Annotated in this window: 112 protein-coding genes and 1 pseudogene (1 of these 113 cut by a window edge); 50 read left to right on the top strand and 63 right to left on the bottom strand. The window is 69.6% G+C overall.

Annotation, left to right across the window (positions count from 1 at the left end):
* A partial coding sequence (locus TSB10P1A_RS23975) for an IS3 family transposase (protein ID WP_371515068.1) occupies positions 1-92 on the top strand: 92 nt, incomplete at its 5' end.
* A 508-nt stretch (positions 93-600) separates the two neighbouring features.
* Here the strand turns inward: TSB10P1A_RS23975 and TSB10P1A_RS04645 are convergent.
* From TSB10P1A_RS04645 to TSB10P1A_RS04615, 7 genes are all read right to left on the bottom strand, one after another.
* Complete coding sequence (locus tag TSB10P1A_RS04645) at positions 601-1731, bottom strand: M20/M25/M40 family metallo-hydrolase (RefSeq protein WP_186386727.1); 1131 nt, start codon at positions 1729-1731, stop codon at positions 601-603.
* Positions 1732-1766: 35 nt separating this feature from the next.
* A complete protein-coding gene (locus TSB10P1A_RS04640) occupies positions 1767-2930 on the bottom strand; it encodes a M20 aminoacylase family protein (RefSeq protein ID WP_186386726.1) in 1164 nt (387 codons plus the stop codon).
* A 37-nt stretch (positions 2931-2967) separates the two neighbouring features.
* Positions 2968-4629, bottom strand: a complete 1662-nt coding sequence (locus TSB10P1A_RS04635) for an ABC transporter ATP-binding protein (RefSeq protein WP_186386725.1) — start codon at positions 4627-4629, stop codon at positions 2968-2970.
* Positions 4630-4631: 2 nt separating this feature from the next.
* A complete protein-coding gene (locus TSB10P1A_RS04630; protein ID WP_244292986.1) occupies positions 4632-5486 on the bottom strand; it encodes an ABC transporter permease in 855 nt (284 codons plus the stop codon).
* An 87-nt stretch (positions 5487-5573) separates the two neighbouring features.
* On the bottom strand, positions 5574-6515 hold the full coding sequence (locus tag TSB10P1A_RS04625) for an ABC transporter permease (protein WP_186386723.1): 942 nt from the start codon (positions 6513-6515) through the stop codon (positions 5574-5576).
* 149 nt (positions 6516-6664) lie between these two features.
* A complete protein-coding gene (locus TSB10P1A_RS04620; protein WP_186386741.1) occupies positions 6665-8251 on the bottom strand; it encodes an ABC transporter substrate-binding protein in 1587 nt (528 codons plus the stop codon).
* Positions 8252-8411: 160 nt separating this feature from the next.
* Positions 8412-9953, bottom strand: coding sequence for a M81 family metallopeptidase (locus TSB10P1A_RS04615; protein ID WP_186386722.1), 1542 nt, complete (start codon positions 9951-9953; stop codon positions 8412-8414).
* Between the two features lie 220 nt (positions 9954-10173).
* Here TSB10P1A_RS04615 and TSB10P1A_RS04610 point away from each other — a divergent pair, with 220 nt between their 5' ends.
* Positions 10174-10983, top strand: coding sequence for an IclR family transcriptional regulator (locus TSB10P1A_RS04610; RefSeq protein ID WP_186386721.1), 810 nt, complete (start codon positions 10174-10176; stop codon positions 10981-10983).
* Between the two features lie 977 nt (positions 10984-11960).
* Here TSB10P1A_RS04610 and TSB10P1A_RS04605 read toward each other — a convergent pair.
* From TSB10P1A_RS04605 to TSB10P1A_RS04595, 3 genes are all read right to left on the bottom strand, one after another.
* Entirely contained in the window at positions 11961-15026 is a 3066-nt protein-coding gene (locus tag TSB10P1A_RS04605; protein WP_186386720.1) for an efflux RND transporter permease subunit, read from the bottom strand.
* Between the two features lie 3 nt (positions 15027-15029).
* On the bottom strand, positions 15030-16157 hold the full coding sequence (locus TSB10P1A_RS04600; RefSeq protein ID WP_186386719.1) for an efflux RND transporter periplasmic adaptor subunit: 1128 nt from the start codon (positions 16155-16157) through the stop codon (positions 15030-15032).
* Positions 16158-16363: 206 nt separating this feature from the next.
* Entirely contained in the window at positions 16364-17845 is a 1482-nt protein-coding gene (locus TSB10P1A_RS04595) for an ATP-binding protein (protein WP_186386718.1), read from the bottom strand.
* 313 nt (positions 17846-18158) lie between these two features.
* On the opposite strand from TSB10P1A_RS04595, the gene TSB10P1A_RS04590 reads away from it, so the two are divergent.
* Positions 18159-19925: a methyl-accepting chemotaxis protein gene (locus TSB10P1A_RS04590; RefSeq protein ID WP_186386717.1), complete on the top strand. Its 1767-nt coding sequence runs from the start codon at positions 18159-18161 to the stop codon at positions 19923-19925.
* A 91-nt stretch (positions 19926-20016) separates the two neighbouring features.
* Here the strand turns inward: TSB10P1A_RS04590 and TSB10P1A_RS04585 are convergent, their stop codons facing one another.
* The 5 genes from TSB10P1A_RS04585 to dctP (TSB10P1A_RS04565) form a co-directional block, all read right to left on the bottom strand.
* The gene (locus TSB10P1A_RS04585) at positions 20017-21534 is read right to left on the bottom strand and encodes a malonyl-CoA synthase (protein ID WP_186386716.1); all 1518 of its coding nucleotides are present in this window, start codon (positions 21532-21534) and stop codon (positions 20017-20019) included.
* Positions 21531-22892 carry a malonyl-CoA decarboxylase gene (locus tag TSB10P1A_RS04580; RefSeq protein WP_186386715.1) on the bottom strand — a complete coding sequence of 454 codons (1362 nt, stop codon included), beginning with the start codon at positions 22890-22892 and terminating at the stop codon, positions 21531-21533. Before TSB10P1A_RS04580 ends, TSB10P1A_RS04585 begins: the two co-directional genes overlap by 4 nt.
* Positions 22889-24205: a TRAP transporter large permease gene (locus tag TSB10P1A_RS04575; RefSeq protein WP_186386714.1), complete on the bottom strand. Its 1317-nt coding sequence runs from the start codon at positions 24203-24205 to the stop codon at positions 22889-22891. The genes TSB10P1A_RS04580 and TSB10P1A_RS04575 overlap by 4 nt, the downstream gene beginning before the upstream one ends.
* Positions 24202-24687 (bottom strand): TRAP transporter small permease subunit, encoded by a 486-nt coding sequence (locus tag TSB10P1A_RS04570; RefSeq protein ID WP_186386713.1) that lies wholly within the window; start codon positions 24685-24687, stop codon positions 24202-24204. The genes TSB10P1A_RS04575 and TSB10P1A_RS04570 overlap by 4 nt, the downstream gene beginning before the upstream one ends.
* Before the next feature lie 167 nt (positions 24688-24854).
* The gene (dctP, locus tag TSB10P1A_RS04565) at positions 24855-25859 is read right to left on the bottom strand and encodes a TRAP transporter substrate-binding protein DctP (RefSeq protein WP_186386712.1); all 1005 of its coding nucleotides are present in this window, start codon (positions 25857-25859) and stop codon (positions 24855-24857) included.
* Between the two features lie 177 nt (positions 25860-26036).
* Here dctP (TSB10P1A_RS04565) and TSB10P1A_RS04560 point away from each other — a divergent pair, with 177 nt between their 5' ends.
* The gene (locus tag TSB10P1A_RS04560) at positions 26037-26744 is read left to right on the top strand and encodes a GntR family transcriptional regulator (RefSeq protein ID WP_186386711.1); all 708 of its coding nucleotides are present in this window, start codon (positions 26037-26039) and stop codon (positions 26742-26744) included.
* Between the two features lie 111 nt (positions 26745-26855).
* On the opposite strand, the gene TSB10P1A_RS04555 is transcribed toward TSB10P1A_RS04560, so the two are convergent.
* The gene (locus TSB10P1A_RS04555; protein ID WP_186386710.1) at positions 26856-27584 is read right to left on the bottom strand and encodes a L,D-transpeptidase; all 729 of its coding nucleotides are present in this window, start codon (positions 27582-27584) and stop codon (positions 26856-26858) included.
* A gap of 232 nt (positions 27585-27816) precedes the next feature.
* Here TSB10P1A_RS04555 and TSB10P1A_RS04550 point away from each other — a divergent pair, with 232 nt between their 5' ends.
* Together TSB10P1A_RS04550 and TSB10P1A_RS04545 are read left to right on the top strand one after the other, a co-directional pair.
* A complete protein-coding gene (locus tag TSB10P1A_RS04550; protein WP_186386709.1) occupies positions 27817-28557 on the top strand; it encodes a FadR/GntR family transcriptional regulator in 741 nt (246 codons plus the stop codon).
* Between the two features lie 170 nt (positions 28558-28727).
* A complete protein-coding gene (locus tag TSB10P1A_RS04545; protein ID WP_186386708.1) occupies positions 28728-30548 on the top strand; it encodes an ABC-F family ATP-binding cassette domain-containing protein in 1821 nt (606 codons plus the stop codon).
* Between the two features lie 132 nt (positions 30549-30680).
* Here TSB10P1A_RS04545 and TSB10P1A_RS04540 read toward each other — a convergent pair whose 3' ends face one another.
* From TSB10P1A_RS04540 to TSB10P1A_RS04505, 8 genes are all read right to left on the bottom strand, one after another.
* Entirely contained in the window at positions 30681-30914 is a 234-nt protein-coding gene (locus TSB10P1A_RS04540; RefSeq protein WP_186386707.1) for a hypothetical protein, read from the bottom strand.
* The gene (locus TSB10P1A_RS04535) at positions 30911-31366 is read right to left on the bottom strand and encodes a group III truncated hemoglobin (protein ID WP_186386706.1); all 456 of its coding nucleotides are present in this window, start codon (positions 31364-31366) and stop codon (positions 30911-30913) included. Before TSB10P1A_RS04535 ends, TSB10P1A_RS04540 begins: the two co-directional genes overlap by 4 nt.
* On the bottom strand, positions 31363-31803 hold the full coding sequence (locus tag TSB10P1A_RS04530; protein WP_186386705.1) for an Rrf2 family transcriptional regulator: 441 nt from the start codon (positions 31801-31803) through the stop codon (positions 31363-31365). Before TSB10P1A_RS04530 ends, TSB10P1A_RS04535 begins: the two co-directional genes overlap by 4 nt.
* 150 nt (positions 31804-31953) lie before the next feature.
* The gene (locus tag TSB10P1A_RS04525) at positions 31954-32508 is read right to left on the bottom strand and encodes a GDYXXLXY domain-containing protein (protein ID WP_186386704.1); all 555 of its coding nucleotides are present in this window, start codon (positions 32506-32508) and stop codon (positions 31954-31956) included.
* Positions 32505-33884: a DUF2157 domain-containing protein gene (locus TSB10P1A_RS04520; protein ID WP_244292984.1), complete on the bottom strand. Its 1380-nt coding sequence runs from the start codon at positions 33882-33884 to the stop codon at positions 32505-32507. The genes TSB10P1A_RS04525 and TSB10P1A_RS04520 overlap by 4 nt, the downstream gene beginning before the upstream one ends.
* Positions 33885-34019: 135 nt before the next feature.
* Positions 34020-35516 (bottom strand): inorganic phosphate transporter, encoded by a 1497-nt coding sequence (locus tag TSB10P1A_RS04515; RefSeq protein ID WP_186386702.1) that lies wholly within the window; start codon positions 35514-35516, stop codon positions 34020-34022.
* A 96-nt stretch (positions 35517-35612) separates the two neighbouring features.
* Complete coding sequence (locus TSB10P1A_RS04510; RefSeq protein WP_186386701.1) at positions 35613-36080, bottom strand: NUDIX hydrolase; 468 nt, start codon at positions 36078-36080, stop codon at positions 35613-35615.
* A 246-nt stretch (positions 36081-36326) separates the two neighbouring features.
* On the bottom strand, positions 36327-37967 hold the full coding sequence (locus TSB10P1A_RS04505; RefSeq protein WP_186386700.1) for a peptide chain release factor 3: 1641 nt from the start codon (positions 37965-37967) through the stop codon (positions 36327-36329).
* A gap of 177 nt (positions 37968-38144) precedes the next feature.
* Between TSB10P1A_RS04505 and TSB10P1A_RS04500 the strand changes: the two genes are divergently transcribed.
* Complete coding sequence (locus TSB10P1A_RS04500; protein WP_186386699.1) at positions 38145-38714, top strand: DUF2585 domain-containing protein; 570 nt, start codon at positions 38145-38147, stop codon at positions 38712-38714.
* 38 nt (positions 38715-38752) lie between these two features.
* A complete protein-coding gene (locus tag TSB10P1A_RS04495; protein ID WP_186386698.1) occupies positions 38753-39742 on the top strand; it encodes a hypothetical protein in 990 nt (329 codons plus the stop codon).
* Here the strand turns inward: TSB10P1A_RS04495 and TSB10P1A_RS04490 are convergent.
* A complete protein-coding gene (locus tag TSB10P1A_RS04490; RefSeq protein ID WP_186386697.1) occupies positions 39669-41501 on the bottom strand; it encodes a hypothetical protein in 1833 nt (610 codons plus the stop codon). The genes TSB10P1A_RS04495 and TSB10P1A_RS04490 overlap by 74 nt on opposite strands.
* Positions 41502-41702: 201 nt before the next feature.
* Between TSB10P1A_RS04490 and TSB10P1A_RS04485 the strand changes: the two genes are divergently transcribed.
* The 3 genes from TSB10P1A_RS04485 (at position 41703) to TSB10P1A_RS04475 (ending at position 43916) form a co-directional block, all read left to right on the top strand.
* Entirely contained in the window at positions 41703-42359 is a 657-nt protein-coding gene (locus tag TSB10P1A_RS04485; protein ID WP_186386696.1) for a ParA family protein, read from the top strand.
* Positions 42356-43057, top strand: coding sequence for a DUF697 domain-containing protein (locus TSB10P1A_RS04480; RefSeq protein ID WP_186386695.1), 702 nt, complete (start codon positions 42356-42358; stop codon positions 43055-43057). The genes TSB10P1A_RS04485 and TSB10P1A_RS04480 overlap by 4 nt, the downstream gene beginning before the upstream one ends.
* Before the next feature lie 193 nt (positions 43058-43250).
* Positions 43251-43916, top strand: coding sequence for a YcjF family protein (locus TSB10P1A_RS04475; RefSeq protein WP_186386694.1), 666 nt, complete (start codon positions 43251-43253; stop codon positions 43914-43916).
* A gap of 287 nt (positions 43917-44203) precedes the next feature.
* On the opposite strand, the gene TSB10P1A_RS04470 is transcribed toward TSB10P1A_RS04475, so the two are convergent.
* From TSB10P1A_RS04470 to TSB10P1A_RS04430, 9 genes are all read right to left on the bottom strand, one after another.
* Positions 44204-44422, bottom strand: coding sequence for a hypothetical protein (locus TSB10P1A_RS04470; RefSeq protein WP_186386693.1), 219 nt, complete (start codon positions 44420-44422; stop codon positions 44204-44206).
* Positions 44419-45795, bottom strand: coding sequence for an ABC transporter substrate-binding protein (locus tag TSB10P1A_RS04465; RefSeq protein WP_186386692.1), 1377 nt, complete (start codon positions 45793-45795; stop codon positions 44419-44421). Before TSB10P1A_RS04465 ends, TSB10P1A_RS04470 begins: the two co-directional genes overlap by 4 nt.
* Before the next feature lie 4 nt (positions 45796-45799).
* Entirely contained in the window at positions 45800-46666 is an 867-nt protein-coding gene (locus TSB10P1A_RS04460; protein ID WP_186386691.1) for a prohibitin family protein, read from the bottom strand.
* 144 nt (positions 46667-46810) lie between these two features.
* Positions 46811-67111, bottom strand: coding sequence for a non-ribosomal peptide synthetase (locus TSB10P1A_RS04455; RefSeq protein WP_186386690.1), 20301 nt, complete (start codon positions 67109-67111; stop codon positions 46811-46813).
* A complete protein-coding gene (locus tag TSB10P1A_RS04450) occupies positions 67108-68445 on the bottom strand; it encodes an NAD(P)/FAD-dependent oxidoreductase (RefSeq protein ID WP_186386689.1) in 1338 nt (445 codons plus the stop codon). Before TSB10P1A_RS04450 ends, TSB10P1A_RS04455 begins: the two co-directional genes overlap by 4 nt.
* Positions 68442-89129, bottom strand: a complete 20688-nt coding sequence (locus tag TSB10P1A_RS23925; protein WP_186386688.1) for an SDR family NAD(P)-dependent oxidoreductase — start codon at positions 89127-89129, stop codon at positions 68442-68444. Before TSB10P1A_RS23925 ends, TSB10P1A_RS04450 begins: the two co-directional genes overlap by 4 nt.
* The gene (gene fabD / locus TSB10P1A_RS04440; protein WP_186386687.1) at positions 89126-91486 is read right to left on the bottom strand and encodes an ACP S-malonyltransferase; all 2361 of its coding nucleotides are present in this window, start codon (positions 91484-91486) and stop codon (positions 89126-89128) included. The genes TSB10P1A_RS23925 and fabD overlap by 4 nt, the downstream gene beginning before the upstream one ends.
* Complete coding sequence (locus tag TSB10P1A_RS04435) at positions 91483-93138, bottom strand: cyclic peptide export ABC transporter (protein ID WP_186386686.1); 1656 nt, start codon at positions 93136-93138, stop codon at positions 91483-91485. Before TSB10P1A_RS04435 ends, fabD begins: the two co-directional genes overlap by 4 nt.
* Positions 93135-94772 (bottom strand): cyclic peptide export ABC transporter, encoded by a 1638-nt coding sequence (locus TSB10P1A_RS04430; protein ID WP_186386685.1) that lies wholly within the window; start codon positions 94770-94772, stop codon positions 93135-93137. Before TSB10P1A_RS04430 ends, TSB10P1A_RS04435 begins: the two co-directional genes overlap by 4 nt.
* Before the next feature lie 419 nt (positions 94773-95191).
* On the opposite strand from TSB10P1A_RS04430, the gene TSB10P1A_RS04425 reads away from it, so the two are divergent.
* Together TSB10P1A_RS04425 and asnB are read left to right on the top strand one after the other, a co-directional pair.
* Positions 95192-95440: a phosphopantetheine-binding protein gene (locus tag TSB10P1A_RS04425; protein ID WP_186386684.1), complete on the top strand. Its 249-nt coding sequence runs from the start codon at positions 95192-95194 to the stop codon at positions 95438-95440.
* Between the two features lie 52 nt (positions 95441-95492).
* Complete coding sequence (asnB, locus tag TSB10P1A_RS04420) at positions 95493-97502, top strand: asparagine synthase (glutamine-hydrolyzing) (RefSeq protein ID WP_186386683.1); 2010 nt, start codon at positions 95493-95495, stop codon at positions 97500-97502.
* Here the strand turns inward: asnB and TSB10P1A_RS04415 are convergent.
* From TSB10P1A_RS04415 to TSB10P1A_RS04390, 6 genes are read right to left on the bottom strand one after another with little or no spacing between them, the layout of a single operon-like run.
* Positions 97466-98239 carry an enoyl-CoA hydratase/isomerase gene (locus TSB10P1A_RS04415; protein ID WP_186386682.1) on the bottom strand — a complete coding sequence of 258 codons (774 nt, stop codon included), beginning with the start codon at positions 98237-98239 and terminating at the stop codon, positions 97466-97468. The genes asnB and TSB10P1A_RS04415 overlap by 37 nt on opposite strands.
* Entirely contained in the window at positions 98236-99456 is a 1221-nt protein-coding gene (locus TSB10P1A_RS04410; RefSeq protein WP_186386681.1) for a beta-ketoacyl synthase N-terminal-like domain-containing protein, read from the bottom strand. Before TSB10P1A_RS04410 ends, TSB10P1A_RS04415 begins: the two co-directional genes overlap by 4 nt.
* Positions 99437-99682: an acyl carrier protein gene (locus TSB10P1A_RS04405; RefSeq protein ID WP_186386680.1), complete on the bottom strand. Its 246-nt coding sequence runs from the start codon at positions 99680-99682 to the stop codon at positions 99437-99439. The genes TSB10P1A_RS04410 and TSB10P1A_RS04405 overlap by 20 nt, the downstream gene beginning before the upstream one ends.
* A 43-nt stretch (positions 99683-99725) precedes the next feature.
* The gene (locus tag TSB10P1A_RS04400; RefSeq protein WP_186386679.1) at positions 99726-101003 is read right to left on the bottom strand and encodes a hydroxymethylglutaryl-CoA synthase family protein; all 1278 of its coding nucleotides are present in this window, start codon (positions 101001-101003) and stop codon (positions 99726-99728) included.
* Positions 101000-102256 carry a cytochrome P450 gene (locus tag TSB10P1A_RS04395; RefSeq protein ID WP_186386678.1) on the bottom strand — a complete coding sequence of 419 codons (1257 nt, stop codon included), beginning with the start codon at positions 102254-102256 and terminating at the stop codon, positions 101000-101002. Before TSB10P1A_RS04395 ends, TSB10P1A_RS04400 begins: the two co-directional genes overlap by 4 nt.
* 11 nt (positions 102257-102267) lie before the next feature.
* Complete coding sequence (locus TSB10P1A_RS04390) at positions 102268-103074, bottom strand: FkbM family methyltransferase (RefSeq protein WP_186386677.1); 807 nt, start codon at positions 103072-103074, stop codon at positions 102268-102270.
* 127 nt (positions 103075-103201) lie between these two features.
* On the opposite strand from TSB10P1A_RS04390, the gene TSB10P1A_RS04385 reads away from it, so the two are divergent.
* Positions 103202-104068, top strand: a complete 867-nt coding sequence (locus TSB10P1A_RS04385; protein ID WP_186386676.1) for a metallophosphoesterase — start codon at positions 103202-103204, stop codon at positions 104066-104068.
* Here TSB10P1A_RS04385 and TSB10P1A_RS04380 read toward each other — a convergent pair.
* A complete protein-coding gene (locus tag TSB10P1A_RS04380) occupies positions 104026-104850 on the bottom strand; it encodes a 4'-phosphopantetheinyl transferase superfamily protein (RefSeq protein ID WP_186386675.1) in 825 nt (274 codons plus the stop codon). The genes TSB10P1A_RS04385 and TSB10P1A_RS04380 overlap by 43 nt on opposite strands.
* Between TSB10P1A_RS04380 and TSB10P1A_RS04375 the strand changes: the two genes are divergently transcribed.
* Positions 104849-105814 (top strand): acyltransferase domain-containing protein, encoded by a 966-nt coding sequence (locus TSB10P1A_RS04375; RefSeq protein ID WP_186386674.1) that lies wholly within the window; start codon positions 104849-104851, stop codon positions 105812-105814. The genes TSB10P1A_RS04380 and TSB10P1A_RS04375 overlap by 2 nt on opposite strands.
* Before the next feature lie 9 nt (positions 105815-105823).
* On the opposite strand, the gene TSB10P1A_RS04370 is transcribed toward TSB10P1A_RS04375, so the two are convergent.
* Positions 105824-107221: a PLP-dependent aminotransferase family protein gene (locus TSB10P1A_RS04370; protein WP_186386673.1), complete on the bottom strand. Its 1398-nt coding sequence runs from the start codon at positions 107219-107221 to the stop codon at positions 105824-105826.
* A gap of 138 nt (positions 107222-107359) precedes the next feature.
* On the opposite strand from TSB10P1A_RS04370, the gene dctP (TSB10P1A_RS04365) reads away from it, so the two are divergent.
* From dctP (TSB10P1A_RS04365) to TSB10P1A_RS04345, 5 genes are all read left to right on the top strand, one after another.
* Positions 107360-108391: a TRAP transporter substrate-binding protein DctP gene (gene dctP / locus TSB10P1A_RS04365; protein ID WP_186386672.1), complete on the top strand. Its 1032-nt coding sequence runs from the start codon at positions 107360-107362 to the stop codon at positions 108389-108391.
* A gap of 98 nt (positions 108392-108489) precedes the next feature.
* Positions 108490-109002 (top strand): TRAP transporter small permease subunit, encoded by a 513-nt coding sequence (locus TSB10P1A_RS04360; protein WP_186386671.1) that lies wholly within the window; start codon positions 108490-108492, stop codon positions 109000-109002.
* Positions 108999-110312 (top strand): TRAP transporter large permease subunit, encoded by a 1314-nt coding sequence (locus TSB10P1A_RS04355; protein WP_186386670.1) that lies wholly within the window; start codon positions 108999-109001, stop codon positions 110310-110312. The genes TSB10P1A_RS04360 and TSB10P1A_RS04355 overlap by 4 nt, the downstream gene beginning before the upstream one ends.
* Positions 110313-110337: 25 nt before the next feature.
* Entirely contained in the window at positions 110338-111615 is a 1278-nt protein-coding gene (locus TSB10P1A_RS04350) for a hydroxymethylglutaryl-CoA reductase, degradative (protein WP_186386669.1), read from the top strand.
* A 10-nt stretch (positions 111616-111625) separates the two neighbouring features.
* Entirely contained in the window at positions 111626-112525 is a 900-nt protein-coding gene (locus TSB10P1A_RS04345) for a hydroxymethylglutaryl-CoA lyase (RefSeq protein WP_186386668.1), read from the top strand.
* 203 nt (positions 112526-112728) lie between these two features.
* On the opposite strand, the gene TSB10P1A_RS04340 is transcribed toward TSB10P1A_RS04345, so the two are convergent.
* The gene (locus tag TSB10P1A_RS04340) at positions 112729-113523 is read right to left on the bottom strand and encodes an IclR family transcriptional regulator (RefSeq protein WP_186386667.1); all 795 of its coding nucleotides are present in this window, start codon (positions 113521-113523) and stop codon (positions 112729-112731) included.
* Positions 113504-113929 (bottom strand): thioesterase family protein, encoded by a 426-nt coding sequence (locus TSB10P1A_RS04335; protein ID WP_186386666.1) that lies wholly within the window; start codon positions 113927-113929, stop codon positions 113504-113506. Before TSB10P1A_RS04335 ends, TSB10P1A_RS04340 begins: the two co-directional genes overlap by 20 nt.
* 85 nt (positions 113930-114014) lie before the next feature.
* On the opposite strand from TSB10P1A_RS04335, the pseudogene TSB10P1A_RS23970 reads away from it, so the two are divergent.
* The 20 genes and pseudogenes from TSB10P1A_RS23970 to TSB10P1A_RS04240 all read left to right on the top strand — a co-directional run.
* Positions 114015-114971, top strand: a pseudogene (locus tag TSB10P1A_RS23970) (FAD-dependent monooxygenase); the annotation flags it as partial.
* A 147-nt stretch (positions 114972-115118) separates the two neighbouring features.
* Complete coding sequence (locus TSB10P1A_RS23645) at positions 115119-116798, top strand: benzoate-CoA ligase family protein (RefSeq protein WP_244292980.1); 1680 nt, start codon at positions 115119-115121, stop codon at positions 116796-116798.
* A 98-nt stretch (positions 116799-116896) separates the two neighbouring features.
* A complete protein-coding gene (locus tag TSB10P1A_RS04325; RefSeq protein WP_186386664.1) occupies positions 116897-117877 on the top strand; it encodes a TAXI family TRAP transporter solute-binding subunit in 981 nt (326 codons plus the stop codon).
* A gap of 76 nt (positions 117878-117953) precedes the next feature.
* Positions 117954-119945: a TRAP transporter fused permease subunit gene (locus tag TSB10P1A_RS04320; protein ID WP_186386663.1), complete on the top strand. Its 1992-nt coding sequence runs from the start codon at positions 117954-117956 to the stop codon at positions 119943-119945.
* Between the two features lie 15 nt (positions 119946-119960).
* The gene (locus TSB10P1A_RS04315) at positions 119961-120656 is read left to right on the top strand and encodes a fumarylacetoacetate hydrolase family protein (protein WP_186386662.1); all 696 of its coding nucleotides are present in this window, start codon (positions 119961-119963) and stop codon (positions 120654-120656) included.
* Between the two features lie 4 nt (positions 120657-120660).
* Positions 120661-121308 (top strand): maleylacetoacetate isomerase, encoded by a 648-nt coding sequence (gene maiA / locus TSB10P1A_RS04310; protein WP_186386661.1) that lies wholly within the window; start codon positions 120661-120663, stop codon positions 121306-121308.
* Positions 121309-121338: 30 nt separating this feature from the next.
* Positions 121339-122445: a cupin domain-containing protein gene (locus TSB10P1A_RS04305; RefSeq protein WP_186386660.1), complete on the top strand. Its 1107-nt coding sequence runs from the start codon at positions 121339-121341 to the stop codon at positions 122443-122445.
* Positions 122442-123050: a maleylpyruvate isomerase N-terminal domain-containing protein gene (locus tag TSB10P1A_RS04300; RefSeq protein ID WP_186386659.1), complete on the top strand. Its 609-nt coding sequence runs from the start codon at positions 122442-122444 to the stop codon at positions 123048-123050. The genes TSB10P1A_RS04305 and TSB10P1A_RS04300 overlap by 4 nt, the downstream gene beginning before the upstream one ends.
* A gap of 168 nt (positions 123051-123218) precedes the next feature.
* Positions 123219-123671, top strand: a complete 453-nt coding sequence (locus tag TSB10P1A_RS04295; protein WP_186386658.1) for an SET domain-containing protein-lysine N-methyltransferase — start codon at positions 123219-123221, stop codon at positions 123669-123671.
* Positions 123672-123700: 29 nt separating this feature from the next.
* The gene (locus TSB10P1A_RS04290; RefSeq protein WP_186386657.1) at positions 123701-124651 is read left to right on the top strand and encodes a ThiF family adenylyltransferase; all 951 of its coding nucleotides are present in this window, start codon (positions 123701-123703) and stop codon (positions 124649-124651) included.
* Between the two features lie 51 nt (positions 124652-124702).
* A complete protein-coding gene (locus TSB10P1A_RS04285; RefSeq protein ID WP_186386656.1) occupies positions 124703-125620 on the top strand; it encodes an aspartate carbamoyltransferase in 918 nt (305 codons plus the stop codon).
* Positions 125621-125781: 161 nt separating this feature from the next.
* Positions 125782-126756 (top strand): glycine betaine ABC transporter substrate-binding protein, encoded by a 975-nt coding sequence (locus TSB10P1A_RS04280; RefSeq protein WP_186386655.1) that lies wholly within the window; start codon positions 125782-125784, stop codon positions 126754-126756.
* Positions 126757-126763: 7 nt separating this feature from the next.
* Positions 126764-127669, top strand: coding sequence for a DMT family transporter (locus tag TSB10P1A_RS04275; RefSeq protein WP_186386654.1), 906 nt, complete (start codon positions 126764-126766; stop codon positions 127667-127669).
* A complete protein-coding gene (locus TSB10P1A_RS04270; protein ID WP_186386653.1) occupies positions 127666-128775 on the top strand; it encodes a mandelate racemase/muconate lactonizing enzyme family protein in 1110 nt (369 codons plus the stop codon). Before TSB10P1A_RS04275 ends, TSB10P1A_RS04270 begins: the two co-directional genes overlap by 4 nt.
* A gap of 109 nt (positions 128776-128884) precedes the next feature.
* Positions 128885-130066 carry a hypothetical protein gene (locus TSB10P1A_RS04265; RefSeq protein WP_186386652.1) on the top strand — a complete coding sequence of 394 codons (1182 nt, stop codon included), beginning with the start codon at positions 128885-128887 and terminating at the stop codon, positions 130064-130066.
* Entirely contained in the window at positions 130063-131034 is a 972-nt protein-coding gene (locus tag TSB10P1A_RS04260; RefSeq protein ID WP_186386651.1) for a hypothetical protein, read from the top strand. Before TSB10P1A_RS04265 ends, TSB10P1A_RS04260 begins: the two co-directional genes overlap by 4 nt.
* Positions 131031-131882 (top strand): class I SAM-dependent methyltransferase, encoded by an 852-nt coding sequence (locus TSB10P1A_RS04255; RefSeq protein WP_186386650.1) that lies wholly within the window; start codon positions 131031-131033, stop codon positions 131880-131882. Before TSB10P1A_RS04260 ends, TSB10P1A_RS04255 begins: the two co-directional genes overlap by 4 nt.
* Positions 131879-132805, top strand: coding sequence for a spermidine synthase (locus TSB10P1A_RS04250; RefSeq protein ID WP_186386649.1), 927 nt, complete (start codon positions 131879-131881; stop codon positions 132803-132805). Before TSB10P1A_RS04255 ends, TSB10P1A_RS04250 begins: the two co-directional genes overlap by 4 nt.
* The gene (locus TSB10P1A_RS04245; RefSeq protein ID WP_186386648.1) at positions 132802-133545 is read left to right on the top strand and encodes a YqcI/YcgG family protein; all 744 of its coding nucleotides are present in this window, start codon (positions 132802-132804) and stop codon (positions 133543-133545) included. The genes TSB10P1A_RS04250 and TSB10P1A_RS04245 overlap by 4 nt, the downstream gene beginning before the upstream one ends.
* Positions 133542-134369, top strand: coding sequence for a carbon-nitrogen hydrolase family protein (locus tag TSB10P1A_RS04240; RefSeq protein ID WP_186386647.1), 828 nt, complete (start codon positions 133542-133544; stop codon positions 134367-134369). The genes TSB10P1A_RS04245 and TSB10P1A_RS04240 overlap by 4 nt, the downstream gene beginning before the upstream one ends.
* A gap of 34 nt (positions 134370-134403) precedes the next feature.
* Here the strand turns inward: TSB10P1A_RS04240 and TSB10P1A_RS04235 are convergent, their stop codons facing one another.
* The 17 genes from TSB10P1A_RS04235 to TSB10P1A_RS04155 form a co-directional block, all read right to left on the bottom strand.
* Entirely contained in the window at positions 134404-134979 is a 576-nt protein-coding gene (locus tag TSB10P1A_RS04235) for a GNAT family N-acetyltransferase (RefSeq protein ID WP_244292974.1), read from the bottom strand.
* Positions 134976-135521: a pyridoxamine 5'-phosphate oxidase family protein gene (locus TSB10P1A_RS04230; protein WP_186386646.1), complete on the bottom strand. Its 546-nt coding sequence runs from the start codon at positions 135519-135521 to the stop codon at positions 134976-134978. Before TSB10P1A_RS04230 ends, TSB10P1A_RS04235 begins: the two co-directional genes overlap by 4 nt.
* Positions 135522-135628: 107 nt before the next feature.
* The gene (locus TSB10P1A_RS04225) at positions 135629-136081 is read right to left on the bottom strand and encodes a response regulator transcription factor (RefSeq protein WP_186386645.1); all 453 of its coding nucleotides are present in this window, start codon (positions 136079-136081) and stop codon (positions 135629-135631) included.
* 429 nt (positions 136082-136510) lie between these two features.
* Positions 136511-137326, bottom strand: a complete 816-nt coding sequence (locus tag TSB10P1A_RS04220) for a ChaN family lipoprotein (RefSeq protein ID WP_186386644.1) — start codon at positions 137324-137326, stop codon at positions 136511-136513.
* Positions 137320-139491, bottom strand: a complete 2172-nt coding sequence (locus TSB10P1A_RS04215; RefSeq protein ID WP_186386643.1) for a hypothetical protein — start codon at positions 139489-139491, stop codon at positions 137320-137322. The genes TSB10P1A_RS04220 and TSB10P1A_RS04215 overlap by 7 nt, the downstream gene beginning before the upstream one ends.
* A complete protein-coding gene (locus TSB10P1A_RS04210; protein WP_186386642.1) occupies positions 139488-140222 on the bottom strand; it encodes an ABC transporter ATP-binding protein in 735 nt (244 codons plus the stop codon). Before TSB10P1A_RS04210 ends, TSB10P1A_RS04215 begins: the two co-directional genes overlap by 4 nt.
* An 11-nt stretch (positions 140223-140233) precedes the next feature.
* Entirely contained in the window at positions 140234-141616 is a 1383-nt protein-coding gene (locus TSB10P1A_RS04205) for an efflux RND transporter periplasmic adaptor subunit (protein WP_186386641.1), read from the bottom strand.
* On the bottom strand, positions 141613-142527 hold the full coding sequence (locus TSB10P1A_RS04200) for a VOC family protein (RefSeq protein ID WP_186386640.1): 915 nt from the start codon (positions 142525-142527) through the stop codon (positions 141613-141615). Before TSB10P1A_RS04200 ends, TSB10P1A_RS04205 begins: the two co-directional genes overlap by 4 nt.
* Positions 142524-143453, bottom strand: a complete 930-nt coding sequence (locus tag TSB10P1A_RS04195; RefSeq protein ID WP_186386639.1) for a hypothetical protein — start codon at positions 143451-143453, stop codon at positions 142524-142526. Before TSB10P1A_RS04195 ends, TSB10P1A_RS04200 begins: the two co-directional genes overlap by 4 nt.
* Positions 143450-145777: a nitroreductase family protein gene (locus tag TSB10P1A_RS04190; RefSeq protein WP_186386638.1), complete on the bottom strand. Its 2328-nt coding sequence runs from the start codon at positions 145775-145777 to the stop codon at positions 143450-143452. Before TSB10P1A_RS04190 ends, TSB10P1A_RS04195 begins: the two co-directional genes overlap by 4 nt.
* Positions 145771-146499 (bottom strand): hypothetical protein, encoded by a 729-nt coding sequence (locus TSB10P1A_RS04185; RefSeq protein WP_186386637.1) that lies wholly within the window; start codon positions 146497-146499, stop codon positions 145771-145773. Before TSB10P1A_RS04185 ends, TSB10P1A_RS04190 begins: the two co-directional genes overlap by 7 nt.
* A 14-nt stretch (positions 146500-146513) precedes the next feature.
* Positions 146514-147854, bottom strand: a complete 1341-nt coding sequence (locus TSB10P1A_RS04180) for a YcaO-like family protein (RefSeq protein ID WP_186386636.1) — start codon at positions 147852-147854, stop codon at positions 146514-146516.
* Positions 147851-148783: a thiopeptide-type bacteriocin biosynthesis protein gene (locus TSB10P1A_RS04175; RefSeq protein ID WP_186386635.1), complete on the bottom strand. Its 933-nt coding sequence runs from the start codon at positions 148781-148783 to the stop codon at positions 147851-147853. Before TSB10P1A_RS04175 ends, TSB10P1A_RS04180 begins: the two co-directional genes overlap by 4 nt.
* A gap of 30 nt (positions 148784-148813) precedes the next feature.
* Positions 148814-149842, bottom strand: coding sequence for an ABC transporter permease (locus tag TSB10P1A_RS04170; protein WP_186386634.1), 1029 nt, complete (start codon positions 149840-149842; stop codon positions 148814-148816).
* Positions 149839-150870 carry an ABC transporter ATP-binding protein gene (locus tag TSB10P1A_RS04165; RefSeq protein ID WP_186386633.1) on the bottom strand — a complete coding sequence of 344 codons (1032 nt, stop codon included), beginning with the start codon at positions 150868-150870 and terminating at the stop codon, positions 149839-149841. The genes TSB10P1A_RS04170 and TSB10P1A_RS04165 overlap by 4 nt, the downstream gene beginning before the upstream one ends.
* Before the next feature lie 33 nt (positions 150871-150903).
* Positions 150904-151131 (bottom strand): hypothetical protein, encoded by a 228-nt coding sequence (locus tag TSB10P1A_RS04160; RefSeq protein ID WP_186386632.1) that lies wholly within the window; start codon positions 151129-151131, stop codon positions 150904-150906.
* A gap of 117 nt (positions 151132-151248) precedes the next feature.
* Positions 151249-153645, bottom strand: coding sequence for an ABC transporter permease (locus tag TSB10P1A_RS04155; RefSeq protein WP_186386631.1), 2397 nt, complete (start codon positions 153643-153645; stop codon positions 151249-151251).
* Between the two features lie 507 nt (positions 153646-154152).
* Here TSB10P1A_RS04155 and TSB10P1A_RS04150 point away from each other — a divergent pair.
* Entirely contained in the window at positions 154153-155898 is a 1746-nt protein-coding gene (locus TSB10P1A_RS04150; protein ID WP_186386630.1) for a phosphoenolpyruvate hydrolase family protein, read from the top strand.
* A gap of 22 nt (positions 155899-155920) precedes the next feature.
* Here the strand turns inward: TSB10P1A_RS04150 and TSB10P1A_RS04145 are convergent, their stop codons facing one another.
* A complete protein-coding gene (locus tag TSB10P1A_RS04145; RefSeq protein ID WP_186386629.1) occupies positions 155921-156592 on the bottom strand; it encodes a phosphoenolpyruvate hydrolase family protein in 672 nt (223 codons plus the stop codon).
* A gap of 182 nt (positions 156593-156774) precedes the next feature.
* Here TSB10P1A_RS04145 and TSB10P1A_RS04140 point away from each other — a divergent pair, with 182 nt between their 5' ends.
* The 9 genes from TSB10P1A_RS04140 (at position 156775) to TSB10P1A_RS04105 (ending at position 165504) form a co-directional block, all read left to right on the top strand.
* Positions 156775-157668: a branched-chain amino acid ABC transporter permease gene (locus tag TSB10P1A_RS04140; RefSeq protein ID WP_208984831.1), complete on the top strand. Its 894-nt coding sequence runs from the start codon at positions 156775-156777 to the stop codon at positions 157666-157668.
* Positions 157665-158666, top strand: coding sequence for a branched-chain amino acid ABC transporter permease (locus TSB10P1A_RS04135; RefSeq protein ID WP_208987004.1), 1002 nt, complete (start codon positions 157665-157667; stop codon positions 158664-158666). The genes TSB10P1A_RS04140 and TSB10P1A_RS04135 overlap by 4 nt, the downstream gene beginning before the upstream one ends.
* A 121-nt stretch (positions 158667-158787) precedes the next feature.
* A complete protein-coding gene (locus tag TSB10P1A_RS04130) occupies positions 158788-160053 on the top strand; it encodes an ABC transporter substrate-binding protein (protein WP_186386628.1) in 1266 nt (421 codons plus the stop codon).
* 77 nt (positions 160054-160130) lie between these two features.
* The gene (locus tag TSB10P1A_RS04125) at positions 160131-160931 is read left to right on the top strand and encodes an ABC transporter ATP-binding protein (protein WP_186386737.1); all 801 of its coding nucleotides are present in this window, start codon (positions 160131-160133) and stop codon (positions 160929-160931) included.
* Positions 160931-161641 carry an ABC transporter ATP-binding protein gene (locus TSB10P1A_RS23640; RefSeq protein WP_244292970.1) on the top strand — a complete coding sequence of 237 codons (711 nt, stop codon included), beginning with the start codon at positions 160931-160933 and terminating at the stop codon, positions 161639-161641. Before TSB10P1A_RS04125 ends, TSB10P1A_RS23640 begins: the two co-directional genes overlap by 1 nt.
* Before the next feature lie 18 nt (positions 161642-161659).
* Positions 161660-162859: a Tm-1-like ATP-binding domain-containing protein gene (locus TSB10P1A_RS23635; RefSeq protein WP_244292968.1), complete on the top strand. Its 1200-nt coding sequence runs from the start codon at positions 161660-161662 to the stop codon at positions 162857-162859.
* A complete protein-coding gene (locus TSB10P1A_RS04115) occupies positions 162856-163722 on the top strand; it encodes a phosphoenolpyruvate hydrolase family protein (RefSeq protein ID WP_186386627.1) in 867 nt (288 codons plus the stop codon). Before TSB10P1A_RS23635 ends, TSB10P1A_RS04115 begins: the two co-directional genes overlap by 4 nt.
* A 14-nt stretch (positions 163723-163736) precedes the next feature.
* On the top strand, positions 163737-164657 hold the full coding sequence (locus TSB10P1A_RS04110; protein WP_186386626.1) for an SRPBCC family protein: 921 nt from the start codon (positions 163737-163739) through the stop codon (positions 164655-164657).
* Positions 164658-164850: 193 nt separating this feature from the next.
* Positions 164851-165504, top strand: coding sequence for a YitT family protein (locus tag TSB10P1A_RS04105; RefSeq protein ID WP_186386625.1), 654 nt, complete (start codon positions 164851-164853; stop codon positions 165502-165504).
* Between the two features lie 6 nt (positions 165505-165510).
* Here the strand turns inward: TSB10P1A_RS04105 and TSB10P1A_RS04100 are convergent, their stop codons facing one another.
* Positions 165511-165945: the end of a cyclodeaminase gene (locus TSB10P1A_RS04100; protein ID WP_186386624.1), read on the bottom strand. The gene runs 558 nt beyond the window's last position; only the last 435 of its 993 coding nucleotides appear in the window; the start codon falls outside the window, past its right edge — the gene reads right to left on this strand; it ends in the stop codon at positions 165511-165513.

The raw sequence follows: 165945 nt of genomic DNA, 5'->3' as shown, positions 1-165945 counted from the left end.
CGCGCTACATCGACGGTTTCTACAATCCCTCAAGACGCCACTCGGCGCTTGGATACATCAGCCCCGTCCAGTTCGAAAAAATGGGCGGATAACAAAACCCCTCTCCACTTTTGCGAAGCAAGTCCAATGGCACCTTCAGTCGGAGTGAGGCGGAATGCCTCTCCTTGCGTCTTCCCAGACGAGCATCGCGCGACCCGGAACCGACGAGCCACGGCGGTTGCGGCGGCGTCCGGGCGTGCTGCCGCGAGGCCCCCGGCTCCCCGATCCCGCATCTGCGCTACGCTGCGTGCGGGATGACGCGGGGGAGATGTTGACGCGTCCTCGCCGCCGCTCTGGCAGCCAATAGGCCCCGGCTCTGCGCTGCGCGCGGCCGGGGTGACGGCCTGTGGGTGGGGCAATGGCGGCGGCATGACGGCGGCGGCCGGGGTGACGGCCTGTGGATGGGGCGAGGCGGCGGCATGACGACGGCGGCCGGGGTGACGGCCGAGAGGAGGCAAGGCGGCGCCTCCCTCTCGGATGTCGTCCCGGCCGCAGGCGAAGCCGGAGAGCCGGGAACCAATGGCAACCCCGGCAGACGTGAGGCGGAAGGACGCCGCGCGGTTACTTCAGCTTGAGGAGCAGGCCGGCGATGAGCTTGCCGCGCTCGACGAGGCTGTCGACCTCGATATGTTCGGTGAGCGTGTGCAGGCCCGAGCCGCGCACGCCGATGGAATCGAGCGTCGGGATGCCGAGGGCGCCGGTGAAGTTGCCGTCCGAACCGCCGCCGGCGCTGCAATGGGTGAGATCGAAGCCGAGCTCACCGGCAATGCCGCGCGCGGTTTCGTAGACCGCGAGCGTGCCCTCGTCCGGCTCCCACACCGGGCGGGTGACGCCGCGCGTCACCTCGATCACCACGTCGTTCTCCTCGCCGTTCAGCGCCAGCATGCGCTTGACGCCCTCGTCGAGGTCGTGCTGGCGCTTGGCCATCGACAGGACCTGCGCCTCGCAGGAGGAGGAGACGCAGTTGACCCACTGGCCGGCATGGATGACGCCGACGGAGAAGGTGCAGTCCTCCGTCGTCATCGCCTCGATCTCGAGGATCTTGCGGGCCATGGCGGCAATCGCCGAGCGGCCGTCCTTCAGCGCCCAGCCGGCATGGCTCGGCCGGCCAAAGGTCCTGACGTTGAAACGGGCGATGGCGAAGCGCCCGGTGACGGCGGAGCCATCGTGATGGGCGGGCTCGGGCACCAGGACATATTTGTTCTTGCGCGCCTCCATCTCGATCAGCTCGCGGGTGGAGGGGGTGCCGACCTCCTCGTCCGGCGTGAACAGGACGGTGACCGGCAGCGGCGTCTCGATGCCGGCGAGCGCGAGCTGGCGCAGCACCTCGACGGTGACGTAGCAGCCGCCCTTCATGTCCTGGATGCCGGGGCCGTAGCAGCGCCCGTTCTCGACGCGCCAGGGGTTCTGTTGCAGCGTGCCGATGGGGTGCACGGTGTCGAGATGGCCGGAGACGAGGATGCCGGGCTTGCCGAAGTCCTTGTGCGGCATGCGCGCACGCACCGAACCGCCGAAGCCCATGCGGCCGGGAATGCGCTCGATCTCGGCGCCGGCGGCGGCAAGATCATAGGCGGCAAGGTCCATCATCCGGTCGACGGCGGCGGCATCATAGGTCGGGCTCTCGCATTCGACCCAGGGCCGGAGGGCGGCAAGCATCGTGTCCGTGTCGAACGGCAGATCAAGATAGCTCATGGAAAGATCCTGAAAGGTTGCTGGGGGGCGAAAACTCACAAGGGCATGCGTTTTTCGACGATGCGCGCCATGATGCTGGCCCCGACAGGAAGCATGTCGTCGTCGAGCAGGAAGCCGGGATTGTGGACCGGCACCTCGCCCTTGTGGCCGAGGGTGCAATAGGCGCCCGGAACCACCTTGAGCATGTCGGCGAAGTCCTCGCTGCCGGTCACCAGATCCCTGGTGACGGTCGCCTTGGCGGCGCCGACGATCTCGCTCGCCGCCTCGCGATAGGCCTCGGCAAGATCGGCATCGTTGACCAGCACGTCGAAGGTCGGGCGCAGGTCGGCGATGATCTCGACCTCATAGGCCTCGGCAAAGCCGGCGCAGATCTTTTCCGCGCGCCGGTGGATGACGTCGCGCACATGGTCGGAGAAGTAGCGGATGGTGCCGGAGATCACCGCCTTGTCCGGTACCACGTTGTAGGCCGAGCCGGCATGGATCTGGGTGACGGAGAAGACGGCCGGCTCGGTCGCCTCGACATTGCGGCTGACGACGGACTGCAGGCTCTGCACAAGCGCGCTGGCAATGACGATGGGGTCGCGCGCATGGTGCGGCATGGCGCCGTGGCTGCCGATCCCGTTGATGGTGATGTCGAAGAAGCTGGCCCCCGCCATCGCCGCGCCCGGCTTGATGCCGAACTGCTCCGGCGGGGCGAGCGGGTTGTTGTGCATGCCGTAGATCTCGTCGCAGGGGAAGCGCTCGAACAACCCGTCGGCGATCATGGCGCGGGCACCGCCCAGCCCCTCCTCCGCCGGCTGGAAGATCAGCACCGCCGTGCCGGAGAAATTGCGGGTGGCGGCGAGATAGCGCGCCGCGCCCAGCAGCATGGCGGTGTGGCTGTCGTGGCCGCAGCCGTGGAAGGCGCCGGGGGTCTTGGACGCATACGGCAGGTTGGTCAGCTCATCCATCGGCAGGGCGTCCATGTCGGCGCGCAGGCCGACGGTGCGCCCGCCCTCGCCATTGCCCTTGATGATGCCGACGACGCCGGTCTTGCCGATGCCGGTATGGACCTCGTCGACGCCCCACTTGCGCAGGAGCTCGGCGACGATGCCGGAGGTGCGGACCTCCTGGAAGCCGATTTCCGGGTGCTCGTGGAAGTCGCGGCGGATGGCGGTGAGTTCGTCGGCATAGCCGGCGATCTGCGGCAATACGGGCATCTTGAAATCCTCCAGGTGTCGTTGTTGGCGCGCGGGATCAGGCCGTCCGCAACTCGCGGAAATTGGCGAAATCCCAGGCGCGGCCGGGGGCGGCCTCGATGAGGGCACGGGTATAGGGATGCTTGGGGTCGGCGAGGACCTTTTCGGCCGTGTCGTGCTCGACGACGCGGCCATGCTGCATCACCACCACCTCGTCGCAGATCTGCGCGGCAACGCGCAGGTCATGGGTGATGAAGAGGATGGCGATGCCGAGCTTGGCCTGGAGCTCGTCGAGAAGCTCCAGCACCTGTGCCTGCACCGACACGTCGAGGGCGGAGACCGCCTCGTCGGCGACCAGCACGTCCGGCTCCATGGCGATGGCGCGGGCAATGGCGATGCGCTGGCGCTGGCCGCCGGAGAACTGGTGCGGGTAGCGGCCGACCGCATCGTCCGGCAGGCCGACCAGCTTCAGCAGCTCGCGGGCGCGGGCCAGCGCCGCATCCTTGTCGGTGCCGAGGTTCAGCGGCCCCTCGATGAGGCTGCGGCCGATGGTCCAGCGCGGGTTGAGCGAGCGGAACGGGTCCTGGAAGACGATCTGGATGTGCCGGCGGAACGGCCGCAACTCGCGCCGCGACAGCCGGGCGATCTCCTTGTCGGCGACGCGGATCGAGCCGTCGGTCGGATCGATCAGCCGCATGACGCAGCGGGCGACGGTCGACTTGCCCGAGCCGCTCTCGCCGACGATGCCGAGGGTGCGGCCCTTGGGGATCGCGAAGGTGACGTCGCTGGCGGCGAGCGTTTCCTTGGTCTTGCGGAAGACGCCATGCGAGCCGTAGACCTTCTGCAGCCCGTCGACGGAGATCACCGGGGCGCCCTCCGGCACGGGCCGGGCGGCGCGCGGGGTGAGGCTCGGCACCGACTTCAGCAGGCGGCGGGTGTAGTCTTCCCTCGGCCGGCGCAGCAGCTCCTCCACCGGCGCGTGCTCGACCAGCTTGCCGAACTGCATGACGTGGACGGTGTCGGCGATCTCCGCCACCACGCCCATGTCATGGGTGATGAACAGCACCGCCGTGCCGTGCTTTTCCTGCAATTCGGCGATGAGGCTGAGGATCTGCTGCTGGGTGGTGACGTCGAGCGCGGTGGTCGGCTCGTCGGCGATCAGGAGCTTGGGCTCCAGGATCAGCGCCATGGCGATCATGATGCGCTGGCGCTGGCCGCCGGAGAGCTGGTGCGGATAGGAGCGGTAGATGCGCTCCACATCCGGCAGGTGCACCTGGTTCATGATGTCGAGGACGCGGGCCTTCTTCTCCCGCGCCGGGAGCCTTGCATGGGTGTCGAGCACCTCCTCGATCTGGGCGCCGACGCGCATCACCGGGTTGAGCGCGGTCATCGGCTCCTGGAAGATCATCGAGATCTTGCTGGCGCGCATGTCGCGCATCGCCTGGGGCGAGAACTCCAGGAGGTTGCGGCCCTCCAGCTCGATGCGGCCGCCGGCGACCTCGAGCGCGCCCTTGGGCAGCAGGCCCATGACGGCGAGCGAGGTGACCGACTTGCCCGAGCCGCTCTCGCCGACGAGGCAGACGGTCTCGCCCTCGCGGATGCGCAGCGAGATGCCGTCGAGGATCGGCGTGGCGGACGCATTGCCGGCAAGGCGCACGGTGAGGTCGGTAATGGTGAGGACGCTCTGCGCCGCGTCGAATGTGCGGGTCTTGAACAGCATGGTCAGGCCTCCCGCTTCTTCAGGCGCGGGTCGAGCACGTCGCGGGCCGTGTCGCCGAGCAGGTTGATGGACAGGATGCACAGCGACAGCATCAGGCCCGGCCAGAAGATCAGCGAGGGCTTGAGCTGGAAGTAGACGCGGCCCTCGGCCATGATGTTGCCCCAGGTCGGGATCTCGGTGGAAACGCCGGCGCCGAGGAAGGAGAGGATCGCCTCGGTGAGGATGGCGGAGGCGCAGATATAGGTGCCCTGCACCGTCAGCGGCGCCAGGGTGTTGGGCATCAGGTGCTGCCACAGGATCTTGGGCATGGAGGAGCCGAGCGCGATGGCCGCCTCGACATAGGGCTCCTCGCGCGCCGACAGCACGACGGAGCGCACGAGGCGCACGACGCGCGGGATCTCGGGGATGGTGATCGCCGCCATCACCGACCAGATGCTCGGCCCGTTGAGCGCGACCAGCGCGATCGCCAGCAGGATCGAGGGGATCGCCATCAGGCTGTCCATCACCCGCATGATGACGGCGTCGGCGGTGCGGAAGAAGCCGGAGACGAGGCCGATCATCAGGCCGATCAGCACGCTGACGACGGCGGCGCCGACGCCGATCAGCAGCGAGATGCGCCCGCCGGTGACGACGCGGGAGAGCACGTCGCGGCCATAGGCGTCGGTGCCGAGCGGAAAGGTCTCGCTCGGGCCCTTGAGCCGCTGGACGGCGTCCATGGTCATGGGGTTGTGCGGCACGATGAGCGGCGCGAGCAGCGCCGAGGCGACGATCGCCACCAGCACGATGGCGGCGATGATGGGGCCGACGCCGAGGCGCCAGCCGGCCGGCAGGGCGATCGCCCCGAACAGCCACTGCATGCGGGAGGCGGGGTGCCGGTCAGCCTGCATCGCGCGCCCTCCCCCTCGTGTGGGCGCTGGAGGCGCGCTGCTGGAACAGGGGGGACATCAGTAGCGGATCCTCGGGTCGAACAGGGTGTAGGACAGGTCGATCAGCAGGTTGATGAAGACGTAGAGACCGCTGGTCAGCAGGATCATCGCCTGGATCACGGGATAGTCGCGGGCGAGGATCGCATCGACCGTCAGCCGGCCGATGCCGGGGATGTTGAAGACGCTCTCGGTCACCACGACGCCGCCGATCAAGAGCGCGAAACCGGTGCCGATGATGGTCATGATCGGCACCGCCGCATTGCGCAGCGCGTGGCGGAACAGGACGATGCGCTCGCTGACGCCCTTGGCGCGGGCGGTGCGGATATAGTCCTCGCCGAGCACTTCCAGCATCGAGGCGCGGGTCATGCGGGCGATCAGCGCCACATAGATCGTCGCCAGCGTCAGGCAGGGCAGGATGGCGCGAGCCAGGAAGCGGCCGAAATCGTCGGACGGGGCGGTGTAGCCCTGCACCGGCAGCCAGCGCAGATTGATCGAGAAGACCTGGATGAAGATGTAGCCGATGACGAAGACCGGGATCGAGAAGCCGAGCACCGAGAAGCTCATCACCGCGTAATCGGCCCAGGTGCGGTGCCGCCAGGCGGCGAGCACGCCCATCGGCACGGCGATCGCCACCGACAGCAGGATGGTCATGACGGCGATGTTGATCGTCGGCCAGATCCGCTGGCCGATCATCGTCGTCACCGCGGTGTTGGAGATCAGCGAGGTGCCGAGATCGCCCTGCAGCAGGAGCCCGACCCAGGTGAAGAACTGGACGTGCAGCGGTTCGGCGAGGCCGAGCGAGGTGCGGATGCGCTCAAGCTGGGCGGGCGTTGCCATGTCGCCGGCGATGATCGCGGCCGGATCGCCCGGCGTCAGCCGCAGCAGCAGGAAGACGAAGACGGCGACGATCACCATCACGGGAATGACGGCGAGGATGCGCCGCAGGATATAGCCTAGCATCGCGGGTTGCTGCTCCTGACGGTTCGGTGTCCCGGACGGGGCCGGTGACGGGAACGGCGGACATGCCGCGCTCCGCCACCGGCCGGATGCCGGATCGGCGAGGCTGGCCGCCCGGCCGAAAGGGCCGGGCGGCGGGCGTCACGGCCCGGTCAGTCCGCCTTCTTGACGTTCCAGAACACCGGAACCGGCGAAGGCAGCATGTCGGTCAGCTTGTTGCTGCGCGCCTGGGGCGACGCATACTGGCCGAGCGGGATGTAGAGGACGTTGTCCAGCGTGTGCTTCTGGATCCGGACCGCCACCTCCTTCTGCTTCTCCGGCGTGTCGGCGGCGATGAACTCGGCCTTGAGGGCCTCGATCTCCTCGTCGGACGGCCAGCCGAACCAGGCGCTGTCGCCGCGGCCGTTGAGCATCGGGCTGATCAGGGGCGAGTTGACCTCCGGCACCAGCCAGTTGGTGAAGAAGATGTTCCAGCCGCCCTCGGAGGGCTTGGCCTGGCTGGCGCGGCGCGTCACCAGCGTCTGCCAGTCCATCGGCTGCATGTCGACATTGAAGCCGGCATTGCGGAAGGCCTGGGCGGCGACCACCGGCTGGGCGGTGAGGCTGACGACGTCGGTCGGCTGCATCAGGACGACCGGGGTGCCGTCATAGCCGGCTTCCTCCAGCAGCTTCTTGGCGCCTTCGATGTCGCCGCCGGAGACCAGCGTCTCGGCGCCGGACTCGTCGGCGAGCGGCGTGCCGCAGCCGAAGATCGCGCCGCAGACCGTGTAGTAGTCCGGGTTGCCGATCAGCGTGCCGAGCACGTCGGCCTGGCTGAGCGCCATCTGCGCCGCCTGGCGGATCTTCTTGTTGTCGAAGGGCGGATGCTTGAAGTTCATCCGGCCGATGGCCTGATAGCCGAGATCGTCGCGGGTCTCGACCGTGACGTCGTCGCTGGCGGCGAGGATCGGCAGAAGGTCGATCTGCACCTGCTCCAGATAGTCGATCTCGCCCGACATGATCGCGTTGATGGCGGTCTGGGCGTCCGGCATGGTCACCCACTTGACCTCGTCGACATGGACCACCTTGCCGCCGGCCATCCAGCTCGCCGGCTCGTCGCGCGGGACATAGTCCTCAAACTTGCGATAGGTGACGGAGACGCCCGGCTGGTACTCGGACTCGATGAAGATGAAGGGGCCGGAGCCGACATAGTCGGTGACCGCCGTGTCGGCCGGGCCGCTGGCGACGCGCTCGGGCATGATGAAGGGCGGCAGCGCCGACTGCTTGCCGACCGTGTCGAGCAGCGCCGGGAACGGGCTCTTCAGCGTCCACACGAAGGTCTTGTCGTCCTTGGCCTCAAGGCTCTCGGTGATGTCGAAGATCAACTGGCCGCCGGAATCGCGCTTGCCCCAGCGGGTCAGCGAGGCGATGGCATCGGCCGAGGTGACCGGGGCGCCGTCATGGAACTTCAGCCCGTCGCGCAGGGTGAAGGTGTAGACGAGACCGTCGTCGGAGATCGTCCAGTCGGCCATCTGCGGACGCGGGGTGAAGTTCTCGTCCACCGCGACCAGCACGTCGTAGATCATGTAGGCATGGTTGCGGCTGATATGCGCCGTGGTGATGATCGGGTCGAGCACGCGCAGGCCCGAATGCATCACCGCGGTGATGGTCTTGCCGGCGGCATCGGCCGGGGTCACGAGGCCGGTGCCGGCAAGCAGCGCGCCGGCAAGCAGGCCGGCGACGGTGTGGCGGGCCTTCATCGCCCAGCCCTTGCCGCGCCGGGTGGAGCAGGTGGTGGCAGTGTCATGCAGCATGATGCTTCCCTTTTCTGGTCAGGTGATTTTGTTTTTCTTCTTGTCGAAGCGGAAACTCCTCCCGCTCCGCAACGCAAGCCCTGCAGGCGTCCTCGCAGGTTCCGGATCAGCCCTCCATGGCTTGCGGCATCTTCGCCGCGGCGCCTGCCGGCACGAAGGCCGGTCCGCCGGGCGACAGTCGCATGCCGGGACGCAGCTTCGTCCACGCAAGATCCGCCGGATCGAGGGGCATCGGCCCCGGGGCGGTGCAGACGAGAACGGTCTCGGCAATCGGGTCGAAATCGGCGCGGAAATGCACCGAGCTCTTGTTGACGAGGATGTCCATGCGTGTCGGTTCGATCCCAACATAGCGGTACATCGCCAGATCGGCCATCTGGGTCTTGTGACTGGCGACGACGATCCGCACCCCGTCGATGGCAAGGCAGGCGGAGGGCCCGACATTCATGCGGGTGCCGCCGTAATAGGGGCCGGTCGCATGCAGGGCGCCGTCCGACAGCGCCTTAACGCGGAATGTCGCCTCCAACGGGCTGTCGCCGGCAACGTTCGACTGGCCGCCGAGCGGAATGGTGATCTCAGCCCCCTCCCCGGCCGCATGGGCGGCGCGGGCGGCGGCAGGATCAATGATTAGGCCGATGGCGGCGTTCTCAGCGCCGTTGCGCAGCAGGGCCTTGAGCATGCCCATGGTGTTGGAATCACCGCCGGCGCCGGGATTGTCCTGCGTGTCGGCGATGACCACGGGGCGGGTGGCACCTTTCGCGATGCGCATCGCCTCGCGCACGCCCTCGTCGGGCGTGAAGGCGCGGCCGGCAAAGGCCGCCTCGCTCTCCATGATCCGTGCCACCAGATGCTCGGCGGCGCGGTCGGCCGCCGCCTGCGTCTCGCCATAGGCGAGCACGGTCTGGCCGCAGTCGGCAATGTCGGCGGCGGGAAAGCCCATCCAGTAGGACAGGCTCGCGACCTCGCCGCCCTCCAGCTCCGCCAGCTCGCGGTAGAGGGTGCGGGCCGGCTCGATGACGGTGCACTGCCAGGGGATCGGGATCAGGAACGGCAACCGGCGGAAGGCACGGGCGAAGGGGCGGCCGCGCTGCATCAGGCGGTCGAGGCCTTGCGCCGCGCGGCGGCCGGTCTGCGCCATGTCGACATGCGGATAGGTGCGGAAGGCGACCAGCAGGTCGGCCTGTTCCACCATCAGCGGCGTGGTGTTGCCGTGCAGGTCGAGGCTGACGGCGATGGGCACATCCGGCCCGACCGCCTCGCGGACACGGGCGATCAGCTCGCCCTCGCCGTCGTCGAGATGTTCGGCGACCATGGCCCCATGCAGGTCGAGGCAGACGCCGTCGAGCGGGCCGCTCGCGGCGATGCCGGCGACGATCTCGCCGGCGATGCGCTCATAGGCCTCGCGCGTCACATGGGCGGAGGGAATCGCGCCGGTCCACAGCACCGGCACCATGTCCCAGCCCGCCGTGCGGCCATGGGCGATGGCGCCGGAGATGCCGAGATTGACGCCCTCGGCGCGGGCGAAGATCTCCGCGCCGCGCGACAGCGGCAGATAGCCGCCGCCCTGCTCGAACTCGGCCAGGGTTGCGAGCGAGGGGGCGAAGGTGTTGGTTTCGTGCAGGAAACCGGCAAGGGCGACGCGGCGGCTCATCAAAGCCCCCGCCACGGGGTTGCAGCGTTGGCGGAGCAGCCCGGCGCAGCGACGGATGCCGTCCTGCCCGGACCTGTTGGAGCCATCTTGCGCCCGCGAACCATACGCCCTCCTGCGTATTGAAATATAATACGATCGTATTATTTTTTTACGATACGAATGGTAAAGTTGACGAGTCAATGCTGTTTTGTAAGCAGTACGTTTTTCGAGGGACCCCGACATGACCAGTTGGTCGCCGCGCGCCAGGCCGAAGGCCGGAACGCCCGAGGAACAGGCGCAGGATCCGCTGTTCGTGCGCTCCATCGCCCGTGCCGCCGACGTGATGGCCGCATTCCACAAGGCCGACGCGCCGCTGACGCTGACCGAGATCGCCGCGGCCGCCGGCATGGGCAAGAGCACGGCGCAGCGCTTTGTCCACACCCTGCGGCAGCTCGGCTATATCGAGCGGGACCCGACCGACCGGGGATATGTGCCGGGCCTGCGGCTGCTCGACCATTCGCTGGACTATCTGCGGCTCAATCCGCTGGTGGAGCGGGCGACGCCGGTGCTGCTGGAATTGCGGCGCAATGTGCGCGAGCGCGTCGACCTGAGCCTCTTCGACGACCTGCGTGTGGTCTATGCGGCGCGCAACCAGAGCAAGCGCGAAACCTTCTTCGCCACTTTGGTGGGCCATGCGGTGCCCACCTTCTGTGCAAGCGGCGGGCGGGCGATCATGGCGCTGTTGCCCGACGCGGAGGTCGACGACATCCTCGCCCGCTCGAATCTGACGCCGATCACGGTGAAGACGATCACCGAGCCCGAGCCGATCCGGCAGAAGGTGCGCGAGGCGCGCGAACTCGGCTACGCAATGGCGCTGGAAGAGGTGGTGCCGGGGGAGATCGCCATCGGCGTCGCCATCACCGGGCCGGACGGTCGTCCGACCGCGGCGATCCATGTCGCCGGCTCGCTGTCGGAATGGCAGGCGGAGGACTTCGCCCAGCGCTTCGCGCCGCTGGCGCAATCGGCGGCGCGGGCCCTCAGCCGGGCGTGAGGGGGATTCGTCGCCCCCATTGGCGTCATTCCGGGGGGTGCGCGGGTGCCGCGCTGGGACCCATTGGCACCCTTGGCGGGTGTTTTTCTCCAACCTCTCCCCAGCGTCATTCCGGGCGAGCATCGCGAGACCCGGGATCGGGGAGCCCCGGCGGTCGTGGTGGTGTTCGGGAGTGCCGTCGACAGGCCCTCGGCTCGCCGATCCCGGCTCGGCGCTGCGCGCCGTCCGGGAGGACGAAAGAGAGGGCGGAGCGCAGGAGGACGCCGGAGGGGGCGGTGCGCGGGATGCAACCGGCGTGTAGGCGCACGAGAGGCTCGGCCAGCGTCTCCTCGCCGCCGCTCTGGCAGCCAATGGGCCCCGGCGCGCGCTGCGCTTGGCCGGGGTGACGGCAGAGGGGAGGAAAGCGCGCACCCGTCCCAAGCGCCCGCGCGGAGCAGCGCGAGGCCGCGCCTCCCTCTCAGGGTGTCGTCCCGGACGAGGCCGAAGGCCGAAGATCCGGGAACCAGAGGCACCCTTGGCAGGCATGAGGCGGGAGCGCATCGCCACCTCCACGGCTGTCATACCTGCGAAGGCAGGTATCCAGTATCCGCCGGGGCGGGTGGGTGTGCGAGGGCTGCAACCTCAAGCCGTTCGATCGCCATCGGTGATCTTGCGGCAACGTCACCGCTCGATCCGTACGACCTGGGGTTACTGGGTCCCGGTCTTCGGCAAGCCGAAACCGGGACGACACTCTGTGTGTGGAGCTCGGCCAGCGCGTCCTCGCCGCCGCTCTGGCAGCCAATGGGCCCCGGCGCGCGCTGCGCTTGGCCGGGGTGACGGCAGAGGGGAGGAAAGCGCGCACCCGTCCCAAGCGCCCGCGCGGAGCAGCGGAGGAGCGCGAGATCGTGCCTCCCTCTCAGGAGGTCGTCCCGGACGAGGCCGAAGATCCGGGAACCAGAGGCACCCTCGGCAGGTGTTTTCTCCAACCTCCGCCCGCCCTATTCCGCCGGCTGGCTGGAAGGCACGGGGGCGGCCGCGCGCGAGCGCGAGCGGTCGCGGGCAAACAGCGTGTAGGCGGTCGGCACGACGAAGAGCGTCAGCACCGTGCCGAAGGACATGCCGCCAACGATCACCCAGCCGATGGCCTGGCGGCTTTCGCCGCCCGCCCCTTCCGCCAGCGCCAGCGGCACCGCGCCGAAGACCATGGCGCCGGTGGTCATCAGGATCGGCCGCAGGCGCAGCGCCGCCGCCTCCACCACCGCGTCGAACCGGCTCTTGCCCGCCTCCTGAAGCTGGTTGGCGAACTGCACGATGAGAATGCCATGCTTGGTGATCAGCCCGATCAGCGTGACGAGGCCGATCTGGCTGTAGATGTTCAGCGTGCCGCCGGTCTGGTGCATCACCGCCAGCGCCCCCAGCATCGACAGCGGCACCGTCAGCATGATGATGAAGGGATCAATGAAGCTCTCGAACTGCGCCGACAGCACCAGATAGATGAAGCCGAGCGCCAGCACGAAGATGAAGACGAGGCTGGAGCCGGTCTGGCGGAACTCGCGCGAGACGCCGCCATAGTCGGTGCGCGCGCTGGAGGGCAGCACCCGCTGCGCCGTCGCCTCCAGATAGTCGAGCGCCTCGCCGAGCGAATAGCCGGGGGCCAGGTTGCCGGCGATCTTGGCGGCGCGGAGCTGGTTGAAGCGGTTGAGCTCCTTGGGCGAGACGCTCTCGCGCACGCTGATCAGGTTGGAGAGCTGGACCATCGAGCCGTTCTGGGCGCGAACATAGATGTCCTCAAGGTCGCCGGGCGTGCGGCGGTCCGAGGGGTCGACCTGGACGATGACGTCGTATTGCTCGCCGTTCATGTTGAAGCGGGTGACCTTGCGCCCGCCGAGCAGGGTTTCCATGGTGCGGCCGACGGTGAGCACGCCCGCGCCCATGTCGGCGACGCGGTCGCGGTCGAGCTCCACCTCGATCTGCGGCTTGTTCAGCGCCAGGTCGCTGGTGACGTTGACGAGATTGGGGTTGTCCTCGATGGCGGCGAGGAAGTCGTTGACCATCGCGTCGAGCTGCTCATAGGGCTCGGAGGTCAGGATCATGAACTCGATCGGCCGCGAGCGGGCGCTGACGCCGAAGGAGCCGGGATGGTTGACCGAGGCGCGCAGGCCGGCGACGCGGCGGATCTGCGGCTGCAATTCGGCGCCGATCTCGATCTGGCTGCGCTGACGGTCCTCCCAGGGCTGGAGCTGGGAGAAGGAGGTGATGTCGGTGACCTCCGGCGAGCCGGCGATGACGAAATAGGAGCGCACCTCGGGAATGTCGGCGAGAAGCTGCTCGACCTGCAGGGCGTAGCGGCTGGTGAAGTCGATGGTCGAACCTTCCGGCGCCGAGCCGGAGATGAACAGCACGCCGCGATCCTCCAGCGGGGCCAGCTCCGACTTCAGGCTGGTCAGCAGCATCCAGGAGGCGCCGGCCACCGCGAAGACCATCAGCACGATCAGCCAGCGGACCTTGAGCGAGACCAGCAGCAGGCGCCGGTAGCCGTCGTTCAGGGCGTCGAACCCCCGCTCCAGGGCGGCCGAGACGCGGCCGCGCTCCTCATGCTCCTTGAGCAGCTTGGAGCACATCATCGGCGACAGCGTCAGCGCCACCAGGCCGGACATCAGCACGGCGGCGGCCAGCGTCAGCGCGAATTCGGTGAAGAGCTTGCCGGTGCGCCCCTCGGCGAAGGCAACGGGCGTGTAGACGGCAGCGAGCGTCAGCGTCATGGCGACGACGGCGCCGGAAATCTCCTTGATGCCGACGATGGCCGCGCGGATCGGCTTCATGCCGTTCTCGATGTGGCGGTGGATGTTTTCCAGCACGACGATGGCGTCGTCGACGACGAGGCCGATCGCGAGCACCATGGCGAGCAGCGTCAGCGTGTTGATGGAGAAGCCGAGTGCATAGATGAAGATGCAGGCGCCGACCAGCGACACCGGGATCGTCACCATGGGTATGAGCGTCGCGCGCAGCGAGCGCAGGAAGAAGAAGATGACGAGGACGACCAGCACCACCGCCTCGGCGATGGTGGCGAACACCGCCTCGATGGACCGGTCGATGAAGATCGAACGGTCATAGGAAATGTCGGCGTTCATGCCCTCCGGCAGGTCGCGGCGAATGTCGGGCAGCGCCGCGCTCAGCGCCCGCGAGACGTCGAGCGGATTGGCGGTCGCCTGCTTGACGACGCCGAGGATCACCGCGTTCTCGCGCTTGTAGCGGGTGGTGCGCCGCTCGTCCTCCGGCCCGATCTCGACCCGCGCGACATCGCCGAGCCGCACGGAAAAGCCGCCGGCGTCCTTGACGACGATGCGGCGGAACTGCTCGCTGGTGGTCAGGCCGGTGCGCGAGAGCACGGTGAATTCGCGGTCGAAGCTCTCGATGCGGCCCGAGGGCACCTCGACATTCTGCTGGCGCAGGGCGTTTTCCACGTCCTGGACGGTGAGTTCGTAGGCGGCAAGGCGGGTGCGGTCGACCCACACGCGCATGGCGTAGCGGCGCTCGCCGAAGATGTTGACCTCGGCGACGCCCGGCAGGTTCTGCAGCCGGTCGCGGATGTAGCGGTCGGCATAGTCCGACACCTCGATGGGCGAGGCGCGGTCGCTGGTCAGGGCGATGAAGACCACCGCCTGGGCGTCGGCCTCAACCTTGGAGACGACCGGCTCGGAGACTTCGGCCGGCAGGCGGCCGCGCACCCGGCTGACGCGGTCGCGCACGTCGTTGGCGGCCTCGTCCGGATTGACCGACAGCAGGAAGCGGACGGTGATGCGGCTCGATTCGGGCCGCGAGCGGCTTTCCAGCACTTCGACGCCGCCGATGCCGGCGATGGAGCCCTCCAGCACCTGGGTGACCTGGGACTCGATGATCTCGGCGCTGGCGCCGGGATAGTCGGTGCGCACGGAGACGACCGGCGGGTCGATGTTGGGATATTCGCGCACCGTCAGGCGCACGAAGGAGACGAGGCCGAGCAGCAGCACCATCAGGCTGACGACGGAGGCGAAGACCGGCTTGCGGACGAAGAACTCCAGCATGGCTCAGCCCCCGGCCGGGCCGTCGACCACCTCGACGGCGGCGCCGTCGCGCAGCAGCAACTGGCCGGCGGTGATGACCACCGCGCCGGAGGCAAGGCCGGAGCGGACCTCGACATCGCCGGGGCTGCGCAGGCCGATCTCGATGGGGGTCTTGACCGCCTTGCCGCCCTCAAGCCGGTAGACATAGAGCCGGCCCTCGTCGCGGAACAGCGCCGCCTCGGGCACCACCATCGCCGCGCTGCGCTCCGCGATGACGATGCGGATGCGGGCGAAAAGGCCGGGCGACAGGCGTCCGTCCGGATTGGGCAGTTCGGCGCGCAGGCGGATGGCGCGGCCCGACACGTCGACGATCGGGTCGATGGCAGTGATCTTGCCGGTGATCGCCTCGCCGGGCAGCGCGTCAAGGGTGACGTTGACCGGCAGGCCGACCCTGAGGTTGGGCAGATGGGTCTCGGAGACGCGGAACTCGACCTTCAGCGGATCGACGCTGGCGAGTTCGACGATGCGGTCGCCGGGGCTGACATAGGCGCCGACGCTGATGTTGCGGAAGCCGACGATGCCGGAAAAGGGTGCGGCGATAGAGGTCTTGGCAAGGCGCGCCTCGGCAAGGGCCACATTGGCCTGCGCGGCGGTATAACCCTGGGAAGTCTCGTCGCGAGCGCGCATGGTGCCGCTGCCCTGCTCGGCGAGCTTGCGGGCGCGCTCGAAATTGGCCTCGGCCAGCGCCACCTCGGACTGCGCCTTGTCGAGTTCGGCGCGCAGGATCTGCGCGTCGAGCTCGACCAGCACGTCGCCTTCCCCGACTGCCTGCCCCTCGGCGAAGCCGATGCGCGCGACGCGGCCGGCGATCTCCGGCGAGATGACGACGGACTCGTTGGCAACCAGCGTGCCGAAGGCGCGGATGTCGTCGACAAGGTCGCGCACGCCGACCAGCGCCGTCTCCACGGCAACGCCCCGTCGCTGGCCGGTCGCGGCGGCGCCCGGCGAGGCGGTGGCGGGCGAGGTGGCCACGGTGGATGTCGCGGAGGCGAGGAAGGACGGCCCGTCCGGCCAACTGACGAAGGCCACGCCCCCCGCCACCGCCAAGGCGACAATGGCGGTTCCGATGGCGGACACGCTCCGGTAGCTCATCTGGCAACAACCCCAAGGCTGACCGGTCGGCGCCCCTTTGCCGAGCCGGAGAGGTTCATGCGGCCCGAGCCCCCGGATGATGACCGAAACCGCGCTGTGCATGAGAAATCGCTGAAAAGATTAGACCGGCCTGTCAGCACTGACAAGGCGAGCAATCGGGCACTGTGCCCAAATGCTGGCAGCCGGCCGGGCGCAACGGGGCCGGCTCAGCCGGCGGCGCGCGAGGACAGCGGTGCGGTGCGGCAGTCGAGATCGGTCAGCGTGACGATGCGGTTGCCGCGCAGATCGTTGGCGCAGACGAGAACGCCCTGCTCCTCCATATGGGTGAGCAGCCAGCGGGCGCGGCCCGGCGAGCGGGTGCCGTAGGCGCGGGCGATCTCGCTGTCTGGCGGACAGGGACGCCCCTCCAGCGCCGCCTTGGCGAGCAGCAGATAGACGCCGCGCATCTCCTCCGGAAGGCTGGCGGCGACGGTCTCGGCCGCCGACCAGACCGACGGGTCGATGTCGCTCGGCTCGACGCCGGCACGGGCGAGCGCGACGCGCTGGCGGAACTCGGGCAGTTCCGGCGGGCGGCCCGGCAGGCGGGCGATGCGGCAGCGCACGAGGAAGTCCTGATAGAGGGCGGCCATCGGCTGGAACGCCGCCTCGCCATCGCCAAGCAGTTCGGCGATCACCGCGTCCACCGCCTTGTCCTGCGCCTCGCGGTCGAGCGGCCCGGTCTCCGCCTCCTCGCGCTTCGCCGCCTGGCGGGTCAGGCGCTCCAGCACCTCGGAGGCGGGTATCGCCTGCTGCACCGGCGGGCGCTCGGCGGCGACCCTCTCGTCCTGGCTCGCCGGCTGGAACAGCAGGTCCTGCAGGTCCTCCGGACGGCCCTGCGGCAGCGGGGTGAGGCGCGGACCACCGCCGCGGCCGGCGGTTTCCACCGCGCCGATGCGCACGGTCATCGGGCGGCGCGAGACGGCCGGCCCGAGGGCGACGAAATGGCCGCGCTCGAGATTGCGGAAGGCTTCCGCCTGGCGCTTTTCCATGCCGAGCAGGTCGGCGGCGCGGGCCATGTCGATGTCGAGGAACGTGCGGCCCATCAGGAAGTTGGACGCCTCGGCGGCGACATTCTTGGCGAGCTTGGCGAGACGCTGGGTGGCGATGACGCCGGCAAGGCCGCGCTTGCGGCCGCGGCACATCAGGTTGGTCATGGCACCGAGGGCGACGCGGCGCGCCTCCTCCCCCGTGTCGCCGGAGGCGGCAGGCGCGAAGAGCTGCGCCTCGTCGACGACGACGAGGACCGGATACCAGTGGTCGCGCTCGGCCTCGAACAGGGTGTTGAGAAAGACGGCGGCCGCCTTCATCTGCCGGTCGGGCTCAAGGCCCTCAAGGTTCAGCACCACGGAGACACGGTGGGCGCGCACGCGCGAGGCGATGACCGCAAGGTCGCGCTCGCTGCCGGCGGCATCGACGACGACATGGCCGAAGCGCTCCGACAGGGTGACGAAATCGCCTTCCGGATCGATGACGACCTGCTGCACCCAGGGGGCGCTCTGCTCCAGCAGGCGGCGCAGCAGATGCGACTTGCCCGAGCCGGAATTGCCCTGGACGAGCAGGCGCGTCGCGAGCAGTTCCTCGAGATCGAATTGGCAGGAGGCGGCCGATCCCGCTCCCCTCACCTCGCCCATGTCGATGCTGACAGTCATTCGTGCCGATGGTCTCGCGTGATCGAAGTCGAACGGTCCCGCCGGCATGGCAGCCCGGCCAGCGCATTGCAAGGGCCATTCGCGGGAACGGGACGACTATCGGCGATTCGCCCCCCGCGCCAAAGCGGAGCGCCCGGCGGGGTTGTGTCGTCCGCCGAGGCAACGCTAGCCGCTTGTAAAATATTCACATTGTCGGAACTGTTAGGCGGCTGTTTACCCGTTCGTCCGAATGGTGAGGGAAATACCCTGTCTCTGGAGGAACGTCATGACCCCCGCGCAACGCCCAAGCGGCGCAGCCTCGCATCCCGGAAGCATGAGCGCGGACATCGCCGGCTTCATCGGTGCCAACGCCTTCGACACCGGCCAGGCGAAAGCCGTCTGGGAGAAGTTGAAGCCGGCCATGCCGGGGGTTCTCGACGCCTTCTACGACACGATCGCCAAGACCCCGGAACTGGCGCCGAAGCTCGGCGTCAAGGGCCAGGACGTGCCCCGGCTGAAGGCTGCCCAGACCAGCCACTGGGACTATATTTTCAACCACGACGCCGACGCGGCGTTCGAGGCCCGCGCCGTCAGGATCGGCGAGGCGCATGTGCGCATCAAGCTGGAGCCGAAATGGTATCTGGCCTCCTACGGCCGCATGCTGGTGGAAGCGATCCCGGCGCTCGCCAGCCGCTACCGGCTGCAGCCGACGAAGCTCGCCCAGGCGCTGCAGGTGCTGGTCAGCCGCACCTTCCTCGACATGATCGTCTCCTACAACGCCTATGAAAACGGCATGCTGCGGCAACGCGAGGAGGAGAACCGCCACGAGACCGAGCTTGCCTCGCTGCGCGGCCTGACCGGCACGGTGGCCGATGTCAACGACGTCGCCGTCAGCATGGCGACCCTGTCGCGCAACACCCGCCAGGCGCGGGAAAGCGGCCAGGCGATCTCGGCGGCGGCGACGGAACTGGTGACCTCGGTCGAGCAGATCGCCGAAAACAGCGACAGCGCCGCCCGCCAGGCCGATGCCACCAACGCAGCCGTCGCGGAGGGCCTGCGCGCCATGCAGGACGTGTCGCAGCGCATGTCCGATATCGCGCAAGCCTCGCGCGAGAGCTCGGAGAACCTGAGCTCGCTGCAACGGGCGTCGGAGCAGATCGGCGAATTCCTGAGCGTCATCGAGAACATCGCCAACCAGACCAACCTCCTCGCCCTCAACGCCACCATCGAGGCGGCGCGCGCCGGCGAGGCCGGACGCGGCTTTGCCGTGGTGGCGAGCGAGGTGAAGAACCTCGCCACCCAGGCGGCGAAGGCGACCGAGGACATCACCCAGCGGATCGAGGCGCTGAAGGAGGGCATGGTCACCACCCAGCAGGCCATCGCCGAATCCCGCGAGGCGGTGGAACGGGGGCAGGAGACGATCGCCGGCGCCAACGACCGGATGCACGCGATCAGCGCGCAGATCGGCGAAGTGTCCGGGCGCATGCAGGACGTCTCGCAGATCCTCCAGCAGCAGAAGGAAGCGAGCCAGGAGATCGCCCGCAGCATCACCGGCGTCGCCGATCTCAGCGTGGAGAACGACAGCCAGCTCATGTCGATGAGCGGCCGGCTGCAATCCAGCAACATGCGCTTCTCCGACAATGCGCGGGCGTGGTTCAACCCGGCCTCGCACCGGTCGATGTGCGAGATGACCAAGATCGACCACGTCATGTTCAAGAAGCAGATCGTCGACACGATCATCGGTGCCGCCAACCTGACCGCCGCGACGCTCGCTGATGATCACGGCTGCCGTCTGGGCAAGTGGTACGATTCACTGGACTCAGAGGAAATCCGCGCACACCCGGCCTATGTCGCGGTCAAGGCGCCGCACCAGCGGGTCCATGCCGTGGGCAAGGCCGCGCTGGAGGCGCATGCGGCCGGCGACAGTGCGGCCACGGCCCGGCATCTCGCCGAGCTCGACATCGCCAGCGCCGAGGTGCTCGCCACGCTCGACGCGCTGTCGGCGGCCCTCGACGGGGACCTTCGCAAGTATGACGAGGTGCGCAAGCCCGTCGCGGCCCACGGGCAAGCGCAGCACGGCAAGCCGACGCGCGCCGCCTGATCGGCCGATACGGAAAAACAAACCCGGGAGCCGACGCTCCCGGGTTTTTCGGTTTCAGGTGCAGCGTCGCGGCCGCTTCAGCGCGGCACGTTCAGGCGAACGTGTCCTTGTACATGTCGCGCAGCACGTTCTTCTGGATCTTGCCCATGGTGTTGCGCGGCAGCTCGGGCAGCACATAGACCTTCTTCGGCTGCTTGAAGCGGGCAAGACGCTCGGCGAGCGGGGCGACCACCGCTTCCGGATCGAGCGCGACGCCCTTGTGGGCGGCAACGACGGCGACGACGCCCTCGCCGAAATCGGCATGGGGCACGCCGATCACCGCGCTCTCGGCCACGCCCTCGATCTCGTCGATCGCCGCCTCGACCTCGGCCGGATAGACGTTGAAGCCGCCGGTGATGATCAGGTCCTTGGCGCGGCCGACGATGGAGACATAGCCGCGCTCGTCGACAAGGCCCATGTCGCCGGTGATGAAGAAGCCGTCGGCCCGGAACTCGGACGCGGTCTTTTCCGGCATCCGCCAGTAGCCCTTGAAGACGTTCGGGCCCTTGACCTCGATGACGCCGACCTCGCCCTCAGCCAGCACCGCGCCGCTGTCCGGATCGGCGATGCGCAGCTCCACGCCCGGCAGCGGAAAGCCGACGGTGCCCGGACGGCGGTCGCCGTCATAGGGGTTGGAGGTGTTCATGTTGGTCTCGGTCATGCCGTAGCGCTCGAGGATGGCGTGGCCGGTGCGGGCGCTGAAGGCCTTGTGCACCTCGGCCGAGAGCGGCGCCGAGCCGGAAACGAACAGGCGCATATGGGCGGCGAGCTCGCGGGTGAAGCGGTCGGTGCCGAGCAGGCGGGCGTAGAAGGTCGGCACGCCCATCATGGTGGTGGCGCGCGGCATCAGGCGCAGGATCTGGTCGAGGTCGAATTTCGGCAGGAACAGCATGGAGCCGCCGGCCAGCAGCGTCACGTTGGTGGCGACGAAGAGCCCGTGAGTGTGGAAGATCGGCAGCGCGTGCAGCAGCACGTCGTTCGCCGTGTAATGCCAGACGTCGACGAGTACGGCGGCGTTGGAGGCAAGGTTCTCGTGGCTGAGCATGGCGCCCTTGGAGCGCCCGGTGGTGCCGGAGGTGTAGAGGATCGCGGCCAGATCGTCGGCGCCGCGGGCAACGTCGCCGAAGTCGGTGGCGGCCGCATCCGCAGCATCGCGGAGGCTGCCGCGCCCCTCAGGATCCAGCGTCTCCACCCGCGCGCCGACCTTCTGCGCGATGGGCGCGAGCGCGTCCTTGCGGGCCGGATCGCAGACCAGCAGCGCCGGGGCGGCGTCGCCGACGAAATAGTCGATCTCGGCCGGGGTATAGGCGGTGTTGAGCGGCAGGAACACGGCGCCGGCGCGCACGGTGCCGAGATAGAGCATCAGGGCGTCGACCGACTTTTCCACCTGCACGGCGACGCGGTCGCCCGGCTTGACGCCGAGGGCAGCGAGCGCATTGGCATAGGCGGCGGAGCGGGCGAGCAGCCCGCCATAGGTGATGACCTCTCCCGAGGGCGTTTCGATGAACGGCGCCTGCTCGTTGCGGATGGCGGCGCGGATGCGGGAGAAGAGGTGATTGTCTTGCGTCATGCGACGGGGTCCGGTGCCTGTGTCTTGAGTTCGGGGACGGATTTCAGCAGTCGGGTGACGGCGCTGGCGGCAGCGACCGTGCCCTGGGCGGCGAAGGCCTCGTGGTTCTTCTCGATATCGCCGAGGTCGTAAAGATAGTTGACCATCAGCCCGAAGGATTGGCGCAGCCCGTTGGGCGAGGGATCGGCCTGCCAGTTGACGCGCTCCAGCCGCGCGCCGTTGCCAAGGTGAAAGCGGGCGACCGGATCGAGCGGCCGGCTGCCGCGCTTCTCGCGCACCAGGTAATGGGCGCAGAGGGCGCGCAGGGGCTCGCGCGCCTCCTCCGGCAGCGGCGCACCGCCGCCGCCATTTTCCAGGAGCTCGCGCAGCTCCGGCGACAGGACGGAGAGCGCCGGATGGCCCTCTTCCGCCAGCGCCGTGCCGAGCCAGGCGCGCAGGCCCGGCACCGGCGACAGGGTGACGAAGGTCTTCAGCCCCGGCAGGTCGCGGCGCAGCTCCTCCACCACCTGCTTGATCAGGAAATTGCCGAAGGAGATGCCGCGCAGCCCCTCCTGGCAGTTGGAAATGGAATAGAAGACCGCCGTGCTGGCCTCGGCCGCGTCGATGCCCTCGCGCTGCTCGGCAAGGATCGGCGGCACCGCGTCGGGGATCGCCCGCATCAGCGCCACCTCGACGAAGATCAGCGGATCGTCGACCAGCGCGGGATGGAAGAAGGCATAGAGCCGCCGGTCGGGCACGTCGATGCGCCGGCGCAGGTCGTCCCAGTCGCGGATCTCGTGCACCGCCTCGTAGCGGATGATCCGCTCCAGGATCACCGCCGGCGTCGACCAGTCGATGCGGCGCATGACGAGAAAGCCGCGGTTGAACCAGGACGAGAACAGGTGCTCGAAATCGCGGTCGACATCGGCCCAGCCGGGATGCTCGCGCAGGCCCGCCAGCAGCTCGCGCCGCATGCCGACCAGCGCCGAGGTGCCCCCCGGCGCCAGGTTGAGCCGGCGGATCAGTTCCTGCCGGCGCGGCTCGGAGACCTTGTGGAGACGGCGCAGGCGCGCCTCGTCCGATGGGTCCTCGAGCACGGCGCGGGCCGCTTCCTCGACCTTGTCGCGGTCCGGACCGAAGCGGGCGGCGAGTTCGTCGAAGAACTCGGCCCGCCCCTGCGGCGGCAGCGCCGCGTAGCTCGCCAGCACGTCGCGCGCCAGGGCGACGCCGGAGGCCTCGCCCCGCCCCGACAGCAGCGCCTCGCACAGATCGCCGAGCGCCCGGCCGCTCGGCGAGCGGTCCCGCCGCAGGTCGAGAAGCTGGCGTCCCTGCTCGGCGATCGAGGCGAGAAGGTCGTTGAAGAAGCTGGTGCTGCTCATAGGCCGGGTCCCATGACGAGGTTCGGGAGCCAGAGCGCGATCTCCGGCATCAGGCACAGCAACACGATACCGACAACCATGCATCCGACATAGGGGATCGATCCGCGCAGGATCTCGGGAAGCGAGATGCTGGGCGCTATGCCGTTGATGACATAGAGGTTGAGCCCGACCGGTGGGGTGATCAACCCGATCTCCATGTTGATGGTGAGGACAACCGCGAACCAGTAGGGATCGAAGCCCGCCTGGATGATGATCGGCAGCAGGATCGGCGCGGTCATCAGGATCACCGCCACCGGCGGCAGGAAGAAGCCGGCGAACAGCAGGAAGGCGTTGATGATCGCCATCAGCACCCATTTATTGACGTCGAGCGCGGCGATCCATTCCGCGATGGTCTGGGTGATGAACAGCGAGGACAGGGCGAAGGAGAACAGTTCCGAGGCGCCGATGATCATCATGATCATGACGCTTTCCTTCAGCGTGTCGCGGAACAGCGAACTGTAGAGCGACAGCTTCCACAGCCGGTAGATCAGCGCCACGAAGATCAGGCAGAACAGCGCGCCGACGCCGGCCGCCTCCGACGGGGTCGCGACGCCGCCATAGAGCACGTAGAGGATCGCCACGATGATGCCGACGAACGGCAGCACGCGCGGCAGCACCTCGACACGCTCGCGGAACGAGAAGCGGCGGCCGAGCATTTCGAGGCCGACGCCGCGGCGGCGGCAGTCGTAGATGGTCCAGGCCATGAACAGGGCGGTGAGCATCACGCCCGGCAGCAGCCCGGCAAGGAACAACCGGCCGATCGAGGTCTCGGTGGCGATGCCGTAGACGATCATGGTGATCGACGGCGGGATGAGAATGCCGAGCGTGCCGCCGGCGGCGATGGAGCCGGCGGCGATCTCGTTCGGATAGCCGCGCTTGGTCATCTCCGGGATGCCCATCTTGCCGATGGCGGCGCAGGTGGCGGGCGAGGAGCCGGACAGGGCGGCGAAGATCGAGCAGGCGCCGAGATTGGACAGGACGAGGCCGCCGGGCACCCGGTTGAGCCAGCGGTCGAGCGCCTCGTAAAGGTCCTTGCCGGCGGGCGAGGAGGCAACGGCCGCGCCCATCAGGATGAACATGGGGATCGAGACAAGGCCGAAGGAGGCCAGGCCGCCGAAGAAGGTCTCGCCGAGGATCGACACGCTGCCCCAGCCATCGGCGAGGATCAGCGCCATGATCGAGACGAAGCCGAGGGCGAAGGCGATCGGCGTGCCGACCGCGAGAAGCGCGAGCAGCGAGACGAGCACGCCGGCGCCCCAGAGCATGGGCGTCATCGCGCGCCTCCCTGAATTTTCATGATTTCGGCAATGTATTGCAGCACCATCAGGCCGACGCCGACCGGCAGCGGCAGCAGGGGGATCCACAGCGGGATGGCCCAGACCGTGCTGGTGCGCCAGCCGAAGGACCAGGCCTCGTGGAAATACTCCCAGCCCGACCAGGCGAGCAGGGCGCAGAAGGCGATGCCGACCAGCGCCGAGATCGTCTGCATCGCCCGGCGGGCGACCGGCGCGGCGCGCAGTTGCAGCAGGTCGACATTCACATGCCCCCTGTGCAGCAGCACATAGGGCGAGCCGAGGAAGGTGGCCGCAACCAGGGCGTAGATCACGTATTCCGTCTGCCAGATGGTCGAGCCGTCGAGAAAGTAGCGCACCACGACCATGTGGGTGACGACCAGGGCGGCGCTTGCCGTCAGCAGCATCGCGACCACTCCGAAGAGGCGCGAGACGGCCGAAACCGCGTTTATGTAGAAGGACATCGCCTTAGGGTTCCGGTTGCATCGGCGCCCGCCGGGACAAAGCCCCTCCCCGGCCGGCGGGACGGCCGGCGGCATCGGCAAGCGCAGGTGTTGGAAAGCGCGGGACCGGTGGTGCCGGCCCCGCGCAGGGCGAATGCCGGCGGCGCGCCGCCGCCGGCGTCAGGCGGTCAGTCGACCGCCAGGGCCTTGGCGATCAGCTCCTCGCCGCCCGGAACGTTTTCGGAGAAGTTCTTGTAGGAGGTCTCCTTGGCGATGGCGAGCCAGGCGTCATAGTCCTCCGGCGACATCTCCACGACCTCGACGCCGGCGTCCTTGAAGACCTTGATCATGGCATCGTCCAGCCCCTTGGCTTCGGCCGCGAAATAGTCCTCGGCGACCTTGCCGGCGGCCAGAAGCGCGTCCTGCTGCTCCTTGTTGAGCTTGTCCCAGCTCCGCTTGGACATCAGGATCGGCTCATACATGAACCACAGGGCATTGGCGCCCGGCGCGGTCAGGCAGGTGGTCTGCTCATAGAGGCGGAAGGAGACGAAGGACCCGGACGAGGTGTTGGCCGCGTCGAGAACGCCGGTCTGCAGGCCGGTATAGATCTCCGAGGACGGCATGGAGGAGATCGAACCGCCGGCCCCGACCAGCATCTGCTCGAAAGCCGGACCGGCGGCACGGGTGACCTGGCCCTTCATGCTCTCCGGCGAGGTGATGCACTGCTTCTTGGAGGCGAAGCCGCCGGCGAGCCAGGCGTCGGCGATGACGACCACGCCGGCATCGTTCACGATCTTCTTGATGTCGTCCATGAAGGGCGAGGTGTTGAGGCGGGTGGCGCGATCATGGTTGCGCACCAGGCCCGGCATCAGGGTCGCCGAGAACTGCGGGTGGCGGCCCGAGGCATAGTCGAGCGGGAAGGCGGAGATGTCGAGCTGGCCCTTGGTCATGGCGCCCCACTGCTCGTTCGCCTTGAACAGCGACTGGCCGGGATAGACCTTGATCTCGATACCGACATTGGCGTTGGCGACCTCGCGGGCGAGAAGCTGGACCATCTCGTCGCGCACGTCGCCCTTGCCGCCCGGCCACTGGTGCGAGGCCTTCAGCACCACATCGGCGGCATGGGCGGCCGGCACGGCCAGGGCAAGGGCGGTGGTCAGGCCGAGAGCGGCCTTGGTGAATTTCCTGAACATTGTTTCCTCCCAATGCCGACCGGCCCTCTGCGTGGCGGTCGGCTGCATGTCCGGACGGCACCCGCGTCCGCGTTTTTTCGCGACAGCAGCCCGCCTCTCCTCAAGGTGACCATGGTCCGCGCATTCAAGTCAACGGTTTTTGTATACAAGAGAAGAATCATTGCATAAAATCCGGGAATGGATGCTTCGCCAAACACCCCCAAACCCGCCCCCCGCACGGCCCAGGTCCTGCGGGAAGCGCTGGAATACGACATCGCCACCGGGGTTTTCGCCCCCGGAACCCGGCTCGACGAGGTGTCGCTCGCCAAGCGCTTCAACGTCTCGCGGACGCCGATCCGCGAGGCGCTGATCGCCCTGTCCGCCTCCGGCCTGGTCGAGATCCGGCCGCGACGCGGCGCCTTCGTCCAGGAGATCGGCGTCTCGCGGCTGATCGAGATGTTCGAGGTGATGGCGGAGCTGGAGGCGATGTGCGCAAGGCTGGCCTGCCGGCGGATGACCGCGGCCGATCACCGGGACCTGCTGGCAGCGCATGAGGCCTGTACGCAGGCGGCCGACGCGGGCGAGCCCGACGCCTATTTCTATGCCAACGAGACGTTCCACGACACGATCTATCGCGGCAGCGGCAACAGCTTCCTCGCCGAACAGGCGCGGGCACTGCAGAACCGGCTGAAGCCCTATCGGCGGCTGCAATTGCGGGTGCGCAACCGGGTCGGCAATTCGCTGAGCGAGCACCAGACGATCGTCGATGCGATCCTGGCGGGCGACGACCGCAAGGCGGAAAGCGCCCTGCGTTCGCATATCCTGATCCAGGGCGAGCGGTTCAACGACTTCGTCGCCTCGCTCGTCCGGGCCGATGCGGCGCAGGCGCGCCGCGTGATGGCATAGATGCGGCGCAGGCGCGCCGCGTCAGGGCATAGAGGCGGCGCAGGCGCGCCGCGTGATGGCATAGACGCGGCGCAGACGCGCCGCGTCAGGGGATAAGAGCCGGGAAACGGCTCAGGCGCTGGCCGGCGCCTTGCTCAGCACCACCACATTGGTGTGGGTCGGCACCCGCTCGAACAGGTCCATGATGTCCTGGTTCCACATGCGGATGCAGCCGGACGAGGCGCTGCGGCCGATGCTTTCCGGCTCCTTGGTGCCGTGGATGCGGTACAGCGTGTCGACGCTGCCCTGCCACAGGTCGAGGGCGCGGGCGCCGAGCGGGTTCTGCGGCCCGCGCGGATAGCCGTCCTTCCAGTACTTCTCCAGATGCGGATTGCGGTCGATCATCTCCCGCGGAGGGCGCCAGAGCGGCCACACGCGCTTGACCCGCACCTTGGCCTCGCCCGACCAGGCAAAGCCCGCCTTGCCGACGCCGATGCCGTAGCGCAGCGCCTTGCCGCCCGGCAGGGTCCAGTAGAGGAACTTGCCGTAGGGGTCGACGATGATCGTGCCGGCCGGATGGCGGGTGTCGTAGTCGACGACCTGGCGCCAATACTTGCGGTCGAACTTCTTGTAGGCGAGCGCGGGAACCTTGAAGTCGTAATCGGTCACCGCCGCATAGGCCGAGGCGTAGTCGAAATCCTCGCCCGGCAGCGGCGGCCCCTTGGCGAGGGCCGGGGTGACGGGAAGGCCGGCGGTGGCGATGCCGTCGCTCTGGCAGGCGGCAAGCGCCAGCGGAGCGCCGACGATAAAGGCGCGGCGGCTGAGCCGGATCGGGCTGCGGTCGGGTGTTTCGGCGTCCATGCGTATCAATCCATGCTCCGGTCTGGTGCTTCGCCCTGCGCCCCGCGAAGCTCCTGCCTCAATATCCGATCGGCGCCCCGTTCGCGAGTGCAGCCGCGCAACGGCCGGCCACAATTCCGATAAATGTGGCGTGATGACGCTGCCGCTGCGGGAGAACCGGCCGCTTTCGCTTGATTTGGCCGGTGCAATAGCGGAAGCCATAGACGGCGAAGCTCCAAGCGCGACAGGGACCATGCACAAACACAAGACCAATGTGCCGCCCGTCTCCCCGCCGATGCGCGGCAACCTGAAGTCGACCGTCGCCGAGACGATCGCGCTGCGGATCCTGGACGGCACCTATCCTCCCGGCGGAACACTGCCGACGGAGGCCGACCTCTTGGGCAGCCTCGGCGTCAGCCGCACCTGCCTGCGCGAGGCGCTGCAGATCCTGGTCGGCAAGGGGCTGATCACCTCGCGCCCGAAGCACGGCACCAGCGTCCGCCCGGAACTGGACTGGAACTATCTCGACGACCAGATGCTGGCCTGGCGGCAGAAGGTGGTGCCGCAGGGCCAGTTGCTGGCCGAACTGGTCAGCATCCGCGAGATGGTGGAGCCGGAGGCCGCCGCGCTGGCGGCGCAGAACGCCAGCGAGGAGGAGATCGCGGCGATGCGCGAGGCGCTGGACGCCATGGGCCTTGCCGACGGCAACCGCACGCCGGCGACCCAGGCCGCCGATGTCCGCTTCCACCGGCTGATGCTGACCGCCAGCGGCAATGCGCTGCTGTCGGGCCTCGGCGCCTGCATCGAGAACGCGCTGCGGGCCTCGATCCGGATCACCTCCGACCCTGGCGTCAGCGACCCGATCGCCCTCGGCCAGCATGCCAAGGTGCTGGACGCGATCGCGGCGCGCGCGCCGGAGCAGGCACGCGAGGAGATGCGCAAGCTGATGGGGATGACGCGCGCGCTGCTGACAAGGGTGAAGGCTCTGGACTGAGAGCGGCTTCCGACTGCGGCTGTGCGCATCACGCGGTCCGAAAACCGATTCCGGTTTTCCGGCCGATGCTGTAGGACGGTGCCGAGCCGCGCAGGCAACAGGCAGCGCGGCCGCAGGCTGCCGGCGCATGCCCGCGGCAAAATCGCGATACAACCCCGACCCGGACACCCATGGCCCCTCCCCTTCTCCACCTTCGCGACATCGCCCTGACCTTCGGCGGCACGCCGCTCCTGACCTCGGCCGAATTGCAGGTCGGCGAGGGCGATCGCATTGGCCTTGTCGGGCGCAACGGCTCGGGCAAGTCGACGCTGCTGAAGATCGCCGCCGGGCTGGTGGAGGCCGATCACGGCGAGCGCTTCGTGCAGCCGGGGCGGACCATCCGCTACCTGCCGCAGGAGCCGGACCTGTCCGCCTATGCCACCGTGCTCGACTATGCCAGCGGCGGGCTGGCGCCGGGCGACGACCCGTACCGGGCGCAGTATCTGCTCGACGTGCTCGGCCTGACCGGCCGGGAGGCGCCGGCGCAGCTTTCCGGCGGCGAGAAGCGGCGGGCGGCGCTCGCCCGCACGCTGGCGCCGGAGCCGGACATCCTGCTGCTCGACGAGCCGACCAACCATCTCGACCTGCCGGCCATCGAATGGCTGGAGAGCGAGCTGGCCTCGATGCGCTCGGCCATCGTGCTGATCAGCCACGACCGGCGGTTCCTTGCCGACCTCACCCGCGCCACCGTGTGGATCGACCGGGGCATCGCGCGCAGGCTCGACAAGGGCTTCGCCCATTTCGAGGCCTGGCGCGACGAGGTGTTCGAGCAGGAGGAACGCGACCAGCAGAAACTCGCGCAGAAGATCAAGCGCGAGGAGCACTGGATGACCTATGGCGTCACCGCCCGGCGCAAGCGCAACATGCGCCGGGTGCGCGAACTCGCCGACCTGCGCGCGCAGAAGAAGGACCATCGCGGACCGCAGGGCACGGTCAAGCTGACGGTCGGCGAGATGGAGGTTTCCGGCAAGCGGGTGATCGAGGCGCGCGGCATCTCCAAGGATTACGGCAGCGGGCCGGTGGTGAAGGATTTCTCCCTCCGTATCCTGCGCGGCGACCGGGTCGGCCTCGTCGGCGCCAATGGCGCCGGCAAGACGACTCTCTTGAAGCTGCTGACCGGCGAATTACAGCCCGACAGCGGCGAGGTGATCCTCGGCTCGGGGCTGACGATGGTGACGATGGACCAGTCGCGCGAGACGCTGAAGGACGAGGACACCGTCGCCGAGGTGCTGACGGGAAGCGGCGGCGATACGGTGATGCTGCCGGACGGGCCGCGCCACGTCGTCTCCTATATGAAGGACTTCCTGTTTGCGCCCGAACAGGCGCGCACGCCGGTTGCCGCCCTGTCGGGCGGCGAGCGCGGCCGGTTGATGCTGGCGCGGGCGCTGGCCCGCTCGTCGAACCTTTTGGTGCTCGACGAGCCGACCAACGATCTCGACCTGGAGACGCTGGACCTGTTGCAGGAGATGCTGTCCGACTATCCCGGCACGGTGCTGCTGGTCAGCCACGACCGCGACTTCCTCGACCGGGTGGCGACGTCGACGGTCTTTGCCGAGGGCGGCGGGCTGTGGCGCGAATATGCCGGCGGCTATTCCGACATGGTGGCGCAGCGCGGCGAAGGCGTCTCGGCGCGCAAGGGCGCGGGCGATGCGGGCAGCGCCAGGCCGGCGGCGGCGAAGGAGAAGCCCGCCGAGGAGCGGGCGAAGAAGAAGTCGCGGATGAGCTTCACCCAGCAGCACCAGCTCAAGACCCTGCCGAAGGAGATCGAGAAGCTGGGCAAGGAGATCGGCAAGCTGCAGGGCGAGCTGGAGGACCAGACCCTCTATGCCCGCGACCCGAAGCGCTTCGACGCGCTGATGGCCAAGCTCACCGAATTGCAGACCAAGCTCGCAGCCGCCGAGGACACCTGGCTGGAGCTGGAGATGCTGGCGGAGGAAGAGGCGGCGGACTGAGCCCGCCGCTTTGTCGCTACAGCAGCAGCGCGACGGCCGCCCAGATATAGAGCGGCATGGGGGCGGCGCCCCACAGCAGCAGCCAGGGCCAGAGGACCGGCCGGACGGTGTCTTGCGTGCTGATGGGCGTGCTCATGCGATGCTCTCCGCGATGTTCCACAGGGTGAGAAGGACCACCGCCGCGATGCCGATGGTGAAGCCGTATCTGGCGGCCCGGAACAGCGCCCGGCCGGTCGCGTCCAGCACCGGCACGCGCCCGGCGGCGCGGTCCTCGCGCAGGGCGACGGTGAGCGCCGCGAGATAGACGGCGAAGAACAGGACGGTGGCGACTTCCGCGCCGATGACGATGAGGCCGACGGTGCTCATGTGCGCTCTCCCTGGGCAAGGATCGGGGGCAGGCCGGAGATGGCGAATTCCAGGCTCTGCGCGATGCGGCGCGCCCGCTCCATGAAATAGGGGACGGCGTCCGGATGGGGGGCGGTGTCCTTCAGGACCTCTTCGAAATGGCCGAGCCAGATGGCGAAATGCCGGGGCTCGAGGCCCGTCAGCTTGACATGCGCGGGCACCGGACGGCCGCTGTAGCGGCCGGCATTCATCGCGACCGAGGCCCAGAAGTCCTTCATCTTCGCCAGATGCGGCTGCCAGTCGCCGGCGATCTCGGCCTCGAAGATCGGGCCGAGTTCGGGATCGCGGCGCACGCGGGCATAGAACGTGTCGACCAGCACCGAGATATAGGCGTCGTCGATGCCGAGCCGGGCGGCTGCGGCCCGGATCTCGGCCCGGCGCTCGTCGGCGCTGCGGATGCGGATCTCGCTCATGCGGCTTCTCCCACCAGAATGTCCTTCAATCCGGCATTGCCGGAAACGAGGTCGTGGATCGTGTACTCGTCGAGCACGGCGAAGAAGGCCTCGCGCGCCCGGAACAGCGCCGGCTTGAGCTGACAGGCCGGGGTGATGCGGCAGGTGCCGTTGCCGCCGGGAAAGCAGTCGACCAGCGCGATCTGCTGCTCCAGCCGGCGGACGATCGCGCCGACCTGGATGCGATCGGCGGGACGGGCCAGCCTGAGGCCTCCGCTGCGCCCGCGCACGGTCTCGACCAGCCCGGCATGGGCCAGGGCCTGGGCCACCTTCATCAGGTGGTTCTTCGAGATGCGGAAGGTCTCGGCCACATCGCCGATGGTGACGAGCTCGCCGTCCATGACGGCAAGATGCATCATCATGCGCAGGGCGTAGTCGGTCTGCAGGGTCAGGCGCATGCATCTCTCCATATGATGCATTTCATATACCTGTTTTAGCCCTGCAGTTCAACGCGCCCCGCCCCGAAAGGGACCGAGGCGGGCTGCGACAAAGCGACCGGGGAGCGGCGAACCGGGGAGCCGGGACCTGGAGCAGGCCGCCGGCCGTGGTCAGAAGGCGCTGTCCTTGAGCAGCACCTCGCCATCCGCCATCAGGCGCAGCGGCGCCGAACGGCCATCGTCGGCGACGGCCACCACCAGACGGACGCGGTCGGCCGGCATCCGCTCGATCTCGATCCCCTGCCCCTCCGGCACGAAGAAGGTTTCGAGGCCGTAGTCGACGCGCAGCGCGCCTGAGGCCGATGCGGGCACACCGGTGACGCGCCCCTTCAGGGCGATGCGGCCATCGCCGGGCGGCGCCGACAGCACGGCAACGGCGCGGGAAATTCCCTCATCGTCCGGTTCCACCACCACCCAGACCTCATCGCCGCTCGCAAGGCCCTGCGGCACGCCGGCCTCGGGCAGGACCTGGCCGATCTCGGGATTGAGGATGACATAATCGCCGCGCAGCAGGTCGCGCGGATCGATGGGGCGCAGCGCCAGGGTGACCTCGCGCCCGAACCAATGGACCTGCAGACGGTCGGCGAGCGGCAGGCCGATCAGCACCAGTTGCAGCACGGCGACAAGGCCCCAGCGGGCCCAGGGAGAGGCAAGCAGCGCGCTCATCGTCCGCCCTCCCCGGTGGCTGCGGCCCGTTTTCTGAGGCGTCGTGCGGAGATGATCGCCACCGCCACCAGCAGCAGGCCGGCGACAAAGAAGAACACCGACTGGCCGAGCAGCGAGCCGACGGTCTCGTAGAGCAGAAAGAGCAGCGCGACCGCGAGGCCGAAATTGCCGGCGAAGCTCCAGGCCGAGAGCGAAGCGGCGGAGCCGGCGGCGCTGACCGCGACCAGCGCGGCCAGGGTGAGCGCGGCGAGCAGCACCGTGTCGCCCGGCAGGAAGATCAGCACGAACGGAGACGCCGCCGCAAGCACCGCCGCCGCCGCGACCGCGCGCAGCGGCCGCGATCCGGGCGACGAGACGCCCTGCCAGGCGAGACCGGCAAGCATGACCGCGAGGGTCAGGTGCAGCGGCCAGACATGCGGGATCTCGATGGCGACCTCATCCGATGCGGTTTCGGTGAAGCCGATGACCAGCGTCAGCACGACGGTGCCGACCAGGACCAGGATGCCGAAGCCGGAGGCCGACTGGGCGAGCGCCATCAGATCCGCGCGGCGACCGGCCACCAGGTGCTCGGCCGCCCCGTGCTCGGCAGCCCCGTGCTCGGCGCCGGACAGGACATAGCCCCAGACCGCCAGCAAGGCGCCGAACGCCGTGCCCATCGGCAGGATCGAGAATTCCATGTCGCTGGAGGACAGCAGGTAATTGGTGTCGAGCCAGGCGGCGAAGAGCCAGCCATAGATGCCCGCGAACAGCAGCAGCACCGACCAGCGGCCGGCAAAGGAGGTCATGCGCGCCACATGGAGGAGACAGGCCAGCAGCAGGGCCAGGGCAATGGCGACCTGCGCCCATGTCGGACGCGGCGGGTCGCCGATCCACCACAGCCAGGCAAGGGACGCCACCGCCGCCGCCACCAGCGAGGCGCGCGAGCCGCAGAGCCAGGCAGCCGCCAGCGCGCCGCAGGCAACCAGCAGGGCGCCGCCCGGCCAGTCCGAGGGCAGATGGTAGATCTGCCCGACCAGGGCGAGACCGCTGACGAAGACGAGGGTTGCGAACATGGTCGCAAGATCGGCGACCGCGCGCAGCCCGCGCGCCGCCATCGCCGCCGCAAAGCCATGGGCGGCCAGCAGCAGCGCCGCGATGCCGACCAGCTTGACCGCGCGCGGGATCACCTCCCAGTTGGCGGCGACGAAGGCGGCGACCGCAAGCGCGAGGCAGATGGTGCCGATGCCGGCGAACAGCGCGGGAAGGCGCGACCAGCCGGACGGCGCCTCGCCGATCTCCGCCCGGATCTTCGCCAGACCCTCGGTGCCGATCCAGCCATTGGCGGCCCAGCGGGCAAGATCCGTTTCGAGCTGCTTCAGGTAGCCTGCACGGTTCATCAAGTCGTAGCCCTTCCCGTCGGGAGCAAGGATCGCGGTCGTCGGACCTTCATGAGGACGGATCGCCCCGCCCGTCAAGTCGCAACGGGCCGCGCACGCGCGCGGCAACGGCCGGCCGGCGGTCCCGTCCAGCGCTCACAAGGCCGCCGACAGGACGAACCAGACGAGGACGGCGAGCGACCCGCTGGCCGGAACCGTGACCATCCAGGCGCTGACGATGGTCAGCACATGGGCGCGGCGGACCAGCATCCGCCGGCGGATGTCGGCGGCCTCGCCCGCCTCGGGCCGGGCGAGCAGGTCGGCGGGATTGGCCGCTGCCCGTGCGCGGCGCTCCCGGTTCATGTACCATTCGCGGTAGAAGCCGACGCCGAACACCGCGCCGACCGCCGTATGGGTGGAGGAGATCGGCAGGCCGGCGGCGCTGGCGAGCAGCACCGTGGCGGCGGTTGCCAGCAGCACGCAGAAGGCGCGGATCGGGTTGAGGCGGGTGATGCGCTCGCCGACCATACGCACCAGGCGCGGCCCGAACAGCAGCAGGCCGAGCGAGATCCCGAGCGCCCCGACCACCAGCACCGGCAGCAGCAGCACGCCATCGGGCGCTCCGACCCCGTCCTCGCCGAGAGCGGAGAAGATGGCGGCCACCGGCCCGACCGCGTTGGCGACATCGTTGGCGCCGTGGGCGAAGGAGAGGATCGCCGCCGCAACCACCAGAGGCGGGCGGAAGAGATGGCGCAGCGACTGGTTCCTGTCGTCAAGCCCCCGCGCCGCCCGGATCACCGCCGGGCGCGAGATCGCATAGGCAAGCCCGGCGGCCACGGCACCAAGGCCGAGGACCGGCAGGGCGCCGGCACTGCGCAGGGCCGGCAGTCCGACCAGAATCAGATAGAGCGTGAACGTGCCGGCCATCGCCGCGAAGATCGTCGGCAGCCAGCGCCGGGCCGCCGCGAGGCGGTCGCTCCTGCGCAGGATGAAGGTCTTGATGAAGGCCAGCAGGAGCGCCGCCGCAACGCCGCCCAGCACCGGCGAGACCAGCCAGCCGGCGGCGATCGCCGTCAGCGTCAGCCCGTCGAGCGCCACGGTGCCGGCCGCAACCAGCCCGGCGCCCACCACCGCTCCGACCACTGCATGGGTGGTCGACACCGGCGCGCCGATCATGGTGGCGAGATTGATCCACAGGGCGGCGGCGACGAGCGCGGCGAGCATGGCCAGCGGAAAGTCCTGCGGCCGGGCGAACTGTTCGGCCGAGACGATGCCGGAGGAAATGGTCGAGACGACACCGGAGCCGGCCAGCAGCGCGCCGGCGCTCTCGCACAGGGCCGCCAGCACGAGGGCGCTGCCCATGGTCAACACGCGCGCGCCGACCGCCGGCCCCATGTTGTTGGCGACATCGTTGGCGCCGATGTTGAGCGCCATGTAGCCGCCAAGCACCACGGCCGCGGTCAGCAGGAACCAGTGCGAGGTCTCCGCCAGCAGCAAGGCGGCGAGACAGCCGACGAGGACGAGGAAGAGAACGCCGAAGCCGAGCGTCACATAGGAGCGCGACAGATAGCTGGTCGCTTCCTCGACATAGGTGAACTTGTCGAGGTCCTTGTCGAGGGTGGTGCGGATCCTGGCGGGGGTCCTGTCGCTCATGGCGCCATGCTGCGCCCGGCAAATGACGATTTGGCGACGTCCGCGATCAACCGTGGCAGCAAGTGCGTCCCCCGCCCCCGCAGGCGCGGACGCGCCTCACCGCAACTCCTCCAGCAGCCGGGCATTGCCAAGCAGGCGGGACAGCTCCGGCTCGTGGACATTGCGGGCGGCCTCCGCCGGATCGAACCAGCGCAGCTCGCGTTGTCCCTTTTCCGGCCAGTCCTGCGCCTCGCCGACGACAGCCAGCGGAAACACCTGCACGCGCACGCGGCGGCGCAGCCCATTGTCGAGAAGCTTGCGATAGGAATAGCTGCCGAGCGGCTCGCTGCCGACCCGGCCGGACAGGCCCGCCTCCTCCCAGGCTTCCGCGGCCGCCGTCTCGCTCAGCGAGCGGCCCTTCTGCGGCCAGCCCTTGGGCAGGACCCAACGCCCGGTGTCGCGGCTGGTGGCCAGCAGAACCTGCAGACGCCCCTCGCCATCGCGCCGCCAGGGAAGGGCCGCGACCTGCACCGCCTCCGGCTTGCCGCCGAGCCACAGGCGCAGGGTCTCGATCACGCGGGACATGCGCGCGGGCGCCTTGGATACGGTCGGAACTGCCAGGGCCATGGCAACAAGCCCCCTTCGATCACTTAGCCTTTGACGAATCGCATAGAATCAGGAAGCCGTCGAAATAACGAGGCTTCGTTTCTAGATAGGATGCATCGCTGTGCATTGCAAGAAAAAGGCGCACATATTACGCCTTTTCACTTGCCTGCGATCCCTCTGACCCGTCGTCCGCCGCGCCGCGTCCGTCCCGGTCCGCCGACCGGACTATCCTTCGGGAGTATGCACGATCTCGCGGGTTTCGCGGAACCGGATATCGGGATTCTTCTCACCGACATAATTTACCTCCCAAGAGTTCTTGAAAAGGTAAACGGGGCGGTCGTCCCGGTCTTCCGCGACGCTGGCGCGGTTGCTGTCGAGGAACTTGCGCAGCTTGAGCTCGTCGTCGCATTCGATCCAGCGCGCAGTGCTGTAGGGCGCGGCCTCGAAGCCGATTTCCGTCGCATATTCGTTGCGCAGGCGGTCGACCACCACATCGAGCTGCAGCACGCCGACGACGCCGACGATCCAGTTGGAGCCGATCTGCGGCTTGAAGATCTGCACGAGGCCTTCTTCCGCAAGGTCCATCAGCCCCTGGCGCATCTGCTTGACGCGCATCGTGTCGGCCAGGCGCACGCGCCGCAGCACTTCCGGAGCGAAGGCCGGCAGGCCGGTGACGTGGATTTCCTCGCCCTCGCTCAAGGTGTCGCCGACGCGGAGCTGGCCATGGTTGGGCACGCCGATGACGTCGCCCGGATAGGCGGTCTCGGCAAGCTCGCGCTCCTCGGCGAAGAAGAAGATCGGCGCGGAGACGGCGATGGTCTTGTTGGCGCGCACATGCTTCAGCTTCATGCCGCGCCGGAAGACGCCCGAGCACAGGCGCACGAAGGCGATGCGGTCGCGGTGCTTGGGGTCCATGTTGGCCTGCACCTTGAAGACGAAGCCGGTCACCTTCGGCTCTTCCGGGCGGATGACGCGGGTCGTCGCCGGCTGGGCATGGGGCGCCGGGCCGAAGCGGGCGATGAACTGGATGATCTCCTCGATGCCGTAGTCGCGCAGCGCCGAGCCGAAGAAGACCGGCGTCATGTGGCCTTCCAGGAAGGCCTCGCGGTCGAAGGCCGGATAGGCCTCGGAGCCGAGCTCGACATTCTCCTGAAGCTCGGCAAGCACGGTCGGGAACACCCGCTCGGTGAGTGCGGGATCGTCGAGGCCGGCGACGTCGATGATGGTGTCGAAACGGGTGCCGCGCCCTTCGGACGAGGTGAGGAAGCGCTTCGCCTGCCAGTCATAGACGCCGAAGAAGTCGGAGCCCATGCCGACCGGCCAGGTCATCGGCACCACGTCGAGGGCCAGCGCCTCCTGGATCTCGTCCAGCGCCTCCAGCGGATGGCGGCCCTCGCGGTCGATCTTGTTGACGAAGGTGATGATCGGGATGTCGCGCAGGCGGCAGACCTCGAACAGCTTGCGCGTCTGCGTCTCGATGCCCTTGGCCGCGTCGATGACCATGATCGCCGCGTCGACGGCGGTCAGCGTGCGGTAGGTGTCCTCCGAGAAGTCCTCGTGGCCCGGCGTGTCGAGCAGGTTGAAGGTGATGCCGTCGCGCTCGAAGGTCATGACCGAGGAGGAGACCGAGATGCCGCGTTCCTGCTCGATCTTCATCCAGTCGGAGCGGGCCCGGCGCCGCTCGCCGCGCGCGCGGACCTGGCCGGCGGCGCGAATGGCGCCGCCGGAGAGCAGCAGCTTTTCCGTCAGCGTCGTCTTGCCGGCGTCCGGATGCGAGATGATGGCGAAGGTCCGGCGCGACAGGTGGCTTGCCGCGTCCGGCCCCGTGTCCCGGCCGCCGTCGGCCTGGGCTTCGGTGAGGCTCATGCGCTCTCCATGGAATTTCGTGGCGCAGTGCCGGTTGCGGCCCGCTTTCGTGGGCGAAGGTCTAATCGCTTGCGCCGGCAAATTCCAGTGCCGCTTGCGCATGGCCGCGTTACCGCCCATAGCTGGCGGCTCAAGCGAAGTCCTCCCCGCAACTGCCCCAATGCAGGATACCCCTTAATGACGCTTTCGCGAAAAGGCGCCCTCCCCCTTCTCGCCGCGCTCGCGCTGATCGTGCTGACCGCCGTCATCCTGCTGGCGATGGGGCGGGTGCCGATCTGCACCTGCGGCGAGATCAAGCTGTGGACCGCCGACGTCTCCTCCGCCGACAATTCGCAGCACATCTCCGACTGGTACACGCCCTCGCACATCATCCACGGGATGCTGTTCTACGGGCTGTTCCACCTGTTGACGCCCCGGCTCTCGATGGGCTGGCGGGCGGTCGGCTCGATCTTCATCGAGGCGGCGTGGGAGATCGTCGAGAACAGCCCCTGGATCATCGACCGCTACCGGGAAGGCACGATCGCCGTCGGCTATACCGGCGACAGCGTGCTGAACTCGGTCTTCGACGTCCTGTGGATGCTGGTCGGCTTCTGGCTGGCGCTGCGGCTGCCGGTCTGGGTGACGGTGCTGCTGGCGATCGCCATGGAGCTGGTCGCCCTCGCCGTCATCCGCGACAACCTCACCCTCAACGTGCTGATGCTGGTCTGGCCGGTGGAGGCGATCCGCGAGTGGCAGCAGGCGCTCTGAGCGCCGAGACAGCAAACGAAGGCCAAGGAAAGGATCCCATGTCGTTCGTCACAGGCTTGGTGCTGGCCGCCATCGGCGGCGGTGCGGCAACCGCCATCGCCGTCCATGATTTCTTCGAGGGCGAAACGCTGGTCGCCGATCTCATCCGCGCCCGCAGGCTGGCGCGGCGCGACATCGCCGAGCTGGACCGCACGGCGCAGGCGGCCGAGGCGCGCGGCCCGGTGGTGACGCTGACGACGATCCCGAGCCGCATCGCGCATATCGGCATGACGCTGAAGAGCCTGCTCGACCAGTCGCTGCCGCCGGCGGAAATCCGCCTCAACGTGCCGCATCACTCGCGCCGGGAGAACTGCGGCTACGAGATCCCCGACTGGCTGTCGGGGCTCGCTACCGTCACCATCGTGCGCTGCGAGGATTTCGGCCCGGCGACGAAGCTGTTTCCCAGCCTCACCGCCCTTGATGCGAATGCCGCCATCGTGGTGGTGGACGACGACCGGATCTATCCGCCCGACTTCCTGAAGGTGCTGGCGCGCGAGGCCGAGGCCGATCCGGACGCCGCCCTCGGCCTGTCGGGCTGGGTGGTGCCGGGCGACTTCACCGACCGGCCGACGACGGTGCGCACCAATCTCTACATGCTGCCGCCGGCGCCGGTCCGCGCCCGCCGGCTGCGCCAGCGCTACGAGATCGACATCCTGCAAGGGTTTTCCGGCTATCTGGTGCGGCCGCGCTTCTTCCCCGACATGGAGGGGATGCTGACCCATCGCGGCGCCCCGCCGGCGGCGTTCTATGTCGACGACGTGTGGATTTCCGGACATTGCGCGGCGCGCAAATATGTGGTGCCGGCGGCGCGGGCGGGGTTCCAGCTCTTCACCCGCCAGTCGTTCTACCGCGCCAACAGCCTGGGTAAGGTCAATCGCGGCGAAGGCACGCCGGAGAGCCGCAACAACACCATTGTCATCCGTCACATGGCGGATCGCTGGACGGTGGGCGGCCATCGACTGGCCGCAGGCGGCGACACGCCGCGCTGACGGCGGCCGCGATCTCGCCGGCAAGCTCCGGCGCACCGGACAGGAAGCGCTTGGCCGCCGGATCGAGCGCGCTCAGCCGGCGGCCGATCCATGGCAGACCGGAGACGAAGCCGACCCGCGTGCGGACATCGAAGGCGACGACATCGTCGTGGAGGGCGATGTGGTGGGGCGAAGCCAGCGCCGCGAGCCGCGCCAGCGGATGGTCGCTCGCGGCCGGTTCCTCGCGGTAGCCGTCCGCATCGAGACGGGTGATGCGGCGGAGCTCGGCGCCCTGTCCGTAATAGGCAAGGTTCTTCTGCATGACGCGCAAAAGGCCCGTCTCATCGCGCAGGATGCTGCCGGCGCCGCGGCCGAAGCCATGGGCCCCCTCGGCGAAGAGGTGCTCGACATTGACCGGGTGCGGTTCGAAGGCGCCGGTCAGCAGATCCTCGCTGCGATACAGCGCCAGCGTGCGCGCGCCGCCCTGCCCCGGCGGTCTTTCGCAGGTGAGCAGCCACCAGGCGCCATCATGACGGAACAGCGCACTGTCGACGGCATCCACGCGCTCGAAGATCCGCCGGACGCGCCGCCAGCGGTCGGGGAAGCGCTCGCAAACGTAGAGGTCGAGCGCCTCCAGCGCGCAGGTCTCGGGCAGCATGTAGAGCGCGCCGTCCGCCTCGAACAGGAAGGGATAGGAGGCGTGCTCGCGCAGCGGCAGGACGGGGATGAGAGGACCGGGGCGCAGGTCCTCGCCAAGCTCCATGGCAACGAGGCGGCCGAGCTGCTCGCGATAGCGGAATTCCTCGACGAAGAGCCAGAGGCGGCCGTCGCGGCGCCAGAGGAACGGGTCGGCGTAATAGCTGAGCGCCGGGCACGGCACCGGCGTCGGTACGGCATCGCCCGCCCGCATCACATAGGTGCGGAAATTCTCCTTGGGCCAGCGATGCAGGCCGAGGATGCGGCGGCGGTAGAAATCCTGCCAGCGCAGGTTCGCCCGGTCGCCGGCCTTATAGAGCCGGTACCACAGGCGGGCGAGCGGATCGCTCCAGCGCGGGCGGGCCGGGTTCAGCTTGTTGCGCGAGCTCATCCAGCGCACCGGACGGGGCGAGCTGATGTCGATGTCGCCCTCGCTCAAGACCAGGCGGCCGGCGGCCTCGGCCTGGAACAGCAGGATCGACAGGATCGCCTGGTCGGCATTGTGGCTGTTGTCGCGGGCCGCCGGAATGAAGACCTTTGGGTCGAGCGCCAGCTCCGCCCAGTCGATGAGAAGGTCGCGAGCCGTGGGCTGTTCCAGATCGAAGCCGACCACCCCGCCGACCCGGATGCGGCGGTCGAGAAAGGCCGGATCGACGCCGAGCCGCTCGCGGATCGACACCGCGCAGCGCTGCGCCAGGTTGGACTGGCCCGACAGGGTGTAGACGCCGTGGCGGGCAAGCTCGGCCAGCGGTTCGGCGAGCGTGTCGTGAAACAGCGTCGCGCTGTCGAACCAGAAGATCCGGCCGCCGAACCGCTCCGCCGCATCGGCGATCACCAGCGGCTTCCAGGCATAAGTTCCGGTCGCCGGCGCCACATGGGCGGGATAGGGCACCAGGCTGAAGGGCAGGAATTCCGCGAAGGGAAAGCGCGCGGCAAGGCGCGCCCGCTCGCCGGGCTCCAGGCCGAGATCGTAGACGGCGATGCGCGCGTCGGTGTGGAGCCCGCGCGCCTGCACGCTGCCCAGATATTGCGCCAGCGTCGGAGCGAAAGCGGCATCGGCGGCGGTAACGAGGGTGAGCGACATGAAAGGCCCCGGGCAAGCGCGGCGGGCGGCGGACGCCGCCCCGGCTGGTCCGTTCATGTCCGAGAAGCAGGGCAAGCGCAAGCGCGCAGGCCGCGCGCCCGCGTTTGCCTGCGATTGCCTGCGGGACAGGCATCCCGCCGCGCCGAACTGCGCTATAGTTAACGCAACGCAAACGGGGAATCAGCGGGGGCCGGATCGGCAATGAGCGCGCAGGTCATTACCGTCGCGTCGCTGAAAGGCGGCAGCGGCAAGTCGACTTTGGCCAGTTGCCTTGCCGTCCACTGGCGGGCACGCGGCTGGAAGGTTCTGCTGATCGACGCAGATCCCCAGCATTCGGTGCTGCGGCTGGCGGGGCGCGAGCAGGCGCTCGGCGGCCTGCCGGTGATCGGGCGCGCCGACCGGGACGTGTGGAAGGCGGTCAAGGAGCAGGCCCGCGACCACGACATCATCCTTGTCGACACGCCGGGCTTCGACAGCGAGATCACCGCGGCGGGCCTTGCGGTCGCCGATCTGGTGCTGATCCCGGTCAAGCCCTCGCCGCTCGATGTCGACCGGATGACCGATACGGTCGGCCTGCTGATGGCCGGCGTCCAGGGCTGGGCGCCGACCTTCCGCTGCGTGCTGACGCAGACGACGCGCGGCAGCGTGATCGCCCGCCACATCCGCGCCGAGCTGGAAGAGGCCGGTTTTCCGCTGCTGCGCCAGGAGCTGCAGAACCGGGTTTCCTATGCCGAGGCCGCACTCTATGGCGCAACGCCGACGCTGATCCAGCCCGAGGGGGCGGCGGCACAGGACGTGCGCGAGCTTGCCGACGAGGTCGAGGCCCTGCTGGCGACGCGAAAGGCGCGCAGCGCATGAGCCGCAAACTCCCCAGGACGCTGCAGCGGACCATCCACGACATCCGCCGGGAGATCAATGCGGCCGACGCCGAGGAAGCAACCGGGCAGGCAGCCGAGCCGGCAACCGGGGGGCAGGCAACCGGGCAGAATGCCGATCCGGCACTCGATGCAGCGTCCGACGCGGCCCGGCCCGATGCCGGCGGCCCGGCGACGGCGGAAACGCCCCGGCAGGCAGAGCCCGCCGGCACCGCACAATCGGCAGTCCGGCCCGAGGACGCCCCAATTCCCCCCACCCGGGCCCTCAGCACCCGGCCGCCCGCCGGACGGGACCTGCAGCGGATCCGGGCACGGCTGATCATCGAGCGGCATTCAACGCTGGCGGGACTTGCCGGCTTCGTGCCGCTGCCCTGGGTCGACCTTGCCGCCGTCGCCGCCCTCGTCGCGAGGATGCTGCGGGAGCTGTCGCGCTGCTACAGGGTGCCGCTCGACCGGGACCGCAGCGCCCGGATCACCGCGTCGCTGCTCGCCGGCGTCGGTGCGCCCGGCATCGCCAGCTTCACCACCACCAGCCTGCTGCGCATGGCGCCAGGCCCCAATCTGGTCGGCATGACGGTCACCGCCGCCTCCGCCGTCGCGCTGACCCGGGTGATCGGCGACGTGTTCCTCGAGAAGCTGGAGCGGGGCGAGCCGGCGGACGGCGGCGACCACCGGGCCTGAGCGGCCCGCGCGCTTCCCTTGCCCGGCCGGAGAGATCGCCGAAGCGCTCGTCGTCGCTGTGCCAGCCTTTCCTTTTTTCGTTCGACAGAGTACCGTTTCATCGGACTTTCGCAGAGAGCGTTCAGCCTGCATCTGGCGGCAACATTCGAACCTTCGCGCGTCAGGCGCCTTCGGACACATCAGGAGACTTTGGATGGCCAGCAAGACCCCCGCCGGGAAGACCGCCGCCGAGAACGAGAGCGACGTCGACAGCAGCATCGAGGCCGCTGCAGCCGAGACGGCAGCCGAGGACATCGCGGCGGACGAAGCGCCGGCGGCCGCGGCCCTTTCCGACGACGACATCACCCGTCACCTGACGGCCGAGAACCTCACCAAGGACTATGTGATCGCCTCCGTCGCGGTCAGCATCGTGCCGGTGGCGATCTTCGACATCGCCGCCGTGGTGGCCATCCAGCTCCGGATGATCCAGAAGCTCTCCCAGCTTTACGACAAGCCGTTCTCCGACAAGCTCGGCCGCAAGGTGGTCTACGCGCTGGCGGGCGGCGTGCTCGGCTATGGCGCCGGCTATGCGGTTGCCGCGAGCGCCACGAAGCTCATTCCCGGCATCGGCTGGATGGTCGGCATGGTGTCGCTGCCCGTGGTGGCCGGCGCCTCGACCTATGCGGTCGGCCGTTCGATCGCCCGGCACTATGAGGATGGCGGCTCGCTGCTCGACTTCGACGCCAGCAAGATGCGCGCCTTCTACAAGGAGCAGTTCGAGAAGGGCAAGGACGTGGCCAAGCGGGCGCGCGACCGGGTGCGCAGCGGCGCCGAAGAGGTTGCCGAGACGGTGGAAGAGGCCACCGCCAAGGCGTCCTGAACGTCCTGAGATCGAAGCCCCGCCCCAGGCGGGGCAGGCAGGTCCGTCCGATATATCGCCGCGACGCTCGAAAGAGCGTTCGCGGCGACTTTGTCTTGACTCTGGGGCGACGCTCGAAAGAGCGTTCGCGGCGATGTCGTTCAGGCTGGCAGCGTTCCCGACCGGTCGGTGTCGGGATCTTTGCTCAGAGGGACGGGGCGCTCAGAGGGACGGGGCGGCGGGCCGCGCGGGCGCGGGATCACGCGCGGCCGAAAACAGGATTATGCGCGAACCTGATCGCGGCGCGATCACAGCCGGCCGGGCCGGCGGCGTTCCTCGCGCCGGCGCCCCGAAGCCGCCCAGCGGTCGGAGGCCAGCAGCACGATGATCCCCACCACCGGGCTGAACAGGAACGAAACCAGGAAATTGCCGACGAAGCCGAAGCGGGTGTCCCGCCCGAGCATGCCGATGATCCAACTGGCGATGACCCAGATGAACAGAACCCAAGGATTGACGAAGATCGTCATGGCACGGCGCGCTCCCTGTTGGCGGCGGGATCGGGCACGAGCGTTCCCCCCTCATCGCCTTTCACAAGTTCCTGGGACGACCACTCCAGCGGCTTGCGATAGCCGGCAACGGTCCGGAACCGGGTGCCGTCGTGGCGCACGATGAAAACCTCGGTGTCGGTGATCAGTCCACTCGTATCGAACACGATCTTACCCGTAACGCCCTCGAACGGCACCCCGTAACGGGCGACTTTCAACGCATCGGACACCTGCCTTGGATCGAGAGTGCCCGTCCGCTCGCTCACGTCGCGCAGCAGCATCACCGCATCGTAGCCGAGCGCGGCGCTGAGATCCGGCGGCTCGTCATAGGTCAGCATGTATTCGTTGACAAAGGCCGTGGAGAGGTCGTCGGCACTCTGGCTGTCGAAAATCGACACGCCGACCACATCCTTCATGTTCGCATGACCGACATGCGCCTCGATCATGTTGGAAAACATGTATTCCAGCCCCAGGACCGGCTTGTTGATGCCCAGTTCCCGCGCCCGCTTGATGAAATCGGCGGTATCCAGGGACATCGCGGAGGCAACGAAGAAGGCGTCGTAATCGGCGGCGCCGAACAGCTTGTTGTCCAGGATGAACATAAGCAGTTGGTCGACCGACCGGTTGTGCCCCGGCAGGAAGCCCCGGAACACCAGATCCCCGCCCTGCAGGGCGGTGACCGCGCTGAAGAAGTCGCCGGCCTCCTTGCCGTAGTCGCTCTTGTCGGTGAGCACGACGAAGCGTTGCAGCCCGGCGCCGAGCGCATAGCGCGCCACCATCTCGGTGTTGTCCCGATTGTCCGGCTGCAGCGCGAACAGCAGGGAAAAGCCGTGATTCGTCAGCGCCGATGCCGTCGCATGGGTGGCGACATAGAGAACGTCGTTGCGGTTGTAGATCGCGCTCGCGGTGATCGCCGTATCGGACCACTCATGCCCGATGACGGCAAAAAGGCCCCTCTCCTTCACCACCTTGCTGGCAAGGCGCATGGTTCTGACCACCGTCGCCTCGAAGCCGCCTTCGCCGAACGAGACCTCTTCCTGGAACAGCAGCAGTTCCAGATCCTTGCCGAGAATGCCGCCCAGCGCGTTGACATGGGTCGCCGCGAGCCGGGCGCCGTTGGTGAAGCTGTTGATCTGGCTCTCGTCCGCGTAGACCAGCGCGATCTTCGCGGTGTCCGAACTGTCGCCGAAAATGATCTCGTGATAGGCGGCCATCCGCTCAGCCAGGGAGATCCCGCTGACCGCGACGATCACGGCGACGAGACCCAGCCATGCGGCAATCACGCCCGCAGCGACAGCCAGCCAGCCAGGCCGGCGCACCGGACCGATCTTCCTCGCGACGGGCGGCCTCGCCATCGCTCTACCTGTCGCCGCCGAGAATCAGCGGCAGGCCGTCCTTGCCCGCGCCGATCACGACCGTCTTCGCATTGGGCGAGGAGGCGAGGTCCCTGGTCGCCTGCACGCCCTGCCAGCGCAGCAGGTCCTCCGTCAGGCTCTGCTTGACCACGTCCTGGTAGCGGCGGATGCCTTCCGCCTCGATGGCCTTGCGCTCCGCCTCCTGCTTCTCGATGCCGATGCGGTATTGATAGGCCTTCTCCTCCTCCAGAAGCGTCAGCTTGCGCTCGACGGCGAGGCGGATGGCCGGCGGCAGCTCGACATTGCGCACCAAGACGTCGTCGACGACCACATAGCGATCCTCGACATTGGTCAGGCTGTTGACGACGATCGATTCAAGGAACCCGCGCCGGCTGGTATAGACCTCTTCCGGCGCATACTGGCCGACGGCCCGGCGCAGCACCGCCTCGGTCTCCGGGAACACCACCTTGTCGAGATATTCCGGCCCGACCGTGACATGCAGCAGCGGCAGCAGCCGCAGGTCCGGCTTGTAGCGGATGGCGATCTCCAGGCTGACCGGCAAGCCGCCTTGGGTCAGCAGGTGGTACTGGCGCTGTTCGGTCTGCAGGCGGACGTTGTAGACATACATCCGGTTCCAGGGCCACATGATGTGGAGGCCCTCGCCATAGATGTTGCTCATCTCCGTGCCGGAAACCCAGCGGTAGAGAACGCCGGCCTCGCCGGAATGAATGGTGACGACCACCCTGTTCCAGAGCGTTACCAGCCCGACGCCAAACAACAGCAAGACCAGCAAAGTATAGATCTGGACCCGTCGCTGGCGCTCGCTGCGAAGAAACTCTTCATAGTCTTCGAACTCATCGTCCAGCGCCATTCGGCCGACTCGCCATTTTTTACGGTGAACAGTGCGGCAGTATAGGGCGAGCCCCGCCGCGGTTCCAGCCTGCTATAAGCCGGTCTCTCGCGCCCGATTGCAAGCGCGAGCGGCCGTCCGCCCACATCCGTTTCTCCAGCCCGGTCAATCGCATGGCGGCAGCTCCGCCAGCGCCTGCGTCAACTGCCCGACCCAGCCGCCAAGATGCGGCGGGTGCAGGCAGGTGAAGTGATCGCCGTCGGCCTCGATCAGCGCGATCTTTCCCGCGGCGAGCCCCTGCCAGTCCGGCGCGCCGAGCCGGTCGAGCCCCTGCCGGGTCCTGACCAGCGTCAGCGGGACGTCCAGCGGAGCCGGTTCATAGGCCGCAAGGGCGGCGCGGTTGGCGACGAAGACCGCGAACAGCCGGCGCAGGTCGTCCGCCGTCATGCCGGGATGGCTGCGGGCGAAGGCGGGCGTGGCGAGAAGCTGCTCGGCGATGTCGGCGCCGGCGGCCAGGTCCACCGCCTCGCCGCCCAGGAGGTCGCGGGCGAAGGCCATCGCCTCGGCGGTCTCCGTGCGGCCGGCGGCCACGCTCCCCTCATCAGGCTCGATGCGCCTCACCTCGCCCGGCGTGTAGCTGTCCAAGAGGGCGAGGAGGTCGACCCGTTCGCCGGCGGCGATCAGGTGCCGGGCCATCTCGAAGGCGAGGACCCCGCCCATCGACCAGCCGGCCAGCCGATACGGCCCCTTGGGCTGGACGGTCCGCAGCAGGCCGGCATAGCGCGCCGCAAGGGCCGGGAGATCGGGCGGCGCGACGCTCTCGCCCGGCAGCAGCCCGCTGGCGCGCAAGGCATGGACGGACCAGTCCGGCCCCAGCGCGGCGGCAAGGTCGCCATAGCAGGAGATCGTGCCGGCGACCGGATGCAGCAGAAACAGCGTCGGCGCCGTCACCGCATCCGGGGCCCGGCGCAGCGGCACGAGAAGCGAGGGAGCAGTGGGGCCGCCGGCACCGGCCGGAGGGCCGGAGGGCAGACGCTCGCGCAGGAGCCGGGCCTGGGCGGCGATGGTCGGCGCGGCGGCCAGATCGGCCACCGACAGCGCGAGGCCGAAGGCGCGTTCGATCCCGGCGAGCAGCCGCACGGCGGCGAGGCTGTCGCCGCCGCTTTCGGCAAAGCCGTCGTGAAGACGCGGCCTGCCGCCGCCCTGCCCCAGCGCCTGCGACCAGACCTCCAGCACGCGCGCTTCGGTCTCGTCCTGCGGTGCCTCGTCCGCCGCCTCGCCCGCCTCCTCGAGCGGCTTCGGCGCGCCGGCAATGCGCCGCAGCGCCTGCCGGTCGACCTTGCCGCCAGGGCCGACAGGGAGCGCGTCGATCCGGTGGATCGTCGCGGGAAGCATATGCGCCGGCAACCGCCCGGCGAGGCGCGCCTTCAGCCCCGTCTCGTGGAACCCGGCGGCGTCGGCGACGACGAATGCCGACAGGGCCGCGCCGCCGTCGCGGCCGACCGTCGCCAGCACCGCCGTCTCGCCAAGCCCCTCCGCCGCCAGCGCCGCCTCGACCTCGCCCGGCTCGACGCGGAAGCCGCGGATCTTCACCTGGTCATCAAGGCGGCCGTGAAACGCCACGACGCCGCCGCTGTTGGGCAGGAAGGCGGCCAGATCGCCGGTGCGGTAGAGCCGGATCGGTGGCTCGCCGGGATCGATCGTCCGCAGGACGAAGCGCTCCTGCGTCAGATCCGGGCGGCCGTGATAGCCGAGCGCCAGGCGCGGCCCGCCGATATGCAACTCTCCGACGGCCCCGTCGGGAAGCGGATTGCCGTCGCGGTCGAGAATGTAGATGCGGGTGCCGGGCAGCGGCCGGCCGATGGGCACCGGGCCGGCGCGGTCGCCGGGCACCACCTCATGCACCAGGGCGGTGATGGTCGCCTCGGTCGGCCCATAGGCGTTGAGCAGGCGTGCCGACGCCAGACCGCTGGCCGCCCATAGGGCCACCACATCCGGCCCCAGCGCCTCGCCGCCGCAGATCAGCAGGCGCAGGGAGAGTTTCGACAGGTCGAAAGCGCCGGCCGTCCAGGCTTGCAGGAGTTCGCGGAGATAGACCGGCGGCAGGTCGGCGACGGTGATGCGCTCGCGCTGCAGCAGAGCCAGGAACTCGGAGGGCGCGCGCACCGCCGCGCCGCCGAGCACCAGGCGGGCACCGCTCGCCAGCGTCGGCAGGATCTGCTCCAGCGCGGTGTCGACGCCGGGCGAGGCGAATTGCAGCACGGCATCCCGCTCGCCGAGGCCATAGCGGTCGATGACCGCCCGGCAGTGGCCGGCCAGCGCGCCGTGGGAGACCACCACGCCCTTCGGCGCGCCGGTCGAGCCGGAGGTGTAGACGATATAGGCGGGGTCCTCCGGCCGCAGGGCGACGGGACGCCGGCGGGCAAGCTGCTGGCGCAGACCCCAGCCGTCGCGGTCGAGCCGGACGACGCGGACGCCGGTGCCGGCAAGCTTGCGCCCCCGCGCAACCAGCCGTCCCGGCGCCAGCACGAGCGCGGCCCCGGCATCGGCCAGGACAAGGGACAGGCGCTCGTCCGGATGGTCGGGATCGAGCGGCACCCAGACCGCGCCGGAGGCCAGCACGGCGATGAGGCCGGCGATGCCGTCCGCCTCCCGCCCCGACAGCACGGCGACCCGGTCTCCCTGCCGGATGCCGCAGGCCGACAGCGTCAGGCACAGCCGCTCGACCTGCCGCAGCAGTTGTCGGGCCGAGAGGGTGTCCTCCGGCCCGGTCAGGACGCCGGCAGCGGGGAGCTGCCGCAGGCGGGCCTCGATCCACTCATGGACCAGACCCGAAACCGGCGGGGCATCCGTTGCCGCGCTCCAACTGTAGAGGGCGCGCTCGCGCTCGGCGCGGGTCAGCATGGCAAGCTCGGCGACGGGCGTTTCAAGATCGTCCAGCATCGCGCCGGCCAGCATCTCGTAGTGCCCGAGCATCCGCTCGATGCGGGAGGCGCCGAAGCGGCTGCCGTCGAAGGTCGCGACCAGCAGCAGCCCGTCGCCGCCCTCGTAGAGTTCGAGGCCGAAAGGCGTGTCGCCCGGCTGGCGGATCTGCCGGAGATGTTCGGCCCGCCCCTGCTCCGGCGGCAGGTCGACGCCGGCGCCCTGCGGGAAGTTCTGATAGGCGTAGCTCACCTGCCAGGGCGCCATCCCGTCCGCCCGGCCGCCCAGCTCCCGCGCGACGACCGCGAAGGGCACATCCGACCGCGCCAGCCCCTCGGACAGCGCCCGCTGCACCGTCTCCAGCAAGGCGGCGGCCGGCAGATCGCCATCCACGGCGATCCGCAGGGCCATCATGTTGGCGCAATAGCCGACGGTTTCCTCGAAGCGCCGCTGCGGCCGGCGCAGGGTCGGCACGCCGATGACGAGGTCGTCCTGGCCGGTATGGCGATAGAGCAGCGCCGAGAGAACCGCGAGATGGAAGGCGGCGGGGCTGATGCCCTGGCCCTGCAACACCTCCCTTGCGCGGGCGACGAGCGGCTTCGGCAAGCGATGCTCGGCCGCGCCGTCACGCCGGCCGGTCTCGGCGGCGAGCGTCTCCCGGTCGGCCGGCAGATCGAGGGCGGGAAGCTCGCCGGACAGCCGCTCGCGCCAGTAGCGCCGCTGCGCCGCCCCTTCGGGCGAGGCGAGCAGGTCCCGCTCCCAGGCGACGAAGTCGGCATAGTCGGCCCGGTTCGCGGCCCGCGCCCGCTCGGGCGCCCGTCCCGAGGCAAAAGCCGCATAGGCCTGCCAAAACTGGCGGGCGACGACGGCGGCGGCGGCGCCGTCGATGGCGATGTGATGGAAGGTGACAAGGAGAAGCCCCTCGCCCGGCCCCAGCGTGCCGCCGCGCAGCAGCTCGAAGCGGATCGGCGCCTCCACGGCAAGATCGAAGGGACGGGCCAGCCGCCGGCGGGCGAACTCGGCCGGCTCGATCTCCTTGGGAACCGAGAGGCTCGCAAGGCGCGGGGGATCGCCGGCCTCCAGCCTCTCGCCTTGGCCGGCGACCCGCGCGGCGAGCACGGGAAAGCTCTCGCAGAGCCAGGCGCAGGCCCGCGCCAGGCTGTCCTCGTCGATGCCGCCGACGCGGAAGGCCAGCGGCACGTTGTAGTCCGTCAGATCGGGATAGAGCGTCTGGAGCGCCCACAGGCCCTTCTGCCCCTCGCTCAGCGGCGAGCGCCAGGGTCCGTCCGTCACCGAGGAAACAACCTCGGGCAGCGCATCCGGCTCATTTGCCGCGATGCGGGCGGCAAGATCCGCAAGGGTCGGATGGCGTTCGAGATCGGCATGGGCGAGCGCCACCCCGTGAGCCTCCTCGACCGTATAGACCAGCCGCATCCAGCCCATGGAATCGAGCGCAAGGTCCCGCAGGGGCACGTCGAGGGGGACCTGAGACGGCGACACGCCCCGGATGGCGGCGACCGTCTGCCGGAGCGTGTCGAGCGGCCCGGCCCCGTCCGCGTGGTCCGTGGCCTCCGCCGTCGGCGGTGGGGTATCGGGTAGCCGGCCGATCCAGTGCCGCTCGCGGGCGAAGGGATAGCCGGGCAGCACCAGCAGGCCGCGCCGGTCGCCGTCCTCGTTCGTCTGTGGCAGCAGCGCTGCCGACGGATCGTTTGCGGCCGCATCGAGTTTGTCGGCCAGTTCTTCCACCGAGGAGGCCGTGACCTCGACACCGCAGGCCATCGCCTCGCGGCCGAAGCGCAAGGTGCGCGACAGGCGGTCCAGCGAGAGGCCGGGCGTCGCCCGCACAAAGGCAGCGAGTTGCCGCAGCATCACCGTGAGCTGGTCCGGCGTACGCGCGGAGACCGGGAAGCGGAACGGGCCGGCGGGCTCGTCGGTGCTGGCGGGGGGGGCCGCTCGGGGCGCCTCCTCCAGCACCAGATGCACGTTGGAGCCGCCCGCCCCGAAGGAACTGACGCTCGCCCGCAAGGGCTGCGCCTCACCGTCGACGAGGCGCGGGAGCCATGGCTCGGCGCGAAGCTGCGGCACGAAGGGCGTTGCGGCGAAGGGCGAACCGGCGGCCTCAAGGCTCGGCAGGCCGGGCGACGGGACAAGACGGCGGTGCTGGAACTGCAGCAGGACCCGGGTGAGCTGGGCCATGCCGGAGGCGGCCTCCGCATGGCCGAGATTGGCCTTCACCGAGCCGAGCGGGATGCCTTGCGCCCCCGCGAAGACGCGGCCCAGCGCCCTGAGCTCGATGGCATCGCCGATGGCGGAGCCGTTGGCGGCCGCCTCGACATAGCCGATGGAGCGCGGATCGATGCCCGCCGCATCCATGTTTTCCGCAAGCAGGCGGGCCTGCGCATCGACATTGGGCACCGCATAGCCGGCGGAGTGGCCGGCATGGTTGGCCATGCTGGCGCGGATCACCGCAAGCACCGCATCGCCATCGGCGAGCGCATCGGCCAGCGGCTTCAACAGCACCGCGCCGACGCCCTCGGAGGGAAGGTAACCGTCGCCGCCGGCAAAGCTGCGGCTGCCGGCATGGCTACCGACAAGGCCGGCCTGGCTGAGGCCGACATATTTTTCCGGCAGCAGCGACAGGTTGACGCCGCCGGCAATCGCCAGCCGGCATTCCCCGGCCTTGAGGCTCTGGCAGGCCTGATGCACGGCCTGAAGGCCGGAGGAGCACATGCTGTCGACGGCAACGCTCGGCCCCTGCAGATCGAAGACAAACGAGGTGCGGTTGGCAATCGCCGAATAGGACGAGAGCAGCAGCAGCGCCCGGCTTTCCGCGTCCATCTCCAGCGCCTTGTAGTGCTGGTACATGGCACCGACAAAGACGCCGACGCGGTTGCCGTAACGCTTGCCGAGCCAAGCGCGCGTGTGGCCGGCGCGCTCCAGCAGATGCCAGGCCGTCTCCAGGAACAGCCGCTCCTGCGGGTCGGCGAGCGCCGCCTCGCGTGGGCTGTAGCCGAAGAAACCGGCATCGAAGCGGTCGACATCGTCGATGAAGCCGCCCCAGCGGCAATGGCTGGCAAGCGGCTGGCCCTTGCGCGGCGACCAGGTCTCCTCGACATCCCAGCGCGCGGCCGGCACCTCGCGGACGCAGTCGCGCCCCTCTTCCAGCGCCTGCCAGAACTCTTCCACCGTTTGCGCGCCGGGGAAGCGTCCGGCAACGGCAATGACGGCGATGCTATCGATGTTCGCGACAGGCATCGCCGGGGCTGGCGAGGGCGTTGGCGAGGGAGCCTCGTCGCGGATCGCAGTCACCGCACCATGCCCCGCGTCCTCAAGCGCCGCAGCCAGCCGGGCGATGGTCGGATGCTCGAAGAGAAGCGTCTGCGGCAGCGGGCCGAAGCGGGTTTCGAGCGCTGCCACGATGTCCAGCGCCGAGACGGAATCGACGCCGAACCGGTCGATGGTCTCCTCCGCCCCGAGCCGCTCGGCAGGAATCTTCAGAACCTGCGAGAAACAGGCGCGAACCGCACCGACAACGGCTTCGCTCACCGGGGGAGCCGCATCAAGGGCGACGGAAACCGGCTCCGCCGCCCGCGCGGCGACCGTCACCGGGCGAAGAAGCGCGCGCAGACGGTTCTTGTCGCCCGCGAGCACCAGAAGCTGATCCTCGCCCTTGCGCGGCAGCGCGACGGCAAGCGTTGCCAGCGCGGCATCGGTGGCGAGCGGCGTAGCACCGGCCTGCCGCTCCATCGCGGAGACGACTGCGCCGGGAAGGCGCATGCCGCCGTCCTGCCAGTAGGGCCAGTCGATGGAGAGCGTGTGGCCGCAGCACTCGCCTTTGCCGGCACGGCGGTTCCGCTCCTGCGCGAAGGCATCGAGGAAGGCATTGGCCGCGGCATAATCGGCCTGCCCCGGATTGCCGAGGGCACCGGAGGCGGAGGCAAAGAGCAGCAGGACATCGAGCGGCTCGCTGCCGAGCGCCGCATCGAGCGCCAGGGTGCCGGCGACCTTGGGCGCCAGCACCGCGCGCAGATCGGCCTCGGACTTGTTGGCGATCAGGCTGTCGCGGGTGAGGCCGGCCGCATGGACGACGCCATCGAGACGGCCATGCGCCGCGCGGATCTCCGCGACCAGCGCGCCCATTGCCGCGCGGTCGATGACATCCGCCTGACGGTAGACGGCGCGCGGTGCGAAGCGGGCAAGGGTCTCGTCGAGCTTGTGCATGCGCGCGGACCTGCCGGTGAGCCAGACGGTCGCGCCGGGCGCCTTGGCGAGGATGTCAGCGGCGACATGCAGGCCGACACCGCCCGCCCCGCCGGTGACGAGATAGGCGCCGTCCGGCTTCCACGGCGACGGCAATGCGCGCGTGTCGGTCTCGATCTCCCGCCACACACGCAGCAGGCGCTGGTCCGGGCTGTAGCGAATGTCGTGATCGGTCTGTGCGAGGGCGGCCTCGCGCGCCAGGAGACCGGCGAGATCGGGCCGGACGGGATCGAGCGAGATCGTCTGACAGGCAAGGGCGCGATGCTCCAGCCTGGCGCAGCGCAGCAGGCCGGCTAGCCCTTCGGCGAGGGTACTCTCCACGGGAAGCACGAGTTGCAGGACGGTGGGTCCGGAGCGGCTCGCCATCTCCTCCTTGAGCAAGGCGAGCAGGTGCGTGGCGTGATCGGCGAAGCGCTCGCCCTCGTCGGTGCTGCGGCTCTCCAGCGCCACGATCCGGGCTTGCGGCATTTGAGACCCCAGGCGGGAGACGACCTCGCCCGCCGCACCGCAGAGGACGACGACATGCCGATCAGGGGCGCTGGCGGCGGCCGGCGGGTCCGTCTCCCGCCAGTGCGGGCGGACCAGCAGCGGCAGGGCCGGCGCCGGAGCCGGCGCGCGATGCTCCACGGCGGCGCCCTCGGGCAGCCAGTAGCGCTCTCGGGCGAAGGGATAGGCCGGCAGGCCGATGCGGGCGGGACGGGCGCCGCCGCGCAGCCGCGCCCAGTCGACAGCGGCACCGCCGACCCAGGCGGCGGCGGCCGCTTCCAGCGATCCCGGCGCCGTCTGCGTCCCGTGGCTGCGCGCGGCACGGCCACGCCAGATACCGGCGCCCTCGCCGCCCCGCAACGCCGCGTCGAGCAGGCGGGCCAGCTCCGCCTTGTCGCCGGCGACGATGGCAAGCCGCTCCTCGAAGGCCTCGCGCCCGTCCTGCAGCGTGGTCGCGGCGGCGAACAGTTCGCCCTCGGACAGGGTGTCGAGGCGGGCGCGGAACCGCTCCAGCACCTGGCGCAACTGCCCGGCCTCGCGGGCCGAGAACGGATAGACCGCGCGGGCCGAGAACGGATAGACCGCGCGGGAGGGCATTGCCTCCCGATCAGCGGGCGCCGGATAGTCCTCGATGATCAGATGGGCATTCGAGCCGCCGGCGCCGAAGGAGGAGAGCGCGGCGAGACGCGGGATCTCGTTGCCCTGCCCGTCCCGGCGGCGCGGCCAGTCCTCCAGGCGCTGCTGGACGCGGAAGGGCGAGGCGGCGAAATCGATCTCGCGGTTGAGCCTTGCCGAATGCAGCGAGGGCGCCAGCCGGCCATGGCGGAACTGCAGCAGCACCTTGGTGAGGCCGGCGATGCCGGCCGCGCTTTCGCCATGGCCGATGTTGGACTTGACCGAACCGATGGCGCAGAAGCCGCAAGCCTCCGTCTCCCGGCGATAGGCGCGGGACAGGGCGGCGATCTCGATGGGGTCGCCGAGGCTGGTGCCGGTGCCATGCGCCTCGACATAGCCGATGTCCCCGGCGCGCACGCCGGCGCGCTGCATGGCGCGGCCGATGACGGCGGCCTGCGCCAGCGGGTTCGGCACGGTGTAGCCGTTGGTCTTGCCGCCATGGTTCAGTGCCGAGGCGCGAATGACGCCGTGGATGCGGTCGCCATCGGCGATGGCGCGCGACAGCGGCTTCAGCAGCACCGCGCCGACGCCTTCGGCCGGCACATAGCCGTCGCCGCCTTCGCCGAAGCTCTCGCAGCGCCCGGTGCTCGACAGGAAGCGCCCCTGCGCCAGCGCCAGATACTTGTTGGGATGCAGGGTCAGGTTGACGCCGCCGGCAAGGGCGACACGGCAATCGCCGGCGCGCAGGGCCTCGCAGGCCAGATGGATCGCCGTCAGCGAGGACGAGCACATGCTGTCCACGGCCATGCTGGGGCCGTGAAAGTCGCAGAAATAGGAGACCCGGTTGGCGATGGAGGCGGCGCTGCCGGACAGGGCCAGCGGCCGGCCGGCGGCTGTGCTCTGCGCGCCGTAGAGCTGGTATTCCTCGTACATGACACCGACGAAGACGCCGACATCGCCGCCCGCCATGCCGTCCGCGGCCGGTGCAACGGTGGCGCGGGTGTAGCCGGCATCTTCCAGCGTTTCCCAGGCGCATTGCAGGAACAGCCGCTCCTGCGGATCGAGATAAGGCGCCTCGCGCGGCGAGATGTTGAAGAACAGCGGATCGAAGCGGTCGAAATCGTCGACGAAACCGCCCCATTTGCCGCGCGGCAGCCCGCCCCGGCCGTCCGGATCGTGGAACCTTGAATGGTCCCAGCGCTCAGCCGGGATCTCGGTGATGCAGTCGCGCCCCGCGGCAAGGTTCCGCCAGAACGCCTCGACATCGCGCGCGCCGGGATAGCGCCCGGCAAGGCCGATAATGGCAATCGGCTCGTCTCGCGCCTCGCCCCTGCGCTCACGGAGGGACGGAGTGGCGGGCGCGGCGAACGCCGGGAGCGCGCCGGCGGGCGCCTCCCCCAGGATCTCCGACAGCCTGTCCGCATGGGCCGACGCGAAATGCCGGGCCAGCGAGGCCAGCGTCTGGTGCTCGAAGAACAGGGTGCTGGAGAGCGGGCCGAACACCTTGCCGAGTTCGTCGGTGAGCCGGGTGATCAGCACGGAATCGATGCCGTAGGCTTCGAGCGCGGCTTGCGGGTCGATCTCAGAAATCGGAATGTCGGTCTCCCGCGCCACAACCTCCGCGAGATAGCTCTCGGCTCTTGCGGCCAGCGAGGGGGCGGGTTCCGGTTTCGCCGGCGCGCGTGTCTCGTCCGGCGCCCGCGCGCTCCTCACCAGGCGCAGGGTGAAGCCGCGGATCGCGACGCGAACATTGCCCGCACCATCGGCAAGATCGATGTGGATGCGGCGCAGACCGTTTGCGGCCGGCTGCTCGCGCAGATGCGCCCACATCTCCTCGCCGGTCGGGCCGAAGACGTCCATCCGCTCCAGCGAGAAGGGCAGCGCCGCCGTGCCGCCGGGCTCGTCGTGGAACAGGCCAAGCGCCGAATGGAAGGCAGCGTCGAGCATCGACGGGTGGAGATGGAACGCCTCGCCGCCACGGGCGGCCACCGGCAGCCGCAGCCGGGCCAGAGCCTCGCCGTCGCCGGCCTGCATCTCAAGGACACAGCGGAAGGTAGGACCGTAGGAGAGGCCAAGCGCGGCATAGCTGGCATAGAGCCAGTCGCGGTCGAGCACGCGCGGGAGGCGGCCGTGCAGGGCGGCAAGGTCGAGATGCATCGGCGCAGAGCCGGCCGGCAGGGAGACGACGCTGCCGCGCATGTGCTCGGCCTCGGTTCCCGAGAGCAGGCGGAAGCTTTTGGCACCAGCTTCGCCCTCTTCCAGCGGCAGCCGCACCTCGACCGAGCCGGAGGCGAGCTCCAGCGGCCGGCGCCATGTCACGCTCTCCAGCCGCACGGGATCGTTGCCTCCGGTGGCCATGAAGGCGCTTCGCGCAAGCTCCAGCCCCATGGCCGCCGGCAGGATCGACATGTCCCGGAAGCGATGATCGCGCAGATAGAAGGCCGATGCCTCAAGGCGGCGGGCGAAGAGACGGCCGGCGGGCTCGGACACTGCGGGGTCGCGCGCTGCCGCTGCCGGCACGACCGATGCGGCCGGGGCGGCAACCCGGTAGACCTCGCGGGCGAAGGGATAGGCCGGCAGGCGCAGACGGCGGCGCGGCGCGGACGCCTCGCCGAAACCGGCAAGGTCGCCGCCTTGCACGAAGTGCCGGGCCCAGTCCTCCAGCGACTGTGGCAGCGGAAGGCGGACCTCCGCACGTGCCTGCCCGAGATGAAGGCCGGGCAGCGGAACGCCGTCCAGGACCGCCCTCAGCGCTTGGATCACCTCCGTCAGTGAGCGCGCGACGAAGGCAAGGCGCTGCTTCATCGGCGTGCGGCCGATGCGCAGCGTGAAGGCAAGGTCGGCGAGATCGGCGTCGGTGAAGGACCCGCTCGCGAGCGCGTCCGCCAGATCCCGCGCCCGGTCTTCGAGACGCGCGGCATCGCGGGCGGACAGGGCGATGAGCTGCGGTGCGGGCACTACGGCGGCGGAGGGCGGCGCGGACGGGTAGTCCTCCAGCACCACATGGGCGTTGACGCCGCCGAAGCCGAAGCTGCTGACGCCCGCCCGCAGCGGCAGTTCGCGGCCCGCACCATCGCGCAAAGCCGTCCAGGGCCGGCCCTGCCGGACAACCTCGAAGGACGTTCCTGAAAGATCGATATAGGGGTTGAGGGTCTCGCAATGCAGGCTCGGCACCAGCCGCCGATGCCGCATCTGCAACAGTACCTTGGCGACCCCTGCGATGCCGGCGGCAAGTTCCAGATGGCCGATATTGGTCTTGACCGAGCCGATGCCGCAGGAGCCCTCGGCGCCGATCCCTGCAAAAACGGTCTTGAGCGCGTTGATCTCGACTGGATCGCCGAGCGCGGTGCCCGTGCCGTGGGCCTCCAGATAGCCGATGGTGGACGGATCGATGTCCGCATCCTGATAGGCCGAGCGCAGCAGATCGGCCTGCGCCTGCGTATTGGGCGCGGTCAGCGAATTCGCCCGCCCGCCGTGATTGAGCGCCGTGCCGCGAATGACGGCCAGAATCGGGTCGCCGTCGCGCAGCGCGTCCGAGAGCCGGCGAACGAGGATCATGCCCGCCCCCTCGCCGCGCACATAGCCATTCGCTTGCGCCGAGAAGGTCTTGCAGCGCCCGTCGGGCGACAGCATGCCGGCCTTGGCGAAATTGATATGCGCTTCCGGCGTGACGATGGTGTTGACGCCGCCGACCAGCGCCATCTCGCAGTCGCCGTCGCGGATCGAGCGGACCGCGCGATGCAGCGCGACGAGGGAGCTGGAACAGGCGGTCTCCACCGGCTCGCTCGGCCCATGCAGGTCGAGGAAATAGCTGATGCGGTTGGGCCCGACCGAGGGCACCGCGCCGGTGGCGACATATCCTTCGCCGCCGGTGTCCTCGCCGATGAGCTCGCGATAGCCGCTCGACGAGGTGCCGACGAAGACCCCGACCTTGCGCCCGGCGAGATCGCGCGGCGAATGGCCGGCATCCTCGATGGCGTTCCAGGCATGCATCATCATCAGCCGCTGCTGCGGGTCCATCAGCTTGGCTTCGCGCGGCGAGATGCTGAAGAACAGCGGGTCGAACTCGAACACGCCGTCGATGAAGCCGCCCCAATGGATGTTGGTCTTGCCGGGATCCGCCTTGGGGTCGCCGTCCACCTCCTGCCAGTCCCAGCGGTCGGGCGGAATGCGGGTGATGCAGTCGCGCGCCGAAACGAGGTTCTGCCAGAAGGCATCGGCATTGCGCGCCAGCGGGAAGGCGCAGCTCAGCCCGACGATGACGACCGGATCGTCCGGCAGCGGCTCATCGCGCAGGGGCAGGAGCGTTTCACCTGCCGGTTGGCGGGGCACCGGCACGGGCTGGGCCGGCTCCGCCAGCGTGGTGGTCGGCGCGGAGCCGGCCGCGACATCCGGGCCGATCAGCCCGGCGACATGGCGCGCGAGGCGGGCAAGCGTTGCGAACTCGAAGAAGTCGGCCGGCGTCAGCGAGAGGTCGAGCTCGTCGTTGATGGCGGCGGCAAAGCCGGTCATCGTAATGGAATCGAAGCCGAATTCGCCGAGCTCCGTCTCCGTGTCGAGGGCGGACGGGTCGACTTCCAAGACGCGCGCGGCGATTGCGGTCACGCGGTGAAGCACGGCCGTTGCGGCTGGTCTCGTGGACGGCGCCTCCTCCACCGGCGGACGGACAGGCGCCGACGGGCTGACGGTGCGGGCGGCAAAGCCCTCGAAAAGCGCCAGAATACGACCCGTTTCGTCGCAGAGCCGGAGCGTGTGCGTGGCCCCGTCCCGTTCTCCGACCGCCCACATGGCCGGTTCCGTCGGGCCGGTCACCACAAGGCGGCGCAGGGCATAGGGAACGGTAAGCGCCGCATCGCCGCCCGCTGCGAGCGCCAGCAGCGACTGCAGCGCGCCGTCCAGCATCGACGGATGCAGGGCCATGCCGTCCGTTGCGGCTGCGGGGAGTTCGAGCCGCGCAAGCACGCAGCCATTGCCGGTCGCAAGATGGGTGATCGGCCGGTGGGCGGGACCGTAGCCGAGGCCCAGCGCCTCGAACCGGGCATAGAGCCCGGCAGGGTCGGTCTCGCCGGACATGGCTCCGCGCAGGGCATCGAGATCGACCGGCGGCAATACGATATCCGGCGCCGCGCGGACGCGGCCCTCGCCATGCACCTGCCGGCCCTCGCGGCCGGAGGTCACAAGACGATAGCCGTCGCCGGCCTCCTCCATCTCGACCTGAAGCCGCACGGGCGCCGCATCGACGACAACCGGACGCAGCCAGGTGTGCCCGGTGAACTCCAGCGGCAGGCCGGCAAAGCCGCGCCGTTCGAGCTCGGCCCGCACAAGTTCGAACTGGACGACGCCGGGGAGGACCTTGCGCCCGCCGACGAGATGGTCGCGCAGGAAGCTCTCGCTCCCCTCCAACAACAGGCCTGCGGCACTCGCCGATGCGGATTCGCCGCCGCGCACCCAGTGGCGCGTGCGGGCGAAAGGATAGCCCGGAAGCCGCACGCGCCTGCGTCCGGCGCTGCCGGGAAGCTGCGTCCAGTCCACATCGAGCCCGCGCACCCACAGGGCCAGCAACTCGTCGTGGCGACCGCGCGAGACGAGGCCGGCGGCGGCCTGCCTCAGGTCGGCATCGCTTTCCAGCACCGAGATGACAGCGCGGTTCGCCCGCACCCGGCCGAGATGCAGACCGCCCGTCTCCTCTCCGGCAAGGAAAGCGTCGAGCCGCCGGATTGCCTCATTGCTGCCGCTGGCGACGAAGGCAAGGCGGTGCTCCATGGCATCGCGCGCCACCTGCAGCGTGTGGGCGACATCGGCCAGCGAGACCGCGTCTCCCGCCTCGTCGAGATGGCGGCGCAGATCGCTTGCCGCCTGGCGGAGCTGGTCCTCGCTGCGGGCGGAGAGAACCAGCACGGCCGGCGCGCCGGTCTCGGCCGGCCGGGCCACCGGCGCGGCGACATATTCCTCCAGCACGACATGGGCGTTGCTGCCGCCAAAGCCGAAGGAACTGACGCCCGCCCGGCGCGGCAACTCGCGGCCCGACGCGTCGCGGATGCGCGGCCAGTCGCGCGGCTCGCGCACGACATAAAAGGGGCTGCCCTCCAGCTTGAGATAGGGGTTGAGCCGGTCGCAATGGAGCGTTGCCGCCATCTCGCCGTGACGGATCTGCAGCAGCACCTTGATCAGGCCGGCGATGCCGGCGGCAAGCTCCAGATGACCGATGTTCGACTTGACCGAGCCGATGCCGCAGGACGGCGCGACGCCGGTGCCGAAGCGCTCCTCCGCTTCTCGCGCGAGATCGGCGAAGGCGGCGGAGAGGGCCTCGACCTCGATCGGATCGCCGAGCGGCGTGCCGGTGCCGTGCGCCTCGATATAGCCGACGGTGCGCGGATCGAAGCCGGCGGCGCGATAGGCGGTGCGCAGCAGTTCGGCTTGGGCCTTCGGATTGGGTGCGGTCAGCGAGGCGGCATGGCCGCCATGGTTTTCCGCCGAGGCGCGGATGACGGCGATGATGTCGTCGCCGTCGCGCTCGGCCGCCTCCAGCGGCTTGAGGAAGACGAGGCCGACGCCCTCGCCGCGCGCATAGCCGTTGGCCGCATCCGAGAACGGCTTGGAGCGCCCATCGGGCGACAACATGCCGGCGCGGGAGAAGCCGACAAAGGCTTCCGGCAGGAGCAGCGCGTTGATGCCGCCGGCGATGGCCGCATCGCAATGGCCCGAGCGGATCGCCTCGACGGCGCGGTGCACGGCGACCAGGGCGCTGGAACAGGCGGTCTCGACGGCAACGCTGGGGCCGTGGAAATCGTAGTAATAGCTGATCCGGTTCGGCCCGAGCGAGGGGGCAAGGCCGGTCATCGAGTAGCCTTCAACGCCGCTGCCGGAGGCCGCGACCAGCCGGCTGTAGCCGGTGTCCGCCGTGCCGAGGAAGACGCCGGTGCGCGAGCCGGCAAGGCGCGAGGGCGCGTAGCCGGCATCCTCCATCACGCGCCAGGCCTCGGTCAGCAACAGGCGCTGCTGCGGGTCGATCATCCGCGCTTCCGGCGCGGAGATGCCGAAGAAGGCGGCGTCGAACTCCGCAAGCCGCTCGCCGATGAAGCCGCCCCATTTGACATTGGTGCGGCCGGGCTCGCGCTGCGGATCGCCCCACCAGTCGCGCCAGTCCCAGCGCTCGGCCGGCACCTCGGAGATGCAGTCGCGGCCCTCGACGAGGTTCCGCCAGAAGGAAGCGACATCGGCGGCGCCGGGGAAGATGCCGCTCATGCCGATGATGGCAACGGCCCCGGAGGCGATCTCGGCGACAGCCGCAGGACGAGGGACGGTCGCGGTCACAGGCGCCGGCGCGGGACCCGTTGGCGCAACCGGCAGCAAGGCCTCAGGTGCCGGCGCGCCGCCGAGGACGGCGATCATCGCCGCAGCATGACGCTCCGCCAGATGCGCGGCGAGCGTTTCCAGCACGGGATGCTCGAAGAACAGGGTCGGCGTCAGGTCGAGGCCGAAGCGGTCGTTCAGCCGGTTGGCGAACTGGGTGAAGCTGATGGAATCAAAGCCGTATTCGGTCAGTTCCACGTCCGCGTCGAGATCGTCGAGCGCGACCTTGAGGATCGCGCCCGCCTCCTCGGTGACCGCGCGCAGGACCCGCTGCCGGAGATCGCCGGTATCGACGGCTGCGGCGGGCTTCGGCGCGCTCTCGGCTTTCGCCTGCGGGCGGATGGCGGTGCGGGCCACGAGATCGCGGATGCGCTCGCGCTCGCCCACTGTTACCAGCACGCGGGCGGCACCCGGCGCGATCTCGCCGGCCAGCAGGGCAGCCAGCACGTCGATCCCGGCGCCGGTTTCCAGCGGCACGAGGCCGGTGGTCCGGCGCATCAAGGCCTCGCTGGCGGCATCCATGCCCATGCCGCCATCGCGCCACAGCGGCCAGGCGACGGAGAGCGTACGGCCATGACATGCGCCGCGCCGGCGCCGGGCCTCGCGAACCTCGGCGAAACCATCGAGGAAGGCGTTGGCCGCGCCATAGTCGGCCTGCCCCGGATTGCCCAGCACGCCCGAGATCGACGAGAAGAGGACCAGGAAGTCGAGAGGCGCGGTGCCGAGGGCCCGGTCGAGATTGGCGAGGCCGCGCACCTTCGGCGCGAAGACCTCCTGCAACTGCGTCGCCGTCTTCTTCTTCAGCGCCTCGTCGCGCAACACGCCGGCGGCATGGAACACGCCATCGAGGCGGCCATGCTGAGAGCGGATCCCCTCCACCAGCGCCTGCGCCGACTGCGGGTCGGAAAGGTCGGCCGCCGCATAGGACAACCTGCCTTCGGCATGCAGCGCGGCGGCGCTCCGGCCGGCAAGCACCACCTTCGCATGCGGGGCTGAGGCAAGGATCGCCCGCGCCAGATGCCGGCCGAGACCGCCGGTCCCGCCGGTTATCAGATAGACGCCGTCGTCGCGCAGCGGCAGGGCGCTGCCGCCGATCTCTTTCCCATCCTCTTCCCATATCTCGGCGGCAAGGCCGTCCGGTCCGGCGCGGAAGCGGTCGAGCGGAAGATGGCCGGCCGCTCGCAGGAGGTGCGCGGCGACCGAGGCGGGGTCGAGGCCCGGCGCCAGCGCGATCAATTGGCCGGTCAGCCCGGACGGCTCGCGCGCGGCGCTGCGCAGCAGGCCGACAAGGCCGGACAGCGCCCCATGCCCCTCCGCGTCCGGCACCAGCACCTGCACGAGCGCGCCGCCTGTCTGCGCCTTCAGCACGTCGAGCAGATCGAGGGCCGCCGCCTCGAAGATTTCGGCAAGAGCCCGTCCGGGTGCGCCCGCAAGCGGTCTGACCTCGGCGCCGGGGAGATGCCGGGCCAGTTCCTCGCGGTTGGCGGCCTCCGGCACGACGAGCACGAGGTGCCGGGCGGGCCGGCTCGCTCCGCCCTCCCCCTCGACGCTGCGCCAGACCGGCACGAAGCACGGGGTGTCCTGAGGCGGCGCCTCGACATAGCTGCGGGTCGCGAAGCCGCGCAGGGCGACGCGCACCGTGCCGGCATCGTCCAGCAGCAGCAGATCCATGCGCCGGGTGCGGGGATCGCCGCCGGACACGGGGCGCGGCTGGATATGCACCCAAAGGTCGGTGTCGAGCGGGCCGAAGATCTCGACCGCCTCGATGGCGAAGGGCAGCGCTGCGCCTTTCGGCGCCGTGCCGTCCTCCTCAAGCACAAGGCCGATGGCGGCCTGGAAGGTGCCGTCCAGCAGGCTCGGATGCAGGACGTAGGCATTGGCCGTCGCCGCCACCGCGTCCGGCAGGCAGAGATGGCCCAGCACCGAGCGCTCGCCGTTCGCGTCGTGCCCAAGGCCAAGCGACAGGATCGCCCTGTGCCCCGGCCCATAGGCAAGGCCCATGGCGTCGAAGGCGGCATAGACCCGCTCCGCCGGAACTTCGCGAGAATGCGCCAGCCTCAAGGCCGCCAGATCGGACGCGGCCGGGGCTTCAGGCACACCATCGGCCACCAGCATCTGCGCATGCAGGCGCGGCTCCTCGCCGGCCGCAACGCTCAGCACCTCGGCGCGGCGGGAACCATCGGCGGCCGGCGTAAAGACGATCCGCACCCGCACGGGCTTCTCGACGGCAAGTGGGCTCATCCAGACGACCTGGCGCAGGAGCGGCTGCCCAATCCCTGCCTCCACGGCCGCTGCCCGCACCAGCTCCAGATAGGCAACGCCGGGCAGGACCGCCCGCCCGCCGATCCGGTGGTCGGCAAGAAAGAACTCGTGCCCCGTCAACTCGATCTCGAACGTGCCGGCGCCGGCCGGTTGCGGCGACAGGCCGGGCGCGACAGCCGCCGGCGCGGCTTCCAGCGGCAGCCAGTAGCGCTTGCGCTGGAACGGATAGGAGGGAAGCGCGAGGCGCCGGCGCGGCATGCCCGCATGCAGCCGCTGCCAGTCGACGCCGGTGCCGCCGACCCAGGCACGGGCGACGTCGAGCGGATCGCGGCCGGCAGGGTCGAGCAGCGTTTCGTCGGCGCGCCGGCCGCGCGGAACCGTGCCGCGAAGCGCGTCGCCGCCCGCCCCCACCAGCACGGCATCCATCTGGCGGAGAAGGTCGTCGGCATCGCGGGCGACGAAGGCGATCCGCTCGCGCATCGCATCGCGCCCGACCTGAAGCGTCCAGGCAAGATCGCCGAGATCAGCGCCGGCCACATGCGGCCGCAAGCGGCGGACGGCCTCAGCCAGCGCGTCCGGCGTGCGGGCCGACAGTGGCACGATCATCGAAGACGAGACAGGCGTCGTCACAGGCTGCGGCGCGCGATATTCCTCGATCACCATATGGACATTGGCGCCGCCCGCACCGAAGGAGCTGAGCCCGGCGCGGCGCGGCTGCTCGATCCCGTCGACGACCGGGCGGTCCCAGTGTCGCGCGGCCTGCAACAGGTAGAAGGGACTTCCCTCCAGTTCCAGCAGCGGGTTCGGCTCCTCGCAATGGAGCGTGCGGAACAGGGTGCCGGCGCGCATCGCCAGCAGCACCTTGATCAGCCCGGCAACGCCGGCTGCGGTTTCCGCATGGCCGATGTTCGACTTGACCGAGCCGAGGCCGACATGCGGCACGGCCGGCGCAGGCAGACCCTTCTCGCGGTAGAGCTCGGCAAAGGCGGTCTTCAGCCCCTCCACTTCGACCGGATCGCCGAGCGGCGTGCCGGTGCCGTGGCACTCGATCAGGCTGACGCTGCGCGGATCGATGCCGGCAAGGCGATACGCCTCCGCCACCAGCCGCGCCTGGGCCTTCGGGTTCGGCGCGGTCAGCGAGGTCGCCCCGCCGCCGTGATGCTCGACGGAAGCGCGGATGACGCCGAGGATCGGGTCGCCGTCGCGCTCAGCAAGGTCGAGCCGCTTCAAGAGCACCGCACCGACGCCGTCGGCGCGGGCATAGCCGTTGGCGGCGGCCGAGAAGGTCTTGCAGCGCCCGTCGGGCGTGATCATCCCGACCTGCGAGAACATGATGTGCTGCATCGGCGACAGCATCAGGTTCGAGCCGCCGGCAATCGCCATCTCGCAGCCTTCATGGCGGATGCTCATCATCGCGCGGTGGATCGCCACGAGCGAGCTGGAGCACGCCGTGTCGATGACCGAGCTCGGCCCGTGAATGTCGAGCAGGAAGGACAGCCGATTGGGACAGAAGGCGTGGCCGAGGCCGGTGAGCTGCTGGGCATCCATGATGCCGGCCCGGTTCACCATGTCGGTGTAGTCGAGCAGGTTGATGCCGAGGAACAGCCCGACCTTGCGCCCGGAAAGCGAGCCGGGTGCATGCCCGGCCTTTTCGATCAGGCTCCAGACGCATTCCATGAACAGCCGGTGCTGCGGGTCCATCAGCTCGGCTTCGCGCGGCGAGATATTGAAGAAAGCCGCGTCGAACAGGTCGTGCCCCGGCGTGAAGCCGCCGTATTTCACATCCGTGAAAGGCCCCTTCTTCGGATCTCCATGGACCGCGCGCCAGTCCCAGCGGTCCGCCGGCACTTCCTCGATACAGTCGTCGCCGGCCGCCAGATGCGCGGCGAAGGTCTCAAGGTCCGGGCTTTGCGGAAAGCGTCCCTCCATCGAGATCACCGCGATGGGGACCTGCTCGCCGGTCGCGGCCGCGGCCGCCAGAGGCTGCGGGGCGGGCCGCGCCGCTCCGCCGGAGCGTACGGTTCCCTCCCCCGTTGCGAAGGCGCGGTGACGGGCGAGCCATGCCTCCGGCACGTCGGCTGCGGCATCCGTGCCGGCGGTGGGCAGAGGCTGTGCCGGGGCAATAGTCGGGGCGGCCTTCGCCAGCGCCGGCTCGGGCGCGCGGGCAGCATAGGCGGCCTCCACCGCCTTGCCGTAGCGGGCCAACAGGATCGCCGCGAGATCGTCGAGATGCTTCGCCTCGAAGAAGGTCGTCGGCGCGACGGTGATCGCGAAGTGCCGTGAGATGCGCGCCATCACCTCGGTGATCGCGATGGAATCGATGCCGAGATTGGCAAGGTTCTCCGTCGGGTCGAGCTTGTCCTGCGGGATGCGCAGCGCCTGCGACGCCAGCCGGTGCACGTCCTCGGCAAGCCGGGCGGCAAGCGTTGCCGGCGCGGACGGCGCGCTCACATCCTCAGGCTCCGGCCGGCGCGAGGCGGCGCGCGCACGGGCCCGCTCGACCAGTTCCCGGTCGAGCTGCCGCGCCATGCGCGCCTTCAGGTCCTCGCCCCGCCGGTCGTCGGTCATGGCGCCAGCGCCTCCGTCAGCGCGCGCCCCGGTGCCGGATCGCCCTCCGCCAGCATGTCGCGATAGCGGCGCATATGGGCCAGCAGCTTCCACAGATCCGCCTCCCACCGGTGGCGGTAGCTGTCGATGAAATAGCCCTGCCCGAGATCCGGCTGGTCGATCCTCTTCGCCGCCAGGAAGCGCTCGAGCCCGGCGCTGCGGGCGAAGAGAGCGCGGGCATAGTTGCGCACGAAGAGCCCTTGCGTCTTCAGCCCGTCGCCGAGCCCGCCGGCCGCGTTGATGAAGCCCATGAACAGCAGGCCGTCATGGTTGCGCGGGGTCGAGTGCAGGAAGAGGTCCGGGATTTCGCCCTTCCACTCCAGCAGCTCCCGGTCAAGGAAGGGGAAGTCGCGGCTGTAGCCGGTGGCGTAGAGGATCGTGTCGAACTCGCCACTGCTGCCGTCGGCGAAGGTGACCGTGTTGCCGTCCAGCGCGACGATGTCGCCCTTCGGTACGATGCCGCCATGGCCGATGTGATAGAGGATCAGCGAATTCATCACCGGATGGGCCGCGTCCAGCGGATAGTCCGGGCGCGGCAAGCCGTAGTCCGCGCCGTCATAGCCGGCGAAGCGGAACACTTCCTCGATATAGGCCAGCGTCTCCTCGCGGGTGGCGAACTTGTTGCCGAGCTCCATCATCCATTGCGGGGTCGGCTTCCCGTTGATGAATTTCGGCTGGTAGTAGTAGCCGCGGCGGGTGCTGTGATGCACGCAAGCGGCCGTGCGCACCGCATCGACGGCGATGTCGCAGCCGGAATTGCCACCGCCGACGACCAGAACGCGCCGATCCTTGAACTGCTCGGCGCTCTTGTAGTCGCGGGCGTGCAGCACCTCGCCGGTGAAGGTTCCGAGGTTCGCCGTATCGGGGAAGCGCGGCACCCGCTGCAATCCGTTGCAGACGATCACCAGCGGATAGGTCTCGTCGTGCCCGGCGGCGGAGCGCAGACGCCAGCCGCCCGCCTGCGGCTCCAGCCGCTCGACGGCGGCGTTGAAGCGGGCGCGCTCGTAGACGCCATGCGCGCGGGCATAGTCGCGGATATAGGCCAGCATCTGGCGATGGTTGGGATAGGCCGGATAGTCCTCCGGCATCGGGAAATCCGGCACCTGGGTGTTGAATTTCGGCGAGATCAGGTGAAGCGAGGCATAGGCGCGCCCGCAAGGGGCCTCCGCGTTCCACACGCCGCCGAGATCGGCCTCAGCCTCGTAGAGATCGACGGCGAACCCGTCCTCGACCAGCTCGCGCGCGACGCCGATGCCGGTCGGGCCGCCGCCGATGATCGCGATCTTGCCACTCATCGCGCCGCCTCCCTGGCCAGACCGATCCGGCTGCCGCCGGCCTCCGGCGATCCCAGCCGCACGTCCCGCATCACCATGCACGCATTGCCCTCGTCGTCGTAAAGGGAAAGAACCAGCGGGAGGCCGTTGCCGCCCTCCACATGAAGCACGGCCCGCTCGCCGGCACTCGCCCAGGCGAACATGCTCTCGATCGCGACGGGTGCCGAAAGGGCGGCAACCGCCGCCTCATCCGCATGACCGCCGATCCGGAAGGCCAGCAACCGCCAAGCCGCATCCAGCCAAGCCGGATCGAACAGCATGGCGCCCGCCGAGCCCGCCTCGCCGCGCGGGCGCCGCAGTTCGGCAACGAGCCGATCCCCGGCAAGGCTCACCCTCCCGACACTCGCGGCCTCGGGCGCGGGCGGTCCCGAATGGATGGCGCAGCGCTCGGCGAAGGCGCGATAGGCCTCGCCAAGATCGGTGCCGGCAGCGGGCGCGAGCCGTTCCGCCCTAGCCGGCCGTGGCGGAAGCTCATCCTCCGCGACCGCCGCACCGAAATGCCAGGGCGCGGCTTCCTCGCCGTCCGCCACGACACGATAGAGAAGCCCCTGCCCGTCGTGGCCGACCACGACCGTCAGATGCCTCGGGTGGCCGTTGACGGCAAGCGGTGCCCCCCACAGCAGATGCCGCAGCCCGTGGACCGGGCTGCCACCGGCCCGCTCCAGCGCCCCGCGCGCCAGCTCGGGCAGGAAGAGACCGAGAACCAGCCGCCGGTCGGCGGACAGATGGCTGGTGAGATAAGGCTCATCGCCGGTGAGCGAGACGGAAAAGCGCGCGATCTCGCCACGTGTCGCGGCGCCGTCCAGCAACGGATGGGCTTGCAGCGCGGGCGGCACGACGGTTGCCGCCTCGGCTGTCTCGGCTCTCTCGCCCGGCTCGACCCAATAGCGCTCGCGGGCAAAGGGATAGCCCGGCAGTCGCAGGCGGCCTTGCGGCGGCAGCACCGACCAGTCGACGGCGAGCCCCTTGGCCCAGAGTTCGCCGACACGCGACAGGCGGTCCCTGTCGCCGGAGGCGAGCCAGCGCGCGACAAGCGCCCTCGCCTCCGCGTCCGCCTCGAACGGTGCGGTCGCCGAGCGGTCGCCTTCGGAGACATGCACCCCAGCGAGCGGATGCCCCGCCGCGACCGAGGCGAGCGCACGCAACAGGTCCTCGCGGCCGGCGAAGGCAAAGGCGAGCCTGCTGGCGAAGGCCGTGCGCCCGACCTGCAGCGTCTGCGCCAGCGCGCCGAGATCAAGGTCCTGCGTCGCCGCCACGAAGCGCTCAAGACCGGCGGCATAGTCCTGCAAGCGCTCGCGGTCCCGCGCCGACAGGACCAGCAGCCAGGGGCCGGACGACGCCGGCGGCCTCGCCGGGGCCGGCGCTTCCTCCAGCACCAGATGCGCATTGGTGCCGCTGAAGCCAAAGGAACTGACGGCGGCCCGGCGCGGCGCACTGCCTTTCTCCGGCCACGGCTCGGCCGCATGGGTCAGCGCGAAGGGCGTGCCCTTCAGCGAGATATGCGGGTTCAGGCTGTCGAAGTTCACCACCGGCGGCCGTTCGGCCTGCTCCAGGGAAAGCATTGCCTTCAGTGCACCGGCGACACCGGCAGAGGCGAGACAATGACCGATATTGCTCTTCACCGAACCAATGCGGCAGTCCGCGTCCGCCGGCACGCCGTGGAAGGCGTCGCGCAGGCCCTCGATCTCGATGGGATCGCCGAGCGGGGTGCCGGTGCCGTGGCATTCGACGAGGCCGATCGTCGCCGGATCGATGCCGAAACGGGCCTGCACGGAGCGCATCAGCGCGGTCTGGGCCTGCGGGTTGGGCGCGGTGATGCCGTTGGTGCGGCCGTCCTGATTGGTGCCCCAGCCGCGAAGGACGGCGCGGATCGGATCGCCGTCGCGCAAGGCGTCGTCCAGCCGCTTCAGCAGCACGGCGCCGACGCCCTCGCCCGGCACGAAGCCATTGGCGCGGGCATCGAAGGTGAAGCAGCGGCCGTCCTTCGACAGCATCGCGACCTTGGACGTGTCGATGAACATCTTCGGGCCAATGAGAACGCAGGCACCGCCGGCCAGTGCCATGTCGCAGGTGCCGGCAGCGAGGCTCTCGCAGGCCTCGGCAATCGCCACCAGCGAGCTGGAGCAGGCCGTGTCGATGGACAGGCTCGGGCCGCGAAGATCCAGCAGGTAGGACATGCGCGCGGCGAGGATCGAGCCGGAACTGCCGAGCAGACTGTAGGCGTTGCGCTCCTCGATCAGGTCTTCGTAGCCGCTCGGGCCGGAGGAGACATAGATGCCGCAGTTCTGACCGCCCAAGGCCTGCGGATCGATGGCCGCATCCTCGATCGCGTGCCAGGCGACCTGCAGGAACAGCCGTTGCTGCGGGTCCATCAACTCCGCCTCGCGCGGAGTGATGCCGAAGAAGCGGGCGTCGAACAGGTCGACCCCGTCGAGGGCGCCCATCCACTTGCAATAGGACGAGCCGGGATGCGCCGGGTCGGGATGATAGAAGCGCGCGACATCCCAGCGGGAGGGCGGTATCTCCTCGATGCAGTCGCGTCCCTCGCGGATGTTGCGCCAGAAGGCGTCGAGATCGCCGGCCTTCGGGAAGACCCCGGACGCGCCGATGATCGCGACGGCGGGCGGCTCGTCGGACTTCGGAGCGGGTGCAGCGACGGCGGCAGCGGCTGGCGCGGGCGGCGGCGGAGCCGCGATCTGGGAGACGGCCGGGGTGGCGGGCGGGGTGGCGAGCGGGGCGGGAGCTTTGACCGGGGCCAGGTCCGCCACATGGCGGGTCAGCGCCCCGACGGTCGGATGCGCATAGACCGCGGTTGCCGGCAGATCGATGCCGAACAGCGCGTTCAGCTTGCGGATCCAGGTGACCGCGAGGATCGAGTCGAGACCGAGCTCCAGGAACCCGGCGTCGTCGCGGATCTCGCCCACGTCGATCATCAGGTCCTCGGCGAGCGAGGCGACAAGCCGCTCGCGGATCCCTGCCTGATGCGCGTCGGCCCCGCCCGTTGCGGGCGGCGGGGCGACCTCGACAACCGGTGCTGCCGGCGCAGGCACGGGCTGCGGAACCGCCGAGGACGGAACGAGCGTCGCGACATGATCGGCCAGCGCACCGACCGTCGGGTGCGCGTAGACGGCGGTCGCCGGCAGTTCGATCCTGAACAGCGCGTTGAGCTTGCGGATCCAGGTGACGGCGAGGATCGAGTCGAGACCGAGGTCCAGGAACCCGGCCGCGTCGCGGATTTCGTCCGCGTCGATCATCAGGTCCTCGGCGAGCGAGGCGACAAGCCGCTCGCGGATAGTCGGCCGCAGGTCCGCACGCCCGGCGGAGGGAATCGTCGCTCGCGGCGGCGGCACGTCGCCGAACTTCTCCGCGATGCGGGCGCGGACGCGGGCATTGCCGATGAAGGTCGTCTGATGCATGGCGAATTCGCGCTCCAGCACCTCGTCGAGATGCCGGGCGACGGTGGCCGCCCCTTCCGCCTTCGCCGCAATCAGCTCCGCCTTCGGCTGGCGGGCCAGCGCATGCGCCCGCGCCAGCGCCTCGTCCAGCACCCGCGCGGCCGGCAGCACATCGAGATGCGGCGCCCGGCCGGCCAGCTCGCGGCCGCGATACTCGCGCGCGCTGAACAGCACTTCCCGGCCGAGATCGTCACCCAGCCGGTGCGGGAAGATCAGCGTCGCGCCTGCGCCCGGCGTGAAGCCGTACCAGAGATAATTGCTGTGATAGAGCCCTTCGGTCGCGAAGATCGCCGCGTCGCAATAGAGCCCGAGCGACCAGCCGGCGCCGATGCCGTGCCCCTGCATGGCGGCGATCACCGGCAGCGGACAGGCGAGCGGCAGGCTGTAGATGCGCCGGTCGGTGAAGCGCGCTTCGCCGGCCTGCAACTCGGTCAGGCCCTCGGACGTCCCGCCGCAGGCGAAGTAACCGTCGTGACCGGTGAGGACGACGATCTTTGCCTCCGGCATCGCGGCAATGGCGGCAAAGGCCTCCTCGATCCCGTCCATGAAGGCGGTGGTGAAGGTGTTGCGGCCCGCGCGCTCCAGCATGCGCAGCAGCACGACGCCGTCCGGGAAGGCCTCCAGTTCCATCACGGAGGTCGCCAGCGGCACCCGGCGCGAAGACATCGCAGGCGGACTTGTGGCCCCCACCTCCCGTATGAGCTGCTCCAGACGGCCACGCTCCGGCGATCCTGTGAGCTCCGCGCCGACAAGCTGCGGCATCGCCTTGCGCATATGCGCCTTCAGCAGCACCAGCGCCTCGCGCGGCGCCTCGGCGATGGAGGCGGCGAGCTCCGTTGCAGCAGCCTCGACGCGGTTCGCGGCAACGGCTTCCACTCCCCTCTCGATCCGGCGCGCGGCAAGTTGCCAGGGCAGCCCATCGGGCAGATCCGGCAGGGAAGAGACGGTTGCGCCCTCGGCACGCATGACGAAATCGGCCAGCAGAGCGGATGCCGCACCGTCTCCCGCGACCGGGGCGTCAATGACGGCGACCACCGGCAGCGGGCAGTCAAGCAGCGCCGTGGTGATCGTGCCGCCGGCGGCCGCGCCCGAGGAATTCCATGCCTCGCCGCCCTGGACGACGACAACGCGGAGCCCCTCTTCCTCTCCCGCCTCGCGCAGGGCGCGCTCCAGCTCGCGACGTGTCGCCTCGGTCCAACGACCTGTCAGCTCCAGTTGGCGCACGCCGTCCTGATCGCCGGCAAGGCGCACGCCGCCCGTCTCCTGCGGAGGCTGCGCCGCATGGGAGACAATGGCGACCTCCAGCGGCGCAAGCACCACCGGAACCCTGTCCCTTGCGCTCACGGCATAGGGGCCGGCGAGCGCCGCCGGATCGGCAAGGCGAATGGGCAGAGCCGGTTCGGCAGAGGCAACAGGCGCGGGGTGCGGCTCGATGCGAGGGGTTTCGGCCGCCACGGCCCGGGATAGCGGTTGACGGGCGGCGTCCTTCGGCGCCTCGGTCACCCAGTAGGATTTTCCGGCAAGCGGCGAGGCCGGCAGCGGCACACGGCGGCGCCCAGAACCGAACAGCCCGGCCCCATCGATCTTAGCTCCCTTGACCCAGGCGCCGGCGAGACGCTCCAGTCCGTTGCGCCAGGCATCGCCATCCGCCCCTTGCGAGGCGTCGAGGGCAGCGGCAATCCGGCGGCAATCGTCCGCAAGCGCTGCAGTGCCGCTCTCGCCCGAAGGCGATGCCGATGCGCGTTGGACGCCCTCCGCCCGCTCACCGCGCAGCCATGCGCGGAGCTTCGTGGCAAGATCGCGAGTCCCATCGGCAACGATGGCGAGCCGCTCGGCCATGGGACGCCGGCCGACCAGCAGCGTGTGGGCGATGTCGGCCGTCTCGCTGTCGGCTGCCGTCTCCAGATGCTCCGCCATGCGTTCGGCGAGCTGGCGCAGCAGCGCCTCGTTGCGCGCGGAGAAGACGAAGAGGAACGACGGCAGGAGGCTTGCCGCCTGCGGTTGGAATGGCGCTTCCTGCAAGATCGCATGCGCGTTGGTGCCGCCGAAGCCGAAGGAGCTGACCGCCGCCCGGCGGGGCATCCCGTCACTTGCGGGGAAGGCAAGCGGCTCACCGTTCACCCGGAACGGGCTTTGCGAGAAATCGATGCCAGGGTTGCCGCCGCCGAAATGCAGGACCGGCGGCACCATGGCGTGCTTCAGGCTCCAGACCGCCTTGATGAGGCCGGCAATGCCGGCGGCCGTGGTGGCATGGCCGATATTCGCCTTGACCGAGCCGAGCAGCTTTTCACCCGCCTGCCCGCCGCCATGCACACGGGCTAGCGCCGCGTGCTCGATAGGGTCGCCGAGCGGGGTGCCGGTGCCGTGCGCCTCGACCACGGCAATGCTCGCCGGATCGATGCCGAAGCGCTCATAGATCTCGCGCATCAGGCGCTCCTGCGACAGCGCGCTCGGGGCGGTGATGCCGTTGGTGGTGCCGTCCTGATTGGTACCGCTGCCCAGGATGACGCCATGCACCGTGTCGCCATCGGCCAAGGCCTTCGACAGCGGCTTCAGCAGCACGGCGGCCACCGCCTCTCCCGGCACAATGCCGTCCGCGCCGGCCCCGAACGGGGCGCAGCGCCCGCTCGGCGACAGCATGTTGGCCTGGTTGGCATAAAGGAAGAAGCGCGGCGAGCTCTGGACGAAGACACCGCCGGCCAGCGCCATGTCGCACTCGCCCTCGCGCAGGCTGCGGCAGGCCATGTGGACGGCGACCAGCGAACTGGAACAGGCGGTGTCGACCGCAATCGCCGGCCCCTTGAGATCCAGCCAGTAGGAGAGCCGCGAGGGGATCAGCGACGTGGTGTTGCCCCAGAACGCCTGGCCCGGCGGCTGCTCGCGGAACAGTTCCTGATAGTCGCCATGGGCGCAGCCGACAAAGACGCCGCAGCGCGAGCCGACGATATCGGCACCTGCATGGCCGGCATGCTCCAGCGTCTTCCAGGCTTCCTCCAGGAACAGCCGCTGCTGCGGGTCCATCCAGGTCGCCTCGAGACCCGAAATGCCGAAGAACACCGCATCGAAGCGGTCGACGCCGTCGATGAAGCTGCCGTGCCGGCCGTAGCTGCCCTCCGGCACGTCCCGGTAGTGCGGTGCAAGGTCGAAGCGGGTAACCGGGCCGACCAGGTCGTCGCCCGCCATCAGGTGACGCCAGAACTCTTCGACGGTCGGCGACCCGGCGAAGCGTCCGCTGGCGCCGATGATGGCGATGGGCTCTAGCGCGCTTTCCACCGACCGTGCCGGAACAGGAGCCGGAACAGGGGCCGGAGCAGGTGCCGGCGCGGCGAGCGGCATGGTCGGCGCGTCAGCGGAGCTGCCGAGGCTTTCAATCGCGTCAGCATGCTCCCGGCGCAGGAAGGCTTCCAACTGGCCGACGCTGGCGAAATCGAACAGGCGCGTCTGGTCGAACGGGATGCCGAGCGCCTTGCGCAGGCGATGGGCGAATTCCGCGCCAAGGATCGAGTCGAGGCCGTAATCGGCGAAGCTGCGCGTCGTGTCGATGCTCTCGGGCGCGACATTCAGCGTCGTCGCGACGAGCCTCAGCAACAGGCCGCGCAGATCGTGTCGTGGCTCGCTGAGGGCCGCCTGCGGGCGGGATGCCGGAACCGGGGTGGCAGCCGGCCTTTCCGCAGGTGCGGCAGCCTGCGCAGCCATACCTGCGGCACGCGCGGCAAAGAGCTGCTGGCCGAGGCGCCGTTCGACCTCGCCGGAGCCGGCGATCCAGTCGAAGCCCGCCTCCCGCAGGGCTTGCGCCCAGCTTTCGGGCGCCAGCGACGGCGTGCCGGGAATACGGCGCTCGCCGTCGGTGAAGCGCCACCACCCCTCCAGCAGGCCGAAGGTCACGTGGGTGAACAGCGTCGCGCGGCTCGTCTCGTTGACCAGCAGCACGCCGCCCGGCGCCATGGTCTCGCGTACGGTCTTGAGCGTGCGCACGATATCGGCCGTCGCATGCAGGACATTGGCGGCGATGACGAGATCGTAGCGGCCGGCCTCGACGCCCTGCCCGGCAAGCGGCTTCTCGATATCCAGCAGCGCCGTTCTCAGGCCCGGCACTCGGCCCGCATAGCGGCGCTCGGCATGGATCAGGAAGGCGCGCGAGACGTCAGTGTAGCAATACTCAGTGATGCGGCCGGCGAGCGGCGCGAGCGCCGCGAACACCGGCTCGCTGGTCCCGCCCGTCCCGGCGCCGATCTCCAGGATGCGCAAGGGGCGCTCCGGCCGGCTTGCGCCGACGTGTTTCGCGGCGGCCTTTGCGAGGGTCTCGCTGAAGCGCGCGGCAACCGCGTTCTGCTTGTAGACCGCCTCGACCAGCTCCAGCGAGCCTTGCGGGAACAGCACGTCGGTTGCCTTGCGCACCCCGGTCAGGATTTCCGGCAGGGCCGTGAGCGAGGCTTCGGCAAGGCGCATCTGCGGTGCGAGGCCGTCTTCCTCGCGGCAGGCGCGCCAGCGGCTCCAGGCGTCGTCCTCGGAGAGGGTTTCACCGTCTTCCCGCGCCAAAAGCTCGCGCGCGGCGCGATACCAGCGGCGGAGGTCCTGCGTGACAGCCCCCTCGGGCACCCGGGCAAGCTGCGCCGCCAGCACGCAGGCGACAAGCCGGTCGAGCCGGTCCTGCTCGGCCTCCAGCCGCGCGTCGCCCTGCGCTGCGTTGATCGCGTGTTCCAGTTCGCCGCCCGCCGGCGCTTCGGCCTGCGGCAGCCAGTAGCGGTCCCGCGCGAAAGGATAGGTCGGCAACGACACGATGGCCGGGCGGGTGCTGCGCGGCAGGCGCGCCCAGTCGATATCGATGCCCTCTGCCCACAATGCCAGCAGCTTGTCGAGCCGGCCTTCCTGCCAGGCGCGCTCCGCAAGCTCCTGCAACACGCCGTCGACGCGCAGGGTCGCAAGCAGCCCGTCCGTGCCCTTCGCCTCGCCTGTATACGTGCCCGTTCCTGCCTTGCCCGCGAGCCAATCGCCCAGCCGCGCGACCAGCTCGTCGACGCTTGCCGCCTCGATGCCGAGACGATGGGCGAAGGCCTCGCGCCCGACCTGCAGCGTGTAGGCGACCGCGTCGAGCGGGAGGGCTGTCCTGCTCTCCGCCGAGAGCCCTTGCGCAGCCAGGGCTTCGGCCAGGGTCTCGATGCTGGCGAACCGGTCGAGCGACGGCAGCCGGGCGGCGGGAAAGCGCTCCTCGAGCCGGCGCCGCAGCGCCAGCAGCTCCGGCCGCTCCAGCCCGAGCGCGTCGAAGCTCTCGCCCGGATCGATATCGGCCACCTCAACGCCGAGCACGGCGGCAAGGTCGTCCGCGATGCCGGCCGCAACCGCCCGCGGGGCAGCAGGCGCGCCCGCCGTGGCACCGGAACGCAGCGCCGCCAGCAACCGCTCCGCCTGCGCGCGCAACTGCTCGGGCGTGCGTGCCGACAGGACGATGGCCTGCGGCAAGGTCACGGGCGCGGCGCTCGGAGCCTCGCCCCGCCAGTCCTCGACGATCACATGCGCGTTGGCGCCGCCCGCCCCGAAGGAGGAGATGCCGGCAATGCGCGGGCCGTCCCCCCGCCACTCCGCCGCCTGCCGCTGGAGCGCGAAGGGCGTTGCGGCAAGGTCGAGATTGGGGTTCGGCGTCTCCGCATGCAGCGTCGGCGCCAGCATGCCGTGGCGCATCTGCAGGATCACCTTGGTCAGGCCGGCGATGCCGGCTGCCGCTTCCAGATGCCCGATGGCGGACTTCACCGACCCCAGCGCGCAGAAGCCCGTCTCGGCCGTATCCGGGGCGAAGGCCTGGGTCAGGCCGTCGACCTCGATGGGATCGCCGAGCACCGTGCCGGTGCCGTGCGCCTCGATATAGCTGATATCGCGCGCGGACAGGCCGGCCTGCTCGAGTGCGGCGCGCACCACGTCGCGCTGCGCTGCCGGGCTCGGCACGGTGTAGCCGGTCGCGCGACCGCCGTGATTGATCGCGCTGCCGCGGATCACCGCGTGGATGCGGTCACCATCGGCCAGCGCGCGCGACAGCGGCTTCAGCAGCACGCAGCCGACGCCCTCGCCGGGCACGAAGCCGTCCGCTTCTGCCCCGAAGCTGTGGCAGCGCCCGCTCGGGCTCAGCATATGCGCGGCGCAGAGTTCGACATAGTTCGAGGGGTGCAGGTAGAGATTGACGCCGCCGGCCAGCGCCATCGCGCAATGCCCCGCGCGCAGTTGTTCGCAGGCCTCGTGGATCGCCGTCAGCGACGAGGAGCACATGGTGTCGACCGGCAGGCTCGGCCCGGCAAGGTCCAGCGCATGCGAGACCCGGTTGGCGACGCTGGCGAAGGACGTGGCCGGGCGCACCATCGCCCCGCCCTCGCCCCGGAACGGGCCGTGCAGCGCGTAGCCGGTCTTGGTCACGCCGGCGAAGACGCCGACATTGGCGCCTTCGCGTCCGCCGGCTACTTGCTTCAGCCGCGCGCGGGTGTAGCCGGCATCCTCGCAGGCCGCCCAGGCACACATCAGGAACAGGCGCTCCTGCGGGTCCATCGCTGCCGCGTCCCTCGGCGAGATGCGGAAGAACAGCGGGTCGAACCCGGCGAAATCCTGAAGGAACGCACCCCAGCGGGAATAGCTGCGGCTCGAGGCCACCGCCTCATCGACATCCGGCTCGAAAAAGCCCGCAAGGTCCCAGCGCTCGGCCGGGATCTCGCCGACCATATCGCGGCCGTCCCGAAGGTTCTCCCAGAAGGCATCCAGCGTGTCGGCGCCAGGATACCGGCCGGCAAGGCCGATCACCGCAATCGGCTCGGCATGGGATAGCGGCGCGGCGCGCGAGGGGGCAACCGCCGTCTTTGCCGCTGCCGCGATGGCGGGTACAGGGATGGCAACATCCGTGACACCGGTCCAGCGGCGGCAGGCGTCGGGCTGGCGCTCCGCGAGCCAACCGGCAATCGCGGCGAGCGTGCGATACTGGAAGAACAGGGTTTTCGGCAGCGCCTCGAAGATCCCGCCCAACTCGCTGTTGAGCCGGGTGATCATCAGGGAGTCGATGCCGTAGTCCTCCAGCGGGGCCTGCGGATCGATGCGCCCGGCCGGATGGCCGCTGACCTTCGCGAACAGTTCGCCGAGCCGGGCGGTCGTGCGGGAGAGAAGCTGCGAGGACACGGCGCCGCCACCCGTCACGGCCTGGGGCTCGCTCGGCAGGGTTTCGGGCGCCTCCTGCCGCGAGAAGAAGCGGCGAGCGCGCGAACCATCGCCGGCAATGACAGCGGCTTGCGCATGGCCGGCGCCGAGAATGGCATGCAGCGCGGAAAGACCTGCCTCCGTTTCCATCGGCCGCTGGCCCATGCGCTCGAACAGCGCCGCCTGGACCTCGTCGCCGGCCGCCATGCCGCCATCCCGCCACAGCGGCCAGCCGATGGCGGTGATCCGGCCGCCTGACTGCTCGGCCAGCGCATCGAGGAAACCGTTGGCGGCGGCATAATCCGCCTGCCCGGCATTGCCGAAGGCCCCGGCCAGCGAGGAAAACAGCACGAAGGCTTCGAGGTCCAACCCGCTGCACGCCTCGCGCAGGGCCAGCGCGCCGGTCACCTTGGGAGCGAGAACCTCGGTAAGGTCCGCATCGCGCTTCCAGGCGAGATGTCCGTCGCGGAGCGTACCGGCGCAGTGCACCACCGCATCGAGCCTGCCATGCACCTCGATCACATGGGACACGAGACCTGCGACCGCATCGGCATCGCCCATGTCCACCTGCCGGTAACCGGCGACCGCACCCAGTGCACGGAGTTCGTCGAGGAACGCCTCTCGGGCGTCATCGAGTGGCCCGGAGCCGGTCAGCACCAGCACCGACCCCTTCGCCGTTTGCGCGATATCGCGCGCGACCAGCCGGCCGAGCCGCCCCATGCCGCCGGTGACCAGCACGACGCCGCGCGGCCGCCACTGGAAACTCGCGCCGCCTGTCGGCACCTCCCGCCAGCCGCGCACGAACCGCCGGCCGCTCGAATAGCGAATGCGCTCGCCCGCCGGTGCTCCGGCCTCGGAGGCCAGCAAGCGGGCGGCATGATCGGGCGCGGCCCCTTCAGGAAGCTCGATGACCTGTCCGGCGATGCGGGCATCTTCCAGCGTTGCGGTGTCGAGCATCGCGCCGAGGCCCGCAAGCAGGGCACCCTCGCGCGCCGGCGAGAGCGCCAGTTGCACCAGCACCCTGCCCTCGCCCGGCTGCCTCACGAGATCGCGCAGCAGGCTCAGCAGATGCGTCGCCGCCTGGGCATAGCGCGTGGCGGGACTGCCCCTTCCCAATGGAAGCGAGACGAGTTCGCAGCCCGGACGCGCCTCGATATCGACGCCGCAGGCGACGACGATGCGCCGATCCGCAAAGCGTCCTGCCGGGGCGTCCTGCTCCCGCCATTCCGGCACGAAGATCAGCGTCTCGCTCACGGGCGTGCTGCCGGGAATCCAGTAGCGCGTCGCGGCGAAGCAGCGCGGCGGCAACGGCGGACGCTGCGCCGGCCCTTCAGCGAGATGCTCCTCAAGCACCACATGAGCATTGGTGCCGCCGAAGCCGAAGCTGCTGACGCCGACCCGGCGCGGCAGCAGGGTGCCGGTATCGTCGCGGCGTCGGGGCCAGGCCTCGCGGGTTCGCACCAGACGGAACGGGCTGCCGGCAAGATCGACATGCGGATTGATCTCGTCGCAATGCAGCGTCGGCGGGACTTCGCCCCGCTGCATCGCCATCAGCACCTTGACGACACCGGCAAGCCCCGCGGCCGCTTCCAGATGGCCGATGGACGACTTGACCGTTCCGAGCCCGATATACGGCTGCGCGACGCTCTCGTGCCCGGTCAGGTTGGCGAATGCCCGCTTGAGGCCGTTGACCTCGACCGGGTCGCCGAGATGGGTGCCGGTCCCGTGCGCCTCGATATAGCCGATGCTGGCCGGGTCGATCCCGGCCAGCGCCTCCTCGACCAGCGCCGCCTGCGCCTTCGCATTGGGTGCGGTCAGGGCACCGGCGCGGCCGCCATGGTTCTGCGCCCCGCCGATGATGGTGCCGAGAATGCGGTCGCCGTCGCGCTCGGCATCCTTCAGCCGCTTGAGCATCAGCACCGCGACGCCCTCGCCGCGCGCATAGCCGTCCGCACCGGCGCCGAAGCTCTTGCAGCGCCCGTCCGGCGACAGCATGCCCGCATTGTGCGGCCCCTCGAAGCCCTCCGCCGCCAGACAGAGATTGACGCCGCCGACGAGCGCGACGTCGCAGCGCTCATCCTTCAGCGCCTGCGCGGCGCGCAGCAGGGCGACCAGCGAGCTGGAACAGGCCGTGTCGATGGCCTCGCTCGGACCATTGAGATCGAAGGCATGCGACACCCGGTTGGCGACCATGGCGAGCGAGTTTCCGGTCGCGACATAGCCATCCGCCGCAACCCCATGGGCCGCCAGCAGGGCCGCATAGTCGAGGCTGGTGACGCCGACGAAGACGCCGGTCGATTTCGGCAGGTCGGACGGCTCGATGCCGGCATGTTCGACCGCATGCCAGGCGGTCTCCAGCAGCAGCCGCTGCTGCGGGTCCATCCGCTCGGCCTCTGCCGGCGAGATGCGGAACGCCGCCGCATCGAAGCGGTCGATATCGGAGAGGAACCCGCCGCGCCGGGGGAACGATGCGGCCGCAACGCGGGTACGATAGGCCTCGCCATACCGCTCGATCGGCAGGTCCCGCGTCAGGTCGCGCCCGGCCAGCAGATTGTCGAAGAAGCTGTCGATATCCGGGCTGCCGGGGAAGCGGCCGGCCATGCCGACAATGGCGATGCGGCCGCCTGGCGCCTTCCCCGCAGGGCTGGCGACCGGCTGCGAGATGATCGGCGCTGGCGCTGCGGCCAAGGGCGCGGCGCGGACGGGCGTTGCGGGAGGGGTCTCGACCGACAGTGCGATCCCGTGCCGGCGCACCAGGTGCTCGGCCAGCGCCTCGACATGCTCGCATTCGAAGAAGATCGCCGGCGAGAGCTCGATGCCGAAAGCGGCGCCGATCTCGCCGGCATAGCGCGTCAGCGAGATGGAATCGAAGCCGAGATCGTGGAACGGCTCGCGCGGCCCGACATCGTCGGGGTTGAACTTCAGGATCCCGGCGGCGATCCGGCGCAGCTCCTGCGCAACCCGGTCCGCCGTCTCGCCGCTGCCCTGTGCGACGGCTTTTGTTGGCTGCGGAGTTGAAACGGATGCCGCGGCGAACTCAGCCAGAGGGACGGCCGCAACGCCCTCGCAGCGCGCGACGATGCCTCCCGCCGCATCCAGGAACGACAGGTCGTACGCGCCATCACTCCCCGGCTGGCAGAGCACGGCGGCAACGTCGCCGCCCGTAAGGTGCGAGCGACTGACGCCCGCCAGCGCCAGCGGTTCACCGCCCGCCGTCAGCAGCGCCAGCGCCTGCCAGGCTGCCCCGAGAGCGGTGGAGGGAAGCGCTAGGGTCTTGCGGAACCAGTCCTGCTGCGGCGCGTCCTCGCGCAGCACGCAAAGCAGTCCGCCATCGGCAAGGCGAAAGGCGCGCGCGATCCCCTCCAGATAGGGGCCGAAGCCGAGGCCATTGCGGGCAAGGTCGCCATAGATCCGCGCGTGCTCCAGCACCTCGGTGCTGGCGGCTTTCAACCCGTCGACGTCGATCCGTCCGGCGGGACCGCCTGCGGAGGATATGCGCGCCTCCAGCCAAGGCGTTTCAGCCTCCTCGCCGCCCTGCGCCACGACACGCGCAAGGAAGGCGTCTCCTGCTGGCTTCAACGTCAGGACGAGCGTCTTGACCGCAGGCCAGTCAGGCAGGCCGAGCACCTGCAAGTCCTCGACCGACACGGGCCCGGGCAGCCCGGCGATCCGGGCAAGGGCCGCAACCGCCTCCACCGCGACCATCGGCAGGACCGTCTGCCGGCGACCCTGAGTGTGCACATAGTCGAGCAACTCGCCGAGATGGATATCGGTCTCGTAGCGCAGGCCGGACAGCGTCGAGACGTTGCGCCCGACGAAGGGATGCAGCTTCAGCCGCGACCCCAGCGGGTTGACCACCGAAGGCGCGTCCGGCTGCTCGGGATACCAGCAGCGGATCTTTTCGAACGGATAGGTCGGCAGCGGCACGCGGCGCGGCTCGCGGCCCCGCCAGAGCACGAACCAATCGATGGTTGCACCATGCGTCCAGGCATCGGCCACCTGATCGAGGTCACGCGCGGCAAGGGCTGCCGCCAGTTGCTCTGCGTCCTCCGGCGGGTCGCCGTCGAGGATCGAACGAACATAGTGCCAGGCCCCCTTGGCGCCGGGCGCAGCCGCGAAACCCGCAAGGCGTCGGCGCGCGTCGGCCAGATCGCTCGCCGCCAAGGCCAGCCGGCACGGCAGCTCGGTGCGCCCGACCTGTAGCGTGAAGGCGATGTCGGAGAGATCCGCCTCCGGATGATGTTCCATCCAGGAAAGATGCCGCTGGACCAGCGCCACCAGCCGGTCCTGGTTCATCGCCGAGAAGACCAGCAGTTCCGGCCCACCCTGCCCGCTCGATCTGGGGCGCGGCCGATACTCCTCGATCAGGATATGCGAGTTCATGCCGCCCGCGCCGATGGAGGTCACACCGGCGCGGCGCGGCAGTTCGTGCCCGTCCCGCCTGCGCGGCCGCAGCCAGGGCGCAAGCGTGCGCTGGACGCGGAACGGCGAGGTCGCGAAGGGAATGTCGGGGTTCAGCGTCTCGGCATGCAGCGAGGGCGCCAGCATGCCCTTGTCCAGCTGCGCCACCACCTTGGCGATGCCGGCAAGGCCCGAGGCGCCGAGCAGATGGCCGACATTGCTCTTCACCGTGCCGATCGGGCAGGCCCCGACCGCGTCGGTGTGCTTGCGGAAGGCCTGTGTCAGCGCCTTCACCTCGATGGGATCGCCGAGCGCCGTGCCCGACCCGTGCCCCTCGATATAGCTCACGGTGTCGGCGGGGATGCCGGCATCGTCGAGCGCCCGTTCGATCGCCACCGCCTGCTGGTGCGGGTTCGGCACGGTGAAGCCATTGCGCACGCCGGCATTGCTGATGCCGGTGCCGATGATGACGCCGTGGATATGGTCGCCGTCGCGCTCGGCATCGCAGAGCCGCTTCAGGACGAGCGCGCCGACCCCCTCGCCGAGGATCGTGCCTTCGGCGCCGAGACCATAGCCGCGGATCACGTCGGCCGATTTGGTGGTGAAGTGCTCCTGCGAGGTGGCGATGAGCTTTTGCGGGTGCAGCAGCAGGCTGACGCCGCCGGCCAGCGCCATCTCGCAGCGCCCCGCACGCAGCATGTGCACCGCCTCGTGCACACAGGTCGAGGCGGCCGAGCACATGGTGTCGAGGAAATAGGACGGGCCGGTGAAGCCGTAATAATAGGACACCATATTGGGCACGGTGCCGGTATAGCTGCCGCTGGCGGGCGAGCCGCGCATCAGCATGTTCTGGAAGCCGTAGAGATCGTATTCGTTGGTCATCGACCCGACGATGACCGCGACGTCGCCCGAGTAGCGCCGCTGCAGCGTCTCGCGCGAATAGCCGGCATTCTCGAACGCCTCGACGCTCGCCTGCAGGAACAGGCGCACCTCCGGCGACATAAGTTCCGCTTCGGTCTGGGAAATGCGGAAATAGCGCGGATCGAACCGGTCGATATCGTCGAGGAAGCAGCCCGTGCGCACCACGGTCTTGCCGAGGACGTCGCGCTCGGGATGCAGCAACGCCGCATGGTTCCAGCGCTCCTGCGGATAGGACCGGAACCCGTGGATGCCACCCGCCAGCATCTCCCAGAACTCGTCCTGCGTCGCCGCGCCGGAGACATGCAGCGACAGGCCGACGATAGCGATGGCGTGGCTGTCGGTCTCGGGGTTGGGCTGCGAGACGCTCGGGCCAGGGTCCGCGCGCGCGGGGATCGTCTCGGCGGGAGCCGTCTTCTGCGGTGGAACAGCCTCGCCCAGTCCGTCCTCGGCAAGGGCGGCGGCCAGCGCATTCCGGTGGTTCTCGACGAGATGGCCGGCCACCCCCTCCAGGTCGACATATTCGAAGAACAGGGTCTTCGACAGCGGGCCGAGCCGCTCCTCCAGACGGTTCGTCGTCTCGACGATGGAGATCGAGTCGAGCCCGTATTCCTCAAGCTTGCGGTTGAGGCGGATGCGCGCAGGATCGAGCTCCAGGACATCGGCGAGGATATCGCGCACGAACAGCGCGCCCTGGCGGGCGAGAGCCACGTCGTCGCCGGTCGCCTGTGGTGCCTCCGAAGGGGCCGCCGCGTCCTGCTTTTCCGCTCCCTCGCGCTCGGCAAGAAAAGCGCCGATCCGCGCCGTGTCGCCATAAAGCACGGTGGCGCAAGGCGCCTGCCCGGCGACGAGCAGCCGCTCCAGGGCGGCAAGGCCGGCCGCGCTCGGCAGCGGCACCGTGCCGAAGCGGCGTTCCATCGCCTCCAGGGTCGGCCTGTCGACGCTCATGCCGCCCTCGGCCCAGAGCGGCCAGGCAACGGCAAGCGTCCGCCCCCGCCGCTCTCCGCGCGCGACCATCTCCGCGCGCTCGATAGCGAAGCCGTCGAGGAAGCCGTTGGCGCCGGCATAGGCCGCCTGTCCGGCGTTGCCGAACCGCGCCGCGACGGAGGAAAACAGCACCATGAAGTCGAGCGGCGCGGTCCGCGTCGCCCGGTCGAGATTGAGCGTGCCGGCGAGCTTCGGCGCGAAGACAGGCGCGAAATCCCGTCCCGCCTGCGTCAGGATATAGCCGTCGTCGAGCAGGCCCGCCGCATGGATGATGCCCTTGAGCGGGCCGATCTCGCGGGCAATCCGCTGCGCCAGGTCCTCGACCGCCGCCGTATCGCCCATGTCGCAGACGGCGTAGGTGACAGCCGCGCCGCTTTGCCGCAGCGCTTCGAACCGGCTGCCCTCCTGCGCACTGCGGCCGCTGAGAACGATGTTGCGTGCGCCGCGCGCCGCCAGCCAGCCGGCCAGGATCAGCCCGAGGCCGCCGGCGCCGCCGGTGATCCAGTAGGCGCCGTGCGGATCAAGCTGCATCTGGCGGCGACCGGCAGGAAGATCGACCGGATCGATGCGCAGCGCCTCGCGCGTGCCGTCGGCGCGGTGGCGCAATTCGGTGAAGGTGTCGGCAGCCCCGACTTCCCGCCGCAGGATCCCGGCGAGCCGTCCTGTGTCCGGCGGGCCTTCGATCCGCACCAGCGTACCGGAGATCTTCGGGTTCTCGGTCGCGGCCGTGCGCAGGAGCGCCGCAAGCGGGGCGGTGACCGAGTGAGACAGGCTCTCCGGCGCCAGCACGAGGAAATGCCGGGGGCGGCGCGGCTTCTCCCGCATCGCCTCGACGATCCGCGCATGCAGGGCGTTGAAGAGCCCGGCCGCCGCAGCCGCCGGATCGCCCTCCGGACCAGCGGCAAGCACGCTGACGCTCTGCCCGCTTGCCTCCGACAGGTTTCTTGCAAAGTTTCTGGCGAAATTCACCTCTGCGAAACCAGCCAGCAGCACGGAGACATCCCGCCCGGCGGCGTTGCCGGTGTCTGTCGGCGCGGGTCGCCAATGGCTCTCGGCCAGTACCAGCGGCAGTTCGTCGGCGACCTCATCCCCGGATGCTTCCGCCGGCGCCTCTTCGGAAGCGACGATGCGCAAGGCCAGGTCCTCTAAGGCGACACGCAGGTTGCCGTCCCGGTCCAGCATGTGGATGTCGAGATGGCGCACGGCAGCCGTCGCACGCGCCGGTGCGCGCTCAGTGACGAGCGCCCACATCATCGGCTCGCAAGCGCCATGCACCACCACCCGGCGACAGGCAAACGGCACGGCGGCGCCTAACGGCCCCGCCTCGTCCAGCGCGATCCAGGCCTGGATCGCGGCGTCCAGCATCACCGGATGCAGCGGCAAGGCGGCCAGCGTCGGATGCAACCGCCGCGGCAGCTTCAACTGCGCCAGAACGCGGCCCCCGCCCCGGCCGACCCGCGCCAGCGCCCGAAAGGCGGGGCCATGATCGACGCCGCTGGCCTGCAAACGCTCGTAGCAAAGAGCGACCGGCACGTCCTCGCGCATCTCGACCTGAAGGGCCGACAGCACTGGCACGGACGGCGACGCTTCCACCACCGGCGAGAGGGTGCCGCGCACATTCGCGCCCTGCCCACCGGGGTCGCGGATCTCGAAGCCGATGCGGCGATCCGCCTGCCGCGTCAGATGCGTCTCGACCGTCACCGGTGTCTCGCGCGCCGCGATCGGCCGCGACCAGACCACATCCTCCAGCGCAAAGGTGCCGCCGAGCTCCGCGCCGGCAAGATCGGCAGCGGCGCGCGCCAGTTCCAATGCCGCAACGCCGGGCAGGATCTGGCGGCCGCGCACCCTGTGATCGGCCCAGAAGAGTTCGGGCCCGCGCAAGCTGCTTTCGAAGACCGGCCCGGCAAAGCCGGAGATATTCCGCCGGATCATCGGATGCGGCGCCGGCCGGTCGTCCTTCACACCGAGCGACTCGTCCATCCAGTGCCGCTCGCGCGCGAAAGGATAGAGCGGTGCGCGCACCCGCCTGCCCTTGGGCAGGCCGGCGGTCGTCCACTCGATTGTCTCCCCCGCGGCCCAGCGCGCGGCGAGATCGTGCAAGACACCGCCGTCCGCGCTCGCCCCCGCGTCGACCACGGCCGGGTGGGCGATGCCGCCGAGACGGGCGCGAAGGGCATCCGCCAGTTCCTGCCGGTCGCGGACGAGAAAAGCGACACGGGCCTCGAGCGGATCCCGCCCGATCCGCAGCGTATGGGCAAGGTCGGCAAGCGCCGGCGCGTCAGGTGCTTCGACGGCCTCCAGCAATTCGCCGAGAAGCGCCTGCAGGCGCTCGTCATCTGCCGCTGACAGCGGCACGAGGTGCACCTGCCCGTCGCCTGCTGCGGACGCGGCCTCCACCTTGGGCGCTTCCTCGATCAGCACATGCGCGTTGCTGCCGCCGAAGCCGAAGGAGCTGACGCAGGCGCGCCGCGGCGCACCGTCGATGCGCGGCCAGGGGCTTGCCTCCGTCTGGATGTGGAACGGCGTACCGGCCAGATCGATCAGCCGGTTCTGCGCGGTGAAACCGACATTGCCGGGCAGGTCCTCGCGGGCCAGCGCGATCAGCACCTTGACGATGCCGGCAACGCCCGCCGCGCCTTCCAGATGGCCGATATTGGTCTTGACCGAGCCGATGCCGCAACTCGCCGCGCGCGGGGTGGTGCCCGCCTCGGCGTGCAGGGCGGCAAAGGCCTCCTTCAGGCCGGAAATCTCGATGGGGTCGCCCAGCGGCGTGCCCGGCCCATGCGCCTCGACATAGGACACGCTGTCCGGCGCAACGCCCGCCTCGCGGTGCACCTCCTTGATCAGCGCGGCCTGCGCCCGCGGGTTGGTAACGGTGAGCGAGTTCGTCCGCCCGCCATGATTGACGCCGATGCCGCGAATGACCGCGTGGATCGGATCGCCGTCGGCGAGCGCCTGCTCCAGCGGCTTCAGCAGCAGCACGGCGCCACCCTCGCCCCGGACATAGCCGTCGGCGGCATCGTCGAAGGCATTGCTGCGCCCCGTCTTCGACAGCATGCCGGCCTTGGAGAAGGCGACGAAATGGTTCGGCGACCAGATCAGGTTGACCCCGCCGGCCAGCGCCATGTCGCATTCGCCGCCCTGCAGCGCCCGCACCGCCTCGTAAATCGAGGTCATCGACGCGGCGCAGGCCGTGTCGTTGGTGATGCTCGGCCCCTGCAGGTCGAAGAAATGCGAGACCCGGTTGGCGATGATGGAAAAGGCGATGCCGGTCGGCAGATAGGCGTCGACATGCGGCAGGTGCTTTTCCAGCAGTTCCGCATAGTCCCAATGGCAGACGCCCATATAGACGCCGGTGCGGCTGCCGGCGAGATCGGAGGCGCGGTAGCCGGCATCCTCGATCGCATGCCAGGCCATCTCCAGCGCAAAGCGCTGCTGCGGGTCCATCCAGGCGGCCTCGCGCGGCGAAATGCCGAAGAACGAGGCGTCGAAGCAGTCGGCATCCTCGACGAAACCGCCCCAGATGCTGCTCGTCCTGTTGCCGCGCGCCGGGTCGCCCAGCAACTCTTCCGCATTCCAGCGGCTCGCCGGCACCTGCGAGATCAGCGAGCGCCCGGCGGCCAGATGCGCGCCGAACGTCGCCAGGCGATCCGCGCCCGGAAGCCGCAACCCGACGCCGATGATCGCGACCGGTGCCTTTCCCCCCTCACGGCTCATCGGCTACCGCCTCCTCCGCCGATCATCACCGAGAGCCGGCGGCCGAGCACGTCGGCCGCGCCCTCCAGCAGCCGGGCGGCGATGACATCGGCATGGCGGGCGCGCCAGGGGGCGAGGTCGCTGCCTTCGACCCACTGGTTGAAGGCGCCCTGAGCCGGGCCGCAATGCACCTGGAAATCGACCTTGTGCTCAAGATCGCCAGTGAGCGCCCAGGTGGTCGTGTCCTTGAAATAGCGACGGAAGACGAGGCCCATGCGGTGGCGGGGCGAGCGCTGCGCGCGCTCGATCTCCGCTGCCGGATAGCTCTTCGCCACATCGCGGAACACCTCGTCGAAGCTGCGGCGGAAATAGCGCTCCTCGATCTGCTGGCGCAGCTTCGGGTCGATCTCGTCGAGGCTCTCGTGCTGGCGGTAGAGCGAGACCAGCTTTTCGGCGCGTGCGGGGAAGAACAGGCCCTTCTTCAGCACCTGCACCTTGGCGCCCAGCTCGAACATCTCGCCCGACGGCGCATAGGCGGTGTCATGGACGTTGATGCCTTCCAGCAGGTCCTTGACCGCCTCGCTGGTCCCGGCCTCCACCGTGCACTGGTTGACGGAGCCGGTGACGATGAAGTCGGCGCCCAGCATGAAGACCGCCGCTGCCGCCTCCGGCGTACCGATGCCGCCGCCCGAGCCGACGAAGATCGGGCCGAATTTCGCAAAGCGCGCCTGCGCCTCGTCCCGCACCTTGAGCACCGCCGGGATCAGCGCGAAGGGCATGCCCTGGTCGGTATGGCCGCCGGAATCCGCCTCGACGCAGATGGCATCGGCCATCGGCACCTGGCGCAGCAGGTTGGCCTCGTCGGCAGTGATCGCGCCGCTGGCGAGCAGCTTGCCGAGCAGGCGCTCGGGCGCGGGCGCGAGAAACTGCGCGGCCACATCGGGCCGCGACACCTTGGCGATGATGCGGTTGCGCACGGCGATCCGCCCGCCGCGCTCGTCCTTGAGCCCGGCGGCGCGGTAGCGCACCAGCGCCGGCGTCACTTCCATGAAGGCAGAGGCCTCGATGATGCCGACGCCGTGCCGGATCAGCAGATCGGTGAGCTCGTCCTCCAGATGCGGCCGGTTCACATGGGCGATGAAGTTGATGCCGTAGGGCGCCCCTTCGGGAAGCTCGTCGCGCAGGCGCAGGATCGCGCGTTCCACCTCGGCCATCGGCAGGCCGCCCGCCCCGAAGAAGCCGAGCAACCCGGCGCGGGCCATGCGCTTGACCAGTTCGACCGAGGCAATGCCCTGATACATCGCGCCGGCGATGTAAGGATAGTCGAGCCCGAAGGCCTCGCAGAAGGCGCGCGAGCCGAGATTTTCAGGGCGAAAGCGGAAGGACGCATGGCCGTTGAGCCGGGGCGGCTCGCTCTCGTCCCGCGCCTTGCGGACGGTCTCCGGCTCCGGCTCGGCGATCCTCGCGGCTGCGGCGGCCTCCGCCTCCTCGCGCGCCAGCAGGCCTGCATCGAGCGGCCCGGCCTCCAGTTCCGTGCGCTTCACCATCGGCTTGACGACGGCGCTGCCGGCCGGCCCGAGTTCGGTGACATCGGCGAAGGTGACGCCCTTGGCCAGCAGATAGCGGATGCTCTCGGCCCAGCGCACCGGCGCAGTGATCTGCTCGACCATCCGCTCGCGCAGCCGGCCCGCCTCGTGCGGTCGTGCCGTCACGTTGGAGATGACCGGGATTTCGGGCGTGTTGAAGGTCAGACCCGCGATGTGCTCGGCGAACGCTGTACGCGCGGCCTCCATATAGGGCGTGTGGAAGGCGCCGCTCACCGGCAGCACGACATAATGGCTGGCGCCGGCCTCGCGGAACAGCGGCTCGGCGGCAACCACCGCGTCCCGCCGGCCCGACACCACGATTTGCCGGGGCGTGTTGTAATTGGCGGCAAAGACGTCGCTCAGGCCGTGGCGCTCGATCACCGCCGCGATGCCGTCGGCATCGAGGCCGATGACGGCGGCCATGCCGCCGCCGCGCGCCTCGCCCATCAGCGCGCCGCGCCGCGCCACCATCTTCAGGCCGCTGGCGAAGTCCACAGCGCCTGCGGCGAACAGGGCGACATATTCGGACACGCTATGGCCGAGGACATAGTCCGGCCGCTCGCCGCTCTCGCGGACATGGCGAAGATAGGTCAACGCATTGACCACATAGAGCGCCGGCTGGGTGAACTCGGTCCGGGTCAGCCGCTCCATCGGCCCCTCCAGACAGAGTTGTGCGACCGAGTATCCAAGGACGGCGTCCGCCTCGGCAACGAGCTGCGGGAAGGCCGCAAACAGGCCCTCGCCCATGCCGACGCGCTGCGCGCCCTGCCCTGGAAACATGAAGGCCTTCATTGCTCCTCCAACTCGGCCTTGTCCTTCACCCACTCGATCTGACCAAGGTCCATCCGGATGACCCGGTCGGCCACGCCCCAATATCGCTCATCGTGTGTTGCCGCGATGACAAGTTTTCCTGCCGCTTTGAGTTTCGGGATAAACGTCTCGTAAAAATATTCGCGAAAATGAACATCCTGTTCCGCCGACCACTCGTCGAAGACATAGATCGGCCGGTCCTCCAGAACAGCGGCAATCAGCGCCAGACGCTTGCGCTGGCCCGTCGACAGGTGAAGCTGCGAGAAGCGGCCGTCGGTGAAGCGGACCTTGCCGGCAAGCCCCATCTCGTCGATCAGCGCGTTGACCCGGTCCGGATCGACCCGCTCCAGCCCATACAGCCGGTCGAACAGGTGGAAATCGACGAAGATCGCCGAAAACAGCTCCCGATAGCCGCCAAGCTCGGCGCCCTCGACCGCATGCCCGTCCACGTCGATGCGCCCGCTCGCCAGCGGATACAGGCCGCACATCATCCTCAGCGCCGTCGACTTGCCGCTGCCATTGCCGCCGACCAGGAACACGACCTCGCCCCGCGACAGGGTGAGCGACAGCGGCCCGACATGATAGCCGACGCCCTGCTGCGCCGGATAGCTGAAGCCGATCTCGCGGAAGTCGATCGCCTTGAAAGACCGGAAGGCGTGGGCGTGTTGCCGCGCCTCATCGGTCGAAATGCCCTTGGCGGCGGCGAGTTCGCGCTCCACCGCCAGGATCGACTGCAGGCCGAATTCGGCGCGCACGAACATCGGCGATTGCGCCACCGTCTTGGTCAGCGTGCCGAGGCAGAACAGCAGCACCGGCACGAGCTGGAACACGATCACCGTATGCCCCGACACGAAGGCGGGAAAGCCGAAGGCGACGACGCCGAGCAGCGCGAAGGTGACCAGGCTGCCGAGCAGGATCAGCGATACCCAGTGGTCTATGGTGCGCACCAGCATCACCTCGAGCACGTTCGACCGCTTGCGATAGGCGTTGGACACCGCCTCGCTGCGGCGGGCGTTGAGGCGCAGTTCCTTGCTGCCGTGGATGATGTCGGCAATGGCGTCGAGCATCTGCGCCTGCAGCGTCTCGACAAGGCCGAGAATCCGGCGGAAGCGGTTGTTGATCGCCTTGTAGCCGTAGACGCCGCCCATGACCGCCAGCGCGAAACACAGGAAGGCTGCCGGCGACAGGTAGAGCAGGTAGAGCAGCGCCACCGCCAGCAGCACCACCTGCTGGACCGCGTCCATCACCAGCGGGAAGGTCACCGAGAGGTGGTTCGTCTCCTTGGCGACAAGCCCGTAGAGCCGCCCGCGGCCGATGCGATCGACGGCGAGCAGTTCCGACTGGCGCAGCTTTTCCGCCAGTTGCAGCCGCAGATCGTTGAGGCGCTCCTCGATCAGCGTCGTCGCCCGCACCAGCGCCAACTGGTTGGCGAGGTAGTAGACCAGGAACGCGACGCCGAAGGCCGCCCAGGCGATCAGGCCGGGGTGCTCCGCCCGGGCGACCCGCTCCGCCACCGTGGTGATCACCACGACCAGCACCGCGTTGGCGATGCCGGCCAGCAGGCTGAGGGCGAACATCATCTGAAGCTTGCGGCGGCCGGCGCCGCGGACAAAGGCGACGAGTTCCATGCTCATGCCTCCCCTGCCGGTTCGGCAAGGCGGCCGAGATCGAGTTCCAGCCGCCGGTCGCAGCAGGACCAGAAGCGGTCGTCATGGGTCACTGCCACCACGGTCTTGCCGCGCGCTTTCAGATCGGGCAGCAGTTCGGTGTAGAACACCTCCCGGAAATGCCCGTCCTGGTCGGCCGCCCATTCGTCGAACAGATAGACCTCGCGGTCTTCCAGCAACGCCACGATCATCGCCAGCCGCTTGCGCTGGCCGGTCGACAGATCCGTGGTGGAAAAGCGCCCGTCCTCGAAGCGCACCTTGTCGCCGAGTTCCATGCGGGCGATCAGCCGCTCCACCTCGCGCGGCTTGATGGTCTCCAGCCCGTAGAGCCGGTCGAAGAGATGGAAATCGGTGAAGATGGCAGAGAAGAGCTCCCGGTAGTCGCGCCGGGTCTCCGCCGTCACCGGCGCGCCGTCGCAGGCGATCTCGCCGCCCTCCGGCGCATAGAGCCCGCACAGGAGCTTGAGCGCCGTCGACTTGCCGCTGCCATTGCCGCCGGTGAGGAACAGGATCTCGCCGCGCTTCAGCGTCAGGTCCCAGGGTCCGGCGGCGAACAGGGCGGCCCCTTCCGCATCCCGGTAGCTGAAGGTGACGCCGCGCATCTCGATGGTCCGGAACGAGCGATAGCGCGAGGGCGCCCGCACCGCTCCGCGCGGCTCCGGCGTCAGGCCCGCATCGAGGCGCCGTTCGAGGGCGTAGACATGGGCAAGGCCCGCCTCGGCACGGGCGATCAGGCGCGCAACGGAGGTGATCGCCGCGATCGGCCCGAGGGCGAAGACGGTCGCGGCGGTGATCTTGTAGATCGTGTCCGTGTAGCCCTGGAAGAACACCGGCAGCACCAGCACGACGACGCCGACCAGCAGGAAAATGAAGGCATTGGCGAATTGCAGCAGGCTGACCCAGCGGTCGCCGAGCCCGACAACCACCTGCCGCAGCCGCGCGGTGACGTCCGCGAAATGCGCCTGCAGGGCGTCGTTCTTGTCGGCGTTGAGCCGGATTTCCTGAAAGCCCAGCGTGAAATGCGACAGGCTGTCGAGCATCTCGGCTTCCCGGTGATGCACCTCGGCCAGCGCTCCGGTCAGCGCGCTCTGCCGCCGCCAGAAGAGATAGAGGCCGCCGGCGAGGAAGACCGTCACCACCAGAAAGGAAATCGGCGACAGCAGCGCCACATAGAGCAGCAGGAAGGCGAGCAGGAAGGCATTCTGCCCCGCGCCGATCAGCAGCGGCAGGGTCTGCGACAGATGGTCGGTCTCCTGCGATACGGTGACGAAGACGTCGCCGTGGCCCAGCCGTTCCAGCGTCCGCAAGTCGACGCGACGGATCTTGCTGACGATGCGCCGGCGGGTCGCTTCCAGCCGCGATTGCACGAAACGGTTGGCCTCATGCAGCGAGGCCCGGCTCGACAGCAGCACGAAGGCAAGCGTCGCCAGATAGATCAGCAGCAGTTGGGTGCCGATCGGCTCGGCGAGCACGGCCTTTTCCGCCGCCTCGTTGATCAGCCCGACCAGGCCGGCATTGCCGAGCCCGGCCAGGCTGGTGATCAGCAGGATCGACCGGCGGTTCACCGGCGGGCCGGTTCTGAGCAGCCGCAAGATGTTCATACTGACCGAACCACGGTGAATGCCCCTGTGCCAATGCCGTGCGATCCGCGCCCCGGCGCCCCCGGCGCTCCGGCGGCAACTTGTTCACCGGTCTGATTTCGCTGGTCTTTCGCTATCGTCGGGTGGCAACGGCCACCTCCCGAAATGCTATTCAGCGAGCCTTCCGGTTGCAAGTGTGCGCCTTGTCGTGGCGTCCGGGATTGTCCCCCTTGCATGCATCCCCATCCCTTTCACGGTTCGCTCATCAACATGTAGCGGAAGGGCTGTTGCGGCGCACACTTATTCGATACCGTAGGGTCGTTCCGCCTCGCGCGGTGCATCGGGGGGGGAAACGGGATGTCGCGTGGCGGCCTCCCGCCGGCCTGTCCTCCCTCAGACTCCACCGGGTTTCCAGCCCCTGCTGCAAGCGATCGGAGCGTATGGATAAAATTCGGGATTTCATCGAGAATCAGTTTCTGATCGAGTTCGACGACTCGTTTCCCGAGGACTCCGACCTGTTCAAGGAGGGCGTGATGGACTCCTTCGGCTATGTGCAGTTGATCCGCTTTCTGGAGCAGGAGTTCGACATCCGCTTCACCGAGCAGGAAATGACCGGCGACGTGCTGGTCAGCCTCGTCCAGATCCGCGAAACCGTGGCCCGCAAGGTCGCGGCCCGCGCGGCGGGCTGAACGCAAGCGGCCGGAGAGCCGGCCGGAACCGATCCAGGGGGCAAGCGACTTCATGTGCGGCATCGCCGGTTTCCTCAGTGCCACCCCCATCTCAGGGGATCAAGGCGCCCGGATCCGCGCCATGCTCGCGGCAATCGCCCATCGCGGACCGGACGGCGCCGGCTATGTGGTGGACGACGGTTTCGCCATGGGCACCGTGCGCCTCGCCATTCTCGATCCGGCGGCCGGGCTGCAACCGGTCAGCGACGAAAGCGGGCGCTACTGGCTCTGCTACAATGGCGAAGTCTACAACTACCGGGAGCTGCGCGAGACGCTTGTCAGTCTCGGCCATGTCTTCCGCACCGGCTGCGACACGGAAGTCGTGCTGCGCGCCTGGATCGCCTGGGGACCGGACTGCCTGACGCGCTTTAACGGCGGTTTCGCCTTCGCGCTCTACGACCACGAGCGGCAGGAGCTGTTCCTGGCCCGCGACAAATACGGCAAGCGCCCGCTCTTTCTCGCCCGGCATGGCGAGACCATCCTCTTCGCTTCCGAGATGAAGGCCTTTCTCGCCGTTCCGGGGTTCCGGTTCGAGCAGGACCCGCAGCAACTCGCCGCGATCCTCGGCCAGTGGACACCGCTGCCGCACCAGTCCGGCTTCCGGGGCATCGAGAGCCTGCCGATGGGAGAATGGGCAAGGGTTCGCCAGGGGCGGATCGAGCGCTTCGCCTATGACACGCTGTCCTTTGCGCCGACCGAGACTGTTGCCAGCGAAGGGGACGCCATCGAGCGGATCCGCGAGCGGATGACCGATGCCGTGTCCTTGCGCCTGCGCAGCGATGTGGAGGTCGGCGTCTATCTCAGCGGCGGAGTGGACTCGGCCATCGTCGCCGCGCTCGCCCGTGAGCTGACCCCGCATCCGCTCTCCACCTTTTCGGTCGAGTTCGAGGATACGGAGTTCGACGAATCCGCCGAGCAGCGCCTCGTCGCGGAGCACCTGGGCACCCGCCATCACGCCCGCCGCATCAGCCATGCCGATATCGCCGAGGCCTGCCCCGATGCGGTCTATCACGCGGAGGTGCCGGCCTTCCGCAGCGCCTTCATCCCGATGTTCCTGCTGTCGCAGCGCACCCGCGAGGCGGGCATCAAGGTCATTCTCAGCGGCGAAGGCGCCGACGAGGCCTTTCTCGGCTACGACCTGTTCAAGGAAACGCTGCTGCGCGCCGCGTGGAACGAGCTGCCCGAGGACGTGCGGCGCAGCCGGCTGGAGCGGCTCTACCCGCATCTCGCCCATTACGGGCCGAAGGACATTGCCGCCGTCACCGGGCTCTACCACCAGTTCTCGGCTGAGAAGATGCCGGGCCTCTTCTCGCATGAGCTGCGCTTCCAGAACGGCCAGTTCTCGGCCCGCCTGCTGAACGCGCCCAGCGATCCCTTTGCCGAGATTTCGGCGCTCGTTGCCGGCAGCCCCGAGTTCGGCTCGATGAGCGCGGTCGAAAAGGCGCAGTGGCTGGAATACAAGACCCTGCTGCCCGGCTACCTGCTGTCGACCCAGGGCGACCGCATGAGCCTTGCCCACGGGGTGGAGAACCGCTGCCCGTTCCTCGATCCGTCCGTGATCGGGCTCGCCGCCTCCGTCAACCTGCGCTTCGACGACGGGTTCACCGAGAAACGGCTGCTGCGCGAGGCCTTCCGCGACCGACTGCCGGGCGCGGTCGCCGACAAGCGCAAGTTCCCGTACCGGGCACCGGACGCGGCCGCCTTCGCCGCGCGCCGGCCGGACTATCTCGATCTCGTCCTGTCGGAGAGCGAACTGGCGAACCTGCCCTTCCTCAATGCGAAATTCGCCCAGCGCCTTGCCACGAAAGTGCTGACCAGGCCGGCCGAAGAGGTCAGCACGAAGGAAAACCAGACCTTCCTGTTCCTGCTCTCCATCGCGCTGCTCGACCGGTTCTTCGTGCGCAGGCACGACCTCGGACAGGCAGGGATCTCAAACGCCCTGCCGCCGCTGCAACGCGCGGTGGACCTGCGCGAGGAGGCCGCACCTCACGCCTCCCAGGGGAACTTGGCGTCCCTCACGTAGCGGCGGATATCGGCCCGGATCCGCGGATCGGCGAACATCTCGCGATTGGCGGCGAGCGCCGCCTCGCGCTGCCCCTCAAGGTCATCGAGCCCCGCTCCGGCATGTGCCTTGAAGCGGGCGATGCCCGCCCGTCCCGGCAGCCGCAACCGCATCAGGTGCTGGCGCAGAACCTCGTCGGCCCGCTCGCCGAGCGCATCGACCAGTCCGAAGGACAGGGCATCGCGCGCGCCCACCGGCCGCGTCATCAGCGTCATGTAGCGGGCGCGCTGCGCCCCCACGCGGCGCGCCAGGAACGGCAGCACGCAGGCCGGATAGAGGCCGAACAGCAGCTCCGACAGGGCAAAGCTCGCGGTCTCGTCCGCGATCACGATATCGGCGGCCGCCGCCAGTCCGACGCCCCCGGCATTGGCCCTGCCGCGCACCACGCTCACGGTCACAAACGGCCCGCGCGCCATGCGCAGCCACAGATCGTAGAGCGGCGCCGGGTCCATCGGCTCGGCATCCTCGGCGACCGCGTCGAAATCGCCGCCCATGCAGAAGACGTCGTCGCTGCCCTCCAGCACCGCGACCGTGACGGGCCGGCCATCCGCCCCCTCGCCCGCCTCGCAGAGATCGAAGGCCGCGTGCAGGTCTTGCACCATCTGCGGCGTGATGCTGTTGCCGGCCTCCGGCCGGGTAAAGCGGAGGCGGCAAATGCCTTGAGCGATGTCGCAGGAGATCGTCGAGAACTCTGTCATGCCGCCGCTCCTTCCGGCGCCCCGAAGACCAGCGCGATATTGCTGCCGCCGAAGCCGAAGGAGAATTTGAGCGCGTGGCGGATGCGGTGCTCCGCCATCCCGCCCCGCACCCAGCCGAAACCCTCGTCCAGCGGCGTCTCGAGATGCAGCACCGGGTGCAGCAGCCCCTCGCGCATCTGGATCAGCACGGCGGCGGCCTCGACAGCGCCGGCCGCGCTCAACCCGTGCCCGATGATCGACTTGGTGGCGTTGACCCGCGCGTGGCCGAGATTGAGCCGGCGCAGGGTCTCAAGCTCGGCGTCGTCGCCGGACGGCGTTCCGGTAGCATGGGCATTGACATAGTCGATGTCGGCGGCCGCCAATCCGGCGTCGGCCAGCGCGTCTTGCGCGGCGCGAACTTGCCCGTCGGAGTTCGGCTCCGGCCCTCGGCAGCCATCGGCGCAAAAGCCCGCTCCCAGCACGCGGCCATAGATCGTGCCCCCGGCAAGCTCCGGCCGGGTGACGACCAGCGCGGCGCAGGCCTCGCCATAGAGGAAACCGTCATGGCCCCTGTCCATCGGCCGGCAGACCGGCCCCGCGCCCAGCGCGCCGAGCGCCCGGAAGCCCTGCAGGTCCAACGCGGAAACGTCCTGCAAGGCGCCGAGGGCGATACAGGCATCGACCCTGCCGCTCGACACGGCCTCGGCTGCCGCGACGATCGCAGCCGCGCCGCTCGCCGAGGCCGCGCCGATCGTGTGGGCAAAGCCGCGGATGGGAAACTGCGAGGCGCACAGGCCGCAAATATCGGTATCAAGGAAGACGTGGCCATGGCGCGGCGGCAGAAAGTCCAGCCGCTCGGCATAGTCGCGCAGGCTCAGAAACTGCTCGCGCGCCATCAGGTTGGTTCCGCCGACGATCAGGCCGATCCGCTCGGGCGCCACGCGATCCAGCCCTGCCTCGCGCCAGGCCTCGTCGAGGACGGCGACCGCCGCGCGGCCGCTGAGGCCGGCGGTGCGCTCGACCCGGGGCGGCAGGATCGAGGGCGGATCGGGCATCTCGACGCCGAAGAACGGCGGGCTGCCGTCGCCGCGTTGTCGGCCGGGACGGGCAAGCAGCGCGAAGACGCTCCGCCCCTCGAACAACCCCTGCCGGAACGCGTCCTTGCCGTGGCCGAGGCCGCTGGCGACCCCGATGCCGGTGACGACGGGCGGATGGACGTCAGGCCTTGGACTTGGCATGCAGCAGATCGGCCAGTTCGCCGATGTTGCGGGGGCCGTGCAACTGGACCATCGGCACTTTCAGGCCGATGGCTTCCAGCGTTGCCAGGATGACCTCGCTGCGCTCGATGGAATCGACCCCGAGATCGGCCATGGAATCGGCGCGGGTGATCGGCTGCGCCTCCAGCTCCGGCACGGTGCTGCGGATCTCGGCAATGATGATCTCGGCAATCCGGTCGCTGTCCAACTCGCCCCCTTTTCCGGCTCCGTCGCTGTCGCGGCAGCCCGGCTCAGATCCAGATATACTTGCGGTGGTAGCCGACGACCGCATCCAGCACAAGCCGGTCGCCTGCCGCATCAACCGGCCAGGCATCCGGCACGATCTGGTGGTTCAGTTCCGCGTCCCTGGTGCCGAAGCGAACGACGCTCTCGCCGCGCAGCAGGGTCTCGTAGTCCGCGATGGTGAGGCGATGGCGGCGGTCCAGTGCGGCCGAAATCCGCATCGCGCGCAGCCGCGCCTGGCTCTCCGGCGTCACCACGCCGCTGTAGAATTCCGAGCAGCAGCCCGAGCCGTAGGAGAACAGGCCGACCCGCATCGGCGCATTGATTTCTGCCGTCTCCAGCATGCCGGCCAGCGCCACGAAGACCGAGCCGCCGGCGGTGTTGCCGACCCGCTTGCCGAAGGCAAGGCTCGGCGCGAGGCGCGACTGGAAGTCGGCCTCGATCTCCTTGGGCGGCGTCTTGTAGAGCCGGCGCATCAGGTGCCGGTGGGCGCCCTTGACCATGCCGCCGAACGGCGTGTGGAAGCACAGCTGGCCGAAGCTTTCGCGAAAGTCAGCCTTCTCCACCCGGCGACTGTAGTCGCGGAACGCGCCCTCGCAGCAGTCGAGATAGGCCATCAGCGACAGGTCCGCGTCGCCCGCCTCCGTATCCGGGCCGGGGCGGCAGGTGTCCATCACCTCGAAGCCATGGTTGCCATAGGCGCCTGGATCGATGCGCAGGACATGCGGCGTGTCGGAGACCAGCATCGCCACCGCGCCGGCACCGGAACTCGGCTCCGAATAGGCCCATTCCTCGATAGCGCCGGCATCGGCGAGCGCGAAGCGGGAAATGTCGGTCGCCACCACCAGGGCCTTGGCGCCGGGCGAGGTCTGCGCCAGCACGAAATTCACCGCCATCTGCAAGCCGGCGGTCCCGGAATAGCAGGCCTGCTTGATCTCGAAGAGCCGGCAGTTGGACGGCAGGTCCAGATGCGCATGCACATAGGTGCTGAGCGACTTGCCGAAGTCGATGCCGGACTCGGTGCAGGTCACCACCATCTCGATGCGGGCGCGCTCCTCCGGCGCCAGCGCGTCGATCAGCGGTCGGGCCGCATTGACCGCGAAGGTCACCGGGTCCTCGTAAGGAAGCGCCACCGTCTTTTCCTGCATCAGCAGGTTCTCGAAGCGGGGCATGTCGAGGCCGCGATGCAGGCACAGCTCCTTGACGTCGAGACAGGCCATGCCGCCATAGACGTTCATCGCCTCGATGCCGGCGGCGCGGGCCTCGATGCCGACGGCACGGGTCATGCAGCACCTCCAACGCGGACCGGAAGGCGGCCGAGCCCTCGGGCGTTCAGCCGGTCGAGCCGCCATTCGGGCTCGCCCGCCAGTTCGATGGAGCCGTAGCGGTCAAGCAGGGCGGAAAAGGCGATCTGCGCCTCCAGCCGCGCCAGCGGAGCGCCGATGCACACATGCGGGCCGGATCCGAAGGTGAGCTGGGCATTGGCGGGGCGGCCGATATCGACCTCGTCGGCGCGCTCGAAGCGGGCCGGATCGCGGTTGATCGCACCGATGAGGCCGAGCACCGGGGCGCCGGCCGGGATCAGCGTGCCTTCGACCTCGACGTCCTCGCGCGCCACCCGCAGGATCATGTTGCCGCCCGGCTCCATGCGCAGGAACTCCTCGATGGCGGTGCGCAGCAGGCTGCGGTCCGCTCGCAGCCGCGCCATCTCGCCGGGATGGCGGAGCAGCAGCAGCAGGCCGTTGCCGATCAGCGTCACCGTGGTCTCGTGGCCCGCGACCAGCATGGAGACGAGATTGGTCAGCGTCTCCTCCTCGTCGAGCGTGCCTTCGTCCTGGGCGCGAATCGCAAGGTCCATCAGACTGTCGCCCGGCCGGGCGCGGCGGGCGGCGATGTGCTCGCGCAGGAAGGCCTTGAACTCGGTCAGCGCCTCCAGCGCTTCGCTCTTCTGGTCCGGCGTCATCAGGATGTCGCCGATGCGGATCAGCGAGGCGCTCCAGCGCGCGACCGTCTCGTCGAGGCTCTGCGGAATGTCGAAGAGCTTGCACAGGACCCGCAGCGGCAGGGGGCCGGCAAAGGCCTCGATGATGTCGACGGTGCCCTCGCGCGGCATCGCCTCCAGCAGTTGCGCCGCCTCGGCCTCCACAAGCGCCCCGACGTCGCGCACGGCCTGCGAGCGGAAGGCGGGCTCGTAGACCTTGCGCATGCGGGCGTGCTCGGCGCCGTCGCAATTGATCATCTGCGGCTGGAACTCGCTGAACAGCCGGTAGCCGACGGGGTCGTGCACCCGGTAATCCGGCGCGGTCCAGCCGTTCTTCCAGTGGCGGGTGTCGCGGCCCATCTCCGAGGACTTCGCGACCTTCAGGAAGGCGCGGTGCCCGAGCACGAAATAGACGCCGGAGGCCTCGTCGAGATGGACGGGGCCGAGCGCCTGCAGCCGCTTCAACTCGCTGTAAGGGTTCTCCAGGAAGGCCCGGTCGGTGAGGATGCCCCACCAGTCGATCCGCTCGCCCTGCGTTTCCGCGCCGCGCTCGCTCATGTGCCCGTCCCCTATCGTGCCGCGTAGAGATGAAAAACCGCCGCCCCGCCCTCGGCGAGCGGATGCGTGTCGGTCGTCACCCGGTAACCGCGCGCCGTCAGCCCGGAGGCGATCTCCTCCAGCTTCGGCCAGCCCAGATGCACCTCGACCATCAATTGGCGAATGCGCGGCCAGTCGGCCTCGGTGATGCCGGCAAGCACCTCCTCCTCGGCCCCTTCCGTATCGATCTTCAGAAGGTCGATCGTCTCGACACCGTAGGCGGCCATCTGCGACGACAGCGTGTCGATGCGGGCCCGCACCCGCTCCACCCGGAGCAGGTCGTCGAGAAAGCCGTCCGTCTGCGCCAGTTCGCCCGCGCCGGTCCGCTCGATCACCGCGCGCACCGCCTCGCCGGCGCTTCCCCTGAGAAGATCGCGGATGCCGCCGGCCATCCGCGCGCCGACATCGCTATGCGCGGTCGACAGCGCCGCGACGCCGGGGAAGTAGTCGAACTCCACCTCGCCGGCCTCGGCGCCAAGTCCCAGCGGCACGGCAACGGCCTGCGGCTGGATCAGCGCCATATTGTGCTCCAGCGCGGCGAAGACCTGTGGCACCGGCTCGAAGGCGAAGATGCGTGCGGACGGCGCCTGCTGGCGCAGATGCAGCGAGAACAGGCCGATATTCGCGCCGACATCGAAGACCGCTCCGTCCGGCTGCAATGTCAGGCCATGGGCTGCAAGATCCTGCGAAAAGATCTCGTGTACCGCGAAATCAACCTCGTAGGGGTTGATGCAGGCGATTTCCCGGCCGTCGGGCAGCAGGGCTTTCTTCAAGGTCACGGGGCCGTCCATCCGGGTCGGGAAGAATCGCGACGCCCCTTGAGGGTTGACGTCGGCAGCGAGTGTTCCCCATGTGAAAACAGGGGTCAAGGAACGATCCCGGACATGGTTCCCGCCAAGGCTCCTCATGAAACTGCGCGCCATCAGCGACCTGCATCTCGCCAGCCCGGCCAACCGCGACGCGCTGCTGGCGCTGCCGGACTATCGCGACGACTGGCTGATTCTCGCCGGCGATGTCGGCGAGCGGTTCGACCACATGCGGCTTGCCTTCACCGAACTGACGAAGCGCTTCGCGCGGGTGTTCTGGGTGCCGGGGAACCACGACCTGTGGGCGATCCCGGAGGAGGCCGGCCTACCGGCTCTGGTGGGCGAGGAGCGCTACTGCCGCCTGGTCGAGACGGCGCGCGCGCATAGCGTCGTCACGCCGGAGGACCCCTACCAGATCTGGACCGGCGACGGCGGCCCCTGCGCCATCGCGCCGCTGTTCCTGCTCTATGATTACAGTTTCCGCCCGGCCCATGTCAGCCGCGACGGCGTCGTCGGCTGGGCGCGCGAGACGGGCTCGGTCTGCGCCGACGAGATGTTCCTCAATCCCTCGCCCTTCGCCTCGCGCGAGGCCTGGTGCGCCGAGCGCCTGCGGCACACGGAGGCGCGGCTGGCCGCCCTGCCCGCCGACATGCCGACCGTGCTGATCAACCACTTTCCGCTGCGCGAGGACCTGATCCACATTCCGCGCGCACCGCGCTTCACTCCCTGGTGCGGCACGCGCGCAACCTTCGACTGGCACCGGCGGTTCAACGCACGGGCCGTGGTCTCCGGCCATCTGCATGTGCGGCGCACCGACTGGCGCGACGGCACCCGCTTCGAGGAGGTCTCGCTCGGCTATCCGCGCCAGTGGGACCAGGCGCGCGGCATGGCCGCCTATATCCGCGAGGTGCTGCCCGGCCCCGATCAGCCGGAGGACGAGCTCGCCGCGCCGAGGTTCCGCAAGTAGTCGAGCGGCGCGGCGCCGATCTCCATCGACAGGCGCTCTGGATGCGGATGGCGCACGCCGACCGCCAGCTTGTGGCGGTCGGTCGGCTTCAGGTGGCGGAAGCGCCAGAGCGCCGCATCGTCCGCCGCGATGTTGTCGAAGCGGATCAGCGGCGGCTCCAGGGTGAAGGCGAAGGCATCGAGCGGCTGCGACAGCCCCTTGCCGATGGCCTTCACATAGGCCTCCTTCAGCGTCCAGAAGGTGAGGAAGATCTCGGTCTTGCGCTCGCTCGGTGTCGCGGCAAGCAGCGCGCGCTCGTCGGCGGCGAAGACGCGCTTGGCAAGCTGGTCGACGTCGTTGACCCGCTCCAGCCACTCCACATCGACGCCGACATCGTTGTCGACCGTGAGCGCCACGGCCGCCAGCTCACGCGTATGGGAGAGGTTCACCCGCAGGCGCGGCAGGCCGGCGGGCGGCGTCACCTCCGGCTTGCCGTGATCGCCGGGGGTGAAGCGCCAGTCGCGGGCCGGCAGGCCGGTCCACCAGGTCAGGAGGCCGCGCGTCAGCGCATGGGCGGCGATATAGACGTCCCGGTCGCGGTCGAAGTGGAAGCGGGTGGAGCGCTCCAACTCGCTGTCTTCCAGCAGGCTTTCCAGCAGGCCCCAGTCGTCCTCGCGGATGCTCTTCAGGTCCAGCCACCAGACGGTGACGTGATCGACGCCCGCCTCGAGCTTGTCGCAAAAGGGCGAGCCGTGCGAGATAGGCTGCTCCTGCTTCGCGCCGCCCTGCCAGGATTCCTGCATGCCGCCTGCTCCCAAGTCCCTGCCGCTCGTCTTCTGCTTCGCCGGCCAGGGCTCGCAGTATTACCACATGGCCGCCGACCTTCTTGCCGAAGAACCGGTGTTCAGGCAATGGATGGACATTGGCGATGCCATCGTCCGCGACAGGCACGCCTTCTCGCCGCTCGCCGAGATCCATGCAAGCGGACGGCGCGCCAGCGAGCCCTTCGACCGGCTGGAGCACACCCATCCGGCGATCTTCATGACCCAGTTCGCCATGGCCAAGCTGCTGCAGCACAAGGGGCTGCGCCCCGACATGCTGCTCGGCGTCAGCCTCGGTGAGTTCGCCGCCATGAGCGTTGCCGGGATGGTGCCGTTCGAGACGGCCCTTGCCGCCGTCGCGCGCCAGCCGCGCCTGTTCCTGGAAAGCTGCGCGCCCGGCGCGCTGATCGCCGTGCTCGGCCCTCCGTCCCTGCGCGAGAGCGAGCCACGGCTCGGCACCTTGAGCGAGCTTGCCGGCATCAATGCCGAACGCCACCATGTCCTGGCGATGCCGGGCGAGAATGTCGCGGAGGTCGAGGCGATCCTCACCCGGCTCGACGCGCCGTTCCAGCGGCTGCCGGTGCCCTTCGCCTTTCACTCGCGCTGGATCGAGCCGGCGCGCACGGGCGTTGTCGCCGATGCGGCGAGCGAGCGGCTGGAAAGCCCGTTCTGGCCGGTCTGGTCGGCCTGCCTCAGTGCGCCGGTGCAGCCCGGCGTTGCGGATCTCGCCTGGCGGATCGTCCGCGAGCCGATGCGCCTTGGCGCAACAGTGGCGGCGATCGAGGCGCAGGGCGGCGCCCATTACATCGATCTCAGCGCCACAGGCAGCCTCGCGGCGATCATTCGGCAGGATCTCGGCGAGGCCTCGCGATCGCGCATCAGCGCAGTGCTGTCACCCTTCGGCGGCAACCTGCGGCGCCTCGCCAAGCTGCTGGAGACGGCCTGACCCCTGAGGTCAGCCCTCCATGATGTCGCGCAGGAAGTCGATGAAGCGCGGATTGGTGCCATAGGCGACGTTGACGCGGATCGCCGCGCGGCCGCGCCCTGCCCGCTCAGCCGCCGTACGATCCGGCGTGAACACGCTGCCCGGTGCCAGGAAGATGCTGCGTTCCGCCGCCTTGCGGCACAGCTCCATCTCGTCGATGCCTTCGGGAAACTCCGCCCACAGGTAGAAGCCCGGCGTCACGCTGGCGCGCACCGTCAGCCCCAGCGCCTCCAGTTGCGCCAGCGAGGCCTTGTGCGCGTCCTCGACGCGCGCCCGCAGTCGCCGCAGATGGCGCAGATAGTGGCCGTCCTGGATCAGCTTGAAGACGAATCTCTCGACATAGTCGGCCGTCGCCACGCTCGTCAGCATCTTGAGATTGCCGAGCGAGGCGATGATCGACGGGTGCCCGGCGACGAAGCCGCAGCGCAGGCTCGCCGACAGGGTCTTGGAGAAGGTGCCGACATAGAGCACCCGGTTGAGCTGGTCGAGCGCGGCAAGGCGCGGCAGCGTCGCCGGCAGGATGTCGCCGAGCACGTCGTTCTCCACCAGAAGGAAACCCCAGCGCTCGGCGAGCCGCATCAGCCCGAAGGCCACCGCCGGCGACAGCGAGCCGCCGGTCGGATTGTGGGCGAGCGACTGGGTGAAGAAGATCTTCGGCCGGTGGATCGCAAGCTTGGCGGCAAGGTCTTCCAGATCCGGCCCATCCTGGGCGCGGCGGATGCCGACCATTCTCGCCTTGGCCAGCGTCAGCTTGCCGAACAGCGGATAGTAGCCGGGATCGTCGACAAACACCGTGTCGCCGGGCTCGATCAGGTGCCGGATGATCAGGTCGAAGCCGTGATTGACCCCATGGGTCAGCAGCAGCCCGTCCGGCTGCACCGCGATCGCCCGCTCCATCAGCAGCACCCGCAGCCGCTGGCGCAGCGGCGCATAGCCCCAGGAACTGCCATAGCCGAAATCGACGGAGGACGGGCCCGCCGTCTTGAACACCGAGAAGTAGCGCTTGAGCTCGGAGCCCTCCATCCAGAAGGGCGGTGGACGGCCGTCGCCGGGGCGCACCTCGTAATGCTGGTCGAGTTGTTCGCGCAGCAAGGAAACCACGTCGACGGCGGCCGCCACATGCGGCGCCGGCGGCACGGAACGGGGCGGCTGGAACTGGGCGACGTAGTATCCCGAGCCCGCGCGCGCTTCCAGCAACCCGCGCGCCACCAGCCGGTCATAGGCCTCGGCCATGGTGTTCTTGGAAACGCCGTGTTCGCGCGCCGCCTGGCGCACGGAGGGCAGCCGCTCGCCCGCCTTGTAGGCGCCGGCGGACAGCAACCCGCTGACATGGCTGACGATCGTATCCGCCCTGGAACGCCTTGGCATGCCTCGTTTCCCGCTCACTGTCCCAATGATGGAACTGGGACAGTCATCGCAAATTTGACAGGAACTGTCCCTTGATTGTCCCAGTCATTCTTAGGACAGTTCGCGGACATAACAAACCGACTATCCGGGAGGATGCACATGAAGGATGTTTCCAGACGCCGTTTTCTCGCCGCTTCCGCCATTGGCGGCGGTGTGCTTGCCATGCCCGCGGTCGCCCGCGCGCAGGAGGCCGTCGAGTGGCGCATGCAGGCGCTGTGGGACGGTGGCACGACGCCGTTCGAGTTCGAGAAGGCCTTCGTCGCCCGTGTCGCGGAACTGACCGACGGCAAGTTCGACATCAAGCTGTTCTCCGCCGGACAGCTCGTGCCGGCAGCGCAGGCCTTCGATGCCGTGCGCAGCGGCGCCTTCCAGATGATGAAGACCTTCGACGGCTATGAGGCGGGCAAGATCCCGGCCTTCGCCTTCACCTCGACGATTCCCTTCGGTTTCCCGGAAGCCGACCAGTACGAGGCGTGGTTCTACGAGCTCGGCGGCCTCGACATGGCGCGCGAGGCCTATGGCAAGGCCGGCCTCTCCTACATCGCCCCGACCGTCTACGGCGAGGAGCCGATGCACTCGACCGTCAAGATCGAGAGCATTGCCGAGATGGCCGGCAAGAAGGGCCGCTTCGTCGGCCTCGCTTCCGCGGTGATGGGCGATCTCGGTGTCGCGGTGACGCCGATGGCGACCGCCGACGTCTATTCCGGCCTGGAAAAGGGCCTGATCGACTTCGCCGACCGCGGCGACCTGACCGCCAATTTCGAGGCCGGTCTCGGCGAGGTGGCGAAGTTCATCATCCTGCCGGGCGTGCATCAGCCGACCACCGCCACCAGCTATGTCGCCAACACGGCCGCCTTTGAGGCCCTGCCGGCCTCCTTCAAGGCGGCGCTGGCGGTTGCCGCGCGCGAGATTTCCGGCTCGCTGCGCCAGCGCATCCTGGTGCAGGACACGCTCGTGCTCGACAAGTATCGCGCGCAGGGCGTCGAGGTGATCCATCTCGATCCGGCCGACATCGCCGAGGCGCGCGTCAAGGCGGTCGCCTCCTGGACCACGGCAACCAAGGGCGACGCGCTCGCCACCCGGATCGTCGAGAGCCAGACCGCGTTCATGCAGTCGCTCGGGCTTCTCTGAGCCCTTCCTCCCCGGCGGGCGGCGCGCTTGCGTCGCCCGCCGTTTTGCTGCGTCCTGCCTGACCCACAGCAGACGGTCACCGACAGCAGGCTTTCTTCATGACCCCAGTTTTCAATTTCGTCACCGGCCTCAACCGGATCCTCTTCGGCATTGCCGCCCTTGCGATCTTCGCCGTGGTGCCGATGCTGCTCTACGAGGTCGTCGCCCGCTATGCCTTCCAGGCGCCAACCGTCTGGGCGATGGAGGCGAGCACGCTCCTGTTCGGTCCGCATTTCATGCTGGCCGGCCCCTATCTGCTGCATCTGCGCGGGCATGTCGCTGTCGACATCTTTAGCGAACGCAGCTCGGGCCGCACGCGCAAGGCGCTGGAAATATTCAGCTTTCTGGTGATCGCGATCTTCGCTGCCGTGTTCGGCTGGGTGAGCTGGCCGCTCGCGGTCAATGCCTTCCAGTTCGGCGAGACCAGTTTCTCCGCCTGGAACCCGCCGATCTGGTGGGTCAAGTTCATCGTTCCCTTCGCCTTCCTGATGCTTTTCGCCCAGGCGCTCGTCGAAGCTGGCATGGCACTGCGCACGCCGCCAGCGGCCGCCGCCAAGGAGGCCCGCCCGTGAGTTCCGAACTCGTTCTCCTGGTGATGTTCAGCGGTCTTGTCGGCCTGCTGCTCACCGGCCTGCCCCTCGCCTTCGTTCTCGGCTCGCTGGCGCTGTTCTTCACCGTCGTCCTGTGGGGGCCGGCGGCGCTGACCGTCACCGTGCTGAACCTCTACGACACGATGCGCTCGGAATCGCTGCTGGCGATCCCGCTCTATGTGATGATGGCCAGCGTGCTGCAGCGCTCCGGCGTGATCGAAAGCCTTTACAACGCGATGGAGATCTGGTCGCGGCGCCTGCCGGGCGGCCTTGCCGTCGGCACCGTGGCGATCTGCACGATCATCGCCGCCATGACCGGCATCGTCGGCGCCGCCGTCGCGGCCATGGGCATGCTGGCGCTGCCATCGATGCTGAGGCGCGGCTACCAGCCGGAGCTGGCCATCGGCACGATCTGCGCCGGCGGCACGCTCGGCATTCTCATTCCGCCTTCGGTGATCACCATCGTCTACGCGGTGACGGCGCAGGCCTCCATCGGCCAGATGTTCATTGCCGGCGTGGTGCCGGGGCTGCTGCTGGCCTCGCTCTATATCGGCTATATCGTGCTGCGTTCGGCGCTGAACCCGTCGATCGCCCCGCGCCCGACGGACGACGACGAGATCACCTGGGCCATGCGGCTCGGCGCGCTGAAGTCGCTGATCCTGCCGATGCTGATCATCGTCGGCGTGCTCGGCACGATCTACATGGGCATCGCCACCCCGACCGAGGCGGCGGCCGTCGGCGTCGCGCTCGCCTTCGTCTCGGCGCTGATCGAGCGCCGCTTCAACGGCGAGCTGATCACCGGCGTCGCGCTCGACGTGGTCAAGGTGACGACGATGATCCTGTGGATCACCATCGGCGCGCGCGCCTTCGTGGCGATCTTCACCGGCACGGGCGGCGCCGACTTCCTGCTCGGCTTCATCCAGGACCTCGACACCAACCGCTGGCTGGTGCTGGCTGTGATGCTGGCGATCCTGTTCTTTCTGGGCATGTTCCTGGACGAGATCGGCATCATCCTGCTGTGCGTGCCGGTGTTCCTGCCCGTCATCGACTTCCTTGGCTTCGACCGGCTGTGGTTCGGCATCCTGTTCCTCGTCTCGGCGCAGATGGCCTATATCTCGCCGCCCTTCGGCTACACGCTTTTCTACATGAAGGGGGTGCTGCCCGCCGGCATCGGCATGGGCACGGTCTACCGCGCCATCATCCCTTTCATGCTTCTCCAGGCCCTCGGCATCCTGATCTGCGCCATGTTCCCCGAACTGGTGCTGTGGCTGCCGAAATCCATGATCCAGTAAGACTTTACCCAGGACAGGACTGACCATGAGCGACGCGCGATCTTCCCGTATCGAAGGTCTCCACAAGATGACGCCGGCCGAGCGCCTTCAGGCGGTGGCCGCCAAGGCCGGCCTTGGCAACGAGGCGATCGCCAATTTCGCGGCCGCCGCGGAAGGCCGGATCGAGCTGGCCGACCGGCTGGTCGAGAACGCGATTTCCAGCATCGCCATTCCGATCGGCGTCGCCACCAACATGATCGTCGACGGCCGCGAGGTCCTGGTGCCGATGGCGACGGAGGAGTCCTCCGTCATCGCCGCCGTCTGCAACGCGGCCAAGCGCTGCCGGCCGACGGGGGGCTTCTTCACCTCCTCGTCGGGGCCGGTGATGGCGGCACAGATCCAGTTGCTCGGCGCCAGCGATCCCGAGCAGGTGCGCCTCAAAGTCTATGAACGCATTGAGGAAATTCGTGCGATCTGCGACGAGACCGATCCGCTGCTGGTCAAGCTCGGCGGCGGTTTCCGCGACATCGAGGTGCGGGTGATCGAGACGGCCGAAGGGCCGATGACCATCGTCCACATCATCGTCGACACGCGCGACGCCATGGGCGCCAACGCGGTCAACAGCATGGCCGAGGCGCTGGCGCCGCGGCTGGTGGAATGGACCGGCGCCCGCAGCCTGCTGCGGATCCTGACGAACCTCGCCGACCGCCGCGTGGTGCGGGCCCGCGCGGTGTGGCCGCTGGCTGAGATCGGCGGCGAAGAGGTGCGCGACGACATGATCTCGGCCTATCATTTCGCCGATGCGGACCCCTATCGCGCCGCCACCCACAACAAGGGAATCATGAATGGTGTCAGTGCGGTAGTGCTGGCCACCGGCAACGATACCCGCGCCATCGAGGCCGGCGCCCACGCCTTCGCCGCGCGCAAGGGCCACTATGGCTCGATGTCGCGCTGGGAGGAGGACGCGGACGGCAATCTGGTCGGCATCCTGGAGATGCCGATGGCCGTCGGCCTGATCGGCGGCGCCACCAAGATCCACCCGACCGCGCAGGCCTGCCTCAAGCTGCTCGGCGTGGATAGCGCCGACCAACTGGCGCGGATCATCGTCGCCATCGGCCTTGCGCAGAACTTCGCGGCGATGCGGGCGCTGGCGACCACCGGCATCCAGAAGGGCCACATGGCGCTGCATGCCCAGAACGTCGCCCTGCTGGTCGGCGCGGTCGGGGATGAAATCGACCAGGTGGCGCGCGAACTCAAGGCGCGCGGCAAGGTTCGCCAGGATATCGCCGAGGAAATCCTCGCCGCCCTGCGCGCCGGAAAATAGGCCGGACCGGATGAGCGAGCGCGTCACCATCGTCGAAGTCGGCCCGCGCGACGGGCTGCAGGCGCGCAAGGAACCGATCGCGACGGCGGCGCGCATCGGCCTTGTCGAGCACCTGCGGCGGGCGGGGATAAGGCGGATCGAGGTCGGCTCGTTCGTCTCGCCAAAAGCCGTTCCGCGGATGGCCGATACCGCCGAGGTGATGGCCGCGACGGGCTCGCGCCAGCGGAACGGCGACATGGTGCTGGTCGCCAACGAGCGCGGCCTCGACCAGGCCATCGAACACGGCGCCCGCGCGGTCGCCGTGTTCACCGCCGCGAGCGATGCGTTCGCCGAAAAGAACATCGGTTGTACCGTCACCGAGTCGCTCGCCCGCTTCCGGCCACTCGTTGAAAAAGCGAAAGATTACAAGATCTTCGTGCGCGGCTACGTGTCGACGATCACCGATTGTCCCTATGCCGGGCGGGTCGCGCCGGCGGCGGTCGCGGAGGTGTCGCGGGCGCTGAAGGACATGGGCTGCGGCGAGATTTCGCTGGGCGAAACGCTCGGAAAAGCAACGCCGGCGCGCATCGCGGCGGTCGTCGAGGCGGTCGCCGAACACGTTCCGGTCGCAGAGCTTGCCGCGCATTTTCACGACACCTACGGAATGGGCATCGCCAATGTCGCCGAGGCGCTGCGGCTCGGAATTCGGACCGTCGATGCGGCGGCCGGCGGGCTCGGCGGCTGCCCCTTCGCGCCGGGCGCGGCCGGCAACGTCGCCACCGAGGACGTGCTCTATCTGCTTCTAGGTGATTGTTACGACTGCGAAATTTCGATGGAACCGCTGCTCGATGCGGTCGCCTTCATCGAGCGCGAGATGGGCATCCGCCCGACCAGCCGGGTCTACAAGGCGCTGCGCGGCGGCACCGGCTGAGGCGCAAAACCGGCGCGACGGCCGTCTCGAAAATTGAGACGGATTTTGCAAAATTCCGTCTCGAAATCGCTCGAAATTGAGAATCTCGTCTCGAAATCGGCAAAGGCGGCAAGCCTCGCGAAATCCGCCCGCAAGGCGCCGGAGCGGATCGGCCGCGCGTCGGCCGGGACGGCTCATATGACGTTACGTAACGTCTAATCAGGTCACGTCAGCGACAGGCGCTGCGCGAAGGCGCGCAGCCGCGCGACCGGATCGGAGCCCGGCCGGGTCGCGGCCGGATCGGTGCCGATCAGGGTCACGACCGCCTGCGCCTCGCCCTGCCAGTCGAGGATCGGCGCGGCAATGGCCACGAGACCGGGGATAAACCGGCCGTCGACGGTGGCATAACCGGCGGCGCGGGTCGCCTGGCGCAGATCGGCGACGCCGTCGGTTGTGGCGGTCAGGTCGGAGATGAGGTTCGGGTTGTGGCGCGCGTGCTGCAACTCGACCTCCAGCGCCTGCTGGATCGCGCCCTGCGGCGCCCAGGCGAGGAAGGCGCGACCGGTCGCCGAGTTGAGCAGCGGCAGCGTCGTGCCGAGCCCCATCGAGGTTATCACCGGCGAGGCCGTGCGCTCCCAGCGGATGACCGTGGCGCCCTGGTTGCCCCAGACCGACAGCAGGCCGGTGAGGCCGGTCTCGCCGCACAGGTCCGGCAGCTCCTCCGCCGTGCGGTTGACGAAGTCGTGCCGGGCCAGGGCGGCAAGGCCGAGACGCACGGCGCCGGCGCCGAGATCGTATTTGCCGGAGCGGCCGGCCTGCTCGACCAGCCCGGCATGCAGGAACGAGGCAAGGTAGCGATGCGCCTTGCTGAGCGGCATGCCGCAATCGCGGGCGATCTCCGACAGGGCCATGGGGCGGCTGTAGCCGGTCATCACCCGGAGCAGCCGCAGCGCCGCGTCGAGCGACTGTATGCCGCCGGAGGGCTCGCCCTCTTCCGTCTCATCCTGCCTGTTTTTCATGGTCTTCCAGCACATCGCGCAGCGCATCGAGTCGCGCCGCCATCATACCGTCCGGGCCTTGCGCGAACAGTCCCCTGGTCTCGTGGCCGAGCGCCACCAGCCGGTCCCCCGAGCCGATCCGATAGGCGAGCCGCACCGCCCGCTCCTTCCACTCCTCCACCGCCAGCTCGACCGTCAGCCGGTCGCCCTCGCGGATCGGCGCCAGGAAGCGGGCCGAAACCTCCATGACGCCGATGCCGCGCGCGCCGAGCCGCGCGCACAGGGCGGCATGACCGCCGAACTCCCAGAGCCAGTCGTGAAAGGTCCGGTCCAGCCAGCCGAGAATGTTCGGATAGAAGGCGATCCCCGCCGGATCGCAGTCGCCGAAGCTGGCGCGGGTCGAGAAACTGTGGGCTGGCCGGCTCATAATTCCACCATATGAAAGATGTTGCATATTGTGGAATTGTTTGTATCTTCCCCTCCCACGCTTGTCGAGAGGGAAAGGGAGGAGCATGCGCGGGCTTTCCAAGGTCGAGGTGCTGGGCGGCGGCCCGGCCGGGCTGTACACGGCGATCCTGTTTCGCCGCCTGCTGCCGCATGTGCGGGTGCGGGTCAGCGAACAGAACCCGGAAGGGGCGACATTCGGGTTCGGAGTGGTGTTTTCCGACCAGGCGCTGGACTTCCTGAAGGCGGACGATCCGGACATTCACGACCTGGTCACGCCGCATATGGAGCGGTGGCGCAACATGACGCTGAACCTGCCGGGCGGGCAGGTGCTGCTCGACGGGGTCGGCTTCTCGGCCATCGGCCGGCTGGAGCTGATCGAGATCCTGCGCCGGCATGCCGCCTCGCTCGGCGTCGAGATGCGCTACTCCCACCGCGTCGACGCGCTGGACGAGCTGGACGCGGACCTGATCGTCGGCGCGGACGGGCTGAACTCGCTGGTTCGCGCCAGCCTGGCCGACGCCTTCGAGCCGAGGCTCGAGCATTTCGACAATCACTTCGCCTGGTTCGGCACGCCGCGCCCCTTCGACACGCTGACGCAGAGCTTCGTGCGCAGCGCCAAGGGCTCGCTCAACGCCCATCACTACCGGTTCGCGCCCGACCGCAGCACCTTCATCGTCGAATGCGACGCGGCGACCTTCCGCGCCCATGGCTTCGCCGAGATGGACGAGGAGGAGAGCGCCCGGGTCTGCGGCGAGATCTTCGCCGAGGTGCTGGAGGGCGCGCCGCTGATCACCAACCGCTCGATGTGGCGGCAGTTTCCCCGGCTGTGGTGCCGCAACTGGGTGGCCGGGCGCCACGTGCTGCTCGGCGACGCGGTCCACACGGCGCATTTCTCCATCGGCTCGGGCACCCGCCTTGCCATGGAGGACGCCATCGCCCTGGTGCGCGCGCTCGCAGCGCAGGACGATGTCGACGCGGCGCTGGCCGCCTATCAGCGCGACCGCCAGCCGATCGCCCGCAAGATCGTCGACGCCGCCAACACCTCGGCCGGCTGGTACGAGAGCTTCGCGGCGAAGATGGACCTGCCGCCGCTCGACTTCGCCTTCGACTACATGACCCGCTCGGGCCGGGTCGACATGGACCGGCTGCGCTCCATCGCCCCGCAATTCATGGCTCGCTACGAGGCCGCCAAGGCCAATGCGCCGGCGCCGGCCATCGTCGATCCGGTCGGCGACGACACGCCGGGAGCGGCCGAGATCGGTTTCGACAAGGCCAACCACGCCAATTGTTCGGCGATCCTGTGGGACAATCTCGCCCGCAACCCGGACAAGCCGGCGGTGACCGGCCCCGCCGGCACGCTGACCTATCGGGACCTGGTCGGCGAAGCGGCGCGCTGGGGCAATGCCTTCCTTGCCGCCGGGCTGCGGCGCGGCGAGCGCATCCCGTTCTTCCTGGACGACACGCCGGCCTACCCGGCCGCCTTCTTCGGCGCGGTGCGCGCCGGGCTGGTGCCGGTGCTGCTGAACATCCAGACGACGCCCGAGGTGCTGAACTTCTTCCTGAAGGACACCGGCGCACGGCTGGCGCTGTGCGAGGCGGCGCTTGCCGACCGGTTCGCCGGCGACACGCTGGCCGGCAGCGCGCTGGAGCGGGTGATCCTGGTCAACGGCCCGGCCTCAGGATCGGTCGCGGGATCGGCGCCAGAACCGGCCTCAGAACCGGCGGGCGGCGACCGGCAGATGGCGGCGGAGGCCTTCCTTGCCGGACAGGCCACGGAGCTTGCCTGCGCCGAGACCGGCCCGGACGACATGGCCTTCTGGATGTATTCGTCCGGCTCGACCGGCCGGCCGAAGGGCGTCGTGCATCTGCATCACGACATGGCCTATACGCAGGCCTCCTTCGGCAGCCATGTGCTGAAGCTGTCGCCGGACGACATCTGCTTCTCGGTGCCGAAGATCTATTTCGCCTATGGCTTCGGCAATGCCCTTACCTTTCCCTTCTCGGTCGGCGCGACGACGCTGCTGATGCCGGGCCAGCCGCGCCCGGACGACGTGCTGGCGCTGATCGAGAGATGGCGGCCGAGCGTGCTTTTCGGCCTGCCGACGCTCTACACCGCGCTGGCGCGGGCGCCGTCGCTGGCGGCGCGGGACCTGTCGTCGCTGCGCCAGTCGATGTCGGCGGCCGAGATCCTGTCGCAGGAGGTCTACGACGCCTGGAAGACACGCACCGGCCACGGCCCGACGGAGGGGCTCGGCTCCACCGAACTGCTGCACATCTACCTGTCCAACGCGCTGGACGACCACCGGATCGGCGCGGCCGGCCGGCGCGTGCCCGGCTACGAGATCCGGCTGGAGACGGCGGACGGACGGCCGGCGCAACCGGGCGAGGAAGGCGTGATGCTGGTGCGCGGCCATTCCTCCGCGCCCTGCTACTGGAACCGGCCCGACAAGACCCGCGACACGATGCGCGGCGGCTGGATCCATACCGGCGACCGCTTCGTCGAGCGGGACGGACATTATTACTTCCAGGGCCGCTCCGACGACCTGATCAAGGTGTCCGGCCAGTGGGTCTGGCCGCTGGAGGTGGAGCGCTGTCTCAACGAGCATCCGGACGTGCACGAATGCGCCGTGCTGGCGCACGAACTGCCCGACCGGCGGATGACGCTGCGGGCGATCGTCCGGCTGCGCGAGGGCTCGCGCCAGGGCGACGAGCAGAGCGAGCGGCTGCGCGACTACGTCAAGTCGCGGCTGCAGCCGTTCAAGTATCCGCGCCTCATCGACTACATCGACGAGCTTCCGAAAACCGGCACCGGAAAGATCGACCGCCAGGCGCTGCTGCAGCGGGCGTGACCGGGCCGGCACGCCGGGAGGACCGAGGCAGCCTCGCGCACCAGGGACGGAGCGGGCCGCCAAAGCCAAAACGACAGGTTTTTGAAGGGGAGGAAGACATGACACGCATTGGACAACGACTTGCGAACTGCGCCCTGGCCGCCGCCGTGCTGATCGGCGGCGCCGCAACCGCGCTGGCCCAGGTGGCCTCGATCTCGACGCCGCCGCAGGGCTCGGTATGGAACACCATGGCCTCGGTGATCGCCGGCCAGGCCCGCACCAGCGCCGGCATGCGCATGGTGGTGCAGCCCTATGGCGGCAATGCCCAGATGATGCAGTCGGTGAACGAGGGGCTGGCGGAATTCTCGCTCAACGACGTCAACGACGTGATCTCCGCCGTTGAGGGCAGCGGCGAATACACGGCGGCGATGCCGAACCTGCGGGTGGTGGCCCGCGTCAACCCGTTCCCGGTCGGCCTCTATGTCAAGGAAAGCTCCGGGCTGAAGGCGGTGGCCGAGCTGAAGGGGCGCAGCGTGCCCTCCGGCTGGGACGCCTTTCCGATCGCCCGCTCCCATATCTCGGCGATCCTGGCGGCCGGCGGGCTGACCTGGGACGACGTGCGGCAGGTGCCGGTGCCGGAGCTGATCCGCGGCTCCGACGACATGGCCTCGGGCCGGGTCGACAGCGCCTTCTTCGCCCTTGGCGGCCCGAAGGTGGCCGAGGTCGACGCCTCGGTCGGCGGGGTGCGCTTCCTGACCATCGAGGCCAATGACGACACGCTGGCCCGCATCCGCGCGGTGCGCCCGGCCTTCTACTTCTCGCAAGTGACCCCGGCGCCGCCCCGCGTCGGCGTGCACGAGCCGATGGCCTTCGTCACCTGGGACAACATCCTGGTCGCCGGCGCGCATGTCAGCGACGCGCAGGTCGAGGCGCTGCTCGGCGTGCTGTTCGACGAGGCCGAGGCGATCGGCACCGCCTATCCGCCGCTGCGGGCGCTGGACCTGGCGAGCGCCTACAAGGCCTATCCGGGGCTCGACTACCATCCGGGGGCGGTCGCCTTCTTCGCCAAGCGCGGCATCGCGCAGACGCCGGTCGAATGATCCTCAGGTCGTGGACGGGCGGGCGGCACTCCGCCGTCCGTCCGGCACGCGCGATCGAACCTCGTCAGGACAGACAATGGCACCCACCCAGACACCGGAAGGCGCCCATGGCAGCAACCATGGCGGCGACCATGGCCGCGACCATGGCGGCGGCGTCGCCGCGACGCGCCGGCTGCGCGCGGCGCTCGGCGGCACGCTGACGCTGCTTTCCCTTGCCCAGGCGGCCGATCTCGGCTCGCGGCTCGGCTACTCCTATTATACGGAGCAGTTCCTCGCCGCGGTCCTCGGACTGGCGCTGGCGCTGGTCTTTCTCGGCGATCCGACGGCGATCGGCCGCCACCACATGAGCCGGCTGCAGCGCCTCGCCGACCCGGTGCTCGGCCTCGCCGGACTGGGGCTGTCGCTCTATGTCGCGGCCGCCTATCCCTCGCTGGTCGGGCGGGCGATGATGCTGCCCTGGGACGCCCTGGTGGCCGGCATCGCGCTGTTCGCGCTGGTGCTGGAGGCGCTGCGCCGCTGCGTCGGCTGGGTGCTGGTGATCGTCGTGCTGACGATCTGCGGCTATGGCCTGATCGGCCATCTGGTGCCGGGCATCCTGCAGACGCGGGAAGTCGCGCCGGTGCGGCTCGCGGTCTATCTCGCCTTCGATCCCAACGGCCTGCTCGGCCTGACGCTCAACGTCGCGGCGACCGTGGTGATCGCCTTCGTGTTCTTCGGCCAGGTGCTGCTGCATTCGGGCGGCGCCGGCTTCTTCAACGACATCGCCATGGCGACCATGGGCCGCCGCCGGGGCGGCGCCGCCAAGATCTCCATCGTCGCCTCCGGCCTGTTCGGCTCGATCTCCGGCGTCGTCGTCTCCAACATCGTGGCGACCGGCGTCGTCACCATCCGCCTGATGATCAAGTCCGGCTTCCGCCGCACCACCGCCGCCGCCGTCGAGGCGGTCGCCTCCACCGGCGGCCAGATCGCCCCGCCGGTGATGGGCGCGGTCGCCTTCCTGATGGCCGACATCCTGCAGAAGCCCTATTCGGAGATCGTCGTCGCCGCCATCGTCCCGGCCCTGCTCTACTACGTGTCGCTGTTCGCGCAGGCCGACCTGCTGGCGGCCAAGCAGGACATCCGCCCGGTCGAGGGCGAGGAGATCCCGCGGGCGGCGCAGGTGCTGGCGCGCGGCTGGGTGTTCGCCCTTCCCTTCGCGGCGATCGTCGCGGCGCTGTTCTGGTTCAACCAGCGGGCCGAGACGGCGGCGCTGTGGGGGGCGCTGGCCGCCCTCGGCATCGGCCTGAGCTGCGGCTACGGCACGCTGCGCATGGGCCTGCGCAACCTGTGGGACTGCCTGGTCGAGACCGGCGTCGCGATCACCGACATCATCATGATCTCCGCCGCCGCCGGCTTCATCATCGGCGTGCTCAACGTCACCGGCCTCGGCTTCGCCGTGACCTATGCGCTGGTCGATCTCGGCCAGGGCAACCTGTTCCTGCTGCTGCTGATTTCCGCCGCCGTCTGCCTGGTGCTGGGCATGGGCATGCCGACGGTCGGGGTCTATCTGCTGCTCGCCGTTCTGGTCGCCCCGTCGCTGATCGAGTCCGGCGTCGAGCCGATCGCCGCGCATCTGTTCATCTTCTATCTCGGCATGATGTCGATGGTGACGCCGCCGGTGGGCATCGGCGCCTTCTTCGCCGCCTCCATCGCCAAGGCGCCGCCGATGGCGACCGCCATGGAGTCCATGCGCTTCGGCTGGACCGCCTATATCGTCCCGTTCCTGTTCGTGTTCTCGCCGGCCCTGCTGCTGATCGGCGACCCGCTCGACAGTCTGGTGGCGGTGGTCACCGCAGCGCTCGGCGTCTACGCGATCTCCGCCGCCTTTGTCGGCTGGCTGCACGGACCGGCCGGCCCGGCCCGCCGGCTCGCCACCGCCGCCGCCGGCCTCGCCCTGCTGCTGCCGCCGGGGATCGGCGGCGAGGCGACGCTGTGGATCAACGGCGCGGGCCTTGTCGCCCTCGCCCTGCTGTGGCGGGCCGGAAGCGCCCCGGCGCCGGCGACCGCCTCTCCCCTGACACGCGACTGAAGGAAGGACCGATCGATGTCGTATATTTTCCCGCCGCTCCCCGTGCCGACGGTGGCTGTCGCCGGCAGCGAGGCCCTGCTGCCGGTGCGCCGCATCTTCTGCGTCGGGCGCAACTATGCCGCCCATGCCCGGGAAATGGGCAAGGACCCGGAGCGCGAGCCGCCGTTCTTCTTCACCAAGCCGGCCGACGCGGTGGTGGCGAGCGGCGAGAGCGTCGCCTATCCGCCGGAGACCGAGAACTTCCACTACGAGGCCGAGCTGGTGGTGGCGATCGGCCGGGCGGGGCGCGACATCGCCCGCGACACCGCCCTGTCGCATGTGTTCGGCTACGCGGTCGGCAACGACCTGACCCGGCGCGACCTGCAGCTCGCCGCGCGCGACAAGGGCCGGCCCTGGGACTTCGGCAAGGCCTTCGACCGCTCGGCGGTGATCGGCCCGGTGCATCCGGCCGAGCGGATCGGCCATCCCGACAGGGGCTTCATCCGCCTTGCCGTCAATGGCGAGATCCGCCAGGACGCGGATCTCAGCGAGCTGATCTGGTCGGTGCCGGAGATCGTCTCGAGCCTGTCGCACTCGATCGCGCTGCGGCCGGGCGACCTGATCATGACCGGCACGCCGGCCGGCGTCGGCCCGCTCGCCCCCGGCGACACCTGCACCGTCGCCATCGAGGGGCTCGGCGAGATCGTCACCCCCATCGGCCCGCGCGAGTGATCCCATGACCCTGGTGCTGCACAATTTCTTCCGCTCCTCCACCTCGACGCGGCTGCGCGCCGCGCTGAAGCTGAAGGGGCTCGACTACGGCTATGTCTCCTACGCGCTGCGCAAGGGCGAGACGCGCGCACCGAAGTTCCTGGCGCTCAACCCGCAAGGGCTGGTTCCCGCGCTCGAGCGCGAGGACGGGCGGGTGCTGACCCAGTCGCTGGCGATCATCGAATGGCTGGAGGAGACCCGGCCGCAGCCGCCGCTGCTGCCGGCCGATCCGGACGGGCGGGCACGGGTGCGGGCGCTCGCCAACATGATCGCCTGCGAGGTCCACCCGCTCAACAACCTGCGGGTGCTCGGCTATCTGGCCGAGCAGTTCGGCGCCGACGAGGCGGCGCAGGCGCGCTGGTTCACCCATTGGGTCACGACCACCTTCGACGCGCTGGAGACGATGCTGGCGCGGGACGGCGAGACCGGCGCCTTCTGCCACGGCGACACGCCGGGCCTTGCCGACATCTGCCTCTACGCGCAGGTGTGGAACAACCGCCGCTTCCAGATCGACACTGACGCCTGGCCGACCATCGCCGCGATCTTCGGCCGGCTCGACGCCATCCCGGCCTTTGCCGAGGCGGCCCCGCCGCGGCAGCCGGACGCCGCCTGACCCGCCACCCGAGACGGAACGGAGAGTGCCATGAACGACGCCCTGACGCACGAGACGGTCGAGCACGCGATGCAGCCGCAGGACAGCCCCGAGCTGCGCGCGCTGTATCGCGGCTTCGCCGACAATCACCTGATCCCGCTCTGGACGCAGATCGGCGACCTGATGCCGGTCCACCCCAAGCCGCGCGCCCGCCCGCATGTGTGGAAATGGGCGGACCTGCTGCCGCTGGCCGAGGCCTCCGGCAAGCTGGTGCCGGTCGGGCGCGGCGGCGAGCGGCGGGCCATCGGCCTCGCCAATCCGGGGCTCGGCGGCCATGCCTATGTCAGCCCGACCCTGTGGGCGGCGATCCAGTATCTGGGCCCGCGCGAGACCGCGCCGGAGCACCGCCACTCGCAGAACGCCTTCCGCTTCGTCGTCGAGGGCGAGGGCGTGTGGACCGTCGTCAACGGCGATCCGGTGCGCATGAGCCGGGGCGACCTGCTGCTGACGCCGGGCTGGAACTTCCACGGCCACCACAACGACACCGACCGGCCGATGGCCTGGATCGACGGGCTCGACATCCCCTTCTCCCAGCACAACGATGTCGGCTTCTTCGAATTCGGCTCCGACCGGGTGACCGACTATGCGACGCCGCGCTTCTCGCGCGGCGAGCGGCTGTGGTGCCATCCGGGCCTGCGCCCGCTCTCCGGGTTGCAGGCGACCGTCAGCTCGCCGATCGGCGCCTATCGCTGGGAGTTCACCGACCGGGCCTTGAGCGAGCAGTTGCTGCTGGAGGAGGAGGGCCAGCCGGCGACGGCAGCGCCCGGCCACGCGGCGGTGCGCTACGTCAACCCGACGACCGGCGGCGACGTGATGCCGACGATCCGCTGCGAGTTCCACCGGCTGCGCGCCGGCTGCCAGACGCCGACGCGGCGCGAGGTCGGCTCCAGCGTGTTCCAGGTGTTCGACGGGCGCGGCGCGGTGGTCATGGACGGGCACGAGCACCGGCTGGAGACCGGCGACCTGTTCGTCATCCCGTCCTGGATCGCCTGGTCGCTGCAGGCCGAGACCCGGTTCGACCTGTTCCGCTTTTCCGATGCGCCGATCATGGAGCGGCTGCACTTCGCCCGCGCCCATGTGGAGGAGGCCGGGCAATGAACGATCCGCTGGAGGCGGCGCGCGCCGAACTGCGCCGCCGCCAGGGCGCCGGGGCGCGCTACGACGCGGCGACCGCCCCGGCCCGCACGCTGGCCTGGGCGCGGCAGGGCACCGCCTTCTTCGCCCGGCTGCTGAACGGGCTGGACGACGGCGATCTCGACGCGCCCTCCGCGATCCCCGGCGTGACGCGCCGGCAGCTCGTCGCCCATGTCGGCTATCATGCGCGGGCGCTCAGCGGGATCGCCGCCTGGGCGCGGGGCGGCGCGGCCGGGCCGATGCCGGGACGCGCGGCGGTGGACCCGGACGACGTCAGCCGCAAGGCAAGCCAGCCGGCGCGGGCGCTGCGGCACCTGTTCGCCCATTCCGCGATCCACCTGGATGTGGAATGGCGCGACCTGGAGGCGCCGCAGTGGGAGCGCGCGGTCGAGGATGCGGCCGGGCGGCGGATCGCGCTTGCCGAGACGCCGTGGCTGCGCGCCCGCGCGCTGTGGCGGCACGGGCTCGACCTTCGCGCCGGCGGCCGGCTCGCCGATGCACCGCCCGGCCTTGCCGAGGCGCTGGCGCGGGACAGGCCGGCGCCGAGCCCGGCACTGCTCGATCTGTAGCGTGTCCAAGTCCTCGGGCCGCGACCGGCAGCCACACGCAAAAGCCGCTTTCCTGACGAAATACACGCCAGGATAGATCCGAATTGAGCCCTGCGGATCATATCAACGCGGGGCCTCCCCCAATACTCTTGTCCTCGACGACAGACGTCGGCTGCGAGGAAAGAGACTATGTCATCCCTTGAAAGACCATATTCAGCCACTCCCGAAGATTTCGAGAGCGGATATGAGCTGATCTGCGTCCGGGAAGCCGGAAAAAAGGGCCGCGGCGTCTATGCGCGCAGGGCGGTCGACGCGGGGACCCTGCTGCAGCGCGCCCCCGGCATCTTCTTCGATGCCGATGAAAGCGCTGCGCTCAAGCCCACCGCCGTCTTCGATCATCTGCTCGCCAACCCGGCCGACTACGCGCCCGGCAATCCCGGCAACACCTATGCGCTGATCAATGGCGGCATGTCCTACTGCAACCACGCGGCCGACAACAACGCCGTGATCCAGTGGAGCTTCGAGGCCGACGGCCTCTGGCTGCAACTGCGCGCCCTCACCGCCATCGCCGCCGGGGCGGAAGTCACCATCCGCTACACCAATCTCGACGAGTACCCGGACGGCGACAGCTTCGCCTCCTGACCGCACCACATCGACGAAAGGACCCTTCCATGCTGAAAAAAGCCCGCAAGATCAAGCTGCAAGGCATTCACGACGAGGCCTTCTACAAGGAGCGCGTGTCCCGCTCCCTGTGCTTTCTCGGCCTCGACGAGGAGCAGCGCCAGCTTTCCCAGGACAAGCTCGCCAATGCGACGGTCGGCGTCGCCGGCTGCGGCGGCATCGGCTCCTATCTCGCCGTGCAACTGGCGCGCATGGGGGTGCGGCATCTCAAGCTCGCCGATCCGGACCATTTCGACGCCTCCAACATCAACCGCCAGCTCGGCGCCGGCAAGAACACGGTCGGCCGCAACAAGGCGATGGTGGTCGGCGAGATGGTGCACGAGATGACGCCCGACGTGACCGTCGAGATCTATCCGGACGGCATCCAGCGCCACACCGCCGAGGACTTCGTGGAGGGCTGCGACCTGCTGCTCGACATGACGGATTTCTACCTGATTTCCGAGCGCTACGCGCTGCACCGGGCCTATCGGGCGAGCCCGCGCGCCATCACCATGCTGTGCGCCTGCGTCTGGGGCTGGGCGTCGACCGTCTACAAGTTCGACAAGCACGGCATGACCTATGAGGAGCTGCTCGGCATTGCCGAAGACAAGACGCTCGACCGCGACGACGTCGAGCGGCTGATCAAGATGCAGGCCAACTACTTCCCCCGCTTCCCCGACCGCGACACCGTCTACGAATGGATGGACGATGTCGGCAACATCCCGATCCTCGGCGCGGTGCCGCCGATCGCCTGCGGCTATGTCGCCGCCCGCTCCGTGCTGGTCCTGTGCGGCCTGGAAAAGGCGCCCTATTGCGAGCCGCTGCCGCCGATCCCGGCCTATTACCTCGTCGACACGGCGACCTTCGATGCCGGCTTCTACGCCTTCGACGGCACCTGGGCCAACGACGGCGTGCACGAGGCCCATTTCAAGCCGGACTTCGACTGGCGCGCGGCAAGCTGAGCGCAGCCGCCCCGCCTCCCTTCAAGACATTCACAACTCCGGGAGCCCGCCATGCCGGCCGCAACCAAACCACGGCACCTGCTGTCCATCGACGATCTGGGCGGCGACGCGATCCGGGCGATCCTCGCGCGGTCGCGCGAGATCGCCGCGGGGGCGGCCGGCCGGGTTCCCGGAGCCCTTGCCGCCATGCTGTTCTTCTCGCCCTCGACACGCACGCAATACGGCTTCCAGTCGAGCGTGCTGCGGGCCGGCGGCGGGGTCATCACCGTCGAGCCGGAAAGCTCGCGGGCCGGCTCCAACTGGGGCGAGAGCCTTGCCGACACGGCGCGTGTCCTGTCCGGCTTCGCCGATCTCGCGGTGATCCGCCATCCGCAGGCCGACGCGGTCTACGACTTCGCCGCCGCCAGCACGATCCCGGTGATCAACGCCGGCAACGGCATGGGCCTGCGCGCCGAACATCCGACCCAGGCGCTGATCGACCTCTACACGATCGAGCAGGCGTTCGGACGGATCGACGGGCTGAAGATCCTGATCATCGGCGGCACGCATCTGCGCGCCTTCCGCTCGCAGATCCGGGCGCTGGCGCATTATCCGCAGGCCGAGATCTTCGTCCTGTGCCCGGACAAGTTCTGGATGGACCATGCCGATGCCGAACACTATCGCCGCGCCGGCATCCGCTTCACCCGCATCGCCCATCTCGACGACGTCAAGCGCAGCGTCGACGTGATCTATCACAACGGCATCACCGAGCGCCGCGGCGAACCGGTCGACAGCTATTTCGCGCTGACCGCCGCCCGGCTCGCCGACATCCGGCCGGAGGCGATCGTCCTGCATTCGCTGCCGCGGGTCGAGGACCTGGCGCATGACGTCGATGCCATGCCCCAGGCCCGATACTTCGAACAGGCCCATAACGGGGTGCCCGTGCGGATCGCCGTCATGGAGCACCTGCTCACGGCCAAGCGCGAATAGCCTCGACTTTTTCGCAATTCCGGACGGAAGACCGGTTCCCGCTTTTCCCGGAATTGCTCGGGCCGCTCCAGATTTCACCACCGCCACCGCCACCGCCCTCGCCCCGTCCGCCGGCCCGCCGGACCGGACACGGGAGAGCCTTGCCCAGAAGGACCGCACTCATGCCCCGCATCCCGACGACCCTCTGCCTCGCCGCCGCCGGCGCGCTTGGCCTTGCCTCCCCCGCCGCCGCCGATCAGGTGACCATCACCGGACTGAACTGGGACGCCGCCAAGGTGATCGCCGAGGTGCTGTCGCAGGTGATCGAGCAGGAGCTCGGCACGCCGGTGCGGATCCGCGAGGCCGACACCGATACCTCGCTCGCCTCGATGGATGCCGGCGACGGCGAGCACGACGTCTTCCCCGACATCTGGATGCCGAACCAGCAGAAGGCCTGGGAAATCCATGTCGAGCAGCGCGCCACCATCGGCCACAATGCCGGCTACGAGGCCGTGCAGGGCTTCTTCCTGCCGACGGCGACGGCGCAGGCGCTCGGCATCGCCAGCATCGAGGACCTGAAGTCGCCCGAGATCGCCCGGCGCTTCGACACCGACGGCAACGGCCTTGGCGAATACTGGGCCGGCGAGGAGAGCTGGGGCGCAACGCGGCTCAACCGCATCAAGATGAAGTCCTACGGCCTCGACAAGCTGTGGGAGCCGTGGATCGCCAGCAACGAGGAGTTCAAGGCGGCGCTGGAGAGCGCGCGGGCGGAAGACCGGCCGCTGCTGTTCTACCATTGGACCCCGGAATGGGTGTTCTCCGTGCATCCGCTGACCCAGGTGGCCGAGCCCGCCTACCGGCCCGGCTGCGACACGGTCTACTCGCCGAGCGAGCGCGAGGACTGGCTGGAGGCCTCCTCCTTTCCCTGCGCCTTCGAGACGAGCCGGGTCTATGTGTTCCATTCCCGCTCGCTGGAAACCCGGTTCCCGAAGGTCGCCGCCTTCCTGACGCGGGTGACCTTCGACCCGGCGGTGATCAACGGCTGGGTGACGGAAACCGGCGTCGCCGGCAAGTCGCCGGACGAGGTGGCGGGCGCGTGGCTGGCGGCCAATCGCGACACCGTCGCCGAATGGCTCGGCGCGGCGCAGGCGCAGTGAGGCCGGCATGAGCGATCCCTCCGACACCGCCCGGCAGATGCGCATCGGCATGATCCTGCTGGTGCTGTCCGCCGCCTGCTACAGCACCGCCGGCCTGTTCACCCGGCTGATCGACACCAGCGTCTGGACGATGCTGTGCCTGCGCGGCCTGGTCGCCGGCCTGTTCATCCTGGCGGTGATGCTGGCGCGCGAGGGGCGCGCCGGGCTGGCGCAGTTCTCCGTGTTCCGCAGCCTGCCCGGACTGGTGGCGATCGCCGCCAGCGTGCTGGCGATGATCTTCAACCTGAATGCCTATCTGAACACCTCGGTCGCCAATGTGGTGCTGATCTACGCGACCGCCCCCTTCGTCGCGGCCGCCTTCTCCTGGCTGCTGCTGCGCGAGCCGGCGGCCCCGGCGACGCTGTGGGCCAGCCTCGTCGCCCTTGCCGGCGTCGCCGTCATCGTCGGCGGATCGCTCGGCGGCGGCGGGCTCCTCGGCGACCTCTACGCGATGGCGATGACCGTGTTCATGGCGCTGATGATCGTCGCGGTGCGCTGGGGCAAGGCGCACTCCATGGTGGCGATGGCCTGCGCCTCGGCCTTCGCCTCGTTCCTGATCACCCTGCCCTTCGCCGAGTTCGGCCAGGTCGACGGCCGCGCCCTCGCCCTGCTCACGGCGTTCGGCATCGCCCAGCTCGGGCTCGGCATCCTGTTCCTGACGCTCGGCGCCCGGCATCTCAACTCGGGCCAGGCGGCCTTGATCAGCACGCTCGACGTGCCCCTCGCGCCGCTATGGGTGTGGATCGCCTTCGCCGACGTGCCGCCGCTCACGACCGCCCTCGGCGGCCTGGTGGTGATGGCCGCCGTCATTTTCTCGATCCTGCAGGGCCGGCGCGCACCGGCACCGGCCCCCGCACCGGAGGCAAGCTCATGAAGATCGACCGTATCGCGGTGTACCGTCTGCCCATCGACTTCGGCGAGACCCGCTACACGACCGGCGCCTCCGGCACGGCGCAGGCGAGCATCGACGGCACGATCCTGCGCCTCGACACCGACGAGGGGCTGGTCGGCTGGGGCGAGATCAGCCCCTGGGGCCGCAGCTATCTGCCCGAATTCGCCGAGGGCGCGCGCGCCGGCATCGACGTGCTCGCCCCGGCGCTGATCGGCGCCGATCCGACCGACATCGCGGCGCTGCACGCGGTGATGGACCGGCATCTCGACGGCCATGCCTATGTCAAGTCGGGCTTCGACATCGCCGCCCACGACCTCTTCGGCAAGAGCGCCGGGCTGCCGGTCTACCGGCTGCTCGGGGGACTGGGCAGCGACCGGATCCCGATGAACTGCGCCGTCTATCACGGCCCGTTCGAGGAGATGGCCGAGCGGATCGCCGCCTATCGGGAGCGCCCCGGCTACCGCATCTTCTCCACCAAGCCGGGCGGCGAGGCGGTCGCCGACATCGCGCTCTACGAACGCCTCGCCGGCATCCGCCGGTCGGACGAGATCTTCATCGCCGATGCCAACCGGCTGTGGACGCTGGCCGACGCGCTGCGCGTTGCCCGCGCGATCGAACCGCTCGGCTTCAACCTGGAGCAGCCCTGCGCCACCTACGAGGCCTGCCTCCGGGTCCGCCGCGCCACCGGGGCGACGATGACGCTGGACGAGAGCGTCACCGACGGCGACGTGCTGGCCCGCCTCGCCCGCGACAATGCCGCCGACATCGTCCATGTGAAGCTGTCCCGCATCGGCGGCCTTGCCGCCGCCCGGCGCTTCACCGCCTTTTGCGAGATCGCCGGCCTCTCGCTCAGTTGGGCGTCGTCGGGCGGCACGGAAATCGCCGACATGGCGGCGCTGCACGCCGCCGCCGCGACGCCGCGCGCGCATCTGTTCGGCCTGTGGAGCTGCCGCGAGTTCAACACCGAGAGCTATGCGCAGGGCGCGTTCGAGATCGTCGACGGCGTCACCGTGCCGGGCACCCGTGCGGGGCTCGGGATCGTTCCCGACGAGGCCGCGCTCGGCCAGCCGATCGCCCTGTTCCGATGACGGACCGCCGGATCGCCGCAGAGCCCGTCGAACCCCCGACCGCATGGGAGACCGTCAACCCGACGCCGCACCCGCTCACCCCCCCTTGCCAACCGCCGGAGAGAGACAGATGAACCAGATCGACTACCTGATGGACATGCGAGCCGAGAAGATCAACTCCGCCTTCTATCTCTACGACAACGAGAAGATCGAGGAGAACTTCGCCCGCTTCGAGAGCGTTCTTTATCCGCATACCAGCGTCTTCTTCGCCTCGATGGCGAATGACAACCCGGTGCTGCTCGGCAAGATCCGCGAGCGGGGCATGGGCCTGTTCGTCAATTCGCTGAAGCACCTGCGGCTGGCGGAGGCCTGCGGCTTCCCGTCCGAGCGGATCATCTTCGCCAGCACCGGCCTGACCAGCGCGATGATGCGGCATCTGGTGGCGCGCGGGATCCGGCTGCATCTGGATTCGCTGACCCAGATCGGCCAGTTCGGCAAGCTCGGCCTCAAGACCGAGGTGGGCCTGCGGCTGAACACGTCCGAACGCTCGCGCATCAGCCCGTTCACCGGCAATGACAGCCGCATCGGCATCCAGGACCACGAGCTGGACGCGGCGCTCGAGGCCTGCCGCAGCCTCGGCCTCGCCGCCACCGGCAGCCATGTCTATATCGGCACGGACATCGTCAGCGTCGACGAGATGGTCGCCGGCATCGAGCGCGCGCTGGAACTCTCCGACCGCTTCCCCGACCTTGCCTATGTCGATGTCGGCGGCGGCTTTCCGCTCGACGAGACGCGCTTCGACTTCGACGACTACAACGCCCGCATCACCGCGCTGATGTCCGACTTCTCCCGGCGGCGCGGCCGGCCGATCCGGCTGGTGATCGAGCCCGGCCGGGCGATGTTCGGCAATGCCGCGCGCTTCTATGCCCAGGTCACCGACGTCAAGCGGCGCGAGGGCCATTACTTCGTCTGCGTCGACGCCAGCGCGTCGATGATCCCGAGGGCGATGTTCTACGAGGACTACAACCCGGTCCGGGTGATGACCAACGGCAAGGGGGCGCGGCCGGACTTCGACCAGCCGGTCGATATCGTCGGCAACACCACCTATTCCCGCGACTTCCTGGCCCGGCGCCAGACGATCCCGCAGGTCGAGATCGGCGACTGGATCGAATTCTCGCAGGCCGGCTCCTACTGCTACTCGATGATCACCCGCTTCCTCGGGCAGACCTTTCCGCCCGAGTATCTCGCCGAGGGCTCCGGCGCGCTGACCCTGATCCGGCCGGGCGACCTTGCCGAGGAGGCGGTCCAGTGAGCGCGCGAGCCGGGATCGCCGTCGCCGGCCCGCCCGCCGCGACGAGGCCGGTGCGCTGGCCGCAGGAATGGACCTTCGAGGCGGTCGCTCCGGGAGAGGCGCATTGCCACGAGATCGTCGAGCGGCAGGTGCTCGCCGGCGAGGGCGGCCAGCGCATCGAGGTGGTGCGCACCCGCGCCTTCGGGCGCGGCCTGCTGCTCGACGGCCGCATCCAGCACCTGGAGGGCGACGAATACATCTATAGCGAGGCGATCGTGCATCCCGCCGCGCTGGCCCTCGGCGCGGACTGCCGCCGGGTGCTGGTGGTCGGCGGGGGACCGGGCGGCGCGGTGCGCGAGGCGTTGAAGCACCGGGGGGTCGAGGAGGTCGTCCAGGTGGAGATCGACGCCCGCATGGCGGCGCTCACCCTCAGCCATTTCAGCCATATCTCGCAAGGCTTCCACGACGACCCGCGCTATCGCCTGGTGATCGCCGACATTCGCGACCACCTGGCCTCGGCACCGGCGCCCTACGACCTCGTCATCCATGACGTGAGCGAACCGCTGCCGGGCTCGCCGGCGGAATTCCTGTTCGCCCCCGCGCATTTCGCGGCACTGGCGAGGGTGGTGTCGCCGACCGGCGCCTTCGTCACCTGGGCGGGAGCCGCCGGTCCTTGCGCGGGCGCGGACGCGGCGATGATCCATGCGCTGACGGCCGGCCACTTCGCCCATGCCGAGGCGCTGGTCTGCCACGCCCAGTCCTATGGCACGTCCTGGCTGTTTTCCGTCGGCGCCCACCGGGATCTCGATCTCGCGGGACGGCCGGCGAGCCTTGTCGACCGTCTCGTCGCGACCCGGCTGGACGGGCCGCTCACCTATTACGACGGCACCACCCATCGCCACATGGTGTCGCTGCCGAAGGACCTGCGCGCGCGCCTGGCCGGCCGCCGCAGCGCGCCCGCCCGCCAGCCAATGGAGGACCGCAGATGACCGCCGAACAGTCCCGCACCGCCGCACCGACACAGGCAAAGGCACCGGCACCGGCACCGGAGGACTTTGCCGCCGTGCAGGCCCTGTACGACCAGACGATGGCCGACAATGCGCAGGTGCACGATCTGATCTACCCAAAGGTGTTCGGAGCCGACCAGTATATCGGCCAGTTCAGCGACAACAGCGCCGACGAATTGCGGCTGATGGCGGCCCTGATGCAGGTGCCGGCCGGCGCCAGGGTGCTGGACCTTGGCTGCGGCCGCGGCCTCGTCGCGGCGTTCCTGGCCCGCGAGATGGGCTGGACCGTCACCGGCATCGACCTGTCGCTGGCCTCGCTGGCCGCCGGGCGGAAGGCCGGCCACGGGGTGGAACTGATCGCCGGCAATGTCTACGAGCACGCCTTTGCCGAGCGGTTCGACGGCATCTACAGCACCGGGGCCGCCTGCCATTTCGACGCCGCCCGGCTGTTCGCCCGCGCAAGGTCGCTGCTGGTGCCCGGCGGGCGGCTCGCGATCTTCGAGCGGGTGCGCCTCGGCGACATCGACGCCGCCGACTGGCGCAAGCTCACCACCGACTGGACCTGCCCGCATGTCTACACCGCCGCCGAATATGGCGAGTTGCTGACCGTCGCGGGGTTTCGCGTCCGGCATGTGCTCGACACGACGGAGCGGTTCCGCACCTGGCAGGCGCGCTCCGTCGAGGTGCGCCGGGAGTTGCGGCGGGAGATTGTCGCAGCCACCTCGCAAGAGTATTTCGAGACCTCGCTGGCGCTTGCCGCCTATGAGGCCGACGTCTCACGCAAGGGGCTGCTCGGCTATGCGGCGGTGATCGCGGAGGCGCTGCCGTGACGCCGCCCCTCCACCATCCGCTGCTGGAGGCGGGCGACACCCGCCTGCTGACGGTCGACGCGGTGCTGGCACAGGGCGATACCGGGCTGACCCGCTACCGCATCGTCCGCTTCGCCGCCTATGGACGGGCGCTGCTGATCGACGGGCTGATCCAGTCCTGCGAGTTCGACGAGGCTCTCTATCACGAGATGCTGATGTCGCCGGCCGTCGCCCTGCATGGGCATCCGCGCCGGATCGTCGTCATCGGCGGCGCCAATGGCGGCATCGTCAACCGCCTGCAGCACCTGCCGTCGCTGCGCGGGCTCCACCATGTCGACCTCGACCCGACGCTGGCCGGGCTCTGCCGCTATCACCTGCCGCACCTGCAGCCGCAGGAGCCGTTTTCCTTCGACTACCGGCTGGAGTTCGAGGATCCCCGCGCCTGGCTGGCGCGAAAGCGCGGCGATCTCGGCGGCTGGGCGGATCTCGTGCTGCTCGACCTGCCCGATGCGGCCGACACGTCCTATGCGGCGGGCGTCTTCGACATGGAGGCGCTGGCGGCGGCGGCCGACCTGCTTGCCCCCGGCGGGCTGCTCGTCACCCATGTCGGGCACTGCCATCCGGCGGCGATCTCGTTTCAGGCCGAGACGGTGGCGCGCCTGCGGCGCCTGTTCGCCGATGTCGTCGTCTACGAGCACCCGATCCCGAGCCTCGCGGTCGCCTGGGGCTTTGCCATCGCCAGCCGCGACCGCAGCCTCAACCGTTTCGCCAGAGCCGCGATGGCGCGGCGCATCGCCGCCCTGCCCGCCGCGATGCGCCGCCACTACGACGCGGAAACCCATCTGGCGCTGCTGCACCGCCCGGCCATCGTGCGGGCGGCGCTCGACGCGGCAACCCCCATCCCCGTCCCCACTCACCCCACCTTCATGGAGACGACGACATGACGCTGTTTCCCCAGATCGAGATCGAAGCCGGATCGGACCGGCTGGCGGCATGGGAGCGCGAGGCGGCCCTGCGGCTGCTGGAGCGGCTGCAGATGCCGACCAACTTTCCCTGCTTCTTCTCGCAGAACGCCTGCCGGCGCGGCCGCATCCTCTTCGCATTCGTCGGCGGGCTGGAGGCCGAGGACCTTGCCCGCGGCAGCGCGGCGCTGTCCGCCTATGTCGAGCGGTCGCGGAGCTGGGACGGAGACATCGCCACCGCCGAGCCGCTGGCGATGATCTTCCACCCCGAAACCGTCGCGGCCGACAGTGTCGAGGCCTATCACGAGATCGGCTGGCGGGTACTGCAGGCCTGGCACGACCGGGACGGCACCCCCTGGCCGAGCGAGGTCTCGCGCCTGCCCTCGAGCCCGTTCTGGACCATGTGCTTTGCCGGACTGCAGCTCTTCGTCAACATGAGCAACCCCGCCCACCGCATCCGCCGCAGCCGCAATCTCGGACCGTCGCTCGCCTTCATCATCAATCCGCGCGAACGTTTCGACATCGTCGCCGGCGACAATCCGCGCGGCCATGCGGTACGCGAGCGGCTGCGCCGCCGCATCCATGCCTATGACGGGCTGCCGCACAGCCCGGCGCTCGGCAGCTACGAGGCCGGCGATATCGAGTGGTGGCAATACGGGCTTGCGGAAACCAACGCGCTGCCGGCCGGCACCTGCCCGTTCAAGATGAGGTCCGAGCCATGACCCGGATGCATGAGCCGCAGGACGGGGAGACGCTGTCCCTGGCGGTCTGCGAGCTGCCCGACGGCCTCAGCCCCGGCGATGCCGCCTGGCGGGACCTACTTGACGGCGTCGCGCGGACACGGCCGCAGGCGCTGCTGCTGAACGAACTGCCCTTCGGCCGCTGGCCGGCGGCGAGCGCGGCGTTCGAGCTCGGCCGCGCCGGCAGGACCGCCGCCGCCCATGCGGCCGGCATCGCCGCGCTGGATGTCCTCCCGCCCCTCGCCCTGTTCGGGTCGACCGCGCTTCCCGCCGGCAGCAAGCTGATCAACGAGGGTTTCGTCCGGCTGGAGCGGCGCTATCACGCGCTGCATCACAAGCTCTGCCTGCCGGAAGAGCCGGGGTTCCACGAAGACACCTGGTTTTGCCCCGGCAGCCGCACCTTCGGCACCTTCGATCACGGCGGCTTCCGCTTCGCCTTCGCCATCTGCTCGGAGCTGATGGTGCCGGAGGTGCCGCGCATGCTGGCCCGCCTCGGCGCGGATGTGCTGCTGGTGCCGAGGGCCAGCACCGCCGAGGGGTTCGACCGCTGGCTGACGGTGGCGCGGGCGACCGCGCTGGTGACCGGGTGCTATGTCGCCAGCTCCAACCGCGCCGGCGGCGGGGAGCCCGCTTTCGGCGGCGGCGGCTTCGTCATCGATCCGGGCGGCGAGTTGCTGGCGCTGACGGACCCGGCGCGGCCGCTGGCGGCGGTGAGGCTGTCGAGGGCGGCGCTCGCCCGGGCAAGGGCGGCCTATCCGATGACCATCCGCACGCATCTCGTCCTCACGCCGCCACGCCCCGCGTAAGGGCCGCACCGGCGCCGCCTACGGGGCAACAAGCTCAGGGGGCAAGCTCGAGGCGCATGATCGGCCGCGTCGGCGAGCGGCGCGCCACCTCCCGGAAGCCGGCGCGCAGGAAGGTCTCGTGAAACCCCGTCCAGGCATAGGAGACGGGATAGGAGGACTTGTCCGGCGCGACGGGATAGCCCTCGAGGCACGCGGCGCCGTGGCTGCGCGCCAGATCGGCCGCGGCCCGGAGCAAGGGCCCGGAAATCCCCTTCCGGCGATGGCCGCGCGCGACATACAGGCAGGACACCGACCAGACCGGCCGCCCGTCGACCGGCTTCAGCACCCGCGAGGACGACAGGCGCACAAACGCCTGGCGCGGGGCGACCGAGACCCAGCCGACCGGCAGGTCGCCGTCATAGGCGAGCACGCCCGGCGGAGGGCCGGCGCGCACGACGTCCTCCATCGCCGCGCGGTTGGCCCCGCCGCGGCCCTCGTCATAGGCCGCCTTGCCGAGCCGCCAGAGCATGCACCAGCAGCCGCCATAGCCGCCCTTCGGCCCCATCAGCCGCTCGAAGTCGCCGAACCGGTCGGGGGTCAGCGGGTGCGTCTCGACGGCCGGGAGGTTCACGGCAGGATCCCGGTCGGCTTGCCGTCGATGCTGAGGACGTTCTTGCGCCGCCAATAGGCCTCGACGCCCTCCGGCCCCATGTCGGCATAGAACGGCACCAGCTCCTCCTCGCCGCGCTGGCGTTCCAGGGTCATGACCGGAACGCCGGAGCCGCAGGAGGTCTGGACCATGTCGATCGCCAGGTCGAAGATCTGCCGCGTGCCGGCCATCGGGCGGAACATCCCGGCGAGCGCGTCGAAGCCCGCGTCGCGTGGATGCAGCACCTGTGCCCGGCCATAGACCCGCAGGATGCGCGCCTCGCCGGTGAAGGCGCAGAACATCAGCGTCATGCGATCCGCTTCGCGAAGATGAGCGGCCGTCTCGTTGCCGCTTCCCGAGAGATTGAGCCACACGATCCGGTCGTCGGCGAGGATGCGCAAGGTATCGAGGCCCTTCGGCGAAATGTTGACCCGCCCTTCCGGCGCGGCGGTGCCGACAAAGAACAGGTCGGATCCTTCGATGAAGCTCCGCAACGTCTGATTCAGCTTTTCAGCAACAGCCATGTCGCACACACGTCCTTTCGATCCGGAACCCGGAATGGATACCATGGGTTGCAGGAGACGGTCGAGCCGTCACAACTTCGGAGGGTGCCGCCAACGGCATCCGCGCCTTACGAGGGCGCAGGCGCCGCGACCACCGGCGACGACCTGGCCCGCAGGTAGGCCGCAACCTTGCTCCGCCGGTCGAGATGCAGCCTGCCGAGGATCGCATGCACGTGGTTCTTGACCGTGGCGGGGCTGATGTTCAGCTTGTTGGCGATCTCCTTGTTGGTCAGTCCGCGCTCCAGCAGATGGGCGATCTCGGTCTGGCGCCTCGTCAGATCGAGGCCGAGGGCGGGACAGGCCGCATCCGCCTGCGAATGATCGACGACCAGATGGAAGTTCAGGGTGATGCGATCGTCAAGGCAGGGTCGGTCGTCGACGTCGTAGCCGTGCTCGCCATGCCGACAGGCTGTCTTCATGCCTTCAATGAGGGCGAGGAGACTGGAACTGCTTATGCCGAGACCGCCCTGCGACAGTTCCGCCAGTTCCAGGACCACGTTGAATTTTGCAGGCTCCGTCATGCCAGGCACCCTCAAAATATTTGCGCTGTCGAATTAAAAAATAAGCAAATCAATAAAGACAAATAAATAGACCGCATTTCCCATTTTCAGGTTCATATCAAGCTTCAACAAATGCGTTTCATAAATATATTACAAAATACAACAATCATATTTTTATATAAACAGAACATTACGCGACGATAGACCAATGTATTCCACATAAATACGCGAAACGGCTACGTCCAAAACAAGGTATTTCCGCAGGAAACGGCGAGCGGCCGGGGCAGCCGTCGACCGACAATGACGGCTGGAGGCTTGAGGGGCGCTCTTTTTAGTTGAGGGGCGACGGTCCACATCTTTCGGATGCAGAGGCACTGCTTCGCCCCAAGCGGCGGGCCGGGGGCGGGGCGGGGCGCCCAACCGCTTAGGTCCCGAAGACGATCGACCGGATCAAGGGCCTGTTGCAGGGCGGCCCGGAGGCGATCCGCAAGGGTCGCCGCGCGGGGTCGCGGGCACCAGAACGGTTTCGTCGAAGGAGGCGTCGTCCGGCGTCTCGACATAGCCGACCGAGTGGACGGTGACGTGCGGATCGGCAAATGCGATCAGGCGCGGGACGCCCCAGTCCGTGCGGGCATGGCCGTGGCCGGCGATCACCACCACCGGCGGACCATGCGTCGCCAAGGCCGAGAGCGCCGAGAGCGCCAGCGCCGCGTCGCGCAGGCGCTGCGCCTCGACGAAGCCGCGCAGCAGCACCGGCGGCAGCGCGCCGCAATGGGTCCGCGCCTTCAGCGCCTCGCGCGCGCCCTGCTCGTCCGGCGGCAGCGCAAGGTCGAGGCCGAAGCGGGCGCCGTCCGCCCCGAACACCACCCCGAACACCCTGTTCGCGCCGAGGAACATCGCCTTGCGGGCGTCCTCGCGCGTCACCGCCATGCCGAGGATCGCCGCCTCGCGCGCGGCGAGAAACACCGGCGCGTAGAGCTCGAACGGCGGCCAGCGCGTCTCGTGCCAGCGCGCGGCCTCGGCGATCGCCGCCGGATCGGCCCGGTCGGCGGCCATGACGCGCTCGGCCGCCTGCGGCGTCAGCATCTCGAACACCACCGCGGCCGGGCGAAGCGCCTCGATGCGGCGGGCCTGCGCCAGATGGGTCGCGCGGTTGTCGTGCACCTCGCCGAGGATGACGATGTCGGCGGACGCGGAGCGGGCCGGCAGGGGCTGGGCGAGCGCCAGGAGAAGACCGGCGGCAAGGCACCGCGCCGCGCCTACCATGTCAGGCTCGCCTCCAGATGCAGCTCGGCCGCATGCGTGCCGCCGCCGGCACGGGCGAGCCGGTCGGCCGGGCCGGGAAGCACCTCCTGGAACATGACGGTGCGGCTTTCGCGCAGGATCCGGCGCAACAGGGCGACGCAGACCGGGTTGGCGATGTCGATCCATTGCGGCTTGCGGTGGCGGTTGGCCATCGAGTTGCTGGCATGCCAGTCCATGCCCGGCTTGCGGGCGACGAAGACCTGCGCCGGCATGCCGCGGGCGCGGAAATAGCGGGCGAGCGCCGCCATGGCGCCGACCGTCGGCAGATGCGCCTCGCCCTCCCCGCGCCAGACCGCGTCCAGCAGATCCTGCGAGGTCTCGTACCAGGTCTCGCGGAAGAGCACGCAGTCGCCATGATATTCGCGCGGCCGGTGGCGCGCGGGCAGCGTCTCGTCGCCGACGAAGCCCTTGTCGAGGCCGGGCCGCATGACCGCGACGGGGGCGGTCAGATGGATCAGCCAGTGGTGCAGGCCCCAGGCCGGCGACGGCAGCACGCTGCCGAGATTGACGAAGCGCAGCAGCCCTCCCTCGCCGTCTTCCACTTGCAGGCGCCGCCCGCCCGGCGCCAGCGACACCCGGCAATCCGCCGGCGACAGCAGCGGCACCGCCGCGCCGGGCGGCGCGAAGCCGGCAAGGTAGCGGTCGACGAGGCCGCGATGGCGCTGCAGGCTGCTCACCTCGCTGCCGCGCGACAGGCCGACGAACCGTTCGCCCGTCAGCGCGCTCTGCCGCGCCAGCCAGCCGCGCAGATGGCCGCGCATCGCCTCCGCTTCCTCGCCCTCGCCCTGGGTGTAGCGGGCGAGCAGCCAGACCGGCTCGTCGAACGTGCCGTTGAGCACCAGCCGCAGCGCGCCGTCCTCGCGGAACGGCTGGACATGGGCGCAGAAGGGATGATGGCCGCTGCCGGGGCCGAGCCCTTCGGCGGCAAGGCGGCGGGCCAGCGCCGGATCGCAGAGGCGGGCAAGAAGCTGCGGCCCGACCTGCTGGATCTCCTCGGCAAAGCGCGACAGCAGCATCGCCCCGCCGCCGGGCGGGGCGAGCGCCTGGAACAGGTCGCGCAGCAGCCGGTGCTCGGGCGAGGGCATCGACAGGTCCGCCACCGCCCGGCAGACCCGGTCGCGGAGGCCGGCAAGGTCGTAGTCCGGTTGGTCGTGCAGCCGGACCCAGCAGTCGCGATGCAGCCTCGGCGCGTCCTGCAGCAGCGGATCGGCGGCAAGACGGGCCAGCAGCGCCGGAGCGGGGGCTCGGCCAAGCGCCGCCTCCGCCGTGCCGGGCGTCGCCGGAGAGCGCCGCACCAGCCCCCGGTCGACGAGGCCGTGCACGAGATCGCCAGCTTGCGCCTCGGCGATGCCATGCGCCCGGCATGCCGCCGTCAGCTCGGCCAGGGAGAAGCTGCGCCCGGCAAGGGCGCGAAACACCCGGTCGATCGGCGGGCGCAGGCGAAAGCTGCGGTGCCGGGCGGTCTGCCACAGGGCGCCGCGCGTCAGGCCGAGGCTGGTCAGCTCCGCGTCCAGCCGGTCGCCATCCGGGGACAGGGCGCCGGCGAGTTCGAACCGCTCGCCTTGGCCGAGCGCATCGGCATGATTGTGCCGCAGCACGGCGATCCATTCCTGCGACAGGCTGTCCCGGCTCGAAAGGTCGAAGCGCAGGGGCGACCGCGTCCGCGCCCGGCCCTCACCGCCGCAGATGCCGATGCCCATGTAGCGCTGGTACGGGCTGGTCTTGTGGGCAACGCGGGCAAGATAGCGAAAGAGCCGCATCGCCGCGCGGAACCGGCGGCCGGGCTTCTCGGTCGGGTTGCCGAGCGTGGCGGCGAGCCGGGCAAGCCGCTCGCGCACCTCGTCCAGCACCCAGAGCGTGCGCGCGTCCAGCGCGAGAGCGCGCAGCGCCTCGAAGATCCGCTCAAGTTCGCAAGGCCAGAGGCCGGCAAGGCCGGCGGAAGGCGGCGCATCGTCCTTGCCCGCCTCGGCAAGTGCCCGGCGGAAGGCGGGCGAGACGAGGTCCTCGAGGATTTCGGCCGGCAGCGGCGCCAGCCGCAGCACCAGCATGTCGGCGGAGGCAGCGCGCGGCCCCGTCCATCCTGCGGCGACGGCGGTCTCTGTCCGTGGCTCGGCGAGCCCCGTCATGTGGCGATCGCCTCGACCCAGCGCCCGGACGGGGCGGGGCGGCGCTCGCTCAACTCCCCGGCCCGCCCGTTCACCACATGGCCGCCCTGCATCTCGACGACGAAGTCCCCCAGTTCGGCGATATCGGGATCGTGGGTGACCAGCACGACGGTGGTGCCGCGCGCCCGGCAGGCCAGCAGCGCCTCCAGCACGCCGGCGCTGCTGTCGCGGTCGAGATTGCCGGTCGGCTCGTCCGCCAGGATCAGGTCGGAGCGCATCGCCAGCGCCCGGGCGATGGCAACCCGCTGGCGCTGGCCGCCCGAAAGCTGGAAGGGGAAATGCTGCGCGCGAAAGCCGAGGCCCATCTCCTCCAGCGCCTGCTCCGCCCGCGCCCGGCATTCGCGCGCCGGCAGCGACATGTAGCGGGCCGGCAGCGCCACGTTCTCCAGAACCGAGATCTCCTCGATCAGGTTCAGCGACTGGAAGACGAAGGACACCCGCTCCCGGCGCAGCACCAGCCGGCGGCGGCGGCCGAGGCGCGAGACCGGCGCGCCGTCGAAGCGCACCTCGCCCTCGTCGGGCGCCTCCAGCAGGCCCATGATCGCCAGCATCGTCGTCTTGCCGCAGCCGGACGGACCGATCACCGTGGTGAGCTGACCCGAAGGGATCTCCAGCGACAACCCGTTCAGCGCCGTGGTCTCGACATTGCGGCTGCGGAAACGCCTGGTAACCCCATGGAGCTCGATCTGCATGGCCGTCCTGCTCACTCGATCCTGAGATAATCGGCCTCGGCAAGGCCGAGATAGGAGGAGACGACGACCGCGCTGCCCGGCGCGGGGCCGGTCTTCAGCGCGACCTCGTCGCGGGTGGTGGCGAGGATCTCGACGGGCACCCGCGTCGCCCGGCCGCTCGCCTCGTCCAGCACGAAGACCCAGTTGCCGCCGGTCTGGGCGAGGAAGCCGCCATTGGCGAGGATCAGCACGTCCTCGGCAAGCGCGCGGGTGCGGATCTGGATGTCGAGGCGCTGGCCGTGGACGAGCCCGTCCGGCGGCGCGTCGACGAAATCCATCTCCAGCGTGATCTTGCCGTCGATCACCTCCGGCAGGATCCGCCGCACCCTGAGCCCCCGCCAGCCGCCCCCGCCGTCGCGCCAGCTCGCCTCGTCGCCGATCGACAGGCGGTCGAGATAGATCTCGTCGACCTCCGCCTCGATGATCGGCGTGCCGAGCTCGAACAGGGTGACGAGGTTGGCGCCGCGCTCCACCACCTCGCCGCGCTTGACGCTGAAGTCGGAGAGCGTGCCGTCCATGGTGGCGCGGATGTTCAGCGCGTCGAGCGAGGCGCGCGCCGTCTCCAGATTGCGCATCAGGTTGCCGGACAGGGTCCTTGCCTGCTGCGCCTGGTCGCCCTGCCACTGGATCCGCGACTTCAGCATGCCCACGCGCATTTCCAGAACGGCACCCAGATGGGTTTGCTGGCGCATCAGCGCGTCGACCTCGAAGGGCTTGTCGTGGCCCCGCGTCAGCAGTTGGCGGCGGCGCTCGAGCTGGATGCGGAGCTCGGCGATCTCGTTGGTCAGCCGCAGCACTTCCAGCTCGTCCTCCTGGCGGCCGCGCTCCAGGCTCTGCTCGCGCTGGGTCAGCGCGTTGAGCTGTTCGGCGACCTGCACCTCGAGCGTGAAGAAGCTCATCTCCGTCTCCGGATTGGAGAGTTCGAACAGCAGCTTGCCGGCGCTGACCCGGTCGCCCGGCTTGACATGGACGGCATCGACACGGCCCGAAATGCTGTTCTGCAACGCGACGGAGGTGCGCGGCTTGACCTGGCCGGTGGCATGCAGCACCGGCTGGAAGGGACCGAGGCGGACCCGGTCGAGAACCACATCCGCGCGCGCCACCTGGATCACCCGGTCGTCGGACCAGTCGAACCGCGTCGCCGCCAGCACGATCACCGCGGCGCAGAGCGCGGCCAGGCCGGTCCAGGCGGCGGCGCCCTTCCACACGGGCCGTTTCAACGGCCGGTCCATCGCCTCCAGCCGCTGCTGGGCGGCCGCCGGCGCACCGCCCTCGGCTCCAGGGCGGCGCCCGGCCCCGGCTCCCGGCCCGGGCCGCACGACAGGATGTGGACGCGGCGCCTCGTGCAGGGTCATCGCACCTCCAGCAGGAGTTCGCTGCCGGGGATCGCCTGCGCGCCGAGCGAGGCCCGCCCCGCATCGGAGCGGAAGACGATGTGAAAGGCGCCCTCGCCGCCGGCCTCGATCCGGCGGGCGATCTCCGCGCCGCGCTCGGGATGGTCCGGCGAGACGAGGCGCAGGACCATGCCGCTGAGCGTATAGACGCGCTCGCCCTTCTCGTTACCCTGCTCCTCGCTTGCGACCAGGGCCAGTTCGGCGAGGTGCCGCTCGCTCGCCGCGAGGTCACGGACGCCGAACCAGACCTCGGACAGACCATCGGCGCCGTTGCCGTGCTCCTGCCACTTGCGGTCGTCATATTCGGGATAGCCGGCCCGCACCGCCGCGATGCCCGCGTTGTCGCGCTGCGCGAAGCTGAAGTTCCACAAGGGAAAGTCGAAGGAACGGATGAAGAGCAGGTCGAACATCTTCGGGTAGCTCGTCTCGCCGCCCGCATGCAGCGGAATGATGTCGGTGGTCGGCACGCCGCTCGCGGCCAGCGCCATCATCGCGGCGCCGATGTCGCGCACATAGAGCGCCAGCGCGACGGTGCGCGCGCCGCTCATCTCCAGCCGCTCGTAGAACGGGCGGCGGCTGAAGAACTCGACGCTCTGCCCGGAGGACAGCATCACCATGACGCTCTCTTCGCCGCTGGCGCGCGCGCCGATCTCCCAGGGGGTGAAGCCCATCTCCTCGCGCAGCCAGCGGCTGGTCGCGGCCACGTCCTCCACCGCGATGCGAACGAAACCGAGGGTCTCGACATTCTCCCGCGCGCCGGCGACCGGCCCGGCGGAGGGGCCGCTGAGGCCCGGCGGGACGACCGCGTGCTGCGCCGCGGCCGGCGGCACGGCAAGGAGCAGGCCGAGCAGGACGGAAACGAGAGCTTTCATCGCAGGATCCTTGAAAGAGCGGCAAGACACAGGAGCGCCGGCAGCAGCGCCAGCACCGCGAGATAGAGGCGGGCGAACCGCATCAGGCCGGGCGGACCGGCGAGCCGGCCCCGCTGCAGGCGGCAGGGACCGTAATCGGGGTCGGCACGGGTGGCGCGGCAGGCGCCGACCAGATCGCTGCGGCCGAAGGGCGTGAGATTGGCCAGCAGCAAGGCGGTGCCGGCGAGCGCGAGCGCCTGCAGCGGGGCGACCGGCGCGGCCCCGACCCACAGCAGCAGCACCGCAAGCGCGGTCAGCAGCAGGTCGCAGAACGGTCCGGCGAGATGCACCAGCGCGTGGTCGCGCGGCGCCAGACCCCAGGCCTCGCGCAGGTCGAGCCAGGGCATCGGCAGGCCGGCGCGCCCGCGATGGACGCCGATGGCCGAGGGCCTGACGGCGAAGAGGCGCGCGACCAGAAGATGCGCCGCCTCGTGCGCCAGAACGAGGCACGGCACGGCGAGCGCCAGCCAGCCGAGCGTTGCCAGCGAGAGCGGCAAGCCGGCCTCCATCGGTGCTGCGACTTGGGCAATGAGGAAGCCGGCACACAGGAGGATGGCAGCCAGCGCCAGGACGCTGCCGGCGACGAGCAGCACGGCGCCGCTGCGGCGGGGCGGGCGGCACTCCGGCAGGCCCGCCAGCGCATGGCGGGCGATCAGCGCCTCGGCGGCGGAGAGCAGCGCCCCCGCCGAAGGCTCGCCCGCCGCCGCCAGATCCGCCAGCACCGCGCCGCGATCGCGCCCGCCGAGCAGCGCCAGCACGGCGCGCGACAGCGGGCCGCCGACCCTGAGATAGGGCGCGGTGCCGCGCGGGATGAGGAAGAGACGGCCGCCGGCCGCCAGCAGCATCGGGGCGGCCTCCATCATGCCGGGTGCGGCGGGCCGGCTCATGAGCGCGCCCCCTCCCCGACCGCCAGCCCGGCAATCGGCGCGATCCGCCAGCTTTCGCCCGGCAGGCAGGCATTCAGCCCCTCGTTGAAGACGCCGCCGAGCAGCGTGCCCTGCAGCCCCCGTGCGCAGGCGCCGAGCCAGGCGAGATGCAGCCCGGCGCCGAGCGCCTGCAGCGCGTAGCGATAGCCCGGCGCGCCAGTGCCCCGCGCCAGCGGCGCCATCTCCAGCCCGGCGACCAGCAGGGCCGGAGCCATGTCGGGCACGGACTGCCAGAAGACGCGGGTGTCGCCGATGCCGGGCGACCAGCGCGGCTGGCCGTCGCAGCCCTCCACCACCAGGCCGCGGGCACGGTCGACCGCGACGAAGCGCAGATGGGGCGCAAGGCTCGGCGCATGGCGAGCGGCGCCGGCCCGCGCCTCGGCGAGAAGCGCAAGGATCGTCTCCGGCGACAGGGGCGCGGGCGGCAGCAGGCGCACCGCCCGGCGCGCGCGCAGCACCTCGCCCATGCGCGCCAGATCCCCCAGCGAGGGCTGCGGCTCGGCCGGCGCGGGGAGCTGGCGATCCCGCAGCGGTGCCTTGCCGAGCGCGACGATCCAGTGCGGCAGGCGCGGTTCGTGAAGGGCCTGCGGGTCGTCCAGCGGGTCGTGCTCCGGCTCGTGCGGCGGGTCGGCACTGTCGTCCGGGGCCGCGAGGCAGAGCGACAGCATGTGGCGGTCGTCGAGGAAAGGGAGCGGCAGGCGGCGCTCGATGGCACCCATGTCGAGGTCGCTGCGCACGACAAGGTCGAGGCCGAGCCGCGCTGCCGTCTCCATCAGCACGGCACTGGAGACGCCGGCGTCGAGGCCGCAGATCTTGTAGGCCGCGTCCTGGTACTTGCGCGCCACCCGCCGCAGCCGCGAGACGACAAGGAAGGCAGGGCCGTTGTCCGGCAGGCCGGTTTCGGCGCCCACCAGCGGCGCGCCAACACGCTCAAGCAGATGATCGGCGTCGCGATAGCGATAGAGGCCCGCCGGAAGGTCGGTGTCCTGCGGCAGGTTGACGATGAGCGCGGCCGAGCGCAGATCGCCGCCGGACGGCGTGAGGCGCCGGCCCTCGTCCTCGCCGAAGGCCCATCCGCACAGCAGCGACAGGCGAGAAGCCATGGTCGCCGCAGTGCCGGGATCGGCTCCGGGATCGGCATCGGGATCAGCGGTGGGCAAGGCCAGCGTCGGCACGCCGTGGAAGGCCGGCGCCGGGCCGGCCGCCAGCTTCCGGTTCTTGCTGGCATAATGCATCAGATAGGTGCGCGGGCTGAGGTGCCGGCTGAACAGCTCCTCGATGCCCGACTGGGCGGCGGCCACCAGCATCGCCGGGTCGGGCAGGTCCGCCGACGCCGCGACATAGGGCGAGACGAGAGCGATCTCGCGGGTGATTGGTGCACCCGGCGCGCGGCGCGCGAACACTTCGACGCTGTTGAACTTGCGGCCGCGCTCCAGGCCGCAGGCAAGGCGGAACAGCCGCGCGGCGGAAAGGCTGGCACGCAGACCCTCCAGCACCGGCGCGGACCGGTCATGGCTTGGCGTCTCCAGCCAGGGACCGGCAAGCCAGCCGGCGACGGTCGCCGCCGCCTCGGCCGGCACCAGCGGCCCGAGCCGGAAGCTCTCAGGCCCACCGCCGGCGAACAGCACCAGCGTGCCCGGTTGCAGGGGCAAGGGCGACAGGGGCTCCGGCGACGGGCACAGATCCGCCGGATCGCCATACAGCACCAGGGCGACATCCGGCGCGCCGGCATGGGCGAGGCGCAGGCCGGCGGCGCGGATCGCCGCTTCCGCTTCGCCGCGAAGGGAGGCCGGGCCAAGGACGCGCACCCGGAACCGGTCGACCGCCGCGCGCAAGGCGGCGCGCGAGCGGTGGACGCTGTCGGCGGCGACGACCTGCTCCCAGAACCGCTCGGTCTCCGCCTCGCGCAGCGGCACGCCGTCCGCCGCATCCGGCACGCCGTCCTGCATCAGCCCGCGCCGGTCCAGCAGGGTCACCAGTTCGTCGACATTGCGCAGCGCCTCCCCGGCGCCGCCGAAGTCGGGGGCAAGAGCCTCCGCGATCTCGCTAGGTGCCCGCGTGCCGTCGCACAGGCCGAGCAGCCGCCTGACCAGCGCGTGCGGAACGGTGCTGCGCAGGACCTCGCGCCGGCCGCCGCACAGGATCGCCAGCCGCGACGGCCCGAACGGCAGGACCGGAACGCTTGGGGGAAAATACGGCCTTTGCAGCGACAGCCGCAGCAGTTCGGGATCATGCGCCCGCTGGGCGGCGAGTTCGCGGGCATGGGCGCGCTCGACTACTACCATGCCGGCGCCTCCCGGGTCTCCGGTTCGGGCGCGGCGTCCTCCGCGGCGGGCAGGCCGAGCATCGCGGCAAGATGGCGGGTGGTGCGCCGGCCGCCGGGGACAGTGCCGCGACAGCGGCAGCCATGCAGCGCCAGCAGGTGCCCCTCTTCCAGGAAGCTGCCGTCAGTGAGGAAGCGCAGGAAGCGCCCGTCGCTCTCCTCCAGCGGGCGGCGCAGCCGCGCGGCAAGGGCGCTGGCGGCCAGCGCCGGCAGATAGGGCGGAAAGCCCGGCCGCGCCTCCGGCAGGCGCGCCAGACAGGTGCGGCTCAGCTTGTCGAGCCGGCCGGCGTCGTCCTGGCTCGACACGGCAAGGCGGCGGCGGGCGAAACACTCCGGACAGCCCGGCCGGCCTGCGCGGAACTGCGGCCCGATGGTCAGCCCGTCGTCCAGGAGGCCGATCAGATGCAGCCGGCAGCCGCTGCCGACGAGCCGGTCCCACAGCCGCGTCAGGACCTCCGGCCGGTCGACGTCGAGGATCACCAAGGTGTCGGCGGCCGGCAGCCCCGAGAGGGCTTCGACCGGGTCGGCCGCGCCGTCGAGATCGACGGCCGCGGCAATCGCCACCCCTTCCGCGCGCAGCGCCTCGAGTACCCGGCGCCCGAAGGCGCCGGAGATGACGCATTGCAGGACCGGCGCGGCGGCCGGGGCGGAGATCGGGGAGGCGGGCGCCAGGAAATCGGCCATCTCGTCGGTTCCTCTCACGCGAAGGGCTGGGGATAGGGATTGGCGGCGGCGCGCTCGAAACGGCCGTAGCCGGCCTTGAGCGGATAGTCGTGCAGCCGCGCATGGCCGAGGTAGCGGGCCGAGGGCAGGAAATCGAGCGGCATCAGGTCCGGCGTGACGGCACGGATGACGCTCAAGCCCTGCTCGCGCAGATCGTCGGTGGTGAGGTCGACCAGCGTCAGCTCGAAATCGAGCGCCCGGAACCGGGCGACGAGCCAGTCGAACTCTTCGCGCGCATCCACCTGGCTGCCGGGCGCGAGCCGCGAGATCGGGCTCTCCCGGCCGTGACCGGCGAGAAAGTCGAAGGCGCCGGCCTGCTCCGGCCGGCCCATGTAGCTGGCGCCGAATTCGAGGCGGGTGAAGCGCAGCGGATCGTCCGGGATCTCCTGGAAATAGGGGATCGCCGTGCGCGCGACGCAGGCCTCGCGCACCACCTTGCCGCAGGCCGTCCAGGGGTCGAACTCGGTGCTGCAGCCGACGAAGCTGGCAAGCTGCGGATGGCCCTCGTATGTCTGCAGCAGATAGACCGTCGGCACGCCGAGATCGGTGGTCGCGTCGAAAAACTGGTGCTGCAGCGGCAGGCCCGCGGTGCGGGCGAGCGCCTCGCCGACCTCGTGCGGCGGCGCGGCGTCGAGGACGAGCCGGGGCAGCGGCAGACGGCAGATCCAGGTGAGCGCGATGGCGTCGCGCTCGATGCTCTCGCAGATCGCCGCGACCGCCGCGCGATAGGGACAGTCATGCAGCGCGATGCCGGTGGTGATCGGCGCCCAGAACGCCTCGCCCGGCAGCAGCTCGAACACCAGATGCGACATCACCAGCGGCAGCCAGACCTTGCGCCCTCGCGTCACCGAGTGGCCCTCGACCCAGCGGATCGGCCGGTCGGGATCGAAGGCATGGAGCTGGCAGCGCGGATCGGCGAGCTCCGCAGCACTGCATTTCGGCCAGCGGCGATGGTCGAGGGCGGCCGAGCCCAGCTCGCGGGCGCTGGCGAGGATGTAGTCGGTCTCGTCGAAGACCGAGCTGGCATAGCGCTCGGCCGCCTCCGCCACCGCCCGCACATAGGCGAGATCGGCGCGCAGGTCGCCGCCATTGCCGGCGGTCAGGGTCTCGGCCGTGCTGGTGCCGTCGCCGGCGCGGATCCAGGGATAGGCCAGCGAGACGTTGCACAGGCGCGCGGTGCGCCGGCGGAAGTCCGGCACGCCCAGTTCCTCGTCGTCGATACCCGCCACGCTCTGGACGATGCCGCAGGAGGGGCTGAGGATGGAGGACCAGGGAACGCGGGCGGAAAACGCGCTCTTGTCGAACACGTCGATCATGCCGGCACCCGGTCGAAGGCCGCGACGAGGCAGGCGAGATAGGCTTCGTCGGTGGCCGGGAAGCCGAGCCGGTTCATCATCAGGTGGCAGAGGTTGAAGGCCAGTTGGTCGCGGAAATTGTCGTTGCGCGCAAAGTGCCGCCCGGCGGCGCGCGACACCTGGCGGATCGACGCCTCCCAGCGGGCGAGCAGATCCTGTTCGCCAGCGACGAGCAGCGCATCCGCATCCAGCGGATCGAAGGGGAGGATGCGCAGATCCGCGATCCGTTCGGCGAAGCGGCCGCGATGGTCCTCGGCCGGGTCGGCGCCGCGCAGCCAGTAGTCGCAATAGTCGGCGAGGAACTGGCGCGAGGGTCTCGGCAGCTCGAACAGATGGACGCAGCGCGCCATCAGCAGCGGCGCGATCCCCTTGCGCGAGCGGCCCTCCAGCAGCTCCACGGCAATCGCGGCGGCGGCGATCTCGCTCGACACCTGGAAATGGGTTTCGCAGGCCTCCAGCATCTCGCCAAGGCCATATTTGCCGGTCTCCGGCTCGTAGGCGTCGCGCTGGACATGAGCACGGGGGGCGCGGGGAGCCGGCACCATTGCCGCCGCCGCGCCGTCCGTCCGGCGGGTGGCGACCAGCGGCGTGAACGGGCTCTCCGGCGTGAAGGGCAGTTCATCGGCAAGGGTGCGCAGCTCCCGCTCGATGCGTGCGGCGAGCGGCTCCCGCGCGTGCGGATCGGCCGGCAGGAAGCGCACGCGCAGATGCGGGCCGCCATCGTCGATCATGCGCAGGAAATGCCATTTGGCGACATCGCCGCGCCCGGCGAGCGGCGCCAGATCATGGGCGACGACATGGTCGAGACCGGCGCCGAACAGGCCGGGATAGAGCTTGAAATAGATCCAGCGCGCGCCATGCGCCGCCGCGGCGTCGTTCGCTCCCGTCATGGCTTGCTCTCCCTCATGCCCTGCTCCCCCTCATGCCCTGCTCCCCATGTCGAACCGGAAGAAACGGACGGACACCGCCGTCAGCAGCACCGTCGCGCCCGCCAGCACCGCCAGGATCAGCCCGATCGGCAGGGCCTGCGGCTCGCCGGTCGCGGCCAGCCGCAATCCGTCGACCAGATAGGTGATCGGCAGCGCGTTCGAGATCAGCGCCAGGGCGCTGTCGCCCGGCACCTGAAAGAAGACGTTGCCGAAGCTCAGCATCAGGAAGTTGATGGCGAGCGTCAGCAGCACGCCGACCTGCTGGTTGCCGACGATGCCGCCGAGCGCGAAGCCCATGGCGACGAAGCAGCCGGTGCCGAGCGCCAGCAACGCGGCGAAGAGCACGCCGCTGCCCTCGATGCGGAACCCGAAGAGACCGGCCGCGATCGCATAGAGCCCGACCATCTGCACCAGGGCGATCGCCAGCCGCGTCGCCAGCAGCGCCGCGACGATCTGCATGACAGTGATCGGCAGGGTCTTCATGTGGCGGAAGACGCCGCGCGCGCGCTGCTGCAACAGCGGCGTCGAGGTGCCGAACAGGCCGAGTTGCAGCAGCGACATGGCGAAGAAGGCCGGCAGCAGTTGCACCAGTTCGGAGGAGCGGCGCACCGGCTCGAACCGGTAGTCGAACGGCAAGGGCCCGGCCTGCCGGCCCGCCGCCGCCAGCACCGCCGTGTGCAGCAGGGTCGCCAGCGCCGGATCGGCCGAAACCTCCAGCCGGATACGGTCGTCGGCGCCGACCGCGACCGAGACGACGCCTGCCGCCTTGTGTCCCGCCGGCAGCAGGCGCAGGCCGGGAACGCCCGCCAGCGCCTCGACCAGCGCCTGTGCCTGCGGCGCGCCGACATCGCCCTCAAGCGCCAGCGGCAGCGGCCCCGGCGCCCCGCCGCCGGAACTGCTCATGAAGAAGATCACCACGAAGATCAGCGGGAACACGAAGGTGAAGAAGCTGGAGGTGAAGTCCCGCAGGTATTCGCGGAAATTGTTCAGCACCAGCACGGCGAGCAGCGGTGCGTTCATCGTCCCGCCTCCCTCAGGCCCGGCCCGAGCAGGGCGACGAAGACATCCTCCAGCGTCGAGCGGCGCTGACTCAGCCGCGCCAGATCGAGATGCGGGCGCAAGGGAGAGACGAGCACCGCGTCGAGCAGACCCGCGTCGAACACGGCCCGCGTCCCGCCGCCCCGCTCCCGCTCCAGCGTCAGGCCCTCGCCCATGGCCGGATGCGCGGCAAGGATCCGTTCGGCGGCCAGGGCATCGGTGACGGCGACGGCAAGGCGCGGCGGCGCGCCGTTGCGGGCAATCAGCTCGTCGGGCGTGCCGCTTTCGCGCACGCGGCCGTTTTCCAGGATCACCACATTGCTGCTGAGTTCCGTCGCCTCGGCCATGTCGTGGGTGGCGAGCAGGATGGCGGAGGGTGATGTCTTGCGGTCGCAGAGCCGCCGCAGCTCCGTCCAGAAGGCCAGCCGGCTGAAGGGATCGAGGCTGGCCGTCGGTTCGTCGAGGATCAGCACGGCCGGCTCGCCGACCAGCGCGGCGACCAGCGCCAGCTTGCGCTGCTGGCCGCCGGAAAGCTGGCCGATGCGCTTCTTCCATGCCGCATCCAGGGAGAACGCCTCGATCAGCCCCGACGGCAGGTCGCGGCTGCGATAGGCCTTGCGGACCATCGCCAGATATTCGTCGGTGCGCAGCAGCGGCGGCAGGCTCTGGGTCTGCAGCACGATGCCGACCCGGCGCCGATGCTCCAGCGGCAGGCCGGCAAAGGGCGCGCCGAGGATCTCCGCCCGTCCGGCATCGGGCTTGCGCAGCCCGACGAGGATCTCCAGCAGGGTCGTCTTGCCGGCGCCGTTCGGCCCGAGCAGCGAGGTCAGCGTGCCGGGCCGGCAGTCGAGGCTGACCCCGTCCAGCGCCTGGTGATCGCCATAGCGCTTGCGCAGCCCCTCCACGGCCAACCCGGACGCGGCGGAAGGCCCGGAGACGCGCAGCCGGCTGCCCTCCTCCGCGACAGCGGCTCTTTCGCGAAAGGCCGCGGCACCGCCGGTATCGGTCATCGTCTTCATCGTCCCCGGACCCGCTCCGCCAGCCTATTCGTGACAGCTACTGCAGCCGGTGTTGTAGCCACCGGTGCCGGTTATGCAGCCGATGCAGAAGAAGGACCCGACCGTGGAGCCGGCGCCGCTGCTGATCGTCGTGCCGGTCGACAGACAGTCGCTGGTGGTCGCCCGGGCCAGCATCGGCTCGGTCTCCTCGATATAGCTTTCGTAGACGGCCGCGTGCGCGGACGTGGCCGCGATGTCGAGTACATGCTGCATTCCAGTCTCCTTCCGTATCCTGGTGTCGATGCGGGAAACTCCCTCGCGCCGGCCGGCCCGCTCTCCCGGCCGGACGGCTTTCATCGCAGATCAGTGGTCGGGGACGGCCCGTCCCCGTCAGGTTCCTCCCGTGGCTGTGGCGACAAGATCGGTCCCCCGCGAGATCAGCAGGAGTTCGACGGCGATGCAGGCGGCAAGGGCCAGCGCCGACGACAGCACCAGGCCGAGGCCGAGGGTCGCCAGCACCGCCGGCGAGGCGACCGCGATCCGCTCCGCCTGGCCGGAGAGCCAGGCCTCGCCGAGCAGCACGGTGGCGGCGGCGGCCACCGGCATGGCGAGCAGCAGCGGCGCGACCTGCCGGCTGGCGAGGACCGGAGCGAGTTGCACCGCCGTCGCGCCCAGCAGCCGGCGCAGCCCCAGTTCGCGGCGGCAGGTCACCGAGCGGAAGCGGATCACCGCGAAGAGGGCGCCGCCGACCACCGCAAGGGTGGCGAGCCAGGCGCCGAGGCCGAGCAGCGCCGCGCCCTCGGCCGGCCGGTTCGCCGCCCGGTAGAAGGCGTCGACCTCGATGCGCGAGGGCGTCGCCTGCGGCCACAGGCGCCACCACACGGGAAGGATGCCGGCAAGGCGGGACGGCGCGGCGGCGCCGTCGAAGCGCACCGTGGCGACGCGGAACAGCCGGGGATCGTGATAGACGACCAGCGGCGGGCTCGGCATATGGCGCCCGTTGAGGCGGAAATCCTCCACCACCGCCGCCACCCGCAGGCTGATCTGCGGTCCGCCGTCGAAGCTGAGCACCTGCTGGCCGACGGCCTCGTCCGGCGAGGCGAAGCCGAGAAGGGCCGCCGCGCCGCGGTTCAGCACCACCTGGTCGCGGGCCTGCCTGCTGCTGTCGGGCAGCGCGCCGGCAATCGGCTCCACCCCGATGGAGCGCAGGAAGCCGGCATCGGCCGCCAGCGCCTGGTAGCGCTTCTCGCTCTGGCGGCGGTCGGTGGCGGCGCGCAGCTCCATATAGCTGTAATCGTGCAGCGCGCCGGGCAGCGTCTTGGCAAAGCCCACCTCGCGCACGCCCGGCAGCGCCAGCAGCTCCTGGCGGAAGGCCTCGTGACGCTCGCCGAGCACGTCGTCCTGGTCGACCTCCAGGGCAAGGGTGCGCTCCAGCGACAGGCCGCTGTCGCGGCCGGCGAGATGCAGATGCTGCAGCACCAGCACCAGCGACAGGCCGGCCGCCGTGCCGCAGACGACGAAGGTCGCCCACAAGGGCACGGCGCGCCGGACGGCACCCGGAGCGGCGTCGGGCCGGGCGAGCGGCACCAGGGCGACGAGGACGAAGGCGGGCGCGGCGAGGGCGACCAGCGCCAGCCCCTCGGCCGGCGTCAGGGCGAAGGCCGACGGATCGAGCCGCAGCAGCCCGGCGACCAGCCGCGACAGGCCGATGCCGGCGAGCGCACCGACAGCGCAGACGCCGACGGCAGCGGCGGCTGCGAGCGCTGCCAGGGCCACCCGCCCGTTCGCCGCCGGCACCGCGAGGCTGGCGAGGATGCGCATCAGCTCCGCCACCTGCAGGCGCGCCAGCCCCGCCCCGTAGCCGAAGGCCGCCAGCGCGACGCCGGCCAGCGCCGCGGCGCCGATCCACAGCAGACGCGCCGAGGCCGGCGGGATCGCCGCCACGAGTTCCTCGTAGACGCCGTCCGACAGCCAGATGGCCGCCGCCGGCCGGGCGCGGAACTCCGGCGTCCAGCCGCCGAGATAGGGGGCGCGGGCGGTCAGCGCGGCGGCGATCGCTCCGGCCTTTTCGCGCCCGCCCTCGCCGCGGAACCGCAGGAAGGTGTAGGCGCTCGGGCGCAGCCACTCCATCGGCAGTTGCCGGAGGCTGTCCGGCAGCAGCGCCCGGTCGATGGCGCCGGGCACCGCATCGACAAGCACCACGTCGGGACGGAAGACGGCGTTTTCGGCGAAAGGCTGGAACACGGCGGCGACGGTGTAGGTCGTCCGGCGGCCGCGCCGGTCCGGCTGGGCCGGGGTGATGCGCTGGCCGACCGGATCGCGGGTGCCGAACAGGCGGCGGGCCTCGGCGGAGCTGACCAGCGCCTCGCCCGGCCCGAGCCGGTCGATGGCGGGCGCCCCCTGGCGGATCCGCCAGTCGAAGACGGCAAGCGACGGCGGATCGCTGCGGAAGACGGCGCCGCCGGGCAGCGACATGTCGTCGACCACAAGCTGCGAGCGCAGCGGCGTGAAGCGGCCGGCAAGCGCCAGCGCCCCGTGATCCTGGCGGATCAGCCGGGCCAGCGGATCGGGCGAGGTCGCCCAGCGCCCGCTCTCGCCGGAATGGCTGGAACTCCAGAGCGTATCGATGCGCCACAGGTCGGCATCGACGAGACGGCCCGGCGCGAAATAATAGCGGATCGCCCCGATGAGGACGATGCAGACCGCCACGGCCAGCGACAGGACAACGAACAGCAGGAGGAAGCTGACCCACTGGCGGTGGAGCTTCGCGGCGACAGCGCGAAACACAGCCCGTCTCGGAACATATCCGGATAGATCCACAGCCACAGCCCCGAAAACCGCACCGGCGACCCTGCCGGCAGGGTCGGCCGAATGCGTGTCGCTGGCTGGCCGGCAGGTGGACCGCGTGCCCTCGTCTGGCTTGCGATCCATGCGCAACGGCTGGCTATGGCGCGATCTTAAAGTGAACCCCCGAGGTGTCAACTTGCTATTACTGTCTATTCTTCATGTATAAATTTCATTTCATAAAATTCATCACAGGAACTAAGTATTGTCATTTCTCGCAGGATCGTTCCATTTATATGATGAAAATATTTATTGATACGCAACAAGGGAAATGCACCCGTCCGGACGGGCCGCCGCCCCTGGCGGCAGGCGAAGGGCAGCTTGCGGGGAGCGGCTTGGGGAGCCGTCTTGCGGGGAGCGTCTTGTTCGGGGGGCCGTTCGCCCCTACCGTTTGCAAGGCGATCCTGCGTTCAGACGATCCTGCGTTCACCAGAGACCCGGTCCGGCGGCATGTTTTCCTGGCACCAGCAACTGCGCTCGAAAGGCACTGTCGAACCGCTCGTGGGGGCGGCCATCGGCGTCGGCATGACCGCCGAGGCGGCCGAGCGGGGCGGCGCGGACTTCCTGCTGGCGCTCAATGCCGGGCGCTACCGGGTGATGGGCGCGACCTCCATCGCCGCCATGCTGCCGCTGAACAACGCCAACCGCTTCACCGATCATTTCGCCCGGCGCGAGATCCTCGACCGGGTCGGCGTGCCGGTGTTCTTCGGCGCCTCCGCCTTCGATCCAAAGCTGGACCTGCGTGCCTTCGTCGCCGAACTGGCCGCCGCCGGCTATCACGGCATCGCCAATTTCCCGACATCCATCCACTACGATGGCCGCTTCCGGCGGGCGCTGGAGGAAGCGGGGCTTGGCTATTCGCGCGAGGTCGAGCTGCTAGGGGAAGCACAGCGCCAGGGGCTCGCCACCTTCGGTTATGCCAAGAGCCGCAAGGAAATCCAGCACCTGCTGGAGATCGGCGTCGACATCCTGTGCCTGAATTTCGGCTGGAACGCCGGCGGCACGCGCGCCGTGGCGCAGGCCTTCACCCTGGAAGAGGCGGCCGACCGGGCGCGGCGCATCTTCTCCGAGGTGCGGCAGGCGAGCCCGCAGACGATCTGCGTCTTCGAGGGCGGGCCGATCGTCAGCCCGGACGACATGTATCGGGTCTGCCGGGATGCGCGGGCCGACGGCTATGTCGGCGGCTCGACGCTCGACCGGATGCCGCTGGAAATCTCGGTGATGCAGAAGACCTCGGCGTTCAAGGCCTTCAGCGTGCTGCAACAGGCGGACGCGGCGCAGTCGCGCGAGACGATGCGCGCCGCACGGCTGACCGGCATCGCCGGCCAGTCGAAGGCCGTCGCCCGGCTGCTGGAGCAGGTGGTGAAGCTTTCCGGCACCAACCTGCCGATCCTGATCGTCGGCGAAAGGGGCCTGGGGCGCACCACCCTCGCCCGCAGCCTGCATGCGCTGGCCAACCGCAAGGGCGGCCTCGCCGTGCTGAACGGGGCCGAGCGCGAGGTGCCGCCGGCCGAATTGCTGTTCGGCGCGGAGGCGGATTTCGGCCGGGTGCGGCGCAACGGCGCGCTCGATGCGCGCGAGGCGACGGTGGTGGTGGAGAATGCCGGCGCGCTGGACGAGGCGGCGCAGCAGCATATCCTGTCCTGGCTGGAACGCGGCGAAACCGAGCGCGTCGGCGGCAGCCGCAGCCATAGCCCGCAAGGGCGGCTGGTGCTGATCGCAAGCCCTGAGGACCTCGCGGAAGGCCGGCTGGCGGAGGCGCTCGCCGCGCGGCTGCAACCGGGGCGCATCGACGTGCTGCCGCTGCGCGACCGGCCCGAGGACATTCCCGCCCATGCCCGCGCCTATCTGGAGGCGATCGGCGAGGCGCGGCAATTGGGGCCGCTGGAGATCTCGGCCGACGGTTACCGGGTGCTGTTCGCCCATGGCTGGCAGGAGAACACACGGGAATTGCGCCGGGTCGTCGAACAGGCGGCGGTGCTGAACGAGGGACGGGTGATCGGCTCGCAGGTCTTGCGGGCGGTGATCGAGGCCGCGGACGGGGCGCAAGGGACGACGACGCCGCTCGCCGAGAAGGACTGGATCCTCGACGCGCTGCGCCGCCACCGCTTCCGCCGGGGCGAGACGGCGACCTTCCTCGGCATCTCGCGCAAGACGCTCTACAACAAGATGCGCCGCGCCGGTCTCCTGGACTGAGGCCTATTGGATTGAAAACCGCTCAATCGGCGACCCAGACGCGGCCGTCGGCCAGCGCCTCCGCCTGATCGAGCTCCGGGCCGAAGCCATGCGGACGATAGACCAGCAGGGGCGTGTCGCACTGGTCGCGCAAGACGGGAATCATGTGGGCGACGGCAAGGCTGGCGGCGGCCCGCTCGCGCCAGTCGGCAAGCGCCAGGCCCGGATGCAGCACCAGCCGCGAGGGGCCGTGGCGGAGCATCGCCCGGGCGGTGTCCAGCGAGGCGGCGAAGGCGACGGTCTCGAAGCCGGCCTCACGAAACGCCGTCAGAACCGCGATCTCGCGCGCAACCCCGGCCCCGGCGCTGTCGAAGACGCGGGCCGTCTCGCCGTCGATGAGCTGCACCGTCGGATAATTCGCGACGCTGCTCACCCCCGCCTCGGCCAGCGCCAGCGTCGCATCGCGCAGGCGCAGGAACGGATCGACCAGCATCAGGCCGGCCACCGCCCGGCGGCAGGGAGGCGATGCGGGGGACGCGGCGCGCAGCCCCGCCAGCGCGGCGGCGTTGACATCCACCACCGGCAACATGCCGACAAGCTCGCGATGGGCGGGCGCGACCTGCGCGAGGAAGGGCGCGAGGAGGTAGCCCCCGTCGGGACGCTCGGCGGGCGGGCGGGCTGGCGGGTGGGCCAGGATCGGCAGCGTCAAGGACATGATCGTTGACCCATGTTACCCATTCTTACCCGAAATTGCCGAAAATTCCTTCTGGCACGGATCTTCCGCGCTTGTAAACATTCGTAGCAGATCGGGAGGTTTTGGGAGGAGCCGAAACTTACCCTCAAAACAAACAAAAACGATGCGCGGAAGATTGATGATCTTTCGCACGGGAGGGATTTTTGTCGCTTCAGTTCATGATCACGGTGACGTTGAACGGCCTCACCTTGGCCGCTCTCTACTTCATCGTCGCCAGCGGTTTCTCTCTGATATTCGGCCTGATGCGCACGGTCAACATGGCGCATGGATCACTCTACATGATCGGCGCCTATGTCGGGTTCTCGGTTTTCGACAGCCTCTACGCCTCCAACGCCACGGCCGGCTATGCCTGGTATGTCGGGCTGCTGGCCGGCGTGGTGGCGGCGGCGGTCGCCGGCGTGGTGATCCAGGTCGTGTTCCTCGGCTGGATGCAGGGGCAGGAGCTGCGCCAGGCGCTGGTGACCATCGGCCTGTCGATCATCATCGCCGACCAGTTGCTGGCGCATTTCGGCGGCAACCCGTTCCAGTTCTTCGCGCCCGACGCGCTGTTCGGCCCGACGCCGGTGCCGGTGATCGGCCGCTACTCGACCTTCCGCCTGTTCCAGATCGGCCTTGCGCTCGCCGTCGGCGTCGGGCTGTGGCTACTGCTCAACAAGACGCGGCTCGGCATCATGGTGCGGGCCGGCGTCGACGACCGGCAGATGCTGGCCGCCTGCGGCGTCAACGTGCCGCTGATCTCGGTCGCCACCTTCGCGCTGGGCGCCGGGCTGGCAGGCCTTGGCGGCGTCATCGGCGCCACGGCGCAGCCGGTCGCGCTCGGGGTCGACGTCAAGTTCCTGCTGACCTCGCTGGTGGTGGTGATCGTCGGCGGCATGGGCTCGATCGGCGGCACGGCCATCGGCGCGATCCTGATCGGCGTTGCCGAGCAATGGGGACAGGCGCTGTTTCCGACCTACTCGGTGATCCTCACCTTCGCGATCATGGTCGCCGTGCTGGCGGTGCGTCCGCAGGGCCTGCTCGGGAGGACCGGACGATGATCCTGATGTCCCGCACGCAATGGGCCGTCACCGCGCTGGCACTGGCGATCCTCGCCGTCCTGCCGCTGCTGCTGCCCGATTTCTGGCTGAGCGGCATTCTCGGCCGCTCGCTGATCTACGGCATCGTCGCCCTGTCGATCACCTTCCTGGCGAGCTATGGCGGCTTCATCTCGCTGGCCCAGACGATGCTCGCCGGCATTGCCGGCTACACGGTGGCGATCCTGGCACCGACGGCGATCCCGGCCGGCCAGAACGCCGTCAGCTACTGGCTCGCCATGCCGCTCGCCGTGCTCGCCGCGACCCTTGCCGGCGCCGTGGTCGGACTGATCGCCATCCGCACCCGCGACATCTACCTGCTGATGATCACCCTGGCGCTGGCGGTCGGCTTCAGCCTGTTCGCCCAGTCCAACATCGACTGGTTCAATGGCTACGAGGGCATCCGCAACGTCGTCGGACCGGAGCTTTTCGGCCAGCCGTTCCGTGCCCATGCGGTGTTCTATTATGTGGCCCTGACCGTCTCGGCGCTGCTCTATCTCATGGTGCTCTATGTGGTGCGCACGCCGTTCGGCCTGGTGCTGCAGGGCATCCGCGACAATCCGCGCCGGGTGTCGGCGCTCGGCTTCGACGTCGCCGTGCACCGTATCGCCGCCTTCGCCATGGCGGGCTTCATCGCCGGCTGCGGCGGCGTGCTGATCACCTTCTACAATATCGGCATCACCCCCGGCTCGATCGGCATGACGGCGACGGTCAACGTGCTGGTGATGTCGGTGATCGGCGGGCTGGGCCACCCGATCGGCGCCTTCATCGGCGCGGTGATCTTCACGCTGATCGATACGTTCGCCGCCACGATCTACGACCGCGACCGCTTCAACACGCTGATCGGCCTCGTCTTCCTCGGCATCGTCGTGGCCTCGCCCGACGGCGTGCTGGGGCTCGGCAAGCGCCTGACCGGCTGGCGCAAGCAACGGGACGCGGGGGACGGCGGCACGCCGCACTGAGGAATTGCCTGCGGCAGCCCGGCTCCGGCGCCGCAGGCAGGCACCGGCCGCAAGGCCGGCATCACCGGAGCCCGGCCGTGGAGGAGAAATGGCCGAGCAAGACCACCAAGGGGAGAAGACCATGCTCAGGAAGAAACTGGCCTATAGAACCGCGACGGCGCTGGCCGCCGGCCTGTTCGCACTGGCGGGGATCGGTGCCGCCGCCACGCAGGACGTCATCAAGCTCGGCTCGATCACCACGCTGGAAGGCCCCTTCGCCACCGGCGGCCAGGACGCCTACCGCGCCATGGAAATGGCGCTGGAGGAGATCGACTACACGATCAACGGCAAGAAGATCGAGTGGATCCGCGAATCCTCCAACGCCCAGGCCGATGTGGCGCTGGCCCGCGCCCGCAAGCTGATCGAGCAGGACAATGTCGACATCATCGTCGGCCCGCTGTCCGGCGCCGAAGGCATCGCGCTGCGCGACTACTCGCGCACACTGGAGGGCAAGACCATCGTCAACGGCTCGTCGGGCGCCGCCGACACCACCTTGCGCGATGCCTCGCCGAACTTCTTCCGCTTCAGCACGGAAGGCACCCAGTGGATGGCCGGCCTCGGCAACCACGTCTACAAGGACCTGAATGTCGGCCATGTGGCGCTGGTCGCCGCCGACTATGCCTTCCCCTATGCGCAGGTGATGGGCTTCATGCTCGAATACTGCCAGGCGGGCGGCGCGGTGACCAAGCTGTGGTCGCCGCTCAACACCACCGACTTCGGCTCGATCATCGCCAACATCCCGCAGGATGCCGGCGCCATCGTGCTGATCCAGGGCGGCACCGACGCCCTCGCCTTCCTGACGCAATATGCCGAGGCCGGCGGCGACCTGCCGATCATCGGCGGCTCGATCACCGCCGACCAGACGCTGCTCAGCGCCCGCGGCCCGCACCAGCGGCTGATGGAGGGGATGCTGGCGGCCGGCCCGATCGCCGACCTCAACGAGGACCCGATGTGGGTCGCCTGGGTCTCCGCCTATCGCGAGCGCTTCCCCGACGGCTTCGACTCGCCCTCGATCCACGCCTTCAACTACTACACCAACACCAAGGCGGTGCTGCTGGCGCTGGACGAGGTGGGCGGCGACCTGTCGGACGGCCAGAAGGCGTTCCAGGAGGCGCTGGCCAAGGTCGAGTTCAAGAACCCGATGGGGGCGAATGTCCGCCTCGACGAGAACCGGCAGGCGATCTCCGACATCTTCCTGACGCGGATCGTCAATGACGGCGGCACGCTGCGCACCGCCGCCTTCGGCAAGACCGAGGGCGTGACCCAGACGATGGGCATGGACCGCGAGGCGTTCCTGGCGCTCGGCGCCCCCTCGCGCGACAATCCGGACTGCCCGCCGGCCAACTGAGGCTCCCTCCAGCCTGCCTCCTCCCGCGTGCTGCGCGGGGGGAGGCTCCTTCCGATACCAGCATGCAAAGACAGCAGATGCTCGACACGACGACACGCAAGGACCGGACGGAGGCTTTGGCGCCGACGGCTGCCGCGACCCCTGCCCTGGTGACGGAAAACGTCGGCCGCAGCTTCGGCGCCCTCAGGGCCGTCAGCAATGTGTCGATCACCATCGCGCCGGGCGAGCGGCGCGCGATCCTCGGCCCCAACGGCGCCGGCAAGACCACGCTGTTCAACACGATCTGCGGCGACCATCCGCCGACCGCCGGGCGCATCCTGCTGTTCGGCGAGGACATCACCCACCTGCGGCCGCACAAGCGGGCACGGCGCGGCATCGGCCGCACCTATCAGAGCTCGCTGCTGTTCGACGGGCTGAGCGTCCTGGAAAACCTCTATCTCGCCGTGCGCGGGGCAATGCCCGGACGGCTGTCGCTGTGGAAGGCGGGACGGGGCGATGCCGCGCTCGCCAAGGCGCGGCGGCTCGCCGAGCAGGTGCGCGTCGACACCATCGCCGAGGCGCGCATCCAGTCGCTGTCGCACGGCCAGCGCCGACAGGTGGAGGTGGGCATGGCGCTCGCCTCCGATCCGCGCCTGTTGATGCTGGACGAGCCGGCGGCGGGGCTTTCGGCGGCCGAGCGGCCGGAGCTGGTCAAGCTGATCCGCGACCTGCCGCGCGAGCTGACCTTGATCCTGATCGAGCACGACATGGATGTGGCCCTGCCCAACTCGGACATCGTCACCGTGATGAAGGACGGCGAGGTGGTGGTGGAAAGCACGCCCGACCGCATCGCCGACGATCCGGTGGTGCAGGCGATCTATCTTGGAGGCGAACACTGATGGGCGGCCGTCTGGAGATCGACGACCTGCATGTGACTTTCGGCCAGGCGGTGATCCTGCAGGGCGTAACGCTGTCGCTCGATCGCGCGCCGCTGTCCTTGGTCGGGCGCAACGGCATGGGCAAGTCGACCCTGTGCCACGCGATCATGGGCATGGTGGCGGCGCGCCAGGGCTCGGTGACGCTGGACGGCCGGCCGTTGCTCGGCCTCGGGCCCAGCCGGGTGGCGCGCGGCGGCATCGCCCTGGTGCCGCAGGGGCGGCGGATGTTCCCCTCGCTCTCGGTGCATGAACACCTGCTGCTGGTGGCCGGGCGGAGCAAGGGCGCCTGGACGGTGGAGCGGGTCTACGAGACCTTCCCGCGCCTTGCCGAACGGCGCCGCAACGGCGGCCACCAGCTCTCGGGCGGCGAGCAGCAGATGCTGGCGATCTCGCGGGCTCTCCTGATGAACCCGCGCATCGTCATCATGGACGAGCCCTCGGAAGGGCTGGCGCCGGTGATCGTCGACCACCTGATCGAGACGCTGCGCGCCATCGCCGCCGAAGGCATGGGCGTGCTGCTGGTGGAACAGAACATGCGGGTTGCGACCTCGGTCTCCGACCAGGTCGCGATCATGGTCACCGGGCGGATCGCCACGACCATGCCCGCGCGCGAGTTGGAGGCCGACCGCGACGCCCAGCGCCGCTATCTCGGCGTCAGCCATGGACATTGAAGGGCGGGAGACAGCTTGATGGGCAGGACGGTCTATGTTGTCGGCACCTGCGACACCAAGGCGGAGGAGCTGGCCTATGCCAGGTCGCTGATCCGGGCCGCCGGCGTCGAGGCGGTGCTCGTGGATGTGGGCACCCGCAGCGAGACGGACGTCGCCGACGTGCCGGCGCGCGAGGTCGCCGCCAGGCATCCGGGCGGGGTGGAGGCGGTGCTCGGCGGCAGCGACCGGGGCGCGGCCGTCGGCGCGATGGCCGAGGCGCTGACACACTGGCTGACGGCCCGCGACGACATCGGCGCGGTGCTCGGCCTTGGCGGGTCGGGCAACACGGCGCTGGTGACGCAGGCGATGCGGGCGCTGCCGGTCGGCGTGCCCAAGCTGATGGTCTCCACCGTCACCTCCGGCAATGTGGCGCCCTATGTCGGGCCGACCGACATCGCCATGATGTATTCGGTCACCGATGTCGCCGGGCTCAACGCCATCAGCCGGAAGATCATCGCCAATGCCGCCCATGCCGCCGCCGCCATGGCGCTGTGGCAGGCGCCGGAGGCGAGCGGCGACCGGCCGGGCGTCGGCATGACGATGTTCGGCGTCACCACGACCTGCGTCGACCAGATCCGCGAGCGGATCGGCGACAGCTACGAGTGCTATGTCTTCCACGCCACCGGCACCGGTGGCCAGTCGATGGAGAAGCTGGCGGAATCCGGCCTGCTCGCCGGCATGATCGACATCACCACGACCGAGGTTCCGGACCTTTTGATGGGCGGGGTGTTTCCCTGCACGCAGGACCGGTTCGGCGCGGTGGCGCGCACCCGCCTGCCCTATGTCGGCTCGGTCGGGGCCGTCGACATGGTGAATTTCGGCGCGCTGGAAACGGTTCCGGAGAAGTACCGGGACCGCAACCTCTATGTCCACAATCCGCAGGTGACCTTGATGCGCACGACGGCGGAAGAGAACGCCGCCATCGGCCGGTGGATCGCCGAACGGCTGAACCGCTGCGAGGGCGAGGTCCGCTTCCTGCTGCCGCTCGGCGGGGTCTCGGCCATCGACGTTCCCGGCATGCCCTTCCACGACCCTGAGGCCGATGCGGCGCTGTTCGCCGCCATCCGCGACACCCTCGTCACCACCCCCAAGCGCCAGTTGATCGAACTGCCCTTCACCATCAACGATCCGGCCTTCGCCGATGCGGCGGTCGCCGAATTCCGAAAGATCGCGTCATGAACGAAGTACCCAACCCCAAGACCTCCTCCCGGCCCGCCCGGCCGACGCGCCGCGAGCTGCTGGACCGGTTCCAGGACATGGCCCGGCGCCGGATCCCGATCATCGGCGGCGGCGCCGGCACCGGCCTTTCGGCGAAATGCGAGGAAGCCGGCGGCATCGACCTCATCGTCATCTACAATTCCGGCCGCTACCGCATGGCCGGGCGCGGCTCGCTGGCCGGCGTGCTGGCCTATGGCAATGCCAACGAGATCGTGCTCGACATGGCGCGCGAGGTGCTGCCCGTCGTCAAGCACACGCCGGTGCTGGCCGGCGTCAACGGCACCGATCCTTTCGTAATCATGCATGACCACCTCGACCGGCTGAAGGCGCTGGGCTTTGCCGGGGTGCAGAACTTCCCGACGGTCGGGCTGATCGACGGGATGTTCCGGCAGAACCTGGAGGAGACCGGCATGGGCTTTCACCACGAGGTGGAGATGATCCGCCTCGCCGCCGAGAAGGACCTGCTGACGACGCCCTATGTCTTCTCCTCGCAGGAAGCCATCGCGATGGCCGAGGCCGGCGCCGACATCCTGGTCGCCCATATGGGCCTGACCACCGGCGGCTCGATCGGCGCGGAGACCGCGCGCACCCTGGAGGACTGCGTGCGCGACATCGGCGCCTGGGCCGAGGCGGCGCGCAGCGTGCGCCCGGACATTCTCGTCATGTGCCATGGCGGGCCGATCGCCAACCCGGAGGACGCCGAATTCGTGCTGCGCAACACACCAAGCTGCAACGGCTTCTACGGCGCCAGCTCGATGGAGCGGCTGCCGGCGGAATCGGCGCTGATCGACCAGACCCGGCGCTTCAAGCAGCTCAGCTTCTGAGGGGAGAACCAGCCATGGCAAGGGCTTTCGCCAGCACCCTGTTAGATGCGCCGGTGGAGGCGGTCTGGGCAATGGTCCGCGACTTCAACGGCCTGCCGGACTGGAACCCGGCCGTGCGTGACAGTTCCATCGAGGGCGGCCTTGCCTCCGACGTGGTCGGCTGCGTGCGCGCCTTCACGCTTTCCGACGGCACTTTCGTGCGCGAGCGGCTGCTGTCGCTCGACGACAGCCGCTACAGCTTCACCTACAATTTCGAGACGCCGGCCTTCCCGGTCGACAATTACCTCGCCGGCATGGAGCTGATCCCCGAGACGAAGAGCGGGCGCACCTATGTGCAGTGGTGGGCGACCTTCGACGAGACGCCGGAGGATGCGGGGCGCTTCACCGAGATCGTCTCGCGCGATGTCTTCGCCGCCGGTCTCGCGGCGCTTGCCGAAAAGCTCACCGGCGCGAGCGCGCCGGCGGGGGCCGAGCGCTGGCAGGGCCTGCGCCCGGCCAAGGTGTTCACCTCCAGCACTATTACCGCGCCGGTCGAGACGGTCTGGGCGAAGATGCGCGACTTTGCCGGCATGGGCGGCTGGCACGAGGACATCACGAAGATGCACATGCTGGACGGCGCGCGCTCCGACAAGGTGTCGGGGGTGCGCGACTTCCTGTTCGGCGAAGGCCTGCTGTGGGAGCAGCTTACCTATCTCTCCGACACGAAGCGCGCCTTCCGCTACCGCATCCTGAAAAGCCCGATGCCCTGGCTCAACTACCATGCCGGCGCGCGGCTCTATCCGGTCACCGACCGGGATCACACCTTCGCGGTGTGGACCGCCGACTGGACCGCGGCGCCGCAGGACGACCTGGAGCTGATCCCCAACGTGCATGGCAACGTCTTCCAGAAGGCATTCGACACGCTGGAAGAACAACTGGGAGGCGGGGCCGGCTGAGAGAGCCGTGACGCCCGGCTCATTGCGCCCGGGGTTGTGACAGGTCAAAGATCGCGGGCGTGCGGCCGGGTAGGACTGTGTCCAATCGTCGGACACAGACAGGACCCGAGGCCATGGACCGCTCCCCCTTCGCAACCGCCGCCAGCCCGGCGCCGGCGGCGCCCTTCCGATGCCCCGAGCGGAGGGCCGCAGCATGACGGCTCCGGCGGCGGCAGACGGCGACGCGCCGGGCAGCGATACGACGGGCGGCCTTGCCCGGCACGGCCTGCACGAGGATGTCGCGGCGATCCTGCTCGGCACGTCCTTCGTCGCGCTGGGGACCAAGATGTTCGCCGACGCGCATCTGGTCACGGGAGGGGTCGCCGGCCTTGCGCTGCTGCTGCAGCACACGAGCGGCGTGCCGTTCTGGGCCGGCTTCTTCGCGGTGAACCTGCCCTTCTACCTGCTGGCATGGCTGCGGCTCGGGCCGGCGGTGGCGCTGAGGACCCTGGTCGCGGTCAGCCTGGTCAGCCTGCTGTCGGGGGTGATCCATGTCTGGGTGGAGTTCTCGCATCTCGACCCGGCCTTCGCCGCGCTCGCCGGCGGCGGGCTGTGCGGCGTCGGGCTGTTGATGCTGTTCCGCCACCGGACCGGGCTCGGCGGCTTCAACCTGCTGGCGATGTATCTGCAGGACCGGTTCGGCCTGCGCGCCGGCTATGTCCAGATGGGGCTGGACCTTGCGGTGATCGCCGGGGCGGTCTTCGTGCTCGGCGCCGGCGAACTCCTGTTCTCGGTGATCGGCACCGTGGTCCTCAACCTGGTGCTGGCGATGAACCACCGGCCCGGCCGCTATCTCGGATCGAGTTGAGAGCCGTCAGGTGACGATCACCGATCCGGCGCCAGCCTTGCGGGCGGCAGCGATGGCAAAGGTGGCAATCGCGGTGTCCTGCGCGCCCGTGCCGGTGAGATCGCAGAGGGTGATCTCGTCATCCGAGCGGCGGCCTGGATGGCGGCCCGTGACGATCTCGCCGAGCTCCGGCGGCGTGCCGCCCTGCCAGAGGCCCGCGGCAATGGCGGCGCGCAACTCGCCGAGGGCCTCGCACTGGCTGACCCGGTCGCAGACATAAAGATCGGCGGCAACGAGCGCGGCCGGATCGATCTCGTTCTTGCCGGCCTGGTCCGAGCCCATCGCCGTGATGTGGAGGCCGGGATGCAGCCATTCGGCCTTGAACACCGGATGCTCGGCCGGGGTCGTAGTGACGACGAGCTGGCTCTGCGCCACAGCCTGGGCCGGGTCAGAAACGGCCTC

It is taken from the genome of Stappia sp. TSB10P1A (assembly GCF_900185725.1).
Lineage (GTDB): Bacteria > Pseudomonadota > Alphaproteobacteria > Rhizobiales > Stappiaceae > Stappia.
Note: the sequence above shows the minus strand (reverse complement) of the source record. Positions and strands in the feature narration are given on the sequence as shown.

Bases quoted from the DNA above. Each gene is read 5' to 3' on its own strand.
- fabD (WP_186386687.1), bottom strand. From the start codon at position 91,486: ATGAAGGCCTTCATGTTTCCAGGGCAGGGCGCGCAGCGCGTCGGCATG.
- TSB10P1A_RS04385 (WP_186386676.1), top strand. From the start codon at position 103,202: ATGAAACTGCGCGCCATCAGCGACCTGCATCTCGCCAGCCCGGCCAAC.
- TSB10P1A_RS04335 (WP_186386666.1), bottom strand. From the start codon at position 113,929: ATGAGCCGGCCAGCCCACAGTTTCTCGACCCGCGCCAGCTTCGGCGAC.
- TSB10P1A_RS04160 (WP_186386632.1), bottom strand. From the start codon at position 151,131: ATGCAGCATGTACTCGACATCGCGGCCACGTCCGCGCACGCGGCCGTC.
- TSB10P1A_RS04245 (WP_186386648.1), top strand. From the start codon at position 132,802: ATGACGCTGTTTCCCCAGATCGAGATCGAAGCCGGATCGGACCGGCTG.
- TSB10P1A_RS04575 (WP_186386714.1), bottom strand. From the start codon at position 24,205: ATGACGCCCATGCTCTGGGGCGCCGGCGTGCTCGTCTCGCTGCTCGCG.
- TSB10P1A_RS04165 (WP_186386633.1), bottom strand. From the start codon at position 150,870: ATGACCGATACCGGCGGTGCCGCGGCCTTTCGCGAAAGAGCCGCTGTC.
- TSB10P1A_RS04275 (WP_186386654.1), top strand. From the start codon at position 126,764: ATGAGCGATCCCTCCGACACCGCCCGGCAGATGCGCATCGGCATGATC.
- TSB10P1A_RS04270 (WP_186386653.1), top strand. From the start codon at position 127,666: ATGAAGATCGACCGTATCGCGGTGTACCGTCTGCCCATCGACTTCGGC.
- TSB10P1A_RS04110 (WP_186386626.1), top strand. From the start codon at position 163,737: ATGGCAAGGGCTTTCGCCAGCACCCTGTTAGATGCGCCGGTGGAGGCG.
- TSB10P1A_RS04280 (WP_186386655.1), top strand. From the start codon at position 125,782: ATGCCCCGCATCCCGACGACCCTCTGCCTCGCCGCCGCCGGCGCGCTT.
- TSB10P1A_RS04325 (WP_186386664.1), top strand. From the start codon at position 116,897: ATGACACGCATTGGACAACGACTTGCGAACTGCGCCCTGGCCGCCGCC.
- TSB10P1A_RS23635 (WP_244292968.1), top strand. From the start codon at position 161,660: ATGGGCAGGACGGTCTATGTTGTCGGCACCTGCGACACCAAGGCGGAG.
- TSB10P1A_RS04630 (WP_244292986.1), bottom strand. From the start codon at position 5,486: ATGCAGTGGCTGTTCGGGGCGATCGCCCTGCCGGCCGGCTGGCGCCTC.
- TSB10P1A_RS04485 (WP_186386696.1), top strand. From the start codon at position 41,703: ATGAGCGCGCAGGTCATTACCGTCGCGTCGCTGAAAGGCGGCAGCGGC.
- TSB10P1A_RS04490 (WP_186386697.1), bottom strand. From the start codon at position 41,501: ATGTCGCTCACCCTCGTTACCGCCGCCGATGCCGCTTTCGCTCCGACG.
- TSB10P1A_RS04290 (WP_186386657.1), top strand. From the start codon at position 123,701: ATGCTGAAAAAAGCCCGCAAGATCAAGCTGCAAGGCATTCACGACGAG.
- TSB10P1A_RS23645 (WP_244292980.1), top strand. From the start codon at position 115,119: ATGGCTCGCTACGAGGCCGCCAAGGCCAATGCGCCGGCGCCGGCCATC.
- TSB10P1A_RS04465 (WP_186386692.1), bottom strand. From the start codon at position 45,795: ATGGCGAGGCCGCCCGTCGCGAGGAAGATCGGTCCGGTGCGCCGGCCT.
- TSB10P1A_RS04125 (WP_186386737.1), top strand. From the start codon at position 160,131: ATGCTCGACACGACGACACGCAAGGACCGGACGGAGGCTTTGGCGCCG.
- TSB10P1A_RS04520 (WP_244292984.1), bottom strand. From the start codon at position 33,884: ATGAACCGTGCAGGCTACCTGAAGCAGCTCGAAACGGATCTTGCCCGC.
- TSB10P1A_RS04145 (WP_186386629.1), bottom strand. From the start codon at position 156,592: ATGTCCTTGACGCTGCCGATCCTGGCCCACCCGCCAGCCCGCCCGCCC.
- TSB10P1A_RS04605 (WP_186386720.1), bottom strand. From the start codon at position 15,026: ATGCTGGAGTTCTTCGTCCGCAAGCCGGTCTTCGCCTCCGTCGTCAGC.
- TSB10P1A_RS04640 (WP_186386726.1), bottom strand. From the start codon at position 2,930: ATGCCCGTATTGCCGCAGATCGCCGGCTATGCCGACGAACTCACCGCC.
- TSB10P1A_RS04415 (WP_186386682.1), bottom strand. From the start codon at position 98,239: ATGACAGAGTTCTCGACGATCTCCTGCGACATCGCTCAAGGCATTTGC.
- TSB10P1A_RS04135 (WP_208987004.1), top strand. From the start codon at position 157,665: ATGATCCTGATGTCCCGCACGCAATGGGCCGTCACCGCGCTGGCACTG.
- TSB10P1A_RS04150 (WP_186386630.1), top strand. From the start codon at position 154,153: ATGTTTTCCTGGCACCAGCAACTGCGCTCGAAAGGCACTGTCGAACCG.
- TSB10P1A_RS23925 (WP_186386688.1), bottom strand. From the start codon at position 89,129: ATGAGCCGTGAGGGGGGAAAGGCACCGGTCGCGATCATCGGCGTCGGG.
- TSB10P1A_RS04580 (WP_186386715.1), bottom strand. From the start codon at position 22,892: ATGAGCAGCACCAGCTTCTTCAACGACCTTCTCGCCTCGATCGCCGAG.
- TSB10P1A_RS04345 (WP_186386668.1), top strand. From the start codon at position 111,626: ATGAGCGAGCGCGTCACCATCGTCGAAGTCGGCCCGCGCGACGGGCTG.
- TSB10P1A_RS04170 (WP_186386634.1), bottom strand. From the start codon at position 149,842: ATGAACGCACCGCTGCTCGCCGTGCTGGTGCTGAACAATTTCCGCGAA.
- TSB10P1A_RS04455 (WP_186386690.1), bottom strand. From the start codon at position 67,111: ATGACCGACGACCGGCGGGGCGAGGACCTGAAGGCGCGCATGGCGCGG.
- TSB10P1A_RS04570 (WP_186386713.1), bottom strand. From the start codon at position 24,687: ATGTCCTTCTACATAAACGCGGTTTCGGCCGTCTCGCGCCTCTTCGGA.
- TSB10P1A_RS04600 (WP_186386719.1), bottom strand. From the start codon at position 16,157: ATGAGCTACCGGAGCGTGTCCGCCATCGGAACCGCCATTGTCGCCTTG.
- TSB10P1A_RS04525 (WP_186386704.1), bottom strand. From the start codon at position 32,508: ATGAGCGCGCTGCTTGCCTCTCCCTGGGCCCGCTGGGGCCTTGTCGCC.
- TSB10P1A_RS04305 (WP_186386660.1), top strand. From the start codon at position 121,339: ATGAACGACGCCCTGACGCACGAGACGGTCGAGCACGCGATGCAGCCG.
- TSB10P1A_RS04300 (WP_186386659.1), top strand. From the start codon at position 122,442: ATGAACGATCCGCTGGAGGCGGCGCGCGCCGAACTGCGCCGCCGCCAG.
- TSB10P1A_RS04175 (WP_186386635.1), bottom strand. From the start codon at position 148,783: ATGACGGGAGCGAACGACGCCGCGGCGGCGCATGGCGCGCGCTGGATC.
- TSB10P1A_RS04375 (WP_186386674.1), top strand. From the start codon at position 104,849: ATGCCGCCTGCTCCCAAGTCCCTGCCGCTCGTCTTCTGCTTCGCCGGC.
- TSB10P1A_RS04255 (WP_186386650.1), top strand. From the start codon at position 131,031: ATGACCGCCGAACAGTCCCGCACCGCCGCACCGACACAGGCAAAGGCA.
- TSB10P1A_RS04435 (WP_186386686.1), bottom strand. From the start codon at position 93,138: ATGAGCATGGAACTCGTCGCCTTTGTCCGCGGCGCCGGCCGCCGCAAG.
- TSB10P1A_RS04320 (WP_186386663.1), top strand. From the start codon at position 117,954: ATGGCACCCACCCAGACACCGGAAGGCGCCCATGGCAGCAACCATGGC.
- TSB10P1A_RS04285 (WP_186386656.1), top strand. From the start codon at position 124,703: ATGCCGGCCGCAACCAAACCACGGCACCTGCTGTCCATCGACGATCTG.
- TSB10P1A_RS04545 (WP_186386708.1), top strand. From the start codon at position 28,728: ATGGCCCCTCCCCTTCTCCACCTTCGCGACATCGCCCTGACCTTCGGC.
- TSB10P1A_RS04530 (WP_186386705.1), bottom strand. From the start codon at position 31,803: ATGCGCCTGACCCTGCAGACCGACTACGCCCTGCGCATGATGATGCAT.
- TSB10P1A_RS04395 (WP_186386678.1), bottom strand. From the start codon at position 102,256: ATGAGCGAGCGCGGCGCGGAAACGCAGGGCGAGCGGATCGACTGGTGG.
- TSB10P1A_RS04555 (WP_186386710.1), bottom strand. From the start codon at position 27,584: ATGGACGCCGAAACACCCGACCGCAGCCCGATCCGGCTCAGCCGCCGC.
- TSB10P1A_RS04470 (WP_186386693.1), bottom strand. From the start codon at position 44,422: ATGACGATCTTCGTCAATCCTTGGGTTCTGTTCATCTGGGTCATCGCC.
- TSB10P1A_RS04400 (WP_186386679.1), bottom strand. From the start codon at position 101,003: ATGACCCGTGCCGTCGGCATCGAGGCCCGCGCCGCCGGCATCGAGGCG.
- TSB10P1A_RS04350 (WP_186386669.1), top strand. From the start codon at position 110,338: ATGAGCGACGCGCGATCTTCCCGTATCGAAGGTCTCCACAAGATGACG.
- TSB10P1A_RS04535 (WP_186386706.1), bottom strand. From the start codon at position 31,366: ATGAGCGAGATCCGCATCCGCAGCGCCGACGAGCGCCGGGCCGAGATC.
- TSB10P1A_RS04550 (WP_186386709.1), top strand. From the start codon at position 27,817: ATGCACAAACACAAGACCAATGTGCCGCCCGTCTCCCCGCCGATGCGC.
- TSB10P1A_RS04460 (WP_186386691.1), bottom strand. From the start codon at position 46,666: ATGGCGCTGGACGATGAGTTCGAAGACTATGAAGAGTTTCTTCGCAGC.
- TSB10P1A_RS04495 (WP_186386698.1), top strand. From the start codon at position 38,753: ATGTCGTTCGTCACAGGCTTGGTGCTGGCCGCCATCGGCGGCGGTGCG.
- TSB10P1A_RS04370 (WP_186386673.1), bottom strand. From the start codon at position 107,221: ATGCCAAGGCGTTCCAGGGCGGATACGATCGTCAGCCATGTCAGCGGG.
- TSB10P1A_RS04225 (WP_186386645.1), bottom strand. From the start codon at position 136,081: ATGACGGAGCCTGCAAAATTCAACGTGGTCCTGGAACTGGCGGAACTG.
- TSB10P1A_RS04515 (WP_186386702.1), bottom strand. From the start codon at position 35,516: ATGAGCGACAGGACCCCCGCCAGGATCCGCACCACCCTCGACAAGGAC.
- TSB10P1A_RS04610 (WP_186386721.1), top strand. From the start codon at position 10,174: ATGACCAGTTGGTCGCCGCGCGCCAGGCCGAAGGCCGGAACGCCCGAG.
- TSB10P1A_RS04360 (WP_186386671.1), top strand. From the start codon at position 108,490: ATGACCCCAGTTTTCAATTTCGTCACCGGCCTCAACCGGATCCTCTTC.
- TSB10P1A_RS04540 (WP_186386707.1), bottom strand. From the start codon at position 30,914: ATGAGCACCGTCGGCCTCATCGTCATCGGCGCGGAAGTCGCCACCGTC.
- TSB10P1A_RS04105 (WP_186386625.1), top strand. From the start codon at position 164,851: ATGACGGCTCCGGCGGCGGCAGACGGCGACGCGCCGGGCAGCGATACG.
- TSB10P1A_RS04115 (WP_186386627.1), top strand. From the start codon at position 162,856: ATGAACGAAGTACCCAACCCCAAGACCTCCTCCCGGCCCGCCCGGCCG.
- TSB10P1A_RS04615 (WP_186386722.1), bottom strand. From the start codon at position 9,953: ATGAGCCGCCGCGTCGCCCTTGCCGGTTTCCTGCACGAAACCAACACC.
- TSB10P1A_RS23640 (WP_244292970.1), top strand. From the start codon at position 160,931: ATGGGCGGCCGTCTGGAGATCGACGACCTGCATGTGACTTTCGGCCAG.
- TSB10P1A_RS04380 (WP_186386675.1), bottom strand. From the start codon at position 104,850: ATGCAGGAATCCTGGCAGGGCGGCGCGAAGCAGGAGCAGCCTATCTCG.
- TSB10P1A_RS04240 (WP_186386647.1), top strand. From the start codon at position 133,542: ATGACCCGGATGCATGAGCCGCAGGACGGGGAGACGCTGTCCCTGGCG.
- TSB10P1A_RS04620 (WP_186386741.1), bottom strand. From the start codon at position 8,251: ATGAAGGCCCGCCACACCGTCGCCGGCCTGCTTGCCGGCGCGCTGCTT.
- TSB10P1A_RS04315 (WP_186386662.1), top strand. From the start codon at position 119,961: ATGTCGTATATTTTCCCGCCGCTCCCCGTGCCGACGGTGGCTGTCGCC.
- TSB10P1A_RS04500 (WP_186386699.1), top strand. From the start codon at position 38,145: ATGACGCTTTCGCGAAAAGGCGCCCTCCCCCTTCTCGCCGCGCTCGCG.
- TSB10P1A_RS04195 (WP_186386639.1), bottom strand. From the start codon at position 143,453: ATGAGCCGGCCCGCCGCACCCGGCATGATGGAGGCCGCCCCGATGCTG.
- TSB10P1A_RS04190 (WP_186386638.1), bottom strand. From the start codon at position 145,777: ATGGTAGTAGTCGAGCGCGCCCATGCCCGCGAACTCGCCGCCCAGCGG.
- asnB (WP_186386683.1), top strand. From the start codon at position 95,493: ATGTGCGGCATCGCCGGTTTCCTCAGTGCCACCCCCATCTCAGGGGAT.
- TSB10P1A_RS04265 (WP_186386652.1), top strand. From the start codon at position 128,885: ATGAACCAGATCGACTACCTGATGGACATGCGAGCCGAGAAGATCAAC.
- TSB10P1A_RS04430 (WP_186386685.1), bottom strand. From the start codon at position 94,772: ATGAACATCTTGCGGCTGCTCAGAACCGGCCCGCCGGTGAACCGCCGG.
- TSB10P1A_RS04625 (WP_186386723.1), bottom strand. From the start codon at position 6,515: ATGCTAGGCTATATCCTGCGGCGCATCCTCGCCGTCATTCCCGTGATG.
- TSB10P1A_RS04480 (WP_186386695.1), top strand. From the start codon at position 42,356: ATGAGCCGCAAACTCCCCAGGACGCTGCAGCGGACCATCCACGACATC.
- TSB10P1A_RS04185 (WP_186386637.1), bottom strand. From the start codon at position 146,499: ATGGCCGATTTCCTGGCGCCCGCCTCCCCGATCTCCGCCCCGGCCGCC.
- TSB10P1A_RS04425 (WP_186386684.1), top strand. From the start codon at position 95,192: ATGGATAAAATTCGGGATTTCATCGAGAATCAGTTTCTGATCGAGTTC.
- maiA (WP_186386661.1), top strand. From the start codon at position 120,661: ATGACCCTGGTGCTGCACAATTTCTTCCGCTCCTCCACCTCGACGCGG.
- TSB10P1A_RS04635 (WP_186386725.1), bottom strand. From the start codon at position 4,629: ATGCTGTTCAAGACCCGCACATTCGACGCGGCGCAGAGCGTCCTCACC.
- TSB10P1A_RS04590 (WP_186386717.1), top strand. From the start codon at position 18,159: ATGAGCGCGGACATCGCCGGCTTCATCGGTGCCAACGCCTTCGACACC.
- TSB10P1A_RS04200 (WP_186386640.1), bottom strand. From the start codon at position 142,527: ATGAAAGCTCTCGTTTCCGTCCTGCTCGGCCTGCTCCTTGCCGTGCCG.
- TSB10P1A_RS04130 (WP_186386628.1), top strand. From the start codon at position 158,788: ATGCTCAGGAAGAAACTGGCCTATAGAACCGCGACGGCGCTGGCCGCC.
- TSB10P1A_RS04560 (WP_186386711.1), top strand. From the start codon at position 26,037: ATGGATGCTTCGCCAAACACCCCCAAACCCGCCCCCCGCACGGCCCAG.
- TSB10P1A_RS04220 (WP_186386644.1), bottom strand. From the start codon at position 137,326: ATGGTAGGCGCGGCGCGGTGCCTTGCCGCCGGTCTTCTCCTGGCGCTC.
- TSB10P1A_RS04595 (WP_186386718.1), bottom strand. From the start codon at position 17,845: ATGACTGTCAGCATCGACATGGGCGAGGTGAGGGGAGCGGGATCGGCC.
- TSB10P1A_RS04295 (WP_186386658.1), top strand. From the start codon at position 123,219: ATGTCATCCCTTGAAAGACCATATTCAGCCACTCCCGAAGATTTCGAG.
- TSB10P1A_RS04505 (WP_186386700.1), bottom strand. From the start codon at position 37,967: ATGAGCCTCACCGAAGCCCAGGCCGACGGCGGCCGGGACACGGGGCCG.
- TSB10P1A_RS04645 (WP_186386727.1), bottom strand. From the start codon at position 1,731: ATGAGCTATCTTGATCTGCCGTTCGACACGGACACGATGCTTGCCGCC.
- TSB10P1A_RS04210 (WP_186386642.1), bottom strand. From the start codon at position 140,222: ATGCAGATCGAGCTCCATGGGGTTACCAGGCGTTTCCGCAGCCGCAAT.
- TSB10P1A_RS04205 (WP_186386641.1), bottom strand. From the start codon at position 141,616: ATGACCCTGCACGAGGCGCCGCGTCCACATCCTGTCGTGCGGCCCGGG.
- TSB10P1A_RS04475 (WP_186386694.1), top strand. From the start codon at position 43,251: ATGGCCAGCAAGACCCCCGCCGGGAAGACCGCCGCCGAGAACGAGAGC.
- TSB10P1A_RS04450 (WP_186386689.1), bottom strand. From the start codon at position 68,445: ATGAGTGGCAAGATCGCGATCATCGGCGGCGGCCCGACCGGCATCGGC.
- TSB10P1A_RS04215 (WP_186386643.1), bottom strand. From the start codon at position 139,491: ATGACGGGGCTCGCCGAGCCACGGACAGAGACCGCCGTCGCCGCAGGA.
- dctP (WP_186386672.1), top strand. From the start codon at position 107,360: ATGAAGGATGTTTCCAGACGCCGTTTTCTCGCCGCTTCCGCCATTGGC.
- TSB10P1A_RS04230 (WP_186386646.1), bottom strand. From the start codon at position 135,521: ATGGCTGTTGCTGAAAAGCTGAATCAGACGTTGCGGAGCTTCATCGAA.
- dctP (WP_186386712.1), bottom strand. From the start codon at position 25,859: ATGTTCAGGAAATTCACCAAGGCCGCTCTCGGCCTGACCACCGCCCTT.
- TSB10P1A_RS04585 (WP_186386716.1), bottom strand. From the start codon at position 21,534: ATGACGCAAGACAATCACCTCTTCTCCCGCATCCGCGCCGCCATCCGC.
- TSB10P1A_RS04510 (WP_186386701.1), bottom strand. From the start codon at position 36,080: ATGTCCCGCGTGATCGAGACCCTGCGCCTGTGGCTCGGCGGCAAGCCG.
- TSB10P1A_RS04180 (WP_186386636.1), bottom strand. From the start codon at position 147,854: ATGATCGACGTGTTCGACAAGAGCGCGTTTTCCGCCCGCGTTCCCTGG.
- TSB10P1A_RS04410 (WP_186386681.1), bottom strand. From the start codon at position 99,456: ATGCCAAGTCCAAGGCCTGACGTCCATCCGCCCGTCGTCACCGGCATC.
- TSB10P1A_RS04340 (WP_186386667.1), bottom strand. From the start codon at position 113,523: ATGAAAAACAGGCAGGATGAGACGGAAGAGGGCGAGCCCTCCGGCGGC.